General features: G+C 37.1%; 193 protein-coding genes and 32 pseudogenes (1 of these 225 running past the window's edge). 111 read left to right on the top strand and 114 right to left on the bottom strand.

Annotated elements, in window-relative coordinates; translation table 11 throughout:
* The 8 genes and pseudogenes from L3081_RS07990 to ruvX form a co-directional block, all read left to right on the top strand.
* Positions 1-508 carry the end of a hypothetical protein gene (locus L3081_RS07990; RefSeq protein WP_242284746.1) on the top strand. The gene continues 656 nt to the left of window position 1, outside the view, so 508 of the gene's 1,164 nt are visible here — the last part of the coding sequence; the start codon falls outside the window, past its left edge; it ends in the stop codon at positions 506-508.
* A pseudogene (ovoA, locus tag L3081_RS28985) lies at positions 505-2,599 on the top strand (5-histidylcysteine sulfoxide synthase); the annotation flags it as partial. The gene L3081_RS07990 and the pseudogene ovoA, both read left to right, overlap by 4 nt.
* Before the next feature lie 231 nt (positions 2,600-2,830).
* Entirely contained in the window at positions 2,831-3,670 is an 840-nt protein-coding gene (locus L3081_RS26590; RefSeq protein WP_274620369.1) for a PQQ-dependent sugar dehydrogenase, read from the top strand.
* On the top strand, positions 3,651-4,004 hold the full coding sequence (locus L3081_RS26585) for a PQQ-dependent sugar dehydrogenase (protein ID WP_274620368.1): 354 nt from the start codon (positions 3,651-3,653) through the stop codon (positions 4,002-4,004). The genes L3081_RS26590 and L3081_RS26585 overlap by 20 nt, the downstream gene beginning before the upstream one ends.
* Before the next feature lie 228 nt (positions 4,005-4,232).
* Positions 4,233-4,979 carry a 16S rRNA (uracil(1498)-N(3))-methyltransferase gene (gene rsmE / locus L3081_RS07965; protein ID WP_242284742.1) on the top strand — a complete coding sequence of 249 codons (747 nt, stop codon included), beginning with the start codon at positions 4,233-4,235 and terminating at the stop codon, positions 4,977-4,979.
* A gap of 132 nt (positions 4,980-5,111) precedes the next feature.
* The gene (gene gshB, locus L3081_RS07960) at positions 5,112-6,083 is read left to right on the top strand and encodes a glutathione synthase (RefSeq protein ID WP_242284741.1); all 972 of its coding nucleotides are present in this window, start codon (positions 5,112-5,114) and stop codon (positions 6,081-6,083) included.
* Positions 6,084-6,122: 39 nt separating this feature from the next.
* A complete protein-coding gene (locus L3081_RS07955; protein WP_242284739.1) occupies positions 6,123-6,761 on the top strand; it encodes a YqgE/AlgH family protein in 639 nt (212 codons plus the stop codon).
* Positions 6,762-6,834: 73 nt separating this feature from the next.
* Entirely contained in the window at positions 6,835-7,281 is a 447-nt protein-coding gene (gene ruvX, locus L3081_RS07950) for a Holliday junction resolvase RuvX (protein WP_242284737.1), read from the top strand.
* 135 nt (positions 7,282-7,416) lie between these two features.
* On the opposite strand, the gene L3081_RS07945 is transcribed toward ruvX, so the two are convergent.
* The 8 genes from L3081_RS07945 to L3081_RS07910 form a co-directional block, all read right to left on the bottom strand.
* Positions 7,417-8,682, bottom strand: a complete 1,266-nt coding sequence (locus tag L3081_RS07945; RefSeq protein ID WP_242284735.1) for an inorganic phosphate transporter — start codon at positions 8,680-8,682, stop codon at positions 7,417-7,419.
* A gap of 10 nt (positions 8,683-8,692) precedes the next feature.
* Positions 8,693-9,373, bottom strand: coding sequence for a TIGR00153 family protein (locus L3081_RS07940; protein ID WP_242284734.1), 681 nt, complete (start codon positions 9,371-9,373; stop codon positions 8,693-8,695).
* Positions 9,374-10,012: 639 nt separating this feature from the next.
* Positions 10,013-11,125: a glycosyltransferase family 4 protein gene (locus L3081_RS07935; RefSeq protein ID WP_242284732.1), complete on the bottom strand. Its 1,113-nt coding sequence runs from the start codon at positions 11,123-11,125 to the stop codon at positions 10,013-10,015.
* Between the two features lie 148 nt (positions 11,126-11,273).
* Positions 11,274-12,671 carry an oligosaccharide flippase family protein gene (locus tag L3081_RS07930; protein WP_242284730.1) on the bottom strand — a complete coding sequence of 466 codons (1,398 nt, stop codon included), beginning with the start codon at positions 12,669-12,671 and terminating at the stop codon, positions 11,274-11,276.
* A 6-nt stretch (positions 12,672-12,677) separates the two neighbouring features.
* On the bottom strand, positions 12,678-13,991 hold the full coding sequence (locus L3081_RS07925) for an O-antigen ligase family protein (protein ID WP_242284728.1): 1,314 nt from the start codon (positions 13,989-13,991) through the stop codon (positions 12,678-12,680).
* On the bottom strand, positions 13,991-15,034 hold the full coding sequence (locus L3081_RS07920) for a glycosyltransferase (RefSeq protein ID WP_242284726.1): 1,044 nt from the start codon (positions 15,032-15,034) through the stop codon (positions 13,991-13,993). The genes L3081_RS07925 and L3081_RS07920 overlap by 1 nt, the downstream gene beginning before the upstream one ends.
* Positions 15,035-15,097: 63 nt before the next feature.
* On the bottom strand, positions 15,098-15,634 hold the full coding sequence (locus L3081_RS07915) for a glycosyltransferase (protein WP_242284725.1): 537 nt from the start codon (positions 15,632-15,634) through the stop codon (positions 15,098-15,100).
* Positions 15,635-15,731: 97 nt separating this feature from the next.
* Positions 15,732-16,217, bottom strand: a complete 486-nt coding sequence (locus L3081_RS07910) for a glycosyltransferase (RefSeq protein WP_242284723.1) — start codon at positions 16,215-16,217, stop codon at positions 15,732-15,734.
* A 316-nt stretch (positions 16,218-16,533) separates the two neighbouring features.
* Here L3081_RS07910 and L3081_RS07905 point away from each other — a divergent pair.
* From L3081_RS07905 to L3081_RS07860, 10 genes and pseudogenes are all read left to right on the top strand, one after another.
* Positions 16,534-17,122, top strand: a pseudogene (locus L3081_RS07905) (sugar transferase).
* On the top strand, positions 17,122-17,595 hold the full coding sequence (locus L3081_RS07900) for a PglD-related sugar-binding protein (protein WP_242284721.1): 474 nt from the start codon (positions 17,122-17,124) through the stop codon (positions 17,593-17,595). Before L3081_RS07905 ends, L3081_RS07900 begins: the two are co-directional and overlap by 1 nt.
* The gene (locus L3081_RS07895; protein WP_242284719.1) at positions 17,573-17,746 is read left to right on the top strand and encodes an LbetaH domain-containing protein; all 174 of its coding nucleotides are present in this window, start codon (positions 17,573-17,575) and stop codon (positions 17,744-17,746) included. The genes L3081_RS07900 and L3081_RS07895 overlap by 23 nt, the downstream gene beginning before the upstream one ends.
* 22 nt (positions 17,747-17,768) lie before the next feature.
* Positions 17,769-18,956: pseudogene (locus L3081_RS07890) on the top strand (DegT/DnrJ/EryC1/StrS family aminotransferase).
* Between the two features lie 64 nt (positions 18,957-19,020).
* A complete protein-coding gene (locus L3081_RS07885; protein WP_242284717.1) occupies positions 19,021-20,961 on the top strand; it encodes a polysaccharide biosynthesis protein in 1,941 nt (646 codons plus the stop codon).
* A gap of 385 nt (positions 20,962-21,346) precedes the next feature.
* Positions 21,347-22,015 (top strand): hypothetical protein, encoded by a 669-nt coding sequence (locus L3081_RS07880; protein ID WP_242284715.1) that lies wholly within the window; start codon positions 21,347-21,349, stop codon positions 22,013-22,015.
* A gap of 28 nt (positions 22,016-22,043) precedes the next feature.
* Positions 22,044-22,313, top strand: a complete 270-nt coding sequence (locus tag L3081_RS07875; protein WP_242284713.1) for a hypothetical protein — start codon at positions 22,044-22,046, stop codon at positions 22,311-22,313.
* A gap of 584 nt (positions 22,314-22,897) precedes the next feature.
* Positions 22,898-23,464 (top strand): HNH endonuclease, encoded by a 567-nt coding sequence (locus L3081_RS07870; RefSeq protein WP_242284711.1) that lies wholly within the window; start codon positions 22,898-22,900, stop codon positions 23,462-23,464.
* Positions 23,465-23,846: 382 nt separating this feature from the next.
* The gene (locus L3081_RS07865) at positions 23,847-24,488 is read left to right on the top strand and encodes an AAA family ATPase (RefSeq protein WP_242284710.1); all 642 of its coding nucleotides are present in this window, start codon (positions 23,847-23,849) and stop codon (positions 24,486-24,488) included.
* Complete coding sequence (locus L3081_RS07860) at positions 24,454-25,608, top strand: ATP-dependent nuclease (protein WP_242285661.1); 1,155 nt, start codon at positions 24,454-24,456, stop codon at positions 25,606-25,608. Before L3081_RS07865 ends, L3081_RS07860 begins: the two co-directional genes overlap by 35 nt.
* Positions 25,609-25,691: 83 nt before the next feature.
* Here L3081_RS07860 and L3081_RS07855 read toward each other — a convergent pair.
* Positions 25,692-26,567 (bottom strand): annotated as a pseudogene (locus tag L3081_RS07855) (reverse transcriptase domain-containing protein); the annotation flags it as partial.
* Positions 26,568-26,899: 332 nt separating this feature from the next.
* Here L3081_RS07855 and L3081_RS07850 point away from each other — a divergent pair.
* The 4 genes from L3081_RS07850 to L3081_RS07835 all read left to right on the top strand — a co-directional run bounded on the left by L3081_RS07850 (position 26,900) and on the right by L3081_RS07835 (position 28,778).
* Positions 26,900-27,886, top strand: coding sequence for a DUF4238 domain-containing protein (locus L3081_RS07850; RefSeq protein ID WP_338027274.1), 987 nt, complete (start codon positions 26,900-26,902; stop codon positions 27,884-27,886).
* Positions 27,887-28,031: 145 nt separating this feature from the next.
* Positions 28,032-28,328: a BrnT family toxin gene (locus L3081_RS07845; protein WP_242284708.1), complete on the top strand. Its 297-nt coding sequence runs from the start codon at positions 28,032-28,034 to the stop codon at positions 28,326-28,328.
* Positions 28,321-28,530 carry a BrnA antitoxin family protein gene (locus tag L3081_RS07840; RefSeq protein ID WP_111978904.1) on the top strand — a complete coding sequence of 70 codons (210 nt, stop codon included), beginning with the start codon at positions 28,321-28,323 and terminating at the stop codon, positions 28,528-28,530. The genes L3081_RS07845 and L3081_RS07840 overlap by 8 nt, the downstream gene beginning before the upstream one ends.
* Complete coding sequence (locus L3081_RS07835) at positions 28,521-28,778, top strand: hypothetical protein (RefSeq protein WP_242284707.1); 258 nt, start codon at positions 28,521-28,523, stop codon at positions 28,776-28,778. Before L3081_RS07840 ends, L3081_RS07835 begins: the two co-directional genes overlap by 10 nt.
* Here L3081_RS07835 and L3081_RS07830 read toward each other — a convergent pair.
* Positions 28,753-30,198: pseudogene (locus tag L3081_RS07830) on the bottom strand (coniferyl aldehyde dehydrogenase). The gene L3081_RS07835 and the pseudogene L3081_RS07830 overlap by 26 nt on opposite strands.
* 231 nt (positions 30,199-30,429) lie before the next feature.
* Here L3081_RS07830 and L3081_RS07825 point away from each other — a divergent pair.
* A complete protein-coding gene (locus L3081_RS07825; protein ID WP_242284705.1) occupies positions 30,430-30,873 on the top strand; it encodes a CBS domain-containing protein in 444 nt (147 codons plus the stop codon).
* A gap of 162 nt (positions 30,874-31,035) precedes the next feature.
* Here the strand turns inward: L3081_RS07825 and L3081_RS07820 are convergent.
* Both L3081_RS07820 and L3081_RS07815 read right to left on the bottom strand, forming a co-directional pair.
* Positions 31,036-32,162 (bottom strand): annotated as a pseudogene (locus L3081_RS07820) (PilT/PilU family type 4a pilus ATPase).
* A gap of 31 nt (positions 32,163-32,193) precedes the next feature.
* Positions 32,194-33,237: a type IV pilus twitching motility protein PilT gene (locus L3081_RS07815; RefSeq protein ID WP_242284703.1), complete on the bottom strand. Its 1,044-nt coding sequence runs from the start codon at positions 33,235-33,237 to the stop codon at positions 32,194-32,196.
* A 115-nt stretch (positions 33,238-33,352) separates the two neighbouring features.
* Between L3081_RS07815 and L3081_RS07810 the strand changes: the two genes are divergently transcribed.
* The 7 genes and pseudogenes from L3081_RS07810 (at position 33,353) to tadA (ending at position 38,546) form a co-directional block, all read left to right on the top strand.
* Positions 33,353-34,120 (top strand): YggS family pyridoxal phosphate-dependent enzyme, encoded by a 768-nt coding sequence (locus L3081_RS07810; protein ID WP_242285655.1) that lies wholly within the window; start codon positions 33,353-33,355, stop codon positions 34,118-34,120.
* Between the two features lie 78 nt (positions 34,121-34,198).
* On the top strand, positions 34,199-35,011 hold the full coding sequence (gene proC / locus L3081_RS07805) for a pyrroline-5-carboxylate reductase (protein WP_274620366.1): 813 nt from the start codon (positions 34,199-34,201) through the stop codon (positions 35,009-35,011).
* A 66-nt stretch (positions 35,012-35,077) separates the two neighbouring features.
* Positions 35,078-35,626 carry a YggT family protein gene (locus tag L3081_RS28090; RefSeq protein ID WP_338027167.1) on the top strand — a complete coding sequence of 183 codons (549 nt, stop codon included), beginning with the start codon at positions 35,078-35,080 and terminating at the stop codon, positions 35,624-35,626.
* A 100-nt stretch (positions 35,627-35,726) separates the two neighbouring features.
* A pseudogene (locus L3081_RS28980) lies at positions 35,727-36,160 on the top strand (DUF4426 domain-containing protein).
* 37 nt (positions 36,161-36,197) lie between these two features.
* Complete coding sequence (rdgB, locus tag L3081_RS07780) at positions 36,198-36,809, top strand: RdgB/HAM1 family non-canonical purine NTP pyrophosphatase (protein WP_242284698.1); 612 nt, start codon at positions 36,198-36,200, stop codon at positions 36,807-36,809.
* Between the two features lie 40 nt (positions 36,810-36,849).
* Positions 36,850-38,041, top strand: a pseudogene (gene hemW, locus L3081_RS07775) (radical SAM family heme chaperone HemW).
* Positions 38,041-38,546, top strand: a pseudogene (gene tadA / locus L3081_RS07770) (tRNA adenosine(34) deaminase TadA). The pseudogenes hemW and tadA overlap by 1 nt, the downstream one beginning before the upstream one ends.
* An 18-nt stretch (positions 38,547-38,564) precedes the next feature.
* Here tadA and L3081_RS07765 read toward each other — a convergent pair.
* The 3 genes from L3081_RS07765 to mltF are packed head-to-tail and all read right to left on the bottom strand — an operon-like array spanning position 38,565 to position 40,376.
* Entirely contained in the window at positions 38,565-38,729 is a 165-nt protein-coding gene (locus L3081_RS07765; protein ID WP_242284697.1) for a hypothetical protein, read from the bottom strand.
* 47 nt (positions 38,730-38,776) lie between these two features.
* A complete protein-coding gene (locus L3081_RS07760; RefSeq protein ID WP_242284696.1) occupies positions 38,777-38,920 on the bottom strand; it encodes a hypothetical protein in 144 nt (47 codons plus the stop codon).
* The gene (gene mltF, locus L3081_RS07755) at positions 38,907-40,376 is read right to left on the bottom strand and encodes a membrane-bound lytic murein transglycosylase MltF (protein ID WP_242284695.1); all 1,470 of its coding nucleotides are present in this window, start codon (positions 40,374-40,376) and stop codon (positions 38,907-38,909) included. Before mltF ends, L3081_RS07760 begins: the two co-directional genes overlap by 14 nt.
* 321 nt (positions 40,377-40,697) lie before the next feature.
* On the opposite strand from mltF, the pseudogene purL reads away from it, so the two are divergent.
* Positions 40,698-44,638, top strand: a pseudogene (purL, locus tag L3081_RS07750) (phosphoribosylformylglycinamidine synthase).
* A gap of 120 nt (positions 44,639-44,758) precedes the next feature.
* Positions 44,759-45,630: pseudogene (locus L3081_RS07745) on the top strand (TatD family hydrolase).
* Here L3081_RS07745 and L3081_RS07740 read toward each other — a convergent pair.
* Positions 45,616-46,284, bottom strand: a complete 669-nt coding sequence (locus L3081_RS07740; protein ID WP_242284693.1) for an AhpA/YtjB family protein — start codon at positions 46,282-46,284, stop codon at positions 45,616-45,618. The pseudogene L3081_RS07745 and the gene L3081_RS07740 overlap by 15 nt on opposite strands.
* Positions 46,285-46,337: 53 nt before the next feature.
* Between L3081_RS07740 and serB the strand changes: the two genes are divergently transcribed.
* Positions 46,338-47,357: a phosphoserine phosphatase SerB gene (gene serB, locus L3081_RS07735; protein WP_242284691.1), complete on the top strand. Its 1,020-nt coding sequence runs from the start codon at positions 46,338-46,340 to the stop codon at positions 47,355-47,357.
* An 8-nt stretch (positions 47,358-47,365) separates the two neighbouring features.
* Here the strand turns inward: serB and L3081_RS07730 are convergent, their stop codons facing one another.
* Positions 47,366-49,816: a PilZ domain-containing protein gene (locus L3081_RS07730; protein ID WP_242284689.1), complete on the bottom strand. Its 2,451-nt coding sequence runs from the start codon at positions 49,814-49,816 to the stop codon at positions 47,366-47,368.
* A gap of 211 nt (positions 49,817-50,027) precedes the next feature.
* Here L3081_RS07730 and radA point away from each other — a divergent pair.
* Together radA and L3081_RS07720 are read left to right on the top strand one after the other, a co-directional pair.
* Positions 50,028-51,399 (top strand): annotated as a pseudogene (gene radA / locus L3081_RS07725) (DNA repair protein RadA).
* Between the two features lie 176 nt (positions 51,400-51,575).
* The gene (locus tag L3081_RS07720; protein WP_242285645.1) at positions 51,576-53,780 is read left to right on the top strand and encodes a S9 family peptidase; all 2,205 of its coding nucleotides are present in this window, start codon (positions 51,576-51,578) and stop codon (positions 53,778-53,780) included.
* A 115-nt stretch (positions 53,781-53,895) separates the two neighbouring features.
* Here L3081_RS07720 and metH read toward each other — a convergent pair.
* From metH to recA, 3 genes and pseudogenes are all read right to left on the bottom strand, one after another.
* Positions 53,896-57,599 (bottom strand): annotated as a pseudogene (metH, locus tag L3081_RS26570) (methionine synthase).
* A 73-nt stretch (positions 57,600-57,672) separates the two neighbouring features.
* Positions 57,673-58,620: a homoserine O-succinyltransferase gene (locus L3081_RS07695; protein ID WP_242284686.1), complete on the bottom strand. Its 948-nt coding sequence runs from the start codon at positions 58,618-58,620 to the stop codon at positions 57,673-57,675.
* Between the two features lie 251 nt (positions 58,621-58,871).
* Positions 58,872-59,915 carry a recombinase RecA gene (gene recA, locus L3081_RS07690; protein WP_242284683.1) on the bottom strand — a complete coding sequence of 348 codons (1,044 nt, stop codon included), beginning with the start codon at positions 59,913-59,915 and terminating at the stop codon, positions 58,872-58,874.
* Between the two features lie 565 nt (positions 59,916-60,480).
* Here recA and mutS point away from each other — a divergent pair.
* A pseudogene (mutS, locus tag L3081_RS07685) lies at positions 60,481-63,061 on the top strand (DNA mismatch repair protein MutS).
* A gap of 169 nt (positions 63,062-63,230) precedes the next feature.
* Here the strand turns inward: mutS and rpoS are convergent.
* The 12 genes and pseudogenes from rpoS to L3081_RS07625 form a co-directional block, all read right to left on the bottom strand.
* Positions 63,231-64,124, bottom strand: coding sequence for an RNA polymerase sigma factor RpoS (rpoS, locus tag L3081_RS07680; protein ID WP_242284675.1), 894 nt, complete (start codon positions 64,122-64,124; stop codon positions 63,231-63,233).
* Between the two features lie 127 nt (positions 64,125-64,251).
* The gene (locus L3081_RS07675) at positions 64,252-65,142 is read right to left on the bottom strand and encodes a peptidoglycan DD-metalloendopeptidase family protein (RefSeq protein WP_242284673.1); all 891 of its coding nucleotides are present in this window, start codon (positions 65,140-65,142) and stop codon (positions 64,252-64,254) included.
* Between the two features lie 19 nt (positions 65,143-65,161).
* Positions 65,162-65,739, bottom strand: a pseudogene (locus L3081_RS07670) (YqaA family protein).
* Complete coding sequence (locus tag L3081_RS07665; RefSeq protein ID WP_242285640.1) at positions 65,739-66,401, bottom strand: protein-L-isoaspartate(D-aspartate) O-methyltransferase; 663 nt, start codon at positions 66,399-66,401, stop codon at positions 65,739-65,741. Before L3081_RS07665 ends, L3081_RS07670 begins: the two are co-directional and overlap by 1 nt.
* A pseudogene (surE, locus tag L3081_RS07660) lies at positions 66,401-67,154 on the bottom strand (5'/3'-nucleotidase SurE). Before surE ends, L3081_RS07665 begins: the two are co-directional and overlap by 1 nt.
* Complete coding sequence (gene truD / locus L3081_RS07655; RefSeq protein ID WP_242284668.1) at positions 67,154-68,245, bottom strand: tRNA pseudouridine(13) synthase TruD; 1,092 nt, start codon at positions 68,243-68,245, stop codon at positions 67,154-67,156. Before truD ends, surE begins: the two are co-directional and overlap by 1 nt.
* 72 nt (positions 68,246-68,317) lie before the next feature.
* Positions 68,318-68,797: a 2-C-methyl-D-erythritol 2,4-cyclodiphosphate synthase gene (gene ispF, locus L3081_RS07650; protein WP_242284667.1), complete on the bottom strand. Its 480-nt coding sequence runs from the start codon at positions 68,795-68,797 to the stop codon at positions 68,318-68,320.
* A gap of 3 nt (positions 68,798-68,800) precedes the next feature.
* Entirely contained in the window at positions 68,801-69,553 is a 753-nt protein-coding gene (gene ispD, locus L3081_RS07645; protein WP_338027163.1) for a 2-C-methyl-D-erythritol 4-phosphate cytidylyltransferase, read from the bottom strand.
* Positions 69,554-69,555: 2 nt separating this feature from the next.
* Positions 69,556-69,870 carry a cell division protein FtsB gene (ftsB, locus tag L3081_RS07640; RefSeq protein ID WP_242284666.1) on the bottom strand — a complete coding sequence of 105 codons (315 nt, stop codon included), beginning with the start codon at positions 69,868-69,870 and terminating at the stop codon, positions 69,556-69,558.
* Positions 69,871-69,939: 69 nt separating this feature from the next.
* The gene (locus tag L3081_RS07635; RefSeq protein ID WP_242284665.1) at positions 69,940-70,641 is read right to left on the bottom strand and encodes a hypothetical protein; all 702 of its coding nucleotides are present in this window, start codon (positions 70,639-70,641) and stop codon (positions 69,940-69,942) included.
* A gap of 156 nt (positions 70,642-70,797) precedes the next feature.
* A complete protein-coding gene (eno, locus tag L3081_RS07630; RefSeq protein ID WP_242284664.1) occupies positions 70,798-72,096 on the bottom strand; it encodes a phosphopyruvate hydratase in 1,299 nt (432 codons plus the stop codon).
* 68 nt (positions 72,097-72,164) lie between these two features.
* Positions 72,165-73,802: a CTP synthase gene (locus L3081_RS07625; protein ID WP_242284662.1), complete on the bottom strand. Its 1,638-nt coding sequence runs from the start codon at positions 73,800-73,802 to the stop codon at positions 72,165-72,167.
* Between the two features lie 257 nt (positions 73,803-74,059).
* Here L3081_RS07625 and L3081_RS07620 point away from each other — a divergent pair, with 257 nt between their 5' ends.
* Positions 74,060-74,671, top strand: a complete 612-nt coding sequence (locus L3081_RS07620) for a DUF4202 domain-containing protein (protein WP_242284660.1) — start codon at positions 74,060-74,062, stop codon at positions 74,669-74,671.
* A 48-nt stretch (positions 74,672-74,719) separates the two neighbouring features.
* Here L3081_RS07620 and L3081_RS07615 read toward each other — a convergent pair whose 3' ends face one another.
* The 7 genes and pseudogenes from L3081_RS07615 to L3081_RS07580 form a co-directional block, all read right to left on the bottom strand.
* A complete protein-coding gene (locus L3081_RS07615) occupies positions 74,720-75,190 on the bottom strand; it encodes a YbaN family protein (protein WP_242284658.1) in 471 nt (156 codons plus the stop codon).
* Between the two features lie 11 nt (positions 75,191-75,201).
* The gene (locus L3081_RS07610; RefSeq protein WP_242284657.1) at positions 75,202-75,807 is read right to left on the bottom strand and encodes an RNA methyltransferase; all 606 of its coding nucleotides are present in this window, start codon (positions 75,805-75,807) and stop codon (positions 75,202-75,204) included.
* Positions 75,804-76,616, bottom strand: coding sequence for a nucleoside triphosphate pyrophosphohydrolase (gene mazG, locus L3081_RS07605; RefSeq protein WP_242284655.1), 813 nt, complete (start codon positions 76,614-76,616; stop codon positions 75,804-75,806). Before mazG ends, L3081_RS07610 begins: the two co-directional genes overlap by 4 nt.
* Before the next feature lie 44 nt (positions 76,617-76,660).
* Positions 76,661-78,868: pseudogene (gene relA, locus L3081_RS28975) on the bottom strand (GTP diphosphokinase).
* Between the two features lie 72 nt (positions 78,869-78,940).
* Positions 78,941-79,093: a hypothetical protein gene (locus L3081_RS26565; protein ID WP_338027161.1), complete on the bottom strand. Its 153-nt coding sequence runs from the start codon at positions 79,091-79,093 to the stop codon at positions 78,941-78,943.
* The gene (rlmD, locus tag L3081_RS07585) at positions 79,083-80,066 is read right to left on the bottom strand and encodes a 23S rRNA (uracil(1939)-C(5))-methyltransferase RlmD (protein WP_338027160.1); all 984 of its coding nucleotides are present in this window, start codon (positions 80,064-80,066) and stop codon (positions 79,083-79,085) included. Before rlmD ends, L3081_RS26565 begins: the two co-directional genes overlap by 11 nt.
* A gap of 1 nt (position 80,067) precedes the next feature.
* On the bottom strand, positions 80,068-80,334 hold the full coding sequence (locus tag L3081_RS07580; RefSeq protein WP_242284649.1) for a TRAM domain-containing protein: 267 nt from the start codon (positions 80,332-80,334) through the stop codon (positions 80,068-80,070).
* A 197-nt stretch (positions 80,335-80,531) separates the two neighbouring features.
* Here L3081_RS07580 and L3081_RS07575 point away from each other — a divergent pair, with 197 nt between their 5' ends.
* Both L3081_RS07575 and L3081_RS07570 read left to right on the top strand, forming a co-directional pair.
* On the top strand, positions 80,532-81,629 hold the full coding sequence (locus L3081_RS07575) for a histidine kinase dimerization/phospho-acceptor domain-containing protein (RefSeq protein WP_242284647.1): 1,098 nt from the start codon (positions 80,532-80,534) through the stop codon (positions 81,627-81,629).
* Positions 81,586-83,409 (top strand): response regulator, encoded by a 1,824-nt coding sequence (locus tag L3081_RS07570; protein ID WP_242284645.1) that lies wholly within the window; start codon positions 81,586-81,588, stop codon positions 83,407-83,409. The genes L3081_RS07575 and L3081_RS07570 overlap by 44 nt, the downstream gene beginning before the upstream one ends.
* Before the next feature lie 32 nt (positions 83,410-83,441).
* Here L3081_RS07570 and L3081_RS07565 read toward each other — a convergent pair whose 3' ends face one another.
* The 12 genes from L3081_RS07565 to rpoE all read right to left on the bottom strand — a co-directional run bounded on the left by L3081_RS07565 (position 83,442) and on the right by rpoE (position 93,546).
* The gene (locus L3081_RS07565; RefSeq protein ID WP_242284643.1) at positions 83,442-83,690 is read right to left on the bottom strand and encodes a hypothetical protein; all 249 of its coding nucleotides are present in this window, start codon (positions 83,688-83,690) and stop codon (positions 83,442-83,444) included.
* A gap of 203 nt (positions 83,691-83,893) precedes the next feature.
* Positions 83,894-84,298, bottom strand: coding sequence for a holo-ACP synthase (gene acpS, locus L3081_RS07560; RefSeq protein ID WP_242284641.1), 405 nt, complete (start codon positions 84,296-84,298; stop codon positions 83,894-83,896).
* A 149-nt stretch (positions 84,299-84,447) separates the two neighbouring features.
* A complete protein-coding gene (pdxJ, locus tag L3081_RS07555) occupies positions 84,448-85,179 on the bottom strand; it encodes a pyridoxine 5'-phosphate synthase (RefSeq protein WP_242284639.1) in 732 nt (243 codons plus the stop codon).
* A 36-nt stretch (positions 85,180-85,215) separates the two neighbouring features.
* Entirely contained in the window at positions 85,216-85,944 is a 729-nt protein-coding gene (gene recO, locus L3081_RS07550; protein ID WP_242284637.1) for a DNA repair protein RecO, read from the bottom strand.
* A gap of 82 nt (positions 85,945-86,026) precedes the next feature.
* Positions 86,027-86,938, bottom strand: coding sequence for a GTPase Era (gene era / locus L3081_RS07545; protein WP_242284635.1), 912 nt, complete (start codon positions 86,936-86,938; stop codon positions 86,027-86,029).
* Positions 86,939-86,941: 3 nt separating this feature from the next.
* Positions 86,942-87,670, bottom strand: a complete 729-nt coding sequence (gene rnc / locus L3081_RS07540) for a ribonuclease III (RefSeq protein ID WP_242284633.1) — start codon at positions 87,668-87,670, stop codon at positions 86,942-86,944.
* The gene (gene lepB, locus L3081_RS07535; RefSeq protein WP_242284631.1) at positions 87,670-88,602 is read right to left on the bottom strand and encodes a signal peptidase I; all 933 of its coding nucleotides are present in this window, start codon (positions 88,600-88,602) and stop codon (positions 87,670-87,672) included. The genes rnc and lepB overlap by 1 nt, the downstream gene beginning before the upstream one ends.
* 118 nt (positions 88,603-88,720) lie before the next feature.
* Positions 88,721-90,511, bottom strand: a complete 1,791-nt coding sequence (gene lepA, locus L3081_RS07530; protein ID WP_242284630.1) for a translation elongation factor 4 — start codon at positions 90,509-90,511, stop codon at positions 88,721-88,723.
* A 100-nt stretch (positions 90,512-90,611) separates the two neighbouring features.
* On the bottom strand, positions 90,612-91,103 hold the full coding sequence (locus L3081_RS07525; protein WP_242284622.1) for a SoxR reducing system RseC family protein: 492 nt from the start codon (positions 91,101-91,103) through the stop codon (positions 90,612-90,614).
* Complete coding sequence (locus L3081_RS07520) at positions 91,103-92,116, bottom strand: MucB/RseB C-terminal domain-containing protein (RefSeq protein ID WP_242284620.1); 1,014 nt, start codon at positions 92,114-92,116, stop codon at positions 91,103-91,105. The genes L3081_RS07525 and L3081_RS07520 overlap by 1 nt, the downstream gene beginning before the upstream one ends.
* Positions 92,117-92,247: 131 nt before the next feature.
* Positions 92,248-92,880 (bottom strand): sigma-E factor negative regulatory protein, encoded by a 633-nt coding sequence (locus L3081_RS07515; protein WP_242284618.1) that lies wholly within the window; start codon positions 92,878-92,880, stop codon positions 92,248-92,250.
* Positions 92,881-92,967: 87 nt separating this feature from the next.
* Positions 92,968-93,546 carry an RNA polymerase sigma factor RpoE gene (rpoE, locus tag L3081_RS07510; protein WP_242284616.1) on the bottom strand — a complete coding sequence of 193 codons (579 nt, stop codon included), beginning with the start codon at positions 93,544-93,546 and terminating at the stop codon, positions 92,968-92,970.
* A gap of 230 nt (positions 93,547-93,776) precedes the next feature.
* On the opposite strand from rpoE, the pseudogene nadB reads away from it, so the two are divergent.
* Positions 93,777-95,427 (top strand): annotated as a pseudogene (gene nadB / locus L3081_RS07505) (L-aspartate oxidase).
* Here nadB and L3081_RS07500 read toward each other — a convergent pair.
* The gene (locus L3081_RS07500; RefSeq protein ID WP_242284614.1) at positions 95,399-95,875 is read right to left on the bottom strand and encodes a protein YgfX; all 477 of its coding nucleotides are present in this window, start codon (positions 95,873-95,875) and stop codon (positions 95,399-95,401) included. The pseudogene nadB and the gene L3081_RS07500 overlap by 29 nt on opposite strands.
* Positions 95,826-96,110 carry an FAD assembly factor SdhE gene (locus tag L3081_RS07495; RefSeq protein WP_242284613.1) on the bottom strand — a complete coding sequence of 95 codons (285 nt, stop codon included), beginning with the start codon at positions 96,108-96,110 and terminating at the stop codon, positions 95,826-95,828. The genes L3081_RS07500 and L3081_RS07495 overlap by 50 nt, the downstream gene beginning before the upstream one ends.
* A 160-nt stretch (positions 96,111-96,270) precedes the next feature.
* Here L3081_RS07495 and ygfZ point away from each other — a divergent pair, with 160 nt between their 5' ends.
* Positions 96,271-97,248, top strand: coding sequence for a tRNA-modifying protein YgfZ (gene ygfZ / locus L3081_RS07490; RefSeq protein WP_242284611.1), 978 nt, complete (start codon positions 96,271-96,273; stop codon positions 97,246-97,248).
* A gap of 32 nt (positions 97,249-97,280) precedes the next feature.
* Positions 97,281-97,799, top strand: a complete 519-nt coding sequence (locus L3081_RS07485; RefSeq protein ID WP_242284609.1) for an FKBP-type peptidyl-prolyl cis-trans isomerase — start codon at positions 97,281-97,283, stop codon at positions 97,797-97,799.
* Between the two features lie 384 nt (positions 97,800-98,183).
* On the opposite strand, the pseudogene ahpF reads toward L3081_RS07485, so the two are convergent.
* A pseudogene (gene ahpF, locus L3081_RS07480) lies at positions 98,184-99,748 on the bottom strand (alkyl hydroperoxide reductase subunit F).
* A gap of 147 nt (positions 99,749-99,895) precedes the next feature.
* Positions 99,896-100,459, bottom strand: a complete 564-nt coding sequence (gene ahpC / locus L3081_RS07475; RefSeq protein ID WP_242284607.1) for an alkyl hydroperoxide reductase subunit C — start codon at positions 100,457-100,459, stop codon at positions 99,896-99,898.
* 314 nt (positions 100,460-100,773) lie between these two features.
* Between ahpC and L3081_RS07470 the strand changes: the two genes are divergently transcribed.
* Together L3081_RS07470 and L3081_RS07465 are read left to right on the top strand one after the other, a co-directional pair.
* Complete coding sequence (locus L3081_RS07470; RefSeq protein ID WP_242284605.1) at positions 100,774-101,682, top strand: hydrogen peroxide-inducible genes activator; 909 nt, start codon at positions 100,774-100,776, stop codon at positions 101,680-101,682.
* A 103-nt stretch (positions 101,683-101,785) separates the two neighbouring features.
* Positions 101,786-101,932: a hypothetical protein gene (locus tag L3081_RS07465; RefSeq protein WP_242284603.1), complete on the top strand. Its 147-nt coding sequence runs from the start codon at positions 101,786-101,788 to the stop codon at positions 101,930-101,932.
* 46 nt (positions 101,933-101,978) lie between these two features.
* Here the strand turns inward: L3081_RS07465 and tehB are convergent, their stop codons facing one another.
* A complete protein-coding gene (tehB, locus tag L3081_RS07460) occupies positions 101,979-102,545 on the bottom strand; it encodes a tellurite resistance methyltransferase TehB (protein ID WP_242284601.1) in 567 nt (188 codons plus the stop codon).
* A 411-nt stretch (positions 102,546-102,956) separates the two neighbouring features.
* On the bottom strand, positions 102,957-103,439 hold the full coding sequence (locus L3081_RS07455; RefSeq protein WP_242284599.1) for a YajQ family cyclic di-GMP-binding protein: 483 nt from the start codon (positions 103,437-103,439) through the stop codon (positions 102,957-102,959).
* Between the two features lie 250 nt (positions 103,440-103,689).
* Here L3081_RS07455 and L3081_RS28970 point away from each other — a divergent pair, with 250 nt between their 5' ends.
* Positions 103,690-103,998, top strand: coding sequence for a VanZ family protein (locus tag L3081_RS28970; RefSeq protein ID WP_420839706.1), 309 nt, complete (start codon positions 103,690-103,692; stop codon positions 103,996-103,998).
* Positions 103,998-104,951 carry a ketopantoate reductase family protein gene (locus tag L3081_RS07450; protein WP_242284598.1) on the top strand — a complete coding sequence of 318 codons (954 nt, stop codon included), beginning with the start codon at positions 103,998-104,000 and terminating at the stop codon, positions 104,949-104,951. Before L3081_RS28970 ends, L3081_RS07450 begins: the two co-directional genes overlap by 1 nt.
* A 23-nt stretch (positions 104,952-104,974) precedes the next feature.
* Here L3081_RS07450 and thiI read toward each other — a convergent pair whose 3' ends face one another.
* The 3 genes from thiI to pomA all read right to left on the bottom strand — a co-directional run bounded on the left by thiI (position 104,975) and on the right by pomA (position 108,284).
* A complete protein-coding gene (gene thiI / locus L3081_RS07445) occupies positions 104,975-106,429 on the bottom strand; it encodes a tRNA uracil 4-sulfurtransferase ThiI (protein WP_242284596.1) in 1,455 nt (484 codons plus the stop codon).
* Positions 106,430-106,548: 119 nt separating this feature from the next.
* A complete protein-coding gene (locus tag L3081_RS07440) occupies positions 106,549-107,490 on the bottom strand; it encodes a flagellar motor protein MotB (protein ID WP_242284588.1) in 942 nt (313 codons plus the stop codon).
* Positions 107,491-107,516: 26 nt separating this feature from the next.
* Positions 107,517-108,284: a flagellar motor protein PomA gene (gene pomA, locus L3081_RS07435; RefSeq protein WP_242284586.1), complete on the bottom strand. Its 768-nt coding sequence runs from the start codon at positions 108,282-108,284 to the stop codon at positions 107,517-107,519.
* Positions 108,285-108,592: 308 nt separating this feature from the next.
* On the opposite strand from pomA, the gene xseB reads away from it, so the two are divergent.
* The 3 genes and pseudogenes from xseB (at position 108,593) to dxs (ending at position 111,673) form a co-directional block, all read left to right on the top strand.
* A complete protein-coding gene (xseB, locus tag L3081_RS07430; RefSeq protein ID WP_242284584.1) occupies positions 108,593-108,859 on the top strand; it encodes an exodeoxyribonuclease VII small subunit in 267 nt (88 codons plus the stop codon).
* Positions 108,856-109,746 carry a (2E,6E)-farnesyl diphosphate synthase gene (gene ispA, locus L3081_RS07425; protein ID WP_242284582.1) on the top strand — a complete coding sequence of 297 codons (891 nt, stop codon included), beginning with the start codon at positions 108,856-108,858 and terminating at the stop codon, positions 109,744-109,746. Before xseB ends, ispA begins: the two co-directional genes overlap by 4 nt.
* A gap of 55 nt (positions 109,747-109,801) precedes the next feature.
* Positions 109,802-111,673: pseudogene (gene dxs / locus L3081_RS07420) on the top strand (1-deoxy-D-xylulose-5-phosphate synthase).
* Positions 111,674-111,769: 96 nt separating this feature from the next.
* On the opposite strand, the gene nqrM reads toward dxs, so the two are convergent.
* The 10 genes from nqrM to bolA all read right to left on the bottom strand — a co-directional run bounded on the left by nqrM (position 111,770) and on the right by bolA (position 121,432).
* Positions 111,770-112,015, bottom strand: a complete 246-nt coding sequence (gene nqrM, locus L3081_RS07415; RefSeq protein ID WP_242284580.1) for a (Na+)-NQR maturation NqrM — start codon at positions 112,013-112,015, stop codon at positions 111,770-111,772.
* Positions 112,016-112,071: 56 nt separating this feature from the next.
* Positions 112,072-113,103 (bottom strand): FAD:protein FMN transferase, encoded by a 1,032-nt coding sequence (locus tag L3081_RS07410; RefSeq protein ID WP_242284577.1) that lies wholly within the window; start codon positions 113,101-113,103, stop codon positions 112,072-112,074.
* 374 nt (positions 113,104-113,477) lie between these two features.
* Positions 113,478-114,701 carry an NADH:ubiquinone reductase (Na(+)-transporting) subunit F gene (gene nqrF / locus L3081_RS07405; RefSeq protein ID WP_242284570.1) on the bottom strand — a complete coding sequence of 408 codons (1,224 nt, stop codon included), beginning with the start codon at positions 114,699-114,701 and terminating at the stop codon, positions 113,478-113,480.
* A gap of 42 nt (positions 114,702-114,743) precedes the next feature.
* Positions 114,744-115,367 (bottom strand): NADH:ubiquinone reductase (Na(+)-transporting) subunit E, encoded by a 624-nt coding sequence (gene nqrE / locus L3081_RS07400; RefSeq protein WP_242284567.1) that lies wholly within the window; start codon positions 115,365-115,367, stop codon positions 114,744-114,746.
* 2 nt (positions 115,368-115,369) lie between these two features.
* Positions 115,370-115,993 carry an NADH:ubiquinone reductase (Na(+)-transporting) subunit D gene (locus L3081_RS07395; RefSeq protein WP_242284565.1) on the bottom strand — a complete coding sequence of 208 codons (624 nt, stop codon included), beginning with the start codon at positions 115,991-115,993 and terminating at the stop codon, positions 115,370-115,372.
* Positions 115,993-116,778 (bottom strand): Na(+)-translocating NADH-quinone reductase subunit C, encoded by a 786-nt coding sequence (locus L3081_RS07390; protein WP_242284563.1) that lies wholly within the window; start codon positions 116,776-116,778, stop codon positions 115,993-115,995. Before L3081_RS07390 ends, L3081_RS07395 begins: the two co-directional genes overlap by 1 nt.
* Positions 116,771-117,973: an NADH:ubiquinone reductase (Na(+)-transporting) subunit B gene (locus tag L3081_RS07385; protein WP_242284561.1), complete on the bottom strand. Its 1,203-nt coding sequence runs from the start codon at positions 117,971-117,973 to the stop codon at positions 116,771-116,773. The genes L3081_RS07390 and L3081_RS07385 overlap by 8 nt, the downstream gene beginning before the upstream one ends.
* Positions 117,974-117,975: 2 nt before the next feature.
* Positions 117,976-119,319 (bottom strand): Na(+)-translocating NADH-quinone reductase subunit A, encoded by a 1,344-nt coding sequence (locus tag L3081_RS07380; RefSeq protein ID WP_242284559.1) that lies wholly within the window; start codon positions 119,317-119,319, stop codon positions 117,976-117,978.
* A gap of 496 nt (positions 119,320-119,815) precedes the next feature.
* Complete coding sequence (fabV, locus tag L3081_RS07375; RefSeq protein ID WP_242284558.1) at positions 119,816-121,006, bottom strand: enoyl-ACP reductase FabV; 1,191 nt, start codon at positions 121,004-121,006, stop codon at positions 119,816-119,818.
* Between the two features lie 111 nt (positions 121,007-121,117).
* Positions 121,118-121,432 carry a transcriptional regulator BolA gene (gene bolA / locus L3081_RS07370; protein WP_242284549.1) on the bottom strand — a complete coding sequence of 105 codons (315 nt, stop codon included), beginning with the start codon at positions 121,430-121,432 and terminating at the stop codon, positions 121,118-121,120.
* A gap of 127 nt (positions 121,433-121,559) precedes the next feature.
* Between bolA and L3081_RS28965 the strand changes: the two genes are divergently transcribed.
* The 6 genes and pseudogenes from L3081_RS28965 to L3081_RS07345 all read left to right on the top strand — a co-directional run bounded on the left by L3081_RS28965 (position 121,560) and on the right by L3081_RS07345 (position 126,120).
* Positions 121,560-121,817: a hypothetical protein gene (locus L3081_RS28965; RefSeq protein ID WP_420839705.1), complete on the top strand. Its 258-nt coding sequence runs from the start codon at positions 121,560-121,562 to the stop codon at positions 121,815-121,817.
* Positions 121,818-121,825: 8 nt separating this feature from the next.
* A pseudogene (locus L3081_RS28960) lies at positions 121,826-122,754 on the top strand (methyltransferase).
* A 93-nt stretch (positions 122,755-122,847) separates the two neighbouring features.
* Positions 122,848-123,432 (top strand): YajG family lipoprotein, encoded by a 585-nt coding sequence (locus tag L3081_RS07360; protein WP_242284547.1) that lies wholly within the window; start codon positions 122,848-122,850, stop codon positions 123,430-123,432.
* A 24-nt stretch (positions 123,433-123,456) separates the two neighbouring features.
* Complete coding sequence (locus L3081_RS07355; RefSeq protein WP_242284546.1) at positions 123,457-124,065, top strand: peptidylprolyl isomerase; 609 nt, start codon at positions 123,457-123,459, stop codon at positions 124,063-124,065.
* A gap of 299 nt (positions 124,066-124,364) precedes the next feature.
* Positions 124,365-124,694, top strand: a complete 330-nt coding sequence (locus L3081_RS07350) for a hypothetical protein (RefSeq protein WP_242284544.1) — start codon at positions 124,365-124,367, stop codon at positions 124,692-124,694.
* Between the two features lie 145 nt (positions 124,695-124,839).
* Positions 124,840-126,120 carry an AmpG family muropeptide MFS transporter gene (locus L3081_RS07345; protein ID WP_242284542.1) on the top strand — a complete coding sequence of 427 codons (1,281 nt, stop codon included), beginning with the start codon at positions 124,840-124,842 and terminating at the stop codon, positions 126,118-126,120.
* A gap of 232 nt (positions 126,121-126,352) precedes the next feature.
* On the opposite strand, the gene L3081_RS07340 is transcribed toward L3081_RS07345, so the two are convergent.
* From L3081_RS07340 to argR, 6 genes are all read right to left on the bottom strand, one after another.
* Positions 126,353-127,222 (bottom strand): ATP-grasp domain-containing protein, encoded by an 870-nt coding sequence (locus tag L3081_RS07340; RefSeq protein WP_242284540.1) that lies wholly within the window; start codon positions 127,220-127,222, stop codon positions 126,353-126,355.
* A gap of 61 nt (positions 127,223-127,283) precedes the next feature.
* A complete protein-coding gene (locus tag L3081_RS07335) occupies positions 127,284-127,664 on the bottom strand; it encodes a YacL family protein (RefSeq protein WP_242284538.1) in 381 nt (126 codons plus the stop codon).
* Between the two features lie 192 nt (positions 127,665-127,856).
* The gene (locus L3081_RS07330) at positions 127,857-129,062 is read right to left on the bottom strand and encodes a hypothetical protein (RefSeq protein ID WP_242284536.1); all 1,206 of its coding nucleotides are present in this window, start codon (positions 129,060-129,062) and stop codon (positions 127,857-127,859) included.
* Between the two features lie 4 nt (positions 129,063-129,066).
* Positions 129,067-129,339 carry a DUF2249 domain-containing protein gene (locus L3081_RS07325; RefSeq protein ID WP_242284534.1) on the bottom strand — a complete coding sequence of 91 codons (273 nt, stop codon included), beginning with the start codon at positions 129,337-129,339 and terminating at the stop codon, positions 129,067-129,069.
* Positions 129,340-129,365: 26 nt separating this feature from the next.
* Positions 129,366-129,797 carry a hemerythrin domain-containing protein gene (locus L3081_RS07320; RefSeq protein ID WP_242284533.1) on the bottom strand — a complete coding sequence of 144 codons (432 nt, stop codon included), beginning with the start codon at positions 129,795-129,797 and terminating at the stop codon, positions 129,366-129,368.
* Between the two features lie 192 nt (positions 129,798-129,989).
* Positions 129,990-130,472, bottom strand: a complete 483-nt coding sequence (gene argR / locus L3081_RS07315) for a transcriptional regulator ArgR (protein ID WP_242284531.1) — start codon at positions 130,470-130,472, stop codon at positions 129,990-129,992.
* 281 nt (positions 130,473-130,753) lie between these two features.
* On the opposite strand from argR, the gene L3081_RS07310 reads away from it, so the two are divergent.
* Entirely contained in the window at positions 130,754-132,931 is a 2,178-nt protein-coding gene (locus tag L3081_RS07310) for a S46 family peptidase (RefSeq protein ID WP_242284529.1), read from the top strand.
* A gap of 75 nt (positions 132,932-133,006) precedes the next feature.
* Here L3081_RS07310 and L3081_RS07305 read toward each other — a convergent pair whose 3' ends face one another.
* Positions 133,007-134,797: a thiamine pyrophosphate-dependent enzyme gene (locus tag L3081_RS07305; protein ID WP_242284527.1), complete on the bottom strand. Its 1,791-nt coding sequence runs from the start codon at positions 134,795-134,797 to the stop codon at positions 133,007-133,009.
* A 292-nt stretch (positions 134,798-135,089) separates the two neighbouring features.
* On the opposite strand from L3081_RS07305, the gene L3081_RS07300 reads away from it, so the two are divergent.
* From L3081_RS07300 to L3081_RS07230, 15 genes are all read left to right on the top strand, one after another.
* A complete protein-coding gene (locus L3081_RS07300) occupies positions 135,090-135,458 on the top strand; it encodes a hypothetical protein (RefSeq protein ID WP_242284525.1) in 369 nt (122 codons plus the stop codon).
* Positions 135,403-136,773 (top strand): TonB-dependent receptor domain-containing protein, encoded by a 1,371-nt coding sequence (locus L3081_RS07295; protein ID WP_242284524.1) that lies wholly within the window; start codon positions 135,403-135,405, stop codon positions 136,771-136,773. Before L3081_RS07300 ends, L3081_RS07295 begins: the two co-directional genes overlap by 56 nt.
* Positions 136,719-137,231, top strand: coding sequence for a hypothetical protein (locus L3081_RS07290; protein ID WP_242284522.1), 513 nt, complete (start codon positions 136,719-136,721; stop codon positions 137,229-137,231). Before L3081_RS07295 ends, L3081_RS07290 begins: the two co-directional genes overlap by 55 nt.
* 169 nt (positions 137,232-137,400) lie before the next feature.
* A complete protein-coding gene (locus tag L3081_RS07285) occupies positions 137,401-138,093 on the top strand; it encodes a COG3014 family protein (RefSeq protein WP_242284520.1) in 693 nt (230 codons plus the stop codon).
* Positions 138,071-138,433, top strand: coding sequence for a COG3014 family protein (locus L3081_RS07280; RefSeq protein WP_242284517.1), 363 nt, complete (start codon positions 138,071-138,073; stop codon positions 138,431-138,433). Before L3081_RS07285 ends, L3081_RS07280 begins: the two co-directional genes overlap by 23 nt.
* 41 nt (positions 138,434-138,474) lie before the next feature.
* Positions 138,475-138,630 carry a hypothetical protein gene (locus tag L3081_RS07275; protein ID WP_242284516.1) on the top strand — a complete coding sequence of 52 codons (156 nt, stop codon included), beginning with the start codon at positions 138,475-138,477 and terminating at the stop codon, positions 138,628-138,630.
* A 1-nt stretch (position 138,631) separates the two neighbouring features.
* Complete coding sequence (locus L3081_RS07270; protein WP_242284514.1) at positions 138,632-138,847, top strand: hypothetical protein; 216 nt, start codon at positions 138,632-138,634, stop codon at positions 138,845-138,847.
* 40 nt (positions 138,848-138,887) lie between these two features.
* Positions 138,888-139,349 (top strand): YcfL family putative periplasmic lipoprotein, encoded by a 462-nt coding sequence (locus L3081_RS07265; protein WP_242284513.1) that lies wholly within the window; start codon positions 138,888-138,890, stop codon positions 139,347-139,349.
* A 10-nt stretch (positions 139,350-139,359) separates the two neighbouring features.
* Positions 139,360-139,962, top strand: coding sequence for a penicillin-binding protein activator LpoB (gene lpoB / locus L3081_RS07260; protein ID WP_242284511.1), 603 nt, complete (start codon positions 139,360-139,362; stop codon positions 139,960-139,962).
* 23 nt (positions 139,963-139,985) lie between these two features.
* Positions 139,986-140,456 (top strand): outer membrane lipoprotein, encoded by a 471-nt coding sequence (locus L3081_RS07255; protein WP_242285634.1) that lies wholly within the window; start codon positions 139,986-139,988, stop codon positions 140,454-140,456.
* Positions 140,457-140,583: 127 nt separating this feature from the next.
* Positions 140,584-141,480 carry a MipA/OmpV family protein gene (locus L3081_RS07250; protein WP_242284508.1) on the top strand — a complete coding sequence of 299 codons (897 nt, stop codon included), beginning with the start codon at positions 140,584-140,586 and terminating at the stop codon, positions 141,478-141,480.
* Between the two features lie 40 nt (positions 141,481-141,520).
* Positions 141,521-141,901 carry a DUF3019 domain-containing protein gene (locus tag L3081_RS07245; protein WP_242284507.1) on the top strand — a complete coding sequence of 127 codons (381 nt, stop codon included), beginning with the start codon at positions 141,521-141,523 and terminating at the stop codon, positions 141,899-141,901.
* Positions 141,902-141,923: 22 nt separating this feature from the next.
* The gene (locus L3081_RS07240; RefSeq protein ID WP_242284505.1) at positions 141,924-142,661 is read left to right on the top strand and encodes a response regulator; all 738 of its coding nucleotides are present in this window, start codon (positions 141,924-141,926) and stop codon (positions 142,659-142,661) included.
* A gap of 2 nt (positions 142,662-142,663) precedes the next feature.
* Positions 142,664-143,161, top strand: a complete 498-nt coding sequence (locus tag L3081_RS07235) for a hypothetical protein (protein WP_242284503.1) — start codon at positions 142,664-142,666, stop codon at positions 143,159-143,161.
* 114 nt (positions 143,162-143,275) lie between these two features.
* Positions 143,276-143,977 (top strand): sensor histidine kinase, encoded by a 702-nt coding sequence (locus L3081_RS07230; RefSeq protein ID WP_242284501.1) that lies wholly within the window; start codon positions 143,276-143,278, stop codon positions 143,975-143,977.
* A gap of 64 nt (positions 143,978-144,041) precedes the next feature.
* On the opposite strand, the gene L3081_RS07225 is transcribed toward L3081_RS07230, so the two are convergent.
* From L3081_RS07225 to L3081_RS07200, 6 genes and pseudogenes are all read right to left on the bottom strand, one after another.
* A complete protein-coding gene (locus L3081_RS07225) occupies positions 144,042-144,575 on the bottom strand; it encodes a hypothetical protein (protein ID WP_242284499.1) in 534 nt (177 codons plus the stop codon).
* A gap of 253 nt (positions 144,576-144,828) precedes the next feature.
* A pseudogene (locus tag L3081_RS07220) lies at positions 144,829-146,820 on the bottom strand (MacB family efflux pump subunit).
* The gene (locus tag L3081_RS07215; RefSeq protein WP_242284497.1) at positions 146,820-148,058 is read right to left on the bottom strand and encodes an efflux RND transporter periplasmic adaptor subunit; all 1,239 of its coding nucleotides are present in this window, start codon (positions 148,056-148,058) and stop codon (positions 146,820-146,822) included. Before L3081_RS07215 ends, L3081_RS07220 begins: the two are co-directional and overlap by 1 nt.
* Positions 148,059-148,082: 24 nt before the next feature.
* Complete coding sequence (locus L3081_RS07210; protein WP_242284496.1) at positions 148,083-148,307, bottom strand: hypothetical protein; 225 nt, start codon at positions 148,305-148,307, stop codon at positions 148,083-148,085.
* A gap of 85 nt (positions 148,308-148,392) precedes the next feature.
* The gene (locus L3081_RS07205) at positions 148,393-149,835 is read right to left on the bottom strand and encodes an ATP-binding protein (protein WP_242284494.1); all 1,443 of its coding nucleotides are present in this window, start codon (positions 149,833-149,835) and stop codon (positions 148,393-148,395) included.
* Positions 149,836-149,844: 9 nt separating this feature from the next.
* Positions 149,845-150,528, bottom strand: coding sequence for a response regulator transcription factor (locus L3081_RS07200; protein ID WP_242284492.1), 684 nt, complete (start codon positions 150,526-150,528; stop codon positions 149,845-149,847).
* Positions 150,529-150,869: 341 nt separating this feature from the next.
* Between L3081_RS07200 and L3081_RS07195 the strand changes: the two genes are divergently transcribed.
* The 6 genes from L3081_RS07195 (at position 150,870) to L3081_RS07170 (ending at position 156,725) form a co-directional block, all read left to right on the top strand.
* The gene (locus L3081_RS07195) at positions 150,870-151,583 is read left to right on the top strand and encodes a spondin domain-containing protein (RefSeq protein WP_242284490.1); all 714 of its coding nucleotides are present in this window, start codon (positions 150,870-150,872) and stop codon (positions 151,581-151,583) included.
* Between the two features lie 10 nt (positions 151,584-151,593).
* Positions 151,594-152,352, top strand: a complete 759-nt coding sequence (locus L3081_RS07190; protein ID WP_242284489.1) for a spondin domain-containing protein — start codon at positions 151,594-151,596, stop codon at positions 152,350-152,352.
* A 56-nt stretch (positions 152,353-152,408) separates the two neighbouring features.
* Positions 152,409-153,158 (top strand): response regulator transcription factor, encoded by a 750-nt coding sequence (locus tag L3081_RS07185; protein ID WP_242284487.1) that lies wholly within the window; start codon positions 152,409-152,411, stop codon positions 153,156-153,158.
* Positions 153,159-153,225: 67 nt separating this feature from the next.
* The gene (locus L3081_RS07180; RefSeq protein ID WP_242284486.1) at positions 153,226-154,707 is read left to right on the top strand and encodes a sensor histidine kinase; all 1,482 of its coding nucleotides are present in this window, start codon (positions 153,226-153,228) and stop codon (positions 154,705-154,707) included.
* A gap of 187 nt (positions 154,708-154,894) precedes the next feature.
* Positions 154,895-156,370 carry a YfiR family protein gene (locus L3081_RS07175; protein WP_242284484.1) on the top strand — a complete coding sequence of 492 codons (1,476 nt, stop codon included), beginning with the start codon at positions 154,895-154,897 and terminating at the stop codon, positions 156,368-156,370.
* Positions 156,342-156,725 (top strand): sensor histidine kinase, encoded by a 384-nt coding sequence (locus L3081_RS07170; protein ID WP_242284475.1) that lies wholly within the window; start codon positions 156,342-156,344, stop codon positions 156,723-156,725. The genes L3081_RS07175 and L3081_RS07170 overlap by 29 nt, the downstream gene beginning before the upstream one ends.
* A 175-nt stretch (positions 156,726-156,900) precedes the next feature.
* On the opposite strand, the gene L3081_RS07165 is transcribed toward L3081_RS07170, so the two are convergent.
* The 8 genes and pseudogenes from L3081_RS07165 to L3081_RS07115 all read right to left on the bottom strand — a co-directional run bounded on the left by L3081_RS07165 (position 156,901) and on the right by L3081_RS07115 (position 173,635).
* The gene (locus tag L3081_RS07165) at positions 156,901-157,929 is read right to left on the bottom strand and encodes an ATP-dependent 6-phosphofructokinase (protein WP_242284473.1); all 1,029 of its coding nucleotides are present in this window, start codon (positions 157,927-157,929) and stop codon (positions 156,901-156,903) included.
* Between the two features lie 203 nt (positions 157,930-158,132).
* Positions 158,133-161,117 (bottom strand): EAL domain-containing protein, encoded by a 2,985-nt coding sequence (locus tag L3081_RS07160; protein ID WP_242284471.1) that lies wholly within the window; start codon positions 161,115-161,117, stop codon positions 158,133-158,135.
* Positions 161,118-161,693: 576 nt separating this feature from the next.
* A pseudogene (feoB, locus tag L3081_RS28955) lies at positions 161,694-163,847 on the bottom strand (ferrous iron transport protein B).
* 76 nt (positions 163,848-163,923) lie between these two features.
* On the bottom strand, positions 163,924-164,148 hold the full coding sequence (locus L3081_RS07135) for a FeoA family protein (RefSeq protein WP_242284462.1): 225 nt from the start codon (positions 164,146-164,148) through the stop codon (positions 163,924-163,926).
* Positions 164,149-164,501: 353 nt separating this feature from the next.
* Positions 164,502-166,833: pseudogene (gene parC, locus L3081_RS07130) on the bottom strand (DNA topoisomerase IV subunit A).
* Between the two features lie 148 nt (positions 166,834-166,981).
* Positions 166,982-167,493 (bottom strand): annotated as a pseudogene (locus tag L3081_RS07125) (diguanylate cyclase); the annotation flags it as partial.
* Positions 167,494-168,209: 716 nt separating this feature from the next.
* Complete coding sequence (locus L3081_RS07120) at positions 168,210-170,129, bottom strand: tetratricopeptide repeat-containing diguanylate cyclase (RefSeq protein WP_242284460.1); 1,920 nt, start codon at positions 170,127-170,129, stop codon at positions 168,210-168,212.
* Between the two features lie 539 nt (positions 170,130-170,668).
* Positions 170,669-173,635 (bottom strand): TonB-dependent receptor, encoded by a 2,967-nt coding sequence (locus tag L3081_RS07115; RefSeq protein ID WP_242284459.1) that lies wholly within the window; start codon positions 173,633-173,635, stop codon positions 170,669-170,671.
* Positions 173,636-174,064: 429 nt separating this feature from the next.
* On the opposite strand from L3081_RS07115, the gene L3081_RS07110 reads away from it, so the two are divergent.
* Positions 174,065-174,907, top strand: a complete 843-nt coding sequence (locus tag L3081_RS07110; protein WP_242284457.1) for a GntR family transcriptional regulator — start codon at positions 174,065-174,067, stop codon at positions 174,905-174,907.
* A 413-nt stretch (positions 174,908-175,320) separates the two neighbouring features.
* Here the strand turns inward: L3081_RS07110 and parE are convergent.
* The 5 genes and pseudogenes from parE to L3081_RS07085 all read right to left on the bottom strand — a co-directional run bounded on the left by parE (position 175,321) and on the right by L3081_RS07085 (position 179,852).
* A pseudogene (gene parE / locus L3081_RS07105) lies at positions 175,321-177,211 on the bottom strand (DNA topoisomerase IV subunit B).
* A 42-nt stretch (positions 177,212-177,253) separates the two neighbouring features.
* A complete protein-coding gene (locus L3081_RS07100) occupies positions 177,254-177,844 on the bottom strand; it encodes a YqiA/YcfP family alpha/beta fold hydrolase (protein WP_242284455.1) in 591 nt (196 codons plus the stop codon).
* Between the two features lie 68 nt (positions 177,845-177,912).
* Positions 177,913-178,671: a metallophosphoesterase gene (locus L3081_RS07095; protein WP_242284454.1), complete on the bottom strand. Its 759-nt coding sequence runs from the start codon at positions 178,669-178,671 to the stop codon at positions 177,913-177,915.
* 18 nt (positions 178,672-178,689) lie between these two features.
* Positions 178,690-179,118 (bottom strand): DUF1249 domain-containing protein, encoded by a 429-nt coding sequence (locus tag L3081_RS07090; protein WP_242285631.1) that lies wholly within the window; start codon positions 179,116-179,118, stop codon positions 178,690-178,692.
* A 98-nt stretch (positions 179,119-179,216) separates the two neighbouring features.
* Positions 179,217-179,852, bottom strand: a complete 636-nt coding sequence (locus tag L3081_RS07085; protein ID WP_242284453.1) for an NUDIX domain-containing protein — start codon at positions 179,850-179,852, stop codon at positions 179,217-179,219.
* A 165-nt stretch (positions 179,853-180,017) separates the two neighbouring features.
* Here L3081_RS07085 and tolC point away from each other — a divergent pair, with 165 nt between their 5' ends.
* Positions 180,018-181,382: an outer membrane channel protein TolC gene (gene tolC, locus L3081_RS07080; protein WP_242284451.1), complete on the top strand. Its 1,365-nt coding sequence runs from the start codon at positions 180,018-180,020 to the stop codon at positions 181,380-181,382.
* Between the two features lie 87 nt (positions 181,383-181,469).
* On the opposite strand, the gene L3081_RS07075 is transcribed toward tolC, so the two are convergent.
* Positions 181,470-182,561, bottom strand: a complete 1,092-nt coding sequence (locus tag L3081_RS07075; protein WP_242284449.1) for a glycosyltransferase family 4 protein — start codon at positions 182,559-182,561, stop codon at positions 181,470-181,472.
* A gap of 178 nt (positions 182,562-182,739) precedes the next feature.
* Between L3081_RS07075 and lpxL the strand changes: the two genes are divergently transcribed.
* Together lpxL and L3081_RS07065 are read left to right on the top strand one after the other, a co-directional pair.
* Complete coding sequence (gene lpxL / locus L3081_RS07070; protein ID WP_242284447.1) at positions 182,740-183,678, top strand: LpxL/LpxP family Kdo(2)-lipid IV(A) lauroyl/palmitoleoyl acyltransferase; 939 nt, start codon at positions 182,740-182,742, stop codon at positions 183,676-183,678.
* Between the two features lie 82 nt (positions 183,679-183,760).
* A complete protein-coding gene (locus L3081_RS07065; RefSeq protein WP_242284446.1) occupies positions 183,761-184,423 on the top strand; it encodes a TcpQ domain-containing protein in 663 nt (220 codons plus the stop codon).
* Between the two features lie 84 nt (positions 184,424-184,507).
* On the opposite strand, the gene L3081_RS28085 is transcribed toward L3081_RS07065, so the two are convergent.
* From L3081_RS28085 to glnE, 3 genes are all read right to left on the bottom strand, one after another.
* A complete protein-coding gene (locus L3081_RS28085) occupies positions 184,508-185,380 on the bottom strand; it encodes a [protein-PII] uridylyltransferase family protein (RefSeq protein ID WP_338027150.1) in 873 nt (290 codons plus the stop codon).
* Positions 185,381-185,396: 16 nt separating this feature from the next.
* The gene (locus L3081_RS26555; RefSeq protein WP_338027270.1) at positions 185,397-185,645 is read right to left on the bottom strand and encodes a hypothetical protein; all 249 of its coding nucleotides are present in this window, start codon (positions 185,643-185,645) and stop codon (positions 185,397-185,399) included.
* A gap of 152 nt (positions 185,646-185,797) precedes the next feature.
* Positions 185,798-187,441: a bifunctional [glutamate--ammonia ligase]-adenylyl-L-tyrosine phosphorylase/[glutamate--ammonia-ligase] adenylyltransferase gene (glnE, locus tag L3081_RS07050; RefSeq protein ID WP_242284444.1), complete on the bottom strand. Its 1,644-nt coding sequence runs from the start codon at positions 187,439-187,441 to the stop codon at positions 185,798-185,800.
* A 210-nt stretch (positions 187,442-187,651) separates the two neighbouring features.
* Between glnE and L3081_RS07045 the strand changes: the two genes are divergently transcribed.
* From L3081_RS07045 to L3081_RS07015, 8 genes are all read left to right on the top strand, one after another.
* Positions 187,652-188,350 (top strand): hypothetical protein, encoded by a 699-nt coding sequence (locus L3081_RS07045; protein ID WP_338027149.1) that lies wholly within the window; start codon positions 187,652-187,654, stop codon positions 188,348-188,350.
* Complete coding sequence (locus tag L3081_RS28080; protein ID WP_338027148.1) at positions 188,347-188,589, top strand: hypothetical protein; 243 nt, start codon at positions 188,347-188,349, stop codon at positions 188,587-188,589. Before L3081_RS07045 ends, L3081_RS28080 begins: the two co-directional genes overlap by 4 nt.
* A 17-nt stretch (positions 188,590-188,606) precedes the next feature.
* On the top strand, positions 188,607-189,509 hold the full coding sequence (locus L3081_RS07040; RefSeq protein WP_242285625.1) for a DUF350 domain-containing protein: 903 nt from the start codon (positions 188,607-188,609) through the stop codon (positions 189,507-189,509).
* A gap of 93 nt (positions 189,510-189,602) precedes the next feature.
* On the top strand, positions 189,603-191,321 hold the full coding sequence (locus L3081_RS07035; protein WP_242284442.1) for a polyamine aminopropyltransferase: 1,719 nt from the start codon (positions 189,603-189,605) through the stop codon (positions 191,319-191,321).
* A 146-nt stretch (positions 191,322-191,467) separates the two neighbouring features.
* Entirely contained in the window at positions 191,468-191,881 is a 414-nt protein-coding gene (locus L3081_RS07030; protein WP_242284440.1) for a YjfI family protein, read from the top strand.
* 55 nt (positions 191,882-191,936) lie between these two features.
* On the top strand, positions 191,937-192,626 hold the full coding sequence (locus tag L3081_RS07025) for a PspA/IM30 family protein (RefSeq protein ID WP_242284438.1): 690 nt from the start codon (positions 191,937-191,939) through the stop codon (positions 192,624-192,626).
* A 141-nt stretch (positions 192,627-192,767) separates the two neighbouring features.
* Positions 192,768-193,412 (top strand): hypothetical protein, encoded by a 645-nt coding sequence (locus L3081_RS07020; protein WP_242284436.1) that lies wholly within the window; start codon positions 192,768-192,770, stop codon positions 193,410-193,412.
* Positions 193,413-193,444: 32 nt separating this feature from the next.
* Positions 193,445-193,780 carry a hypothetical protein gene (locus tag L3081_RS07015; RefSeq protein WP_242284435.1) on the top strand — a complete coding sequence of 112 codons (336 nt, stop codon included), beginning with the start codon at positions 193,445-193,447 and terminating at the stop codon, positions 193,778-193,780.
* Positions 193,781-193,936: 156 nt separating this feature from the next.
* Here the strand turns inward: L3081_RS07015 and L3081_RS07010 are convergent, their stop codons facing one another.
* Complete coding sequence (locus L3081_RS07010) at positions 193,937-194,512, bottom strand: CYTH domain-containing protein (protein WP_242284433.1); 576 nt, start codon at positions 194,510-194,512, stop codon at positions 193,937-193,939.
* A gap of 152 nt (positions 194,513-194,664) precedes the next feature.
* On the opposite strand from L3081_RS07010, the gene L3081_RS26550 reads away from it, so the two are divergent.
* From L3081_RS26550 to L3081_RS06995, 4 genes are read left to right on the top strand one after another with little or no spacing between them, the layout of a single operon-like run.
* The gene (locus tag L3081_RS26550; protein ID WP_274620360.1) at positions 194,665-195,000 is read left to right on the top strand and encodes a TIGR04211 family SH3 domain-containing protein; all 336 of its coding nucleotides are present in this window, start codon (positions 194,665-194,667) and stop codon (positions 194,998-195,000) included.
* Complete coding sequence (locus tag L3081_RS07005; protein ID WP_338027147.1) at positions 194,973-195,281, top strand: TIGR04211 family SH3 domain-containing protein; 309 nt, start codon at positions 194,973-194,975, stop codon at positions 195,279-195,281. The genes L3081_RS26550 and L3081_RS07005 overlap by 28 nt, the downstream gene beginning before the upstream one ends.
* Before the next feature lie 56 nt (positions 195,282-195,337).
* Positions 195,338-195,532 carry a hypothetical protein gene (locus tag L3081_RS07000; RefSeq protein ID WP_242284431.1) on the top strand — a complete coding sequence of 65 codons (195 nt, stop codon included), beginning with the start codon at positions 195,338-195,340 and terminating at the stop codon, positions 195,530-195,532.
* Positions 195,525-196,409 carry a glycosyltransferase family 4 protein gene (locus L3081_RS06995; RefSeq protein ID WP_242284430.1) on the top strand — a complete coding sequence of 295 codons (885 nt, stop codon included), beginning with the start codon at positions 195,525-195,527 and terminating at the stop codon, positions 196,407-196,409. Before L3081_RS07000 ends, L3081_RS06995 begins: the two co-directional genes overlap by 8 nt.
* A gap of 39 nt (positions 196,410-196,448) precedes the next feature.
* On the opposite strand, the gene L3081_RS06990 is transcribed toward L3081_RS06995, so the two are convergent.
* Positions 196,449-197,489 carry a CDP-glycerol glycerophosphotransferase family protein gene (locus L3081_RS06990; protein WP_242284429.1) on the bottom strand — a complete coding sequence of 347 codons (1,041 nt, stop codon included), beginning with the start codon at positions 197,487-197,489 and terminating at the stop codon, positions 196,449-196,451.
* Positions 197,490-197,647: 158 nt separating this feature from the next.
* Here L3081_RS06990 and L3081_RS06985 point away from each other — a divergent pair, with 158 nt between their 5' ends.
* The 5 genes and pseudogenes from L3081_RS06985 to leuD all read left to right on the top strand — a co-directional run bounded on the left by L3081_RS06985 (position 197,648) and on the right by leuD (position 204,405).
* Positions 197,648-199,159 (top strand): capsule assembly Wzi family protein, encoded by a 1,512-nt coding sequence (locus L3081_RS06985; RefSeq protein ID WP_242284427.1) that lies wholly within the window; start codon positions 197,648-197,650, stop codon positions 199,157-199,159.
* 430 nt (positions 199,160-199,589) lie between these two features.
* A pseudogene (gene leuA, locus L3081_RS06980) lies at positions 199,590-201,180 on the top strand (2-isopropylmalate synthase).
* A gap of 69 nt (positions 201,181-201,249) precedes the next feature.
* Positions 201,250-202,337: pseudogene (gene leuB / locus L3081_RS06975) on the top strand (3-isopropylmalate dehydrogenase).
* Positions 202,338-202,369: 32 nt separating this feature from the next.
* Positions 202,370-203,779: a 3-isopropylmalate dehydratase large subunit gene (gene leuC, locus L3081_RS06970; protein ID WP_242285622.1), complete on the top strand. Its 1,410-nt coding sequence runs from the start codon at positions 202,370-202,372 to the stop codon at positions 203,777-203,779.
* Positions 203,780-203,808: 29 nt separating this feature from the next.
* Positions 203,809-204,405, top strand: coding sequence for a 3-isopropylmalate dehydratase small subunit (leuD, locus tag L3081_RS06965; protein WP_242284426.1), 597 nt, complete (start codon positions 203,809-203,811; stop codon positions 204,403-204,405).
* 77 nt (positions 204,406-204,482) lie between these two features.
* Here the strand turns inward: leuD and L3081_RS06960 are convergent, their stop codons facing one another.
* A complete protein-coding gene (locus L3081_RS06960) occupies positions 204,483-205,400 on the bottom strand; it encodes a sensor domain-containing diguanylate cyclase (RefSeq protein WP_242284425.1) in 918 nt (305 codons plus the stop codon).
* 240 nt (positions 205,401-205,640) lie between these two features.
* Positions 205,641-207,281, bottom strand: a complete 1,641-nt coding sequence (locus L3081_RS06955) for an AAA family ATPase (RefSeq protein ID WP_242284424.1) — start codon at positions 207,279-207,281, stop codon at positions 205,641-205,643.
* 115 nt (positions 207,282-207,396) lie between these two features.
* Between L3081_RS06955 and L3081_RS06950 the strand changes: the two genes are divergently transcribed.
* Positions 207,397-208,680 (top strand): multifunctional CCA addition/repair protein, encoded by a 1,284-nt coding sequence (locus tag L3081_RS06950; RefSeq protein ID WP_242284423.1) that lies wholly within the window; start codon positions 207,397-207,399, stop codon positions 208,678-208,680.
* A 32-nt stretch (positions 208,681-208,712) separates the two neighbouring features.
* On the opposite strand, the gene L3081_RS06945 is transcribed toward L3081_RS06950, so the two are convergent.
* The gene (locus L3081_RS06945) at positions 208,713-208,934 is read right to left on the bottom strand and encodes a DUF3820 family protein (protein WP_242284422.1); all 222 of its coding nucleotides are present in this window, start codon (positions 208,932-208,934) and stop codon (positions 208,713-208,715) included.
* A gap of 502 nt (positions 208,935-209,436) precedes the next feature.
* Between L3081_RS06945 and L3081_RS28950 the strand changes: the two genes are divergently transcribed.
* Positions 209,437-209,862, top strand: a complete 426-nt coding sequence (locus L3081_RS28950; protein ID WP_420839704.1) for a type 2 periplasmic-binding domain-containing protein — start codon at positions 209,437-209,439, stop codon at positions 209,860-209,862.
* Between the two features lie 2 nt (positions 209,863-209,864).
* On the opposite strand, the gene L3081_RS06935 is transcribed toward L3081_RS28950, so the two are convergent.
* The 5 genes from L3081_RS06935 to L3081_RS26545 form a co-directional block, all read right to left on the bottom strand.
* Complete coding sequence (locus L3081_RS06935) at positions 209,865-210,422, bottom strand: response regulator transcription factor (protein ID WP_242284421.1); 558 nt, start codon at positions 210,420-210,422, stop codon at positions 209,865-209,867.
* A gap of 20 nt (positions 210,423-210,442) precedes the next feature.
* Complete coding sequence (locus tag L3081_RS06930; protein WP_242284418.1) at positions 210,443-211,693, bottom strand: sensor histidine kinase; 1,251 nt, start codon at positions 211,691-211,693, stop codon at positions 210,443-210,445.
* 174 nt (positions 211,694-211,867) lie between these two features.
* Complete coding sequence (locus L3081_RS06925) at positions 211,868-213,625, bottom strand: GGDEF domain-containing protein (protein ID WP_242284417.1); 1,758 nt, start codon at positions 213,623-213,625, stop codon at positions 211,868-211,870.
* 27 nt (positions 213,626-213,652) lie between these two features.
* The gene (locus L3081_RS06920; protein WP_338027268.1) at positions 213,653-214,147 is read right to left on the bottom strand and encodes a methyl-accepting chemotaxis protein; all 495 of its coding nucleotides are present in this window, start codon (positions 214,145-214,147) and stop codon (positions 213,653-213,655) included.
* Entirely contained in the window at positions 214,143-215,276 is a 1,134-nt protein-coding gene (locus L3081_RS26545; RefSeq protein ID WP_274620358.1) for a HAMP domain-containing protein, read from the bottom strand. Before L3081_RS26545 ends, L3081_RS06920 begins: the two co-directional genes overlap by 5 nt.
* Before the next feature lie 316 nt (positions 215,277-215,592).
* On the opposite strand from L3081_RS26545, the gene msrA reads away from it, so the two are divergent.
* Positions 215,593-216,081 carry a peptide-methionine (S)-S-oxide reductase MsrA gene (gene msrA / locus L3081_RS06910; protein WP_242285616.1) on the top strand — a complete coding sequence of 163 codons (489 nt, stop codon included), beginning with the start codon at positions 215,593-215,595 and terminating at the stop codon, positions 216,079-216,081.
* A gap of 7 nt (positions 216,082-216,088) precedes the next feature.
* Here msrA and L3081_RS06905 read toward each other — a convergent pair whose 3' ends face one another.
* The 3 genes and pseudogenes from L3081_RS06905 to L3081_RS06895 form a co-directional block, all read right to left on the bottom strand.
* Complete coding sequence (locus L3081_RS06905) at positions 216,089-216,511, bottom strand: GNAT family N-acetyltransferase (protein ID WP_242284415.1); 423 nt, start codon at positions 216,509-216,511, stop codon at positions 216,089-216,091.
* A gap of 14 nt (positions 216,512-216,525) precedes the next feature.
* Positions 216,526-217,441: pseudogene (nadC, locus tag L3081_RS06900) on the bottom strand (carboxylating nicotinate-nucleotide diphosphorylase).
* Positions 217,442-217,453: 12 nt separating this feature from the next.
* Positions 217,454-217,975, bottom strand: coding sequence for a retropepsin-like aspartic protease family protein (locus L3081_RS06895; RefSeq protein WP_242284413.1), 522 nt, complete (start codon positions 217,973-217,975; stop codon positions 217,454-217,456).
* A gap of 52 nt (positions 217,976-218,027) precedes the next feature.
* Between L3081_RS06895 and ampD the strand changes: the two genes are divergently transcribed.
* From ampD to lpdA, 7 genes and pseudogenes are all read left to right on the top strand, one after another.
* A complete protein-coding gene (gene ampD / locus L3081_RS06890; protein WP_242284411.1) occupies positions 218,028-218,660 on the top strand; it encodes a 1,6-anhydro-N-acetylmuramyl-L-alanine amidase AmpD in 633 nt (210 codons plus the stop codon).
* 30 nt (positions 218,661-218,690) lie between these two features.
* Positions 218,691-219,095 (top strand): regulatory signaling modulator protein AmpE, encoded by a 405-nt coding sequence (gene ampE, locus L3081_RS06885; protein ID WP_242284410.1) that lies wholly within the window; start codon positions 218,691-218,693, stop codon positions 219,093-219,095.
* Positions 219,088-219,669, top strand: coding sequence for a regulatory signaling modulator protein AmpE (gene ampE, locus L3081_RS28075; RefSeq protein ID WP_242284408.1), 582 nt, complete (start codon positions 219,088-219,090; stop codon positions 219,667-219,669). The genes ampE (L3081_RS06885) and ampE (L3081_RS28075) overlap by 8 nt, the downstream gene beginning before the upstream one ends.
* A gap of 368 nt (positions 219,670-220,037) precedes the next feature.
* On the top strand, positions 220,038-220,796 hold the full coding sequence (gene pdhR / locus L3081_RS06875; protein WP_242284406.1) for a pyruvate dehydrogenase complex transcriptional repressor PdhR: 759 nt from the start codon (positions 220,038-220,040) through the stop codon (positions 220,794-220,796).
* A 124-nt stretch (positions 220,797-220,920) separates the two neighbouring features.
* Positions 220,921-223,604, top strand: a pseudogene (gene aceE, locus L3081_RS06870) (pyruvate dehydrogenase (acetyl-transferring), homodimeric type).
* A gap of 25 nt (positions 223,605-223,629) precedes the next feature.
* Positions 223,630-225,308 (top strand): annotated as a pseudogene (gene aceF, locus L3081_RS06865) (dihydrolipoyllysine-residue acetyltransferase).
* A 99-nt stretch (positions 225,309-225,407) separates the two neighbouring features.
* Positions 225,408-226,842 (top strand): annotated as a pseudogene (gene lpdA, locus L3081_RS06860) (dihydrolipoyl dehydrogenase).
* Positions 226,843-227,258: 416 nt separating this feature from the next.
* On the opposite strand, the gene L3081_RS06855 reads toward lpdA, so the two are convergent.
* Positions 227,259-227,930, bottom strand: a complete 672-nt coding sequence (locus L3081_RS06855) for an ANTAR domain-containing response regulator (RefSeq protein ID WP_242284405.1) — start codon at positions 227,928-227,930, stop codon at positions 227,259-227,261.
* Between the two features lie 377 nt (positions 227,931-228,307).
* Between L3081_RS06855 and L3081_RS06850 the strand changes: the two genes are divergently transcribed.
* Genes L3081_RS06850 through L3081_RS06845 form a run of 3 tightly spaced genes read left to right on the top strand, consistent with a single transcriptional unit; the run spans position 228,308 to position 230,551 of the window.
* Positions 228,308-229,516: a M1 family metallopeptidase gene (locus L3081_RS06850; RefSeq protein WP_274620356.1), complete on the top strand. Its 1,209-nt coding sequence runs from the start codon at positions 228,308-228,310 to the stop codon at positions 229,514-229,516.
* On the top strand, positions 229,503-229,814 hold the full coding sequence (locus L3081_RS26530; protein ID WP_274620355.1) for a M1 family aminopeptidase: 312 nt from the start codon (positions 229,503-229,505) through the stop codon (positions 229,812-229,814). The genes L3081_RS06850 and L3081_RS26530 overlap by 14 nt, the downstream gene beginning before the upstream one ends.
* Positions 229,778-230,551, top strand: a complete 774-nt coding sequence (locus L3081_RS06845) for an ERAP1-like C-terminal domain-containing protein (RefSeq protein WP_242284403.1) — start codon at positions 229,778-229,780, stop codon at positions 230,549-230,551. Before L3081_RS26530 ends, L3081_RS06845 begins: the two co-directional genes overlap by 37 nt.
* Positions 230,552-230,686: the final 135 nt, after the last annotated feature.

Genomic DNA, 230,686 nt, shown 5'->3' with positions numbered 1-230,686 from the left:
AGGTAGTATTGCCTTGTATCGTCAATACGGTAAACACAACCAAATACTTGGTGAAGATGTACTTATAGTGAACCATTTGAACGAACCACTCGTAAAACAAGTTAACTGGCAAAAAACGGCACGTATAGAACATCGCTTGGGGGCATCAAGTTTACATTATAATGCCTATGTTAATGTGATTTTCGCCTTATTGAATGTGGTTGATGCAATAAAAGTCTTTCGTGACGATAGTGGTAAAAATGTAGCAAATGCCCACTCGTCACCGCCAGTATCAAAACCATTACCGTCATCACTTCTTGATGATGAAAAAGGTTTAGGGGCGTATAGTTTATTTGAACAAGATAACTGGTTTGAACAAGGTTTGAATGAAATTGAACAGCTTATGATAGCACATAACAATGACCAACCTATAAGGATTGGCAGCAAAATAAAGCATGCTATTTTAAATATATATCGTAATAAAAAAATTGTGCTAACAGCAAGCACTAGGAAAGATTTTGACCAATGAATAATTTGACTCAAGCTAAAACACCTTGGCTAACAGGGACTTCTGTTGAAGAAAAAAGAGCAGAAATAAAACACTATTTTCATAATACTTGGCAAACCTACGAAAGTTTATTTGCGCTAATCAATAATGACAATGCATATTATTTACGGCCCGAACCTTTAAGACATCCATTAATTTTTTATTTTGGTCACACTGCTACTTTTTATATTAATAAATTAATCTTGGGTAAATATATTAAACATCGCATTAATCATTCACTTGAAGCAATTTGTGCTGTGGGTGTTGATGAAATGAGTCGATGATTTAGACAGCAAACATTACAGTTGGCCAAGCGTTGCAGAAGTTAAAACCTATCGTTCTCAAGTGTATGACCTAGTGAATCAATTGATTGACTCTATGGATTTTTCACTGCCGATCAGCCAAAACTCACTCGCTTGGGTGATTTTAATGGGTTGTGAACATGAACGCATACACTTAGAAACCTCTTCAGTCATTATGCGCATGCTTGAATTGAAACACTTAACAGCTAATGCACAATGGCAGCCTTGTCCCTATTCAGGTAATGCTCCCACAAATGAATTGATGCCTATTAAAGGTAAGTTGATCACATTAGGTAAAAAAGATGACGATTTAACCTATGGTTGGGATAACGAGTACGGCGAACTAACTCTTGACGTTGATGATTTTCAGGTAACAAAATATTTAGTCTCTAATCAAGAGTATCTAACCTTTGTTGAAGCGGGGGGATATCAAAACCAAGATTATTGGACGAAAGAAGGTCAACAATGGTTAGCCTATACAAAAGCGTTAATGCCGTGCTTTTGGCGCAAACAAAACGATAAATATTTACAGCGGAATTTAACCGAAGAAATTCCGTTACCGCTTAACTGGCCCGTTGAAATTAATTATTTGGAAGCAAAAGCCTTTTGCCAGTGGAAAGCAATAACAACAAAACAGAATGTGCGTTTGCCAACGGAAGCTGAATGGATGACGCTTCGCGATACCATAAAAGAAGACTTGCCTACATGGCAAGAAGCCCCTGGCAATACAAACCTTGAATACTTTGCCTCTTCTTGTCCTATTGATAAATTTGAGCACCAAGGCATTTACGATATTATAGGGAATGTATGGCAATGGACTGAATCAACCATTGATGGCTTTAATCATTTTAATGTGCACCCATTATATGATGATTTTTCAACACCCACGTTTGACGGTAAACATAATCTAATTAAAGGCGGCTCTTGGATCTCAACGGGTAATGAAGCTATAAAATCATCAAGGTACGCATTTAGACGTCATTTCTATCAACATGCGGGTTTTCGTTATGTCATTTCAAAAACCAAAGAAGCCCCTGTAACCGAGATTAACCCTTATGAAACATCCACTGAAATTTGTCAGAAAATAGCGCAAGAATACAACCCTAAAACTCAATATATTGCAGAATTGGTGTCTTTAATTAATACAGCTACTATTAAAAACAATACGTCAAAAAACAAGTTACTAAACTTGGGCTGTGGCGTTGGCCGAGTTGCTTTTGAACTAGCGCCTTACTTTGAATATATTGATGCTATTGATTTTTCTGCGCAAACAATACAGCATGCCGTAAAGTTACAACAACAAGAAACAGTACGTTACACCACCATTAACGAGGGGGATATAGTCGATTTTCATCATCTGTCACTGCACGAACTTAATTTGTCTGGCCGTGGTAATAACATCTTATTCAGCCAAGGCGATGCCAGTAACTTAAAACAAAAGTTTACCGGATATAACATTGTGATAATGGACCAGGTTCTTGAAAAAAGCTATCAGCCTAAACAAGTGTTAACAAATATTATCGAACGCCTACTTCCACAAGGCTTGTTAGTTATTGCTAGCAGCTATTGCTTTGACGAATCAATCACAACAAAAGAAAATTGGCTAGGTGGTATTAAAGTTAATGGCGAAAATGTGACTGGTTTCGATGGTTTACATAATCAATTGACTGAGCATTTTACCTTAATTAACCAACAGCCCTTGACGACGATTAACACGCTCAATTCGCACCAAACTATATCAACATTAATTGACGTAACAGTATGGAAAAAAATTGATGATATTTACTTCAAAGTAAAATTTACACGGCTGAAAAATAAAACCATGGTAGATAATTTTGTTTTTAGTTCCTAATCACAAACTAAAATCATTAGTTAATAAAAATAGCTGCTAGAACAACATTTATTAAGCCGAGGTTAGTTATGCTTAGGTTCCATTTTCATTTTACATTACCTATATATTAGCTATTATTGATAGAGCTTCCCTAATATATGCAGGTTTACAATGTCATTGTTACGTAAAATACTTTTACCAATGCTATTAGGCTCTACCTGTTTTTCATGCTCAGTTAACAGTCAAGTAGCACCTAAAATAAAACAAGCCCAATCAGCCCAGAGCTATACTCCTCAGTTATATATAGCCAATACAGGTATTTCTTGGGGTATGGCTTGGTTGCCGAATGGCGATATGCTGTTTACCGATCGCGATGGTGAATTGCGTCTAGTTAAGCAAGAATTAATTGCTGATAATAAAGGCATAGGTAAAATTTCAGAAAAAATTGTCAAAAAAATAGAGGGGTTACCTAAAATAAAATTGGGGGGCCAAGGTGGTTTGCTCGATATTGCGGTACACCCCGATTATGCAAACAACGGTTGGTTATATTTTTCTTATACCAAAGCTAAGGATAAAGGAAATAAAAGTACCGCGATTATGCGCGCAAAATTGCATAATATGACATTAACTTCTCTAGAAGACATATATATAGCCCAGGCGTATGGCAGCAAAGGGGTTCATTTTGGCAGTAGATTAGCGTTTGATAACCAAGGCTATTTGTATTTTTCAATTGGCGACAGAGGTCAACGTGATATTAACCCGCAAAATATTAACCGCGACGCAGGTAAAATATACCGATTACATGATGATGGACGTATTCCTAAAGACAATCCGTTTTTCTTAAACAAACTAGCTAAAAAAGCCATTTACTCTTATGGTCATCGCAACCCACAAGGTATGGCTAAGCATCCTATCACTAACGATATTTGGACCCATGAACATGGACCTCGCGGTGGCGATGAAGTTAACATCATTGCTAAAGGTAAAAATTATGGTCCGGCCAACAATTAGCTACGGCATTAATTACAATGGTACCTCATTGACTGATTTAACAAAGAAAGAAGGTCTAGAGCAACCCCTTTGGTACTGGGATCCTTCCATTGCGCCTTCAGGCATGACCTTTGTTACCAGTGATAAATATCCTCAATGGCAAGGAAATTTACTTGTTGGTTCATTAAAGTTTGGCTATGTGGTGATGTTAACACTCAACGGTAATAAAGTTGTCAAAGAAGAAATAGTGAAAGATGGACTGACTCGAGTCAGAAACATTAAACAAGGACCCGATGGTTATATATACATTGCTGTTGACGGACAAGGAATTTATCGATTAATGCCTGTTAATTAAATTTAAACTAAAGTAGATAAAAAAAATCGCATATAGCACTAATATGCCACCATCAATTGTTAATGTTAATATTTTTCATATCATATTTCATGTCATATATAAGATGAGTAAAAAGACTAAAATAAGTAAAACAAGAATAACTAAATAGTTTCATGTCGGCATTGTTTTTTACTGCTTGCGCCCTTATCTTTTAACTATCCAAACAAATTGATAGTTAATATTAAGAACATGCCCAAAACCCGTATTTATCAAAATAGTCAGTTTACTTTACATGAAACATTGAAATTATCTGATGATGCCTTTGGTCACATTGTAAGAGTTTTACGGTTAGTAGAAGGCGAAAATATTGCGCTTTTTAATGGCACAGAAGCCGCACAATATACGGCTAAATTGATAGAAGTTAAAAAGAAACATGCTTGTGTCGAAATATTAAGCCAAACGCTTATCGACAATGAATCCCCGGTTAATATTCATTTAGGTCAGGGAATTTCACGTGGTGATCGCATGGATTTCACTTTGCAAAAATCAGTAGAGTTAGGCGTTAATAAAATAACACCTCTATTTACAGAGCGTTGCGGAGTAAAATTATCTGCTGAGCGCTTAGCAAAAAAACATGAACAATGGCAAAAAATTGTTATCAGTGCTTGTGAACAAAGTGGTCGCTGTATTGTGCCAGAGGTTGCTCAACCGATGCAATTACAAGCATGGTTAGCACAAGAAACTAAGGCATTGAAGCTGAATTTACACCCAAAAGCTCAGCATTCTATTATGACCTTGCCACTATTAACCTCTGAAAAAGAAAAACGCGTTAGATTACTCATTGGCTCAGAAGGGGGCTTAAATGATGATGAAATCAATCAAGCAAACCAAGCCAATTTTCAAGATGTGTTACTCGGACCAAGAGTTTTAAGAACAGAAACTGCAGCACTGACCGCAATTACAGCATTACAATGTCGTTTTGGCGACTTAGCATAACTTAATTTTACTGCTTGTCGACTTAACTACATGATTACAATAACCATTGATTAACACCAATGGCTTTGACCTTGTATTTAAAGCAAACCTAGTGCACAGACAAGGCTACACAATTCAACGATAGGATATAAAATGACAATAGCTCAAGCAAAAACCATCAAACTCGGCATCGTAATGGATCCTATAAGTAAGGTTAAAGTTGCTAAAGATTCTTCCATGGCAATGATGTTAGAGGCTCAAAGCCGCAGATATGAAATCTATTACATGGAAATGCAAGATTTATATCTTGACCGTGGTCAAGCACGTGCGAGTACTCAAAAAATAAAAGTATTTGATGATACAAAGCATTGGTATGAATTATCTGATCAACAAGATATAGCGCTCAATGAACTTGATGCTATTCTGATGCGTAAAGATCCACCTTTTGATACCGAATACATATATGCCACTTATATACTTGAACGTGCAGAAGTTGAAGGTACCCTGATTGTTAATAAACCACAAAGCTTGCGTGATTGTAACGAAAAACTATTTACTGCATGGTTTGCTGACTTAACTCCTCGTACGTTAGTAACAAGAAATGATGTGCAAATTCGTGCATTTCATCAAGAATTAAAAGACATTATTATCAAACCACTTGATGGTATGGGTGGCTCTTCTATTTTCCGTATTAAAGAAGATGATGTAAATGTTGGTGTGATTATAGAAACCCTAACGAATCACGGTCAACAGTATGCCATGGTACAAGAGTACATGCCTGAAATTATTGATGGCGACAAACGAATTTTGATTGTCAATGGCGAGCCAATGCCATATTGCTTGGCACGTATCCCAAGACAAGGAGAAACTCGTGGTAATTTGGCCGCAGGTGGTCGAGGTGTAGCTCGCCCGTTAAGCCCAACCGATAAACTAATTGCAGAAACAATCGCGCCTGAACTTAAAAAACGAGGTTTATTCTTTGTCGGTTTAGATATTATTGGTGATAAAGTGACTGAGATTAACGTTACTAGCCCTACTTGTATACGTGAAATTGAAGCTGCCTATCCAATTAATATCAGCGGAAAATTAATGGATGCAATTGAAGAAAATATAAATAACAAGTGAATTATCTGAATGTAAAGTAACCTAGCAGAAGGTAAATAAATGAAAAGTTTAGAGAACCAATTTTTAATTGCTATGCCATCATTAAGCGATGATTATTTCAATAAAACAGTAACTTACATTTGTGAACATAATGATGAAGGCGCTATGGGCTTAATTATCAATATGCCTGTTAATATCACCTTGCATGACTTACTAAAACAAATTGAACATAATGATCAAGAAGAAAAAAACGTAGCCGATGAATCTGAACCTACCGATCAAGCACTTTTAGCAGAAGTTGAAAGTGAAACCAAAGAAAGCTTATTAGATAATAGTTTAGAGCAATTGGTTCTTTCCGGCGGCCCTATTTCTCAAAATCGTGGTTTCGTATTACATCGAACACAACCCGGATGGCAAAGCTCTTTAGCGCTAAGTGATGATATAATGATCACAACATCAAAGGATATTCTTATGGCGTTAGGTACCGAAAAAGCTCCTGAACAATTTATGGTTACACTGGGTTATGTTGGTTGGGGACCGGGGCAGTTAGAGGCAGAATTACATGCAAATTCTTGGTTAACCATTGATGCTGATAGTGATATTTTATTCAACACCCCTATTGAGCAGCGGTGGCAGAAAGCAACAAAAAAACTCGGTATAGATATCGCCCACTTATCCACAGACATTGGGCATGCATAACCGAATTTTCGGTTGTGAAGTACGTTAAATTATCTGACCACAACACTCACAACCGTACTCTTGGGTAATATAAATGACGAATAAAACAGCTAAAAAAGCAGGTCAACGCACTATTCTTGGCTTTGATTTTGGCAAAAAGTATATTGGTGTTGCGGTCGGACAAGAGATCACTGGCAGTGCCTCCCCTTTGGGTTCAATTAAGGCCATTGATGGCATCCCTCATTGGGATACACTCACAAATTTTATAAGTGAATGGCAACCAGACCTTATTGTCGTGGGTCTACCACTCAACATGGATGGAACAGAACAACAACTAACCAAGGATGCAAAAAAATTTGGTAATCGCATTGCCGGACGTTTTGGTTTAAAAGTTGAATTTCAAGATGAAAGATTAACTACCGCTGATGCTAAAGAGCAGTTATTTTCACGTGGTGGTTATAAAAATTTAAAAAAAGACAATATTGATGCAGAATCGGCAAGGCTTATTATTGAAAGTTACTTTGAACAGCAATATCAGTAAAAGCTATCGGTATCATTGATAAAAATTGTATATAACCCTATATCGTATATCGATAAAAACACACAAGGCTCTAAACAAAAAAATCCTCAACTTACTATAAAGTTGAGGATTTTTTATTGGTTGTTTCAGCTATCACTAAACAAATATACTTTTCATCAACCAGAAGAATAGGATAGACAGGCCAGCTCCTACCGGTAAGGTAATTACCCAAGACACAACAATATTTCGTACCACACCTAAGTTAATAGCCGCAATTCCACGAGCCATTCCCACACCTAATACTGCTCCAACCAAAGTTTGAGTAGTTGAAATAGGTAACCCCGCACCAGATGCAATAACCACAGTACATGCCGCTGCTAATTCCGCCGCAAAACCACGACTTGGCGTTAAATGTGTTATACCTTGCCCTATCGTTGCTATAACTTTATGACCGAAGATAGCAAGACCAAGAACAATACCAAACCCACCTAGTGGTAAAATCCACCAAGCTATTGTAGATTTAGCAGCAATTTGACCACCATTATCAACAATACTTACCACGGCAGCTAATGGTCCAATAGCATTGGCTACATCATTTGAACCATGTGCGAATGCCATACAACAAGCGGTAACTATCATTAAAATGGCAAATACTTTTTCAACATTAGCATAATGAGTTTTAAGGGCTGCTGTTTCATCAAAGTTAATACGGCTAATAAAAAACTTACCTATTAGCGCAACAATAATGGCTGTAATTGCGGCATATATAAAGCTATCTGCGTTACCAATATGTAAATCTATATGCTTTAAACCTTTTTTGATTGTCACTAGCGCTAAAACGAAACCCGCCAAAAACATGTACAATGGCACCCGCCGTTTTGCTTGTTGTAACGGTTTTTCCGTATCAAAAATCAGTTTCTGAGCACTGTTAAAAATAAGAAATGCAATAACCCCAGAAATCAATGGCGTTATAATCCAAATACCAACAATCCCACCAACTTTTGACCAAGTAACCGCATCAACACTTACGCCCATTGCAGCAAAACCTACGATAGCACCAACAATAGAATGTGTGGTTGATACAGGCCAACCCAGTGCAGAGGCAATAAGTAACCAGGTGGCCGCCGCAAATAAGGCTGAAATCATACCAAAAACGAGTAATTCTGGTGAATCAACAAAAAAACTGGCATCAATTATTCCTTTACGAATAGTCGAAGTAACTTCACCACCCGCTAAGTAAGCACCCGCAAATTCAAAAACCATGGCGATAATAATAGCTTGCTTGATAGACAAAGCTTTAGAACCAACAGAAGTACCCATAGCATTGGCGACATCGTTAGCCCCAATACCCCACGCCATAAACAAGCCAACAACAGCCGCGATCATAACTAGAGTCGTGCCTGAATTAAGTAAAATATCCATCAGTTAAACCCTATTTTCTAGCTAAAAGAATTTCTAAACGTGCACCAACACGCTCAGCTAGATCAGCTAAATCGCCAACCCAATCAAAAATTTGATATAAGAAGATAACATCAATTGGATTTAAATCTTTTTCGATAGCCAATAAATCTTTACGTAAGGCAACCTGCATAAGATCCGTATCATTCTCTATTTCATCTAGTTGATTGATCATCTTTTCAACCAATTCAACTTCTCGGCCTCGAAAACCAGTCTCTAATAAATCGTCTAACTCATTAATCGCTTCCGCTGCTTTTTCAGTTGCTTCAATGCACCGTGCTAAATAGAGGTTGAATTGTTCCTGTAGAGTTTCGGGAATTTCTAATTTACGCCCTAAAATTCTACCAAGAATGTCTTTAGCTTTGTTGGCAATTTTATCTTGCTTAGATAATAGCTCAAGTAAGTCGGCTCTATCCACTGGCATAAATAGACCGCCTGGTAATTCTAAACGTAGTTGGCGTTTTAAGTTATCGGCATCTTTTTCTACTTTTGATAACCTACGACGAATCTTAGCTGCCTCGCCCCAGTTATTTTCACTGCAAGCACTAAAAAACGGAATAAGTAAATTACTACATTTAACAACCAATTTGATATGTTGCTCTAATGGTTTAATGGGAGATTTCGCAAAAACACCCAAAATTGAATTTCTGGCCATATGTTGGTTTCCAGTTATTATTTTCATCGTAAATCAATTGTCGCTGATCATACCGCATTTATTTAACGAAGGTAATCCTTGCTACAAAACGAAGGTAATCTTTACTATAAAAAGGTTAGAGAACGACCAATGCACCTAGTTTAACCTCAGTTCGAATTAACAAATCTTTCTAGAATAGCTGTTTTACTAACTGCTTCGTTAAATTCACTTGTACTTGTAATAGGCCGCCTATTAACGCGTAAATTTGCCTTGCTGATTTTGCAGACTAAAGTCGCAAAACCATCTCACCATAGTAAACAGAGGAAAATTAAACATTAATTTTCAATCAGTTAAAGACTTCTTAAACCGAGATAAGGTTAGTTTAATGTCACACAATCGCCAAGTATTTTTTAAAGATCAGAAGTATATGTCACTTATGTGACAGTTTTATTACAAAAAAGTTAAGGCTAATGAATTAGTTTTAGTGACAACACTACATTATACCTATTTCACTATCTATGTGATCATTTCTACTTGCTAAAACCACCCTCTACATCGTTATTTATTTAATAATTAGAACAACTCGTTATTGAAATAAATGCCTTATAATTGGCAATTTTTCTGCGTTTAAAATAGATCACTTATTTAAGGATACGGGTATTATTTGATTTTCATTATAGCAAATAGTTCATTATTCACCTGTTCAACATCAAAGAATTGCATTGCATATTTTCTGCCGGCATGAGCCATACTACTCCAGGCCGAACTATTTTCGATAAACCATACCATTTTATTCGCTAATGCTACCTCATCTTTTACCGGCACTAAAAATCCATTTTCATTGTCAATAACGGTATCTCTGCAACCACATGCATTTGTAGTTAAGATAGGCCTACCTACCGCCATAGCCTCCAACACAGTTCTTGGAAGCCCCTCATGATATGAAGGTAACGTATAAATATGACACTTTTGCAAGTAAGGTAATACATTATCAGTTTCACCCAAATATTGAATAATCCCCGCTTGCTCTGCCGCCTTGATTTCTGAAAAGGGTATTCTATCGGGTGAACTATCTTCTGGCCCCAACAGCTGAAAAATTATTTTAGGGTACTGCTCTTTAACCCGTCGCGCAGCAGCAATGTACTCACGTATACCTTTATCACCCAGTAAACGAGCAATTAATAAAAATGTTGTCTCATGCTTAGGTAATGCCACTTGAGCATACTCTGTTAAATTGACACCTGAGCCGTATACTCTATATGTTTTAAATTGCGGTACTATTTTTTTTTCAATAAAAACGCTTCTGTTATCTTCGTTTTGAAAAATAACACCTTTTGCTGATAAAAGCGCAAAACGGTATAAGAATTGAACAGCTGTATTGACGACATTACGCAAAAACGAACCTCGTGTAAAAGCATAACCTAACCCGGTAATTAACGCATAAAAATCAGCTTTACTCACAAGTTTTACCGCCAATCCTCCCCATATAACTGGCTTTATCGTATAAGCTAAAATTTTATCTGGTTTGAATTTACGTATTGCTTTGACTAATTGCCAAAATGTTTTGATATCTGCAAAGGGATTTATGCCGTTACGCTGCACATCATAAGATTTAAATTCAGCGCCTAGGCTCTGAACCTCATCAATAACGCCCTGCTCTGCAGCTGCGGTCATCACTAAAACCTGATGCCCAGAATCAACAAACTTCTTAATTAACTGGCCACGAAATCCAACAATTGAGTTAGGGTATGCCCCGATAATTAAAACACGCATAATGAATTCACTTATAAAATTTAGTTTTTAATGAGTTGAGAAATTACGGTTTGTCGCATGCCCTTTATATAATCTTTTTCAACAGCAGAAAAAGTAAATAAATAAAGAAAGGTGAAATAAATAATGAACAACATTAAACAGCCTAAAATCAAACCAAACCATGTTGCTGAAATATAAGGCGATATGAGCCACCCAAGCAAGAAGTGAAAATGATACCAGGCACAGTTGAACGTATGATAATTCGATAAAAACTCACCATATCGATACCAATACTTCTAACTAAATAAATATTAACTAAAAGAAGCTCCCCTATAACAAGTGAAAAGCACGTGCCGATTGAGGCACCAAGTAAACCAATATTTTTTACTAATAATACAGAGATAACAATGTTTATCACTGCTGTTGCAAGTAACAATAAGCTTCTTGTTTTATGTTTATTCATCGCCTGTAAAATGGATGTGGCCGATGTTTGAGCGAGGACAAAAGTAAAAGGTAACATCGGCAATAATGCCACCCAGTACGCCAAAGCAAACTCATCACCAACAAATAACTGAATAAACAATGCCCCAAACACAATAAAAGCTGATAATACAAAACCTAACACCATCATTTGCAATCGGCCTATGTTAATTAGCTCTTGTGTTAATTCAGTTAAATTGGCTTTTAAAGTCACCATTTTAAAAAGCTTTGGCGTAAAAACATTTGAAATAGCACTAGCAAATGCAATATAGCTTAAAATTAATTGCAAGCCGATATTAAAAACCCCGAGGGTCTGACTATTAGTTAACACACCTAAAATAAAATTATCTAAACGCCAGTTTATTTGATTTATTATGACCCCTATGGCAATAAATCCAGTGTAAATAAAGACTTCTTTTAATAACTCAATATTAGGCCATATAAAGTGTATTCTTACTTTTAAACGGAAAAACACATAAAACAACTTTAATAATGTATGCAACGCATTAATCACTGTATCTATAGCAACAATGACTAATACACCATAACCTAGCACTAAAGCAAAAAATACGGCGCTACAACGAATTAAAAATAAAACAATTTGACTACTCATTTGAAAAGTGAATTTTTCATACGCGGTAATGACACCAGTAAAACTATTTGCCATTAAAGTAATGATAATATTTACCAATAAAATGAGAAATGATTGTTGTAACAACGTTATTTCTAAAGGCGTTAAACCTTCTGAAAATAGAGCCGGCATAAAATACCAAAGAGTTAAACCTGCCGAGATAACGAGACAGCAAATAACAACATATATACTGAGCATCATTCCTAAAAACTGACTCTCAGCGGCTTTATTATTTTCTGCATTATATTTTGATAAATAACGAACAACGGTATTCGAAAGGCCAAATTCTAACACCACTAGATACAAGGCAAGTGAAGAGACTAGACTATAAACACCATAATTATTAACACCGACGTGATGAATAATAAAAGGGATTAACAATAACCCAAGCGCATTTCGCAATGCGATGGATATTTGTCCTAAAACGATCCCGGTTTTGCGTTCTGAGTTAAACATTATTCACTATTCTTCCTCATAAACACGATAAACCACCATTAATAAAAGTAAATAACTACTATATTTCCCTAAATTTTGTAAGCTCAAACTGTATAGGAAAAAAATGATAAGGGGGATATAAGCTATCCAATCTATTTTTTTGACTCTTTGTCTTATTTTTTCAGCAGAAAACGCTAAATAAATATAAAGAAAAATTAACCAAGCTCCCAAGATACCAAAGCTAACAAACATTTCAACAAATGTGTTATGAGGGCCCACACGATCAGGAAAAAGACTATTTGCCATAAAAATATCATTATAATAGGTAAAATAGCCATTGATGCCCGCACCAAAGAACAACCAATATGCCGGCTGCATAAAATAGGTATCAAAATAAATGGCTAATATATCACTACGTGCGCCCGTCATTTCTGATAAATTATCACCACTAAACCGTTTTAATATACCCAAGTCTAAATTATCCAACATCCCTATATAAAAAAGAACGCATAACACGAATAAACTCAAAGTAAAAAAGATTAAAAAACGATAAAAAAGTTCACCTAACGATGCACGAAAATAAAAAACCATATACAAACCGATGCTGCCAAAGGCAACTAAAAAATAGGTTCGTGATACGGTAAGCGAACCAATAAATAAAAGCGCAATCACTATTATAAGTGTCTGAATAGAGATTTTTTTTCTTGGTACATTAGGTAAATAGAAGAAAACTAACAGTAAACACATTAAGCCAAAATTATTAGGATCTCCTGCGCCCCCTGAAAACCTTGCTATAGCATGTCTCGCAACAGAACCGTCTCCGGCAAACATCAATGCTAAACCGCCATAAACAGTCGACACCAATAAGCCAATGAAAAAAGCCAAACGCAATTGGGAAAAGGTAATATATTTTTTTTTGTCAAAAAGCAAAAAAGAAATAAATAAAAACATTAACATCCAACGAAAAGACTGAGTAGATATTAAAGTTGGTAGCATCAAGGCATGATGAAACTCATACACAATAAAGACAATGGTTACTATCACACCGGGTACATAATAGGTTGTGTGTAATAACTGCAGGGTTAAATATCGGCCGAAAATCACGAGGTAAATAACCGTAGCTAACGATATTGGTAATAAAGTAGTGCCCGCAAACACAGCTAAACATGGCACTAAAAAAACAGCTAATTGTAACGACCGACCAAAGGGTAATAAGCAAGCTACCATAACACTAATGACAACAGCAAAAAGTAACAAGGCCTGTAATTGCATAGCACCATATAAGGCAAGTAATAGTCCTATAATGACTAATTCGACACCAACATTAAGTCGACCAATCATCATGTTTCGTGAGACGGCTTAGACAAATATATACTAGTGATTTGCTTAATCACTGCCGCAGTTGAATAGCCAAGACGATCAAATGCATTAAGGCAACGTTCAGGTGATAAAGCGACTTTAATTGTCTCATTCAATTTATCCACCCATAGAGTAGGCTCATCAAGGGGTAAAAATGAAACAAGGTTAAGCTGCATATCAGCTTCAGTAGCGATGGTATTCGAAACTATGCAGGGCAAAGAAGCCGCTTGCGCTTCTAACATGGCAACGGATACACCTTCAAACAAGGAAGGCATAACAAAAATATCAGCACACGCCAATAGGGCAGGAATATCATTATTGGCCGGTAATAGTGAAAATCGAGACTCAAGATCATGTTTGCGTATGTCTCCCTGAAAAGCACTTTTTAAAGGCCCATCACCAATACAAACAAAATGACATTGTTCATTTAACTTATCTGACATCGCTAAAGCTAATAAAAAGTGATGATTTTTTACCTGTGAAAAACGCCCAACATGCACAATTATTTTTTTATTTTTGGGAAGATGATATTTTTCACTCGCTTGTTTAGCTTGCGCTAATTTTTCGCAATCAAATAGAAAACGTTCAACGGTAATTGCATTATTAATTACGTAATAATGTCTATGTTGATATAAAAAATCGCCTGCATTTTTTCCGCATGCTAACCAAACACTACTTGCTGAAAGTACTAATTTTCGAAGAAGATAAAAAATAGGAAGTAGCCATTTATTTTCAACGCCACTTGTATGAGAGTGACAAACCCTAACGTTTATCTTAGCTTTTTTGGCTAACCACAACATAACCCCATTTTTAAAACTATTATGCACATGAATGCCATTATATATTCGTCTTCCCTTGAATATTTTTTGCAGCCCAAGGTAATAATTAATAGGCGATTGTCGCAATGTTGGCAGCACATAAATGTTTCCACCTAAACATTCTATTTCTTCACGCAAAGGGCCATCATTAAATACGATAAAATCAAATTGAAATTTAGTACGATCGATATTTCTATACCAATTCATCACCACAGATGAAATGCCGCCTGCCGTTAATCTTTGGAATGACTTGGAGAATATAGATTTTATTCATTCGAATTTATATGCCTCAAAATATGCTTTTCTGGTGGCATCTAAGGAATAGCCTTTTTCGAGAAACAAAGACAATAACATTTGCTTGTTCAACTCAGGTATATTTTTCACATTATTCAACGCCTTTAACCAAGGTGTTACCCCATCAGTTAATGAACAAAACTGGCAAAGCCCCGCGCCTATATCAACTTCTTCAGGAATATTCTCAGACAAAACACAAGGTAGCCCTGCCGCTTGCGCTTCTAGAGCAGCAACTCCTAGACCTTCACTAACTGATGGCATCACCATCACATCGAATAAACTTAATAGCTCATACACATCGCTGCGTTTCCCCCAAAAACGAACTTTTTTTGTAAGCCCTAATCGCTCAACTTTCTTTTTAATTGCCGTTTTTAATTCACCATCACCGATAAGGTGTAATGTACTATTTGGTACTTCTCTTTGAAACGCATCAAATATATCGAGAAAAAACAAATGATTCTTAATAGGATAAAAGCGAGCAACCATGACAATATTGTAGCTATTTTGAATCAACAACTCGCCTTTAGATTGTTCTACGTGTGGATCCGTTTTATGTTTTATTTTTTCAATACCAAAGGCATTAGGAATAACCTTAAAACTGTCACCATTTTTACCGCCATATAAAAACTCTCCAAAGAGCAGAGGATATGGCTAATTTCGAGGTGGCAAAATGATTAGCTAACCATTTTCCCGTTTTGAATAGTAATTTTGTTTTAAAAGTTTCATTCCCTGTTTGCTGATTTCGGGCATGGGTTACACGTGCTTTAATACCGGCCAACCAAGCAATAAAAACAGCTATACCGGAGTAATATGACGTGTGTGCATGAATAGCATCATACTTTTCGCCATTTTTAAGCAGTTGATATAGTTGCCAAAGGTTTCTTAAGAGTTGCCCTCGAGGGTTCACTATCGTATGAATTGTGCCGCCACTTGCTAAAACTTCATCGGTAAAATGACAATGTTCATTTGTCATTATGACAAAATTATTGATTAACTCTTTTTCGTTTTGACTACGGTACAAATCCATAATACGACTTTCTGCTCCTCCTAAATTAAGATTGGCAAAAAGATGTATCACTCTAAGCGGTGTAGACATAGTAATTAGTGACTAACAATAACATGAAAATTTAAAGCCATTGGCCTTACTTCAAGCTCATACAGTAGAGTCATTTAAGCGTTTTTCCAAAGTAATATTGAGCAACAAATAAAGCACGGTAAAGGTGACTTAAAGAAGAATTGAAAGCGTCGGACAACTAAATTCATATAACGTGTTTAGGTCGCAATAACGAGTAATATTTTTCAATTTACCTTACCGACTTAATAAAATAAAGTAAAATAGCTTGCTATATCAAACAAAAAGTAAACAATAGTAATAAAATAATAATAATATATCGCCAATAACTATGATCACAATTAAACGCGCTTTTGATATTTTTGTAGCCGCAATCGGTTTAATTATTCTGAGCCCTATCCTAATATTTATTCAATATAAAATTACTAAAAATCTTGGTACGCCGGTCATTTATAAACAGCAGCGGCCAGGGTTATTTGGCAAAACGTTTAACATGATCAAATTTCGCTCAATGATAGACGCTGTTGATGAACGGGGTAATATATTGTCCGATCATGACCGCCTAACCCCTTTGGTAAAAAATTACGCAATAGTAGTTTAGATGAACTTCCTGAATTATGGTGTGTACTCAAGGGCGACATGAGCTTAGTTGGCCCCCGGCCTTTACTAATAGAATATTTACCACTTTACTCTGCTGAACAAGCTCGACGTCACTTAGTTAAACCTGGCATTACTGGTTGGGCGCAAGTTAATGGTAGAAATGCCATTAGTGGCAACAAAAATTTGAGCTCGATACCTGGTATGTTGATAATCAATCCTTTTGGCTCGATATAAAAATTCTGCTATTAACAGTAAAAAAAGTATTTTCGCAAAGCGATATTAATGCACAAGGTGAAGCTACCATGACCAAATTTACAGGAAATAACTAATGACTACGCTTGTTATCATTGGTGCAGGAGGACACGGTAGGGTTGTCGCTGATTGTGCTCAACAACTTGGCACTTATCAAAACGTTGTTTTTTTAGATGATTGTTTTAACAAATCGACCACAAGTGGCCACTGGGAAATTGTTGGAAAAGTGAACGACTTCCAAAAATACCTCAGTCATTCTGACTTTATTATTGCTTTTGGAAATAACCAATTAAGAGCAAAAACTTATAAAATTTTGCACAAGGCTAATGCAAATATTATTACATTAATTCATCCTTCTGCTACGGTTAGTCCACGGTCTTTAATTGGCAAAGGTGTTATGATTTGTGCAAATTCAGTCATTAATATTGGGGCCAAAATTGCTGATGGATGTATTATCAATACCAGTGCAACCGTAGATCATGATTGCATACTTGGACCTTATATTCATGTTTCTCCTGGAGTAAATATTGCTTGGTGGTGTAAATATTGAACAATATTCTTGGTTAGGTATTGGCAGCACAGTGATTGAATCGCTAAACCTTGCAGAGAACACTCAAATAGCAGCCGGTGCGGTTGTAACTCAATCAACCCAAGCCAACTCCCTTTATTTAGGCATACCAACAAACGTATACGCGCCTTAACAACCATCACACAGGAATAACAATGCTCAATACTCCTTTTTCACCTTGGCCCAGTTTCTCTGAACAAGAAATTACTGCCGTTAGCAATGTTCTGCGATCGAACAAAGTAAATTATTGGACAGGTCAAGAAGGCAAATTGTTCGAAAAAGAGTTTGCCCATTTTTGTGAAGCCGAATACGCCATCGCCGTAGCGAATGGTACCTTAGCACTCGACCTAGCGCTGCAAGTATTAAACATTAAAAAGGGAGATGAAGTTATTGTCACGTCTCGTACTTTTATTGCCTCAGTTAGCAGTATTATCAATGCTGGGCAACCCCTATTTTTGCTGATGTTGAACTTGATAGCCAAAATATCAGCGCAAAAACCATCCGCACGGTGTTAAGTGCCAAAACCAAAGCAATAGTATGTGTTCATTTGGTCAAGTTGGCCTTGTGAAATGGATGACATTATGACTTTAGCTGAGCAACATGATTTATTTGTGATAGAAGATTGCGCGCAAGCGCATGGCACCAAATATAAAGGACGCCCTGTTGGATCTATAGGTCATGTTGGTGCTTGGTCATTTTGCCAAGACAAGATAATGACCACAGGTGGTGAAGGTGGCATGTTAACAACCAACGATGAAAAGCTATGGCGCAAAGGTCAGGCATATAAAGACCATGGAAAATCATATGCTGCAGTCTTTGAGCAACAACATCCGCCTGGTTTTCGTTGGTTACATGAATCCTTTGGTACCAATTGGCGCCTAACAGAAATGCAATCAACCATCGGACGTATTCAATTAACACGTATGTCTCTTTGGCAAAAAACACGCCAAGAAAATGCCGACAAAATTCGCCACGTGTGCAAGCAATATGCTTGGTTAATAGTCCCTGATATCCCTGAGTATATCGAACACGCCTTTTATAAATGTTATGTACATATTAATTTAAAAAAACTACCTAAAAATAATACTAGAGATAGTATTATTGAAGAAATTGTGCAATTAGGCATTCCTTGTTTTTCAGGCAGTTGTTCTGAAGTATACAAAGAGAAGGCATTTGAAAAAGAAAACCTAGCACCCAAAAATGAATTAAAAAATGCTAAACTATTAGGCGAAAATAGTGTAATGTTTTTGGTTCATCCAACACTGACTTCTAGTGAACTGGATAAAACCTGTCAAATACTTAATCAAGTATTTGACCGTATTGAACAACGTATACAGAAATAAACAAATAATAATAATAATAAAAGTGAAAAACAATATTTTCACAATAAGTTAAGTGTGTACCGTTATGATCAGACGAATAGATTTAATCCCAAGCAGTATTAAATTATTAGTACTATTAACCTATGATTTACTAGCAATATTTTCCGCATTTTTTCTTGCTTACTTTATCCGAGTAGGAGTTCAGGGCATTGATATTTCTTTACAAGAAATATCAGTATTCTTAGTTGTCACTGTGTTCACCCTAACCTTGTTTTATTACTTTGATATTTATAGCTCTGTTGTGCGGTATTTCAATGCGAAATCATTTTTACGTATCCAAAGCTTATTAATCATAAGTACCATTATGTTTTATATGGCAGGTGTTGCGTTTAATGCCTTTGTTCCGTTATCTGTCCCTCTGATATTTTTAGTGATGACGAGTATCATGATTGCAGGAGCGAGAGCATTGATTGGCTTTATCGTAGATCAACATTGGTTTGCTCAACGAGAAGGAGTAGTGATCTATGGCGCTAGTAATACTGGTCGCCAACTCGTTCATGCCCTTTCATTAGGCAACAAATATCAACCTCTGGCGTTTATAGACGAGAAAAAACGCTACCAAGACCGCAACGTACTAGGCTTAAAAGTTTTTGACCACACTAAAATCAATCAATTAGTTAATAAATACGGACAATTTAAAGTACTCATTGCCGTGCCAGAAGTAGATCCCATACGCTTAAAGCAAATTTTAGCCTCCCTTGAACCTTTTGCACTTGAACTTTTAATCATTCCTAACATGTCAGATATTGTTTCTGGCAAACGGACCATAGATGAATTACGAGAAGTATCTGTAGATCAATTACTTGGTCGCCAAGCTGTGAAACCAATACCCGAGCTACTTTCAGCTAATATAACCAATAAAGTGGTTATGGTATCAGGTGCAGGCGGGTCTATAGGAAAAGAGCTCTGCCGCCAAATAGTACAACATAATCCCGGCAAATTAGTATTGCTTGATGTATCTGAAGCTTTTCTCTATGAAATCCATCAAGAACTCCTTGAATTATTATCGGACAATCAAAACCATCTAGTAGTAGAGCCATTAATTGGTAACGTACAAAATGGCATGTTAATGAGCCATATCTTTAATAAATATAAAGTACAAACCATATACCATGCTGCCGCCTATAAGCATGTACCTATGGTTGAACACAATGTAATTGCCGGCATTACAAACAATGTACTGGGTACCTATGAAATTGCGCAAGCAGCAATTTATTGTGAAGTAGAAACCTTTGTGCTTATTTCAACGGATAAAGCGGTACGTCCCACCAATGTTATGGGAGCAACTAAGCGCTTAGCTGAATTAGTACTACAAGCACTTGCTAAAAAAGATCACAGTACGCGCTTTGTTATGGTGCGGTTTGGTAATGTTTTAGGCTCTTCTGGCTCTGTTGTACCATTATTTAAAAAACAAATTAAAAATGGTGGTCCCATCACCATTACCCACCCAGAAATCATACGTTATTTTATGACCATTCCAGAAGCAGCTCAACTCGTGTTACAAGCAGGAGCGATGGGGACTGGGGGCGATGTATTTGTATTAGATATGGGTAAGCCCGTCAAAATAGTCGATTTAGCCTATAAAATGACACACTTGATGGGATTAACAATAAGGGATGAGAAAAACCTTGAGGGTGATATTGCCATCAAATATACAGGGTTAAGACCTGGTGAAAAACTATATGAAGAGTTATTAATTGGTAATCAGCCTAAAAAAACGTTTCATAAACGTATTCTAAAGGCTAATGAATTTTCATTGTTTTGGCCTGATGTAGCCAAAATGATAACTCAATTAACCGATGCTATGCGTGATGAAGATGTATCTAAAATAAAAGCACTACTTAAAGATTTTCCTTTAGAATATCAACCTAACCTTATTAATGAAAAAACTGAAACAGTAAGAGCGGCTGATAGTAAAGGAGACGTTAAAGAAGAAGTTAAAAAAGAAGTATTAATGGTAACTTAACCACACTAACCTCCAATTTCATCTTGCGATAACTAACAATTACTTTAAAAACTAAAACTTATCAGGCAAAAACTAATCAGGCAAACTAATCAGGCCACCCATGATAAATCTTCTTTTTAGTTGAGATGTTTTGTGATTGTTTAATTTATTGTTGACTGTGCATAAACAAACTAAAGTCGAAGATTATGTAATTTGCATGAAAAAAGGTTTTTACTAACCTTTCACTCGTCAACCAGTTAACGGAATTATGATTAACTAATTGATGAGTAGAGGTAATTGGAGTATTGTAGATTTTTAAATTTACATGATAGAAGGATCAATGTCATGTTTAAACATGATATTCATCCTTCTAATATAGCTGTTAGGCTTTCAAGGAGAACGTAGATTGGATGCAGTAATAGGAAAAAACGCTATTGTTTTATTGGGGGCAATGTTTGCTGCTTTAATTGCGGGATATTTTGCTTTCACAAACCTTGTGGCATCGAAAGAAAATAAAATATCTGAATTCAGGCAGGAGTGGATTAATTCGCTCAGAAATTCGATTGCGCGATACATTTCATCACTGACATATCTGTCTACGCTGTATATTCATTATTCGGCGCGCTCTGAAGACAAGCGTGATAAATTTGAGATGGCCCGAGATGTGGAAGAAATATATGCAAGGGTCAACGAATCATACAATGACATAATTTTTCGAATTAATGATAGTGAGAAAAATACTAAAGGTAAACTATTAAATGACGCCTTTTTAGCGGCGCTTTATAAAACCCGAGAGCACTACCATAAGAACGAATTGGCAGAAGCGAGAAAGGCTTGTGAACCTTTGAGGGAAGTAAGTAAACCTCTCCTAAAGCATGAGTGGAAGCGAGTAAAATCTGGCGAGCTTAATTACAGGATGGCCAAGTATCTTGCTATCTTTGTCTTGGTAGTCGGGCTATTAGCTGCGTCTTCAAATGCCTATTTTATATGGGGTGAGGACAACAACCACCCTGCCAGTATCGAAGAAAAGCCTAACAAATCAATGCATCCGACCGCTAACGCGTCGGCTGATTGAAGCGTTATATGCCAAGGAGGCTCCAATAGTGAATTATCATAAAACTACTGTTTATGGGTATTTGGCCTTTGCTATTTTAAGCTTTTCTTTTGCTATTATTTTCTTTGTTGCAGATCCCACACTATTAAAGCCATCAGGTGGAGGCTTTGGTTTAATATTATTCTTTGCTGTTTTTATTGTTCTAGTTTTTTCCCCTGTTTTTGGTAGCTATGCTAGTTTAATAGTGTATGGAATAATAGGTGCTGTATTTCTAAGAATATTTATTAAAAAATATAATCATCTTAAAAATGGCATATAAATCGGGTAGCCGGAGGTTTCTACCCTCCGGCCCCCACACCACCCTGCATGCGGCTCCGCACAGGGCGGTTCATTAACCATGATGGATTTTGATCCAGATATCCCTAAGTGATACTAAACCTGCATTAGCTAAATCCTCGTTGCTTAATGCCTGATTTATCCCTTTGGTTTTCGCACTTCGCCATACCCCTTTCCTTGTCGAACCACAGCTCAGCGCTAGAAACTAATCAGGCCACCCATGATAAATCTTCTTTTAGTTGAGATGTTTTGTGATTGTTTAATTTATTGTTGACTGTGCATAAACAAACTAAAGTCGAAGATTATGTAATTTGCATGAAAAAAGATTATTACTAATCTTTCACTCGTCAACCAGTTAACGGAATTATGATTAACTCATTGATGAGTAGAGGTAATTGGAGTATTGTAGATTTTTAAATTTACATGATAGAAGGATCAATGTCGTGTTTAAACATGATATTCATCCTTCTAATATAGCTGTTATGTTATTGAGAGAGAAACATGATTCCGTCAGGGCTTACAAAAGATCACTTTCTTCAAGCTGCATCGAAAATTGACCGTGATGGTGTGCCTACTGAACGGAACTCAGTTCATTATGATCTTGTTCTCAATGGAAAGCGTTACCCACCAAAATACGTTGTTTCATTGGCGACATTATTCGCAACTGGAGATGAGTATCCGGCTGCAGATTTCAATGCTGTAGAAGCTAAGAACTTCTTCCAAGCACGGGACTATGAGGTAATTGACCGTCGAGGAGAGGCAGAGCATGAAATTGTTAGCGAAGATGATGAATCAGATTTCCCAGAGGGCTCAGCGAAATTCAAACAACATCGTTATCTTGAGCGGGACAGTAAAATCACAAAGAAAGCAAAGGCAAAAAGGCTTGCCGATACCGGAAAGCTTGAATGTGATGTCTGCACTTTAGATTTCGAGCAACAATATGGTGAGCGAGGTCATGGGTTTATAGAGGGGCACCATACTAAGCCTGTTTCAATGCTAGATGGTAAAGAGAAAACAAAGGTCTCTGACATTGCGCTAGTTTGTTCAAATTGCCACCGTATGCTTCATAGGGGCACAAAACTTCTTTCAGTGGCACAACTTAAGAAAATATTCTATGAATGCACAATCACATAACACATATGAGCCCATCTCGCGTCAATAGACAGTAGTGTTCTTTTAGCTACCGTTAGGTAGCTAAAACTTATCAGGCCACCCATGATAAACCTTCTTTTTAGTTGAGATGTTTTGTGATTGTTTAATTTATTGTTGACTGTGCATAAATACACTAAAGTCGAAGATTATGTAATTTGCATGAAAAAAGATTATTACTAATCTTTCACTCGTCAACCAGTTAACGGAATTATGATTAACTCATTGATGAGTAGAGGTAATTGGAGTATTGTAGATTTTTAAATTTACATGATAGAAGGATCAATGTCGTGTTTAAACATGATATTCATCCTTCTAATATAGCTGTTACATGGCTCCATGAGCTTGGCATTCAAGGATAGATTAAATGCATAAAATTGATTGGATAAGAATTAGAAACTTTCGCTCATGTGAAGATGTATTCTTAAATTTTGAATCATACGCACCGCTTGTAGGCTATAACAATGCAGGTAAATCAAATATATTAAAAGCTGTAAAATGGTTTCTTAGACCTACAGGTTTACAAGATAAAGACTTTACTAATATCGAAGAAAAAATATTAGTTACAGCAAAAATATCAGGAATAAGCCAAGCACTTCTCGATTCAATAGATGATAATCATAGTGAAAGCATTAGCCCATTCATCAATGAGGAGTCTCTTTACATACGGATGGAGCAAAGATCTCCCGGCGGAGCCAAAGGGCTAAGAAAACTCTATGTTTCTGTCGGTGGTGAAAATGATGAAGATGAATGGGAATGGAGTGTTAACCCTAATGGTCTTCAGGAAGCAATGCATGACATATTTCCTGAACCGATTTTTGTCCAATCTATGGATAATGCTACTGACGATGTTTCAAAATTTAAAACCACTTCAACCATAGGCAAGCTTTTACAGCAATTAAGTTCCCAAATAGAAAACGAACAGCACGAACTTGTTGATGCGCTTGATACTATAAGTAGAAGGCTTAATTTTGATGGCACTGAAAGGCGAATCGTTAAATCAATTTGATCAAATAGCTAGCGAAAAAGTTCAGGATTTTTTCCCGGGAATCTCACTTAAGGTTCATGTCCCAACCCCCTCATTAGCTAAATTGTTTACAGATGGAACTGTTAAAGTTCAAGAGCAAGGCCGAGATATTGCTGACGTAGACTCTCTTGGTCATGGTGCTCAGCGTTCAATACAAATGGCATTAATTAGATTGTTAGCTGAAGTACAAACACAAACTGCTTCTGGTCAAACGACTCTTTTATTAATTGATGAGCCTGAATTGTATCTTCATCCACAAGCAATAGAGCTTGTAAGAGATGCCCTAAAAACACTTTCAACAATCAATTACCAAGTCATTTTTTCAACTCACTCATCACTAATGGTTGAGCAAGAAGATGTTCCATACACGAATATTGTGAGAAAAAATGTTGGTGGAAATACTTTAGTAACAGAACGTATAGCTGAAGCAATACAAGAAGAAATAGAGGGGAATTTGAACCAAGCTCGTATTCTCTTTGAAATATACAATATGAATCAAATTCTATTTGCTGACAGAGTCTTAATTGCTGAGGGTGCTACAGAACAATCCGTTTTACCTGAACTTTTTAAAGCATGTGAAAGAAGTTTCAGTGCCCATAAAACAGCATTAGTTATTGCGGATGGTTGCCGAGGCATTCATAAAATGGGAAAGATTTTACAAAGAATTGGAATCCCATTTAAAGCTCTAGTCGATATTGATTACGCATTTACAACGGCAGTTAATGCTGACTTAATTGCAGAGGATGACGTTGATATTGTTAATGTTAAACAAGCATTGGCAGAATCTGCACTTAGAAACAACTTTGAATTAGACGGAAGTAATTTGCCTCAAAGAACAGGAGCTAGGAAGGCGTATATCGCTTATGAACTATTTGCCAGTGAAGTTGCTTCACAGGAGCTGATTTCAAGAGTACATGAAAAGTTAAAGCAAAATGGTTATTGGTTGTGGGAAAAAGGAGCAATAGAGCAGCATCTTTCGCTTGAGGCTAAGGCAACTAATGATTGGATAACGTTCAAGGTAAATATTAAAGAACAAGGTTTTGATGAAACAGTAGAAGATTATCAAAGAGTTAGAGATATGGCTGTTTGGGCTACGTCATAAAAGCCATGTAAATCGGGTAGCCGGAGGTTTCTACCCTCCGGCCCCCACACCACCCTGCATGCGGCTCCGCACAGGGCGGTTCATTAACCATGATGGATTTTAATCCAGATATCCCTAAGTGATACTAAACCTGCATTGGCTAAATACTCGTTGCTCAATGCTTGATTTATCCCTTTGGTTTTCGCACTTCGCCATACCCCTTTTCTTGTCGCTCCACAGCTAATTGCTAGCGCTAGTGGAACACCCCGTTTTAATAGATTTTTCACTTTGGATCTTGGCTTGCGCCATTGTCGCCAAAAACACATCCGTATTCTTCGGCGGATCCATTGATCTAAATCGACACATAACTGATAACCGTTGGCGATGAGGAAGTAGTTTCCCCATCCTCGCAGATATCGGTTAAGGCTCGCAATTTGCTTGCTCATGGCAATTCCCCAATTTCTGTTAGTTAACTCTCGCACACGGTATTTAAAACGCTGCAATGAATTATCATGTATTTTGATGCGTCCGTATTTGAAACCAAAACCTAAAAACTTGGTCTCTTTTACCGCGCCTACACGACTTTTCTTCTCGTTAACGACGAGTTTAAGGATTTGCTTTATAAACAAGCTAATACTCGTTAAAACGCGTTCGCCTTCTCGCTTACTTTTCACCAAAATGGTGAAGTCGTCCGCATAACGGGCGAAGTGATGTCCTCGCTTTTCTAACGTTTTATCAAGCTCGTCAAGCATGATATTAGAGAGTAACGGTGACAATGGCCCTCCTTGTGGTACGCCTTGGGTTGGTTTTACTCGCTTACCGTGTTCAACAATTCTTGCGCGTAAGTAGCGCCCAATCAGTTTCATCAATACTTTATCTTTTATTTTCAAACCGAGTTTATGCATGAGTAAATCATGATTAACTCGGTCAAAGAATTTAGATAAGTCAATATCAATGGCTATTTTACGACCCGATTTAATACCTGTTTGGAAACTAATCAGGCCACCCATGATAAATCTTCTTTTAGTTGAGATGTTTTGTGATTTTTTTTTATTGTTGACTGTGCATAAACAAACTAAAGTCGAAGATTATGTAATTTGCATGAAAAAAGGTTTTTACTAACCTTTCACTCATCAACCAGTTAACGGAATTATGATTAACTAATTGATGAGTAGAGATAGTTGGAGTATCGTAGATTTTTAAATTTACATGATAGAAGGATCAATGTCGTCTTTAAACATGATATTCATCCTTCTAATATAGCTGTTAGTTTACCAATCACCTATGGAGTCTAAATGAGTCAATCGTCTAAATTGAGCACGGATGTAAAAAAGCAGCATACTGTACCTCGGTTTTTATTAGATCATTTTGGCTTTGGGAAAAAAATAAGAAACGTCGTTTATTTACTTTTGATAAACAAAATGAAAGAGAGTTTCAACAATCCGTATTTGATGCTACGACAAGAAATAGTTTCTACAATATTAGTGACCACCCTGAAAAAGCGAGTTTAGAGCCTATATTAGGTATTTATGAAACTAAAGCTGCTCCAATTATTAAAAAAATAATTACCGCTAATAATATCTCATGCCTTACCGAAGATGAGAAAATTATCATTGCAACATTTACAGCAGTTCAAAGGGGTAGGTCATTTGGGGAGCTTCAACGCATTAATCATCTGATGAGTGCTGTATCAGATAAATTTGAGGCTATTGGGGCGTCACCTGAACAAATAGAGAAAGAACTAGGTAGCGAGGAATCTTCGGAGCGAAAAACATTATTTTTGAAAATGATATTAGATCAAAATGATGTAATAACTCACATAATGAATAAATCATGGATTTTATACGAAACATGTAATAACAATCCATTTTATATATCAGACAACCCAATAACATTGTACAACGATATCGATATGGGGTTTTATGGCAACTTAGGTGTAGGTTTAAAAGGTATTCAAATTCATTTACCACTTTCAACTACGTTAACTTTAGCATTTACTTGTCCTTCAATCGCAGAGCGAGCAATTAAATCTAAAAGGCAAGTAGAGAAAATGTCTGTAATGAATCCTCAGATGCTTCATATGCTTAAAAGCCCTTCAGAACTTGTAAAATATGGTGAAGCATATGAAACAGGTGTACCTATGAAGCAAACAGCTGAAAATGTTAGATTTTTGAATAGTTTGCAAGTAACATTCTCCGAGCAGTATGTATTTTCGGAAAAAAGTGATTTTTCTCTAGTTAAAGAAATGATTGCTAATAATGAGTCTTATAAAACAGGACCGAGAATGCAGGTAAACTAACAAGAAAATCAACAAGGACACGTAACAGTTGGCTACGTTTCGCTTCGCTACACAATTATAGCCAACCATTACTTAGCCTGTTATTTGGGCGTTAGTTTTACCTCATATCTTGCATTCTAATTACAATATAACTACACTGTAATTTATGAATGATATTAAATTTGAATGGGATCTAAATAAAGCGGCTTCCAATATCAAAAAACACGGTGTAAGTTTCGATGAAGCTCAGTCTGTTTTCTTTGATGGTTATGCTCGCTTAATTCCTGATCCTGATAGCTCTTTTGGTGAAGAGCGCTTTATAATTCTTGGGCAAAGTGACAACTTCAAAACACTTGTTGTATGTCACTGTTATCGAGATTACGAAGATAATATTCGTATTATTTCTGCTAGGAAAGCAGATAAATATGAACGTAAACAATATGAGGAGTACAGATATGCGTGATCAATATGATTTTTCCAATTCCGTACCTAACCCGTACGTGAAAAAACTAAAGAAACAAATAACTATCCGTTTAGATCAAGATGTTATTGAGTATTTTAAACAGCTTTCAGATCAAAATGGTGTGCCTTATCAAAACTTGATTAACCTTTATCTTAAAGACTGCGCTCAAAGCCATAAAGAATTAAAGCTTAATTGGCAGTAAGTAAAACTAAATCGGGTAGCCGGAGGTTTCTACCCTCCGGCCCCCCACACCACCCTGCATGCGGCTCCGCACAGGGCGGTTCATTAACCATGATGGATTTTGATCCAGATATCCCTAAACCTGCATTAGCTAAATACTCGTTGCTTAATGCCCATGTCAAGCGTACCAAGGCATTGCTGAAGGTAATGCTATTAGAGATTATAACAAATAAACGGCTAACAATTACTTTAAAAAAAACTTATATATAAGCTTATGTATAAATTTTCCATAGGGAGGAAAAGCATTAGTTGAGGTATTAATTTTACCCTTTTTAAAGACAGATTTGGCTTTAGATAAGGTTAAGAAACCTTCATGTCCATGATACTGTCCCATCCCTGATGGCCCAATACCGCCGAAAGGCATATCATCTTGAGCCACATGCATTGCCGCATCATTTAAACACACACCGCCGGCGTGCGTTTGCTCTAATACTATTTGTTGAACTTTGGCATTATGGCTACATAAATACAGCGCCAACGGACGCGGTCTATTATTAATATAAACAATAGCTTGAGCTAGATTTTTATAACTAACAATAGGCAAAACAGGACCAAAAATCTCTTCCTGCATTAACAACATATCATCATTAACATTATTAACTAATGTTAAGGGTATTTTGCCTTGCAACCTACACTCTTCCAGACTATCAGAACCTAACGTAGTTAAAATAGCGCCTTTATTCTTGGCATCCTCTAACCACTGACTCAATCGCGAAAGTTGTGCATCGTTTATCATCGCACCGTAATCACTATTGTTAGCAACACTCGGATACATTTTAGTAAATTGCTTACTTATTGCGTGCTTCAACTCATCAACACGGCCTGAAGGACAGAGTATATAATCAGGTGCAACACAGGTTTGTCCTGCATTGAGTGTTTTCCCAAGAATAAAACGAGATACGGCATCATTAATATCAATATCATCGTCAATTATGGTTGGCGATTTACCACCAAGTTCAAGCGTTACTGGCGTTAAATTCTTAGCCGCTGCCGCCATTACAATTTTTCCAATGCGTGTTGACCCGGTAAAAATTAAATGGTCGAAAGGTTTAGCCGAAAAATGAGCAGCAACATCGGGGCCTCCACAAATCACAGCAACCTTTTCATTGGAAAAAACATCTCCCAACATAGTTTTTAAAACAAGGTTCGTTCTTCGGAGTAAATTCAGACATTTTAATCATCGCTCTATTACCCGCAGCAAAGGCTGTAGTTAATGGACCAAGGGATAAAAATAGTGGGTAATTCCAGGAGTAATTATACCGACAACGCCTAAGGGCCGGTACATAACATACGCTTTAGCAGGTTGAAATAATATGCCTACATGGCGTTTAGATGGTTTCATCCATTTTTTGATATGTTTAATGGCGTAGTTAATCCCTAAAATGGTCGGCATTAAATCCCCCATTTTACTATCATCAACACTTCTACAACCAAAATCTTTTGACATAGCTGAAATTAACGCCTCCTGATGCGTTAAAATAGCAGTTTTTAATTTAACTAAATCATCAATACGAGTTTGTGCCGTTAAATAAGGATCATTAACAAAGGCTTCTTTTTGCATAAGTAAAGCATCATCAACTAACGTAATTTCTTGCTGATCATCTGCTGTACTGTATAAATTATTTGCCATGGTTAATTACCTCAGTGATTGATTTTTATATGTTGAAATAGTTGCAACAATTATTGTTATACTGATATTGTTAATTCAATCGAATTGACTATTTTATTCGCAAATATACGTAGCGACACAACACCTCATCCGATGAGTTATCTAAACATATAAATTGATGTAAGGCGATAGTTTTTCACCGAATTAATTTAAAGGACAATGTGAGCATTGGAATTAAAAAAAGAATAGCCTATGAAAATTGAAGATTTAATGAGCAAAAATTTACTCATGCTTTCGATGGACTCTCCCTTAAGCAAAGTTAAAACGCTATTTGAAAACAATAAAATACATCATGTAATTATCACAGATGATGATGGATTAGTTGCAGGGGTTATGACAGATAGAGACTTATATAAACACTTGAGTCCAACGGTAGGTACAAGTCATGAAACCTATAGAGACACCGCTTTAATGCACAAAAAAGCACACCAAGTAATGACTAGGAACATTGTAACAATTAAGTCATATCAAACCTTAAATGAAGCGGTGTTACTCCTATATGATAACCACATATCTTGTTTGCCAGTCGTAAATAAAGAAGACATGCCCGTAGGTATCATTACTTGGCGTGATCTTTTAAAGGTACTTGCTTTGAAATACCGAAAAACTTTAGAAACTAATTTTAGAATTAAATAAGTTTTAGAATCAAATAAGACCCAATTAAAATCCTTTTATTGGGCCTTCTTAATAACCTTAAATAATAACCTTAAATAATAACCTTAAATAATAACCTCAAATAATAACCTCAAATTTTTATTCTTTGTTCTTTGATAAAAAGAATAATTTCCCTTTATCAATCTATTCATCCTCGGTGTCAAATCCATCAAGGGTCACACCCGCTAAACCACCTGTTCCTCCTTGTTCATTACTGCGTAGTTTAATCATCAAGCGTAAGTCATTCGGTGAATCAGCATGATGCAACGCATCCGCGTAAGTAATTTGACCGCGCTCATACAAAGTAAATAAGGCTTGATCAAAGGTTTGCATGCCTTGTTCGTTAGATTTTTCCATCACCTCTTTAATACTACCAACTTCACCTTTTTTAATGAGCTCTGCAATGTAAGGAGAATTTAATAATATTTCAATAGCCGCCACTCGACTATTTCCATCCTTGGTTGGTACTAACTGTTGCGCAATTATTCCTCTAAGGTTTAATGCTAAATCAAATAATAATTTACCATGCTGATCAGCGGTACTAAATGCATAATACGGTCAATTGCTTGGTTAGCATTGTTCGCATGCAAGGTTGCAATACATAAATGCCCTGTTTCTGCAAAACTTAGCGCATGCTCCATAATTTCTTGGCTACGAATTTCACCAATCAAAATAACGTCGGGCGCTTGTCGTAATGAACTTTTTAATGCGGCATCAAATGATTCGGTATCCAAGCCAACTTCTCGCTGAGTTATCATACTCTTAGCATGCTCATGTACAAATTCAACGGGGTCTTCAATCGTTAAAATATGCCCACGAGAATTTCGATTTCGATAACCAATCAAAGAGGCCATTGACGTAGACTTACCCGTACCCGTTCCACCAACGAAAAGCACTAAACCACGTTTTGACATGACCACATCTTTTAAGATAGAGGGCAAGCCCAAATCATCAGTGTCAGGAATCTCAGTTACAATACGACGAATGACCATGCCTGCCATATCACGTTGCCAAAAAGCGGAAACACGAAAACGACCAATGCCCTCAATTGAAATCGCAAAGTTACATTCTTTTTCTTCATCAAACTGGCGAATTTGTTTTTCATTCATCGCGTTATGAACTAAACCTAACGCTTCTTCAGGCGTCAATGCATGGTCAGCAATAGGTTGTAACTCACCATTAATTTTTGCACTTACCGGTAATTTAGCGGTAACGAACATATCGGATGCATCTGCAGCAACCATTTTTTCTAATAACTGATGAAAACTCATTGGTTATTCCTGCCTAATATTTTACAAAAAATTAAAAGCTTCTGAATTGATTTTTGTCGACAGCTTTTTCCATAGCAGCACCTTTAGTAATCATGCCTCTACTCACTAAATTCTGTAAGCACTGATCCATTGTTTGCATACCATTAGACATACCTGTTTGAATAGCTGAATACATTTGTGCAATTTTATCTTCACGTATTAAGTTACGAATAGCAGGCGTTCCTATCATAATTTCATGGGCAGCAACTCGGCCACCCCCTACTTTCTTGATTAACGTTTGAGAGATAACGGCCCGAAGTGATTCTGACAACATAGAACGTACCATCGATTTTTCTTCACCTGGGAATACATCAATAATACGGTCAATGGTTTTGGGAGCCGAAGTAGTATGCAAAGTACCAAAAACCAAATGCCCGGTTTCTGCTGCGGTCATTGCAAGACGAATGGTTTCTAAATCACGCATCTCCCCCACAAGGATAACATCGGGATCTTCACGTAATGCCGAGCGAAGCGCGGCTTCGAAACTAAGGGTATCGCGATGTACTTCACGTTGGTTAATCAAACACAATTTATTTTCGTGCACAAATTCTATCGGATCTTCAATCGTTAAAATATGATCATGTTTCGAATCATTAATATAATCAACCATTGCCGCTAATGTAGTAGACTTACCTGAACCGGTTGGTCCTGTAACCAAAACTAACCCTCGAGGCGTATCAGATATCTCTCTAAAAATATCAGGGCAACCTAAATCATCAAGTGACAATATCTTGCTTGGAATCGTACGAAATACTGCAGCAGGACCTCGGTTTTGGTTAAACGCGTTAACCCTAAAACGAGCTAAGTTAGGCACTTCAAAGGAAAAATCCACTTCGAGTTTTTCTTCATACTCTTTACGTTGACGATCATTCATAATGTCATAAACCAACGCATTAACATCTTTTGCATCAAATGCAGGAATGTTGAGTTTACGAACATCACCATCAACACGGATTGACGGCGGTGTGCCAGTTGATAAATGTAAATCTGACGCCTCATGTTGCACACTAAAGGCAAGTAGTTCGGTAATATCCATAAAAAACCTCGGTGGTGTTATCTGTTAAAATATCAATTGTTAACGTATTATACCTATCTTAAAAACAGCGGTTGTTCGTTAATAATAAATCGGTCTAAACATTAGTCACAAAATGATGAATAAAATTAAAGAAAATATACAAAAAATACAATCACAAATTAATAGAGCTTGCCATAATACTTCTCATGTTAGTTCTCATGTTAGTTCTCATGTTAGCTCTCAGATACCTGCGCAAGAAAATAAAGTATCGTCAAATACTAACCAAAATCGTGTTACTTTGCTCGCTGTTAGTAAAACAAAACCAGTATCAGCAATAGAGCAAGCATACCTTGTTGGACAACGTGACTTTGGTGAAAACTATTTACAAGAAGCAATAGAAAAAATCACCGCATTGTCACATCTTCCCGATATTTGTTGGCATTTTATTGGCCCTATTCAATCGAATAAAACAAAACAAATTGCACAACATTTTCACTGGGTTCACAGCGTTGACCGAGCAAAAATAGCTCACCGTTTAAATGAGCACTTAAACGATTCAACTCAGCAACATAATTGTCAAGATACCCCGCTAAACATTTGTTTACAAGTCAATATTAGTGAAGAACCGTCAAAATCTGGCATTATGGTGGATGAGGTATTTTCTTTAGCTGAAGTTGTTGATAATTGTGATAAACTTATGTTGCGTGGCTTAATGGCAATTCCAGAAAAAAATGCCGGTGTCGCTAGTTATGAAAAAATGCAGCACTTGTTTAAAAAATTACAAGCCCAATATCCAACGGTAGATACGCTTTCAATGGGCATGTCTAATGATTTAGAAATAGCGATTGCTTATGGTTCTACCATGGTGAGAATCGGTACCGCTATCTTTGGTGAAAGAAGCTAAAATAGAGCCCTTTACTGAGATAAAACGCTGACACAAATTCAAGAAAACCGTAATTCGACAAAAAGGTAAATAATCTTCATGAAAAAAATAGCATTTATTGGCGCAGGTAATATGGCACGCGCAATTATTATAGGCTTAGTTAATTCAGGCGTTGCGGCAAAAAATATTATTGTAGCTAACCCATCACCAGAAAAAAGAATACAGCTAGCCAATGAATTTGGTGTGCAGCAAACAAGTGATAATATTGAAGCAGCAAATTTTGCCGACATTATTGTATTATGCGTAAAACCACATTTTATCTGTGATGTATGCCGGCAATTATCAAAGTCGCTTGATATTTCCGCTAAGCTATTCATTTCAGTCGCTGCCGGAACAACAGTTAATCAAATTCAAGAAGCGCTTGATTGTAATGCCGCTCTTGTTCGCGTGATGCCAAATACCCCTTCACAATTAGGTTTAGGCATGAGCGGAATGTTTGCTTCAAAAGAAGTAACCGGCGAACAAAAAGCGGCAAGTGATAAGTTAATGTCTGCGGTGGGCAAAGTTATTTGGTTAGCGACCGAAGATAAAATTAACGATGTCATTGCTGTTGCCGGTTCAGCCCCTGCTTACTTTTTCTTATTTATGGAAGCGATGGAAAAACATGCGCAATCATTAGGCTTTAGTGCAGAAGAAAGTAGAATGTTAGTACAACAAACTGCGCTAGGTGCGGCACAAATGGTTGAACATAACACCGCAGCAATAAGTACTCTGCGAGAAAACGTTACTTCAAAAGGCGGTACCACTTTTGCGGCTCTTGAGCAATTTAGACATGACGGTATCGATCAAATGGTCAGTAATGCGATGAATGCTGCTATCGCCCGTGCCGAAGCAATGGCGCAAGGTAAGTAGCGTTTCGAGTTTCGAGTTTCGAGTTTCGAGTTTCGAGTTTCGAACATAGTTTAAGTTTTTGGAGGAATGATGGAAGCAATATTATATTTGGTAAGATTCGCATTCGATGCCCTGTTAATGATTCTCATCGTGAGGTTTTGGTTACAATGGGTTAAAGCTGATTTTTATAACCCCTTAAGTCAATTCATTGTAAAAGTGAGTAACCCGTCAAGTTGTTCCTTTACGCCGTGTTATTCCCGGTTTGGGTGGCTTAGATTTAGCCACAATGTTAGCGGCCTATCTTATAGCCACGTTAAAATTTTTTACTTTGGCCGCTTTAGCGGGCGAAAATTTAGGGGCATTAGCCTTTTACATTGGATTGTTAGTATTAATAAAACAAGCGGATTTTTATTGTTTATGATCATGATTATCATGGCCGTTATGAGTCGGGTTGTGCAAGGTTACAATCCAACATTAGCGATATTCTACCAATTAACAGAACCATTTTTGAATCCTATTAGGCGTATAATTCCTAATCTAGGGGGACTAGATTTATCAATGATCGTTGCTTTTTTAATAATGAATGTAATTAATATTCTACTCTCTAGCTCATTACCATACTGGTCTGCGCTATAAAGATTAGTCATGCTAAAATATAGACTCGGCCTAAGATAGTTAATTGAAGATCATTAACTGAAGATAATTCACCTAAAAAACACAGTAATCCGGAGAGACTATGACTAATTTAATCGTAAAACTCTTACTAGCCATCAGCATATTTACTATGACGTATGCTAGCGCAGAAAACATGAAAAAATTGGGTTCAATGAATGTACATTACATGGCAATTGGCTCAACTTTTTTCACACCAGAAATAGCTAAAGCGTATGGAATTACCCGTAGCCGTTATAATGGACTCGTTAATATTTCAGTGCTTGATAATACCAAGCCAGGTAACCCACCAAAACAATCAGCATTAACGGCCAAGCAAAAAATAACTTAGGTCAATTTAAAAATCTAGAATTCACTGAAGTCAAAGAAGGTGATGCTATCTATTATTTGGCACAGGTAAGTTACACCGATGAAGAAACACTGCACTTTACCCTAGAAATAACCGACGGCAAAGAACAGCAAACGTTAAAATTTTCACAAAAATTTTATGTCGATTAAAACAATTTAATGCCACCTAAGGTGCAGGATTTATGTCATGTCTAAAATAGTATTAGCCACAGGCAATCAAGGTAAAGTAAAAGAATTGGCTAGTTTGTTAGCCGAACATCAAATAGAAATTGTTCCGCAAAGTAATTTTAATGTGCCTGATGTGGCTGAAACAGGCACAACCTTTGTAGAAAATGCCATAATTAAAGCACGCCATGCCGCTAAATTGACAGGGCTGCCTGCCATTGCGGATGACTCGGGTTTAGAAGTTGATGCTCTACAGGGGGCACCCGGCGTATATTCTGCTCGTTATGCCTTTGATATTGTGGGCGAACAAGTCACTGATGAGGACAACACAAATAAGCTACTTAAAGCATTAGAGAATACACCTGATGATCAACGCAAAGCTCGTTTTCATTGTGTTTTGGTTTACATGAAACATGAAAATGATCCGACTCCAATAATTTGTCATGGTGTTTGGGAAGGCAGTATTAGCCGAGAAAAACGTGGAGAACAAGGTTTTGGATATGATCCTGTTTTTTGGCAAAAAGATTTACAATTATCTTCAGCACAATTACCACGTAATATAAAAAATAGGTTAAGCCATCGCGGCCAGGCTTTAGCACAACTGGTGAAACAGTTAGCAAAAGAACCTATTTAAAATTCAATACTTATCAATTTATAGTGAGTACTAACTTGTTATCCACCCCCCACTTTCTTTATATATTCACATACCTTGGTGTGTAGAAAAGTGTCCATATTGCGATTTTAATTCTCATGCACTAAAAGCAAAAGTTCCTGAACAAGATTATGTACAAGCATTAATAGCAGATTTAGATGCGGATATTGCTCGCTTTAATTTACAAGACAGATCACTGTATTCCATTTTTATTGGTGGTGGTACACCGAGCTTATTTTCACCTGAAGCAATTGAAAAATTACTTGATCAAGTTTTATCACGGTTTTCAAATAACGCCTCACCAAACAATTCTATTGAAATAACCCTTGAAGCCAATCCTGGTACGGTAGAGGCAGACAAATTTATAGGTTTTGCTAAAGCGGGCGTTACTCGTTTATCTATTGGTGTACAAAGTTTTGAATCAGAAAAGCTGATAAAACTTGGTCGAATTCACAATGTTAACCAAGCAAAACAAGCGGCACAATTAGCCAAAAATTCAGGGGTAAAAAGCTTTAATATTGATTTAATGCATGGCTTACCAAATCAAAGTATTGAAAATGCGTTAGATGATTTAAGAACTGCTATTAGTCTTAAACCCGATCACCTCTCTTGGTATCAGCTTACTATCGAACCCAATACCGCATTTCATTCGAAACCACCGAAACTTCCACGAGACGAAATTTTATGGAATATTCAAGACCAAGGCTTTGAATTGCTCGCAAAGGTCAAGTTATCAGCAGTATGAAATATCTGCGTTTAGTTTAACCAATACCGAGCAACCACAGCAAAATAACACCCAATGTCAACATAATCTAAACTACTGGCGTTTTGGTGATTACCTTGGCATAGGCTGTGGTGCGCATGGTAAAATTTCCAATAATTCAACAGGCATAATTCAACGAACAGTTAAAGTTAAACACCCAAAAGGATACTTAGATCAAAGTCGAGATCCCTTAGATCACTTAACTACTGTAACAAGTGATGAATTACCATTTGAATTTATGATGAATCAATTAAGACTCTTTTCAAGTTTCACTTTAAGCGATTATCAACAACGTACAGGTTTAGCATCGAACACTATTTTACCAATACTGCAACAAGCAAAAAATAAAGCATTAATGGAGCACCTTGATAATTCCGAGATTCCTGAAACTTGGCAAGTAACCCCCTTAGGTCATCGTTACCTAAATGATTTATTGGCACTTTTTTTATAATGATAACCCTTGATGAAAAAAACGATCACTATTTTATGCAACGGGCCTATGAATTAGCCCAGAAGGCCGAGAATATTGATGAAATACCTGTTGGGGCTGTCGTTGTTTACCAAGGAAAAATTATCGGGGAAGGATATAATCAATCAATTCTGAACAATGATCCTTCAGCCCATGCAGAGATGCTTGCAATTCGACAAGTCAAGGGCAACAGCTTAACAATTATAGATTAATAGACTGTACCTTATACGTCACGCTTGAACCCTGCCCTATGTGTGCAGGCCTTTTGGTACATAGTAGAATAAAACGGCTTGTTTACGCGAGTGCTGACTTAAAAACGGGTGCTGCAGGAAGCGCTTTTAATTTGGTGAGTTCTACTCAGCTTAATCATCAAATAATAGTCGACAGTGGGATTATGGGCGATCAATGTAGTAAATTGCTATCGGGGTTTTTTAAACGTAGACGAAATGAAAAAAAAATGGCTAAGAAATCTCAGCTTAACACGTGAGGAAATAAACCCGAATCATCAATTCGTCTTTATTTGAGCTAACAATTCTTGACTATCTTTTTGACTAGTCTCTTCATTAATTTCTTGGTTAAAGAAAAACTGACGACGTGAGTTAACTTTATGATGTTGAACTTTTAAATGTTTCTTTCTTGCTGTTCCTGATACTTGTCTTCTTATCTTCATAGTATTCTCTCTTTTATTACTTGGTTAACGTTAATTTCATTTTATTATTAAGGATGAATATGACGTTCATATGACAAAAGATAAATAATACCAATTTCATTAATTAAGTGATCTAGTTTGTACGTAGAAACAATTGCCAAATACAAGGCATTTATTTCAATAACGAGTTGATCAAATTTATTCTGTGACATCTAAAACAGCTAGCTCTGTTTCTTCCTCGGTATCTTGGAGCGGCTCTTTTGACTTAGCATCAAGCCAAGTTAGTGTATCGTAATACCTACGAATATTTTCAACATAGTCAACGGGTTCAGATCCACGCGCATAACCATATTTTGTCTTTTTATAATATTTCTTTTGTTGTAATAATGGTAGGCGTGTTTTAACGTCAACCCAACGATCAGGGTCACCACCTTGCTGTTGTGTGATAATGCGTGCATCATTTAAATGACCAAACCCGACATTATAAGAAGCTAAGGCAAACCAAACACGATCTGGATTTGGGATCCTATCCGGCATTTTATCTATCATGCGTCTAAAGTATTTACTACCCCCTCTAATACTTTGCTCCGCATCTAAACGACTCTGAATACCCATCTGCTTGGCTGTTGCTAACGTCAGCATCATCATACCTCTAACGCCAGTATGAGAACGGGCATGAGGCTTCCAATGAGACTCTTGATAGCTTATAGCCGCTAATAATCGCCAATCAATTTCTTGACTGTATTTTTCAAACATAGCCCGATATTGAGGTAACTTAGTTTCAACAGCTCTAATAAAAGTACGTGTTTCCACATAATTAAATTCTTCTATATGACCATAATACTTATCATCGAGAGCTAACAATGTTCCATCGTGATGCACTTGACCAAAAAATTCCACTAAACTACCCAATATTGCGTCATCGCTGTCTTTACTCACCATCCATGCTAAAGGTTCTGCATTGTTAATTGTAAAACCAACACTAATCTCAGGGTAATAGCGACGATTTATGGCCAAGGTATTACTATCAACTATGGTATAATCTATTTCATCGTTAAGTAACTTAGCTAACAGTTCTTCACGATCAAATTCAGCGGTTTCAATCCAGTTAAGCGTCGGATTAACTTGCTTAAGTACCGTTAGCATTTCTGCATGACTTGAACTAGCTGTCACCATTAAATTACCAGACAAATCGCTAATTTCTCTCGGTCTTATATTACCCTGCTTGAACACAAGCTTTTGGCTGACTTCTGCATAGCTTGGAGCAAAATCGAACCGTGACAAACGTTTATCCGTTACTGACAAGCCTGCTGCGAGTACGTCGACTTCTCCGGTATTGAGTTTGATAAAAAGTTCATCAAGGGAATAACTCGGTATTATTTTTAATTCAACATTAAGATAATCAGCATATTTCTTTGCCAATTCATATTCAAAGCCTGCATAAGCATTTGAGTGCATATCATTATTTGCAAGATCATTGCCTTGAGCATAGAAGCTGTTCGCCGCATACAATGTACCAACACTAACATACCCACGCTCAATTATGCGAGTAAAGCTAGCCTGCTGACTTTTTTCATCACAGGAAAAAAGCGCAGAAAGAAACAGGATCGTTATAAGATACTTCTTAATAACAAACCTCTTTTGTTGATAAATACATATAAATTTCATGGCTCAATTGTGTCGTGTATTCGCTTGTTAGCCAAGCTCTTTTTTTAAAGTTTATTTTTATTCAATCACGTTGCTTTAATTTGAATTTATAACGCACTATTCTCCGCACTTAAAAACCCTTCAAAACCCTTTTATTATTCAAACTCAAAACTATATTTCGAAATCACTTAAGTATATAATACGCGCGAAATTTTAGTGTTACACTTGATGGCGATATATTGTAACAATATTGAGAAAAACTGAAAAAAGCACTAAAACAACTTAACCAAACCCCTAAACAAACCTGGTGATTACTCTATGACGATGCCTAAGACAACGTTAATTAAAAACCTTCGCGGCGCTCCAAAGACTTTCTGAATTTAGAATACAAAAGCTAATAACTCAATGCGCATCTTTAGCATTGCCTGTAATTGATATTTATGCTGAATTTGCTCATTTTTCTCAACTCAATGAAGCGTTAACTGCTGATGAAGAAAATGTTTTACAACAATTATTAACGTATGGACCAACAATTGAAGAGCATTCACCTGAAGGCATATTCATACTAGTAACACCTCGACCAGGTACAATTTCGCCTTGGTCATCTAAATCAACGGATATTGCCCATAACTGTGGTTTAAGTAAAGTTGAACGCTTAGAGCGCGGAATGGCTTATTATATTACCCTTGAAAATGATGTTACGTTAACAAACGAACAATTGACTCAAGTAACTGGTTTATTACATGACCGCATGATGGAAAGCGTTTTTACCAAACTTTGATGATGCCGCGAAATTATTTGTTAGTGCAGAGCCGGGCAAATTAACATCTATCGATATTGAAAACGGTGGAAAAAATGCCCTAGTACAGGCAAATATTGAATTAGGTTTGGCCTTAGCGGAAGATGAAGTTAATTACTTATTTGAAAACTTCAGTAAATTAGGTCGTAATCCACACGATATTGAACTTTACATGTTTGCACAGGCAAACTCTGAACATTGTCGTCATAAAATATTCAATGCAGATTGGACTATCGACGGTGTGAAGCAACCTAAATCATTATTTAAAATGATCCGTAATACGCATGAAACTAATCCTGATTATGTTTTGAGTGCTTATAAAGATAATGCGGCGGTGATGGTTGGTAATAAAGGGGGTCGCTTCTTCCCTAATCCAGAAACGAATGTGTATGGTTATAACCATGAAGACATTCAAATATTAATGAAAGTAGAAACGCATAATCACCCTACCGCTATTTCACCATACCCAGGAGCAGCTACAGGTAGTGGTGGTGAGATACGTGACGAAGGGGCAACAGGTGTTGGCTCTAAACCTAAAGTCGGCTTAGTTGGTTTTTCAGTGTCAAATTTACGTATTCCACAGTTCGAACAGCCATGGGAAACAGACTTTGGTAAGCCAAGTCGCATAGTGTCAGCCTTAGACATTATGATGGAAGGTCCTTTAGGTGGTGCTGCATTTAACAATGAATTTGGTCGCCCTGCTATTTTAGGTTATTTCCGTACTTATGAAGAAGAAGTTAATTCTTTTAATGGTACTGAAGTTCGAGGTTACCACAAACCTATTATGCTTGCGGGTGGCTTAGGTAATATTCGTGATGAACACGTACAAAAAGGCGACATTGTTGTAGGCGCAAATCTTATTGCCTTAGGTGGTCCAGCCATGAACATTGGTTTAGGCGGCGGTGCTGCTTCATCCATGGCTTCTGGTCAATCAGCTGAAAATTTAGACTTTGCATCAGTACAACGTGAAAACCCTGAAATGGAGCGTCGTTGTCAGGAAGTTATCGATAAATGTTGGCAGTTAGGCGACGCAAATCCCATTTTATTTATTCATGATGTAGGCGGCGGCGGCTTATCTAATGCTTTCCCTGAGCCGGTTTCTGATGGTGGCCGTGGGGGTGTATTTGAACTTCGCAATGTGCCTAATGACGAACGTAGCATGGCACCCCATGAAATATGGTGTAACGAATCTCAAGAGCGTTATGTACTCGCGGTATCAGATGAACAGCTAGCCCAATTCACGCAAATTTGTGAACGCGAGCGAGCGCCATTTGCTGTGGTTGGGCGTGCAACAGAAGAAGAGCACTTAACCGTTACCGACAAACATTTTGCTGATGATGAAGCTTTGAATACCCCTATAGATTTACCACTAAATGTTTTATTAGGTAAAACGCCAAAAATATTTAAAAATGTTGAATCAAAAAAAGCAACGGGGGATGAGTTGCCTCTAGCTAATATTACATTAACAGAAGCAGCACAGCGTATTTTATCTTTACCTACTGTTGCTGAAAAAACCTTTTTAATTACTATTGGTGACCGTTCAGTAACGGGTATGGTTAATCGCGATCAAATGGTTGGCCCATGGCAAGTACCTGTAGCCGACTGTGGTGTAACTGCTTCAGCCCTTGATTCTTACCATGGTGAAGCGATGTCACTTGGTGAACGTACACCTGTTGCTTTGTTAAACTTTGGTGCTTCTGCTCGTTTAGCCGTGGCAGAGTCATTAATGAATATTCTTGGTACTGATATTCTTGTACTGATGGTGATAGGTTAAACCGTATTAAACTTTCTGCCAACTGGATGTCACCACAGGGCATCCTGGTGAAGACGCCGGTCTTTATGAAGCTGTAAAAGCGATTGGCGAAGAACTTTGTCCTGCGTTAGGATTAACCATTCCCGTAGGTAAAGACTCAATGTCTATGCGTACTCAATGGGATGAAAACGGCGAGCAGAAATCAGTCACTTCGCCCATGTCTTTAATCATAACCGCTTTTGGTGTTGTGGAAGATATTCGTAAAACAGTGACACCTGAATTACGTACTGATTTAGGTGATACACGCCTAATTGCTATTGATCTATCACGAGGTAAAAACCGCCTAGGTGGCTCATGTTTAGCGCAAGTTTACAAAAAACTGGGTAATGAAACACCTGATGTTGATTGTCCTGAAACATTAAAAGGCTTTTTCAATGCTATGCAAGTACTGGTACGTGATGAAAAACTTATCGCTTATCACGATATTTCAGACGGTGGTTTATTTACCACAACATGTGAAATGGCCTTTGCAGGTCATACCGGTGTTGATATTGATCTATCTAAATTAACGGGTGATGACGTACCTGTACTGTTTAATGAAGAACTTGGTGCAGTTATTCAAATTCGTGAAAGTGATGTTGATGCAATCAATGTAATACTGGCACAACATAACATTTTAGATTGTTGTACTGATATTGGCTGTCTAAATAACGAAGACACGATTCGTTTTAGCAGAGATGGTAATGTAGTGCTTGAAAACTCTCGTACCTATTACCGCACAACATGGGCACAAACTACATACAAGATGCAGTCCCTACGTGATAATCCTGCATGTGCACAAGAAGAGCATGATGTTAAATTTGACACCGAAGATCCAGGTTTACAAGCAAATCTAACCTTTGATATCAATGAAGATATTGTTGCAGATCTCATTGTAAACGATGCAGAAAACAACACGAATCCACGTGTTGCTATTTTACGTGAGCAAGGTGTTAACTCTCATGTTGAAATGGCGGCAGCTTTTGATAGAGCAGGATTTGTAGCTATTGACGTGCATATGTCTGATATTTTAGCGGGTCGCACCGACTTGGCAAACTTTAACGGTTTAGTCGCTTGTGGTGGTTTCTCTTATGGTGATGTATTAGGCGCAGGTGAAGGTTGGGCAAAATCAATCTTATTCAATAAAAATGCTAAAGCCATGTTTAAGGCCTTCTTTGAACGTGAAGACACGTTCTCCTTAGGTGTTTGTAATGGCTGCCAAATGATGTCTAATTTAAAAGAAATTATTCCAGGTAGTGAAGCTTGGCCACGTTTTGTACAAAATAAGTCAGAGCGTTTTGAAGCAAGATTTTCTTTAGTGGAAATTCAAGAAAGCCCTTCTGTATTATTTAACGGTATGGGCGGTTCGATTATGCCTATCGCAGTGTCGCATGGTGAGGGTCGTACTGAATTTAGCTCAGATGAAGCGATAGATGCAGCAAATAATTCAGGAACCGTATCAATGCGCTATATTAATAACTATGGCGATGTTACTGAAACTTATCCGCTAACCCTAATGGCTCTGTCGATGGTATCACCTCACTAACGACAACTGATGGTCGTGTAACAATAATGATGCCTCATCCTGAACGCGTATTTAGAACGGTTGCCAACTCGTGGCACCCAGATAATTGGGGTGAAGATTCACCTTGGGTTCGCATGTTCCGTAACGCGAGAAAATTTATAGGTTAATGGATAGACAAGAAAGATAAATTTGAGTGGCGAGATAAAAACGTAGACACTTCACATGTGTCTACGTTTTTGTTATAAGTAACTCAATACGCTTCATAACCTATTTACTAGGAGACAGTGATGCAATTTACCGACAGCCATTGTCACCTTGATTTCCCTGAATTCAGCAAAAATATTGCCGAGTTACTAATACAATGCCAAACGCAAAAAATTCACCGAATTATTGTACCTAGTGTTAACCCTGAACACTGGCAAAGAGTGTTAACTTTAGCAAAACAAAATCACCCTATTGATATTGCCTACGGCTTAGGTATCCATCCTTGGTTTGTTATCCTACAAGAACACCAAACTCAGTGTTCAGAGAAAATTTATGACGTAACCTTTCAAGAACAGCAACTAAAACAAGCTGTAAAAGTAAACAAACAAACCAACGACAATAACAACCTAAAAAGCAAAAAAAATATCGCTATAGGTGAATGTGGTATTGATGTATTAAAAGCGAAGAAACACGCGCCAAATGAACAAACACTCAAAGCAAATATCACATTACAACAAGATTTTTTTTCAATGCAGTTAGCTATTGCTCAAGAAAACGATTTGCCGGTTATTGTGCACCATAGCCAATCTCATGCATTAATATTACCCTTATTAAAACACTATAAGTTGAATAAATCTGGTGTTATTCACGCATTTTCTGGCAGTTATCAACAAGCTAAAGCCTATGTTGATTTAGGGTTTAAATTAGGTGTTGGCGGCACCATCACATACCCTAGAGCAAATAAAACGATAACTGCGATCAAACAGCTACCATTATCCACTTGTTATTAGAAACTGACGCCCCGGCCATGCCACTCATGGGTATGCAAGGCACGCACAATTCACCACTAAACTTAATCTCGGTATTTAAGACATTAGTTGCTCTAAGAAGTGAATCTGACGAGATCATTGCCAAACAAATAGAACAAAATGTAGAGCAGTTATTTTTTAGCTAATGGCAATATTGCGGGTGCTCTATAACCTTGTCGACTGAAGCGGTTAAAACCTCGGGTCAATAAAAAACCAATTAAACCCGCAACAATAAATAATAAACGATAAGACGTCTGACTATCACGATTATTCTTAGCCAATTCTGATGTTAGATAAGATTTTTCGATAGTTATTCGAACATACCCTAATAATTTTTCATGACGGATTTCTTTAATAAACGGCACATATTGATTACTTTTATTCAAAGTTTTTAAACTTTCATCAATACCATAAAGCATTTTAATTGTGGAGCTTGCTTCACCACCATAGGCAGACTTGAGCATGAGCAAGCCTGTTTCATCATATAAATGAACTTGTTTAATAAAATCAGCCTCGGCAATTCTATTTAAATAAGACTGCAACTGAGCCTCTCGCTCTTTGTCACTGATTGAGGATTGATGTGCAGTTAACAATATCGAAATACCGGAAATTGTTTGCTGTAAGAATTTATCCGCAATATGCTCAAAATGTTCTTCTAACACTTGAGTGTTTTTTTCTGTATTAACCACTAAAAAGACCAATAACATGACTATAAGCAAAATTGCACTAACTAATTGCAGAATTTTATTATAAATTGACGATATTTTAGGGTATAAAGGCTGTTCTAATTTATTCATCATATTCATTCATCATAAACGTGCAGGTATATATGCACTTATAATAGAGAGTTAACGTGTCTTTTTCTACTAATGTATTATTTTCTGCTAACATATTATCCTTATCACTTAAAAATCACTTTGAACAACACCCTATTCCAAGTAATTTTCCTGCTAGTTTTACGATAAATAAAGAACACCTAACAATCGATGAAAATATCTCTGTTCACATGACACAACAAACGTTAGTGGTTTTTGATGATTTATCATTAGAAAATTTACTTACCTTACAAGAAAAATGCCACTTAACTATTGATGCTTTGCTCGCAATCAACACCCGAAACAATCAAACAAGTTACCGTTTCTGTATAAGCTGCGAAGACTTCATCAAAGCTCGCAAAGCACTTGCTGACTTTACCCTAGCCAAGAAAATAGAAGCAGCATTAATTCAAGATGCCCCAAAACTTAATGAACCCGGCTTACTTGTAATGGATATGGATTCAACCACCATTGAAATTGAATGTATTGATGAAATTGCTAAATTAGCCGGTGTAGGTGAGCAAGTATCAGCTGTAACAGAGTTAGCTATGCAAGGTAAGTTAGATTTTGCACAGAGCTTACATCAACGTGTTGCTACGCTAGAGAATGCACCTGAACAAATTCTTATTGATGTAGCGAAAAACATTCCGTTAATGACAGGTTTAAAAACGCTAATAAGTGAGCTGAAACGACACAACTGGCGAATCGCTATCGCATCAGGCGGTTTTACATATTTTGCCGACCACCTTAAAGACATGTTAACGCTAGATGCAGCTTTTGCGAACGTTTTGGAAATCAAAAATGGCAAATTAACTGGAAAAGTCATAGGCAATGTTGTCGACGCACAAGTAAAAGCTGACTCATTAGCCTTATTAGCATCAAAATATAATATCCCCGCTTCACAAACTGTCGCTATGGGTGATGGTGCTAATGATCTAGTCATGATGGCAGCGGCCGGCTTTGGTGTTGCATTTCATGCCAAACCCATCGTATTAGCCCAGGCCGACAGTAGCATTAATTATCAAGGGTTAGACTGTTTACTGCATTGGTTAGCTTAGCAAAGACTTTATAACCCGTGACTAAATAAAACTTCATCAGTGATATCTACATATTGAACTGACGCAACAACGCTCCAAATATCCTGTTCTATCTGCTTACTGCGATGAATAGCGTACGCACTAATATAGCTTAGCTCAGTATTTAAGTATTCTATATCAGGCTTATTAGTGCGCGATATTTTTAACTGAAAACTAAAAAAACTGCCATTAGTTATTGCTTTTCTTATAAAAAATCGTCTTAACTCTGGTGTATTTAATTCATTATCAGATTTAACATTAACACTTGTTTTTATGTTTTTTAAATCCTTACCCATTGATATATATAATATTTCAGTTATAGGTTCTTTATGGGTGAGCAAACGTTTTAAACACGATTCAAGAAAGTTATCCTTATAAAGTTTAGTCAGCAACGGATAAAAGTTATAGAAATTTTTTCTATCGCTTAAGCTATGCAGTTTTTGTAAAAAGTCATTGCCCTTATCATTACTAACCAATGCTTCAATTTTATATCGACTACCACTAGTTTGAACAATTAGCGTTGGCACTTGTAAGTTTTGAGCATAATTGGTTCTCAATGCCTCGGCTAAACCAGGCACTAAAAATGTATATTCATCAGTAGTTAATTTATTTTTATTTTTATCAATCAGTAACTTAAAGAATGAACGCCCCACATGTTGATGCGCTTTAACATAGACCCGAAGGTTAATGGTCGTTTTTTTATCATCAATTTTCACCACTTCATAAGGTAACTTTTTCAATTCATAAGATGAGGTGATTTTTTGCAAGTTAGGAAAGGTTATATAAACAACATCACCAACAAACAATGTAACTGATTTCTCTGTTTCGGCCTTTAATCCTAATGTAGAAAAATCAATCGAATTACCTTGCCATTGTAGACCATTAGATTCCATCAAAACGGGGGTGCTATAAATGAATCTCGGCTCTTGCCGTTGATTTTTATAAGTGACACCTAACCTATCAACCACAACTTTATCAGTTAAACGTTTATGACCAAATTTCTTAAATTTAGTTACGTCTATTTGAATATCTGAAAATTCTTGGTATAGCTCGACAGAGGTTTTATGGGTTATATCAGTTGCCACAACAGCGAAAGGCAACGAATTAATACAGTCAATTACGTCGTCTGACGGTGGTAAATTTATAAACTGCTTTTTCGCTTCTAAGGTGCCAGACAACGCAAAAGGAGAGTGTATATTTAACGTATTAACATCATAATAAGTTAACTTTGTAACTTTAAATGAGCTCTTCTTCGCCGCAAAAGTTAGAAATGAAGGAGAAAAATCACTTGTCTTAAGCAACTGTTCTTCATCAATACTATAGAAGAAAAATTTACCTTGATTCTGATGTACAAAACTATAAACCCGCAACGACTTACCTTGCTTGTACTTTTTTATTAATCGGGCAATGCGTGCTTCATTGACTAAAAAATGAAGATTCGATTCATTATTTTCATCTTGCCAATATTGAAAAACTGAATGATTGTTATTGGTTGTTAACACGTAACGAGGGAGAATACGCTCCCCAACACGCTCAAAATATATAGGTAATTCATTGATGGTCGGTAAAACATATTGTTCAAAGCTTCTAGATTGCACTGCTGAGATAGTGTTTTCTAAGTTAATTTTATAGCGGCGTTTATTCCCTTGAATATAGCCCGATAAAAATCGCTGAAATGGGTCATTATCACCAACCACTATGCGTTGACAGCCAACTAACTGTGTATTGTCATCACGATAAATGTTTTTTACCTGATATGTAAACATTTCGCCTTTGGAAAACTGAAACTCACTCTCAAGTCCTTTGAAGTGTATTGTTATATTTTGATCTATATACAAGGGATCTTTACTGCTAATGCGAAATTTTATACCTTGTACGCTGATATCAATACTACTAATGGATTTTTTTTGGTTATTTTCTAATGTTGCCTCTAAAGAAGAAACAAAGTTCATCCGTTCTTCTATTCGATCTTGATACTGATTGAGCGGAAATATAGCAACAGGGTACTGAATTTTATCTTGTGTTTTATCAACAGACTCAATAATTTTTTTCGGTGATTTAGCCTGCTCTATATGATTTTTTTCATTTTCGAAAATCAACCGAAAATTGTTTTTAGTATTTTTTAATTCTTCATAAACACCAAAAGTATATCCATTATGAATTTCAACTTGCTCTTCAAATACACTAATGGCAATGTCATCCATAAAATGACTTTGCCCATTGTGTTCATATATTTTACATTCGCCGTCGACCAAGCCTCGTAAATCAATACACCGGTAACAAACACTCGCCAACCGCTTCAATTCCATTTTTAATAAGAATCGTTCTGTTTTAGGTATATGCTTAGTGCTTTGCGTAAACTTAATATCAAAACTTGGCTTATTTACTTCGCCACGAAAGCTATCAATTATTTTTTGATGTTTTGAGAAATCTGTGGTCATGGAATATAATTTTTGTCTTTATTTTTTGAATAAAGTATTAATGCGCTATCATATAGCATTTATAGCATGATAATTTACACAATTTAAACACTTTAAATATAGTTATTGTATTTAATCGCTAATCAAACAAGTAAATGGTGCCGTTTATTCAACTATTATAAATAACAATGCAATTTTTGCACCTAAAATAAAAAGATAATAAAGGAAACCTATGGCAAAAGCTAAAGCCTCTTATGTCTGTACTGACTGTGGCTCAGAGTATTCACGTTGGCTAGGACAATGTACTGACTGTAAAGCATGGAATACTATTTCCGAATTCAGGCAAGCAAAGCTACCCGCTCGTGGTGGTAACTTTGCAGGGTTTGCTTGGTGCAGCGCATCAAAATGAGTCAACAGTACAAACACTTGACACTATCGACTTAGCTGACTTACCGCGCTTTTCTTCTGGCTTTGCCGAATTTGACCGAGTTCTTGGTGGCGGTATTGTGCCAGGCAGTGCTATTTTAATTGGCGGAGAACCTGGCGCAGGTAAAAGCACCTTACTTTTACAAACCATGTGTACCTTGGCAACTAACATGCCTGCTCTATATATCACAGGTGAAGAGTCACTTCAGCAAGTTGCCATGCGAGCTAAACGCTTAGCTCTACCTACTGATAAATTAAAAATGCTTTCAGAAACCAGTGTGGAAAACATTTGCCATATTGCATTGAAAGAACAACCCAAAATTATCGTTATCGACTCTATTCAAGTCATGCACATGAGCGATATACAATCTGCCCCTGGTAGTGTGTCACAAGTCAGGGAAAGTGCCGCTTATTTGACGCGGTTTGCCAAACAATATCATGTTGCTATATTATTGGTTGGGCACGTAACAAAAGATGGTTCACTTGCAGGACCTAAAGTATTAGAACATTGTATTGATTGCTCTATCATGCTTGAAGGGAGTACAGATTCCCGCTATAGAACGCTACGAGGCAATAAAAACCGCTTTGGCGCAGTAAATGAGTTAGGTGTGTTTGCTATGACGGGCTCTGGCTTAAAAGAAGTGAAAAACCCGTCGGCTATTTTCTTAAGCAGAACAGAAGAGCAAACCGGCGGCAGTGTTGTCATGGTGTTATGGGAAGGTACGCGGCCTTTATTAGTTGAAATTCAAGCTTTAGTCGACCATTCAGCATTGGGGAATCCACGCCGCGTTGCCGTGGGTGCAGACCAAAACAGATTATCAATGCTGCTTGCCATATTACACCGACATGGCGGGTTACAGCTCAATGACCAAGATGTTTTTGTTAATGTGGTAGGGGGTATTAAAGTCACTGAAACGAGTATTGATTTAGCCTTGATCCTTGCATTAGTTTCAAGCTTTAAAGATAATGCGTTACCACAAGACTTGGTAATTTTTGGCGAAGTAGGCCTTTCTGGCGAAATTCGACCGGTACCAAGTGGCCAAGAGCGTATCAATGAAGCAGCGAAACATGGCTTTAAGCGCGCAATCGTTCCCTTTAATAACATGCCCAAAGAACCAATAAAAGGGATGGAAGTAATTGGCATAAAAAAATTAAGCGAAGCATTAGAGGTGATATAAGCATTTAGCAATACACCGTTTTTTTTACATGTTTCAAATTTACTTTGATAACAATTTAATATGGTTTACAGATGAAAAATAACTTCAAACGAACTGGCATTATTGCCACTTCTGTGATTTGCTCAGTGCTATTTTTTAGCACAGCATCCCAGGCAATAGAGCAACTAGCATCTAAAATGAAAACAATCAAAAACAGCCCATTAACGATAGACCGGATATACAGTTCCCCCTCATTGAATGGACAAACACCTAAATCTTTAAAATTTTCACCTGACGGCTCACGAGTAACCTATTTACAAGGCAAAAGCGAAGACTTAAACCGTTACGATTTATGGGAGTACAACCTATCAAGCAAAGAAAACAAGCTATTAGTAGATTCTCAAGATTTATTTAGTGGTACAGAAATTCTTTCTGATGAAGAAAAAGCAAGACGTGAACGACAACGTGTTTATGGTTTTGGTATCATGGAATACAAGTTTTCAAACGATGGTTCTGCCCTGCTATTTCCTTTAAATGGCGACATTTATTATTATAATCTAGCCAATAAAAACGCTAAGCGTTTGACCGAGACCGACGAATTTGAAACGGATATAAAATTTTCGCCCAAGGGTAATTATGTATCATTTATTCGCAACCAAAATATTTTTGTGCTCAATATTAAAAATGGTAACGAAACACAATTGACCAAAGATGGTGCAGGAACCATCAAAAATGGCATGAGTGAGTTTGTTGCCCAAGAAGAAATGGACAGAATGACTGGCTATTGGTGGTCGCCTGATGAGAAGCACATTGCTTTTCTACGTGTAGATGAAACACCTGTAAAAACAGTTATTCGCAATGAAATATACGCTGAAAAAATAGAACTAATTGAACAACGCTACCCTGCCACAGGCACTAACAACGTTACAATACAATTAGCAGTAACGGATATAAAAGGCAAAAAGGTACGTTTTGTTGAGCTTGATGATGCCAGAGGCGGCACATCAAACGGTAATAAAAATGACTTTTATTTACCTCGCGTAAAATGGTTGCCTGACAGTAAAAACCTCTCATATCAATGGCAAAGCCGCGATCAAAAAACGTTAAAATTAAAAACCTATAACCTTAAAAAACGCAAACAAAAAACGCTACTCACTGAACATTCAACACATTGGCTAAATTTACACCACGATCTTTATTTTTTAAAGAATAGCCAATCATTTATTTGGGCTTCAGAACGTGATGGCTTCAAACATTTGTATCACTTCAACAATGATGGTGAATTAATCAATCAACTAACTAAAGGTAAATGGGTTGTTGATTCAATAGAACATGTAGATGAAAAAAATGGCTTAATTTATTTTACTGGTCGTGCCGACACACCATTAGAGCGCCATTTATATCGTGTTCCATTAAACACTAAATCACCTGAGCACGTTGCTAGAATAAGTAAGCGTAATGGCTTTCATAGCATCAACTTTAGTAAAAATAGTAAAACCTATATAGATAGTTTCTCGAATATTTCTACGCCAAAACAAGTCAGTTTACACAAAATCGATGGCGAGCATATAACATGGTTAGCAGAAAATAAGATCAATGAGGAACACCCCATTTTTCCCTATTACGCTGATTTAATCCAACCCCGATTTGGTACATTAACGTCTGACGATGGCAAAGCAACGCTTTATTATAAACTTTATAAACCTAATAATATGGTACCCGGTAAAAAATACCCTGTCGTTGTTAACGTATACGGTGGTCCACATGCTCAGTTAGTAAAAAATACTTGGCAAGGTGCCGACATGACTCAATATATGCTCCAACAGGGCTATATCGTTTTTCAATTAGACAATAGAGGTTCTAACTATCGGGGTACCGAGTTTGAATTTTCAATTTATGAAAAACTAGGGCAAGTTGAAGTAGACGACCAAATCACAGGTGTTAAATATCTTCACACTTTACCTTATGTAGATAAAGATAAAATTGGCATTTTTGGTCACTCGTACGGCGGCTATATGGCATTAATGACGCTATTTAAAGCAGGTGATTATTTCAAAGCAGCAGTTAGTGGTGCGCCAGTGACCGACTGGTTACTCTATGACACGCATTACACTGAGCGTTACCTAAACCACCCTAAAGCTAATACTGATGGCTATGAACAATCCAGTGTATTTCCTTATATTACAAACTTAAAAAATCCACTGTTGGTTTATCATGGTATGGCTGATGATAATGTGCTGTTCACTAACACCACAAAGTTAATTAAAGCACTACAAGATGAAAATAAACTATTTGAATTAATGACTTACCCTGGTAGTAAGCATAGTATGCGAGGTAAAGCGGTTAAAGTTCACTTAAATAATACTATCATGAGTTTTTTTGATAGGCATTTTAAGTATTAAGTAAGAATAATACGTTGCGAAAACACGTTTTCAATCGATTTTCGCAACGCTATTTGTACAGAGATAAAATAGGCAGTTTAACTAATATGAGCTCTGGTTAAGTTAATGGTTAGTGCTATTCCGGTTCATAATCTAAATTAGCGGATAACCAACGTTCTGCTTGCTCTATAGTCATCCCCTTACGCGCTGCGTAATCTAATACTTGATCCTTCGCTAATTTAGCTACAGCAAAATACTTTGATTCAGGATGAGAAAAATACCAACCGCTAACTGCTGCTCCAGGCCACATGGCATAACTTGATGTCAACTTCATACCAATATTTTCTTCGACGTTAAGCAACTCCCACAATAAACCTTTTTCAGTATGTTCAGGACAAGCAGGGTAACCTGGTCTTCCGACGTATACCTTGATAGCGCTCTCGAATCAGCGCATCATTATCTAAAGCCTCATCAGGAGCATAACCCCAGTATTCTTTACGTACTTTTTCATGAAGATACTCTGCACTGGCTTCCGCTAACCTATCGGCAACGGCTTTAATAAGAATCAAATTATAAGTGTCATGCTTGGCGTCATATGCCTTAACTAATTCGTCCACACCAAAACCTGATGAAACAGCAAAGGCACCAATGTAATCATTTACGCCAGATCCTTTAGGTGCAACATAATCGGATAAACAACGATTAAATTGTTTTGAGGGTTTCTTACTTTGTTGACGAAGCTGCTGTAATCTCATTAAGGTCTGAGTACGATCTTCATTCCCATCATTAGTGCTATAAACTTCAATGTCGTCAATATCGCTATTCGGCCGGAAATAAGCCAAATACAGCTTTCGCTGTAATTTTGTTGTTATTAATAACATCATCTATCATATTATTAGCATCTTCAAACAACTTTCTCGCTTCTTCACCAATCACTTCATGCTTTAAGATAAGCGGGTATTTACCTGATAATTGCCATGTAGTAAAAAAAGGTGTCCAATCGATATATTTTCTCACCTCATTGAGGTCAAGGTTTTCCAGTACAGTAACACCAAGTTTATTCGGTTTTTTCGGCGTATAATCATCAAAATCAACTTTTGTAGCATTAGCACGAGCATCTTCTATACTAATTAAACTTGAGCGAGGACCTTTTTTATAATGACGAGCACGAACACGTTCATATTCTTCTTTAGTGCTAGCAAAAAATTTGGCTTTATGCTCATCAGACAACAATTTGCTTACAACAGAAACAGCACGCGATGCATTGGAAACATACACAACAGGTTGGTCATATTGAGGTTCAATTTTAACTGCAGTATGTGCTTTTGAAGTAGTTGCACCACCAATTAACAAAGGTAATTCAAAGCCTTGTCGTTTCATTTCTTTCGCTACATGAACCATTTCATCCAGAGAGGGGTTATCAGGCCCGATAAACCTATAATATCTACATTCTCTTCTTTAGCTACCCTTAATATATCTTCACAGGAAACCATCACGCCAAGGTCGATTATTTCATAGTTATTACATTGTAAGACCACACCAACAATGTTCTTTCCTATATCATGAACATCACCTTTAACGGTTGCTAATAAGACTTTTCCGTTCGAGCTAGCTTCTGTTTTTTCTGCTTCAATAAAGGGGTTTAAGTGTGCTACTGCTTGTTTCATTACACGTGCAGATTTCACTACCTGCGGTAAAAACATTTCTCCGACCGAACAAATCACCCACGACATTCATGCCATCCATGAGTGGTCCTTCAATCACATCAAGTGGGCGATCTGCAAATAGGCGCGCTTCTTCTGTATCTTCAATGATAAATTCATTAATACCTTTAACTAACGCATGTGCTAAACGTTCGTTGATAGGTAGTTCTCGCCAAGTTAAATCAGTTTTTGATGCCTGCCCTCCGGCTTGCCCTTGATATTCTTGTGCAATATCCAACAAGCGCTCAGTTGCTCCATCATCATTATTTTGAATAACATCTTCAACAGCAAGACGCAATTTATCGGGTATATCTGAATAGATGGCTAATTGCCCGGCGTTAACTATTCCCATATCCATACCATTTTTTATGGCGTGATATAAAAACACAGCGTGAATAGCTTCTCGAACGGGGTTATTACCACGAAACGAAAATGACACATTTGAAACTCCACCAGAAATCATCGCATAAGGTAAATTCTGCTTGATGTCAGCTACGGCTTCAATAAAATCAACCGCATAATTGTTATGTTCGTCAATGCCTGTAGCAACAGCAAAAATATTAGGATCAAAAATGATGTCCTCTGCCGGGTAACCTATTTCATCAACCAATATATGATAGGCACGATGACATATTTCATACTTTCTTTTTCGTGTATCGGCTTGGCCATCTTCATCAAATGCCATCACGATAACCGCAGCACCATAACGACGTAATAATTCTGCTTGATGACGGAAGTTATCTTCCCCCTCTTTTAAGCTAATAGAATTAACGATACCTTTACCTTGAATGCATTGTAATCCTGCTTCAATAATCTCCCATTTAGAGGAGTCAATCATAATTGGCACTTTAGCAATATCAGGCTCACCTGCAATAAGATTTAAAAAGCGCACCATGGCACTTTTCGAATCCGGCATGCCTTCATCCATATTGATATCAATAATCTGTGCACCGTTTTCCACTTGCTGCAAGGCAACCGCAATAGCTTGATCGTAGTTTTCTTCTTTGATCAAACGTTTAAACATAGCAGAGCCTGTAACATTAGTACGCTCACCAACGTTTACAAATAAAGAATCTTCATCAATAGTTAACGCTTCGAGTCCTGATAAACGACAAGCAACTTTTCTAGGTGCAATTTCACGCGGCTTAAGTTTAGCTACCGAATCGGCCATCCCTTTAATATGAGCCGGCGTGGTACCACAACAGCCACCAATAATATTTAAAAAGCCTGAGCTTGCCCATTCACTCACATGAGTATTCATGTCTGCAACGGTAAAATCATATTCACCAAAAGCATTAGGTAGACCGGCATTGGGGTGAGCAGAAACAGCAACATCACAAATTCGACTCAACTCTTCTACATATTGGCGTAATTCAACCGGGCCTAGTGCACAGTTTAAACCGAAAGAAACTGGTTTTGCATGACGTAAAGAATTATAAAATGCTTCTGTAGTTTGACCTGACAACGTTCGACCAGACGCATCAGTAATAGTACCTGATATCATTACTGGTAATCTAATTCCAAGATTATCAAATACAGTTTCTACCGCAAAAATCGCCGCTTTTGCATTTAATGTGTCGAAAATCGTTTCAATCAAAATAAGATCTGAACCACCTTTAATTAAGGCAGTTGTTGATTCAACATAAGCTTCTTTTAATTCATCAAAGGTGACATTACGAAAAGTTTGGATCGTTAACATCTGGTGATATAGAACAAGTACGATTCGTTGGCCCTAATACACCGGCTACAAATCGTGGTTTTTCGGGTGTTTTTTTATTATATTCATCTGCCGCTGCACGCGCAATTTGCGCTGCAACTAAATTGATTTCAGCGCTATAAGCTTGCATGTCATAATCAGCCATGGCAATCGTTGTAGCATTGAATGTGTTGGTTTCAAGTATATCCGCACCTGCTTCAAGGTACTCTAAATGAATTGCTTTAATGATGTCTGGTGGGTAAGCACGAGTAAATCATTATTGCCCTTTACATCACTATGCCAGTCAGCAAAACGTTCACCACGAAAATCTTGCTCTTCAAACTTATATGCTTGAATCATAGTGCCCATAGCACCATCAAGAATTAGTATATTTTTAGCCAATTGTTGTTCAAATAAAGCAAATGATGTATGTTTTTTCATGATGTATTCGGTTTCCTAAGGGTAAATCTTTAAATTAAAATAGGGACTAACTTAATATAAACAGCTGATTTTTCTAAATAACAGTATCGGGATGTATTGCTTTAATATTAGAAGCATCCAATTTATAGGGCGTTATTTGATAAACATAATAGTTGAGCCAATTAGTAAATAACAAACTACCGTGACTACGCCATGTGGCTTCGGGGGAATTATTTATGTTATCGTCTTTGTAATAATGCTCAGGCATAGCCGCTGTTTTATCGACTGCTATATCTCTTAAAAATTCTTCATGTAGCGTGGTAGTATCATATTCAGGGTGACCCGTAAGATACACCTGCTGCTTATTTTTACTGGCGGCTAGATAAACCCCCGCTTCCTTTGATTCCGCTAAAACCTTTATCTGAGGAACGCTTTCATAATCAGATTTATCAATGTAGCCATATCGCGAATGAGGTACATTAAAATTTTCATCAAAACCTCGTGTTAGCGGCTCTTTTTCATCTAGGGCTTTATGGTTAAATACACCGGATAACTTTTGCTTGCGTAAATGACGATTTAATCCATAGTGATGGTACAATGCCGCATGCGCAGCCCAACAAGAAAACATGGTTGAGGTAACATTTTCTTCAGCCCAGTCAAATACTTCACAAATTTTATCCCAAAAGGTTACTTGCGAGTAATCAAGTAAGGCCAGTGGTGCACCTGTAATAATTAAACCATCATATTGTTTGTGTTTAATATCATCAAACAAATGATAAAAAGTATCTAAATGCTCCGTGGGAGTGTTTTTAGATTCATTAGCATGTATACGAACAAATTCAATATTTATTTGTAGCGGTGTGTTTGACAGCATGCGTAATATTTGTACTTCTGTTTCAATTTTATTCGGCATCAAATTTAAAATAGCCACTTGCATTGGGCGAATTTCCTGAGACATCGCTCGATGTTCAGACATGACGAAAATATTTTCATTATCTAATATAGATAATGCAGGTAATTGATCAGGAATTTTAATTGGCATAACGCACCTAGTAGCAAAAAACAAATAAATAGCATTTAAAAATACACTATTACAATACTACTTAGATCATTAGATATGTCAACATCTAAACGTATAGATGGCTAAACGTTTTTTAATTAAAAAATACAAACTAGCTATATACAAAATGATTTATGCTATTTAAAAACAAAAAAACCTCTGGTAAAACAGAGGTTTTTTTGTTGGAATTGAATCAACGTAGACGATATAAGCAATCGATCAAATATTTCTTATTACTCAGCTGCTTCTACCGCTTTTGATTTCGTTTCTTTATCTTCTGTTTTAACAGGCTTGCTTAAAAACAACTCTCTTAGTTTAGTATCAACATCTTTAGCCATTTCAGGGTGTTCTTCTAAATATTTAGTGGCATTCGCTTTACCCTGGCCAATACGTTCACCATTACAGCTATACCATGCACCTGCTTTTTCCACAAAGCCGTTTTGAACACCTAGGTCAATTAATTCACCTAAGTTGTTAATACCTTGCCCATAAAGAATTTGAAACTCTGCTTGTTTAAATGGTGGTGCAATTTTGTTTTTAACCACTTTAACGCGGGTTTCGTTTCCAACAATTTCATCACCATTTTTTACTGCGCCAATACGGCGAATATCTAAACGAACTGAAGCATAAAACTTCAGAGCATTACCACCCGTTGTGGTTTCAGGCGAACCAAACATAACACCAATTTTCATACGAATTTGGTTGATGAAGATTAACATGGTGTTTGATTTTTTTAAGTTCCCTGTAAGCTTACGCATTGCTTGTGACAACATACGTGCTTGAAGCCCCATATGAGAGTCACCCATATCGCCTTCAATTTCAGCTTTTGGTGTTAATGCAGCAACTGAATCGACAACAATGATGTCAATGGCACCAGAGCGCGTTAACATGTCACAAATCTCAAGGGCTTGTTCACCTGTATCAGGCTGAGATACGAGTAACTCATCAATGTTTACACCCAATTTTCCGGCGTACACTGGATCTAGTGCATGTTCCGCATCAACAAAGGCACAGACTTTACCTTCTTTTTGGGCGTGAGCAATAACTTCTAGGGTTAATGTCGTTTTACCACTTGATTCTGGGCCGTATATTTCTACAACACGACCAAAAGGTAATCCACCTGCGCCAAGCGCAATATCTAACCCTAAAGAACCCGTGGAAATAGTTTCAACGTCCATCGTAGTGTTATCGCCAAGCTTCATTATTGAACCTTTACCAAACTGTCTTTCAATTTGGCTTAAAGCTGCTGCTAATGCTTTTTCTTTATCTTCTTTCATGTTTTACTCCGCTGATAACGTCAGGAATGTCGTTTTGATAAAGCAAGTATACTGTATGGTCGTACAGTATCAAGTTTTTTTACAATATATTTTATTTTAATTGAAAAACCAAATCACTGATACTTTTAATTTATTGATATAAAAGAATTTAAACAACCTCGATAACTTTTAAAGTTTTTAATAAAAAAAGTTATTACGCTACTTTTTTATCTTTAAGTTCACTTTTTCACACTTTTTATTTTTTTAACCAACATGTGATTACCTCGAAATATACTTTATGTTGAATATGATGCAATATCCGACCAAACATTTCACTTGTGACAAACTTAATATTTTTGCTTTTTTGATTCATCGCTAGCTCTATGTTTCTATCCAAAGTATTATTAGTAATAATTAAGTATCACTTAACGGAATAAGTGTAGGTTTTTGGTCTGCATAAAACTACACTTGCTTAATCGCGCAATTTCATGAGCATTCAGTAACATTTATGACCTTTCATTAAGTAGTAAAATTTAGACAGAAGTTAATAAAATCAACTTACAAACAATATAAGCACATTTAAAACATGACAGATTTATCACAACACACCCCTATGATGCGTCAGTACCTTACCATTAAGGCCGAATTTCCTAATATTTTAATTTTTTATCGTATGGGCGATTTTTATGAGCTATTTTTTGATGATGCGAAAAAAGCATCTGATTTGTTGGATATTTCGTTAACAGCTCGAGGAAAAACAGGGGGCAACGCTATTCCTATGGGCGGTGTTCCCTATCATGCGGTTGAGAATTATTTGGCTAAACTAGTACAGTTAGGTGAGTCTGTCGCTATTTGCGAACAAATTGGCGATCCGAAGAACAAGTAAAGGCCCTGTTGAACGGAAAGTGGTTAGAATTATTACTCCTGGTACGGTAAGTGATGAAGCATTATTATCTGATAGGCAAGACAATTTAATTGTTGCTATTGCTGAAAATAATTCTCGAACTAAAAAAGCTTCAGATCCCTGTTTTGGTCTAGCTTATCTTGATATGACTAGTGGTCGTTTTGTGATAACAGAGCCACAAACAAATGAGCAGTTACAAGCCGAATTACAACGCCTTTCTCCTGCCGAGTTACTGTACCCAGAAACGCTTTCTAATACGCTTGATATTAAGCAATATAAAGGACTACGTCGACGCCCTGAATGGGAGTTTGATATTGAAACATCTCTTTCTTTATTAAATAAACAATTTGGTACAAAAGAGCTAACCGGCTTTGGCGTTTCAGATAAATTGATAGGCTTATCAGCTGCGGGCTGTTTATTTCAGTATGTTAAAGACACTCAGCGTACAGCACTGCCCCACATACGTGCAATAGTTTGTGAGTCAGCAAGTTCAGGTGTTGTACTAGATGCCGCCACTAGACGAAATTTAGAATTGACACAAAACCTTCAAGGTGGCTTTGATAATACATTAGCCGCGATATTGGATAAATCTTCAACGCCGATGGGATCACGTTTATTAAAACGTTGGCTGCACTTTCCGCTACGAGATTTAACAACATTAAATAATAGACAAGATGCTATAGAACAAATTATTACAACAGATTTGCATCTCGACGTTCAACCTGTGCTGAAAAGTTTAGGAGATATTGAACGAATTGTTTCACGTATTGCTTTAGGCTCAGCTAGGCCACGTGATTTCGCTCGTTTGCGAAATGCGCTACAAGTTTTACCTGAATTACAACAAACGCTAGCGTCATGCAACACTGGCTACGTTCATGCGATCTCACAATTGTTGTTACCCATCCCAGAAATACAAAATTTACTCGAACAAGCTATTGTTGAAAATCCCCCTGTGCTTATTCGCGACGGTGGTGTTATCGCGCCAGGGTATAACAATGAACTCGACATCCTTCGCGATTTAAGTGATGGTGCTACAGATTTTTTAGCGCAATTAGAGCAAAAAGAAAAAGAGCGTACGGGTATTCATTCATTAAAAGTAGGTTATAACAAAGTCCATGGTTTTTTCATTGAAATGAGTAGAACCGCAGCAAACGATGTTCCTGACAATTATATTCGCCGTCAAACTTTAAAAAACAATGAGCGCTTTATTACCGAAGAATTAAAAGAGCACGAGCATAAAGTACTCAGTGCCCAAAGCCAATTTTTAGCCCTTGAAAAACGTTTATACCAAGAGTTATTTAACAAAATATTGCCAGAAATAGCACAACTACAAACCCTGAGCCAAGCTATTGCTGAGCCGGATGTGTTGGCTAATTTTGCCGAAAGAGCAATAACCTTAAACTATATAAAGCCAGTACTAACGGAACAATCAGGCATTAACATTGATGCGGGTAGACACCCCGTTGTAGAGCAAATGACCCATGAAGCTTTTATTGCAAATCCTGTGGTTTTAACGCAACAACGTAAAATGTTAATTATTACCGGCCCGAATATGGGCGGTAAATCAACCTATATGCGTCAAACCGCCTTAATTGTATTACTTGCACATATTGGTTGTTATGTGCCTGCAGATAGTGCCAAAATAGGTTTAGTCGATAGAATATTTACCCGCATAGGCGCCTCTGACGATCTCGCTAGTGGCCGTTCAACCTTTATGGTAGAAATGACCGAAACAGCTAATATTCTACATAATGCAACAGATAAAAGTTTAGTATTACTTGATGAAATAGGACGTGGCACAAGTACTTACGATGGTCTTTCCTTAGCATGGGCTTGTGCTGAAATGCTAGCACTTAAAACAAAAGCCTTTACCTTATTTGCTACCCATTATTTTGAATTAACCCTACTTGCACAAGAAATTGATACATTAGCTAACGTGCATTTAGATGCCATGGAACATGACGATAACATTGTATTTATGCACGCAGTACAAGAAGGTGCCGCGAGTAAAAGTTTTGGTTTACAAGTAGCTCAACTCGCAGGCGTACCTAAAGCAGTAATTAACCGCGCTAAACAACGATTAACCGAATTAGAAAATAAACAAGCGCCTTCTATTTTACCTGCTCAGTCTGAAAATTTTCAGCAGTTGTCATTAGTACCTGAAGACCATCGAGCAATGACTACCTTACGTGACATTGATGTTAATAATTTATCACCTAAACAAGCGTTAGATTTATTGTTTGAATTAAAGGAGTTGCTGTAGATCGCCGACTTAAAATACAAATGATATCACCCTAATTGTATATGCTGTTACGGTATTTAAACCGAACCTAATACCATTATTTGCCAATATTTCCAACGTATAAAGGCTGCAAAGTGTTACTTTACAGCCTTTAAAATAGTTATCTCTCAAAAATATTATTGTGAATATACTACTGAACTTCAAACAAAGCTTCGATAGACAGGTTTTGTTGGCTTAATATATCACGAAGTCGCTTAAGTCCTTCCACTTGGATCTGACGAACACGTTCACGGGTTAGTCCAATTTCACGGCCAACATTTTCCAATGTTTCAGCTTCATAGCCCAATAAGCCAAAGCGCCTAGCTAATACTTCTCTTTGTTTAGAATTTAACTCGTTAAGCCAGTGAATAATATTGTTACTCATATCTTGTGATTGCAAGTCTGCTTCTGGTCCTCCGCAGTCTTCATCTGCAATTACATCAAGTAAAGCCTTATCTGTATCTCCTGAGAAGGGGGTATCTACTGATGCCATACGTTCATTCAAACGTAGCATTTTTGTCACATCTTCAACAGGTTTTCCTAATGAGTTTGCTATATCTTCTGCCGTGGGTTCATGATCTAACTTTTGAACAAGCTCACGAGATGCACGTAAATAAATATTTAATTCTTTGACAACATGAATGGGTAAACGAATGGTACGCGTTTGGTTCATAATAGCGCGTTCAATAGTTTGGCGTATCCACCAAGTAGCGTAGGTTGAGAAGCGGAAGCCTCGTTCTGGATCGAATTTTTCAACGGCTCGGATCAAGCCTAAATTACCTTCCTCAATTAAATCCAGTAATGGTAATCCGCGATTATTGTATCGTCTGGAAATTTTAACCACTAAACGTAAATTACTTTCGATCATACGTTGTCGAGATGCTTTATCACCTTTAAGGGAAAGACGTGAGAAATATATCTCTTCTTCTGCACTTAGTAATGGTGAAAATCCTATTTCACTTAAATAAAGTTGCGTCGCATCAATATTTGATGCTTTGTCTTCTTTACTTTTTAGTACTGTGGTTTGATTTGTTACTTTTTCCATGTTGCACTCCAAATATATCAAACTTGCATTTAGTATTATTTATTCACACTAACTCCAATTATTTTTATTGGTTGGTATTTTCTATGCGTTAGATTTCACAGAAATACACAATTATTATTATATGTACTTATTTTTTGGGTAAATACTTCAAAGGATCAACTGATTTTCCGCGAAAGCGAACTTCAAAATGAAGCATAACTCTTTGCGCGTCGGTGTCACCCATTTTTGCAACGATATCTCCGGCTTTAACAAGCTGCTGTTCTTTTACTAAAATTTTATCATTATGGGCATAGGCGCTTAGATAATCATCATTATGTTTTACAATAACTAACTTGCCATAACCCCTTAATGCGCTACCTGCGTAAACTACTTTACCACCTGCCGTTGCTCTAATATTAGTGCCACGGCGCCCGCCGATATCTATTCCTTTATTACCTTGTGCTTTGGAAGAAAATCGGTCGATAATTTTTCCCTTAACGGGCCATTTCCATCGACTAATTTTTTGAGAAAAATTTGTTTTTTCAAACTGTTCTTCCTCGGTTTTCTTCTTACTTACATTTTTACCATACGCTTGCTTATTTGAAGATGCAATAGGCTTTTTAACCACTTGAATACTGGTCGGATTAGAGTTTTTAGTCTGCTTTTTACTGGAGCCTACATTCTTACTCGCTTGCGGACTTTTTCCTTGATTATTAGCAACTAAAATTAATTTTTGATTTGGAAAAATATTATAAGGAGGTGAAATATTATTCAATTTAGCTATTTGCCGCACATCTGAATTCGCCCGCCATGCAATTGAATACAAGGTTTCACCGGCTTGTACCGTGTATTCTCTTGCATTAATGGTATTTTGGGTTTGTTGATTTAACGGAGTACTTCCATAAACAGTCACAACAGGGGCCGGCGATTGCCGAGAAGAACATGCAAAAAGGTTGATAACGAGAAAGATGCTACAAAATAATTTAAATAATGTATAAACATTAAACGCTGTATTATTTATGCCTTGTTTATCTCTCATGATGCAACCAGTAAGCTATTTACTTTACAATGAAATAGATAATGATGATCAAGGCTACAAAACCCCACCCCAACACATCAATCCATTTACGTAAATTTTTTTCCATAGCGCTACCACCCCATTGTATAAGACCGGCAACTAAAAAGAACCGCATACCCCGTCCAATAGCTGAAGCCATTAAAAAAGGCAAAAAAGCCATGTGTAAAAAACCTGCACTCACGGTGAATAATTTATAAGGTATGGGTGAAAAACCGATATAAATACGACCCAAACACCCCATTCACTAAACCATCCCATCGCCGTATCAAAACGAGCTTGATAGCCAAAATCTGTTATTAATGGCTGTATCCATGGTTCAAACATCCAATAACCAAGCAAATAACCTACCGAGCCGCCAACAATTGATGCGATTGTTGTTAGGCTTGCTAAACGCCATGCTTTTTCAGGCTTGGCTAGCACCATAGGCGCTAGTAGAACATCAGGCGGAATAGGGAAAAAAACCGATTCAGCAAAAGTTAATAAGGCGAGTATACTTGGTGCAAATTTATGTTCAGCCCATTTTAATGTCCAGTCATAAATAGCGGAAAAAAACTTCATTACATCAACGCTCCGGCTACTAAGGGAACAAAGCGTACGGCTTCTACTTGCTCTTCGTTATAATTATCACCTTGACGGGTAAAAATCTTCAATATTTGTGTTTTATCGCCAACAGGGATAACTAAGCGGCCACCATCAACAAGTTGTTCTAGTAACGCTTGTGGCACGGTAACAGCCCCTGCCGTAACAATAATGGCATCAAAAGGAGCTTTACTCGCCCATCCTTGCCAACCATCGCCATGTTTTAATGATATATTATGCAAATCTATTGCGCGTAAACAACGTTTAGCTTGAAATTGCAGTGATTTAATACGCTCAACAGAAAACACCTTATCGGTCAGTTGCGCCAGAATTGAAGTTTGATAACCAGAGCCAGTGCCAATTTCTAAAATACTTTTTGGTTGATAGTTTTTCAATAACAACTCTGACATCTTTGCCACGATATAGGGCTGAGAAATCGTTTGTCCTTGCCCAATAGGTAGTGCGGTGTTGTCATAAGCTTTATGGGCTAATATTTCTGGAATAAAAATGTGACGAGGTGAATTAGCAATTGCCTGTAATACCTGTACATTAGAGATACCTTGAGCTTGTAATTTTTGTGCCAGTAGTTCACCACTACGTTTCGACTTACCGACTGTTCGAGTATTTTTAGTTCGACTCATCATATCGTCACTTCATCCATCCATTCTCGCATAGTATCTATGCTGTTATGTGCCGTCATATCAACTGTTAACGGGGTTACTGAAACATAATGGTTAGCCACAGCATGAAAATCTGTACCCTCTCCACCATCTAGCTCTTTTCCTAAGGTACCATACCAATAAATATCTCGTTTCCATGGGTCTTGCATTTTTTTCATCATTTCTGCTTTATGCCTATGCCCAAGCCGAGTCACTTTAATACCCTTTATTTGATCAATGGGTACATCAGGTACGTTGATGTTTAATATTTGATCTGGAGCCAACGGGTGATGCTTAATTCGTTTGATTATTTTTGCGGTAATTATTGCTGCCGTTTGGTAGTGATTTTCATGTTTACCCAAAGAGTGATACCGCAATAGCAGGTATTCCCATGTGTCTACCTTCCGTTGCGGCAGCAACCGTACCCGAATACAAGGTATCATCACCTAAGTTAGGACCTTTATTAATGCCGGCTACCACTAAATTTGGGGATGATGAAAGTAGTTGGCTGACACCTAAATGCACTGAATCGGTCGGTGTGCCATTAACTGAAATAAAACCATTTTCCAATGTTTCTGCTCTTAACGGATTGAGTAAGGTTAACGAATTACTTGCACCGCTACAATTTCTATCGGGCGCAACTACCGTTACGTCAAAATACTTTATTAATTCTTGTTGCAGTACTTTAATGCCTAAAGCATGAACACCATCATCATTACTTAATAATATTTTCATTACTTAATTGACTCTGTCGTGACATTCTCGATTACGTTAACGCGTTGAGTGCAATCTCGATAATCAATTAATTCTCGCAATACCGTTGTTGCATATGAACCTGCAGCAAGTGAAAAACTTATTTTCACGCCGGATAAGTCTTTACTTTCATTTGAGGTATCACTCAACACCTCGAGTGTGCCATTTTCAATAACCAATCGAATACGACGACGTTCTTGCTTTAAACCAAAACGGGGCAAACCTTGAGCAAACTCAGGATGTTTTTCAGCAATACCTTGCTCAAATATTTGTGGCTGTGCTTCTGTCATTAAATCACCCGCTCCCCACATTGCAGCGGTTATATCTATATCTTTATCACTTAAACGTTGTTTAATAACATCATCAATATCTTCCAAACGAAACACCGACTGAGTACCTGCTAACATCACTACGTCACCCACAGCTAATTTATCAAAAGTGTTTTGTTTGATACGCTCATTAATAATATCATTAAAAATAGTCGACCGTGCTGCTGATAAATACATGCCTCGCTTTTTCTTATCTTTGACCTTCGTGCCAGAAAATAAAGCTAACGCACTTCCAATATTACCACCGTCGATACCAAAACGCTGTTCTCCAAAATAATTCGGTACACCTTGTGTCACTATTTTGTCCCAACGATCAGATAATGCTTTAATATTAGTAACTTCTCGAAGGATTATTTCAAACCGATTACCCGTTAAGGCGCCTGTACGGAGTTTTTTGTTATGTCTTTTAAAGCTGAGTACTTCAACACCTTCAATCGCTAAACCGGACAAATCGTAAACCTGTTTACCAGGAACATGAACCCCAAACCATTGTTCTGTTACCGCGAAACGATCTTTTAAACCGGCATAAGAGACAAGTTGTTCTTTCACCTTAAAATATTTAGCTAATTCACGGGCGACAAACACAGTATTAGCACCTGTTTTTCTAATGTGAATAAATAAATGTTCCCCTTCCCCGCAAGGTAAAAAAGGTAATTGCTCAAATACGCAAAAATCTTGTTGATGTGCTTTTAATAAACCTGTGGATGTAGGTTTACCGTGAAAATAGGCAAGTTCTGGTAACATTTCGATTCTCTAAATTATAGTTTTATATGCGTATTAGATACATGTGAAGTCAAACATCTATTTTGATTGCGATCAATTAGCATAGGATTTAAGTAATACAACGCAGTGAACTGCTATGCCCTCTTTTCGCCCGGTATATCCTAATGTTTCTGTCGTAGTCGCTTTCACATTTATTTGTTCTACACTGCAGTTTAAATCTTCGCTTAAGCACTCACGCATTGCTAATAAATAAGGTGCCATTTTAGGTGCTTGTGCAACGATTGTGATGTCACCATTGCCAATTTGATAGCCTTTATCTGTCATTAAGCCAACAACATGGCGTAATAACAATCGGCTAGAAATATTTTCATACTGCTCATCAGTATCAGGAAAGTGATTACCAATATCGGCTAAACTCAGTGCGCCAAGAATAGCATCGCAGAGTGCATGAATAGCAACATCACCATCTGAGTGAGCAATAAAACCTTGATCAAAGGGAATGGTTACGCCTCCCAGTATTAAAGGCCCTTCACCGCCAAATTTATGTACATCAAAACCATGACCTATGCGCATGTATTACCCTTTACTTTTAGTATTTATTGTTGATTTACTTTGTTGATCTAAATAGAAACTCGCTAACACTAAATCTTCTGGGCGTGTTATTTTTATATTGTCTCGTCTTCCTGTTACCAATAAACAAGGTAACCCCAATGATTCTATTGCTGAAGCTTCATCCGTTATTGTAAGACCTTTTGACTGTGCGTGTTTTATGGCTTTGGTCAGCACATCCACTTTAAACATTTGAGGTGTAAAAGCATGCCATAATAGGCTTCGATCACTTGTTTGGTCTACACGTATTGTTTGCCCCCGATTATTTTTACAAGCAAGTTTCATCGTATCAACCGTCGGTGCAGCTAAAATACCACCGCTATTATTTGTAATACACTGCTCGATAAGTTTATCTATATCTTTATGAGTAACGCACGGACGGGCTGCATCATGCACAAGTACCCACTCTTGCCCACTAACTTGCTGTAATCCATTTAAAACAGAGTCAACACGTTCTTTACCACCTGATACACGTATAATATTAGGATTCTTCGCCAAAGGTGTTTCTGCAAAGTAATCATCATCATCACTTAATGCTAAAATAATTTTGTCTATTTTTGTATGAGAGAGTAAACGCTTGAGCGTGTGACCCAAGACTGTTTCATTATTAATTGTTAAATATTGTTTAGGACATAACGCTAACATCCGTTTTCCTACTCCGGCAGCAGGTACAATAACAGTAAATTTTTGGTTTTTATTTGGTAATTCAAAATTACTCACAACTAATATAGCCCCTGGCTTGTATCATTTTGACCTGAAGGCTCTTTATTTGGAATCACGCGAAAGAAGGTTTCATTTTCTTTTATCATACCTAGCTCATTTCTTGCCCGTTCTTCAATAGCTTCGGTACCAAGTTTGAGGTCATCCGTATCCGCGTATAATAATTTATTACGCTGTTGCAGCTTTAAATTAACTAATTTTTGCTGAGCGACATCTTCTTGCAAAGAAAAATAATCAGGCACACTGTTTTTACCGAACCAGAGTCGGTATTGCAATAAACTGAAAACAATGATCAACAGTGCTGTAAAAGTCCGCATGGTTACCTAATGAAACGCCTAAAAACACATAATAATAAAACAATTTTTACTATTATATGAACTTATTATTTATATGGCTAATGGTTGTTTAAAGTCTTTCCAATTTATAGCACAAGAAAGTAACAATTCTCGTAAACTCGGTATGATAGGTCGTAATTTTACCGTGCTGCCAGTAAAGTTATTAAGATTAGCTGTGTCACTCGCGTTCTCACTTATACTCTTTTGCCAACAATGCCCTGCACATGCTGCTAGCATGAGTTTTTTGTTTGGCTTGAGCAATTTAAGACTGTGGGTTTGGTGAGACTTTTCATCGCAGTTGTGTTCACCTTCAATTAATGAGAACCATCCTGCAATATTCGTGCGCAAGCGCTTATTAATAACATCCACTCTATCTATGCAATCTAGAATAATATGATTGTCATTAAGTATAGGAACAACTAAACCAACCGGGATTTTTTTCGTTAAGTACCATGACAACACCGCTTGTTTTGTTTGTCCTGACAGTGATAGTTTGTTTGCTTGTTTCGCTGACCAACTTGCATTTTGAATGTCTAATTCTAAGGGGGTAATACCTTGTGTCTTTACTTGAACCATTAAAATAGCCGTACGATTTATATAATACGGTAAGCTCTTTAAGCGCCCTTGTATACTTTTGATACTAGCTGATTCAGTATTAGCAAGCATACGTAATTCCCGCTCGTAGAGCGCATTACATAATTCAGAAAAATCGATATTTTGCTGATTGGTTTGCCATAGCGAAGTTTGAGACATCAATTAATAAATCAAGTAGTTATACCATTTCGATTGTTAAGCATACTTGATTGTAGATAAAAAATACAACACCGAATAAAGAAAAACCGAGTCACGTCGACTCGGTTTCATTTTTTAACTTGTAACAAGTAACACACTACTTATCACTACAAGGCTTTATTGACCTTTAATTTCAGACAAACCATTGTATACAGCTTTGTCACCTAAGAACTCTTCAATACGTAATAATTGATTGTACTTAGAAACACGATCTGAACGACATAAAGAACCTGTTTTAATTTGACCTGCCGCTGTACCTACCGCTAAATCAGCAATGGTTGCATCTTCAGTTTCACCTGAGCGATGAGAAATAACCGCTGTATAACCTGCATCTTTCGCCATTTTAATAGCGGCTAATGTTTCTGTTAGTGAACCGATTTGGTTAAATTTAATTAAAATTGAGTTAGCGATATTTTTATCGATACCCTCTTTTAATATTTTAGTATTGGTTACAAATAAATCATCACCAACAATTTGTATTTTATCGCCTAATAATTCAGTTTGGTATTTAAAACCATCCCAGTCTGACTCATCTAAACCATCTTCAATCGATACGATTGGGTATTGATTACAAAGTTCAGCTAAAAAGTCAGAGAATTCATTTGACGTAAATTGCTTACCTTCACCTTTAAGATCATAGATACCTTTGTCAGCATCATAAAATTCAGAGGCTGCGCAATCCATTGCTAGTGTTACATCTGAGCCAAGGGTATAACCTGCTGCTGCAACCGCTTCTTTAATTACGGCTAAAGCATCAGCATTAGAGGCTAAATCTGGCGCAAAACCACCTTCATCACCTACGGCAGTATTCAAGCCTTTAGCTGAGAGTACTTTTTTCAAGGCATGAAAGATTTCAGCGCCCATACGTAATGCTTCTGAAAAGCTTTTAGCACCGACAGGCTGAATCATAAACTCTTGAATATCAACGTTATTATCGGCATGTTCACCACCATTGATAATATTCATCATGGGTACAGGTAGGCTATAAACCCCTGGCGTGCCGTTTAAATCAGCAATATGTTCAAATAATTGCACGCCTTTATCTGCAGCAGCAGCTTTAGCTACAGCAAGCGAAACGGCTAAAATAGCGTTAGCACCAAATTTCTCTTTATTTTCAGTACCATCTAAATCGATCATTATTTTATCGATAGCCGCTTGTTCGAGCGCGTTTTTGCCAATTAATGCAGGGGTTATATCATTTCTGATTGCAGCAACGGCCTTAAGAACACCTTTACCTAAATAACGTGCTTTATCACCGTCACGTAATTCTAACGCTTCACGAGAACCGGTAGAGGCACCTGATGGTGCTGCAGCACGACCCCAAGCACCTGATTCTAAATAAACATCGGCTTCAACGGTTGGATTTCCTCGTGAGTCCATAATTTCACGTGCTAAAATTTTACTGATATTTGACATTATATTTCCTTCAAAAACTTAAAAAACAAAAACCGTAGCACAGGGCTACGGTTTAAAATGACTCTGAACTAACTTAATTGCAACTTTTGATGCTCAAAAGAGGCGGCAATAAAGCTTTCAAATAATGGGTGTCCATCCCGCGGAGTTGAATTAAACTCTGGATGGAACTGCCCGGCAACAAACCATGGATGATCGGCTATTTCAATCACCTCAACTAAACTTTTATCAGTTGATAATCCTGAGAAAATCAAACCTGCTTTGCTTAATTGTTCTCGGTAGTTATTATTTACCTCATAACGGTGGCGGTGTCTTTCATAAATTGTTTCACTACCATATACGTCACAAACCTTGGTACCTTTCACTAAATGGCACAATTGTGAACCTAAACGCATGGTTCCACCTAAGTCTGAGTTTTCATTTCGGTATTCTACTTGACCTTCATCATCAAGCCACTCACTGATCAAACCGACCACTGGGTATGGAGTTTCTGCGTTAAACTCAGTACTATGAGCACCATCTAAGCCTGCAACATTTCGGGCAAATTCAATTAAAGCAACTTGCATTCCTAAGCAAATACCTAAATAAGGAATTTTATTTACTCGGGCATATTGCGCCGTTAAAATTTTACCTTCAACGCCACGCTCACCAAATCCACCGGGCACTAAAATAGCGTCTAAGTCCTTCAATAATTCAGTACCTTTAACCTCAACATCTTGTGAGTCAATATACTTAATATTAACGGTCACTTGGTTTTTTAAGCCCGCATGTTTTAATGCTTCATTTACTGATTTATAAGCGTCTGGTAATTCAATATATTTTCCAACCATACCGACAGTGATTTCACCTTTAGGATTTGCTTCATGATACAGCACAGTTTCCCATTCTGTTAAATCTGCTTCAGGTAAATCAAGACCAAAGCGTTTTGTCACTAACTCGTCTGTTCCTTGAGCTTTTAATAGCGCCGGAATTTTATAAATACTGTCAACATCGCGCATTGAAATAACGGCTTTTTCTTCTACATTACAAAATAAGGCAATTTTTGCGCGATCTGAGTTAGGTAAAGGTCTGTCTGAACGACAAACTAAAATATCGGGGAAAATACCGATAGAACGTAAGTCTTTCACTGAATGCTGTGTTGGCTTCGTTTTTATTTCACCTGCAGCTGCAATATAAGGTACTAATGTTAAATGCATAAACATGGCACGTTCACGACCGACTTCTGTGGCCAACTGACGAATAGCTTCTAAGAAGGGTTGTGATTCAATATCACCTACCGTGCCCCCCACTTCAACCATAGCAATATCGTACCCTTCTGCACCTTCAATCACACGACGCTTAATGTCATTAGTAATATGCGGAATAACTTGAATTGTAGCGCCTAAAAACTCACCTTTACGTTCACGGGCTAAAATATCTTGATAAATACGGCCTGTAGTGAAGTTATTAAGCTTGGTCATTTTGGTACGAATAAATCGCTCATAGTGACCTAAGTCTAAATCAGTTTCTGCGCCATCTTCGGTAACAAATACTTCACCATGTTGAATTGGACTCATAGTGCCGGGATCAACATTAATATAAGGATCAAGTTTCAACATGGTTACTTTTAAACCACGCGCTTCAAGTATTGCTGCTAATGAAGCGGCGGCAATGCCTTTACCAAGAGACGAAACTACGCCGCCAGTAACAAAAATATATCTAGTTGTCATGTCTACACCGATGTAAGGGAAATTCAGAAATTTTTTGCTTCATTTTTTTAGCGATATTGTTACTGTTTTTAAGAGGAGTGATCATCAAAAACTCACTTAAAAACGGGCTAAAAATAAATAAAACAGGACGGGAAAATATTATACTAAAAATCATACGCTACGACAATAACAACTGTGAAGTCTGCTGTGAAAATAAGTATTTTTTTGTTACGTGTAAGCCGTTATGATAGCGTTCTAATTTTTGAGGTAAATAATCCATGAAAAATAAGTTAACAAACGTACTAACAGCAATTGATGATATTAACCGTCAAGATCTAAATATGACCATAATAAATAACACAGAGTATCCAAAAGAATTACTTTATGGGCAACGTATGACCGCTTGTTTAGCACAATACTGGCCACAGGCAAATGAACTTTTACAAATAGCTGTTCGTGCTCAGCATATTAAACGTTGGCATTTAAAACGTGATGAATTTGCACAAGGTAAAGCAGGTTATTACCAATGGCGTATAGCTTTAGGAAAGTTTCATGCTGAGTTAACCGCTAAAATAATGCTTGAACATGGATATAGCCAAGTACAAGCAAGCCAAACAGCCTCTATTATTTGCAAAGAAAATTTAAAAGATAAATCTTCAAGCCAACTCAACGCGGATAGCCAAACATTAGAGGATGTAGCTTGTTTAGTTTTTCTTGAACACTATTTTGAAGCATTTGCTGACAATTATTTGAAACAAGATAATGAAGCTAAAATTATCCGGATTGTACAATTAACTTGGAAAAAAATGTCTGATTCTGCCCATGATATCGCCTTGCAATTGACTTTGCCTGACCAACTCACTGACATAGTAAAAAAAGCATTAGCTTAATATTTATTGTTATTCACAGCTGTATTAACTAAAGCATTTGTTCAATATTTACTTACTAACTGGTAAGCGCCATAAAAAGATGAAGGGGCCAATCACAAGCGCTATAACCAGTAAGGTTAACAAGGCATTTTGCAATAAATAGGACGACCAAACTACCGAAAATACAATCATTAACAGCGCGACTCTTTTCGCTTTTCTGGGAATACTTCGGTTCTGCTGCCATTCATGAATTAATGGTCCGAAGGTTTTATTATTAAGTAGTTTTTGTTGCAATTTTGGAGATGATTTAGCGAAACATGCTGTTGCCATAAGAAGAAACACTGTGGTAGGTAAAACAGGTAACATCGCGCCTAATATCGCTAACCCAACACAAAAAATACCGGTAATCTTCCATAAAAAAACTTTAATTTTTCCTCTAGTGGAAACTGGCACTGGACATTCATCTATAGATATATTGAGAGAATTGACAACTTCTTTAGATTGTCTTTCTTGAATTTGTGATTCTTGATTATGATTCACCACTGACTCCATTATCCACGCTTTACTTTTACTTTATTATTTGTGTCCCTGCTCTTTCTAATTAATGTATTATCACTTTGTATTTGCTTATTGTTAACCAAGGCTTTAGCTAGCCTATCATATAACAACACATTCACTGAGGCCGCTAAATTCATACACCCTACAGTCGGCACATAAACCACATCATCAGCCGTATTTATCATACTTTGACTAATAGTGCCGTCTTCAGGCCCAAAGATATAAACCGCTTTTTCTGGGTGATTAAAGTGTGGTAAGGGTATAGCACCCTCTACCAAGTCTACACAGATAATTTTAGTGTTGTCCGGTAAAAAAGTACGTAATGATTCAATGTTTTCAAATTCTTCCGTTGGTTTTAATGGGATTTTATCCCGCGCATTTTTAGTATCTGTACTATGTTTAGCGCCATTAAATTTTGCAGCATTGGCGTAACGTTGTCCAGTATAAAGCACTTGTTCAACACAGTAGCAACCTGCAGCTCGCATTACCGCACCTACATTGCTAGGGCTTTTAGGATTAGTTAACCCGATGGTTACATGGCTATTTTCACCCTGTAATTTTTTTCCTATCGCCATCGTTGATAATAACAACTTACTCATGAAAGTTTCTCTTGCGCTTTAACTTTTTGCCAGTATTGCTCTAACTCTTCAAGACTGTGTTGAGAAAAGTCACGCTCAGACTGCTGAACTTGTGCTTCAACGCCATGAAACCGTTTGGTAAACTTTTGATTAGCTTGGCGCAATAGTGTTTCAGGATCTTGCTTGGCATGGCGGCACAAATTCACAACGGCAAACATTAAGTCGCCCAACTCCTCACCTAAGGCATCAGGATTAATGTGTTCAGCCTCTAACTCGTCTTTTACCTCAAGTACTTCTTCTTCTATTTTAGCAAAAACATCCGCCTTATTATCCCAATCAAAACCAACATGAGAGCAGCGTTTCTGTATCTTAGCGGCTTGCGATAACGCCGGCATATTCTTGGGAATATCCGCCAAAACACTTAAGTTTTCCTGCTTGTTTTTGTGTTGACGTTCTTTGGCTTTTTCATTTTCCCAATTTGCTTTAATTTGACTATCATTTTTTAAATCAGCATCACCAAACACATGAGGATGACGACGAATAAGTTTTTCACAAATTGATGCCACTACAGAGTCAAAATCAAACAATTGTTGTTCTTGACCAAGTTGACTATAAAAAATCACTTGAAACAATAAATCCCCTAATTCTTTATTGAGTTCAACAAAGTCATTCTGCTCAATTGCATCAACAACTTCATACGCTTCTTCAAGGGTGTGAGCCGTAATTGAAGAAAAACTTTGTTTTAAATCCCACGGGCAACCCGTACTAGGATCACGCAGCTGTGTCATAATCCAACGCAATTTATCTATTGAGGGTTTAGCATTTAACATTTTCTTTTCTCTTTTGTCTTTTGTTGAGAACGCTAACAAGGCTGCTATAGTCTTTTTACTTCGATCACATCATCAAGTTGACGAATTTTCTCTAATACACGCGATAAAAGTTCACTGCCGGTTACTTCCATCGATATTTTCATGCTCATTGTATTTTTTGTTGTATCTGAATGACTTTCAATACCAATAATACTCACCTTTTCATTGGCAATAATGGTGGATATATCCCGAAAGAGCCCTTGACGATCACTGGCGATAATAAGTGTGCTCGCTTGATAACTCTGTTTATCGTCTCCCCCCCATTGAACTTCAACAAAACGTTCAGGCTGCTGATACAAAGAGTTAGCGAGTTGTTCACAGTCTTGACGATGTACTGAAATACCTCGTCCTTGTGTGATAAATCCCGAAATATCATCACCGGGTACCGGCGAGCAACACTTTGCCATATGCGTTAATAAATTTCCGACACCTGATACAGTGATGCCGTTATCATCACCTGAGGTGTTTTTTCCAAGTTGAGGCTCTCTCACCAAACTTTGAGGGTCTAACTCGGGGGTTGGGGTAAATTTATCGTCAAGTTGTTTAAAATAATTAACAACTTGTTGTAAACGCGCATTTCCAGAGCCTATTGCCGCATATAAATCTTCAATAGTTTTAACATTAAAATGCACTGCAGCTGTTTTAAATTGGTTTTGAGTAATGGTTAAATCACTTAATTTTGCTAATTCTGTGTCCAAGCAGATCCTTACCTTGAGCAAGGTGCTTATCTCTATCTTCTAGTTTAAAAAAATGTTGTACTTTTGCTCTAGCCCTAGAGGAATAAATATAATGCAAATTTGGATTTAACCAATCACGACTCGGATTCGGCTGTTTACTGGTTAATATTTCAACTTGGTCACCCGTTTTCAACTGATGCGTAAAAGGCACTATTTTGCCGAATACTTTAGCGCCAATACAGCAATGACCTACATTAGAATGAATATAATAAGCAAAATCTAATGGGGTTGAGCCCATAGGTAAATCAATAACATCACCCGATGGCGTAAATACATAAATGCGATCTTCAAAAACTTGGCTACGTAGCTCATCTAACAATTCGCCACTTTCTGCCACATCATCTTGCCATTGCAGTATTTTGCGTAACCAACCAATTTTATCATCAAAACTATTAGCTTTTCCGCCTTGACCTTCTTAGAGTTAGCATTTTCTTTATAACGCCAATGTGCTGCGACACCTAACTCGGCATCATCATCCATTTGCTGCGTTCTTATTTGTACTTCCACGGATTTCCCTTGTGGCCCAAGCACAACGGTATGAATTGATTGATAGCCATTGGGTTTAGGTGTGGCAACATAGTCTGAAAACTCTTTAGCTAAATGTTTCCATTGTGTGTGCACCACTCCTAACGCAGAATAACAGTCTTGAACCTTTTCAACGACAACACGCACAGCCCTAACATCAAATAGTTGTTCGAAATCTAGCGACTTTTGCTGCATTTTTTTCCAAATGCTGTAAATGTGTTTTGGGCGACCATAAACAGTGCCGTTTAGATTAAGCTCCTGTAGGCGGTTATTTAGGTTATCAACGAAATCACTCATGTATTGTTCGCGTTCAAGGCGAGTTTCATCTAATAACTTAGCAATTTTTTTATAAACGTTTGGGTGAAGATAACGAAAAGAAATATCTTCTAATTCCCATTTTAATTGTCCAATACCTAAACGGTTTGCCAATGGTGCATAGATATTCGCACTTTCTTTCGCCGCTAATACTCGGCTTTCTTCGTCATTATTTTTTTGTTCTCGTAGATCACATAAACGTTCAGCTAACTTTATAACAACGGCACGAACATCATCTACCATAGCCAATAGCATGCGGCGAATGTTGTCGACATTACCTGCACTATTTTCTTGGCGTAGTCCTTTAATAGCCGCCATTTTTTCTACGCCTTGACAGAGCATGGCAATATTTTTACTAAAATGTTCTTCAACAAAGTCTTGTGTCGTTAAATTAGCTTCAAGTATTGGGGTTAAAAAAGCAGCAGACAATGAATCAGCATCTAAATTTAAACCTGACAGTATTTCAACCATTTCCATTGCTTTAAGCAAATAACGCTCATGCTTTTGGAAAAATGGGGCTACGTTTTCCCATAAATGTTCAAGTGCTTGCTTTTTATCTAATGACAAAGGCTGTTCTACCAACCAATGTTTAAAATCGACACTAACAACTTGATGAGACTTCCGCACCGAAACCATGTTATTTCCTTTCTTTTAGCAATGGGCTAATTTATTAATTCATTTACCAGTATAGCAAGCAGCTTAGCGTACTTATTCAACAGTAAGCTCTTTGGTAAACAATACCATAGTCTCAACGTGCTTTGTTTGAGAAAACATATCAATTAGTCCAATTTTTTCAATTTTATAGTCATGAGAAAGCAATAATTGAGTATCTGTTGCTAGGGTAGTAGGATCACAACTCACATATAACACGGTTGTAATTCCAAGTTTTATCACTTGTGTTACAGCGAATTCTGCGCCGACTCACGGGCGGATCTAACAACACTTTTGTAAATTTATTATTTGCCCAAGCAGGCGACAGCCATTCGTTGTTTAAATCAGCTTGAAAAAATTGGCAGTTATCAATATGGTTAAAGCTTGCATTGCTAGCTGCTTTGTCCACCATACTTTGTATGCCTTCTACACCCACAACACAACTAACTTTTTTTGCTAATGGCAAACTAAAATTTCCTAACCCACAAAATAAATCTAATACTAGGTCATTTTTTTCGGGTGCTAACCACGCGATTGCTTGCTCCACCATAGCTTGGTTTACTTGCTGATTTATTTGAATAAAATCAGTATTGGAAAAATTAATTTGAATTTCATTACCCAAGTGATAATTTAATTCATCCCCTGAAGTTAATAAACCATCATCCTGACTGTCATCTTGACTGTGTTGAAAATAAACACGCAACTGATTATTATTAGCAAATGCTTGCCATAGTTCGCGATCATGGTCGTTTATTGTGCGTATTTGGCGCACTATCAATGTTATGTTTTTCGAAGACTCATGAGATTCTATATTATCAGTACAAATCACTTCAATATGACCAATAGCTTTTTTAACACTGAGCTGATTGATAAGTGCTTTTAATAAAGGAAAAATATCGTCTGCCGGCTTTACAAGTACGGGACATGATTTTACAGCAACAAGTTGATTGGTTGATCTTTGTCTAAAGCCAATCGTTGCATATGCATTTTTATCAAATTGAACGCCTATTCTTGCTTTACGACGATAATGCCATTGAGAGCTCGATATAGGTGATTGCCAAGGTAATGCATCGAGTACATTAACGGCAAGCCCTGCTCTAGAAAACAACTCGATAATTTTTGATTGTTTAAAACTAAGCTGAGCAGAATAATCAAGGTGTTGTAAGTCACAACCACCACACACCTTAAAATGCTTGGCACTTGGGCACAACTCTATTCGAGCCGGTTTTATTGATAGTTAATAATTTGGCAAGGCTGTACTTATTTTTTTGCTCTATAATCTTAACATCAACATTTTCACGCGGCAGAGAACCATTAATGAACACGGGTTTTTTCTTGTAATAAGCTACCCCGCAGCCATTTAAATCTAACTTTTCAATGGTTAATGTGAGCCGCTTTGTTTCTTGAATTTTATCTAACTTTTTAGTATTAACTTTAAAAAAGTTTGCCATGTTTGCATACCTAGAGATTTTGATTTATTTTTGACTGATATCAAGCGTTAACGTTGAATTTAACTAAAAAGTGTAATTTAACTAAGCATATGACATTATAGGTTTATCAGGATGATCATTTTACACTAGTTTGATACTCGTTCCACCTTAAGAAACGAGTTTAGCGTAAAACGAGTAAATATTAAGTACCACTGAAAATGCATAAAATAAGCCTCAAAGACTGGGTTATACTACTCACAATTTTACCTACTGCTCTTATCAGCTTTGTTCTCGCAGGCTATTTTTCTTATAGCCGAAGTGTTGAATTAGATGAATTTCTAAACCTAAGAGCTCAAAGTATTATTGAACCTTTAGCTATTACTAGCAAAGATGCACTTATCAATAACAGCCGAGAAAAATTGCGCACAATTATTAGTGCTGCACATAGAAGCCAATCAAATATCATTAAAACCATTGCAGTATTCACCTTAGACAACCAGGTTTTTGCCACAAGTGCATACAATGGCAATATTAACCTAATGCGAATTAACCCGGGCATGAATATCCCTTTGTATACCCAAACGGAAAAATCAGACGATTATATTATCTTTCGTACGCCTATCATGGATGAAAACTCAGACAAAACCAACGATGCAAGTATTTTGGGTTATGTTTCTGTGTACATTGATCAAAGCAGAATAAAATTCAAACAACAAAATCAATATATATTTGCATTTAGTATCGCCTTCTTTTGTGTGTTATTAAGTAGTCTTTTAGCACTTAAACTGATTCAAAATGTAAGTAAACCAATTAACTCAATGGTACAGGCTATTGATCGACTTCGTGAAGGTAAACTCGAAAGCCGTGTAAGTGGTCGGTTGGTTATTGGAGAATTGAATTTTTTGAAGAAAGGTATCAATGCAATAGCCCAATCATTGGCTAATTATCAAAATGAAATGCAAGGCAGCATTGATCAAGCAACAATCGATTTGCGTGAAAGTCTCGAACAATATGAAATTCAAAACGTTGAATTAAGCATCGCCAAGAAAAAGTCGCAAGATGCAAATAAAATAAAGTCTGAGTTTTTAGCGAATATGAGTCACGAACTGCGCACGCCATTAAACGGCGTTATCGGATTCACTCGTCAGGTACTTAAAACCCCTTTAAGTAATTCACAACGTGACTATTTACAAACTATTGATAGATCAGCTAATAACTTATTAACCATTATCAATGACATTCTTGATTTCTCTAAGCTTGATCTTTGGAAAAATGGTAATAGAAAACATTCCTTTTTCATTGCGAGAGTCAATTGAAGAAAGTCTTATTTTACTTGCACCTAGTGCACATAAAAAAGAGTTAGAACTCTCAGTAAAAATTGATCACGACATTCCAGAGACCTTATTAGGCGATGCGATGCGTATCAAACAAATTATGAGTAACTTAGTTAGTAATGCCATTAAATTCACACAACATGGCTCCGTCAATATTGATGTGACATTTAAAATAATTAATGCTAAACGAGCCGCAGTAAAAATAACCATTGTTGATACGGGTATTGGCATGAATAACACTCAACAGCAGGCTATATTCAAGGCATTTTCTCAGGCAGACCAAACCATTACACGTTTACATGGCGGCACAGGTCTAGGTCTAATTATCTGCCAACGACTTGCTTATGAAATGAAAGGTGATATTGGCTTTAGTTCAAATGAAAATGTTGGCTCGAAGTTTTGGTTTGACTTTGAGTGTGGCATGAACTCGTTACCGCGTGTTGGTGAACTAGAGCATATACGCTTAGCAAATAAATCCATTTTATATTATGAGCCTCACCCTCATAGCAGAGCCGCAACCTATGATATGCTAATTAACTGGCAAATGTTGGTAACTCAGGTTGATAGTAGTAAACAGTTGGACCAAATACTTGAACAAGAAAAAAATAATGAAGCGCTTCATTTTGATTTTGCATTAATTGGTCATGACCGAACAACAACTGCGCTAAGTGATTTGAAAAAAATAGTCGATAAAGTCAAACCTCAAATTTCTAATATTCACTTAGCGGTTAATAGTAATTCGCCTAGTTTGCAAGAAGCCCTAATTGCAAGTGGTGCCATAAGTTGTTTAAGTAAGCCTATTACTGCAAACAAACTTTATAGTGCTTTATTAGCTGAGCCTGAGTATTTAACAGCACCAAGCAGAAAAATTATCCCTATAAAAGTATTAGCTGTTGACGATAATGAAGCAAACCTAAAATTAATAAATGCCTTATTGCAAGAGCAAGTGAGTGAGGTGGTACTAGCACAAGATGGTGCTAATGCTTTAGCGTTATGCCAAAGTGAGACCTTTGCATTGATTTTCATGGATATACAGATGCCAGTAATGGACGGCGTTAGTACGCTTAAAGCCATTAGAAAAAATTCAAGTAATGAAAATACGCCGATTATAGCGGTTACCGCACATGCGTTAAGTGGTGAAAAGGAGAAAATGCGTAAACAAGGATTTAATGCATACATGACAAAACCTATTGATGAAACGATGCTTAATCATATAATTTATGAATATTGTGATGTAAATTACTTTATCAATAACGCAAATCAAAGCTTACCTGTGCTTGTAGAGCCAATCCCTACCTTTGCTGATGAGACAATAACTGAGATAGAGTCAGAGAAAGATCATGAAATAGTACATGACATGCTGCATGAGAAACTTGAAAATGGCAATATCATTAACGTTATTGATTGGAAACTTGCATTAAAAAGAACCGGTGGCAAAGAAGACCTTGCAATAGAGATGTTGCTTGGCTTAATTGAAAATTTATCGGACAGTAAAGATAAAATTAGTGATGCATTAACAAAACAAGACAGCAACAAATTAAAACATCTAATACATAAATTAAATGGGGCTTGTTGTTATACTGGTGTACCAAGCTTAGCGAGTGTTTGCCAAGAAATAGAAACACAATTAAAAAAAGAAATTTCTGTAGATAATTTAGAGCCAGAATTTTTAGAGTTTTTTGAACAAGTTGCGCTAGTACTAGCACAAGCACCTAGTATACTTGAAAAATTCGATGACGAAGCCTGTATAAAAAGGCTTTAATCAAATTGTTGAACTTTAGATTTCGGTAGGATTTAATCTCTAATTTTAATATTGGGAGACGTGTTAATATCACCATCTTCGGTTATCACTGCAACACCAGAGCTACAGGTTAGTACCGCTAAGCTATGACCTTCCTCATTCCTGACAAACGCTAAATCATAGCCGAATTTTCCTAAGCTACTCGCTGAAAATTTTTGCGCTAATGAAAGTTTATTCCACCAAACTGACTGTTCAGGTGAGCTTTGGCGCCTTTCAAGCATAGACTTTTCTTCTGCTTGCATGACAATTCCTTATTAAACGTCTTTAATACAACAAATAGCCAAATTAAAAAACTTAAATTAAATATAACGTAAATGTAACTTAACTCACTATCACTTAATTGACTACAACTAAAGAGTAGAATACTGCTAATACTATTACACAATTATTCGTACACAACAAGTATAGTACAAAAAACAAACAAACAAGAAAATAAAAATGGGCTTTAATTGATTTTTTGTGAAAATGTAACAAAAGCCGTGGCATAACGTTTTTCATCGGCTAAAGAAATGTGCCACTGATTGGCGTTTTTAGCGAGAGCTAGCTCTAAAGCTTTACCTGAAAGTATGAGTGTTGGTTGCCCTGACGCTAGAGTTTTTATCTCTATATGTTGAAACGACACTCCTTCAGCAATACCTGTGCCTAATGCTTTAGATGCAGCCTCTTTACCTGCCCAACGCTTAGCAAGATAGCGCACTGCATTGAGTTCCATTTTTGCTTTAAGTACAACATAATGTTGATATTCATTTGGTGTGAGTATTCTTTTTGCTAATCGTTCACGTGTCACGTCAGACATAGTAACAATTCGCTCTATTTCAATAATATCAGTACCGATACCAACAATAGACATACAAAATCCTTTAAGGTTAGATAACCATTATTTATCGCATGGTTAAACTGAATTTCAAAAACGAATATTCCATTTGAAATATGACAATTTTAAAGGGGGTTAGTCAAAGAAAAGGGCAATAAATCACCCTTTACAGTGGAAGTAACACTTTACTGTCTTGCTTCACGCATCAGTGCTTTCATATCTCTAACGGCTTTATCAAGTCCATCAATAGCTGCTCGGGCAATAATGGCGTGTCCAATATTTAATTCAATAATCTCTTTAATTGCCGCAATGGGTTTAACATTAAAATAATTCAAACCGTGACCTGCATTTACTTTTAATCCCAGGCTATGTGCATATTGAATACCTTCAATTAAACGGACTAATTCAGCCTGCTGAGTAAGCTCATTTGGTGCGTCAGCATATTGACCAGTATGTATTTCAATATAAGGTGCGCCACTTGCCAATGCAGCATCAATTTGATTCTTATCTGCATCAATAAACAAACTCACTTGTGTGCCTACGGCTGCAATTTTTTGCACCGCGGCAGAGACTTTAGCTAACTGGCCGACAACATCTAAGCCGCCTTCAGTAGTTAATTCCTCTCTTTTTTCCGGCACTAAACAACAGAAAGTCGGCTTAACATCGCAAGCAATTGCAACCATTTCATCAGTGACAGCCATTTCAAAATTCATACGAGTATGCAGGGTTTGTTTTAACACGTGAATGTCACGATCTTGTATATGTCGACGGTCTTCACGTAAATGCACCGTAATACCATCAGCACCGGCATGTTCTGCTACGCCGGCAGCGTATACTGGATCAGGAAAATTAGTGCCTCTCGCTTGGCGTAATGTAGCGATATGATCAACATTTACACCTAATAGTAATTCAGTCATCTTCTGCTCTCTCATTGTATTGACTTTATTAAGTCATTATCTTTTTTCAAATAATTTACGGCTATTCAAAGGTTTTCCATCAAGCAAGTGATTAATGACATTACGCATTAACAACTTAAACGTTTGTTCAGCCTCATGTTGCTCTAGTGCTGCACCATGGATAATATGATGCGCAATCGCTCGCAAATGCGCTATTTTGAACCAAGGCGTACTAATATTTGCTATCGAATAATTATAGGCCGGTACAAAGCCTTCATCAGCGATATAATAAAATCCAACAATATTATCACTGGTATTACTCAGAACAGGACTAAAATCGAATGATAGTCCCAATTCTGCTAATAAGGATAATTCAAACTGTCTTAATTGTGGTGCTATCGGTAAATTATTAGCTAATGAACCAAGCGTTAACTGATATTGTTGGAACAATCCGTCACAAACAATATCATTAGTTAACAAACGTACCAAAAGTTCATTTATATAAAAACCACAATAAAGTCTATTTTTACTTAAAGCATAGGAGTTGCCCGTTGACTCAATTACCGAGATCCTTTTTAAACCAGAATCATTGCCTTTATAAATTAATTTTAAAGGTAAAAAGGATTGAATCATCCCTTTTTTAATTGAACGTTTAGATTGACCTACATAAACAAGCGCTGAAACTTTACCTTCATTTTCAGTTAACAGTTCAACAAGTTGTTGATTTTCTTTAAATGGACGAGAGTGAAGGACAAAAGCATGCTGTTCTATCTGAATATTTGACATAATTAGATTGCTACTTTTATGCGCAATTCGTCACCCTGCACTGACAAATAATAAAAATTAATCGACTTAAATACCCATTTGATTAACCAGAGTAATCGTCACCGTAACCCAGACTGCGTAATGCACGTTCATCATCAGCCCAACCAGATTTAACTTTCACCCAGGTTTCTAAAAACACTTTACTTTCAAACAAGTTTTCCATATCACGTCTTGCTTCTTGTCCAATAGTTTTTAAACGCTCACCTTTATTGCCAATAACCATACGTTTTTGACTATCACGTTCAACGAGTATCAAGGCGTTGATATGGATAATACCTTTGTCGTCCATTTTAAATTGTTCAATCTCAACCGTAGTCGAATAAGGTAATTCGTCTCCGGTAAAGCGAATCAGTTTTTCTCTTATAATTTCAGAAGCCATAAAGCGACTTGATCTATCGGTAATATGATCTTCTGGAAACCAAAAATCACTTATAGGTAGACTTTCTAAACAAAGTTTTCTGATAGTATCAACGCCCTGACCTTTACTGGCAGAAATAGGAACAATATCAGTAAAATCGTGCATTGCACCAAGCTTTTGTAATTGCGGTAACAGGGCGTCTTTGTCAGTAATATTATCAATTTTATTAACCACTAAAATACAAGGTGCGCCACTTTTTTTGATCTTACTAAGCACCAACTCATCGTCGGGTGTCCAATGTGTTCCTTCAACCAAAAATACAATTAACTCAACTTCTGCGATAGAGCTTGTAGCAGCCCGATTCATTAAACGATTGATTGCTCTTTTTTCTTCTGAGTGCAAACCTGGGGTATCAACTAAAATAGCTTGCCTATTTTCTTGGGTAAGAATACCTAGAATACGATGACGAGTTGTTTGTGGTTTACGTGAAGTAATACTAATTTTTTGACCAAGCAAAGCATTCAGTAATGTTGACTTACCCACATTAGGGCGGCCAACAATGGCTATTAACCCTGCATGGGTAGATGTATGATTCATTGACTATTGTACCTTAGTTTTTTTTTGCTTAGACTGTGCTTGCTCTAATTCTAATAACACCTGATGGGCGGCGGCCTGCTCTGCTTTTCGTCTACTGGTGCCTTTAGCAATAATCTCAGTATTAACAACATCAGTTACACAACTTACCGTAAACTGTTGATTATGTGACTGACCACTGGTATCAATAACATCATAAACGGGTAACGGAATTTTTCGACCTTGCAAATATTCTTGCAAACGTGTTTTGGGATCTTTTTGCTCATGTCCAGGCTTAATTGCACTCAACCTTTTAGCAAACCATTTTAAAATCAATCCTTTACATTGAGTTATATTAGAATCTAGGTAGACTGCACCAATAATGGCTTCTATGGCATCTTCTAAAATTGATTCTCGTCTATGTCCGCCGCTTTTAAGCTCGCCAGGCCCTAAAATGAGGTATTCACCCAACTTAAAGTCTCGACCTATTTCTGCTAACGTTACCCCTTTCACTAAACTAGAGCGCATCCTGGTTAAATCGCCTTCATCATGCTTAGGAAATTTTTCAAATAACGCTTCAGCAATAACAAAACCTAAAATAGAATCGCCTAAAAACTCTAGTCGTTCATTATGTTGTCCTTTGGCACTTCGGTGCGTTAATGCTTGAATCAGTAGCTCTGGCTGCTCGAAACTATACCCTATTCTTTTTGATAAACGGTTAATAGAAATAGGGTTAACTTGACTTTTATTAGACATTAGTTAATTGCGCCAATACGTCCAAAACGAACGTTTGTTGGGATCCAATGGGGTAAAATGCTGTCTTGTGTTCGGCCAAAATCAAAACTCATCCATATAGCAACGGCTTGCCCTACTAAATTTTCTTCAGGAACGAATCCCCAAAAACGTCCATCTAACGAATTATCTCGGTTATCACCCATAACAAAATAATGCCCGGCCGGCACTAAAAATTCATCTTGAGCAGTACCTGCTTGCTGAAAATAATGACGTGTTCTTGGTAACGTATTTTGATTATTTAAAATGTTATGGGTTTTATTAAACATAGCCGCTTCAAATTGATTCATACCTTCTTGAGCATCAGGACCGTCATATTTATTCGTAAAGGTATTTACAATTTGCACAAAATCAGGACATTTCGCATCAGACTCTTGGCATGCTTCTTTAATATACAAAGATTTATTACGGTAGATAATACGATCACCTGGTTTACCAATAACACGTTTAATATAATCAATGCGTGGATCTTGAGGGTATTTAAAGACAACCACATCACCACGTTCAGGAGAATCAACTTCGAAAAACTTTTTGCGAGCAACGGGATCTCGTAAACCATAATTATATTTATTTACTAAAATAAAGTCACCGTCAAGCAACGTAGGCATCATAGAACCCGAAGGAATTTGGAAAGGTTCATAGAGAAAAGATCGTAAAATCAAAACAAAAGCGATTACGGGAAAAACCTGTATTGAGGTATCAACCAAAGGGGACGGTTCCATTAAGGTCGTAATTGTTTCAGCCGGTAATTCAACTCCACTTTTTTCTTTCGCGTTGTTTTGTGCTTCAACCACTTTTAATCTACGTTGTGGCGCTAAATAAAGTTTATCTGCAAACCATACAATGCCGGTAATGACAGTAATAGCAACTAAGATAATTGAAAAATAAACAGCCATAGGATTCCTATTCTTAATGAGTATTGTACATACACTAAATCAAATTATTGAACGCTTAATCTAACGTGTACTGTGATGATTTAGTATGTACTTATATATTTTAAATTATTTATCTAATTTATTTATCTAATTTAAGCACAGCTAAAAACGCTTCTTGTGGTACTTCTACATTACCTACTTGTTTCATACGTTTTTTACCTTCTTTTTGCTTTTGTAGTAATTTTTTCTTCCGACTAACATCGCCACCATAACATTTAGCGGTTACATTTTTACGTAATTGCTTTACGGTGGTTCTAGCAATAACGTTATTACCTATCGCTGCCTGAATGGCAATATCAAACATTTGGCGATGGATCAGCTCTTTTAGTTTATCTACCAATAATCGACCTCGAGCAACTGAGTTTGCTCTATGGGTGATCATGGCTAAAGCATCCACTCTATCACCATTAATCATAACATCAACCCGTACCATGTCTGCCGCTTCAAAACGAACAAAATGGTAATCAAGCGAAGCATAACCGCGACTAGTTGATTTTAATTTATCAAAAAAGTCCATCACTACTTCCGCCATAGGTAATTCATAGGTTACGGCAACTTGATTTCCATGATAAATAATATCTTTTTGCACACCACGTTTTTCAATACATAAGGTAATAACACTACCTAAATATTCTTGAGGTACTAAAATATTCGCTTGTACAATGGGTTCACGAATCTCATCAATATTATTAATTGCAGGCAAGTCTGCAGGATTATCAATAGATAAAATATCACCATTAGTACACGCAATTTCATAATTTACCGTAGGTGCCGTTGTAATTAAATCAAGGTCATATTCACGCGCTAAACGCTCTTGAATAATTTCCATGTGCAGCATACCAAGGAAACCTATACGAAAACCAAAGCCTAACGCTGAAGAGTTTTCAGGTTCAAAAAATAATGAGGCATCGTTAAGACTTAATTTATTAAGCGCATCACGGAAATTTTCATACTCATCTGAACTAATAGGAAAAATACCCGCATACACTTGTGGCTGAGCTTTTTTAAACCCAGGTAAAGGAGTCGGTGTTTCACGTTTACTTATGGTAATTGTATCACCAACAGGAGCACCATGAATTTCTTTAATGCCCGCAATAACAAAGCCAACCTCACCTGCACGTAATACTTTTGTTTCAATTTGCTTAGGTGTAAAAATGCCGACTTTATCAACTTGATGAACCTGTCCTGTAGACATCACCAACATTTTATCGCCTTTTTTAATTTCCCCATTGATTAGCCTAACTAAAGAAACAACGCCTTGATAGTTATCAAACCATGAATCAACAATTAAGGCTTGCAGCGGGGCATCATAATCCCCTTTGGGTGCCGGAATATTTTTAACAATGGTTTCTAATACATCTTCAATACCTACACCTGTTTTTGCTGAACAGGTAACGGCATCAGTCGCATCAATACCAATGATATTTTCAATTTCTTCACTAACACGTATAGGATCAGCTTGCGGTAAATCTATTTTATTCAAAATAGGTAGAACTTCTAAATCCATCTCTATGGCGGTATAACAATTAGCAACGGTTTGTGCTTCAACGCCTTGTCCTGCATCAACAACCAGTAAAGCACCTTCGCACGAAGCCAAAGAACGAGACACTTCATAGGAAAAATCTACATGGCCCGGTGTGTCGATAAAATTCAACTGATATGTTTCACCATCTTTAGCAATGTAGTCTAGTGTCACACTTTGTGCTTTTATGGTAATGCCACGCTCGCGCTCAATATCCATTGAATCAAGCACTTGTGCTTCCATTTCACGTTCTTGTAAACCTCCACAATGTTGAATTAGACGATCTGAAAGCGTAGATTTACCGTGATCGATGTGAGCAATAATAGAGAAGTTACGTATGTTTTTCATAAAGGGTGATTCAGATAAAAGTGATTAATTCAAAAGTGGCGTGATTTTAACGAATTTAGCGCGTTGGGGCTATCTTTTGTTGAACTTTTCAACATAGCATCTAGTCTGTGCTTAGGGTATTCACATCAAAAAGCTTTGGCAAAACTTTTAAAATCTCAGGTTGTAGGCTTTTTTGTTTACTTGGATTGCTTTGCAATTGCTTGGCTACACGATAGCCTAAGTAGCCACCGACAAGCCCCAAAGCAACTCCGGCTAGTTCATGGGATAATATATTTTCTTGTAACAACCATTGACCCAATGCTGAAAAAGAAAAAAGCCCAAACACGGGTAATAAGTAAACTTGCCAAGCGCTATGTAACACATCGCCTTCTGGTACGGTCAAAACAACACAATCACCTATATTGATGGTCATATTGTCCATCGATTTAGGTTTAATAAGCGTGAAAGATAACGTTTTTTTAGGAATCGCTTTTGCTACTTGCCCACTTGCACAAGTATCTAGCTGTGAGCAACTATTACAGGTTGACTTTATTCGACTCACCATTGTAATTTTTTCGTTATCAATAGCTGTGACTGTCGCTAACTCTTCCATTAGTGCAAAGGCAGCTTACGATTAAAAGTAACCGAGTTGACAATTTTTTCAGCGGTTTCTAATGGTATTTTACCAACCACACTGACTTCAATATTATTCATAACCTGACTCAACACTAAGGTTGCTCCATCACTAGCAAATTCTATTGCTCGTTGCTTTTCTTTACTCGGGTTTACGTAAACAGAGATATCAACTAAGCCATCATTAAACAACATAAATTCTACCGGCTGTTTACTGTTATTAATTCGGTGTCTATCTGATTTTATGGGTTCAAAACCATCGGGTAACCAGTTAACCTGCCAAGTTAAGTCTGTGCTTTCTTGCAGTGAAGTAAAGTCAATTACTTTTGGTAATTCAGCTGCTTGCAATTGTTTTAAATTTTCTGATATTGTGTCTGTAATATCTAAATGAGTAAACTGAATTTGCTCAAGTAATTTACCCTGACGTGTAATTACGGCTAACTTTAGCAGCAAACTACTTTCTTGATCTAACCAAAGCCAATAACCAAAACGATGCGTGTCTTTAGGGACAATACGAATTAACTGAGCAGCTCGACCTAATATTCGATTTTTCCCAACAGAAACAAAATGATAGTTTTTTTCTAAAACACTAATATCTTCCCCAAACACTGACGGAATGGGACCACTGAGTTGTTCTGATCTTATTGAGTAAGGTGCAAATTCTGGCTCTATATAACTGACTGTATTGTTAATACGTAAAATATCGCGACGAGGTCCATTCAGTATCGCCAAAATCTCAAGCTCTATCTTTTTAACTTCACCTTCTAGAGTTTGCTCTTCAACAATGCCATGAAGCCAATGGTAAGGTTCTGCCTGATTATTTTTCACCACGACGAATGATGTATTAAAGTTTATTTGACGCAAGGATTTGGAAAGTCGTTCTAATAAGTGCTTTGCCTCGTCTACATCAGCCGATAGTACTGAAAAGCTAATTAAAAAACTTGTGATGCAAATAAAGATACTAGCAAAGCTGAATGATGCAATTGATTTCATGTTGTCTCGAAATTATAAGCATTAAAAAGTAAATAACTTATTATACTTAAGTTATTTACTTTTTATATAGTGGGAAAGCATAGATAGCGGAAATAAAGTCATTCGTCGTTAGTTGAATTGATCTAGTTTAATTATTCTACTCTAGTTTCTGCTCCGACTTCTGTTTTTATCACTGAGTTGTTATCGTCAGTGGCTTTTGCTGCACTAAGTTTAATTTGTTGTTGATGATCTGAAAGTAAGGCTTGAAAACGTCTTTGTTGCTCTATTCTTTGTTCTAGTGCGGCTTCTTGTTGTGACTGGGTGTTTTGTTGATAATTAAAGCTTACCGGATTGGCAAAACCACCTAAAGGCGTCGTTTGTACTATTTGGCTAGGCGTAATAATTTCATCTGTTTCAGCAGTATTCTGCTGCACACCGACAATCATTAAACCGGCAGCCGATGCAGCAATCGCTAATTGTCCAACGGGCTTCATCAGTTGAATAATTTTAGCTTTAAAGCCACCTGACGCTTTACTGCTAGAGGTACTTGGTGCAAGTATCGTAGGCTCTTCAGCAATAGCCGCTGAAATTTCCGCCGATAAATCTAATTGTAAAGTATCTGGTATTTCATTACGCATAACATCACCAATTAAGTGGTAGTTATGCCATGTATTTGCTAAGTCTTCATCCTTGAGCATATCATCAATAGTTTGTTCTGACGCTTGATCAGAATTACGATAATTATCAACCATCGAAGATATTGTCTCAAACTTACTTTCACTCATACTTTAACCTTTTAATTTGTACTTTAATTAGTACTTAAAATGGAAAAACTTTCGTTTAACGCTTACTTACCACCAACACAGTTTTAGCTATTGCATTAGTAATGGTGTAATTTTTTTATCTATAGCATCACGTGCTCTAAATATTCGTGAACGTACTGTACCGACAGGACATTCCATAATAACGGCTATTTCTTCGTAACTTAACCCTTCAATTTCTCGAAAGTTTATGGCAATTCTCAAATCATCTGGTAATTGCGCAATTGTATCAAAAACAACTTTTTTAATCTCTTGAGTAAGCAGTACCTTTTCTGGGGAGGCATTTTCTCTTAATGCACCACCACCATCATAAAACTCTGCATCTTCAATTTCAACATCATTACTTGGTGGTTTACGTCCCAAAGCCACACTGTGATTTTTTGCACAATTAACTGCAATACGGTATAGCCAAGTATAGAATGCGCTTTCCCCTCTAAAATTAGGTAAAGCTCGATACGCTTTAATAAATGCCTCTTGCACTATATCAGGCACATCGCTGTGGTTACTGACATAACGCGACACTAAATTAGCCACTTTATGTTGATATTTCGTTACTAACAGGTTGAAGGCGTTTTTATCACCCTTCTGGACCCGCTCAACCAAATCTTGGTCGACGTTCTGTTCGCTCATTTGAGCCATTTCTCCTAAGTATACCCATAAAAATTATAGGTAAAAAAACACTTTACACATTTGGCTCATAACAAACGCATTAATTAAGACTACACATTTTCACAAAAGTTCTTTTTAATTTTACTTTTTTTTATATTTTAAACTGATTAACGCTTACTTGCCCTATTAACAAACATTAATAAGCGTTAATATCACAGTATAATAACTGATTTTACTTAACATTCGTATATATGAATCAACAAAACAATTGTGATGTATTAATTATTGGCAGTGGCGCCGCCGGTTTAACGCTTGCTTTACATTTAGCAAAAAATGCTGATGTAGTCATTTTAAGCAAGGGACAGCTAAATGAAGGTTCTACTTTTTATGCTCAAGGTGGGATAGCAGCTGTTTTTGATGAAAACGACAGTGTGCAATCGCATGTATCTGATACCTTGATTGCCGGTGCGGGGTTATGCGATGAAAGCGCGGTTCAATATACCGCTGAAAATGCAAAAGCCTGTCTTGATTGGCTGATTGAACAAGGAGTCGATTTTGACAAAGAACAAAATCAACAAGGTGAACAACAGTACCATTTAACACGCGAGGGTGGACATAGTCATCGTCGAATCCTGCATGCGGCTGATGCTACAGGCAAAGTAATTCAAACAACCTTATCAGAGCGGGTTAAGCAGCATTCACGCATTCGTGTATTTGAACGGTATAATGCCATTGACCTTATCTGTGAAGAAATTACTGACCATGATAAAGAAAAACAATGTATTGGTGCATATATTTGGAACAGAAATACAGAAAAAGTTGAAAGTATTTACGCACAAAAAACCATTTTAGCGACGGGTGGCGCTAGCAAGGTTTACCAATATACCTCTAACCCTGACGTTGCCAGTGGCGATGGTATTGCCATGGCATGGCGAGCCGGGTTGTCGTGTAGCCAATATGGAATTTAATCAATTTCACCCTACGTGTTTATTCCATCCTGATGCGGGTACCTTTTTATTGACCGAAGCGCTACGGGGTGAAGGCGCTAAATTAAGACGACCCGATGGAAGTCGCTTTATGCCGACCTTTGATAAACGTGCCGAATTAGCGCCGCGCGATATAGTAGCACGTGCAATAGATTTCGAAATGAAGCGTTTAGGCGTAGACTGCATGTATTTGGATATCAGCCATAAATCAAGTGACTTTATCCAACAACATTTTCCTACAATATACCAACGCACTAAAGCATTGGGTATTGATATTACTAAACAACCTATGCCCATAGTACCGGCTGCACATTATACTTGTGGTGGCGTAATGATTGATCAACATGGCAGAACAGATGTTCATCAACTTTATACCATTGGAGAAATGTCTTATACAGGCTTGCATGGCGCTAACCGTTTAGCCAGTAATTCATTACTGGAATGCCTAGTTTATGCACGTGCCGCAGCATTGGAGATTAGTGATTCTTTAGAGCACAACAATGACTTTAGAACATTGCCTCTATGGGATGAAAGCCGCGTAACTGATTCTGACGAAGAAGTGGTTATTCAACATAATTGGCACGAATTACGTTTATTTATGTGGGATTTTGTTGGTATTGTTAGAACAACTAAAAGGCTTGAACGTGCTTTGCACCGTGTTGAATTATTACAACAAGAGATTGAAGATTATTATCGAAATTTCAAAGTAAGTAATAATTTACTTGAGTTAAGAAATTTAGTACAAGTGGCCGAATTAATCATTCATTGTGCTCTTGAGAGAAAAGAAAGCAGAGGCTTACATTACACCCTAGACTACCCTGATATGCTACAGGAAGCTAAACCAACCATACTGTATCCATCCAAAAACTCAAGAAACAATTTAGTACCTAATCGTGATAATTCAATTGAGAAATAACATTTGATAATCGAGAGAAGTCGTCTTCATAAAGGCTGTCACGGAAAATAAATACGCGTTTTATTGCATCATTATTGTTCGCATTATAACGCGTATTATCATTACAATACTGCAAATACAACCAACACCCCAAAAAACTGAATCGGCTACGGGTAAGTAGTTGATAGTAATGTACTCCATCAAAAGAGCAGCGCCCTTGATTATCAAGCTCAAAGCTTGCTACAACAACTGGTTTCCCTTTTTTTGCGAGCAAGATTCCCAATAATAAAACACTTAATACTGTACCCGCTAAAATAAGATGATAGGCATAAGTAAAATAAACAAGCAATAACGCAATAATAATAACGGTAACACTAGCGCAGAATAAAGGCTTATAACGAGATTTTTTAACCTCTATATTATACTTTGACGCGGTTGAGAATAAATTGCACCATGGTGTTAAGTTCACTGTCTTCACAAATTTTATGTCCCATAAACCAAGCAAATAAATCAGGATCTTGCTCGGTAAGTAAACGCTCGAAAATGCGCTGATCTTTTGCTGCTAAATCATCATATGCTTCATCAACAAAAGGAATGAAAAGTATATCTAATTCTAACATACCGCGACGACAGGCCCATTTCAATCTCGCTTTATTAACGACAACGTGGGTATCGACTTCTTGAGAGTTTACTGTTGCTGACATAGTAATATACCTAAAAATGTAATAGTTTTTTAACTAAGCTATATTGTAACAATAACCCTTGTTTTTTTCGCCAATTAATTGTGCCTTTTTTTACAGTTAAACTTGATTTTTATGACTTTGCCCCTATTTATCTTTTATTACTCACGTTGTGACTCTTCTTATGCCAATAAATCTTGAAGCAAACTTACCAGACTTAAACCAATTACCTGCTACTTACTTAGTGTCATTATCCCATTACAGCGCTATTGCCTTATGTGGAGAAGAACAAAGTAAATATCTTCAGGGACAGGTTACCTGTGACGTAACCACAAGTTCAGAACATAACTTACTTGTAGGTGCTCATTGCAACGCCAAAGGTAAAGTCTTTAGTGTATTTCGTTTACTAAACCGAAACTCAGCACACCTTTTAGTGCAACCTAAAGCAAGTATAGAGTCTTCAATTACCGAGCTGAAAAAATATGGTGTTTTTGCTAAGGTTGAAATTTCACAAACGGATGAATTGCAATTTATTGCCTTTGTTGGCGAAAATGCTGTCAGTGTTTTAAATAGTCAATTTTCGCGTACGCCTGATAGCCTAAACCCTGTTGTGCAATCAGACACGACGACATTAGTTTACATTGCCGGCAAACAAGCACGTTATTTAATTATTGATACTGCTGAAATGATTGAACGTATTGTGCTTAATATTAATTTACCTATATACAATAACGCTATATGGAATTTATTAGAAATCAAAGAAGGTTTTGTACAACTGTCTGATAAAAGTAGTGGTGAATATGTTCCACAAATGCTTAATTTGCAGGCAATTAACGGTATTAGCTTTACTAAAGGTTGCTACTTAGGGCAAGAAACTGTCGCCCGTATGCAATATTTAGGTAAAAATAAAAAAGCCTTATTCTCATTAACAACAACACTGCAACAACCTCTACAAAGTGATGACATTATCGAAAAACAATTAGGTGAAAACTGGCGTAAAGGCGGCGACATTTTAAGTGTTTATCAAGCGGATAACGGTACTTGCTATATTCAAGCAATATTAGCCAATGATTTAGATAGTTCAAGCCAATTACGAATAAAATCACACCCAGAATCTACCGTGTTAATTAAAGACTTACCTTACGCTTTAATAGCCGAATAACTTAAATTATAATTTTGAATAGGGATAACCAGATGAAAATTACCAATAACTCAGTCGTAGTAATGCACTACGCGGTATCAGATAGCGAAGGTACATTAATTGATAGCTCTTATGATCATAAACCTATGACGATTATTCAAGGATCAGGCTATTTAATTCAAGGACTTGAAGACGCTTTAGTCGACCATAAAACGGGCGATAAATTTGAAGTAGCAGTAACCGCAGCAGACGCTTACGGTGATCGTCATGACGATTATGTTCAAACTGTACCGAAAGAAGTATTACAAGGTGTTGAAGACCTAACGGTTGGTACACAACTTCGTGCAACTACCGATGATGGTGAACAAACCGTCATTGTGATTGATGTCACTGATGATGAAGTAACCGTTGATGGTAATCACCCGTTAGCAGGTATTGATTTAAGTTTTGACGTAGAAATTTTAGAAGTACGTAAAGCAACTGAAGAAGAGCTAGCCCATGGTCATATTCATGATGAAGGCGAATCATGCGGTGGAGATCACGATGAGCATGACCACGAGCAAAGTAAATAAAAAATCAAGTTACACTGTGGTAGTTACAATTCAAGCTATTCAAATGTTTTAGCTCGAGCTTAAGCATTAAAACACAAGAATTTTATTAAAGGCAGCCAGTGATAAACACATGGCAGCCTTTAATCTTTAAATTACATTATAACTATTATTTAACCTCAGCTCGGCTTAATAAATCTTTCTATAATGGCTATTTTACTAACTTCTTCGTTAAATTCACTTGCAATAGACCGACTATTGACGCGTAAATTTGCCTTGAATTAAGCAAAACTATCTCATTATAGTGATAAGAGGAAAATTAAATACTAATTTTCAATGAGTTAAAAACCTCTTAACCCGAGTTGAGGTTATTTAATATATGTATCTGCGAGTTTCCCTTGGTTACTATTAACTTTCTCTAATAATATAATCAAAGGCTGACAAGGAGGCTTTTGCGCCCTCGCCCATAGCAATTACTATTTGCTTATAAGGCACAGTTGATACATCACCGGCGGCAAAGATACCAGGTTCACTTGTGTTACATCGCTCATCAATAACGACTTCGCCATGTTTGGTTCTGTCCACAACACCTTCCAAGAAAGCACTGTTAGGAACTAACCCTATTTGCACAAAAACCCCCGCTAACGATTGTTGTTTTACTTCGCCAGTAACTCTGTCTTCATACGCTAAAGCAACGACTTTTCCTCCTTCAGCGACAACTTCTTTCGTTGCTACATTTTTAATGATAGTAATTTTGTCATTCGCTTCAGCTTTGTCTACTAACACTTTATCTGCTTTTAATTCAGGTAAAAATTCAAATACCGTTACATGATTAACCATACCGGCTAAATCCAATGCAGCCTCAATACCTGAGTTACCACCACCAACAACGGCTACATCTTTACCTTTAAAGAAAGGACCATCACAATGCGGACAATAGGCGACGCCTGAACCAATGTTTTCTTTTTCACCTGGTACGCCTAACTCACGCCATTTTGCACCTGTGGCTACAATAACAGTTTTAGACTCAATCACTTCACCACTAGATAAGTACAATGTTTTCCATGGGGAATCGGTGGCGTTGCTTTCAATCTTTTCAACCCGTAAAAATTCCTTAATGTTAATATCATAGTCACTTAAATGTGCTTGCATATTCCCTGTTAATTCTGTGCCTGTAGTTTTTGGCACTGAGATTAAATTTTCAATACCTACGGTATCTTTTACTTGCCCACCAATACGGTCTGCTATCAGAGTAACATTCAAGCCTTTTCGGGCCGCATAAATAGCTGAAGCTACACCTGCCGGACCAAGCCCCCAATGACGGTAACGTCTTGCAAAGGCAATTGCGTGTCATTGTCAACGCCAACAATAGACGGAAAGCGTTCGATTAATTTATCGACTAATTGCGCCGTATCAATTTTACCATTGGCAAACAGCTCACCATTTAAGTAAACGCTAGGAACACCTTGAATATTACGATCTTCAATTAATGATGGATATAAGCCACCATCAATCATTTCGGTGTTAATGTTGTTATTAATTAACGCAAATTGGTTAAGCGACTGCACTACATCAGGACAATTGTGACAACTTAAAGAAATAAACACTTCAAAGTGTAATGGTTCGTTAATTTTCTTAACCATTGCCGTTAAGGTTTTATCAAGTTTATGCTCAGTGCCCGAGGAATGTAATACAGCTAAAATAAGTGAATTAAACTCGTGACCACTGGGTATACCTGAGAAATGGATGCCGTTATTTTTTCCTTCAACCTCTAAATAAAATGTGATTGGACTTCTCAAATTTTCATCGCGCTCAACTAACGTTAAATTTTCAGACACGGATGACAATTGGCTCAAAAACTCTTTTAATTCTGAGCGTTTTTCGTGTTCCCCTGTTTGTAAAACAAATGACACACTGTTTTTCATATTTGCAGTATACGTTTTTACTGCGTTTAAAATATCTTTACTTAACATGATACTACCTTAAATATTACGAATTAATAATGAGTTAATGAGCTAAATAACGGCTCACTTGGTATAAAAATGGCGGAACGTTTTAAAACGGAGTCCGCCAGTAGATTGTACTTTTTAATAACGATTAAAAATTTACTTCAGAGAACGTTATATTTTGCCAACTAAATCTAAGCTAGGTGTCAGTGTTGCTTGACCTTGTTCCCATGCTGCAGGACATACTTCACCATCATTTTCACGAACATACTGTGCCGCTTTTACGTTACGAACCATGTCTTTTGCACTTCGGCCAATACCACCGGCATGAATATGAGCAACTTGAATGATACCGTCTGGGTCTACTAAGAAGGTGCCACGGTGTGCCATGTGGTCTTCTTCAATCATTACGTCAAATCCTCGGGTAATGTTGCCCGTTTGGTCACCAATCATTGGGAAGTTAATCTTACCAATGGCATCTGAAGAGTCATGCCACGCTTTATGTGAGAAGTGTGTGTCAGTTGATACCGCATAAACTTCAACGCCTAACTTTTGTAACTCTTCGTATTGGTTTGCCATATCTTCAAGTTCTGTAGGGCAAACAAAAGTAAAATCTCTTGGGTAGAATAAAAAGATTGCCCACTTACCTTTTACGCTTTCGGTTGATACTTCTACAAACTCGCCATTGTGGAATGCTTGTGCGTTAAATTCTGGAATTGATTTGCCTATTTGAGCCATGAGTATTTCCTCGCTTGTGTTATAAAATAGTAAATTAAAATCTGTTTTTGTTTAGTTCAGAAAGCGTGTTTGCTTTCGATGGAGTAATAATAAATTAGGTAAATAATTTAATATAATTAAAAGATTTGATTTTTATATTCTATTTTTTAGAACATAAAGTTTTGATAACGTCTACTCAAAAATTTAAATACACTTTATTTAGATGAGCTTTTATCCATAGTTTCTGATGGTTATGACTGTGCAATAAGTTATAGATAATTTTATCTAATCAATTAGAATAGAGATAACGTTCAATATAATTAATAACCAAAAATATGATTTCATTAAAGCAACTTCACTATGCATTAGCGGTTGAAAAAACACTGCATTTTAAAAAAGCTGCCGAGCTTTGCAATGTATCTCAATCAGCATTGAGTACCGCAATTAACGAACTAGAAAAGCACATAGGAACAGTTATTTTTGAACGCAATAATAAACAAGTATTAGTCACAAATAATGGTAAGAAAATACTCGACAAAGCAAAAAGGATTAAGCTTGAAGTAGACGAACTGATGCAAATATCACAAGCAAATCAAGAGCCTTTTTCATCCCCTATGACTATTGGTGTTATTCCTACCATTGGCCCTTACCTTTTACCAAAAGTGTTGCCCGAAGTAAGAAAACAATTCCCTGCGCTTAAATTGAAAATTATTGAAGAACAATCCCATGTATTAGTTGATAAAGTTAGAACTGGCGATATCGATGCCGCGATTCTCGCCTTACCATTTCCTATAGACGGTTTAATGAGCTTTGACTTTTGGCAAGAAGATTTTTATTGGGTTTGCCATAAAGATGAATCGCCTAGTAGAGTAAAAGAAATAACCAGTGCCGAATTAGAAATTGAAAAGTTGATGCTGTTAAAAGATGGCCATTGCTTAAAAGAGCACGCCTTAGCGGCTTGTAAATTTCAGAAGCAAAAAGAAGATTCAGATTTTGACTCAGCTAGCTTACATACGTTAGTTCAAATGGTTGCAGGCAAGCTAGGTACAACTTTAGTGCCACAGATGGCGCTAGATCAATTAATACATAATGCATCAGAGCTTCGCGCTATTCATTTAAATGAGCCAGGCCCACATAGAACTATCGCATTAGTGATCAGACCAAACTATGTGAGAACCAATGAATTAACACTGTTAAAACAAATTTTTACTGAACAACTCACCTTAAATGTAAGTAATGCATAATCTTTGATTTGTTTTATCGCACATTGTTATCAATTATATGATATTTACCCTGTTGCATTTTTAGATAACAATGATTTCATCTTCAACGAACAAGGTGAATACCATGAAAAAGCTTATAGAAACTATAAAATCAATTTTACACATTGAAACACGAAGCACTGCGCAATTAAACTGCAACTACTCAGATAACTATTATGGTGATCAATATTGCCAACCACAGCATTGTTTAAACGACAAAAGCATTAATTGAGTATTGCCATGGTGCACAGGCTATTTTTACATTTGAAATTATTGTTTTAGTTCGATTTCTGCGCCAATAGCGTTGCAAACTGCAATTTTGCGCCATTGTGCATAGTACCGACATCTTCATTGTATTTAATCAGATCCCACGATTTATAAGCATCACGCAACTGCCCTGCTTTCAAGGTAAAAGGAAATGGAACTGGGCAAGGATTTTGGTCTGTGTTCATGGCACATACAATCAGGTTATAACCGCCTGCAAGTGTATGATTCTGCATATCAGCAATAATAGCATCAACGCGATCAGGGTTGATAAACATTAAGGTTACAGTGCACGAAATAAAACCATACACCTCACTTAGGTTGGCATTGTTAATGTCGTAAATCTGAGCCTTAATTCTATCCATGTCCTCTTCTGTACTAATACTTTGCAACATATCAATAGCACTGGGATTAATATCTACAGCAGTCACGTTAAATCCTTGTTGAGCGAGGTAAACCGCATTACGGCCATTAGAACACCCCATGTCTAACGTATCGCAAGGTTCAATAATTTTACACGCTTCTACTACTTCACTGTGTGCAGGATTTAGGCCGTAACGGCTATTTAAATCAACGATCATGGTAATAACTTAGTTTTGAAATGAGGACTATTATCTTACTACTGATTTTGCCTAATAGAATATTAATAGCCCAATTTTATGGATTTTAGTTGACCTTAATCAACAATACTATTGTTTGAAATAATTATAGTATTTGGGTATTAAAAACAAACATCAACGTCTTATAAGTAAGGCATGTTATACCAAGCTCACTAACGATGTCATCATTTCTACTTGCTAGAATCACCGGCTACATCGTTATTTATTTAATAATTAGAACAACTCATTATTGAAATAAATACCTTGTATTCGGCAATTTTTCTACCGATAAAATAGATCATTTAATTAATGAAACGGCTATTAGTGGTCGTTGCGAAGTACAGGTCAATTGGAGTCATCTTCGCAATAGTAGGTTTACTGCTTTTCAGTGTATTAATCTTTAAAATTAGTAAATTGAAAAGATTGTTCTAGATCTGACTCACGTACTAAACGCATTACGGCTTGTAAATCATCACGTTTTTTTCCTGTTACTCGCACTTGTTCGCCTTGAATAGCCGCTTGTACCTTAAGTTTTTCATTTTTAATTAACTTAACAACCTGTTTGGCTACGTCCTGTTCAATACCTTCTTTAAAGGTAACTTGTTGACTCCAGTTTTTGCCTGTAGCGGAAGCATTGCCAATCGACATTGCTTTCGCATCAACATTACGTTTAGTTAATTGGCTACGTAACATGTCACAAAGCTGTTTTAACTGAAAATCGCCTTCGGCTTTTACTGTAACGACTGGCTTTTTCCATTCAAAGCTTGCCTGTACACCACGAAAATCAAAACGCGTAGTAATTTCACGATTCGCATTATCTACAGCATTACGTACTTCTTCTAAGTTAGTTTCAGAAACAATATCCATTGATGGCATAGTTATTCTCTTTTATAAAATAGGTTAATGCGGCTATTATACCTAGCAAAAAGTACCAAACAAGCTAGCGTTAACAGAATTTTCATTCACATTCTCCCTTGGCATGATAATATCTACCTATGATCTTTTAACATGTAAGCACTTGTGAAAGCACAACACCACCTAATCTTTTTTCTACTCGTCCTTTGCGCGGCGAGTTTATTGTTTTTCTCCGGCCGAATTGTTACTTCCTGAATCAATTAAAAAAATAGTGTTTCGATCACCACAGATAGATACCATTGGACACTTTATTGGTTTTTTTATACTCACGTGGTTTGTTTCATCAATACTGAAACTTTCCATATTCAATACGTTTTTTTCTCTAAGTTTTTATTCCGCATTGAGTGAATTAGGGCAATATTACTTAGGTTTTCGTAATGGCGAGTTTAGTGATTTTTTTGCGGATATTGCCGGAATTAGTCTTTACCTTTTCCTTAAATATGTTTATTTATTATATAAATTCTACACATTAAAAAGAATAATACATACCAGAGAATCAGCAAAAGTACGGACCCATTAATGAACATTATTATTATTGGTCCAGGTGCAATGGGTTTACTTTGGTATCATCATATTGGGCAGTTGTTTAACAAAAACCCTGAGTACCATAAATCACAACTTCATTTGTTGTCATCAAAGAGTTTCCCATTGACGCATGAAGATTTATCAAATAGAGAACAAGACTATTGTTTTACTGATCAACATAACCAAACCCATCACAATAGTATTCACTATGCTCAAATAAAAAACATTGAGCAAGCTGACATTATTTTACTTTGTGTAAAATCGTTTCAAATATCTTCAGCGTTAAAAAACATAGTCAATCATTTGAACAAAAACAGCGTTATTATTCTTTCTCATAATGGCATGGGTACAGTAGCAGAATTACCAACAGAAATTGAAAAAGATCATGCCGTATATACTTTACTGACCACCCATGGATGCTTACGTTCTGCCCCCTTTTGTATTACGCATACGGGGGTTGGGTCTTCAGATTTAGGCTTACTGTTAGGAGCGAGTAATGCAACACAACAACAATCACTTACGCAATTATTAAATACAGCATTACCCGACGTAAATTTCCAGACGAACATAAAACAAAAACAATGGTTAAAGTTGGCGATTAACTGTGTTATTAATCCTTTGACTGCAATAAACAATTTAGAGAATGGCCAGATAAACAATGCAAAATATCAAACCAGTATTACTCTTTTACTAAACGAAATCATTGCGGTCGCCAGTGCTGAAGGGGTGCAATTTGATCTACATGAACTTAAACAAAGAATAAAAGAAGTGGCGCAAGCAACAGCAAAAAACTGCTCATCCATGCGCTGTGATATTCTAGCAAAACGTAGAAGTGAAATAGATTATATTAATGGTTATATCCATCATTTAGGAATAACGCATGGTATTGCCACACCAGAAAATACGATGTTGTGGCAAACCGTGAAAAACCTAGAATCGGAATACTAGGCTTTAGCACTATCTGGCTTATGTTACGGACGGTAAACCTTCACATTTTTAAAGCCATTGTCAATTAAATATAGCGCTTGTAGCTTACTCATCACACCATGGTCACAATACAGTAAATAATCTTTACTCATATCTAAATCACCAAATTGGGTCGACAATTTATAAAATGGAATACGCTTCACTTCAACGTTTCCAAGGGCTAATGGTTTATCTTCTTCCTCTTCTGGGCTACGTATATCAACGACTACCGCATTAGCAGGAATGTTTTCAACAAGATCTACCGCATGAATTTCTTCTTCAGTTTCTTTGCCTATATCTCGAATATCAAAAACGCGGGTTTCGCTAATAACTTTATCTAAAATATCAAAATTAAAGTTACCTTCTTCTTCTTCTACTTTGGATAACACGGCTTTAACCGTAGGCTTTTTAGAAATAACACCACAATATTCAGGGATCGTTTTTGCAAAATCTTCTGTGCCAATTTTACGAGCAATATCAATGATATCTTGTTTATCATAAGCGGCTAACGGACGTAAAATTAATGTCTCTGTAACTCGGTTAATCACATTTAAGTTAGTCAACGTTTGGCTTGATACTTGCCCTAAACTTTCACCTGTTACTAGTGCCTGAATTTTACCTCTTTCAGCAATTTTAGTAGCAGCACGCATCATCATACGTTTTAGCACTACACCCATTTGACTATTTTCAACGTGTTCTAAAATTTCAGCAACTACTGGCTCAAAATCAACAGCAAAGAATTTTACTTTATGAGACGCTCCAAACTTATTCCATAAATAATAGCTGACTTGCTTAACGCCAACTTCATGTGCCGAACCACCCAAATTAAAGAAACAATAATGCGTACGAGCACCTTTTTTGATCATTTGATAGCTAGCAACACCTGAATCAAAACCGCCAGACATAAGAGATAACACATCTTCTTGTGTAGCTATTGGGAAACCGCCTAAGCCTATATGACGCTCTGTCACAATAAAGAGATCTTTATTTTTTATTTCTAAACGAATAGTAACATCTGGCTTACTTAGCTTAACTTTGGCACTTTCTACCGCTTGATTTAAGCCACCGCCAACATACTGCTCTACTTTTAGCGAGTTAAAGTCGTGTGTGCCAGTGCGTTTTGCACGAACACAAAAAGTTTTATTTTCAATCGTTTTTGCGTGAACCGCTAACGTTTTTTCATAAATGTCATGAACATCAACAAACTCACTTTGCTGAACTTCTAAAAACATTGGCACACCAGGAATGCATTTAAGTGCTTCAACTAAACGTTCACGATTTTCGGGGCTATTATCTTTGGTATTAACTTCAACATTATCCCAATTCATACGTGTGGTAATTTGTTCATCAACACGGCGTAATACGTTTTTAATGTTCGACTCTAAAATTTTCGTAAAACGTTTACGAACAGGGCGAGATTTAATGGTGATTTCAGCTTGCAGCTTTACGATAAATTTCATCGATAGTGGCCTAATATAATAACAATAAGAATAATGGCGCACATTATACACAAAAAAAGCTGTCAGTATTATGCTGACAGCTTTTTAACGCATAGTTTTTAATGCTTAGTGAACAATTTTTACTGAGTTATTTGAATCGGTTCACTCTCTTTTGCTTTACCTTGGTTAATTGAAATCTCAACACGTCGATTTCGGCGGCGATTTAAGGCATTCGTGTTAGGTACTAAAGGTCGAGTATCTGCATGACCTGCAACCACTAAACGAGTTTGGTCAAAGCCAGGCACCTTAATCATTTCATGAGCGATGGCTACCGCGCGTTTACTCGATAAATCCCAGTTTGAAGTAAACAATTCAGAATCAACACCACGATTATCTGTATTACCTGAAATCATAATTTCACCTGGCATTGTATTTAATAGTTCGCCAATTTGTCTAATAATAGGTTTGAATTGAGGCTGTAAAAAAGCAGAGCCTGATGGAAATGAGCCATTCTCTCGAATTCTAATAATAATTTGTTGACCTAAAGATTCTAATTCAATAGCGCCATCTAAAATCTGTTGCTCAAGTTGCTCAGCGACTTTTTTAACAAGATCATTTACCTGTTCTTGCGCTGCTCGTTCCATTTCATCTTGCGCTTTTTTCATCGCTTCTGCCGACAAAGCATCTTCAGTATTTTGCGCTTGTCCGCCCCGTTCTTCACCGCGTTGTTCTTGACGTCCTCCGGCAGACGTTTCACTACCCGCTTGAAACTCCAACATTTGTTGAGTCATTTCCATGGTTTGCTGCTGTATTAACTCAATAGGCGTTGGGTCAGGTTTGCCCGGTCTAAACTCTTGCGCAATGATACTTGTCCCTTTAGGAATATCTTTTACCTCAATTTTATTTTGAACACCGAAAGCAAACTTCATCGACCCTGCAATTTGCTTAAACTTCATTACGTCCATTTCAGAAAAAGAGAGCAACAATACAAAAAAGCACATCAATAATGACATAAGATCAGCGAAGGTACCCATCCATGCAGGTAATCCTGGTGGTGGACATTTGCATTCTTGTTCAGCCATACACCCTCCGTTGAATGAAGTTAATACTATTCATCTTCCGCTGTACCTATTTTACGTTTACCTTCAGCTAAATAATTTTTAAGTAATCCTTCAATAACACGTGGGTTTTGACCATCCTGAATACCTAATACCGCATCAAGTACCAATTCTTGATTCATTTTTTCTTCCGCCATACGTAATTTCAATTTTGAGGCAAGCGGAATAGCAATAACATTAGCTAAAAAAGCCCCATAAAGCGTTGTTAACAAGGCAACAGCCATTGCAGGCCCGATAGATTTTGGATCATCCATATTTGACAACATAGCAACGAGACCAATCAAAGTACCTATCATACCCATCGCAGGGGCAACATCGGCCAATGCCATCAACATATTAGAGCCTGTTTCATGACGTTCTGTCGTGAGGTTTATATCTTTTTGCAACGTTGCTCGTACTACATCGGCATCATGACCATCCACTAACATATCAACTCCCTTTTGCATAAACGCGTTTGTTATTTCAGCTTCTTCAAGTGCTAAAAATCCCCCTTTACGCGCTGCATCTGCCATATCAACGGCTTTTTCAATTAACTCTTCAGGTTTTTCTAATTTAAACATGAAAGCTTTTACAATAATTTTACCAATACCTAAAAATTGTCCCAAGTTGTAGTTAGATAAAACAACAAAGATTGAACCACAAAACACAATTAAAACTGATTGCGTATCGGCGAACATCATGATATCACCAGACAACACCATCGCCATCACGAGTAAACCAATGGCACCAACGATACCTATTAAGGTTGCTAAATCCACAAAATTCTCCTAAAACTGCAAAACTCATAATGTACTAATAAAATAATAGTACATTATGAGAAAACTATTCGCTATTACTTATCACTTTATATATTTATTATCGCCCGTATAGTCAATAACTTAATAGTTGATATAGAATAAAATTAACTGAAATAACGTCAAGCTACATTGACCAGTGTGCTTAGCTAGTGGTAAGTTTGCGCCTAACATTAAAAGAGTCTAGTAATACTAAATTGATTAAGTTCTTTTCCGCTCTACGAGTATTTAAAGACTTACAATCAGGGTATTGATTAAAGAGAAGGTCAAAAATGGCAAAGAAAAAATTAGAAAACTTAAGTTTTGAAGAGTCTCTTAATGAGTTAGACACAATCGTACAAAATTTAGAGCAAGGTGACATAGATCTTGAAGAATCTATGGCATTATTTGAGCGAGGGTTAACCTTAAGTAAATTAAGCCAAAACAAACTACAAGCTGCAGAACAAAAAGTAAAAATACTCCTTGAAAAAGAAGGTCAGCAACAGCTACAAGATTTTGATTTATCTGCAAACATTCCCTCTTCAGGTGATCTATCGTGAGTACTTTAGTTAACCACGATATTTTACAAGATCGCATTGATCAGTTTTTGACGCTAAAGCTTCAACAACTGCCCATCAATGATAACAAACTTCATCAAGCAATGAGTTATGGGCTATTAATAGGCGGTAAACGTATACGTCCTTATTTGGTTTACATCACAGGAGAAGCACTTGCCGTTAGTTTGGATGATCTTGATGGTATAGCCGGCGCCATAGAATGTATTCATGCATATTCTTTATTACATGATGATTTACCTGCCATGGACGATGATGACTTAAGGCGTGGTAAGCCGACATGTCATAAAGCATTTGATGAAGCCACTGCAATTCTTGCAGGTGATAGTTTACAAACTCTCGCCTTTGATATTCTAGCCAACCATAACTTTTCTGAGACAACAAAACCTAAACAGCTAAAATTAATTCAACAATTAGTTTCTGCCGGCGGTTACCAAGGAATGTGTGGTGGACAAGCGTTAGATTTAGCCGCAACAGATAAACTAATTAGTTTAGAACAACTGGAAACCTTGCATTCATTAAAAACAGGCGCACTACTTGAAGCTTCAGTATTAATGGCGGCTGAATGTGCACAACACCTTTCAATACAAGACCAACAAGCCCTGCAAAAATTTGCCAAGCTTGTTGGTTTAGCTTATCAAGTTCAAGATGACATTATTGATATTACGTCAACTCAAGAAGAGCTTGGAAAGCCTAGTGGCTCTGACTTGGCGTCTAACAAAAGTACCTACCCTGCATTACTTGGATTGCAGGGTGCAAAAGAAAAAGCTGAAAACTTATTTCAACAAGCACTTCAAGCTTTAGCGAGTTTGCCTTACAATACACAATCCTTAGCTGATTTTGCTACTTTTATTATTAAACGTAGCCATTAAATAAAAGAATATAATAATTAAATCAGTTAACAAATAATTTAACTATAGAATAAATATGACAAATCTTGCTGACTACCCATTGCTTGCCCAAATAAACTCGCCTAAAGACTTGCGTAACATCCCACAAGATCAATTACCGCGAGTAAGTAATGAATTACGCAGATTCCTATTAAATTCTGTAAGTAAAAGTAGTGGTCACTTTGCTTCGGGACTAGGTACAATAGAGCTAACCGTTGCGTTACATTATGTCTATAACACACCATTTGATCACCTTATTTGGGATGTTGGTCATCAAGCTTATCCGCATAAAATATTGACCGGTCGCCGAGATCAACTTCACACGATAAGACAAAAAGATGGTTTGCATCCATTTCCGTGGCGAGAAGAAAGTGAATACGATACGTTAAGTGTCGGACATTCGAGTACCTCCATATCAGCTGCATTGGGTTTATCTGTTGCGGCAGAAAAAGAAGGATTAAACCGAAGAACAGTTGCCGTTATTGGCGACGGTGCAATGACAGCAGGCATGGCATTTGAAGCACTAAATCATGCCGGTGACATAAAAAAAGACATGCTGATTATTCTAAATGATAATGAAATGTCTATATCAGAGAATGTTGGGGCATTAAATAATCACTTTGCGAGAATGCTTTCTGGCAGTCTTTATACAGGTATTAGAGAAAGCGGTAAACGATTACTCAACAACTTACCTCCGATTAAAGAATTAGCAAGTCGCGCTGAAGAGCATCTAAAAGGTATGGTTGTTCCGAGTACTTTTTTTGAAGAACTTGGCTTTAACTATATTGGTCCTATCGATGGCCATGACGTGAATGGCCTCGTTGATACGATAAAGAACATGCGTAGTCTGAAGGGACCACAATTACTGCATATTGCGACTAAAAAAGGTAAAGGTTACCAAGCAGCTGAACAAGATCCTATTAAGTATCATGCGGTCCCCAAATTCAATCCGAGTGAGGACAGCTTACCAAAATCTAAACCCTCTTTACCTACTTACTCACAAATTTTTGGAGATTGGCTATGTAAAACAGCTGAGATTGACAAAAAACTCGTGGCTATTACACCCGCCATGCGTGAAGGATCTGGCATGGTTGAGTTTAGCCAACGTTTTCCTGACCAATATTATGATGTCGCTATCGCTGAACAGCACGCTGTAACTTATGCTGCAGGCTTAGCAATTGGTGGGCAACACCCAGTTGTCGCTATTTATTCAAGCTTTTTACAACGTGGCTATGATCAGCTGATTCATGACGTAGCCATCCAAAATTTACCTGTATTATTTGCGGTAGATAGAGCAGGTATAGTTGGTGCTGACGGCGCGACTCATCAAGGCTCCTTTGACTTAAGTTTTCTACGCTGCATTCCTAACCTTGTCATTATGGCTCCTGCCGACGAACGAGAATGTCAGCTTATGCTCAACACTGGACATAAATCTCTTTCACCTTCTGTGGTACGCTATCCTCGTGGTAATGGCACAGGTGAAACCTTACCTAGTGTTAATGAAGTAATAGAGGTTGGAAAAGGTAGAATAATTATCGAAGGTCAAGAAAATACGACCAAACTAGCCATTTTAAGTTTTGGTACCATGTTAGCAGAAGCACAAAAAGCAGCTCTAGCACTTGGCGCAACACTGGTTGATATGCGTTTTATCAAACCACTTGATGTGCAGTTAATTGATAAAATTCAATCAAGTCATGACGTTATCGTGACGATTGAAGATAATGCCATAGCAGGTGGTCTTTGGCTCAGCAGTAAATGAATATATACTATCGAAAGGGTGGCAATGAAAATCTTGAATATAGGAATTCCTGATCACTTTGTTAAACATGGTACGCAAGAAGAAGTTCATCACGAATTAGGACTAGATAGCGTAGGGATAATGATTAAAATAAATAATTTTATGACGTAGTATTTTCTCAATAGCGCTTTTATAAATAGCATTTTATTTATACTGCTATCCATCATAAAAAAGGTCGCAATTTTGCGATCCTTTTTATTATTTTGTTTAAATATTTTCGACTTCTATTCTATTTTGAACAGTTTGTTCATTTTTATCCGCGCTTAAGGCTGCTATACGTTCGCGCTCTTGCCGTTTTTCACAGGGGTTATCGCAGTTACATTCTTTTTCAATACCAACACTAGCTAACCCGCCACAACTCCCGCCTAAGGTTTTCTGTTGAAAAATATAACCTACAGCCATCGCTGTACCAACGACAAGGAAAAAACCAAAAGTGATAAAAAAAATCATCATAATATATACGCCTATAAATAATTAGCGAAATTGTTAGTCTGAAATCTAACTGACAACTATTTCAAATATTGTTTAAATTTTACCGTAAATTGTTCGATAAAGCCATTTTCAGATTTAGAAACAAATAATGCCGCGAGATCATTTTTAATCGCAAATGCTAGCCCTTCCTCTGCTCCCATCACCATTAAAGTGGTCGATAAACCATCAGCTGTCATTGACGATGGTGCTATCACAGTAACTGATACTAAGTTATGGTTTATCGGTTTACCTGTGGCGGGATCAATAATATGTGAAAAACGCTGCCCATTGCTCTCGAAATAATTTCGGTAATCACCTGAAGTAGCAACAGCATTATCTTTTGGAATAATAACCTGTTGCACTGCCCTATGATCACCTGAAGGATCAAAAATGGGTTTTTCAATAGCTATAGCCCAAAGTTCACCTGTATGCTTAAAACCTCTTAAGCGCATCTCACCGCCGATTTCCACTAAGTAGTTAGTTATGCCATTGTCTTCTATTAATTCAGCAATTACATCAACTCCATAGCCTTTAGCGGTAGTAGATAAATCAACATACAGGTTAGGAATATCCTTGGACAATTGAGTACCGTTTAGATGAAGGTTCTTTAATCCAACTCGGGAACGTGTGCTAGTAATCAATTCATCACTTGGCGCAGTTTCAGGACGTAAATCGGGACCAAAGCCCCAAAGATTAACTAATGGTCCAACGGTAATATCTAATTTACCGCCACTTAGTTCACCTAATCGAATAGACTCAGCCAACACGCGTGCAAAACCGGCAGACACTTCAACAGGCTCAGTAGACATAGATGTATTAAAACGAGAAATTTCTGAATCTGGTATATAAGTCGACATTGCTTGATTGACTTGTTTTAGCCGCGCATCAATTTTTTGTTGCAATTGTAACGTTTCTACCTGTTCAATTGTTGCAACCACCTTAATATTATAGGTAGTGCCCATTGTACGGCCCTGAAGAAGTACTTCAGTTTTCCCTGAATCATTACTAGGAAAACAAGCTGATATACTGACAGCTAACAGCACAAGCAATAGTAGTTTGAATTTATTCATTTTAGATATCCAAATATATTATTTAGGTAACAACTCTCGGTTTCGACTTACGCAATAAGTGGAATGACCTATACGGCAAAAAATTGTTATATAAATAATCTTTTGTTTCAATAATCTATTATTAAAAGAATAAAGACGACCTAGGTCGTCTTTATTTAATTGTGTATTTTCCGGCTTAAGTAGCTTTTCAGCTCAAAGCTAGTTCGTTTAGAGCAAAGAGAAGGCGCGGAGTTGACGATAGTCATTACTCCGGACATCCTGTCCTTCGCCCTACGGGCCAACTTTCAGTTGTTCAAATTTGTTCCAGACAAATTTGTGAGCACCTTCGATGCAGCTATTAAGCGAAATAGCAAAGAGATAAAAGTTACAATATATTAGCCGCCAAAATCATCTAGAAGAATATTTTCATCTTCTACGCCAAGATCTTTCAACATATGAATAACAGCAGCATTCATCATTGGTGGCCCACACATGTAATATTCACAATCTTCTGGTGCTTCATGATCTTTTAAATAATTTTCATAAAGAACGTTGTGAATAAAACCAGTCATACCATCCCAATTATCTTCCGGTTGAGGGTCACTCAATGCAACATGCCATACAAAGTTGTCGTTATCAGCCGCAAGGCCATTGTAATCATCTTCATAGAACATTTCGCGTTTAGAGCGTGCACCATACCAGAAGCTCATTTTACGTTTAGATTTTAAACGTTTAAGCTGATCGAATATATGAGAACGCATTGGTGCCATACCTGCACCACCACCGATAAATACCATTTCGTTATCAGTTTCTTTGGCAAAGAACTCACCAAATGGACCAGAAATAGTGACTTTATCACCAGGCTTAAGACTGAAAATATAAGATGACATTTTACCTGCAGGTAAATGCAACTTGCCAGGAGGTGGCGTAGCAATACGCACATTCAGCATGATGATGCCTTCTTCTTCTGGGTAGTTCGCCATTGAGTAAGCACGTAAAGTTGGCTCATCTACTTTTGACTCTACATCGAAGAAACCAAAATGATTCCAGTCGCCTTTGTACTGCTCATCAATATCAAAATCAGAGTATTTAACATGATAGGCTGGTGCTTCAATTTGAATATAACCGCCCGCTTTAAACGGCACTGACTCACCATTAGGTATTTGAAGTTTTAATTCTTTAATGAACGTTGCTTTGTTATCGTTTGAGATAACTTCACATTCCCATTGTTGAACACCGAAGATTTCATCTTCTACTTCAATTTCCATGTCTTGTTTAACAGCAACTTGACATGCTAAACGACAACCGGCTTTTGCTTCACGTTTGTTTATATGACCTTCTTCCGTTGGAAGAATATCACCACCACCTGAATGCACTTCAACACGACACTGACCACATGTGCCACCGCCACCACAAGCTGAAGGAATAAAAATACCTTTATCAGCTAATGCGCCTAATAATTTGCCACCCGCAGCAGTTACTACTGCTTTTTCTGGATCGCCATTTATACTTATCGTTACGTCACCTGTTGATACTAACTTAGATTTAGCAAATAAAATTACTAATACTAAGGCAAGTACTATCGCGGTAAACATCGATACGCCGAGAATAATTTCCATCGACTTTTCCTTAATTATTTATCAAAATTAAAATCTAAATCGTTACAACGAAATTCCGCCGAAAGATAAAAACCCAAAAGCCATCAAACCTGCAGTTATAAATGTGATGCCTAAACCTTTTAAGCCATCAGGTACGTCAGAATATTTCATTTTCTCACGAATACCTGCCATTAATACAATGGCTAACATCCAACCTACACCTGAACCAATCCCGTAAACAACACTTTCACCAAGATTAAGGTTTTTAGCAACCATAAAAGAAACTGCACCAAAAATTGCACAGTTAACGGTAATTAAAGGTAAAAAGATACCAAGTGCTTGATACAAAGCAGGAAAATATTTATCTAGAATCATTTCCAGAATTTGTACTAAGGCCGCAATTACACCAATAAAAGTAATAAAGGATAAAAAGCTAAGGTCAATAGAATCTTTAGGATCAGTAACCCCCATAATTGAATCTAACGCGCCTGGCGCCAAAATTGCTTGGTATATAATTTGGTTAGCAGGAACAGCTAAACCTAATACCACAACAACCGCAACACCTAAGCCCATGGCCGTACTGACTTTCTTAGACACCGCTAAGAAAGTACACATTCCTAGGAAAAAGCTTAACGCCATATTCTCAATGAAAATAGTTTTAACAAAAATACTTAAATAATGTTCCATGATTAATCCTTCTCAACTTGTTCTGGTTTCCATTGGCGAATAGCCCAGATGGTTAAACCAATAATGAAGAATGAACTAAAAGGTAGTACTAATAAGCCATTGCCTTGATACCAACCACCATTTTGTGTTAATTGTAAAATTTCAATACCAAAAAGCGTACCAAAACCCAATAATTCACGGAAGAAAGCAACAATCATCAAAACAGCACCATAGCCTAAACCATTACCAATACCGTCTAAAAAGCTCACACCTGGCTTTTCTTTCATAGCAAAAGCTTCAGCTCGCCCCATTACAATACAGTTAGTAATGATTAAACCAATATAAACCGATAATTCTTTCGATAGTTGATACGAAAAAGCTTTCAGAACTTGGTCAACAACGATTACAAGCGAGGCTATAATCGCCATTTGCACGATAATACGTACGCTTGATGGAATTTGATTACGAATAGCAGAGATAAATAAATTAGAAAATGCTGTTACTAACATCACCGCAACAGTCATAACTAAAGCATTTGCCATAGAGCTAGTTACTGCTAATGCAGAACATACACCTAATACTTGTAGTGCAATTGGATTGTTATCAACAACAGGTCCAAATAGAACTTTTTTATTATCTGAAGACATTAGTTAAGCCCTCCCTCTTTAAATCGAGTAACGAATGGGCCATAGCCTTCATCACCTAACCAAAATTGTAAGGTTCGAGTAACACCATTACTGGTTAATGTTGCACCTGACAACGCATCTACACCGTTAACATCACCGGGTTTAGCGCCGCCTTTAACTAAGTGAATAGCAGCCTCGCCTTGTTCGTTATACATTTTTTTACCTGGCCATAGGGCTTTCCATTTAGGATTCAGTACTTCTGCTCCCAATCCTGGAGTTTCCTTCAGTTCCGAGTAAACAACACTACGAACGGTATTTAAATCCGGTGCCAAACCAATAAAACCATACATTAAATCCCACAAACCTGAACCAACAATCGGTAATACAATAGTATCTAATTGTTGTTCCTCGTTTTTAACTAGGTAAATCACAGCACGATCGGCACGACGACTAAGACCCGCGATATCATTTTCAGGTTTCGTACTTTTGCTAGCATCACGAGCATCAGCACGTTCTTCAAAAATATCTGTATCACCTTCAATGATTTTACCCGTTTTTAGGTCAATCATTTTCGCTTCAACAAATTTAGCATAAGTGCCAACAATATCTGAACCTGCTTTTTCAAGAAGGCCTGAAGCTTCAAGAATTTTAGTTTGCTTATCAAGTAATTTATTAGCTTGTTGTAATGGTTTTAAACCAACTGCAGAGATAGATACTAATGCAGCACACACTAAACAAATAATAAATACAAATACCAATGTTCTACCAAAGGTTTCTTTACTTTTTACATTAGAGTCACTAGACATTACGAGCAAGCCTCCGTTTGATGTTGCCTTGCACTACAAAGTAGTCAAACAATGGTGCGAACAAGTTAGCGAATAAAATTGCTAACATCATGCCTTCTGGGAATGCAGGATTTACGACACGAACCAATACAACCATCACGCCAACTAAGGCACCAAACCAGTATTTACCGGTGTTAGTGAAAGAAGCTGAAACTGGGTCGGTTGCCATAAACATCATACCAAAGGCAAAACCACCTACCACTAGGTGCCAATACCATGGCATTGCAAACATGGCATTAGTATCGCTACCAATCGCATTAAAGATAAATGCTGTTACAACCATACCACCAAATACACCTAAAACGATCCGCCATGAAGCGATGCCTTTATAAAGGATGTAAGCACCACCTAGCAAGATTGCGAAAGTAGACACTTCCCCAACAGAACCAGGAATGAAGCCCCAAAAAGCATTCCACCAATCAGCATTCATAGTATAATCATTCAAGCCTTGGCTAGCAGTACTTAGTGCAGTAGCACCAGAGAAACCATCAGCAGCAACCCAAACCGCGTCACCCGAAATTTGAGCAGGATAAGCGAAGAATAAAAACGCACGACCCGCTAACGCAGGGTTTAAGAAGTTTTTACCTGTACCACCGAATACTTCTTTGGCAATAACAATACCAAAGGTTATACCGATAGCAACTTGCCATAAAGGAATCGTTGCCGGTACGATAAGTGCGAATAATATAGAAGAAACGAAGAAACCTTCATTCACTTCATGTCCGCGTACCGCTGCAAATAAAACTTCCCAAAAACCACCTACGATAAACGTAACCGCGTAAATAGGTAAGAAGAACATGGCACCGTAAAACATCATGCTAAACCAACCAGAGTCAGCATTAAGCGTTCCACCTAGCGCAGCAAATAAAGCAGTTTGCCAAGTATCAGGTAATGCATAACCGGCAACTAAAGCGTCAACCGCTTGAAAACCAATGTTATACATACCAAAGAACATGGCAGGGAAAACCGCTAGCCATACAGTGATCATAATACGTTTCAAATCGATGCTATCACGAACGTGAGTTTTACCTTTGTTTACTTGCCCAGGAGTAAATAAACCGGTAGCAACAGCTTCGTATAACGCAAACCACTTTTCATGTTTGCCGCCTTTTTCAAATTGCGGCTCAATATCTTCAATAAACTTTTTCAAGCCCATGACTAACCTTCCTTCTCTATTATGGTTAGGCAATCACGAAGATATACGCCGTAATCTGTTTTGCCAGGGCAAACAAATGTACAAAGCGCTAAATCTTCTTCGTCCGGCTCCAAAACACCAAGTTTCTGCGCTGTATCGGTATCACCTGCAACTAAATCACGCAATAACATGGTAGGTAAAATATCTAATGGCATAACACGTTCAAAGTTACCAATTGGTACCATAGAACGTTCACTACCATTGGTAGTGGTTGTCATATTGAATAATTTCTTAGGGAAGAAATGAGACATATAAGCACGTGTTACTGAAAATTTATTAGGACCCGGATACATGTACCCCATAAATTCTTTTTCACGACCTTCTAGAATCAAACTTACTTGTACATGGTAACGGCCTAAATAACCGTGAACTGCCGTTGCAGTTGACCCCATTAACAATGAGCCAGAAACCACACGTAATTCACCATCAATGGCTTCACCTGCCGTTAATTCAGATGTACTTGCACCTAAAACAGTGCGTACTAAGCGAGGATTTTTGGCTGCGGGACCCGCAAGGGAAATAACGCGCGTATTATCTAGTTCACCTGATGTAAAAAAATGACCATAGGCAATAACATCTTGATAACCAATGTGCCAAACAAATTTTTCAGCGCTAACCGGCTTTAAGAAGTGAATATGCGTACCAACTAAACCGGCAGGATGTTTACCCGCAAATTCATTTACTTGTACAGCACTTGCAACAGGAATGTTCGCACCTGGCGCTTTGCTCACGAATATTTCACCGTCAGTTAAACGCGATAAAACAGTCAAACCGTTTTTAAACGCTTCTGCTTGCTCACCAATAATAACTTCTGGATCAGCTGCTAACGGATTAGTATCCATTGCGCTTACAAAAATTGCCATTGGGGTTGAGTTTATTGCAGGAATTTTACTAAATGGACGAGTTCTTAATGCAGTCCACAAACCTGAATCAACAAGATTGTTTACTACAACTTCACGCGATATAGTTGCTAATTGGTCGGCAGGAAAACTGGTAAAAGTGATTTGTTCGTCACTATTATTATCAATATCAATAACAACTGATTGCAAAACACGTTTTTCACCACGGTTAATCTCTTTAACAACACCGGCAGCTTGAGCTGTGAATTTAACGCCAGGATTTTTTTTATCTTCAAAAATCACCTGACCTTTTTTAACGCTATCACCCACTTTAACAAACATGGTTGGACGCATACCCACAAACTCTTCACCTAATGTTGCAACGGTCTTGATGGATGGACCATCATGGATTACCTGCTGTGGTATTCCTTTAACAGGAACATCTAAGCCTTCTTTTATTGTAATCATAAACACTTGCACTACTTTTGATGGGAGTAAAAAACCAATGACTTATAATCTTTATTAATTGGCATAACCCAAATAGCAAATCATTTAAGCAATTGATTTCAGTGTATTTCAGTTAAGAACTTATTTTTTCAATTGAAAAAAAAAGACCCACTGACTCTAAGTTAAATTTTCTGGCGCGAATATTACCACAAACAGCCATAATTATTCTACGTTGATTAACAACTTTTCATGACAAATTATACTATAGTTGTAGTTCATGCATTAAAATGAGGCGAATGTATTTTTTTGTTGATTTTTTACACACAAAGGAGCACGTTCATGTGACAAATATCACAAAAGATACTTGCAAGTTCATGTTTGCTTTAACTTTTAGATTTGCATGGCAGCTTGTTACACAAAAGAATTCAGGCTACTAAGACCCAAGGTGAATTTTCAAAAAATATATAAAAAAACCGATGCAAGCATCGGTTTTAGTAAACTTCTTAATTATAACATTTTAACTTAAGTTATTAATCTCAACTTCGGGGCTAATGTCAGCATCATAATCAACACTTTCAATGCCAAAACCAAACAGTTTTAAAAATTCATTATGGTAACCAACATAGTCTGTTAACTCATCAATGGTGTCAGTATCAACAGTGTTCCATATATCTGTTACTCGTTGTTGTACACTGTCTTCGAGTTCTTTATAGTTTTGACGGAAACGCCCTTGTTCATCAAGACGTGGACTGTCACTATAAATATTTTCTTTGAATAAGTTTGAAATCTGTTCAATACAGCCTTCATAAGTACCATCAGCTTTCATTACTTTAAACATAGCTGAAATATATAAAGGCATAATTGGAATGGCTGAACTTGCTTGAGTTACTACCGCATTTAACGACGTAACACGTGCCTGGCCATTAAGACTCTCAGTGGCTGCGTTGATCGCAGTGGCTGCACGATCAAGATCCTCTTTTGCTTTACCAATAGTGGCATGTCCATAAATAGGCCATGTTAATTCTTTGCCGATATAGGTGTAGGCCACAGTTTTAACGTCTTGGGCTAAAACATCAGCTTCTTTTAGCGCATTCAACCATAATTCCCAATCAGCACCACCCATTACATCAATAGTACCTTGAATTTCGTCATCATTCGCAGCTTCAACTGATACAGAGTCAATGATGCGTTTTGAAGTATTTAAATTTTTTGTGGTAACACTCTTGCCAATAGGTTTTAACGTTGAAGAGTATACTTCACCCGTATCAGGATCTGTTCTACGAGGTGATGCTAGTGAATAAATGACTAAATCAATTTTCCCCATATCCGCTTTAATGGTGTCAATTGCTTGTGCTTTAATCCCGTGAGAAAAGGCATCGCCATTAATATTTTTGGAGTATATCCCGGCGGCGTCGGCGGCTTTTTGAAATGCCGCAGTATTATACCAACCGGCTGAAGCTGTTTTCTTTTCTGTTGGTGGTTTTTCGAAGAAAATACCTAATGTGCTAGCATTATGTCCAAAAGCTGCCGTGATACGTGAAGCTAAACCATAGCCTGTGGAAGCTCCTATAACTAACACATTTTTAGGTCCTTTTTCAGTAGACCCTACGCCTTTCACATAAGAAATTTGTTCATTAACATGGGCTTCACAACCTACAGGGTGAGCATTAGTACAAATAAAACCACGAATTTTTGGTTTGATTACCATAAGAAAACCTTTTGAATATCTTTATAAAGAATATAAATTTGCGCTATTGTACCTTGCTAATTAATTAAAGAGGTACGAGCAGTTAGGAAATTAAAAAGTGTTGCCAAGTGATTATTTACCACCACCTAAACAATTTGGTGACTCGGGTGTGTTGTCAGCATAAAAATCACGCCACTCTTTCTCGGTGTATGTATGCATAGCTAATGCATGAATTTGTCCTGCTAACTCTTGAGAGAGCACAGAGTTAACCGCACGATGGCGTTTAATCAAGCGTTCCCCTTCAAATTTATCGGAAACAATCGTTACTTTAAAATGTGACTCACTCCCTGGCGGAACATTATGATTGTTGCTTTCATTAATCACATCTAAATGGAATGGGGAAAAGGCGGAGTTTAATTTTTCTTCAATGACAGCAGCTATAGACATGAGTGATCTCGGTAAAGTGTTATTAACATTTTATTTTAATAATTTTTATAGGGGTGAATCAACATTTAAATAAGTAAATATGTCACAATAGTCTATATTAACTCATTCCACATATTATATCTCAGCTATGCTCAGTCCCTTTTTTATTGACCATCAACAATTAACCTTGACTCGTTTCCCTTTAGCTCAAGTTAACCGTAGCTTACAAGCTTGGGACGCCGCCGATGAGTACATACTCAACTATATTTCGAATGATAACAGTAAAACAGCACAGTTAATTGCAGAAAATACCCGTGTTGCTATTTTTAATGACGCTTTTGGGGCACTAACAACGCATTTTTGTCAGGTTAATTCAGTAGAAAAACCAGAAGAAAAAAAACCTTAGTCTTTTGTATTAACGATTCATACATTAGCTGCCAAGGCATTGCTTATAATATTGAGCATAACCAACTTGCACATGACAATATTACCCAACTAAATTGTTTAGATGATTTTCCAAAAAACATTGATGTTATTCTTTATAAAATTCCTAAGAGTAAATCATTACTGATAGAGCAATTAATTCAGATACAAAAGAATGTAGATAAAAATACTGTATTTATTGCGGCCGATCGTGCCAAAGACATTCATAATTCAACCCTAAAACTATTTGAAAAATATTTAGGTACGACAACAACCTCGCTTGCAGTAAAAAAAGCGCGTTTAGTGTTTTGCCAACTTAACCAACAACAGTCACATCAATCTCCTTTTCCAACGGTATGGTCATTAACTAATAAATCCCTAAACCGGGATTTTGCTATAAGTAATCATGCCAACGTTTATTCTCGAGAGAAGCTAGATATTGGCGCGAGATACTTTATTGAGAACTTACCTGAGGTTCAAAACAATTGCCAAGTCATTGATCTAGGTTGTGGTAATGGTGTTATCGGCTTAAGTATATTAGCTAAACAACCGACAGCTCAGATACAATTTTTCGATGAATCACATATGGCAATTACCTCTGCAGAACTAAATATAAACACTAACTTTCCTGAGTTGGCAGCACAATGTCAGTTTCACTTAAACGACTGTTTAACGAATGTAGAAAGTAATAGTGTTGATTTAATTTTGTGTAACCCCCTTTTCATCAACAAACAGCCACAACAGATCATATTGCTTGGCAAATGTTTAAAGACAGTCACAGAGTATTGAAAAAAGGCGGAGAATTACGCATTATTGGCAATCGACAATTGGCTTATCACATCAAATTAAAACGGATATTTGGAAATGAAAGACTAATAGCCAGTAATGACAAATTTGTTACGCAATCAGCCATTAAATAAATGAACATTATACAACTGATTCTATTGACTTAATGATGAATAACAACGAACAGAAGTATTAACTATCTAAAACACAATAAAGCGACCTGGTTAATGAAATTTAATTCTTTTTACTCAAAAATTACCGCATTCATTTCATTATTAATATTAATGATGCTAAACGGATGTGCAAATATACCCAAACATGTCATTATTGCCCCTGATATTGACTCCACACCCGCGTTTTATCATCACAATAAGCAGGCACAGCTTAATGTGCTAGATATGCGTACAGCTAGACATATTGTGCAGATAATGCGAAATGACAAGCCTGCCACACTCATTTCAGCGCAAGAAAAACTAGAAAACACAATAAAAAATAATTTGAAAAAACACTGGCATGCACAAGGGTTAGCAATAAACACTACTGCTGTTAACAGTATAGATATATCAATCGAAAAAGCCATAATCAGTGTGGAGCAAGAGTTTATGGCATACAAGGTTCAAACCGAAATAGTATTAAAAGTTAGTATAAATAACGGTACACAAACGTTAACAAATACGTTTACCAACCGCGGTAATAGTGACGGACCTTTACAAGCAGATATAGCCGTATTAGAGCGTCATTTTAATCAGCGTTTAGCAAACTTATTACGACAGATTTTAGCCAATAAAAAAATTAACAACTTTTTAAAATAACAGCCCTTTAGCGAGAACAGTTCAATGAAAAACATTTATAGCATCATAATAACTAGCCTGATTTTGCTAAATGTCGCGCTATTTAGCTTAACAACATCAGCGAACAATATAGCAATAGATCCAACGAACATTTATCCAAAAGTAAAATTAGAGACCTCTCTCGGCGTTATTATTGTCGAATTAGATCGTGTCAGAGCTCCAATCACCGTTGATAACTTTCTCACTTATGTGGTTACAGGTGAATATAACAACACCATTTTTCATCGTGTTGTTGAAGACTTTATTGTACAAGGTGGTGGGTATGACGCCGATTTTGTTCCTAAAAAAACCAACAAAAACATTATCAATGAATCAGGTAATGGCTTAAAAAATGAAATCGGTACTATTGCAATGGCTAAAGAAAACAGACCTCATACCGCTAATAGACAATTTTTTTTCAATATCAATGATAACACTAACTTGGATCCTGGAAGACGTTGGGGTTATGCCGTTTTTGGTGTGATTGTTGAAGGAGAAACTGTGCTTGAAGCCATCGCAAAGGTTAAAACAGATTATAACGAAGCCTTAGGGTGGGAAAATGTGCCTTTAGAACCAGTGATGCTGATTAAGGCCACGCTATTACCTGCACAATAACCTAAATGTTTTATATTTTTAGCTTTAACACTATCTGAAGCATTTCAGCTTATATACAAATAATTGAAAAATTAAACAATCAAGTGTTACAATTTTATTACAAAAAAACGTCGCTATTATTTTGACAAAAAGCTGTTTATCAACGATACCTATATAGAAGATGTTAATCGTTGTAGTTTGTTATTTTGTCCATATAAAAACAACTTTGACTAAACACACAATCATAAAAAATCAATCTTTCATATCGGTTTATTTTTATTTTATATTTTTAAAGCACGGAGGCTTACAGGGGAGCCTGCATGATAATCGAGCAGTTTATCAATGATAAAGTTGTACAAATGGCAGCCTATGTTAACGCGGTTATTGAGGAAACCCTTCATTACACCGAATTAGATAGTTTTGTTTTGGACACACTCAGCGAGTGGACGTTACTTAAAGTCACTGATGAAACACCGAGCAGTGCCCAAGAACGTGTATTTTGGCATTTAATCCATGAAGTAAGCTTGCACGGTGCTCAAGCATTAAATAATGATTTATTCTTTAAAAGTGAAATAAATACTTGCCTTGATTTTTTCAAAGGTGTCGGAAGCTACCCTATTGATTGTGTTGGTTGGCGCCCTATTCCTTAAATCGCCTTAGCAACAAGTATCATTATTTTCCTAAATAATAAACATTACAATACGATTCATTCAGCTAATACACTTCTGCTTGGCTCAACTCTCTGATAGGCTTACTAAATCATAATATCAATTACTATAAGTACCCCAATAATTAATGTCGACTACCTCATTTAAGCAAGCCCTTTTAAACAAACGCATGCTAATTTGTATTTTTACAGGTTTTAGCTCTGGCCTTCCTTTGTTTGTTCTTTATCAATTAGTCCCTGGTTGGCTTCGTGACCAAGGTGTTAGCCTAGCAGAAATTGGCTTATTTTCATTAATAGGTATTCCTTACGTGTGGAAATTTATTTGGTCCCCCTTGATGGATCGCTATTCATTAGGTGGATTGGGCCGAAGACGAAGTTGGATGTTGGCAACACAATTACTATTGCTTGTTTCTATCGCCGCATTTGGGTGGGTCAATCCAGTTGCTAATATTTGGTCTGTTGCCTATTTAGCGGCTGCAGTCGCCTTTTTTAGTGCCGCCCAAGATATTGTATTAGACGCATATCGTCGCGAACTACTGCCTGATAATGAACTAGGTCTTGGTAACTCTATTCACGTGCAAGCTTATCGTTTATCAGGTTTAGTACCAGGTTCATTAGCTTTTATTCTTGCTGATCATATTAGCCGGCAATCGGTATTTATGGTTGTCGCCGCTTTTATGGTGTTAGGCGTATTATTAACGTTATTTATTAAAGAACTCAATACTGAAAAAAATGCGCCAAAGTCATTAAAAGAGGCTGTTATACTCCCATTTAAAGACTTTATTCAAAGTAATGGTTTAAAATCAGCCTGTTATACACTCGCCTTTTTAGTGCTATATAAACTCGGTGATAACATGGCAACAGCGTTGCAAACCCCTTTCTTTATTGATATGGGATTTACTAAAACAGAAATTGGCGTAATCGCAAAAACAGCGTCTTTGATTGCCATGACAATAGGAATAATTGTTGGCGGCCTTGTGATGATAAAACTCAGCATTAATCGTGCTTTATGGTTATTTGGTTTTGTACAAATCGCCAGTATTCTTGGCTTTGCAGCCCTCGCTGAAATTGGTCATAATAACATTGCATTAGCTATCGCAATGGGCTTTGAATATTTAGGTGTAGGATTAGGTACTGCGGCTTTTACTGCCTTTATAGCGAGAACGACAAACCCTGCTTTTGCAGCAACTCAAATAGCACTATTTACGGCACTTGCCGTGCTACCTAGAACCTTTGCGAATGCGACTACCGGGTTTATTGTTGAGCAAATTGGTTGGACACAGTTTTACTTTTTATGTACAGGGTTAGCCATACCAGGCATGCTAATGCTATTTAAAGTAGCACCTTGGCATGAACCAGAAACACAAACAAGTGCAGAGAAAATTTCGCTTGAAAATGAGCGTGAATAGACTTTCATCTAGACAGGACATTACTATGATCAAACTTTTCTTTTTACTCCCCATTATTATGTGTGCTATTTGGTGGTGGTATCTTAATAATCATGGTTATAGCGTAAAAGAAGGCATAAAAGGGTTTACTTATATTTTAATACTTAATACCGCAATTATACTTTTTTTTACAACAATGATTTATATCACCCGATAAACTTAAACTTACTTGCCCATACGTTTAACAAAAGCCTTAGCAAAGCGCTTCGGCTGCCTTGTCATCCATATTAAAATACAGCGATGGTTCAATCAATTCAGCTTCCATCAACGCAAACCCTTTATTGTTATTATCATCATTTTTCAAACGGACAAAATCAAGACGAGCATATAAAGGCATGTCTCCCGTTAAGCGAGTAATCACCGCTAAAGTATCATCAGCTTGAGTTAATAATGCTTTTTCTGGCGTGACCGTTTGTAAGTACCCTCCATGCTCTTCTTGTACTCTAAAATCATCCTGTTTAGGCGTTTTTAAAATAGCATGACTATACACACCATCGAAGTAAAACAAAGAAAATTCACCTTCATCAATAACACTATTGATAAATGGCTGAACCATAAATTCACTTTGCGAAAATACAGACTCTAATTGGTGAGCAAACTGCATTGCAGTTTCTTTTTTTAACCAAAAGGTATTATCTGCATTGGCACTAATTCTTGGTTTTATTACAAGTTGTTGGCAAGAAAAATAGTCAAAAAATTCAGGAATGTCATGCTTAGAAAAATTTTCATGCCATAACGTTGGTACAATCCTACCCCCTTGCTCAGCAACTGACTTTAAGTATATTTTATCAATATTCCAACATACTGTTGATAAGGAATTTTGTAATCGAGCACTGGAGTTATCGATTTGTTCCAATGACAAAATAAAAGCACTCGCATCGTCTTGGTAATCCCACGGGCTGCGAATAATTACTGCATCATATGCATCCCAATTTACCTTTTCAGCACGCCATGATATTAGTTCCGTGGCCCAACCTAATTCAGCAAGTGGTTCATCAAGTAGGTAATCATAACATTCAAAATCAGACAGGTTATCCATAGTTAAAATAGCGCAATGTTTCATTAAAAACCTTTAGCGTATACAATATAATAAGTAACACTTTAACAAATAAAGTAATCTATTGTTAAGAGATATTAGTAAATCTTGACCAAGAGATTAGTAACTCTCTAAAGTCATCAATACCACATGAAGCATATTCACTTTCGTCGTAATGAATATGGTCTACCGTTAACATTTCCGACAAGGGACCTGTGCCATTAAAACTCGCATTGGTTTGTATTTCTACATCGTCTCGGCTTATAGTGACCGTATATTCATGTCCCGTAATAATAACTTCACTTTCATGTCTCTTTTCAACGCTATCTATTGCAGTCAATAATGCCGTTAATTTAGCACTTTCGTGGCCTAACTCTACTTCAATCCATGGACCTACCACTTCATGCTCAAGCGAAAAGCGCGCTTTCGCCTCACCTGTTGTTGCATCATGTATAAATTCATATTCCATAAGAATACCACTTCGTTTAGCCTATCAATCTCAATACTTAGTGTAGCAAAAATATAGCCCTTTACCCCGCAAATACGCGAATAACTTGCAAACTATTCATTAGTCGATGAATTAATTTTAGCTAGGGTTGAAAAATACAAACGGTGGTTTTAATTATGAGCAATAACAACCAAGAAAATTCGCTCAAAATTACTATTGAAAGCAACCAAAACATAGTAGGAAACAAAATGGTAGCGAGTAAAATCCCCCCGTTATAGTATGTAAGTAAAAAAGCCATTCGCCGTGCTTTTTATTTAAAAACTCATGCATATGGGGAATATACTGCATCGCAGAAAAGTTTGTTAAGCACAGCTGCTGTAAGTGGGTATAGCTTAAAAAAGGTAATATTTTTAGTAACATGCCTTGAATCACAGCAACAAGATAAAAATAAATATAAAAAGCAGCTAATAAAATAACCTTCTTTTGAACAAGGATGTCAGCTAAATATGCTTCAGGAAAAAAATAGAACACATTCATTAATATTAGCGAGACAGCCGCGAACTGCCAATAACGAATAGTATTATCTGGTATTTTACGTTTTCGCTTTGACACAATAAATAATAAGCTTAATGCGAACACACCGTGAATTAGCATTATTAACGAGATAATTATTGTTGGTTTAAAGATCAGTAGAATTAGTAAAACAAATATCACTGTCGGTAAATAACTACTAATAACTTTGGGAAAACTTGGGGCAACATGAAACATGGGTATTACTTGAAAACTAACTGAGATAATCATCAAACTAGCCCAACCCACCAAACCTATTAAACCATGAGTATTTGTTAGCGATTTTCGGCCGACACTTGTACTCAATGAGGATATATTTATCGCGGTTGGCAATGATAAGTTAAGCATTAAAACACCTAACAACATGACAAAAAATAAAGATATGATAGCAAAACGAAAACCAACAATTGATTCGCCTTGACTCAGTTTTTTTAATAGCACAAAAGCAACGGCGGCAATATAGAGACCTAACCCGATCACCAATAGTAGGATAGAAATTACCGTTAACGTTGAACTTGACCAAATAAAATTTGCCATTAAACACAAGGTACCTAGAACGAAAGCACTATGACAAACAAAAACAATTTTCCGAGGCCTAGCAATACCCACACCACCAATAACGGGTAAGAGTTGCAATAACGCCCCCATCATCACCATCGTGACAATACCTAAAGTAAAGCCGTGAGTAAGTGCCAACATACTAGGATGCCATCGACTTGCCCACATAGTTTCGCCCGAAAACAGTATTAATAACGCACAAACAATAGCAAAAATCGGCGCGCTAATGAAAAATCGAAAAGGTAATTCAATGGGGGGTAAACCATTAAAAGAAAGACCATTCATATTCATAAATTTATGTCTTTTTTAACGCATTATTTTTTAGCAATTCATTAAATACATGCTGAGAACTCAGATGAAAAATATACAAATCTATAGCATCTTGTGCATGTACCACTGTGTGGTATGAAAATCCCGCTGCCTGAAGTTTTTCATACAGAGGGAAAGGTTGTCGCCGATGCTTTACCAATAAACACTCATGAACTGTTAATTTGGCTAATTGCTCTATTATTACCTTCATTGGCTCTGGTGGTGCTAAATCACTCACATCTACTGAGACAAATTGCAAACTTGATTCACTCACTTACAACAAAATCAATTGTTTTGAAATGATTTAATAATTTGTTCACCCTCGGCAATATTTTGTGCCATCATAGGATAAAGCATCATTTCTTCTTTCATATTATGCTGTTGCATCATAACCATTAGCGTTTCACCAAAACCTAGGAAGTCGTTTTTTTCTTTTGCAGCTAAAGCATTGTCTAAATCTTGCACTAGTGCCCGCATTTGTTGATGTTCCATGCGCATCACTTGTGTAGGTCCTGATGTCATACCCGTTGCTTGCTCAAATTTAGGAAATAATACCTCTTCTTCTTGATCAAAATGTTTAGACAACTCTGAGGCAAATTGCTGCCAATGGCCAAGCGCTAATGACCAATCATCTTTTGCAACAGCCGCTTCGGCTTTAGTAAAAAAATCATCGCATTCACGATGTTTATTGGTCATAAATTCAGGGATAGAAGTCATTGAAAAGTTCCTGTTAAAATAGCTATCAATCGACTCATTGAGTTGATTGCTTGAATCACAGCATTCTAACAAACGTGATAATTAATACTTTGACCTATGTTAATAAAATTCAAACATTATGTGGGTAAAAAACGCTTTACTGTCACATTCAATAATCACATTCAATAATCACAGGTAATAATCACAAGGCAGTTATTGGCTGACTTTTACACCCAATAATTCTCGAATTGATTGTGCTATTTCTTCAATACGATCAGCCGATACGGGGGCAATAAAAATAGTATCATCACCCGCTAACGTACCTAAAATTCCGGCTGAATCGCCCATACTATCAAGCATTCGTGAAATTAATGGTGCACCACCAATTCCCGTTTTTAATATAATTTGCATGCCGTTATGTTTAACACTTAATACTACTGATTCTATTGAATGTTTTGATTTGGGTACTGCCGGCTCGTCTGGCAATATATAAATCATCTCATTATTTGCATTACGCGTTTTAACCGCGCCTAGCTTAGATAACAAACGTGATATCTTGGCTTGTGACATATTTTCAAAGCCTTGAGCTGATAATGCTTGCGCTAACTGTCCCTGCGAGCCATAACATTGCCCCTTTAGTAGCTGCTTAAAAGCATGCACTAAGTTTGATTCATTTTGTTTTCTAAGTGTGGTCATTTCAGTGTTGTCTCACAATACAAGTAAAATGTATAAGTAATCTCAGCTCGACTTAATAAATGTTCTTCTAGCGCCTAGAAGTGAACTAAAATTTTAATGTTTATTTTCAACAGGTTAATCAGATCTTAAACCGAGTTCAGGTTAAGTACAATAATATTGACACTATTCTACACTAAAAAAATGTAATTGGCATAGTCTGCTTGACTGTACATATATACTCAAGCAAACTGGTTTAATTAACAACAAAGTAACAACACGGTAACAATTGAGATGACTCTATTATGAAAAAACTCGCTTTATCATTTATGCTTACAACCCTAGCAGCTAATACAGCATTAGCCGATGAAGGTATGTGGCAACCCAATCAATTACCCACAATAGCCACCCAATTAACAAAAGCAGGACTCGCCTTAAATCCGAAAAATTTAACTGATTTAACGGGCTTTCCTATGGGAGCAATTGTTAGCCTTGGCGGCTGTACTGCCTCATTTGTTTCAGACCAAGGTTTGGTAGCGACTAACCACCATTGTGTTTATGGCTCAGTACAATATAACTCTACCGAAGAGAATAACTTACTTGAAAATGGTTTTCTCGCGAAATCATTTAAGGAAGAATTACCAAGAACACCTGGCAGCCGTATTTATGTGACAGAAGAAATTAACGAAGTCACTGCCCTAGTTAACGCAGGGTTAACAAAAACAATGTCTGGAACAGATCGTTATAAGGCTATTGATAAAAATTCAAAAACCTTAGTCGCCGAATGCGAAAATGATGATAGATATCGGTGTAGTGTGGTTAATTTTCATGGTGGTCTTGAGTATTATTTATTTAAACAACTAACTATTCGTGATGTACGTTTAGTACATGCGCCTGCAAGCAGTATAGGTAAGTATGGTGGCGACATTGATAACTGGATGTGGCCCCGCCATACGGGCGATTACGGTTTTTACCGTGCTTACGTAGGTAAAGATGGTCAACCTGCCGATTATAGTGAAAACAACGTTCCTTACCATCCTAAGCATCATTTAAAAGTAAACAAAAGCAGTGTGGATGAAGGTGACTACATCATGGTGCTAGGCTACCCAGGAAGAACAAATCGCTATAGAACAGCCTATGAAGTAGAGAATCAATTTACTTGGACTTATCCACAAGCAAAGGCTTACCGTGAAGAAATCATTGATCTTATTCATCAACATTCCGAAGAAGGCAGTGAAGCACGCATTAAGTATGAAAGTACGCTTGCCGGTTTAGCAAATTATGCTAAAAACTATGGTTCAATGATCCACAGCTATAAAAAAGGTAGTTTTCAAACTCGTAAACAAACACTAGAAGTAAATTTAACAAATTGGTTGAACAGCGATGCACAACGTAAAGCCAAATACGGTAAAGCATTAAATGGTTTAAACGAATTACTTAAAATGGATAATAGTCACCAAGCACGTGATTTAATTTTAGGCTATTTACGCTACAATAAAATGTTAACCACTGCGTACAAATTACATAGATTAGCCGTAGAAAAACAAAAACCAAACCTTGAACGTGAAAGTGGTTATCAAGCACGTGACATCACACGTTTTGAACAAAACATGAAAGCCCTTGATCGCCGCTATGATGCGGATATAGATCAAGAGATCATAGTAGCTATGTTGACCCACTACGTAGCTCTACCAAAAAATGACCGTGTAAAATCAATTGATGAGTTTTTTGGTTTAAGCAAAAGCACAGTCGACAACTTTAATGAGAAAAAGTTGCGTAAACAATTAGCGAAAATGTACAAAAAAACGCAATTAAACTCTCAAAAACAACGCTTAGCTTGGATGGATAAAGACGTTAACGACTTTGAAAAAAGTAACGACCCATTTATTCAGTTAGCAGTAGCAAGTTTTGAAGAGCGTAAGGCAATTGAAGACAAATCGAATGAATTGGCAGGCAACATCCAAACTTATCGCCCTAAATATATGCAAGCATTAATTGCTTATTTTAACGATAATAACTTACCCGTTTACGCGGATGCTAATAGCACACTACGTATAACTTACGGTAATGTTAAAGGTTACTCACCACAAGATGGCTTAACAGCGACACCTTATACTACACTAGAAGGTATTGTTGCTAAAAACACTGGTATTGCACCGTTTAATGCTCCGAAGAAGCAACTTGATTTAATAAAGAATAAACAATATGGTGAGTATGCTAAAAAATCAATTGGCTCAGTTCCTGTTAATTACCTAGGCACCTTAGATATTACTGGCGGTAATTCAGGTTCACCAACACTGAACGACAAAGCAGAATTTGTTGGATTAGTATTTGATGGTGTTTATGAAAGTATTATAGGTGATTGGGATTACGACACTAAGCTAAATCGCTCAATTCACGTTGATATTCGTTACATGCTATGGGTAATGGAACATGTTGACGGTGCAACTAACTTAATTAACGAAATGGATATTGTTGAATAATTGATTATTTTCAATTAATTTTTAAAATAAAAAAATCCGGCTGTTGCCGGATTTTTTTATTAATAATAATTTACGTTATTCTGTTAACGCTGACCACTGTGCAATAGCCTCAGGCTGACCATTTTTAGCTTTAATATATAAATTAAGTAGCCTCATTTCATTACTTTGTTTTGACTCAACAGGATCCGCTAACACTTCAATCAAAGAGACACCAGTACATTGCTGAAACTCGACAAAACACGCTGTAAAGTCGGCAACTGTAGTACAGGTTTTAGAATGCCCTTGATAAGCCGCAACGAGAGAATGTACATCGAATTTCTCATCATTACAGTGATAAATTTTACCGTCGCCATTTTTACCTAAGTGAAAAATATTATTACGCATATAAATAATGGTGACATCTGATTTATCTTTTAAAAAATGTATTAACTCATTTAGCTGAAAATGAAAGCCACCATCGCCAACAATGACCACAGCGCGTTCTTGCCTGTTTGCATCAATAGCCTGTTGTTCTTTTAACCGCTGAGCAACTACTCGTGCATAGGGTAGCGCAGTGCCCATTGCACCATACCAAGGATTGGTTAACCATGAGCGTCCTAAGATCGAGCCTCTCACTTTTAAGCTATAACTGGCAAAATATGAGTTACCCACTTCAGGTAAATATACCAAGGGCATGCTCTGTTGTGCTTGAATTTCGTTTAAGGTATCAGCAAGGTTGTTAAAATCAATAAGATCATCGAACGGAATTGGCAGCTTATCTTGTTGATTAATTGTAAAATCAAAAACACTAATATCGCGCGTTAATAACTGCTCAAACACCTCAATTAAATCTTTTTCAAATCTATCCCCACCTTTAAGTATCGTTTTATTCTCAAAAGTTTCTACTTTATGCGTGCCTGTAGCAAAAGCAACATTACTATCTTGAGCAATAATGCTAGTAGCCACATCAATAATATAATCTACTTCATTGTCAATATAAGCCCTACCACATGTTTGCGTGAACACACCATTGTATGAGCCCAAACTCAAGGGGGCATATTCATCAAACAGCCCTTTGGCAAACCATGATGTTGCATAAGGAATATTAAATTTATTCGCAAACTGCATAATAAGTTGTTTAAGTTGATCGTTATGTTTAAGACCATCACCAATATATATCAATGGTTTTTTCGCTTGTTCAAGCCTACTCACAATAGCATCTACAATCAGCGAACTACCGGTAAGTATATTACCACCACAACAAACATCCATTTTATTGGCAGGCAACTGAATTGGCTGAGTTTTAGCAAACACTTGATCACGAGGTACTTCAATAAATACAGGTTGTTTGTTTTTATAGGCTTGTGCTACTAATTGATAAAAACGTTGACCGGCAAGATTTGGATGGCCGGCAAGCCGCTGCCCTTGTAGCCTTTCCACACGTACACCCAAGGCAGAAAAAGCTTTTAAAGCATTGTCATACTCGGCTTTCCATGATGCGTTAGGATGAATAGTATGGTGAAGCGCTAACTGATTCACTTCGCTTTCTCTTTGTGCACCTGAAATAAAGACAACAGGCAAGCTTTCTGTTACGGCTAAAGCCGCCGCACTTGTACAAGGTAGGCTACCGACCATATAAGTGGTCAAACAAAAACCCATACCATCAATTTCTGCTTGAGCACAAGCTGAGAAACCCGCATGCATTTCATTACTTGATGGACAAATATCAATGGTTTCATCCAATGCTGCTATAATGTTCGCGGCAAAATCACCACCGACCCCATAAATATGTTTACCACCAAAAAAACGGATTACCTTGGTCATAGTGTCACCCAATGTAGGTAATTGATCATTGTAGGCTTTACCAAAATTCATTTCATAAGACATTGTTTTTCTCATCACTTATATAAAGTTATATAGCGGTTACTCTAATATGAGAAACAAATTATTTTGTGATCAAGATCAAGTTTTTGTTCTGCGCCACCAAGACAGATTTTTTCAATGTGTTATCAATTATTTACAGTGTTTGTAAACAAGCAGCTAGTAAATCAAACTCTGGTTATATTACAAATTCTCACAAATCCCGACAGTTTTTGCACATTTAGGTCACTGATTTAAACACTCATAATTCCCATAATTAACGTCATAAAACTAAAAAGTCAACACGACAGGAATCATCATGACATTAACAGGAATAAACAAAGTATCTTTAAGCATGTTAGCTAGCGCCATTCTATATAGTTTGTATGCTACTCCTGCTTTATCGGCCACTCAACTTCAAAAAAACACTGCTACTACCAATCTTAATGTGTTACCTAAAAGTGGTAACACATTAGATAACAATATCAACGACAATCATCGCCAAGAAATAATTCAGGTTATAGGCAGACGCAACCAAGCAAATAGTGAAATGAGTACAGAAACAGAGCAGCTAATGAGCGTTGCCGGAATTGGTAATGATCCACTCAGCGCTATTTATAGCTTACCTGGTATTGTCTATCTTTGGAGGCGATACTGGCTCACCCGCAGTACGCGGTTCATCTCCTGATGACAACGCTTTTTATATTGATGATATGCCCGCCGGTTACATTTTTCATCTATTTGGTGACAGTATTTTCAATGAAAATTTGGTTAGAGACTTTAACTTAAACCCCGCTGCATTTGGCAGTTCATACGGCAATGCAACAGGCGGGGTATTTGACGTAAAACTTAGAGATCCTCGCCATCAAGACATTGAAACCACCCTAGATTTAAGCATGTTAAAAAGCAGTGTTATGGCCGAGGGTTCAGTTACCGAAAACTCAGCATTTTATCTATCTTATCGTCGCAGCCAAATTCATTTATTTTTACCGGAAGGCGAAGAAGATGAAGGTTACACTATTTTTAAAGCACCGATCAGTGATGACTACCAAGCAAAGTATCAATGGCTTATTGGCGATGCCCACAAGCTTACTTTTAGTGCTTCAGGGGCAAGTGATACAGGTGGTATTAATATTTCTGAAAACTCAGAAACTGGCCGTATTGATCCAGATTCGGTTGGTGATTTAAAAATCACCAACCGCTTTGATGCCCAAAATATTTCATGGCAATATTACGGTAATGATCACAAAATGATGCATCTAATCTTTGGCCATAATGCTGACAAAACAAAAGAGCAATTTGGCCAGGGACAATTTGCAGATGTTAAAAAAGAAAGCTACGATCTTAGATTTTTTTATCAACTAGCTTGGCTTAGTGATCATAAGCTAGGTTTTGGTATTGATTACAGCAAAACAGACGTAGATTACAGCTTCGATCTTATTCCGTACTACTGTACTGAGTTTGATAGCGACTGTAATCTACATAAAAGCGAACGTATTCAAGATACTTCCTCGCTCACAGATCAAAACATCGCCGTTTATCTAGACGAAACCTGGGATATAAATAGTAACTGGAAACTGATTTTAGGGGTACGAGGGGAACGTAATGACTATACCGAACAAAGCTTTATCCACCCACGTTTTTCGCTGAACTGGTTAGCCAGTGATAACTTAACCATTAAAGCAAAAGCCGGCACCTACAGTCGCTTTCCTGATGTTGATACCGCGATTAAAAAGCTTGGTAATCCCAAAATCAAATCACCTAAAGCAACACATTATTCGCTTGCTTTTGAATATGATGTGAATGATTTGTGGTTTACTTCCATCGATATTTATCATAAATCTCTAAGCGCTTTACCTCGTTCTACAGACGAGCTGACTATTAATTCAACTACTGGCGAAGATTTACATTACACCGCAGACACTTCTGGCTCTGCCCACGGAATAGAATGGCTAGTAAGACGAGAACGTCAAAATGGTCAGGTTTGGTCAAGGCATCTTTAAGTTGGTCTGAAAGTGACCGCACTGATGATATAACCAAGGTAACCAGTGACTATTATCTTGATACGCCTCTGGTTGCCAATGTGGTAGGCAATTATGAATTAAACGAACGTTGGGATTTTGGTTTACGTTTTACCCTACGAAGCGGTGCTAAATATACTCCAATCACCGGACTGCGAGAAAATCCTGATTATGATGACCATTTCTTAGCAAACTATGGTGAAGTTAATTCAAAAAATTTGCCTGTGTATCATCGCTTAGATTTAGAGGCTAATTATAAAACACAATACTGGGGATACGACGCACAATGGACTTTTGCCGTCATTAACGCGCTCGCACAAAAAAACATTTCAGGTTATTACTATGAGCCTGAAGATGACGACAGCCCAACTAAGTATACAGTCAGCGGCGAAGAGGATATTGGTATTTTTCCTTATGTTGGCTTAAAAATGACTTTTTAACTATTAAGCAGTTAAACATCGATAGGTTAATAGTAACTTTAACCTATCGATAAGTAATACATAACAACAAGTAACGGCGCACCTTTTTGTTAAATAACTTAGGCAATTGATTTACATTTCTATACACAAACCAACTTGCTAAATAGCATAAAAAAGATAAGCTATACTTATGTATAAAAACTTTGTTAAAAACTGTCTAGTTATTCTTATTACGACCTTGCTTAGTGCTTGTAGTACAACTTCATTCAGTGATTTATTTAACAATTATAATCAGCAGATGCAGGGCGTAAAAGAAGCACTAAAACAAGGGGATTTTCAAGCAGCCATAAAATTAATTCCTCCGCGTAGTAATTCGAGTGCAAGTTATGGATTAAGCCTGCTTGAAAAAGCTCGTTTAGAATATTTATCGAATAACCATGCACAAAGCCAAAAAGACTTTGCACAGGTTTATTCGCTTATTCAGCAAACTCAACAGGCAGCCAAAATAGAGCTGAGTAGAGGCGTTGAAAATGTTACTGCCGTATTGAGTAACGACAATGCCACCCGTTATGATATTCCGCTATACGAGCAGAGCATGCTAAATAGCTACCAAGCTTTGAATTATTTAGCGCAACAAGACTTGTCTGCCGCCTTAGTTGAAATAAGACGCGCCAATTTAGTTCAGCAGCAAGCCTTAAAAGAGCACGCTAAAGCTATTTACCGCAGTGAAAAGGAAATGACAGAACAAGGGGTTAGTATGAATGGTTTAGCAAACCAATACCCTGCTATGAATGAGGCAATAGGCCAGGTTAAAAATGGTTTTCAAAATGCTTATACCTTCTATTTATCTGCTCTGCTTTATGAAGCAGTCAAGGCAACCTAATGATGCCTATATAGACTATAAAAAAGCGTTAGAAATTTATCCTAACAACCATTACTTGCAACACGATGTGTGGCGTTTAGCGAATGCTTTGCAAATGACGGACGACGTAAACCAGTTTAAAAATAGCTTAGCGCGAGATGTCACCCAAGTTAACTCAGACAGTATTCAGACGAAGACAAAAAATCAAGGGCAAGTGGTTATTCTCGTTGAAAATGGCATAGTGGCACCGAAACAAGAGCTTTCATTAAACTTACCTATTTACACTAGCCGTAATGACATGCGCTTTTACAGTATTGCAGTACCTATCTATCAAAATTATTTACCTGAATACCCCCTTTAGTCATTAACTATCAGGGAAAAAACTATCAATCGGAAGAGGTAGTGCGATTACAGTCATTAGCAGCAAAACAATTAAAAGATCAACTCGCGAGTATAGTAACCAAGCAAGTAGTCCGTTTAGTTGCGAAAGAGCAAATAAGACAACAAATAGCACGTAAAGGTGGCGATATCGGCAATATTTTTGCCAAAGATCTATAATATGGCTACAGAAAAGGCCGACACTCGCAGCCGGAGCACGTTACCCGACAGTATTCATATTTTAAAAGTCAGTCTAGACGCGGGTAAACACCAACTAGCGCTCAATATTAATGGCATAAATCAACCATTGAACGTTACAATTAATGCCAATAAAACCACCTTAGTTAGGCTAACAGCCATAGGTAATTATGTTGAACATCAATCACTTAATTTATAGCTTATGTATAAATTAATTATATAAAAACAGGAGCGTCATCATGAACAAACATCACAGCATTATGGTCATTATACTCTGCTTAACATTCGTTATTATTGGTTGTAAAAACGTGCCACCAGTGACCTCTGGCATTGGTAGTGGTCAAAGGGCACCAGGGCAAGAATATGCTAAGTATCTGCAAGTAGACAATCAGAAACTTGGCGAAAAACTACATATTAGTGATATTAAATCTCGGACTAATAATGAGTTATTAGCCATCAACTTAAGCCTTACCAGTCGTTATAATAAATCACAGCAATTGCAATATCAATTTCAATGGTTTGATCAAGACGGATTTATTATTGAAGCAGGCAAAAGTCCTTGGCACCCCCTTGAATTACACGGCATGCAAACCATCACAGTGGCAGGCTTAGCACCTTCAACACAAGTAACAACATTTAGCCTTTATGTACGTGAAGTACCTGAAAAGTTTTTAAATTTTAATTTCTATTGCATAGAATAAGGACAAACTTATGAATAAATTAGTTTTAGCAACCAGTATCAGTTTAGTAATTATCGCGCTAGGCGGATGTACCAATAAATCGGTTGTACGTTACGGTGATGCAACGGCAGTAGAGACCAACGATATTAATTTTGGTTCAACCGATTTACAAACTGTCGCAGGGCAAATGACTGACTCTTTATTACAATCGCCTGTTGTTGGCACTTTAACAGCCAACACCCGTCCCATCATGTTTGTTGAAAGTATTAAAAATAAAACCAGTGAACATATTGATACTGAATCAATCACTGACTCTATTTCAACTAAACTATTACGCTCAGGAAAATTTCGTTTTGTCGATATGGGCCGCGTTGCCGCAGCACGAGAACAAATGGATTTTCAACAAAACAGTGGCATGGTTGATGCGAGTAAAGCAGTAGCCTTTGGTAAGCAAGTGGGCGCGCAATATATGTTGTATGGCAACCTCGCTAGCATTGTAAAATCAAATAAAGATAAATCTGATGTATATTATAAATTTACTCTTCGCTTAATGGATTTACAAAGTGGCTTAGTAGAATGGGCGGATGAAACTGAAATCCGCAAAACCAAAGGTAAAGAATATATTAGTTGGTAGGAATTATTATGAAAAAATTCTCTATGAAAGTGTTGATGATTTTGACCGTATTTTTGGTGTTTGGTAACACGAAAAATGCCTACGCCGATTATGATAGAAATAAAGCCGTACCAGTTGAAAAGGTATTGTTCGGTAGTGTCGTTTCTGTACGTAACATTAACCATGAAGAGCTAATAAAAGATAGTAATAATGGTCGGCATACATTTGGCGGCGCACTGATTGGTGGTGTAATCGGCAATCAATTTGGCGGCGGTAGTGGCAAAGATATTACCACTATTTTAGGCGCTATTATTGGCAGTTCAATGGCTAATGACCGTCATCAACAACCTAAAAAAATTATGCTTCGCTTAGTTGAGTTGATGATTAAAATCGATACTGGCGAGCAGTTTATGGTAATTCAAGATTTTGATAAAAGTATGGTTTTTCATGCTGAAGACAAAGTCAGAATGATCTATCTCGCCAATGATACCGTGAGGATTGACAAACAACGTTAGCCTTATTTTACATTTTTTAAACAATTTCAACGCTATGAAATGAAAAGAATATCATGACAGTGTGATAACATATCAACCTCTTTGTTACTCACTCTCATGCTATCTTATGTTTATCAAGACTACCAACATGCTCAGTATAAAGCCTTTTTACACCTTTCTTTTCGGGCTTTTTTACTTAACGCTAGCAAGTACAAGTGATGCTAGCCAAGAGAATAGCATTAATACATCTGGTACTAATGCGCCCATTGTCAAAGATGATTTTCAATGGCAGTTTATGGCAGACCTTTCTCTTGTAGACACCCAAGTAATTTTAGCTGATGTAAAACAGACACAACCTTGGGATTATTTACAATTAGGTTTACTGCTAGATATTTCCTATAATGGGTTTTTCTTACAAACTAACTCAAGGCGCTCTTCTACCATAATAGGTGGTGGCGAATTTGGCTATCAAATTACGGTTCAAAAAGACTGGCAGCTTGATGTTATTCTTAAGGCTTATATTCAAGGATACAATCCTGCAGGCATTATCAAAAATCAAGAACAAGATATTCCCCAATTATCAGGGCTAGCTGATCGTGAACCTACCGGTGGTATTGCCTTACGTTATTCTCATTTTTTTGAAAACTCTGTATTTTATGTCGATCTTGCCACCGCGCGGGCTGCAGGAAATAATGAAAGGGAGGCTGCAAAAGGGATAATTATCGATAGTTTTTATAGCTATTTATTACCGTATCGTAACTGGGACATATATCTTGGCGCAGGGCTGACCTATTATGAGCAAGACATTGTTGATTATTATATTGGTGTAAATGAGGCTGAAGTGACTAATAACCGTCCCTTATATGAAGCTGATGGGGGTTTTAGAGGGCAACTAGAAGTTTACGCACAATATCCATTATCTCAAAGCCGGTTTTTAAACACGAGCATCACGCAGAGCTTTTACAATAACAAAATAAAGAAAAGCCCTTTAGTGGATAAGAGTCAGTTAACCCAATTAATGGTTGGGGTACTGTATGTATTCTAATGTCAGCAAAAGGATTGTGCTGCTTTTTAATATAACCTTAATGTCTTATATTCCTCTATCAACTGCAACAAAAAACCCGGTGGTTAACGACAATATTGAATTAAGGCTTCAACCGCAACAATGCGTTACTTTACGTCAAGGACGAGATTGCTTTGCCACGATTAAAGTACAATGGCAAAAAACAATGCCGCAGTCGTTGTGTCTTTATCAAGTCAATAAAAAGCTAAACGACCAAAGAAGACAATTAAAATGTTGGGAAAACAACCACCAAGGTCAAATAAATATTGAGTTTGAATCGAGTGAAACCATTATTTACCAACTACGTACTCAGCAAGGTGATCGCTTAGTTGCACAAACCAAAGTGGTGGTTAGTTGGTTACATAAAAACACCACACGAAGACGTCATTGGCGCTTATTTTAATGATGATTGCAAAGGTAATACGATGAGTACTATTTTATTAGTTGAAGACGATATCAGTTTAGCCAATTGGGTTAGTGAATTTCTAACCGAGCAAAACTTTACGGTTATTCATCTCGCTCGGGGTGATCTTGTACTCAATAAAATTAAAGCACAGACAATCGATTTAGTACTGCTTGATGTCATGTTACCAGGCTTAAATGGAATTGAGGTATGCCGTCTTATTCGCCAACACTGCCAAGTCCCTATTATGATGTTAACCGCCAGAGCGGACGAGTATGATGAAGTAATAGGGCTTGAAGGCGGTGCTGACGATTATGTTATTAAACCCGTTAGACCGAGAGCTTTACTGGCTAGGATCACTCGGCAGTTATCAAACCAACAGCAGGAAACCTCATCAAGCAATATCATTACTTTTGGCGAACTAACGATTAACCAAGAAGCTAAACGTGTCACGTATTTTGATCAAGAAATTGAACTCTCTTCGAGTTTATTTGCTTTTTTAACCTTTTTAGCAGAGCGAGCCGGTAGTGTTGTTGATAGGGATTCAGTATTCAAAGTACTCAAAAAACGCGAGTATGACGGTCAAGACAGGCGTTTTGACGTTATGTTATCGAGTTTACGAAAATTGTTTAACGATGATCCTCAAAAACCTAAGAAATTTAAAACCGTATGGGGAAAAGGTTATTTATTTGTGAGCGACGCTTGGGGCAAAGATAGTCAAGTAACAAAAATTAAATCTATTAATAAGCAAGAAGACTAACCATGCGCGGTCTTTACCTAAGTATTACTTTTACGGTGCTAGGTTCACTTTTTTTTGTTGGTTGGGGATTAGATAAACTCGCTGAACATGCTGACTCAGGTCCAGAAAACAATCAAGAGAATCCATTAACCCTACTCTATCACCAGTTATCACAAGGTTTAGCACAACAACTGAATGTTCTCCCAGAAAAAGTACTGACTACAACCGTAAACCAATTTCAGCAGCAATACCAAATCACTAGTCATTTAGTGTTAACGGCTGATATTGCCTTGCCGAGCACTTTGTTAGCTCAACTTGAAAATGATGGTACCCTACTCCTTGCCTCACAAAATGATCAATACCTGTTACGCAAACTTACACAGCATCCGACCTATATCCTGCAACTGAATTTCCCTTTAGAACAAGAAGAGAACCAAATTTCCCTTTCACTACGTACTAACCATAGCCTTATACATTGGCATTTGTGCCATCGTACTTTTATGGGTTTTTCCGTTAACTAGAAGATTATTTTTATTGAACAATGCCGCGGCAAAAATTGGCGAGGGCCAGTTAAATATTCGCATTGCACCCGCCGTTTTTCCTACATAAAAATGTTAGAAAAAAGTTTTAACAATATGGCCAGTCAAATTGAAAAATTAGTGGCCGACAATAAAATACTAGCCCGTAGTTTATCCCATGATATTCGCACCCCTATTGCTTGCTTACGTTTTGGTTTAGAAGCTGCTTTAGAGAGTAAAACCTTAGAGAAGAAAGATAGTTACCTCACGCGTATGGATAGCGAGTTAACCAATATGGAAGAAATGACCAGTGCTTTTCTTGAATACGCTTCAATGGAACGCCAAGCCTTTCAACTGAACAAACAAACCACTGACATCAATGCGCTGATAAATTCAGCCATTACCGACTGTGAAATGTTAGCACGTCAAAAACACGTTTCAGTAAAGTTAGTATCAACAACTTCAACCATTCACTATTCCCTTGATTATCACTGGTGCTCCCGCGCGTTAGTTAATTTAATTAGTAATGCTATTGGTTTTGCCAACAAACAAGTTTTATTAAGCTTGAGTTGTCACGACAAAGCACTCATCTTAACAATAGAAGATGACGGTAAAGGGATTGCAAACGACAAGCTTGATGTTATTTTCACGCCCTTTGTTAAGCTTGAAGCAGAGCGCTCACGTGAGCAAGGCCATTTTGGCCTAGGGTTAGCTATTTGTGTTAAAGTAACCGACTGGCATCATGGCACCATCACAGCAAGCAATAGTAATAAGTTGTCGGGTGCATGCTTTACGTTGAAACTCCCTATCAATTCCTAGCACCAGTGTTCGATTTATAAATAAAGGGAATTTTTAGGGAGTATGTTTGAGTTAAGGAAGGGCGTTAAGTAGCTGTGTTTTCAGTATTGGTTTGTATCGAAAGTTCAAACGTTTTTACATCACAATTATTAAGGGCATCACAACCTCTTATGATAAATTTTAGGCTTGATAGATCATTATTCTGAAATGATTCACTGCCTAAAAAATCACTTTTAATAGCGCAAGATAAACTATTATCATCAATTCCACATTGAACTTCACCCGTTGCATTGGGGCAAAGAGAAAAAGAAGCGTTACCACATTTAAGCTCTACTATTTTATTATTGTCAGAATATACTTCACCGTTAGTCGATAAATATAATTCTATTCTATAAGGGGCTGCAGTGGGGGAAACCCATTGAACTTCAAAACTAGTACCTTCGGTAACCGTAACCTGCTCCCCCTCATAATAATCTTTTGCATCAAACCTAATGTTTTGTAAGGTATATATCCCCGTATCGACGACTAAGTCATCAGTTTCTGAAGATTTTTCGTCATTACCCCCACCTCCACAAGCGGTTAGCACTAATATACTCAGGGTTAATAAAATATGTTTCATCAATGTCCTTATTACTAAATTAAAAGTATTCCATGAATACTCTTGATTGTTACTAACGCTCACATAAGCGTAAAATTATAGTTGGCAACCATGTGTGAGAAACGAGAAAATACCAACTGCTCATTGTCCTTTAAAGGACTTAATTAGTATTAAGTCCTCTCCCTAAAGTCTAACTCTAGTATACTTCAATACGAAAAGAATCATTCCAAAATTTAAAAAATGTTACATTATAAATCACCACTCATCAAATTCTCTAATCCCTTGACAGCGCATCAATAGGATTCAATTTCGCTGCATTACGAGCAGGAAGATAGCCAAATAAAATACCAATTAGAGTTGAGCAAGCAAAAGCGGCAATGATCGACGTACTTGAATATATCATTTGAAAGTTGCTGCCGGTGTAGATAAAAACGACACCAACAAAATAGGCTAATCCGATGCCGAGTGCGCCACCACAGAAGCAAACTAACACAGCTTCAATCAAAAACTGGCGCATAATATCCATTTGCCTAGCTCCAACAGCTATACGTATACCTATCTCCTTTGTTCGCTCAGTAACTGAAACCAACATGATATTCATCACACCTATCCCTCCAACAAGTAAAGAAATAAAAGCAATGGCAGAAATTAGCAGTGTCATAGTTTCAGATGTTTTTTCTATACTTTTTCGTATGGTATCTGTGTTGATAGTAAAAAAGTCAACAATGCCATGACGCATAGTCAGTAAACTAATAATCCCTTGTTCTGCTACCTCACTCGATACATTTTCATCGATTCTGACCGTGATATCACTCACATAATTTTGTCTAAATATTCGCCCAGATACTGTGGTATAAGGTAACCAAACATTTAAATCATCATTATTATCAGACACACTTTCAATTGGCTTTGTCACGCCAATTACACGTACCGGAAGTCGACCTAGAAAGATAACATTACCCGCGCATCACCCTCGGGGAAAAGCTCTTCTTCAGTATTAGCGTCGATTACCGCAACTTGTTCCAATGCATCTACGCTGTCTTCACCAAAGTATTGTCCTTGTGCCAAGCTGTAACCCCGTACACGAAAATACTCAGTACCAACACCTTGAACAGAACCAGTAACTGTTTCGCTAGAATAGCGAATAGCAACATTCGCCCTAACTGTTGGAGTAACACTATCCACAAAAGGTAATGTTTTAAGTGAGTTAGCATCATCCGCGGTAAGTGAGCGAACTCGCCCAGAACGGCGATCTCCTCTACCGGTTCCCGGTTTTATTTCTATGGTATTGGTCCCCATTGACGCAATATTATCCATAATGGATTGTTGTGAACCGGCACCTAGTGCTACCACTGACACCACAGAGGCAATACCTATTATGATACCAAGCATGGTAAGAAAAGTACGTAAGCGGTTATTCGACATGCCAATAAGCGCCATTTTTAATGCTTCAAAATAACGTGACCAATTAATACTTAGTTTTACTTTTTGTTTTTTACTCACGGAAGCTTTACGTTCAATTGCAAAGGGGGAATCATCTTGCTCAACGTTACTCGTTTTCTTGTTTTTTGTTGCTTGGCAACTAGCTTTATCACTAATTATTTCACCGTCTTTTATTTCAATAACACGATCAGCAAAGGCGGCAATATTAGGATCGTGGGTAACCAAAATAATGGTGTGACCATCGTTGTGTAGTTCTTGGAGCAATTTCATCATCTCTTCACTACTGCTGCTATCTAATGCCCCGGTAGGTTCATCTGCCAGAATAACATCGCCACCATTTACTAAAGCTCTAGCGACACTTACTCGTTGCTGTTGACCGCCGCTAAGTTTGGTTTGGTTTATGATCTAAACGATCTCCCAAGCCTAGGCGGGTAAGTAAATTTTTCGCTTTTATTTCTCGAACGTGCTTACTCTCATTAGCATATAATGCCGGAACTTCTACATTTTCAAGTGCATTTAAATCACTCAGTAAATGATAGCGCTGAAAAATAAAGCCAAAGTATTCGCGTCGTAATGCGGCTAATTCATCCTCATCCATAGTCGAGGTGTCTTGACCATTAATAAAATAACTACCTTTACTTGGTTTATCGAGGCAGCCAAGAATGTTCATGAGAGTCGATTTTCCTGAGCCAGATGCGCCGATAATTGCGATCATTTCACCACGTTGAATTTGAAGGTTAACCTTATTAAGCACGGTGAGATCCTCATCACCGGCTGCAAAACTACGACTTACCCCAATAATATTGATAAGTGCTTCAGTCATTAGTTAAACCCCCTACCAGGGCCACCTTGCCTAGGTATATTATTTCCGGTGAGCCCTCCCATAGAAGTACTTATAGCACTAGCGGAAGCTTTTTCATTATTACTTGAAGATTGACTTAAAACAATCTCATCACCCTCATTAAGCCCTGATAGTATTTGCGCATTTATTTTATTATTAATGCCAACGTCTACTTCTCTATATTCAGCATGTTCGCCATTTTTTACTAACACCTGATAGGTGGCTTTTGTACCTGACTTTTTCAGTAAAACTTGTGATGGTACAAGCAAAACATCTTCTGCATTTTCCAGAATAATAGATACTTGTGTTGTCATGCCAAAACGCAATAACCTATCAGGGTTTTCAACATCAAATAGCGCATTGTAGTAAATAGCTTCATCGTCACCTATTTTCAACGTACTATCATCGCCGCTTAATAAGGTTGGTCCTGGCTCTATTGCACGTATTACCCCTCGATATTTTTTACCTTTTGCCCCCAAAATAGTGAAATAAGCTTTCTGCCCGGCACTCACGTTAATAATATCTGCTTCAGAAACCTGTGCCTTAATGGTCATAACATCCAGTTGTGCTAGCTCAATAATACTTGGCGTACCTTGATTGTTATTTACCGTTTGTCCCTTTTCAACAGATACGTAAATGACGGTACCGTCGATAGGCGACTCAATCAGGGTATAACCCAGATTAACTTTCGCGTTATCGACACTGATAATCAATTTTTCCTTTTCGGCATTTAATTGTTCTAATTCTGCTAGCGCAATTGCCAGTACAGATTCAGCTGTGTCATAGTTTGATTGCGAGCTAGCATTTTGCAACAACATTTCTTTAATACGTGCAAATTCAGACTTTGCGGCTTTAATTTGAGCTTGTTTAGCTTTAATTTGAGCATTAACACTTTTAAGTAATGCTTCAGCTTCTTTTAAAGCATTTTGTTGGGTCAAATTATCAATTTGAGCAATTAAATCACCTTGCGTTATTTCGTCCCCTAATTGAACATTAATTTTTTCTATTAAACCTGACACTTGAGCCCCGACACTGACTAACTTTGAGGGATATAGCACACCATTAGTGAGTACGACACTTTCGATATTGCCTCGTTTTACTACATCGGTGATGAAAACATTCTGACTCTGAGCTGCCCTACTATATTTGTAGACAACACCGGCTGTGATCACGAGGGCAACCAGTAATAATAGCCATATTTTTTTCAAATTTTTCATCATATTAATCTCTCAATCTTTTGTAGTTTACTCACACAATGGCAATATTGAAGGGGAAAGTCTTTCTTCTCTTTGGCGATCTTTCTGCTTAAAATCAGATTTTGGAGGCGACTGACAACTGCGTTCAAAACTAACGATTAACGAGTCTGAATCTAATACCAAACCACGCATATATTTTCGTAGGATCTCAGCTGAAACACGTTCTGATTCAGGAATATTCGAAATAGGGGAAACAATATTTTTGATATTCATGACTAATCTCTTTAGCAATTAAGGTAAGCTATTTATAAGTTACCCTAGTCTAACGATTAGTGTTTAGCAATGGATGACAATCTTGTCATTTAACGGTTGGTAATAATAACCTGATAGCAAATACATTTTTATCACTGGGTTCAATCGTGAGATCGCCACCATGAGCCCTAGCAATTTCTCGCGCTAAACTTAATCCAAGACCACTACCTGATATACCTTGCATATGTACTGGATCTCCCCGATAAAAACGTTCGAATAGTTGCCCTCTCACGTCATCAGACATAGGCAGACAAAAGTTACTAATTAACACATCTATTTGGAATTCATTTTGCTTCGCTTGGATAGTCACACTTTTATCATGAAGGCTATAACGCACCACATTGACGAGCAAATTATTTAACAACTGCCTTAGTAGTACATTATCTGCTTTGGTTATTAATGCCTGTTCAATAGAGCAATGTAGCACTAGCTCATCCGACAATAACTCCATATCTGCGGTTAATTGCTCTAATAAATTAGTTATATTTATTGTTTCAAGATGTAGTGCCAACGAACCCGCATCAGCCTGTGACAGCAATAGTAATTTTCGAGTAATAGCGGATAGATGTCCTACTTCATCCAGAATAGCATTGAGATCTAATTGTGCGGTATCTTCATTCATAACGGCTTGCTCAAGTTTGCCTCTTAACACTGTCAGTGGTGTTTTCAGTTCATGAGCTGCATCAGCAGTAAAGCGAGAAATTTGCTGAAAACTATCCTCAAGTCGATCCAACATTGTATTGTACGCATCAATTAACATTTTAAATTCTTTGTCAGCTTTATGTTCAGGCAAACGATGGCTAAGATCTTTTTGGGTCACCATATTCATCGCCTTTTGTAAGCGATTTATCGGCCGTATGGTATTAGTTGCAATAAACCATGCACCAAGAATACAAAGTAATAAAGAAAAAGGGATAACAACGATAAGCGCCTCTCGCAAGGTACTTTTTAGTTGGTAAGTGGTTGCAGAAACGTCAACAGCAATAAAGCTTTGTGCTTGGGCTGTATGATAAAAACTTGCTCGCCATTGGCTTTTATTATGCTCAAAGAAAACAAGATGACATAACACCGTCGCCCCATTTCTATCCGCTGAGGCTAATTGCTCTTCACTCTCACTGTTTAACGTACTTACGACTGCTTGAACGTCTACACCTTCAGATTGCGTCAATACACCAGACTTATTCGATTCAACGAATATCATCAGTTGACTAGCGGAATTAATGCGTAATTTCTGCATTAAATCATTAATAAGCCAATCATCAGAATTAACTGCGTTACTTGACATGGGAAAGTCACTCAATGGATTATTTCCACGACGTTCTTTACGTAAATGAAAGTCCATTATACGTTTTTCTTCCATACAAAGACGGACATCAATGCGTTCAAGTTCCACTTTCATAATTCGTGACCAACTCAAGCTGATCACAAGCGCGAGTACAGCACTTACCGTTAAGATAGAGATAGAAAAAATACGAGTACGAAAATTCATTTAATCGCCTTAGCGTGGACTTAAACGGTAACCTGTACCACGAACTGACTCTATAGCTCCTACCATTTTACCTGCACTTTCTAATGAGGTAAGTTTACGGCGAATACGCTTAATACAGACATCTACCACATTGGTACAGGGATCAAAATCGTAGCCCCAAACATGCTCCAACAACTGCCCGCGTGTTAAGACTTTATTTGGAGAACGCATCAGATATTCCGGCAAACTAAATTCACGACTGGTGAGTTCAATAGATTGACCCTGACAATTGATACTGCGATTAATACAGTCGAGTTGCAACGAACCGACTTCAACCATATGCTGCTGTGTTCCGGCATGTCGTCTTAGTAGTGCCTGCATACGCGCATTTAATTCTTCTACATAAAAAGGTTTTGCTAAGTAATCGTCAGCCCCCATTTCTAATCCTTGAATGCGATCACCAAGTTCATTACGGGCAGTAAGAAGAATGATGGGTGTATCGTTTCCCATTTGACGAAGAGAACGGAGAATATCTAATCCTTCACGACCCGGAAGCATAATATCAAGAATGATAATATCAAAAGTGTTTTTACTCGCTACCTCGTAACCTTGATTACCATCAGCACAATGGGTAACTATAAAATTTTTTGTCCGCAGACCTTCACAGATAAAGTCAGCAATTTTTTGTTCATCTTCAACAAGCAATATCTTCATTGAGTTTGGTCCTTAGGTAGCCCAGAAGAGTATCTCACCTGATTCATAGGAATCGCAACAAGTATGACAAAATTGTCATTTTAAAGTTAGCAATTGCCTTTGCAACTAACCCCCCATGATTCATTTTTGCGCTAAGTCATTCGGTTCATTATTCCGTGATTAATTCTTTCGCTATTTTTCGCTGCTCTTTTTAGGCATAAATCCGCTGTGATAGTTTCGTGATAGTTAAGTAATCAAACTGTGATAAGTCCGTGATCTTGTCGCAACAACTTCCCCGCATACTTGCTCTTGAATTCTAAAACAAATCGAAATTTACAATTTAAAAGAAGGTATACACTGTCATGAAAACAACAACTAAAAACATCACTACTTTACTAAGTGCTAGCGCAATAGTTTTTGCTAGCTCAAGTGCTATGGCTCAAGACTTAGCGATTACGGTGACTAACTTAACACAAGGTTTACATTTTACTCCTGTGATTACAGCAGCACATGCAAGTGATAACCATATTTTTATGGTTGGTACTGCTGCAACACCCGAGTTACAAGCGATGGCTGAAGGCGGCGATATTTCAGGGTTATCTAGTATGTTATCTAATGCCGATGCCAATGTTAACGAAAACCCGACAAGTGGTTTATTAGCACCAGGTATGTCAACGAGTTACACTTTAACCAATGATGCGACCAACACTCATTTATCTATGACCACCATGGTGCTTCCTTCAAACGATGGTTTCGTTGGTTTAGATAGTTGGAAAATTCCAACAGAGGCAGGCACATACACTATTATGCTAAATGCTTATGATGCAGGAACTGAAGCCAATAATGAAGTTGTCAATGGTGGTGGTGCTCCCGGTGTATTAGGTATTCCGGCAGCGCCTGGTGGCGATGCGGGCAGCAATGGTACAGGCGTTACCGACACAGAAAGTAATACCATGATTCATATACACCGTGGCAACTTAGGTGATGATATGTCAGATGGCGGGCAAAGTGATTTAAACAACAGTATTCACCGTTGGTTAAACCCTGTTGCTAAATTAACCGTGACTATTCAATAAGGAGCAAATCATGTTGAGCCTTTCTTTAAAAAATATAAAAACTTTGCGTGTTGCTAACAGTAAGTTAGCGACTAAGCGTAAAACACTGTTAGCAACCGCATTGTTACTAACGTTATCTGCTTGTGGCAGTGATAATGACACATCAGTTGTAACGCCTACACCTGAGCCTCCGGCAGAATATAGCTATACAGTTACACTCACTAATTTAACTTACGCACAACCACTGTCTCCACTTGCCGTTACTCTACATGCTGACAGTAAAATGTGGATGGTAGGTGAAACATCTTCAGTTGCCTTAGAAAAATTAGCTGAAGGTGGTGATAACGCAGATTTTATTGCAGACAGCGCTGCACTTGCCGCAAAATCTGGTGATGGCGTGGTTTTACCGGGCACAGAAAGCACCGTTGAAATAACAACATCAGACCGTAATGCAACTTATTTTACTGCCGCGACCATGTTAGTGAATACAAATGACGCTTTCTCGGGTCTAACTGGTATAGATATTTCAACAATGGCAATTGATGACTCCACATCGTGGAACTTAGCCGTTTACGATGCGGGTACAGAAGCTAATACTGAAATGATGGGAAGTATTCCAGGACCTGCTGATGGCGGCGTTGGTTTTGACGAAGCTCGTGACGATGTTGACTTTGTTGCTTACCACTCGGGTGTTGTCAGTCAAGATGACGGATTATCTAGCTCGGTTTTAACACAGGCACATCGTTTTGATAACCCTGCGATAAAATTAACAATAACACGAACAAAGTAAGCTGAATTTGGCCAGTGGGTTAGTTCAGCTTTGTTGTTCAACTAACTGGCCAAACTATGAAAGACAAAGTTTTAATTGTTGAAGATGAATTCGATATTGCCAATCTAATTCAGGTGCATTTATCTGAGTTAGATATTGATAGCGATATCTGTTGTCATGGACAACAAGGACTTGAACAAGCGCTGAAGCAAAATTATCAGTTGGTGATGCTAGATGTCATGTTACCGGGTATTAATGGCTTAGATATTTGTCGTCAAATTCGTCAAGAAAAACCGTTACAAGCCATCTTAATGCTGACGTCAAAAACATCTGAAACAGACCGGATACTCGGTCTTGAACTTGGGGCTGACGATTATATGACCAAGCCCTTTAGTATCAGAGAAATGCAAGCCAGGGTCCGCACACAATTACGTCGAGTTCATGCGTTTACACAAAGAAATAGTGCAGAAGAAACGAAGCAAAACAGCAATAATAACCGGCAAGAAAAAAGCAGTACGTGTATAGGTAAATTATTAGTTGATGCCCGTTATCACCAAGTGACGTACAAAGACACGGCCATTAATTTAACCTCTACCGAATTCGAGTTACTTGATTATTTATGTAAAAACCCTGATCAAGTTTTTTCTCGTTCTCAGTTGCTTGATGGTGTTTGGGGATACAACCACAGTGGTTATGAACACACGGTAAATTCACACATAAACCGCTTGCGAAATAAATTAGAAGAAAACTGTGCAGATCCTCAGATAATTCAAACTGTTTGGGGCGTTGGCTACAAGCTGAACTCTTTGGTGTTTACTAATAAATAATATAATTAAATTTACCTTAACTAAGCAATGAGCATCAACCATTAGTCATATTTAGAAAGAGTTTTTCATGAAATTATCACTTTACCGGCGACTCGCTTTGTCCGTATGTTTTGCTTTTATTATCATTGCTTCAATGCTTTTTTATTGGAGTAATTCCTTAGCCGAACATTCAAAATTACAAGCAGAACAAAAATTACACAGCCAACTTGCTGAACATTTAGCGCATGATAATCCTCTTTTACAAGATGGCGTATATGACAAAAGTGCATTGAAAAATTTATTCCATACTTTGATGTTATTAGGCCCTTCATTTGAGTTTTATTTTCTTGATCCCGCGGGAAACATTATTACTTACTCTGCAGATGCTAGTAAAATAAAGCGTAAAAAAGTGGAATTAAGTCCCCTAGTCAACTTAATATCAAATCCCGATATCGTGCCCATTTTTGGTGATGATCCTCGTAGTGTAGATAAACAGAAAATATTTTCTGCTGCACCTATCTATCGCGGAGATAATTTACAAGGGTATTTGTATGTCATTATTGGCGGAGAAATTTATGACTCTATTTTTAACCAAGTCAAAAATGATAAACATTTACAACAATATAGTACTTTATTCATTGGTTCTTTATTACTTCTGTTACTCGTTTTACTAGCCGTTTTTCGTTATTTCACTGCGCCAATAAAAAAACTAGCCAATGAAATGACCGCAATTAATGCCGTAAAGTTTGATCAATCTAAAATAGTATTAACCCAATGGACAAATCCCGAAAACAATGAAGTACATAAGCTTGGTAATACCTTTAATGTTATGGTCAAACAAATCAATCAACAGTTTTCTCAACTGACTGAAAATGATCGTATCAGAAGAGAGTTATTAGCGCATTTATCTCATGATTTACGTACTCCTTTAGCCACCATGCAAGGCTATATTGAAACCATGGTAATTAAAGGTGATAAGTTAACAACACTTGAACGAGCAGATTATCTTGCAACAGCTCAACGAAATGGCCAACAGTTGAAACGGCTAATTGATCAAATCTTTGAGTTAGCGCATTTAGAAGATGGCCAAGTAACCGTTAGTTTAGAAACTTTTGCCATTGGCGAATTACTACATGACATCATTGCTAAGTTCGCACTCAAAGCAAAAGATAAAAATATCAGCCTGAGCTTACAGCCTCAACAATGTCGCTTTGTTGTTTACTCTGACATTGCCAAACTTGAACGTATCATCACCAATTTATTAGAAAATGCCATAAGACATACGAGTCAGAATGGAGAGGTCGCCATTATTGTTAGTCAACTAACGAATAAAATAAAAATAGCAGTAACCGATAATGGCTCTGGCATTAGCAAAGAGGATATTGCTTATATTTTTGATGCTAGATATCGTGCTAGTAATGCCATTGAAGATAAAACACCTCATGCCGGCTTAGGTTTAGCCATTAGTCAAAAATTGAGCAAAATTTTAAACTCTGAAATTTTTGTTGATAGTAAACTAGGTCAAGGTAGTAGCTTTTCATTATCGTTACAAGTAGTGAATACGCCATAAAAATAGATTTCATTAAGATGACAACGCGACAATGACGAGGAAAACGGGTTAATAAGAGACCTTGTTTATACTCCCTTCCCTGTCAAAAAAATGCGAACTCTTCTTGATTGTGAGTAAAGTATTGATTTAAGATTAATTATACGTAAAATAATAAAAACATAATAATAAATTTTTTGTAAGGTAAGTCATGGAAGCAACATTTACACGATTAATATCACGTTGTTTATTAGTCACTCTTAGTCTCGGTCTTCTGCTTGGAGGCCAATCTTGGGCTAGAACCACCACACTTGAGAACGAACAAGCCAAATTAGTAAGTAAATTTGCTAAATATGTCACTTGGCCTGCTGAGGCCAGACAACGTGAGTTCGTTATTGGTATTTACGATGACATTGAAAAATACACCTATTTTAAAAACTTTTTTGCTAACAAAGGTGTTCGAGGTAAAGACATTTTAGTGCAATTAATCTCCGACAGAAAAAAAGCTCAAACCGTTAACATTTTGTTTGTTCCCTCATTAAACCAAAACAAATTTACAAAATTGATTGATAAAATCAGCGGCTCTCATGTTTTAGTTATTTCTGAAGACAGTAAAAATAATCAAGATACCATGGTTGATATTTCATTCAACAAATCAGATGCTAAAATTGTGCTTAAAGTGAATGATGATGCCATTACAAACGAACAATTAATAATGCCTGAACTTTCATACTTTACCGATGAACAACCTCAGGAAGAGATATTAACAATAGGTCCTACCGCATTACAGAAACAACGCACAGATGACCTATTAGCACTTAAAAATGACTTAGAAAAACAAAAAAAGGCGCTTGAAAATCAAGCCTTGCAGCAAAAATCTTTATTAGATGAGTTGAACCAAAAACTCAATGAAAGCAAAGAAAACTCAGAGAAAAACAACTTAATTTTGCAAAAAAATGCAGTTCGTTTAAAACTTGCCGAACAAGAGAATGATAAAAAAAATAAAAAAATAAAATCTCAAGACAAAAAACTACAACAATTGGAAAAACAGTTAGAAACTCAGCAAGCACAATTGAGAGTAAACAATCTAGATGAGCAAGCTCCTATTGAAGAAAACACAGAAGAACAAGATAATGAAATTGTTGAATTAACCGCAAAGCTTAAAAAACAAGAAAGTATCACAAATAATACCTTGGCTAAATTATCAACTATAACAAAAGAAAATAAGAGCCTATCTACTTTCCAAACCTTATTTTATATTTTTGTTCTTATTGCCGTTATTGCTTTATTTGCTGCATACTTCATGTGGAATAAAGCTAAAAACGCTGCCTCGCAACCTATATCACCAGTAAAAAATGAAAATGACAAGTTGTTACCAATTAGAGAAAATCAATTAATAAAATCAGAAAACCTTGCTGCATTTGGCTACATTGCAACGGATATTACCTTTGCCGTGGGTGTATCGTTAGATGATTATCTAATCGAGCTTGAGACTAACGGTGATAAGAAGAATGTAGCTAAAGTTAAACCTGTTGCAAATTTATTAGAAACCTTTAATCACATTGCGGCAGATCAAGATGATACTAAAATGCAAAATTTTGATCTGGTCGCTTACATGCAAAAAATGATGATGTTATACGATTTTGAATTTACACAAAGTGAAATTGCCTATCTTTATCTTTGGTGAACAAAAATTATCAATTAGATCTGTTCCAAGCTTTATTGCATTAGCATTGTTAAATCTCATTAATAATTCGTTAAAGCATGGTTTTGATAATACTGGTAATGGCAAAATAACATTAACAGTAGAAAAAGGTGCCAAAAATGGCGCTAAAATCACCTATAAAGATGACGGTAAAGGAATGGATAAAACTGTATTAAAACAAGTATTCACTCCATTCTTTACTACGCGTAAAGATCGCGGCTATGTTGGTGTAGGCATGAGCACTACTCATGATTTAATCAAGAATAAATTAGGCGGTGATATCAAAATAGAGAGTCAAGTAGGTAAAGGTACAACAGTTATTATTACTTTACCGTAAAGACCACCTGGTACTGAAATGAGGGGATGTAATTCTACTTCCCCTCCTTAGCAAAACTTCCCGTGATTAAATGATAAATTAGTAGTTAAGTGTTTAAGTGTTTAAGTGTTTAAAATACGTTTATCACCAAGTTCTTGTATTCACAAGTAAGCTCAAAAAACACAATACTTTTCATTTAATATTGGTTTTGTGCGGTCAAGGCTAAAATATTTTCTTGTGCTTCCACTAGTTGTTGATTAACAACTTTATGGTGTTTAACAGCCTCTGCTAAATTGATGTGGCACATCGTATTATTTTGCTCGGCAATCATAATACAATGCTCTCCTTCAATAATAGCTTGTACAGCAGCAACCCCCATCTTTGTTGCCAATAACCTATCTTTAGGTACCGGAGAACCACCTCGTTGTATATGCCCTAGTACGCAGGCAGTGCAATCAACATTTGCTTTTTGTCTTAACTCTTTAGCCAGTTCCATCGCACCGCCTGGCCATAAATTTTCAGCAATAACGATAATATAACTACTATGGCGATTTTCTTGCGCCGTGTTTATTTCATCTGCCAATTGTTGTAATTTTGCTTCTTTATCATCTATTGAAAAGTTTTCAAATGACAGAACTTGTTCTGCACCACAGGCAATACCAACATTAAAGGTTATATGACCACTATGACGCCCCATAAGCTCAACAATGAAAATACGTTCAAACGCATCTGCTGTATCACGAATTTTATCAATGGCTTCTATCGCTGTATTAACAGCGGTAGCAAAACCAATAGTAAAATCTGTGCCATCAAGGTCATTATCTATTGTTCCTGGAATACCAATAAGTTGTCCATGCCAATAATTTTTCAACTCAATCAGCCCATTAAAAGAACCATCACCACCAATTACAATTAATGCTTCAATTTCGTTATTATTTAATGTTTTTGCTGCTTGTTTTAATCCCTGCTCAGTTTGCATTTCAGGGCAACGTGCACTTTTTAAAATGGTGCCACCACGTTGAATTATATTACTGGTATCGACCAAGCTTAAACACTTTGTTTGATTAATATTTTCTTTACATATAAGACCATTAAAACCATGATAAAAACCAATGACGTCAATATGATAATGATGCGCAGCAAGTATTACCGAGCGAATGGCTGCATTCATTCCTGGCGCATCACCGCCACTGGTTAATATTGCAATACGGTTAATCTTTTTCATCTGCGTTTTCCATTTATTAAAGCTCAAATCATTAAAAAACTATCTCATCACAAACAACAAGCGCTTTCTAGAGGGGTTAGACAAAAACAATTGAAATAATAGGACCTTGTAGTAAATCAATTGAGATCAAACTGATTTAGTTAACGATAACTGACAAATAATTGATAGGCCTTACCGTTAGTAGCACAATAGCTTAAGCTAGATTAAACATTCCGGCTTACATCAGGCTTCCAGTCTTTTATCCACGCAGGAATATCGGCGGCAGGCATGGGTTTGGCAATACCATACCCTTGCGCTAATTCACACCCTAATGCTAATAATGCAGTGCCGTGTGCGGTAGTTTCAACACCCTCTGCAATTACCTCTCGTTTAAATGATTTAGCTAGCCCAATAACTCCTTCTACAATAGCGAGATCATCATTATCAATGAGCATATCTCGGACAAAACTTTGGTCTATTTTTATCAAATTTGCAGGTAATCTTCTTAGATAAGTTAAAGATGAATAGCCAGTACCAAAATCGTCCAACGCAAACTTAACACCGAGTGCGACACATGCATTCATGATTGTTGACACATGGTTCACATCATGTAGTGCGGTTGTTTCAAGTACTTCTAATTCTAAATAACATGGTTCAACATCAGGATGTGCAGCGAGTAACGATGCCAGTCGTTGAGAAAAGTCAGGCTGTTCAATTTGTACAGCAGCTACATTCACACTAGTGCTTAATGGGTACTCAAGCCCCATATTTTGCCATTGTAGAATTTGCGACAACACGGTATCAATAACCCATTCACCCAATTCTATCATCATTAAGTTATTTTCAATGACAGGCAAAAACTCAGCAGGACTTAATAGCCCTAATTCAGGATGTTGCCAACGAACCAATGCCTCTACCCCTGTAACTACACCAGTTTTCATATTCACTTTAGGCTGATAGTAAAGTACAAACTGTTGTTTATCTAATGCATTACGTATAGCCTCAAGACTTTCATGTTGAACTTTTATCGCATCATCTTGAACGATATCGAATAAGTGATAGCGATTTTTACCTGACTCTTTTGCAACATACATAGCTTGATCTGCATGACGCATAAGTTGATCAGCATCGACATTGTCTTGTGGGTAAATGGTAACGCCAATACTTGCTGAAATGTTGATCACTATATTACCCGGCGTAACAGGATCAGATGCAGCGAGTAATAAACGTGATAACACGGGTTCGAAGTCTTCAATATTATCTAAATCTGTTAATACAGCAACAAGTTCATCCCCACCAAAACGCGCCAAGGTATCTCCTTCGCGTAATGCTTTTTTCATACGCACGGAAAGTGCTATTAACAGTTCATCACCAACATCGTGTCCGTAGGTATCATTAACAAACTTAAAGCCATCTAAGTCCAAAAACACAACAGCAAGCGATTGTTTGTGACGACTACACTGAACCATAGCTTGATTTAACCGGTCAGCCAGTAATGTGCGATTAGGCAAGTTAGTCAAGGTATCAAAATGGGCTATGCTTTCTAGTTGAGCTTGGTGTTCCTTTATGAGCGTAATATCATTACCTAGAGCGACATAATGCGTAGTAATACCATTTTCATCTAAAACGGCGCTAATCGCTTTCATCTCAGCAAACAATTCACCATTTTTTCGGCGGTTCCAAATTTCACCATACCAGTGTCCTTCTCCTAATAGGGCCTGCCACATATCGGCATAAAATTCAGGCGATTGTTTACCTGATTTTAGAATACTAGGCGTTTTTCCTACAACATCTTTACGGCTATAACCGGTTACTGAGGTAAAAGTATCATTCACATCAATAATGACACCACTAGTATCCGTAATCGTAATACTTTCACGTGCATGAGTAAAAACACTGGCAGCAAGTTTCAGCTTTTCTTCTGCTATTTTTCGGTTAGTAATATCATTATGCGTTCCACTCATGCGAAGTGGTTTGCCATTATTATCCCGTTTCATTACATTAGCTTGATCAAGAATCCATCGATATCCACCATCTTTTGTAAGCATTCGGTATTCTAAACTATGACCTTTTGAACGACCTTCTAGTACATCATTGATTGATTCCCATGCCCTTTCTCTATCATCGGGATGGACAAAATCTGACCATTGATTCGTGGTATATTGTATTTCTTGGTAGGTATATCCAAGCATGGTTGCCCATCGCTCATTTCTTTCTACCTTACCGGTTGTCATATCCCAATCCCAAAAACCAAGCTCTGCACCTGCTAATACAAGTTGCATCTGCTCTCGGCCAGATTTTAGGGCTAAAATATCATGATTTTTTTCAATAGCGATACTTGCTAGACTGGCCGTTTGTTCGATTAACAGCAAATCGGTTTCTGTTGGGCGATTAACTTCATGGTGATAGATCGCAAAAGTACCTAACACTTTACCTTGAGTAGAGCGAATAGGCTCCGACCAACAAGCTCCCAAACAGGCATCTTTTGCTAGCTTTGCATAAGAAGCCCAGTATGGATGATTTTGTATGTCTTCAACAATAACACGCTCATTTTTAAATGCAGCAGTACCACAAGATCCAACCCCGATTCCAATTTCTATCCCATTAACCGCTTGAGTATAAAAACTTGGAAGACTTGGTGCCGCACCACTTAATAAATGCTTGCCCAACTCATCTATGACTAAAATACTGCATAGCATGTTAGGATTTTCGTCTTCAACGCCTTTTACAATCGCACCTAGAATGACAGATAACAATTCATCGCTAGCAATAAGCTCTAAAATATGTGAGCGATTTTTTTCACGTAATTCAACTTGTTTATGCTCCGCAATATTTTGAATAAAAGACCAAGTATAAACCTCATTGTCTGAGCCTATCACCTGCACCCCATTTAATAAAACAGGAACAAGATGACCATCTTTATGAATATATTCTTTTTCATAAGGCCCATAGCGGCCTTTTTCGGTTAACGATTTAAGTTGAAAGTCTTCTTGTTCTTCATAAGACTTAGGGGTGAGATCCCAATAAGTTAAGTTATAGGCTTCTTCATAAGTGTAACCAATAATATCAAGATAAGCTTGATTAACCTCTACTAACTTACCTTCTTTATCATTAAGTGCCATACCAACAAGGGCAGTTTCAAACATAGCGCGATACTTATCCTTACTTTCGCGCAATAATTCTTTTACGGTATGTTTTCTACCATTCACTTTTCTTAGACTATATATCCAACAAAAAAGTAGTATTGATATAACAGATAAAACAATGATGTAATTGATCAAGTGTTAACTCTCCTTTTTGCAAGAGAAATAGAGAAATAGTCTGAAACTGATATGATTAATCGAATTTTGCTCGTTGCGACATTAGCGATATATATTACTAATCTCGCTAACTATGTGATCCTTTCTACTTGCAAAAACCTCCAACTACATCGTTATTTATTTAATAATTAGAACAACTCGTTATTAAATAAATGCCTTGTATTTGGCAATTTTTTCTACCTATAAAATAGATCACCTAATTAATGAAACTGTTACAAGAGTAAGTTTAGCAGATTTTTCTACAGAGATTTTGACATAAATCACAAAATTATTGGTATCTAAATTGATGCGAGTAACCTTTTCTTTCCTAATAATAGAAAAAGGTGCATCGATTTAAAATAACAGATTAGCCCGCAAACGAGAAAAATACCAGTGTCACGCTAGTCAAATAGTGAATTTTATGACTAGCGTTAAGTCCACACAATACATTATAATTGAGATATTAGTTAACAAATCGCCTATCTGTTATGAATACCTTACAGAGATAGGGATAGTGAGCACCTTCCGGCCTTGATGTTTTAACCAAAAATATATACCCGCAAAACACGCAAAAACAACTGCGATTGAGATACTTGCCATTAACGGAGCAACGAAAAAATTACCTATTTGAAAACACAATGTCGCCATTAAATAAGCCAGTGAGAAACTCCAAATGGCTGCAAATCCGGCCCAACGACCACCTACTTCATTTTTTATTGCCCCCATAGCTGCAACACAAGGGGTATATAAAAGAATAAAAAGTAAATAACTAAAGGCACCCAACTGCCCAAAGAACGCGGCTTGCATTACTTGATAAGTACTTAATTCAACATGTTGTTCTTTAGCAACAGTAGCTAAGTCACTTAAATCACCCACATCAATACCATGGGATCATCTGGAGCAATACCGAGTAAGTTCTCTTTTATGCTCGCGGTTGCCTCATGCCAACTATCAATAAGTGAAGGTTCAGCTTGGTCATCTACATTTTGAGGAGAGTACAAACTATTAAAAGTAGCAACGAGTACTTCCTTAGCAAAAATACCTGTAATAATGCCTACACCGGCTTGCCAGTTTTCTTCTTTAATACCCATAGGCGTTAGTATTGGCATAACAACTTGTGCACTTCGACTCAAAATTGATTTTTCGCTGTCTTGATGACCAAAGCTACCATCGGTACCAATTGAATTTAAAAAGTTAAGTAAACACACCACGATAACAATTGTTTTACCACTCCTGTTACAAAGCCATAAGTACGGTGCCATACACGTTTACTAATAGCCTTAATCTGAGGTACTTCATAAGGCGGCAACTCCATAATATTAAGAGAGCTAGTGCCAGATAAGACTGTTTTTTTGAGTAAAAATCCAGTAAAAATAGCGGCGGCAATACCAATTAAATATAAAAGAAAAACTAGATTTTGCCCACTATCAGGAAAAAAGCAGCAGCAAATAATGCATATACAGGTAGCCGTGCACCACAAGACATAAAAGGTGACATCATAATAGTGGTTATGCGTTCTCTTTCACTATCAAGTACTCTAGCTGACATAACCGCAGGTACCGTACAGCCAAAACCGACAATTAACGGCACAAATGCTTTACCTGGTAATCCTATTTTTTGCATGACATTATCAACAACAAAGGCAGCACGTGCTAAATACCCTGAGTTTTCAAGTAAAGATAAACCAATAAATAAACAAGCGATAACAGGTATAAATGTCGCAACGGTTTGTATACCGCTTCCAACCCCTTCAATAATGGTTAGAATCCACTGAGGCAAACCGAGAGGCTCAAGATAATGCAACGGATATGAGACAAATATTGCCTCACTTAATATATCAAAAAAGTCAATAAAGGCACTACCCACATTAATCGCAAACATGAAAAGTAGATACATCATGCCTAAAAACACGGGAACACCAATAATAGGGTGTAATACAATATTATCTAATGTGTCTGAAAGACGTGCCCCCCCACCAGAAGTACTTACACGACCAATAATATCCGCCACATAATTTTGTCTTGCTTGAATAGCTGACAGGCTTTCAACTTTCTGCTCATTAACCGTCTTGGTCTTATTATTCAAATCACACGTTAACAGTGTTTTGTCTATTAAACTTAAGGATTTTTTGTCTTGCGCACTAATAGCAACAACAGGGCAACCTAGTTCTTCGCTGAGTTTATTTGTATCAACCCATTGATGTGTTTTTCTATCCACTTTATTCAGCACGATAATCATCGGCACACCCAATTCTAGTAATTGCGTGGTAAGATAAAGCTGACGACTTATTTGATTAATATCTATTACATTGATTAAACAATCGATATTGTTTTTTTGTATAAATTGCTGAGAAATAGTGAGATCTTGCCCTTGCTCACCTCGCTGAGTAAGTGAACTTAAACCAGGTAAGTCAGAAAGAAATGCATCGACTTGCCCCACTTGAAATGGCGATTTTTTAGCTGCTACTGTCACACCTGAGAAATTACCAACATTTTGTTTACGCCCATTTTTTTGACGTGATGTTAATAAATTAAATAGCGTGCTTTTACCTGAATTAGCAAAACCCACTAACGCATAGTGTGAGCCATTAGGTGGTAATGGTGCTCCTGAACACGATGAAGAATTAGAACAACAACTCATGAAAAAAACTCATATAAAATGTACTAAATGTGGCTTTAGGTAACATTGATTGGGATTTGAAGCCCTGATAAAATAATTAACTGACTGAAACTTTAATTTGCTCAGCTACAGAACGTTGTAGACTTATTTTTGTATTATGCAATCGATAAGCCAAAGGCCCATTGAAAGGTGCTTTATGCGCTAAAGCCACTTCAGTACGCAAACAAAAGCCTTGCTCTAATAAAAGTGCCGACAATGTTTCATCAAGTGGTAAGGCACTAATTTTTACAACTTGATTTTTTGCTACATCAACTAAGGTCATTTTTTTACCTTTACACTTCAGTTTTCACGGCTACTTTCTTAAAAGAATATAACCTGTAAACGCCTATCTAATGGAACATTCTCATCATCTTCAGTAAAGAGTATCTTGGTGCCCTATGTGCTATGAAAAGCACCTAGGATAACAAATCATTAATACCTATAAAGAAACACCTACAAAGATTAATGAGAATTACTATTGTTCTCATTCTACGCTCAAAACATACAATGTACAATCAAAACAAAACATGTTTGCTTTTTAATTGATATCGATCAAAAAATGTTTCAGGAGAGTGTCTCCTGAAACAAGTTGCAATCAATTTAGGGTTCAGTAACGGGTATATATCAGCCTATTGGCTATAGCGAATCGTCCTTAGATTCTATATTTTCATTTACTGTTGAATCATCAAGGGATGCATCGTCTGATACCAGTTTAGGTGCTTCAATTTCTATTTGATCTACACGTTGTAGCCCTCGAGGTAACTTATTCCCACGACGACCTCGTTCGCCACGATAATGCTCAATATCCGTTGGTTTTAAGGTAAGTTTCCGACGCCCTGCATGCAAAGTTATGGAAGCCCCTTCAGGTACAATGGTTAGCAAGCTAACATACTCTTCTCTAGACTTTGCTCGAGCGGAAGGGATATTAATAATTTTATTACCTTTTCCTTTACTCAATACAGGTAAGTTTTTCACAGGAAAAACTAACATTCGTCCTTCTGTTGTAATAGCTAAACATGAATCTGTATTAATATGTTCAATCAACTGTGGCGCTAATACCTTGGCAGCCTGAGGAAGGGAAATCAGTGCTTTACCATTTTTATTTCGACTGATCATATCGCTAAATGAACTCACGAAGCCATAACCGGCATCGCTCACAAGTAAGTACTTAGACTCGTCTTGCGCCATCACGCAATGTACAAAATTTTCCCCTGCGGATAAACTAAAGCGTCCCGTTAACGGCTCCCCTTGGCTTCTTGCTGTCGGTAATGTGTGGGCATCTGTAGTAAATGCTCTTCCTGAAGAATCAATAAAAGCGACAGGATTATTGCTGCGACCTTTTGCAGAACAGAGATAAGTATCACCTGATTTATAACTTAGTGCTGTAGCATCAATATCATGCCCTTTAGCACAGCGTGCCCGACCTTTATCTGAAACAACTACCGTTACAGGTTCGCTTGGCACTAGATCCTTTTCAGTTAGGGCTTTTGATTCGCTACGCTCAACTAATTTAGAACGGCGATCATCACCATACTCTTTAGCTGCCGATAGAATTTCTTTTTTCATCAGCGTATTCATACGAGCTTTTGAATTAAGAATTTTTTCTAAATAATCTTGTTCTTCACGTAATTCATCTTGCTCTGCGCGGATCTTAATTTCTTCAAGCTTGGCAAGTTGTCTTAATTTAATCTCTAAAATAGCGTGTGCTTGTATTTCAGATAACCCAAAACGCGTCATCAATTCAGCTTTAGGATCATCAAAAGTTCTAATGATCTCAATAACTTCATCAATATTTAAATAAGCAACCAATAAACCATCTAAAATATGTAAGCGAGCAAGTACTTTATCTAAGCGGTATTGCAAACGTCGACGCACAGTTTCTCTGCGGTATTCAAGCCATTCAGACAGTATTTCTCGAAGGTTTTTCACCGCGGGTCGATTGTCTAAACCAATCATATTTATGTTAACACGATAACTTTTTTCTAAATCAGTGCCGGCAAACAGATGCTGCATCAACTGCTCAATATCAACTCGGTTTGAGCGAGGAACCACAACTAAGCGTACCGGATTTTCATGATCAGACTCATCACGAAGATCGATTACCATTGGTAGTTTTTTCGCGGTCATTTGTCCCGCAATTTGTTCTAATATCTTACCGCCTGATGCTTGATGAGGTAAGGCAGTTATCACCACTTCGCCATGTTCTAGTTCATAAACAGCACGCATTTTTATGCTGCCACGCCCTGTTTGATATATTTTTTCAATATCACTTTTGGGTGTAATAATTTCGGCATCAGTAGGGTAATCAGGCCCTTTAACATACGTTAATAAGTCGGCAACCTCTGCTTTAGGTTCTTCAATTAGATGTACACAAGCATCCGCAATTTCACGCACATTATGGGGAGGAATATCCGTTGCCATTCCGACAGCGATACCCGTAATACCATTAAGCATAATATGAGGCAAACGCCTTCGGTAGTGTTTTTGGTTCGTTCATAGTGCCATCAAAGTTTGGCACCCAATCCACTGTGCCTTGTCCAAGTTCAGCAAGTAATATTTCACTGAATTTTGACAAACGTGATTCTGTATAACGCATTGCAGCGAACGATTTTGGATCGTCTGGCGCTCCCCAGTTACCTTGGCCATCAACCAAAGGGTAGCGATAAGAAAATGGCTGTGCCATTAGCACCATAGCTTCATAACACGCACTATCACCATGAGGATGAAACTTACCTAATACATCACCAACAGTACGCGCAGATTTTTTATATTTAGCGGTCGCTGATAACCCAAGCTCTGACATTGCATAAACAATACGCCGCTGCACAGGTTTTAAGCCATCGCCTATATGAGGCAAGGCTCTGTCCATAATTACGTACATTGAGTAGTTTAAATAAGCTTCTTCGGTAAAACGTCTTAGGGGAACCTGCTCTACCCCGTCTGGACTATATTCGAGCACATCAGACATGCAATGGTTTTCCTATTATCATAAACATTAATATCGCATCTATGGACGCGAACTATTTCTCGTAGTTGAACGTGATAAATATGACTAAAAATAGCTATATAAAACACAGCTTATCTGATTTTTATAGCCAAGTGAATTCAAAAAGTTAGTGGTGACGCCTTTCTTGATCTTCAACAATAGTTTCGTAACTCACTATTTGATTTCGGCCCCGCGCTTTTGCTTGATGCATTGCTAAATCGGCCGCATGTAGAATATCATCAAATTCTCTTTCCGTATCTTTTATATTAGCAACACCTAAGCTTACCGTAACATTTTGCTTAACGCCCAGTTCGCTATAATTATAGCGGGCTATTTTTTCTAATACTCGTACGGCAATAGCTTTTGCATGACTAAGATCTGAACTAGGCAAAATGGCAGCAAATTGTCCTCCCCCTAAGCGAGCAAAAACATCGCGAGAACGCATTGTTTCACTCACCAACTGTGCTATTTTCTTTAAAACCGCATCACCGCTGAATGCCCAAACTCATCATTAAGCAATTTGAAAAAATCGATATCAAATAATAAAACACTTAATTCAAGATTTTCTTCCTTCGCTTTTTTAACTAATACATGACCCGCTTTAAATAATGCCGCTCTATTTAACAAAGTAGTTAAGCTGTCAGTTTTTGCTAGGAGTATTAATTTTTTTCTTACTTTAAACTGACGCAAAAATAATAAGACAAAGAGTAAAATAGTCGAAAAAATTAACATGATTTTTTTCTGCAAATCTTGCTGTTGCTGTTTTACTGCATTAAGATGTAATGCCTTTAATTTATTTTGGTTTTCAAGCAATTCATTTTCTTGATTCTTATTGGCTACTTCATATTTTTTAGTTAATTTTTCAATCGTGTTCTCACGTTTTGTATCACTATAATCATTGTAATCATCAACAAAAGTTTTCTTATTTTCGTAAGCATTCTTATAGTCTTTTAGCGCGGCATAACTTGTGGCCTGCACTAAATAAGCATCAGAGAACAGGGGTAAGTCTAATTGCTTTTTCACGATATATTTGGTTAATAGTTTTGCCTTTTCAATAAGCGATATCACTGCATTATGTTGTTGTTCGTACTGTTTTATTTTTGCTTGCGCTAATAATAATAAATACTGTTCGGCATAATTAAACATGGTTCTATCTGTGGGTAAATTATTGATCAAGTATCGGGCTTGATTAGGATTTTGTGTTGCTAGTTCTGTCAAAGTGACGATATCTGGACGCACCGAGAGCTCGCTAACCTGAGTTAACGTTTGCCTTTCTTCTTTATCATTCGTTTCGGCAAATAAGCTATCACTAGACATACTCATACATAAACAAAGTAATATAATAAATAACTTTACCATTAGGTGCATACCTGATTCCGACCTTGAGCTTTAGCTAAGAACAGCAATTGATCAGCTTTATTAATTAGCATAGCTAAATCGAATCCTTCTTCATTGAGAAAATCAACACTGTTAGCGACACCAATACTAATACTAATATTAAAGGGTGCTTGTGACGCTTTAATATTGCCCCAATCATTTGTCTCAACTGAGCGTCTAAATCGTTCCGCAATCATTTTCGCTTGTTCAGAAGATGTATGGGGTAAAAAGGCAATAAATTCCTCTCCGCCAAAGCGACCAAAAACATCTGTTTTTCGCATAAACTCTTTACCCAATTCCACCACTTTTTTCAGTACAATATCCCCCTCACTGTGGCCAAATTGTTCATTTATTTTTTTAAAATAATCTATATCAATCATCAGAACACTAAAATTATTCTTTTTCATTTTAGCTTGATAGAATAATTTTTTTCCTTTTCTCATTACCTCATTACGATTAGCGATACCGGTTAACGCATCTAAACTAGAAGCTTTATATAATTTATGCTGCCCTTGCACTAACTTAACCAATAACCAGGCAAAAACTAAGGCTACAACAGCAATATAAAGTAAATATAATTTTTGCTGTTCTTGTTTTTCCTCTGCTTCTAATAATGTTATTTCTTGTAATGTTTGTTTGTTTTTTAAAACCTTCTTCTGTAAATCTGCCTCTTTTGCTTCTAGCGCCAAGCGTACTTCAGCAATAGATTGCGTATGCCTTTCATCCCGTAATGCTCGCGTTAATGACAACCGGTGATTTTGTAATTCATAGGCCTTCTGATAATGCCCTTGCTGAAAATATATTTTTGATTTTAGGTCTATAACGTTAATGTGACCCTGTTTTCTTAAGTGCCCTAAAGGTGCATGCAATGCGAATATATTTTCTACTTTGGCAATGCTGTTGAGCGCTTCATCAAACCGTTCAAGCTCAAATAACACAAACGCTTCGTCAATATAATATCGTCGTTCTGTATCGTATTGTTCAATATTCTCTAAATACTGCTTAGATAATAGTAAATATTGATAACTAGCCTCAGGGTTAGCTTCTTTTTTCTTAAGATTACCCCTCGATAAACCAGAATAAGTACTATACATAATTTGATTTATAGCAAACTCATCTATATTTCGTGCTTCATTAATGACGGTTTCAAACGCTTGAATGGCATCGTCGTATTGTTTTTCAGATAAATAATTAAGTCCCATATTAACCAATGAATTCAAGGACAAAACTGTTTTATTGGCATTTTTATAGTGTTGATAAGACTGCTGATAATAAACCATTGCTTGTTTATTTCTGTCCAGATGCGCATACAAAATACCTAACTCTGAGTTTACTGAACCTTTGAGTTTTTCATCAGTAGTTTGTTTGGCAATATTGTAAGCATCATTTAGAACAATTAACGAATTCTCATACCGACCAGTTAAATAGTAAATTGCGCCTAAATTGACTAACCCCCGAGCAGTTAACACATTATCATGTAGTGATTTAGCCAACTCTAAGCCGCTTTCATAATCTTTAGTCGCAAGTTCAATTTCACCAATACTTTCATTAGCAAACCCGCGATTATAAAGTAATTCAGAAATGAGTAAACTGGGGCTAGAAAGGTTTAAAGTTAGTGACAATCCCTCTGTGGTCAATTGTTTTGCTAAATGAAATTGACCTTGAGTAATATAGATATCAGTTAATAAGTCTAGGTAGGTTATTTTTTGTTTTAATGCTAGATCGTTAAAGTGGTCGCCATATTTTTTTAATTGAAGTTGCGCCGCCGGTGTATTGCTATCCACTAGCTTTTCAATATTTATAACCGCTTCGTCAAAGCCTTCAATCCCCTCCTCTACATTTTGAACCGCAGCCATCACACTCGCTTGGGCTGCTATCAAAGCATAAAAGAATGTGACCAAAATTCTTGTAAATAATTTAACCAAGAATACTAATTACCTAGAAATATGAGTATGAAACTAGTATAAAGCGATTATTAAAGAAAGCCAGTAAGAACAATCAATTGACTTTATGTTCTGTTTATTTAACCTGAGCTCGGTTTAAGACATGGTTAACTTTTTGAAAATAAAACATTAAAATTTCGGTTCACTTCTAGCTTGATAGTTTTACTACTTTAGCCCGCAAAATAAGCAAGGCTTATTTACGTGTTAATCGGACGCTATTGCAAGTGAATTTAACGCCGAAGTTAGTAAAAATAGCTACTAGAAGAACATTTATTTATGCCGAGCTGAGGTTATCTAGTAGCAAGAATTAAAAAGTGTGAGGCGTATTGAGGGCATAAACTTATATTTTCCCTCAAATACCACATCCATGTATTATTATTGTCAGAAAAGTAATAAGGGTACAAATTTTATTTGCTCTTACTTTTCTGACAAAACTCTAGGGTAGGATCAAGTGCCTATAGAGTACATAAAAATACTCAAGACACTTATTAATATCATTAGAACTTAGCACGAATACCAACGGTGAAACGACGGTCAGATTCACTAAATTTCCATTTAGATCCTAGCTCAGTTGAGAAGCTAATTGGCTCTGCGGTCAAGTTAGTTACATTACCCACTAAGGTAAAGTTTTCATTAATGTTCCAACTTGCAGAGAAATCTAATTGGCTTGCGTCATCACGATAATTATTCCCCGTTGTTGCATCATATTCTGGATCGGATGAGTCACTAGTAGAATTATCCAACACTTTTGAACCAATAGTCACAACGCGTTTTTCATTTTCACTATATAAGTATTTATCGCGGAAGGTGTAAGCTAAACGTAATGCAACATCTTCATATTCCCAGTAAATTTGTGCATTAAGCGTATTTTTAGAAATATCTAAAAGCGGATTACCATTGGGTTGTTCACTATCAGCATAGGTATAGTTTGCCAAGAAACCTAAACCAGACAATGCACCGGGTAAAAAGTCAAAGTTTTGTTGATATCCAAGCTCAAGGCCTTGAACCGTTCCGTTTTCACCATTAGTTTCTAGGCTTACATTGATACCCGTTCTACCCGCAGCATTTAAGGCATTAAATTCATCCAAATCATTTGTAGTAACAATTGACGAGGTTTCACTAGTTGCATCAGGACGAATACAAATATTATCAAATTCCGCTGTATTTTGTTCAGCTAAAGCCGCTGCATCATAACCACAGTAGGTTTCATTGGTTAAAAAGGATGCTACATCTTTGTAAAATAATGCTGCGGAAACCATATTACCCGCACCAAAATAATGCTCTACTGAAATATCATATTGAGTAGCTCGATAGGGTTCTAGTGCAATATTCCCACGACTAGCGTTAACAAATGAATTATCATAATCAAATGTTGGGCTAAGTTGACCAAAGTCGGCTCTACGCATTACTTTAGCTGCGGCAAAACGAACAAGGGTTTCGTCATTAAAATCCCACGTTACATTTAGGCTTGGTAAGAAATCATTATAATCAATAGTATCACTAACAATCACGCCATCTTGGTATGCTGCCGACGTAATCTCAGTGTTTAAATAACGACCACCGACAATGGCACGAACCTCATCAAAATCTAAATTAAATTGTAAATAAACCGCTGTGGTATCTTCAGAAATATCACGATATGCTGATTCTTCATAAGTTAAATTTGACGCTAAACTTCCCGTTGTTGCATAGTTAGTACCTGAAAGCATACTTTGTACTTTAGCAAAAGTACCTTCCGCATCTGACATTTGATTCGCATCAAAAACTCGATAAGTAAGAATGTCGTTTGGACCGGTAAAACCAGTTTGATCAAATGTATTACCATTGTTCACAACTTTAGTACTACCTGGATGCATAGCTTCTACTTCATCAAGCCAAATAGCGTAAGGTATGCCATCCTTAGTCATCTTATTGTAAAGATCTTTAGCATTATAGGCACTTTCGTTATATTCATAATCACGTGTGGTGGTACGTACACCTGCTTTTACTGCTGAAACCCACTCTAAACCTGCAGGCTCAGAATACACAACATCTAAACGTATCGCTTTTTCTTCATTGTCAGTTTTAGTGTGTTTATATTTGTATTCACGAAATGATAAATTATCAGGATCCGAGAAAATATCTGGATCTGCATAGGTTATACCCCACACATTATCACCATTACCAACAATTGTAGCAAGACTTGTATGAGTTGCTGAACCTGGCAAACTTGACGAACCATCCCAATTATCTGCCCATTCATCAAAAGCATCGTGATTAATGGCACGACCATTGAATTCTGTTTTCGGCTTAGTACTTTCTGATTTTGCTATAGAATATTCACCAGAGATAAGTAGTTTATCTGTAAAATACCACTCACCTCCAATAGCATTAGATATCGATTTAGTTTCCCGAAACTCATTCCATGCTTTCGGACTGGCAGAAACATTATCTATTTGAAAATTACGTAACTGACCATTTGAATCTTCATAAGTATCCGCTGTAGCAATGAAAGTACTACCGCCATCAAGTACTGAATAGGCGTCTTGAGAACCCGACCGGTCTGTTGAACTTAAATCCAAATAGAAATTACCTTGAGCAGATGCAGGTGCCCATTGTAAGCTTACATTTAATGCAGTACGTTCGCGGGTTTCAGTTTTTTCTTCAATTGTATTTTGATCGCCAATAATATACTTACCGCTTGGCGTATTAGCAGAGGCAGTATCAATCCCTTCTATCGACGTATGGTCGTATGCTTTTATACGGTTAAAGGCTTCGTCGCGACGTAACTCTCTGTCTTGATAAGCAACCATACCCATAATACCGAAAGTACCATTATCACCAAGATCCCAATTAGTACCAACAGAAGCACTAAATACTGGCGCTACATTTTCAACTTTATCCGCATATTCAGCATCAAGTGAAATAGCAGCAATTGTTTTTTCAAGCTCCAACGGACGGATAGTTTTCATGCTAATAGTTCCGCCTAATGCACCTTCTATCATTTCAGGGGTAGGAGATTTTACTACTTCAACAGCTTTTAAAAAACTTGCCGGAAAATCATCAAAACTTACACCGTTTCTATCGTCACCAACAGTAGAGCGACCATTGAGTTCAACACGGTTTTGAGGTAATCCACGAATAGAAACCGCATTGCCTACACCAAAATCACGACTGATTGAAACACCCGTGATACGTTGCAATGCTTCAGCAATGTTATTGTCTGGCAGCTTACCTATATCTTCAGCAACGATAGCATCTACGATACGATCATCAGTTCGCTTTAAAAGCGCTGCAGCTTTTAAACTTGAGAGCATACCGGTAACTTGTATCACTTCAATTTCAGCTTCAGCCTTGGAAATAGCTTCATCGGCAGCAAATGTAGGCATAGTTAACATTGATAATAATGCTGCCCCAAATAGGATCTCATTACGTTTTTTATTATTTGACTTACGATAGATCGAACTAATTTTATTCAGTTTCATTGTCATCCCCTAGTTTTTTATGTTTTAAGTACTTCTTTTTAATTTAATTGGCAATACCAATTGATGTACCACATAAATAATACCATCGTGGTTTTATGATGCTAATACAAAAAAATTGATATATCAATATTTTTGTATTAGACCAATAAATAAAATTGATATACCAAGAAGCTTACAATTCATCCAAAAACACAGTGGAAATATCAAAATTTTGGTAAAAAGCCCTTGTACCATCAAAATATTAGTATTAAACGTAATTTTCATGGATTCAGTAACCTACACCTACCTTACCAATTCACATACTTTACCAATTACCAAATATAAGAATATTTGTGAAAAATCCTTTCACTTGCAAAAATAATCATAAATAGATATAAAGTCAGCGATTACTTATCATCAATCTTTGCTTATAAAAGGGTTTTCTACTGAATGAACACACTCAATTTTGAAATTAAAAGTATCGATAACATAATAAATGCTTCTGACTTAACAAAAGAAGGGAGCTTAGTGGAGCAAATATATTCAATTTTACGCAAAAAAATTATTAACCTGTCTCTACTTTCTGAAACACCTTTAGTTGAAAAAGAAATCGCTGCTATTTTTGAAATAAGTAAAACTCCTGTAAGAGAAGCATTGATACGTTTAGCAAACGATGAACTAGTAAAAATAATGCCCCAAAGTGGTAGTTTTGTTGCTCCTATTAGTTTGGAACGATATTTTGAAGCATGCTTTATTCGAGGGAAATTAGAAGGGGGTTGTGTTGCACGTCTTGCTGAAAAAGGCATCACGTTATCTGAACAAGTGCAGTTGCAATCAATTATTACAAAACAAGAACAACTACTTAAAGAAATTTCAATTGCTGAAAGTGAACACGATAATGCACGTTTAATTGAAATTAATGAAACATTTCATCGCTCATTATTTGAATATCTTGGGTTATTAGGTGCATGGCGTTTGCTTGATAACTCAAAAGCTGCAATGAGTAGAGTTAAACATTTAAAAAGATTACTGGGCATAAAGCATAAAGAGACGGTAATTGAGGAACACACGAGAATAGTAGAAGCGATCATTAAGCGAGATCCAAAAGCCGCTGAAGCAGCAATGATCAAACATATTGGTGATGTAGATACTGAAATGGCTATAATTTCTCAAAATCCACAGTTCATTCAATCCATGAACGAATTCAATATGTTAGTTAACGAACAACGTAATCGTCAAAATGCTAGTAAATATAATGCTAAACGTTTTGTCAGTAAGCGTATGGTTTTTTAGTTTTACATAGATCTACCCGTAATTGTTAGCGCTTTTAATTACAAAATTTAACAGTGAATACGGAAAAAACCAAGCCCAATTGGTATAACAACAAAACTAATAACTGCTATACCATTTAGAACATCACACCTTTATATTGAATATCAATTATTGATAATTTGATAATTTGATAATCAATATCACTAACCTATCTATTGGTCATATCAACCAAGCTTCATTGGTTATTTCGAAACATTGTTTCGGTCAATATATTGAGCATTTATTTGAACATCGAAGTTATTATAATTAACTTGATAATTTTTTGCATTGACAGCAGTTGTACGGTATTTCCGGACAACTGCCTCTTCGACTAACTCACTGTCTTTAAGTAAACTACGGTTATGCTCTGATATCGTTTGTTTTAATCAAACATATTAAACAACAGCCAAATCACCCTTAGCTTGTAACCATTCTTTACGATCACCTGAGCGTTTTTTTGAAAGTAACATGTCCATCATTTCTATGGTTTCGCTGTGTTCTTCATCAAGTGCGGTAAGTTGTACCAAACGGCGAGTGTTAGCGTCCATGGTGGTTTCTCGTAGCTGAAGTGGGTTCATTTCACCCAAGCCTTTAAAACGTTGTACGTTGACTTTACCGCGTTTTTTCTCGGCTTCTATTCGGTCAAGAATGCCGTCTTTTTCAGATTCATCTAGGGCATAAAATACTTCTTTACCCACGTCAATTCTATACAGTGGTGGCATTGCCACATACACGTGCCCACTTGTACTAAGGGTAAAAAGTCTTGGGTGAACAAAGCGCACAATAAGGTGGCAATATGCAGTCCATCCGAGTCAGCATCGGCTAGAATACACACTTTACCGTAACGCAGTTCGGATAAATCGTCACTGTCTGGGTCAATACCTAGTGCAACTGAAATATCATGTACTTCTTGCGAGGCAAGTATTTGTCCTGACTCTACTTCCCACGTATTAAGAATTTTACCGCGTAATGGCATGATGGCTTGAGTTTCACGGTCCCGTGCTTGTTTTGCACTACCGCCCGCCGAGTCACCTTCGACTAAAAATAGTTCCGTACGTGATAAATCTTGACTACCACAATCTGTTAGTTTACCGGGTAAAGCAGGACCTTGGGTTATTTTTTTACGGACTACTTTTTTGCTAGCACGCAAACGTTTTTGTGCGTTGCTGATACAGAATTCAGCTAATTGTTCTGCTATATCTGTATGTTCATTAAGCCATAAACTAAAGGCGTCTTTTACTACGCCTGTAACAAACGCTGCACATTGACGTGAAGATAAGCGCTCTTTGGTTTGCCCCGCAAATTGTGGATCTTGCATTTTAATGGATAAAATATAGCTACATTTATCCCAAATATCATCGGGGGTTAACTTTAAACCTCGGGGTATTAAATGCCTAAATTCACAAAATTCACGCATAGATTCTAATAAACCTTGCCGTAATCCATTCACATGAGTACCACCGGCAACGGTTGGGATTAAGTTTACATAGCTTTCGCCGACACTTTCACCACCTTCAGGTAACCAAGTAACCGCCCAGTTTGCAGCTTCACTTTGTGCAGTAAATTCGCCAACAAAAGGTTGTTCTGGCAAACTTACATAACCTTGAACCGACTCTTTTAAGTAATCAGTTAGTCCATCTTCGTAACACCACTCGTACTTTTTATTGTCTATTTTGTCATGAAACTTAATGGTTAAGCCTGGGCACAATACCGCTTTTGCTTTTAATAAGTGAGTGAGCTTTAATACTGAAAATTTTGCAGAATCAAAATACTTAGGATCAGGCCAAAATTTCACCCTTGAGCCAGTATTGCGTTTACCTACCGTGCCAGTTTCCCTTAACTCTTCTACTTTATAACCATTTTCAAACGCCATTTCGTAGACTTTGCTGTCACGCCTAACCGAAACATCTACACGAGTAGACAACGCATTAACCACTGAAATACCTACACCGTGCAAACCACCCGAAAATTGATAGTTTTTATTAGAGAACTTGCCCCCGCGTGTAATTTACAAAAGATAAGTTCAACCCCTGAAACACCTTCTTCGGGGTGAATATCAATAGGCATTCCTCGACCATCATCAATTATTTCTAATGACTGATCGCTGTCTAAAATCACGCTAATATTTTGAGCATGTCCCGCAAGCGCTTCATCAACCGAGTTATCAATAACCTCCTGACCTAAATGGTTTGGTCGAGTTGTGTCAGTGTACATACCGGGACGGTGGCGAACGGGATCTAAGCCGCTAAGTACTTCAATGGAGTCTGAATTATATTGGTCTGTCATGATTTTATCTTTATCAACATTTTTGTTATTTATGTTTGAAACTTAGCTTAATTGAAAAAATTCAGCCATTATCGGCAGTTTTTGATCAAAACCAATGAAACTATGATCGCCACCCTGCTCAACGATTAAACGACAGTGCTGAAATTTGTCTACAGCTTCTTGATAATCTAACACTTCGTCACCTGTTTGTACCATAATTAGATAATTATTTTTTTGTTCGTCGTCAAAGGTGGGAGCAGTTTGCTCTATCATTTTAAGTTCAATCATATGCTGCGCGGTCACTTGATAAGTCGTATTGGTGTAAGTGTTTTTCTGTTCTCCAATATAAGTTTCAAGCAATGTGTAAGGTTTAATCGTCAAGTTAATAAGCACTGCACGCAATAGATATTTATTGGCTAAGTAGTGTGCAAAATAGCCCCCCAACGATGAGCCAATTAAGTACCAATCTTCATTACTCGCTGCGTCAATAATTTGCGTTAATTGGGCGATGGCCTCATTAGGTGAATTCGCTAATTGCGGACAAACAAAATTAATTTCAGGATAATGTTCCTCAAAATATTGGCGCGATAACATTGCCTTAAGCGATTGAGGTGATGAATTAAAACCATGAATATGAAGAATATTTTTTTGCATATTTATCTATTTACTTTTCCTATTATCAATAATCTATCGTGATATGCATGCCTGGTTAATAGGGTTACTTAAAGCGAAATAATATCACTACTGATTGCACCGTTATTCGCTAAATAAAACAATCGATAACTAGGTAGTATTGAGCCTAAATTTTCTTTAGTATCACCAAATTGTACTGAAGTTGCCGGGCAAGTGTACACCTCAACATTAAATTGAGTTAAATGCGTTGCTCTGTGCACATGCCCACAAGCAATCGCTTTAATGTTTATCTTGGCTTTATTTAATCGAACAATATTTTTCCAAAAGATATCTTGCTCTAATAATCCATGTTTATCAATGTAATACCCTACATTAACAGGGTGATGGTGCATCATTAACAATTGGTATTTATGCTCATCCATTTGGGCGGGCAATGCTTGTAAACATTGCTGATTGACTAAACCCGATGGTGTATCACTTTTACTGTCTAATAGCTGTATTTGCCAAAAATCATGATTAATAGTGTTGTTTGTATCAAAGTCAGGCCCTTTTAGGTACTTAGTCAGTAGCTCTCTATCGTCATGATTACCGGCTAAAAAATGCACAGGCACAGAAAGTTTTGCCTGTTTAATAGCTTGCACAAAATGTTGATAAGAAACTTCAGTGTGATCTTGCGTAAGATCACCAGTAAACACAACACAATCTATACTGTCACGTTGAGCAATATCAGCTAATACACGAGTTAAATTTTGCCAAACATCGGCACCAAAATGCTTGGCTTGTTTGTCAGCAAACAAGTGACAGTCGCTAAATTGGGCGATTACAAACGTTTTTTTTAGGTTTGACATTGTTTCATCATCTTAGGTTCAAAGCGCAACGTTAACTTGGCCATGCGCTAAACATAGGTGCAACCACTCATTTAGAAATTGGTTGATTTGTTGTTTTTCATCTTGTTGATGCATTTTTTTATTCGGGTAGTCGTAGCGCGGTTGTACTTGCGTAATATCTTGGCTGCTAATAACTTCAGCCATACGGGCATCATGATACAACCTGATAGTCATACGTGGTTGAAATGCTTTTGCAAAATTGGTCTCTGTATCACGTGTATGATTAAACGCTTTTGGTGTGAAAATCTTTTGTTTAAAAGTAATAAGCGATGTATAACGAGTTATCTCTTTTATAGTGATGCTGTAAGTTAAATAATCATTAATAAAAAAATGTCGTTGTTGATCAAGTTCAGTTTCATCCGCTTGTAGTTTTAATAATAATAAATAATTATTAGCACACAGGTTCATCAAACTAACGAGGTTAGGTTGATATTTTTTTTCGATTTACAGTACTGTTTGGAAAAAAACTCACTACGTTCCTTTGTTAGACCATTGTCCAACTTATTTTATAAAGTTTGGTAATTCATTGCTAACCATTGTAACCCAATTACCGTCGCGGCATTTGTGATTTTACCTTCGGCTAATAAAGCTAACGCCTCTACACGTGAAGCAATATGTAACAAGATATCTTCATTTTCATCGTCTAAACCAAAAATACTACCTGGAGAGACTAAAGTACTATCAAAAGGCGCCCAATATAAATAAATACACTCACTTGTACCTCCAGGGCTAGAAAGGTATTGCATTATAGGCTTAATATCCGAGGGATCTAATACTATATTTGCCTCTTCTTTCGTTTCTCTCACGGCAACATCAATGGGGCTTTCATCCTCATCAAACATGCCGGCAACAAATTCAAGCATCCAAGGGGTGTCACCCATGCGTAGGGCGCCAGTTCTGAACTGTTCCAATAACAATACATTGTCTTTAATTGGATCATAAAGCATAACAACTACCGCATCGCCCCGCTCAAAAACTTCTCTAGTAAATTCACCACTTACCTTACTTGAAAACAATTTATGCTGAAGGTGATATTCATTTAATTTAAAAAAACCATCATACTTTGTTTTAACCGCTGAAATAGTCACATCCTTTTGATCAAATTGCAGCATAGGTATAGGATTGGGTTTATCATCTTGCATAAATACTCTCTTTTTAATAATAATTTGTTACACTACCAAATACTTATTTTATTTAGTTAATTTTGAAATTTCTGTAACATAAGCTGATATAAAAAATGAAACGGTATTGATATATTATATCGCTATATAATACGGGAATAAATCTCCCCAAGGAAAGATCGACTCATGAAAAAAACATTAAGTACATTGATTATAGCTATTGCTAGTGCAATGGCAGCCACAAATGCCCAAGCTGATGATTTGTTGTCAGTCTATCAGCAAGCTTTATTAAACGATACTGTCGTTTTAAAAGCACAAGCACAATTTAACATTGTAAAAGAAGATATTGTTCAAGCGCGTTCAGCATTGCTACCACAGCTAAGTGGCTATGCTAGTTATACTGACGGCAGCTCAGAATCATACAACCCGCCTATTGAAACATTACCCAATGGCGTTATCAGCGAAACAGAGTATGACTCATTAAGTTATGGTGCAAATTTAAATATGCAACTTTACCATCATGACACTTGGTTGCGCTTAGGTATTGCAGAAAAATCAGCTCATCAAAGTGATTTGTCTTACCAAGTGGCAAAACAAGATTTAATTGTTCGTGTTACTCAAGCCTATTTCGCTTTATTAAGCACCAAAGATGATTTAGCTTTTGCTAAAGCAGAAAAAGCAGCCATTGCACGTCAATTAGAACAAACTAAACAGCGTTTTTCTGTGGGTTTAACCGCAATCACTGATGTACATGAAGCACAAGCCCAATATGATAATGCGGTAACTGAAGAAATCCGTGCTGAAAATGCTATTCTTAGTGCTGAAGAAGAATTACGTGTTATTACTAATACTTATCCTAGAGATATTAATGTATTGAATACTGCTCGTTTTAGTACGTCAACACCTACACCAAATAGTGCTGATGAATGGCAAAAAGCAGCAGAAGCCAAAAACTTAGATCTAATTGCTTCAAAAGTGGGTATTGAAATAGCGAAACAAACCATTAATTCGGCCCGCGCAGGCCATTACCCAACACTCGACTTAAGTGCCAGTTACAATAGAACTGATGGAGAATCAGAGACTAATTCCATCAACCTAAACACACCTATTTTAGATGATTATTCCGTTGGCGTAACCTTGAATGTGCCAATTTACTCAGGTGGCGCAATCGAAAGTAGCGTTCGTCAAGCGCAGAGTAATTTTGTGTTAGCCAGTCAAAATTTAATGCAAACACATCGCGCCGTTGTGCGTACTACCCGCAATGCCTATAACACGGTAATGACGACTATTTCAGGTATTAAAGCATTAGAACAATCAGTATTGAGTGCAACTAAAGCGCTAGAAGCAACCGAAGGCGGCTTTGAAGTAGGTACACGTACCATTGTTGATGTATTAGACAGTACACGTAATTTATACAATGCAAAACGTAATTTATCATCAACACGTTATGCTTATATTCAAAACGTTTTATTATTAAAACGTCTTTACGGTGGTACGATTACCGATGAAGATATTACAGCGATCAACTCAGGCTTAATTGCTGAACAGTAAAAACAATTCATTTCTTTGAAGCTAAACCGCATACTCATATTTAACGTAGGCGGTTTAGTTTTATAAAGATAAGTGTGTTATGTTGGTTTACATCAAGCCTCTAAAAAAATCGACCAATTGTTTCGCTTCACGTTGTACTGAATAATGCTTTAGCACTCGCGAACGACCATTTTTTCCCATTTGAATTAACTTTTCTTGATCATTCAACAATAAGTCCATTTTCTCAACTACCGCAGGTAAATCATTAACGGGTACCACGTAACCATCAACCCCTTCACGTACAACTTCTGGCCAAGCCCCTGCTTCACTTGCCAATACGGCGGCTTCACTACTCATGGCTTCAAGAATCGTTAAGCCAAATCCCTCGTTTTCACTTAAAGCAACCACTAAAGATAACGCGCTGAATATTTTTGGTATGTCGGCAAAGTTTTGCTCACCAAAGATAATACGCTCTGTTAAGCCGGCTTTGTCTATTTCTGCCTGTAAACCTTTGACAAAATTTTCATTACTTGCACTAATAGAGCCAACCACTACTGCCGTATAATCTGGATATTTATCAAGTAACTCAATACAACTTCGAACAAATAAATGTACGCCTTTTTGTTCGCGCACTCGCCCTAAAATAGCAATACCTTGCTTATTCTTATTTATTGATTCAGGCAAAATATTAAGCGCTTGCCAGGCTGTAGCTTTATCTTCCGGAGGCGTATAAACATCCGTTTTAACTCCGTGATAAATAATCGCATCAGGTTTACGGTGTAGATAACTTGCTGAGGCATTACACATAGCTAACAAGGCATCCATTCTATCGGTTAACCACAAGGTAAAACCGCTACGATGACGTTGTGCGGCACTACTAAAGACGATTTTAATTTTTGCTCTAAAAATGTGCTTTAACAAAAGAGCTTGGATCATTTCATCTACTCGGCGCGCATGAAAAATTCGATAGCGACCACTAGCCAAAGGTGTTTTACATAATTTAGCCACTTGCCAAAAAGTAATATTGAGGGATTCATCGGGTAAATGATGCTTACCCATCACCCTTAGGTTTATCAATTTCTGTTGTGTAGATAACAGTTGTAACATGGTTGACGTTACACCAGAAAAATTTGAGTTAGAATTACCAATAATTAACTCAATTTCTTTATCTGGTCCATTTTGTTGTGCTTGACTATTCATTTACTATCTTCACTTGGTGGTAGCGATGGTTATAACCACGATAGAGATATTCTACTTGAAAATACGGCAAGCTTCACGACTCTTTAAATAAAACGACAGGTTCTTCTTTCATAAAACTAGCCTAAGCCTATATAATCATCACTATAAAATTCCCCGTGTTTAACCAAGAGAATGTACAGTGAGTAGAAATAAAGTATTACAGCCTGATTTTAAACTAGCTTTTTTGTTACCTAAATACTGGTTAACTTGGTTAGGTGTGTTTATTCTTTATAGCATTTCATGGCTGCCTTACAAATGGCAACTTGGCTTAGGGCGTCTACTGGGGCGTTTATTATTAAAAATCGGCTCAAAAAGAAAACACGTTGCTGATGTTAATTTAAAGCTATGTTTTCCTAATATGAGCGAACAAGAACGAAATCGTATTTTAAAGAAAAATTTTGAAAACACAGGCATTGCGCTATTTGAAACGGGTATGGGTCGGTGGTGGCCTGATTGGCGAGTAAAGCGAAAATTTACCGTAACGGGATTAGAGCATTTAGAAAACGCAAAACAAGCAGGTGAAAATATCTATATTTTAGCTATGCATTATTTATCTGCTGAAATTATAGGAAGGGGCTTTGGACTTCAACATCCCTTAGTTATTTTTTATCGCCCGCACAATAACCGGCTTATGGAATTTTTCCAGTTCAGGGGGCGAGGACGTTCTAATAAGTATATGTTAGGTAAGCGTGACGTTAAAGGCTTGATAAAAGCGATCAGAGCAGGTGACTCTTGCTTATATTTACCTGATCAAGACTACGGAAGAAACCGCAGCGTTTTTGTTCCTTTTTTTGATGTAAAAGAAACGGCCACCACCACAGGTACTCTTATTTTTGCTCGACAACCAAAAACCAAAACCTTTATGTTAATACCAAAACGACATGACGATGGCAGCGGTTATAGTGTTGAAATTACGCCTGCGTTGGAAAACTTTCCAAGCAAAGACGATATTGTTGATGCAACCCGAGTGAATCAGGAAGTTGAAAAAGCGATTCTACGTAAGCCAGAACAATACATGTGGTTACATAGACGCTTCAAAACTCGCCCGGATCCCGATGCCCCTTCGGTATATAAATAGCATTTAAATTTAATGCTTTATAAAATAACGACTATTTTGTATGGTATAGACACAATAGTTGGACATTGGATATTTAATTATCATGGGATTTTGGATTCGAAACGTTGTTATAGCCATTATTTTAATTGGACTCGGCGTCGCTTTTTTCCTTAATAAGGATGTTCTGCTTTCGCTATCTGCAGAGAACACTCAATTGTTACCCGTTGAAGCCTCCGCTGAGAAAAAGTCTGCCATTGACACGGAGAAAGCTAAGTCTAAATATCAGCAGGTACAACAATCAAGCAATGCTGCTGCAGAAGGACTTTCCAACTTTTATGCCAAAATTTACGGCGATGACAGTAAACGTAAAGTAAGAAATAACATTATATTTTTACCTGATCCCGAAGGTGACTTAGTTGAAATACTACGAGCTAGAGAAATAATTGTTCGTCCTTTTCGTAAAACCTGGAGTGGAACTAAGGAGTCCAGAGCTTTCAGAAAAGGAGAAACCCTTTATCAAAAAATTTCAGAGTATGCGACTAATGACGGGCTAGAAGTTATTTGGTGGATCAATAAAGATTTTATTGTTAAAGACCCTTTCCGCATTAATAAAGATATATTAAAAACAGCTAGTCAAATAGGCAGAGCTGTCGCGGGGCACTTCCAAGAAGGTCTCAACACCTATTTTTGTTACCGTCAACGTACTCTGGTTTTTGTTAATGAACCACCAAAATACCTTGACGATGAGTGCCTATTGTTAAAATAAACCTATATTTAAAAAGCATGAACTCAACCCAAGTATTGAGTGTATTTAACGCTTTGATTCATTAACGATTGAAGCAAAAAAACATTAAAGGAATTTACTCCATAATAAAGTGATTTTGTGTTGTTCTGTCAGTAAACGTTTATCTATGAGTAACGCTTCGTTTTGCAACGTCGCCTTATGACCGTAATCTCTAAGTTGTTGATAGGTACTTATCAACAACGCTTTCTCTTCTTCACTGACTATTTCAAGCGTAGCTAACGCTTTAAAAATACTGACATTATTGCAATATTCCATTAAATTGGGATATTCACAACTGTTGGCTAGTACTAAATATTGCGCTAAAAATTCAATATCGACCAATCCGCCAAGACCTTGCTTAATATCAATAAGATCACCCTCAGACTTATCCAAATGGTTACGCATTTTTTCGCGCATTTCACGTACCTCACCTTTCAATTTAGCAAGATCTCTTTTTTTACTTAATACCTGTTCTCGAATAGCTTTGAATTCTTTAGCAATGACTTCATTACCATACACTAAACGCGCTCGAACAAGTGCTTGATGTTCCCACGTCCATGCATCTTGCATTTGGTATTGCCCAAACGTGTTAATGTGAATTACTAACACACCAGAATTACCTGAAGGACGCAAACGCATGTCTAATTCATATAAAATACCACTGTTCATGCGCGTGTTAAAAATATGCATTATACGTTGTGCTAATTTCATGTAAAACTGGCTAGCAGCAACTTGCTTATCGCCATTAGCTAACCCTGTGGTTTCATCATTTTCAGGGCTGTGGTGCACAAAAACAAGATCTAGATCAGAACCGTAACTCAGCTCGTTCCCCCCTGTTTTTCCATAAGCAATAACAGCAAAACCTTTACTGTTACTTTCAAGCGTTGATTTAGGAACACCAAAACGATTAGCAACTTGTTGCCAAGCAATATTAATCACTTCGTTAATAATGGCTTCAGCTAAAGCGGTTAAGTGCTTGGCTTACTTTTTTCACATCTAACACTTCGGCAATATCGGCGGCGGCTATACGTAATTGTTGTGATTGTTTGAACAAACGTAAACCATCCATTTGTGCTTCAAGATCTTCTTCTGGAATACGTAGCATGCTTTCACGCAATTCCAGTCCATATGCCGACAGTTTTGGTGGATTGTGTAATAAGGTTGGGTCAATTAACTCATCTAATAAAATCGGATATTTAGCAATATAGTCAGCTACCCAACTGCCGGCTTGGCATAATTGTATTAGTTGCTTAAGCGCCCCTTCATTTTCAAAGAGAAGCTCTAAATAGGCGGTTCGGGTAACTATTTTTTTGAATACATGTAAAACACGCTCTAATACAAACTCGGCTTGTTTGGCTAGTTGAATATGGCAAATAAGTCTTGAATCAATTTGTCTAATACTTGCCTACCTCTGCTGCCAATACTACGTTTACCGACATCATCTCTAAAGTCGGCAAGTAAATGCCAAACAGTATCACTTTTCCATTCACTCGAATTTTGTTTTACGAGTTCTTGTTCAATCCATGCAATTGATTCTTCATTATTCCAACGGCTATTCCACAACACACTCCAATGCTGATCTTCTGCTTGATTATTTGGCCCCTCAATACCAATTAACTCTTCAAACTTCTCATGTACACCATCCATATGGCCCTGCAGAATCTGCATAAAACTATCCCAACAGTCAATATTAAGTACATACAGCAGCCGTTGTTTGTCCAAGGCATTATCAGGCAATGTTTGGGTTTGTTTGTCTGCTAAGGCTTGTAAAATATTTTCTACTCGCCGTAAAAAACAATACGCATTCTCTAAAACAATTTTACTTTCTTCTTCTATCTCACCTGATGTCACTAATTCAGGTAACACTGTTAGCAAGTTACGTTGTTGAAGTTCTTTTACCCTTCCGCCGCGAATTAACTGAAAAACTTGTACGATGAATTCAATTTCTCGAATACCACCGGCCCCTAATTTTATGTTGTTAACTAATTGCTTACGGCGTACTTCTTGCGAAATCATGCTTTTCATTTTACGTAAGCTGTCAATCACACTAAAATCGATATACCGTCGATAAACAAAGGGCTTTAATAAGGTTGAGAGTTGTTGATGATAGCTCTGCTCTTCATTTATCGAAGGCTCATTTGTTGACAGTTTTAATATTGGCGGAATAACACGCGCTTTAAGCATGGCATATCGTTCCCAATCTCGGCCTTGTTCTTGGTAGTAATCTTCCATAGCACTAAACGTTAAAACCAAAGGACCACTATCACCAAAAGGCCTTAAGCGCATATCAACACGGTAAACAAAACCATCCGCTGTTTGCTGATGCAATGAAGCTATTAATTTTTGCGCTAAGCGAGTGAAAAATTGTTGATTATCTAAATTACGCCGACACCCTTGAGTTTCACCGCTATGTGGGTAAACAAAAATAAGGTCAATATCAGAAGAGAAATTCAGCTCTTTACCGCCAAGCTTCCCCATGCCATAAACCAACAAAGACTGAGGTTCACCTGATTTGCTCATTGGCGTCCCCCATTTATCCTGACAAAACTCAGTTAACCAATGCAAACTACCTTGAATCAAAGCATCGGCTAATAATGATAGCCTTTCTAATGAGTATTCTAATGGAATATTCAGCACCAAATCAGCAATCGCAATATTTACCATTTGTTGCAAACGAAAACGTCTCAATAAACGGTGTAACTGCTCTTCACTTTGACAATTTTCTAATAACGCTTGAATCAAACAAGCATATTCAGGTGTTTGTTCCTGGTACACACTTTTACTTACAAATAATTCAATCACTAATTCAGGCGCTTGTAACGCACTTGTTAAGATAAAATCACTCAAAGTAATCGCTAATTTAAAGTGTTTAAGTTGTTGAGATGTTAACGCTTGATAGCTTTTAGGATGTTGTCTTTGGCTAAATTGCTGCCAACTTTTTTGTTGCTGCTGCTCAAGTAAGTTATTATCATGATGCGGTAATAAAGTAAGAATAGACAAAAGCGTTCCTTTAATATGTAGTATTTATATTTAGACTTTTATTGAATATGACAGTCAGGATAATAGACATAATATGTCATTAATGCTATTACTATGACACTAACTTGAAAATAACATAGCATTTTTATGGAGATGATGGCAGTAATGCAAAGGCTAACAAACCCTTTTCCTCAACAGTATTTAAAGAGTATATGCACTAGATCAATGTTAGTGGTAGTTATTTTTTTATTGTCTGCTTGTGGGGACCCAATTAAAGAACAAGCGTTACAACAACTGCCAATTACTGAAAAAAGAGTTGAACAGTTAGGTGATGCTTTAAACAATGACCAAGTACGCAATGCAACACTAATTAAGCAATATGCACAAAAAGTGGCAGCCATAAAGCCTAAGTTAGTGCCTTTAATTAATGAGTTTAAAAAAGATGCCACAACGAAAGGCCCCATGTATTTGGCCCTTCTCGATCGCATTAATACCGCTAAAACTCAGCCACAAATGTTTGCATCAAGCCAAGCCCTTTATGATGAATTACTTAACATTTATCAAGCGGCTGACCCTACACTATACTCAGATGCCTTAAGTGATCCTCTTAATGTATTAGCGGATATGTCTGATGGCCAACTACCACGAATAAATGCCTTATCAAAAACACAAAGTCAAAGTGCTAACAAGGCACAAGATTTTGGTACGGGTGAGCAACTTATCGGTAACCCTAGTTATGGGCATTGGCAAACAGGTAGTAATGGCATGTCATTTTGGGCATGGTACGGTATGTACTCTATGATGGGCGACTTATTTGGCCGTCGTACCTATTATAATGATTGGGGCAGAAGTCGTAATTATAGTTATTACAATGATTATGGCCGAACACGTTATAGCTCCCCTAGCCAATTAAATAACCAAACAAAGTGATGAACGTACAAAAAAATCTTTTGCTAACCAAGGTAAAAAATACGCAAGTCCTTACAGCAAAAACCGAACGGGATCTTCTAGTCTATCAGGTAAGAGCAAAACCGCTCAAACGAGTGCAAATCGCTTTAGCAGCAACACAGTTAAGAAAAGTAGTTATGCAAGTAAAAGCAAAACATCAAGCTTTAGAAATTCAAACACCAACACATCACGTGGCTTTCGACGTGGTAAGTAACAAGTAATAGGAACAGAAAACATGATAAATTCATTAAATGAACTCGTTGGTGTCAATCAACAACTATTTGTGTATTTAGCCATAGATATCTCTATTGCTATTATACTGTTAGGTGCTATGAGATTTTTATTAGGGTTAACAAGTCAAGTTAACAGCACTGAAGAATTAGCCCAAAAAGATAACTTTGCATTTGGTGTAAGTGTTGCCGGCAGCATTTTAGCATTAGGCATTGTATTAACGGGCGCAATTACTGGTGAAAATGCACCAAGTTACCTGATAGAAGCCATTGGTATGCTAGCATACGGCACGTACGGTTTAATTTTAATTAAAGTAGGTCGTTTTATTCAAGACAAGGTAGCACTGCAACATTTAAATAAAACAGAACTCATAAAAGAAAAAAATCTTAGTATAGGCATTATAGATGCCGCAGGTGCTATTGCCACAGCCATTATTATTCGCGCTGTTTTACTTTGGGTTGATGGCCTAGACATCTCAACCTTTATTGCCATAACCAGTGGTTTTATTGTAGCTCAAGCCGTATTGGTTTTAGTGACAAGAATTCGTGAAAGTCGTTATGCAAAAAACAACCAAGAAGACTGTTTACAAGAAGCACTAAGCGAAGGTCAACTAGCCCTTGCTATTAGATATAGTGGTCAGGTTATTAGTACCGCCTTAGCCGTTACCGCCGCCAGTCACTTTATTATCTATAGCCCTGCAACTTTAGTAGACAACCTGCTTGGTTGGTTAATATTTGGCATCATAATGACCTTACTGGTTTCAATATTAACTGCAGTTGCAAAACGCATTGTATTGTGGGGAATTAATTTAGTTGAAGAAGTTGATCAACAACATAATATTGGTGTTGCTAGTATTGAGATGGCAACAAGTATTTCAATTGCGCTTATTTTAACTGCACTAATGGCTTAACAGCACACTCTTCCAGTTACGAGTAGCCAATTGAATAGCACTCGTAACTGAAATTCACTACTTTGGTAGCCCCTCACTTACTCACTTTTTAATATGACTTCAAAAAACTCACGCTTGCTTGACGATACCTTGCTAATTTTAACAATGGCGGTGTTAGCCGGTTGTGGTTTGATTTATGAATACCTATTGTCACACTACGCCGGTAGGGTACTTGGTGTAATGGAAAGCACTATTTATACCATGATCGGCTTAATGATAGTCTCTATGGGATTAGGCGCTTTTGCAGCACGTAAAGTACGCTGCGCCTTTAACGGTTTTGTATATTTAGAGTTAATCATTGCTTTACTGGGCTCAAGCGCTATTTTATTTATTGGCGCGCTTATCGCATTTACCCAAACCTTACCTCACCTTATAGCTGATATGTTATCACTACCACCAGACATGTTACCCCAAGGCGGTATTTTTGATACGTTAAGTTTTTTAGCATTTAAAAGCCCTTATTTTTTTGGTGTTATTTTAGGGTTTTTTATTGGTATGGAAATCCCCTTAATAGCCCGAATTCGTGAACAAATTCATGGCCAACATCTAGCTAACAATCTTGGCACTATCTATGGTGCAGACTATATAGGTGCAGGTGTAGGTGCCGCTGTTTGGGTAGTGTTTTTATTAAGCATTGATATAAGTAAAGCCGCAGCATTAACCGCAAGTCTTAATCTGATAGCAGGTGCTTTTTTTATTATGCGCTATTGGCAAAAATTGCACTGGCGTAAAACTTTTGTTGGTGCGCATTTACTATTAGCTGCCGTCATTTTATTAATGTTTAATTATGGTAATCAATGGCTTAATCAAATGAATAGCGTGCTTTACTTAGATAAAGTGGTTCATACTCAAAAAACACGCTACCAACAACTTACCTTTACTGAACGAAACATGGGAGTTAATTCTACTAATACACAGTTTGGTAAAACACAACAAAGCATAATTAATTTTTATATTAATGGTCGTTTACAATTTTCGTCTATCGATGAGCATATTTATCATGATTACTTAGTGGCGCCTGTTCTCGCCGGTTCAGCACGTCATGACAACATTTTAATTGTTGGTGGCGGAGATGGTTTAGCACTTCGAGGCGTATTGAAATATTCACCAAACAGCGTCACATTAATAGATTTAGATAGTGAATTGATTGATATTTTTAAAGACCCAAGCACACATGTAAACTCTAGCTTAGCGAGAAAAATCAGTTATATGAATAAGGGTAGTTTACAAGATAGTCGTGTTACTATTTTACGTAGCGATGCTTTTATAACCATTAATGAATTACTAAAATCTGGACAAGTTTTCGACGCAATTATTGTGGATTTACCTGATCCAAGCCATCCCGATTTGAACAAACTATACACAGTTAACTTTTATGCAAGATTAAAGCAATTACTCGGCGGCGATGGTTTAATTGCCATTCAATCAACCAAACCCTATCATGCAAAAGGTTCTTTTATCTCAATTGGCAAAACATTAAAAGCAGCAGAATTTACTCATGTTCAGCAATACCATGACAATGTACCTAGCTTTGGTGAATGGGGTTGGACTATTGGGGCTAAAATGGGGGCAAGTCCATTAGCAAGGTTGAATAAATTAGATAAACTCCCCATACAACCTAGATGGCTCAATTTAGATTTATTAAAATCTGCTTTTATTTTCCCTAATGATTTCTATAATAATACTGAGAATATTGGCGTAAATACGCCGGGAAGCCACACCCTTTACCAATTACATCAACAAGCTTGGCAGAACCAACAAGGGATTCAATAAATAAAAGCTAGGGAAGATAAAAATTACACATTTAAAAAAGAAGTAAAAGAAAACAAAAAACACTTGACATAATATGTCAAAGTGATAAATTTAACCTCGTTGACATATTATGTCATCATCAGTAGATAATTAAGGATAGGAAATACATGAATATTCATACTATAGCCGATCATTTAAATAGTTTGGCCGACAATTCAGAAACAGGGATGAATTTTGACTGCCAACCTATTTCAGGTGAAGTTGATGTACTACAAGTTACTATTTTGGGAAGAGAAGAATTACCCATTTTTGTTTCTGTTACAGATGATCAAATTCTATGCATCAGCTACCTTTGGGGAGTTGAAGAAGTTAAGCCTAATAGCATTGCTGCAATGCACGAGAGCATGTTAGAAATGAACATACCTATGCCATTGTCATCATTCTCAAAGATTGGTGATAAATATGTGATTTTTGGTGCTCTGTCTATTAACTCAAACTTTGATGATATAGAACACGAATTGGCCGTATTAAATAATAATGCATTAGAAGTTATTGATGATATGGGCGACTACCTACTTTAACCAAGTGACAAATGTTATGCGGTTAATGTAAAGGTTACCTTATTAGGAGAAAAAAATGAGTATATTTAAAAAAATTATGACAGCTATTCGTGGTGGCGCTTCAGAAGTCGGCGAAGCCATTATTGATGCCAATGCAACCCGTATTTTTGAACAAGAAATTCGTGATGCCGAACATCACTTAACTAAAGCAAAACGTGACTTAACGGGCGTTATGGCCGAACAAATGGCAGCACAACGCGAAGTAGCTCGCTTACAAAAAGAAATAAGCGAACATGAAGGTTATCTTGGACAGGCGCTAGAAAAAGGCGACGAAACATTAGCACTTGCAGTGGCCGAAAAAATTGCAAACTTAGAGAGCAGTTTAACAGCGCAGCAACAAGCTCATGACAGTTTTGCCGGTAGTGCTGAGAGATTAAAAGACTTAGTTAAGAAAAGTGAGCGTCAGGTAAATGAACATAAGCGTCAATTGTCTATGGTAAAAACAACTGAAAGCGTACAAAAAGCAACCTCGGCAATTACTGATAACTTTTCATCAAGTAACTCTAAACTGTTAAGTGCTAAAGATTCATTAGAGCGAATTAAAGCCAAGCAGCAAAAATTTGATGATAAAATGAAAGCCGCTGAGGTACTTGAGTCTGAAGATTCAGACACGTCATTGGCCGCACAATTGAAAGCCGCGGGCATTGGTTCACAAGATAGCAGCGCAAACTCAGTACTTGATCGCATTAAAGCTAAACAAAAATAAGTTTGTCAATATAAGTTCAAGTTTATAAGATATCAAGTTTACAAGTAGCGAGTTAGTGTAACTCGCTACTTGTGTTATTGTTATTCTCTATTTTTTATCACGCTTGTGATGCGTATTTCTGTTTTCAATTAAAGGTATTTTATGAGTTTTATAAAAAATATTTTCACTAAAAATAAAAAGGAAGATCAACGAAAGTTAACCCATGTAAATCAACTTTTAGTCGGGGATATTATCGTATTAACTGACAGTTTTGCATTACCTGAAATATTGCGAAACCAAGAATTTCAAGTTACAGCAGTAAACAGTTATGAATATGAAGAAAATACCCAAACAGAGTGGACACTACAAGGCAGTAATGATCTTTTATTATTTTTAACATTAGAAGTAGACGATACAACCGAGCTTAAGTTTGCCTTAAAAATTGAACATGAAGACGTTGAAACATTATTTGATTTAGATGCTTTTTCTCAAATTTTTGACGAACCGGGCGAAGCCTTTCTTGAGCGACAAGCTGACACCAACATAACAACTAGGCGGAGTAGTGAACAATACCGGCAAAGCATATTTGCAAAAGTCGGTTATTTTCATCGTAAAGATCATCGTAGCGAAAACCTAAGTGCCTACGAAGGTAAAGACAGCGGTGAACAATTCGAGCTGTATACGTTATATAATGAAGATCAAAGCAAAGGCATTGATATTGAAGTTTGGCAGGACGGTGATACCGATGTTTTCTTAACTATTTTCAGACCGTTGACTGATATAATTGATATGTATTCTGCAAGTTGATGTAACAATAAACGACGTAATTAGAGACTCTCATGACTAAAAAAATGCCTGAAAAATGGCAATCTTCCCTAAAAGCGATTAAAGCAGTTCAAGTTGCTTTTGATATGGATGAAAAAATACAATTATCAATTAGAAAGCAAGCCCTTGAAGCCGGTTTAAGCCCTTCAGATCAAATTCGCGATATCTTAGGTCTTACTATCAACAAACGTCCTAAACGTCCTCGCCTTACCGTTAGTTTAGCCCCTGATGATTACCAAGTGCTCGCTGAAAAATACAATTTAAAAGCAGAACAACAACTTGAAATTAAAAGAAAACTAATGGATGAACTAATTGAGCACGTTAATACAAGCGAAAATAAATTACCTTAGCAACGAGAACAAATTTTAACGAACCTGAATAAACTTGAATAATACAAACAAATCCAAATTTGGCCATTTATTATTGCGATACAGCTTTATCATAATAAAGACGATAGCCGCGTGCCGCTTTACTCACGTTTGAAGGCTCCATTAAAACAATCTCTTTTAATTGCTTTGCCGAAAAAATAGCGCTTGTTCATCACCACTGACTAATTCAATTTCTATTTCATTAATAGGCAGCGTTGATTTTCCCTGTGCGGTATAAATTTCACCTAGATCTAACGCAAGTTCAAGGATATTTCCCCCTTGATGAATAAGCCAAGTTTGTCGTAAAAAATCAGTTGAAAAAATCACGTGTAAACTTTGCTGTAATTGCTCAACATTTGTATTTTCAGGCCAAATATTTTCGGGGAACAAAGCCAAGCTTAAAGTGTTACTTTGTATATCTACATTATATTCTGGACGTTTATGCAAACCATCAATAACCTTACCCGCTGTTTTGATAGTTTGCTCAAAATGCTGTTCTTGAGTTTTTAGCGCGTTAGTCCGTATTCGCAGACCAAAATCCATTTTTCTTAAATCCAAGTTATCATTATCATAATAATCATTAATTAATTTATATTGATGCATGTCAAAAACGCAATTCTGAGTCGTTAACATGTTGGTAATTGCCTCGACAACTGAACTATTCTCATCATTACTCTCTGATAATTGGTATTTGAGCTCTATCTCTGTATTCATGTAATTCAAACGATCACTATTAGGAAATTGGCTTCATAGAATACACTTTGTTTCTCTTGAGACCAACGGATTCCGAATCTTAACTTGATATAAAGTCGCCAAACACATAATATCTTCTTTTCAATGATTTACTTTTACCTATTGGTTGCTCCATGAATACTTTTTGCCTATGTTTCAAAAAAACGATTAAGCACACATTCATCAGTTTATTCGTTCTTATTTTTACTGCTGCTTCTGCTTATGCACAAGAAAATCAGCAAGCCTTTATCTCAGATGAACTTTCGATCTTCATGCATTCAGGACCTGGCACAAATTATCGTATTCTAGGTACAATCAATGCCGGTACACAAATTAAAACTACTGGTAAAGCCGCCAATGATTACAGTGAAATTATTGATGATAAAGATAGAACCACATGGGTAGAAACAAAATATGTTACTCGCCACCAGGATTACGTTTTGTGGTTGCGGATCTCAATGGTAAGTTAGCTAGCCGTAGTGATTATAGTGCAAAACTTGATGGCGAGCTTAATGAAGCCAAAAATACAGTCAACGTACTGAATAAAGAAAAAGAAAAGCTAGAAATTGAATTTAAAAAAGTTCAGCAACAACTTGAACTTGCTGAAAGTAAAATTAAAGACCAAGACACGAACATAAAAAAACAATGGTTTTTTAATGGTGCAATAGTCTTAGGCATAGGTCTTATTTTAGGATTAATTTTACCTAGATTTTTTGCGCGTCGTCGTAGCTCTATGGATAGTCAGGGATAATAGTTTGTTATAACTTTTTCTTTCCATAATTTAAAATAAAATGCATGAAAATATTAGTGATTCCAAATCGTGGACGTTCCTTCCATGCTGTTCGACCTGAAGCTCAATGCTATATAGATTTAGTTAACAAAGGTCATGATGTTACCATTATGACCTGTGCTACTAATGCTTATCTGGAAGAGTATCAAAAAGCCGGCTTAAAAATCATTATGTTAGCTTCGCTAAAAAAACACAGTCCGGGCAGTGATTAAGCAAATTCATCAGTACATCAAACAACACAGTATTGATATTGTTTATGCCACTGAGTCAAATGGTATTCCTAATGCTGCATTTGGCTGCATAGGTACTAAGGCGAAAATGATTGCCTATCGAGGTACAACTGGTGGATTATATAAAACCGATTTGTCTAATTATTTATGTATGCTTCATCCTAGAATAAACGGAGTGATTTGCGTATCTGAAGCAGTGACTAAACACGTTACACCTAAAATGCGTCATAGCATACAGCCTAAGGTAGTAACTATTTATAAAGGACATGATTTAGCTTGGTATCAAGAGCAAGCTATAGAATTAAATACCTTACACACTCACAGTGATAATTTTAATATTGTTTGTATCGGCAGCCCAAGACCTCAAAAAGGCATGCAATTTATGCTTGATGCGATGAAAGAGCTTTCTGATATTGAAAATGTCAGACTAATTCTTATTGGTGATAATTTTGATGGTGAACCCTACAGCACCAATATTAAAGCCACGGGCATGGCAGATAAAATAATACAGACAGGTTTCCGCTCTGATGTACCACAAATAGCTAAGGCTTGTGATGCTTTAGTGTTGCCGTCTGAGCGAGAAGGCTTGCCTAGGGTGGTACTTGAGTCATTAGCCGTAGGAACGCCTGTTATCACCTCAGCGAATGAAGGCGCTATGGAAATTATTGAAGATAAAATAAATGGCTATGTTGTTCCTATTGGTGATGGTAAAGCCATTGCTGAACGTATCCGGTTATTGATTCAAGATAGCGCGTTACTGAAACAATTAAGTGACAACGCGCAAAAAACCATTACAACCACAATGTCTCATGAAAAAACAGTTAAAGATATGGAACGTTTTTTTCAATCAATGTTGTAATCATTGCTTTAACGCTCGCATTAGCAGTAAAGTTACATATTATAATGCCCAATAGTTTAATTTTTTACGCATTTTAAATTGTCTAAAAAAATCACTCGGTTTTTTGTCTAAATCAAATTTACCAGACAACACCTCATCCACAGCATTTAAAACCCTAACAGAAGATTGACCATCCCTATAAGGATGAGTTTCACGAATAAAATCTTCTATTTCACTTATTAATTCTGTAGGTTTACTTAATGCTTTTTCAATTGTTTGTTCCAGTAATTCCGCTTCACTTATGTTTAACAGGTGCTTTTGAGGATCAATATTATTAAATGTCACTACTGGTTTAGCGAGTAGCAAAAACATAATGAGTACAGACGAGGTATCACATACCATCACGTCCGCTTGTTGCAACAAAGGAATAACGTCATCAGTTTCCACAAACGATAAGTTATCATTTTGAATAGATTTATACTGATTAACTATCTCGCTAGGCATTTTAGGGTGAAATTGCACTAACCAACGCCAACGGTTTGATTGACTCAATTTTTTTACTGTATCAAATAAATGAGGAGCACAAGATAACTTTTTTGAAAAGGTAGAGCACAGTAATATTGTTGGTCTTCCCTCAGAGCGGGTCACTTGAGTTCGGTAAAGATTATCTAAAGCACACCACCCCGTTTCAATTACCTTAAAATGGCTATATTGTTTAGCTAAATTAGTAAAAGGCTTTGTAGTACTGGGCCCTTGAGTACAATAAAGATCAAAACAATTTCTAATTTTGAAGTGGTCATTATTCCCTCGTTTATCCAGTTTACCTGCATCAAAACCATGAAAAACAGCAACATTTATACCAGGTAGAAACGTTGGGGCTATGTTTGAAGGGTAAAATACAGCGGCGGGATTGTAATTTTTCACTTCTCTCACCGTCATTAACTGACATTCATCAGGATGTAAAAAGTTAGCATCAACTTCATTTCCCTCTAAAAACCAGGCAACCTTATCACCTCTAGCCAATATAGCCGCTTGTAATGGCCGTAAAATAGCATAAGAATAATTTTGAGAAATGTAAAAAAGGTAGCGTTTATCAGCCATAAAACTGTCAACTTAAAAAATAACATCATAATAATATTGACTATTTTAAACCTATATAATCATGATGAAAACACGTATACTCCTTTTTCTTCACATGATTATTTTACATGACTGAAACATTACCGAACACCACCCTTTAGAAAACGGATCTTTTTCGCATGCGCCATTCACTTTTATCAATAAAAACGCTGTTAATAAGCACTACTTTACTCATTAGTACCTACAGTAAAACTGAACCTTGGATAGATACCTCCGATCTGTATTTAAAGGCAAACATTCAGTTACTAGCCGATACGGGGTATATTCTCACACCTGTAACAACTTACCCTTTAATGTGGCACGATATTGCACGAGATTTAAAAAAAATTGATCGAAGCAAGTTAACCCCTAATCAAAAAAACGCATATCAACACATCAAGTACCAACTAAGGCTAGCCCAAAAAAATCAAACCAGAATAAAAGCAAATTTGGCTTTAAAAGACCAAAGATTCACCAGTTTTGGTAGTACTGCTCATAGCAAAAACAGTATGGCGATCCATTCTAGTATTATGTACGAGCACTTTGCAGCAAAAATAGCATCAAGCTATATCAATCAGCCAGAAAGCGGTAATAAAATACGCTTGGATGAAAGTTATATTGCAGGTTTTATTGGTAATTGGGTGCTATCTTATGGTCGTCAAAATCGTTGGTATGGTCCTACTTGGGATACTAGTTTAAGCTTAACAAATAATGCTAGGCCAATTAGTGCGTTCAGTATTTCTCGAAAATCAGCAACCCCATTTATGATCCCCTTTACGGACTTTGGTATTCCTTGGACCGTCAGTAGCTTTATGGGGAAAATGGACGACGACCGTACGATAAAAAACCCCTTATTATGGGGATTTAGACTGAATTTTAAACCATTTAAAAACTTAGAGATAGGCTTGACTCGTTTAGCGCAATGGGGCGGTGAAGGACACTCACAAAGCTTTAGTACTTTTGGGGATATTATTCTAGGAAAAACGAATTGTGGTATTGACGATCTAGTGTGTAATGAAAACACTCCCAACCCTGCAAATCAGCAAGCAGGCTATGATATACGCTATAGTTTTAACTTATTTGAAATACCCATGAGCATTTATGGTCAAAAGTTTGCTGAAGACGGTAAAGAAGGAAAATTAAACTATTTAACCAAAGCCCAACCTCAATTTGGCTTTGACGCACACTTAACTGTTTTAGGTAAACCCAGTACGGTTTTCATTGAATTCGCTGACAGTTTAGCTGATTGTGGTGTAAGAGATAACATTGGCGATTGTTACTATGAGCATTCAACTTATGTAACAGGTATGCGCTACGAAGGACATACCCTAGGTAGCACATATGATAACGATGCAAAAACTTATATCTTGGGTACTATTTCGCAAATCAATTCTAACACTAGACACACCACTAAATTTCGTTACTTAGACCTTAATTATGATAATAGTGATAAAGTGCCTCTCAATCCTAGTATAGGGAACTCTGTCACCTCTATTGCCGAACGAGTATGGATGCTTTCAACCAGTATTCAACATGACTATAAAAATTGGCGTTTTACCTTTTCTAGCGAGATAAGTAAGTCAACCTTTGAAAATAAGCTTGACGATGAAAAAGAATTTAATGCCTCGCTTCAAGTAGAATATAACCTGTAAATATCTATTTTTACTCTTTTTAACTCACCTATATAACTAAACCATCTAGCGTTTAAAAAACTTTCATTTGACAAAAAATGAGTAAATGCGCTATTAATAGAGCCTTATATAGTTTTGTTGTTTTTAATATTGCTAAATTTTAACTGAATTAGTTTTAAAAATAACACCAAAGAGTCAAAAGTCAGCGAATGAAATTAGTAATGAAGCAAGTTCTCCTCAACCTCCTCCTCGTGCTCACAGTGCGCGGCTAGGTTTTATTGCTTATTCATTACCATTTTCAGAGACGACTCAATAAGAGATAACTCTAAAAATACAAACAAATAAGAATTCATAAAAACCCGCGCTAATTAACGCGGGTTTTTTTACGTCTATGCGTTAGTTAGCTTAAACAAAATTAATAAACTAAATTAGACACACAAAGGATAAAAATATGAGTAATATTGCAACAACCTCACAAAACTCATCAAAAGATTCATTTTCAAACGATAATGTCATTATTTTCGACACTACCTTACGAGATGGTGAACAAGCATTGAATGCGAGTTTGTCGGTACATGAAAAACTGCAGATTGCTTTATCACTAGAACGTTTGGGTGTAGACATTATGGAAGTAGGTTTTCCTGTTTCTTCTCCGGGTGACTTTGAATCGGTTCAACAAATTGCTCGTACTATTAAAAATGCCCGAGTGTGTGGTTTAGCCCGTGCAGTTGAAGCTGATATTGATGCCTGTGCCCAATCATTAAAAGTTGCCGACCAATTCCGTATACATACTTTTATTTCAACATCTGATGTACATGTTCAGCAAAAATTAAAAAAAGAATTTTCCGATGTCCAAGCCATGGCTGTACATGCCGTTAAATACGCGCGTAAATTTACTGACGATGTAGAGTTTTCTTGTGAAGATCTTTGGTAGAACGCCCATTGATAATTTATGTCGCATGGTCGAAGCCGCGATTACCGCCGGCGCTACCACAGTAAACATTCCTGATACTGTGGGCTATACCCTACCTTTTGAGTTTCAAGGTATTATCACTGATTTATTTAACCGTGTACCTAATATTGATAAAGCTATCATTTCAGTACATTGTCATAACGATCTAGGGTTAGCCGTAGCAAACTCAATGGCAGCAGTTCAAGCCGGCGCACGTCAAATTGAATGTACTATTAATGGTATAGGCGAACGTGCAGGTAATTGCTCTTTAGAAGAAGTTGCCATGATAATGAAAACACGCGAAGCATTATTAGGTGTGCATACCAATATCAAGCATCAAGAAATTGCTCGTACATCTAAATTGGTTAGTACTTTATGTAATATGCCAGTACAACTAAATAAAGCAATTGTGGGAGGAAATGCTTTTAGTCATTCTTCAGGTATTCATCAAGATGGTATGCTAAAAGCCAGTAATACATACGAAATTATGACACCTGAAAGTGTTGGTATTGCTAAAACAAAATTAAACTTAACTTCTCGCAGTGGTCGCCATGTAATTAAGCATCGCATGGAAAGTTTAGGGTACAAAGAAAGCGATTATGAACTTGAACAGCTTTACACTAACTTTTTGGCACTAGCAGATAAAAAAGGCCAAGTGTTTGATGATGATTTAGAAGCCATGTTGTTTAATATTCAACAACAAGATACACATGATTACTATCGCTTAGACACGATTAATGTTCAATGTGGTGATGGTGAATTTGCAACCGCTAGCATAAAACTTTTAGCAGGTGATGAAATTAGCAAGATACATGCGGCCACGGGTAATGGTCCTGTAGATGCGCTTTATCAAGCCATAAAACAAGCGGTTGATGTAGAATTTGAAGTCAGTGATTATAAAATATCAAACAAAGGCTCTGGTGAAGATGGTTTAGGTCAAGCCGATTTAGTAATCACTTGGCAAGGAAGAAATTTTCATGGCTACGGTTTAGCTACCGATGTAATTGAAGCTTCTGGCCAAGCATTAATTCATGCATTAAATAGTATTAACAGAGCAAAAACTATCGCAGAGCTAAAAGCAGCAAAATAAGTAGAGAGCCTAGCTTGATTTTGTTTAACAAAGCACGCTAGAACACAGAAAATATAAGGTATAGAACACATGTCCAACATAGCAGTATTAGCCGGTGACGGTATCGGCCCCGAAGTTATGGTTGAAGCCAAAAAGGTATTAACCGCCATAGCCAAAAAATTTAACATAATCCTTAATACAAAAGATTATGATATTGGCGGCGCAGCCATTGATAACCACGGTAATGCCCTGCCCGATTCAACCATGAAAGGTTGTGAAGAAAGCGATGCCATTTTATTTGGTAGTGTCGGTGGCCCTAAATGGGCAAATTTACCACCAACAGAGCAGCCAGAGCGTTGCGCATTATTAGGTTTACGTGGTCGTTTTGATTTATTTTGTAACATGCGTCCCGCAACGTTACAACCACTTTATCAAGCCTATCAACATTACGCAGCGATATCTCAGCGCAAGGTTTTGATGTATTAGTGATTCGTGAATTAACCGGCGATATATACTTTGGTGAGCCCAAAGGCCGTAAAGGTGAAGGGGAAGAAGAAACAGGGTTCGATTCTATGTTTTATTCACGTCGTGAAATAAAACGTATTGCTCACCTTGCCTTTCAAGCCGCACAAAAGCGCAATAATAAAGTTACCTCTGTTGATAAAGCCAATGTATTAGCCACTAGCCAATTATGGCGTCAAGTGGTTGAAGAGGTTGCTGTAGAATACCCAGAAGTAAAACTTGAACATTTATATGTTGATAATGCAGCCATGCAATTAGTGCGTGACCCAAATCAGTTTGATGTAATGCTATGCCCTAACCTGTTTGGTGACATTTTATCTGACATTTGTGCCATGATTACTGGCTCTATGGGCCTATTACCTTCTGCCAGTTTAAACGAACAAGGTTTTGGCATGTACGAACCTGCCGGCGGTAGCGCACCAGATATTGCAGGAAAAGGCATTGCCAATCCTATTGCTCAAATTTTATCAGCAGCACTCATGCTCCGTTATAGTCTAAATGAAGATGCGGCAGCAAAAGCTGTTGAAGATGCGGTGGCAAGTGCGCTAGATAACGGCATATTAACGGCAGATTTATTACCAAGTAATAATCGAGAAAACGCAAAAACCACCAGTGAAGTGGGTGATTATATTTGTAGAAAAATTGAGGAAGCATAAGAATGAGCACTACAAAAACTATGGCGAATGACATGCCAAAAACAATGTACGAAAAATTATGGCAAACACATTTAGTTGAAGAAAAAGCCGGCGAGACCCCTTTACTTTATGTTGACAGACATTTAATTCATGAAGTGACATCGCCACAAGCTTTTGCCAATTTACGCTTTTATAACCGCCCAGTTCGTCATCCTGAACGCACTATTGCTACCATGGATCATAATATTTCTACTCGCTCAATTGAAATTGATGCCGGCGGCGAAGGCGCAGCAAACCAATTACGCGCTTTAGAAAAAAATTGTAAAGAATTTGGTATTGAATTATTTGGCATGGGCCATAAAAATCAAGGTATCGCCCATGTTATGGGACCAGAACTTGGTTTGACTTTACCAGGCACAATTATTGTTTGTGGTGATTCTCATACGGCAACTCATGGTGCATTTGGTGCTTTAGCTTTTGGTATTGGTACTTCTGAAGTTGAACATGTTTTCGCAACTCAAACATTGCGTCAAACAAAAGCAAAAACCATGAAAATTGAAGTAAAAGGACATGTAGGTAAAGGTATCAGCGCTAAAGATATTATTCTTGCGATTATTGGTAAAACTGGCAGCGCCGGCGCTACCGGTTATGTTGTTGAATATTGTGGAGAAGCCATAGAAGCATTGAGCATGGAAGAACGCATGACAGTGTGTAATATGAGTATTGAGTTTGGTGCAAAAGTCGGGTTAATAGCGCCAGACCAAACAACCTTTGATTATGTTGAAGGTAAAGAATATGCACCTAAAGGTGAAGTGTTTCAACAAGCCGTTGCCGACTGGAAAAAATTACGCACAGATGAGGGCGCTATTTTTGACTCAGTAGTAACCCTTGAAGCGAAAGATATTAAAGCCCAAGTGACTTGGGGAACAAATCCCGGTCAAGTCATTAGTGTAGACGGTACCGTGCCATCACCTGATGATATTGATGATGCTGTTGAAAAAGAATCATGTGCTAATGCCCTAAAATATATGGATTTAACGGTCGGAACAAAAATAACTGACATTCATGTTAACAAAGTCTTTATCGGCTCTTGTACTAACTCACGCATTGAAGATTTACGTGCAGCAGCTAACGTTGTTAAAGATTACACAGCCAAAGGACAACGCGTACAAAGCTCAGTGGATGCTATTATTGTTCCTGGCTCTTACCGTGTTAAAACACAAGCAGAAAGCGAAGGCTTAGATAAAATATTTAGCGATGCAGGTTTTGAGTGGCGTTTACCAGGTTGTTCTATGTGTTTAGGCATGAATGATGATGTGCTTGAAGAAGGCGATCGTTGTGCCTCCACCAGTAACCGTAACTTTGAAGGTCGCCAAGGTAGAGGAAGCCGTACACACTTAGTAAGCCCTGAAATGGCTGCAGCAGCAGCAATTGCGGGCCACTTTGTCGACTTAAACGCATAACTGCCAACAACCTTATAGAGGAATTAAACATGGAAAAATTTACCACACATACAGGCTTAGTTGTGCCATTAGATATCGCCAACATCGATACCGATCAAATCATCCCAAAACAATTTTTACAAAAAACTGAACGTGTTGGTTTTGGTGTTCATTTATTTCACGACAGCCGTTATTTAGATCATAATGGTAAAGAGCCAAACCCAGAGTTTATTTTAAATAAACCTGAATACAAAGACGCTAGCATTTTATTGACAAGAGAAAACTTCGGTTGTGGTTCAAGTCGAGAACACGCACCTTGGGCTTTAGAAGAATACGGTTTTAAAGTCATTATTGCGCCAAGCTTTGCTGACATTTTTTACGGTAACTGTATCAATATTGGTTTATTACCCATTAAATTATCTGAAGAACAAATTGACCAATTATTTAAGCAAGCAGATAATGCTAAACTAAATCTTACCGTTGATTTAGCTAACAACACGGTAAGTAATGGTGATATTAGTTTTACCTTTGAACTTGGTCAGTTTCACAAATACTGCTTAGAAGAAGGTGTTGACAGCGTAGGTCGGACATTAAACAAGCTTGATAAAATTAAAGCTTTTGAAGCCAAAATGCCCGCTTGGCAATAATATTTTACTAATGGGTTAATTACTAATGAGTTAATGCTACTAGCATTAACTCATTTTGTTGATTTCCTTCAACCTTATCATCCATTCGCAAACATTATTTGGTTTCTTCCCTTTTCTTTTGCAGTATAAAGCAGATCATCTGCATGTTTGATAAGTTCACTTTCTTTATTATCTTTGTTGGGATACATTGTGCTTAAACCAATGCTTGCGGTTAAGATAGGTAATATCTTAGATTTTTTGTTGGGGATATTTAATAAACGAACCTCTTCAAGCAATGGGGCAATCAACGTCTTAGCTTGAGTTAAACTAACCCCTCCATATATTAACGCAAATTCTTCACCGCCATAGCGAGCAACAAGATCGTTTGGCCGTTTGCCAAATTTTTTCAGTACTGTTCCTAAAGCCCTTAAACAATCATCTCCAGTTTGATGTCCATAGGTATCATTCAATAATTTAAAATAGTCAAGATCAACCATAGCAAGTGAGATCGGTATATTAAGGCGACGACAACGATTCCATTCGTTTTGTAAAAATTCATTAAAATAGCGACGATTGGGTATGTCAGTTAAGCCGTCAATACGGGACAGGTTCAAAACTTCTTCTTCCGCTAATTTCCTTTCTGTAATATTTTGGTGAGAAATTACAAAACAGTTCACGCCTTTTTCAGTGAATGGGGTAACGCGCATCATAAACCAACGTTTATCATCTTGACTATGACACGGATATTCAAAATAAAACTGTTCTTCTTCACCACTAATAACGGATCTAATACCAATTGCAGCTTGAGTTCCGTAGTCATCCCCCATATTACTCGCACTATCACATTGCTTTAAATAATTAATACCAATCCATTTTTCATTAATTACACACGAATTTTTTTCTCCAAACACACACCGCCTATTATTCACAAATAATATATCGCCTCGGCTATCTATAACGACGATGTGTTCAGTAATTGTATCTAAAACAGATTTCAGAAAATCATATGACTGCATTACTTAATATGCCTCATTTAGTTTAACGCTGTAATTATCCAGAACTCGGCTTAATAATAAAATCATTGATATTGATTGATGTATATACGTGATTAATTAAAGCTGTTTATATCAATTTAAGCAAACCGGATATTTCTCTATTTTTTAAAGAAAAACGAACCACATAAAATATGCAAGAAAATAGCGCTCACCAATGGGCGAAATTTAATGTGCTCAGTAATAGCATACTACAAGATAATATTACCAATTAGTTAGCGGCAGGCTAAACTTTTCGCCTCGATAAGTTAATATCACTTGTTGTGGCAATATTTTTTCGATATAAACCCCATTGGCAATACTATCACCTTCATAACGATCTCGGCCATTCACATTCACCCGACCTTCACCATCAGAGGCATAAATGTGCTGTTCAAAACGTAAACTAGGAATACCTTCTTGTACCCAAGCAGGCATCTGCGTTAATGATTTTACACCGCTATCCGCCGTTGGAATAGGTTCAGGTTTCCGTGCCTTTGGTGACGTTTTTTTAGTGTCGTCAATAGCCGCTTGGAAACGTGCGAGTAGATCTTCAGAAACCCCCTCAACCGCTTCAACTTGGTAATTTTTTTGAGCTATTTCTTGTTCAGGTTCAGGTTTAGGTTTAGGTTTAGGTTTAGGTGCGATATTTTCTACAACCTTTGGTTCAGCTGAAGTATTTTTTTCGGGTAATAAGTCAACGGATTCAGTGCTTGCAACTTCCACGGTTGCTTTAACCGGCGTTAGTATTGTGTCTTCAGGTCGTTTTTGCTTCTCGCTACTTACGACTAACTGTTCTATTGGTCTTGGTTGAGGTAGCTGATCATTTAATATTTTTTCATTAGTTTTCTCTAACGGTTCTTTTGCTTGAACAGTCGGTTGTTCTTTAACTAACTCATTGCTGACTGCAGAAGCGGTATCTTCTGGTACTTGTTGTGGCGACTCATGCTGACCTAACCAAAATCCTGTCAATAATACGGCAAATAAAACGCAAGCAGCTAAACCAATTTGAAGACCTTTATTCTGCCACCAAGGTAACAAGTCGAAATCATCACCTAAAGCATGACTAGCCGCTTTTAAAACTATTTTTCTATCCACAACCGCGTTATTAGAATTATATGCTTCCATTAACGCGCTATGACACAGTAAATTAATCAACCTTGGTATGCCTTGGGATAGTTGATGAATAGCAGTTAAAGCACCTTTATTAAACAGTGCTCGATGACAACCGGCAACCGACAATCTATGCTTGATATAAGCAGCCAATTCAACTTTATTTAATGGAAGTAAGTGATACCGTGCAGTTATGCGTTGTGCTAATTGTCGTAAATCACGACGTTTCAGTAATTGCTGTAATTCAGGTTGTCCAATTAAAATAACTTGTAGTAATTTTTTAGTATCTGTTTCTAAATTAGTTAACAACCGAAGTTGTTCTAATACTTCCGCTTCTAAATGTTGTGCCTCATCAATAATCAATAAAGTATTAAGATTACAAGCATGATTTTTTAATAACTTTTCAGCAATTTTATCCGTTAATGTTTTTAACGTTGCGCCGGTTTTTCGGTAACGAATTTTTAATTCATCACAAATCGTTGCAAGTAATTCTTGGCTAGACAAGGTTGGGTTTAAAATAAAGGCTAATTGCGTATTCTTAGGTATCTCCGTCATCAAACAGCGACTTACCGTTGTTTTACCTGTACCAACTTCACCTGTTAATAGTACAAAACCGCCGTTGTCGCCTGCGCCGCCCAAACCATGACTTAAATGGCTGAGAGCTTCACGATGCCGATCACTCATAAATAAGTACTTAGGGTTTGGTGCGATAGAAAAGGGTAATTCATTTAAGGAGAAAAAATTTCTGTACATAAAACGTTGCTGCAATTTAAAGACGAAAATACACTGATAAAATTAACCTGTTGACAAGGTTATGTCTACGAATATTATGGTAAACTTTGTAAATGATCTTAATGAGGCGACATTTTTGACTACTAATACCCCCCACATTGCAAACATATCTGAACTTGATGTTTATCTTGTTGGGGGTGCTGTGCGCGATGAATTGTTAAACAGGCCTTATAAAGACCAAGACTTTTTAGTAGTTGGTGCCTCAGTTCAACAAATGTTATCGCTAGGATTTAACCAGGTAGGTAAAGATTTCCCGGTTTTTTTGCACCCCGAAACTAAGCAAGAATATGCCTTAGCGCGCACTGAACGTAAACAAGGTCAGGGGTATACGGGATTTGCTTGTTATGCAGAACCTGACGTGACTATAGAGCAAGATTTATTGCGTCGTGATCTTACTATCAACGCAATGGCCAAAAACCGAGAAGGTAAAATTGTCGACCCTTACAATGGTCAGCAAGATCTTGAAAATAGAGTGTTGCGCCATGTCAGTTCTGCCTTTATTGAAGATCCCTTAAGAGTATTACGCGTGGCACGTTTCGCGGCTCGTTATCACGAATATGGTTTTGTTATTGCTGATGAAACACTCGAATTAATGACCACGATAAGTGCCAGTGGTGAATTATTATCCTTAAGTGCAGAGCGTATATGGCAAGAAATGCAACGCAGTTTGTCTGAAGATCATCCTGAGGTTTTTTTTGACGTTCTACGTCAATGCCAAGCCCTTAAGGTAATTTGGCCCGATTTAGATAGATTATGGGGTGTGCCAAACCCTGCCAAATGGCACCCTGAAATTTGTAGTGGTATTCACACTATGATGGTATTACATCAGGCTGTTTTATTAACAAAAGATCTTAAGCGCAAAACAGCAATTCGTTTTGCAGCATTATGTCACGATCTAGGTAAAGGGCTAACCAATAGTGAGTATTTACCAAGTCACCCTGGACACGAAAAAGCAGGCCTACCTTTAGTAGAGAAAATATCAAAACAGCTTAAGGTACCAGTGTATTACCAACAATTAGCCTTAAAAGTGTGCGAACATCATTTGCATTGCCATAAAGCGTTTCAATTAAAACCAAGTACATTATTAAGAATATTTGATCAACTTGACGTGTGGCGAAAGCCGCAAGAGTTTGATGACTTTATTATGGCGTGTAAAAGTGATTTTCTTGGGCGTTTAGGCTTTGAAAATCGACCTTACCCACAAGAGGAGTATCTAAAAAAAGCTATGTTAGCCGCCAGTAATGTCAATGCTAAAGCCTTTGTTGAACAAGGCTTAAAAGGTCTGGCTATAAAAGAGGCAATGGTAAAAGCACGTTTAACTGCCATTAAAAAAGTGAAAGAACAGTATCAAGTAGGTTAAGTGATCAGCTCACTTTTTTTATTTAACGGTAACTACTCTTTCAATAATGGTTTTAACATGCCTTCTAGGCCATTCAATTTAACTTCATACATTAGCGCGAGTTGCTCTCCTAACTTTCCTTCTGGAAAACCCTTTGCATGAAACCATACTAAATAAGGTTCTGGGAGCTGTAATAATTTTCTACCCGCATATTTACCAAAAGGCATTGTCATATTAATAGCAGCGACAAGCTGTTCGTGATTTTTATTAAGCATTAATTATCTCATCTCTATTTATACATTCATTTTATTAATTGAATTTCACAACATTGTAAAACACAACGAGTAAGGTTAAAAGCAACCATCGACTAAGCAAGTCTAACAATAATTGTATAAATGACGAGTGTGCATTAAACTTAATTTACCTATGATAAATTATTCAAAATATGAAAAAGTGTAATCCGTTATATCAAAGCATAATCGTATTCATTGTCTTGTTCAGTGGGTATATCTATGCAAAAAAATAACAATCGTTACAGAGCACCTAGCCCCTTTTCAAATAGTTAATGAAAAATCCATCAGTGGTATTTCAACCGAAATAATTGAAGCGACTTTAAAAGCGACAAATTATGATTACGATATAACAGCTTACCCTTGGTCAATATCCTTTAGTAGAGCTAAACGCGAGCAAAATACTTGCATCTATTCACTCGGTCGTATTCCAGATCGTGAATCATTATTTGAATGGGTAGGTCATATTATAAGTAGTACTATTTCTTTGTATTCATTAGCGTCCAAACAAATACTAATTACCAACCTAAATGATGCAAAAAAATACAAAACAGCCGTTATAAGGGATGATGTTACCCACCACTTTTTGTTATCAAAAGGCTTTATCGAAAATGAAAACCTTTATGTTATGGATAACTATGACTCTCTTTTAAAGTTATTGGAAACGCCTAACCGCAATATTGATTTAGTGGTTCTTAACGATGATCTTATTTACAACCGCGTGAAGAGTACTGAAGCCGCATCCAAGTACAAAAATGTCTATAACATGCAAGAACTCACGTTAAATTTTCATTTTGCTTGTAGCCTTAACACAGAAAAAAACATTGTTAAGGACCTAAAAGAAACAATGAAAGAATTAGAGAAAAAGGCACCTTTACCGCCATTAGAAAAAAATGGCGTCCTACCATGGTAAATCTACTTTAAATCACTTTTTACAGAATCACTCTGCGGTTTTTTTTGTAGCTTGCGTTGTAAAGTACGTCTATGCATTGATAATTGTCTAGCGGTTGCTGAGATGTTTCCATCGTTTGCTTTTAATACTTGTTGAATATGCTGCCACTGTGCTTGTTCTGCTGACAACGTTTCACCATCAATTTCAGCATTCGTTGCTATGCTTGATGCTTTGCTTTCATTAAGTGCCGATAACAATGTTTGTGTATCTAACGGTTTAGATAAATAGTCGTCCGCCCCTAGTTTTATGGCATCAACGGCTGTTGCAATACTTGCAAAACCAGTGAGCAAAATAATTCGGCTTTCAGGCCTTAGCTTTCTTAACGGCTTAATGATACTCAAGGTGGTTTCTTGTGCTAGCTTCATATCAAGCAACACATAATCGGGTTTTTGCCTGTGGCAAGCTAATAAGGCTTCAGAATTGCTGTCTACATGTACGCAATGAAAACCATGCTTTGTTAATCGTCGGGTTAAGGTATTAGCAAAAGTAGCATCGTCTTCTACGAGTAATAATTCTTTCATGGTGAAATTTCATCTGTAAATTAACGTGGTATAGGTAAACTTAAGGTAACTAATGCCCCACCTTGATAATGATTTGTTAGGGCTAACTTACCTCCAAGACGTTCTAAACTCGCGTGACTTAAAAACACTGCCATACCTAAACCTTGCTTACTGTTAACAGGGTTCACGCCAAGTTTTTTTAGCTTTTCTAAGGTAAAGCCAATTCCATAATCACGAATAATAAATTGCCAGTTGCCTTCAGCCACCTGGCTCGTTAATGTAATTTTCGTGGAGTTATTAATTTTTGTTGCTCTAATCGCGTTGTTAATTAAATTAAGAATGGCAGGTAACAATGAAGCATCAGCCATCACGGTAACATTATCGGGATGTTTTTTTATTAGCTCAATATCAACTTCTGGATAATTCACCCGTAAATTTTCTAAAATATCATCAATTAAATTATTCACTGTTATCACGATACTAACTTGTTCTTTTATAGAAAAAACCATTTCGCGAAAAGCATCTAAACTATCGGTACAACACTTTAACTGATTTTGCATATCAATCACAATGCTATTGTTGGGAAAGTCTTCACGTAATTCATCAGCCAATAATTGTATTGTCGTAATCGGGGTGGCTAATTGATGGGTGACTTGCGCTGATGCAACGCCAAGAGACATGACTTGGTCTTGTTTCAATAAATTTTCTCTATACGCTGCAATAGCAAGTTCTCGTTGGTTAATGCTACGTGCCATTTTACCTACAACTAAAGCAACGACTAATGCAGAAAATAAGAAGTTTATGCCCATACCAATAAAATGCCCCTCCATATTGCCATGCATAACACTCATCGGTAAAAACCAGAGCAAAATGCTATATGATCCAATAGCCATAAAAGCAACCAACGCAAGTAATGTAGGAGATAATGTTACAGCAGCAATAGCAATAGGGATCAGTAATAAGGAAACAAAGGCATTAGTAGCGCCACCACTAAAAAATAGCAGTAATGACATAAAGAGTATATCGGAACAAATTTGTATCAACAAAGCAGACTGACTGACTTGTTGTTGTTTTCGATAAAGTAAAAAACTACCAAAAGTGTAAACGACCTCCAAAGCAATTACACCAAATAATGGAGCCCAAGGAAGTTGATAATTAAGTACTAGATTAACAAAAAAAATCAGCAATAATTGAATAACTATCGCAACACTACGTAATGCAAGTACTATTTTAACTTGGTTACTTGATTTAAAGTTGACCGAAAAATTATTAATTTTAAAAAATGACGACATAAATAGCTAAGTTTTTGAATCAATGTTAAAAGCATAATTCATGATTTTAACTTTATTTTGACTTGCTGTAATGAAAAATGTACCAAAAGGCAATTTTATTTCATTATTGTGATAATCACTAATATTTTTTATTAATGCAATGCTTTGCTATTTTTTCATCGCCCGCTAGCTTACTTACACGGAAGTAATGTCAAAAGAATGTTGTTTTTGTCTCCGGCAAATAAATAAACTACTACCCGTATTTTTTTTCGCTTCTGATTTCGCTTTAGAGGCTAAATCAGCTATTTGGTGATATGAATTATAACAGGTTGTATCAGGTTGAATGACACCAATAGCTAAGCTAACAAGTGGATGAAATATATTTTTTCCACTGCGATCTAATGCATAGTATCCTTGCTGTTTTTGATGCTCTGGCGTAATGAAAGACAAACTTTGTTGAGAAAAATCAGTTAATATATTTTGGCATACCTTTTCAACATCATTATTTTTAAACATAATAATGAAATCATCTCCGCCAATATGTCCGACAAAGCAACACTTATTGCTTGTATTGATCATAATAGAATTAGCGAGCGTTTTAAGTAATAAATCACCTTTAGCGTATCCATAAATATCATTAAATGGCTTAAAGTGATTCAAATCTAAGTAAGCTAAATTAAACGGCCTTTTATGCTTTAACATGTAATCTATTTCTTTTTCTATAGCAACATTGCCAGGCAATCCTGTTAATGGGTTCGCGTATCTTGCCTGTTCTAACTTAGATTCAGTGATACTTTTAAGTAAATCTCTAGGCGACACCACACCAAGATAATATCCATTTTTTGTGATAATTGAAGGCTGAGTAAATTCAGCATTGGCCCTTGCGGTTAATAACGTACTCACCTGCTCTAATGGCATAGAATGATCAAGTATCATATGGTTATTTGATTTAATATCTACTGCCATTTTTTTAGAAAATAGTGCTCTGCCATAAATATCTGAATAAGATTCCATCAACTGATTTCTAAAAATCATCCCTAAAGGCTTGTTTTCACGTAATACGGGAATAGCATAAATATTAATGTTTTGCGTGAAAATATCATAAACATGATTAACACTTTGATTATATTCAACCGTTTTTGTAGTCGTGACCAACATTTCAATAGTTTCAATCGTTGAGACTTGTTTGGGAGACACGCAAACATCCAGTGTCGGAAATTTTTGAATAGGGTACTCATTAGGCTTAGCTAAGAAAAAACCTTGACTGTATACCATTCCTAGCTCACGGAGCAATTCAAACTCTTCTTTGGTTTCAATGCCTTCTGCAATTATAAGTGCGTTAGATATACGACCTAGCTCAAAAAGAATTTTTAAAAATTCTCGTTTCATTACATCTTGATCACATTGGTCAATAAAATACCGATCTATTTTGACAATATCCGGACGTAAATAACTCCATTGTTTGAGTCCTGAGTAACCTACGCCAACATCATCAATAGCAATATCAAAACCAAATTTTCTATATTTATTTAATGCTTTCAGTAAAATGTCACTATTAGGAAAAGGTGACTTCTCACTAATCTCAATCACCACTTGATTAGGAGATAACCCAGATTGCTCCACTAATTTGATTGTTTCGCCATAAGGGTGGTCTTTATTGAGCATGACATTCAAGCAAATATTAATGAATAACTTTCCCTCTAACTTCAGCTCGACAAAACGAGAAATAGCCCTTGCCCGGCAGAGCAATTCAAGCTCAGACAATAGATTGTGCTGCTGTGCAGCCTCAAATAATGCTTCTGGAGAAAAAAGAGGTGTATTTTGAGGACCTCGCGTTAGTGCTTCGTATCCGACAATAGTTTCATTTTCTATATCAAAAATAGGTTGAAAAACAGTGTTAATGAGCTTTTCAGCGATAATTGTTTGAACTGTTATTTGATGGCTTGACTGCATAACGCATCTCTTATTCTTCATCATGGACTAATAACGAAACTGAGTTAATGCCGCCTTTAACTCGACACTTAAGTTTTCTACCGATTTTGCATTTGTTAGAACGTCATTAGTATTTTCTTTATTTTTATGTGACAAAGAAAATACACGATCCATCATATTTTTCACTTCTTTCACGGCTTGTAGCTGTTCACATTGGTTATGATTGATTCGCTCATTTTTACTAATGATTTCACTAAAAGACTGTGTAATAACCTGTAAATTAACTTCCGTATCTTTAATTGTTTGTGCACCCTTGTTTGCGAATTCTTCATTTTGCCTCATTTGTTCAGCCGCTTCATCTGTGGCTTTTCTTATATTAGCAATCACGGTTTCAATTTCTCCCGTTGATTCTTGCGTTCGTTGTGCGAGTGAACGTACCTCATCCGCAACTACAGCAAACCCACGCCCTTGTTCACCTGCACGTGCAGCTTCTATCGCCGCATTTAACGCTAATAAATTAGTTTGTTCAGCAACCGCTTTAATGACAGTTAATACTGAGTCTATTTGCTTGGCCGTGTTCTCGCAACAAATTCATTTGCGTTGTTGAAAGTCCTATCGCTTCCGCTAACTGTTTTATTTGTTCTGAAGATTGTTCTACAACAATAAAATTATCCGTAGCGCATAGCTCTGCTTCTTTACTAACGAGTATGGTATTTTCTGTATAAACTTGCGTTTCTTCCACCGCTTTACTCATTTGTTCAATGGAAACATTCGCATTAGAGAGCTCATTTTGAGTACTGCTCACTTGAGTTTTAGCTTCTTGACACGCGATGATTGTACTTTCTGTTGCGGTATCCGGCGATGTGCCAATTTCAGATAATGTTTCAACAAAATCGACTATTCTATCCATCATTACATTAAAGCTTTGCCCTATTTCTCCAAATTCATCTTGAGTCGTTAACGCTACTCGTAAAGATAAATTAGATTCCTGCTCAACATTAATCATAGTGCGTTGAAGGTGTTTCAATGGCTTTCTTATGGACTTGAATATTGACCATCCCAACAATAAAATTAATACAGCAATAACACTCACGGTAATAGATATGATTCTATTCGTTTCGGCTGTTAGTGCACTGTTTAATAACCTATCGTCATGAGCTAATTGTTTTTGTAGAAGGACCAATTGATCTAACTTTAATAAAAAAGGTTCTAAAGCAGCGTACATCTTTAAATCAACGTAATTACCCATATTGTATGAGGAGGCTTGTGTTATAAAATCAGCAATAATTTTTATCGATTCAAGACTTTTTTGATATAGTGGCTGCATACTAAGCAATAATTTATTTTCTTGTTCTGACAAATTACCCTTTTTATAGTCTTGCCATTGTTGGGTAATAATGATTTCCCCACGCTCTACTTTTTCTTGGGCATCTTGCCATAACTCCATACCACTACGTGCCTTATGCGCTGTATCGATAATATTTGAAGTAAATGTTCTGATAATAAGGTTAAGTCGTTGAGTTTGGCTTAACCTTGCTTCAAGGTGTTGTTGATTATTTATGTGACGATCTGTCGATATTTTTATACTGACATAAAGAATAAGACTAAAGAGAAGTAAAGGGACTAAAGATAAAATAACAAGCTTACTACTAACACGGTTTAATTGTTTCATTTGAAATCTTCACATCTAAAGAAGAAGCTAAAAACTGGTCGCAGAATAGCAAGCATTTGTGACACTATTGTTACCAATAAATGACACAAAGATGACGATAACATTGCAAAAATATTACAACTAGATTAAGAAAAATATTATTCTTAATCTTAATGGTATACTCTTACTTACAACAGTTTTACCGCACAATTAATTGCGGTAATATATTCATAGCGTTACTTTTTTAACAATAAGCACAAGACAAAATTATGAGTACTAATGACAAACTTGCCCCCCTCCAAGCACTTGCTACTTTAGTGGGGGCTGCTTTTGGTGTATAGAGGGTGCTTTTAGCCAAGTTAAAGGCATACACAGTGCAACATCAGGCTACATGGGAGGAACAACAACTGAACCAACCTACGAAGAGATTTGTAATGGGGATACAGGTCATGCTGAAGTAGTACAACTATGCTTTGATCCAAATATTATCAGTTACCAAGAGATACTCGAAATATTCTTTACTTTACACGATCCAACACAATTAAATCGACAAGGTAATGATATTGGCACGCAATACCGCTCAGCTGTTTTTTATCATGATGAAAGCCAAAAAAATGTGGTAGAACAAATAGTATCTGAAATGCGTGCAGCGCACATGTTTGAGCAAGCAATTGTTACACAAACATGTCCAGTTGACACTTTTTACTCTGGTGAAGATTACCATCAAGATTATGTAAAAAATAACCCTGAAAATTCATATTGTCAGGCAGTGGTTTCACCAAAGTTGGCAAAGTTTAGAAAAACTTTTGTTAGTAAATTAAAGTAAGGTTAAATTAGATGAACTTACACATTCCATGACCTAAAGAAGCATTTGGCCGTTCTATATAATTATAACGAGCATAAAATGCTTCTTTGCCTTTAACCGCTAACAACCCGATAGTTGAACCCTTTATTGCTGTGCTTGATAAATAATTCTCTATGTTTTGCATAATCAACGCACCGATCCCTAATCCTTGGTAGTCTGGTAAAACCACGATATCTTGAACATAAAAATACATGACGCCATCACCAACCACACGCCCCATACCAACAAGCTGTTCTTCAAAATATACAGCAACATGGAATAGCGAGTTGTCCAAACTGGCTTTAGCATCTTTGGCTGATACATTCTGCCGGCCGCTCTTTTCTCGTAAAGATAAAAAATCTTCAACCCTGGGTGCTGTAAAGTCGACTATAAGGCTATCAATGTTAACCATACTAATTTGTTTAATTATTTGAAGCGCATTGATAAATCAATCGCTTGTACATGTTTTGTTAATGCGCCGCACAAATAAAATCAACGCCCGCTTTAGTGTATTCTTGCAATATTTCTATGGTCATATTACCCGACACTTCTAATTTAGCCTTACCACGGGTTGCAGTTACTGCGGCTTCAATCATTGTTGGCGTAAAATTATCAAGCATTATAATATCTGCGCCGGATCCAATGCTTGCTGTAATTCATCCATTGACTCTACCTCAACTTCAACGGTTTTATCACTGTGATTTTTCTTTGCAGTTGCTACCGCCTGCGCAATACCACCACAAGCAGCAATGTGATTTTCTTTAATTAAAAACGCATCAAACAACCCAATTCGGTGATTAACACCACCACCACACAGTACGGCATATTTTTGCGCACTTCTCAGTCCTGGTAAGGTTTTTCTAGTATCTAATAATTTGGTATTTGAACCGGATAACTCTTGCACGTATTGACTTGTTAATGTAGCGGTGCCTGATAACGTTTGTAAAAAATTTAACGCAGTACGTTCACCCGTTAGCAAAGTGCGCGCATTGCCCTGTAATTCAAACAGGGGTGTATTCGCTTTAACCTGTTCCCCATCAGCTACTAACCAAGTGATTTTTGTATCAGGAACTTGCGGTTGAGAATCATCTAATTGAGCAAACACTGCATTTACCCAAGCAATACCTGATACAACACAATCTTCACGGGTAATAACACAAGCAGTCGCTTGCTCATTTTCAGGAATTAACATCGCCGTAATATCTTGACTTACTCCTGGAACGTTGCCATCAATAACCCCCAAATCTTCTTTAAGTGCCCAAGTCACTGTTGTTTTAATATCGTGCTGTAATTTTATTATCTCATCAGAAAGTACTGCGGTAAGCTGTGTAGAGGTATGCATCTGTCATTCCTATTAAGGGTGTTCACGTAGGGTAAGTTGTTTGCCTGTTTGGCTAAATTCTACTTTTTTTAATGCACTCATACCCAACAAAATTTCATCACTTTTCATTGCGGGGTTAATATGTGCGGCAACATTATATAGGAAAATATTACCAATGCTAAGCTGATCTAATTCGGTTCTATATACTGTTACCGTGCCATTAGCTGTTTGCACAGGATAACTACCGAAACTTTGTAGTTGTAATTCATCAGCAATATGTGCAGGAATAGATACTTGTGTCGCCCCGGTATCTAATAGAAAAGTGACCGGTAACTCATTAATGGTACCTAAAGTGACATAATGCCCTTGTTTATTTTGCTTCAAAACGACTTCGGCTTGACCTGACCTGTTTATACCCAGTTGTGGCTGATTATTTGGGTTATACTGTTTATCAAGCACATCTTGAAAAAAATACATTAATAAAGCCAATGCTACAATCCATGCAAGCCAAACAAAGATTTTACCAATTTTGTTTGTCGAGTCATTTTCATTCATAATATAATTATTCTTACGTGTGTAGTAATTAACTAAAGGGAACCGCTATTGTATGTTGTTAAGCAAACAGAAAAAAGCGATAAAAGGTAATAATTTGCAACCAAGTTTTACTATAACGCATGGCTACCTTGATGGTATTGAACAGAAAAAATCGAATTTTTTCACACCTCGTTGCCAAAGCGACCCAATCAGCTTGTTAGTTGTTCATAACATCTCATTACCTGCAGGGGAATTTGGCGGTGATCATATTACCGATTTATTTTTAGGTAAAATTAACGCCAATGCACATCCCAGTTTTACTGACATTGCACAATTACAAGTTTCTGCTCATTGCTTAATTAGGCGTGATGGCAGTATCATTCAATATGTCTCTTTTAATGATAAAGCATGGCATGCGGGAATATCATGTTTTGATGGTAGAGATAAATGTAATGACTTCTCTATCGGCATTGAGCTTGAAGGTACTGATGATATAGCGTATGAAGATATCCAATATCATCAGTTAGCAAAATTGGTGAGTAGTATTCAAAAACAATATCCGTTAATTAGTAATGAAAATATCGTTGGTCATTGTGATATTGCTCAAGGAAGAAAAACAGATCCGGGCAAAGCATTTAACTGGAAATATTTTCACCAATGTTTAAACGATTTAAATGAAAGTACATGTTTGTTTCACATAACATAAATTAAAAATAACAATTAAATAAGGTTACCAATGAGTCTATTAAGTTTATTAATTGCTTTAGCAGCAGAAAAATCATTTTCGTCTGCAATCTGGCGTTTCGATTACTATTATCAAAAGTATCTTAGCTTTTTTAAAAATAATGCAATACTAGCAAAACTAAAACGTAATAATCTTAGTTACACTATTTTTATATTATTGCCTGTTGCTGTTGTTTATGGCGTTCTATATTTGGTAGAAGACGGACTCTTACACCTTATTATTTCGACACTTATCCTTATTGTTGCCTTTGGTTGTGTCAAAACACGTGGTGTTTATAAGCAATATTTACATGCTTCTTTTCAGGAGAGAAAACCACCGCAGCGCTTCATCATAAACAACTTCTGCAAGACAAAAACTTGCCCGACATGGGATTTGGTCAAGCGCTTATTTGGCTAAATTACCGTTACTATATTGCAATTATGCTATTTTTCGTCGTCTTTGGCGCTGCTTTGGTGTAGTTTTTTATCGCCTATTAACAACGGTAATAGAACAACAAAATGGTTGTTCAATAGAAACCGAAACCAACCACATCGATGAAGAAGTACTCGACAGTTCGGAGACTCCGCTAACAGAAACAACACTAAAAAGTGACGATGAGCAATCGACTACCGTTAGTGATGAACTAAACAACAACGATGATGAACATAATGTTGATCAACCTTTTCATTGTAAGAGTTATCAACAACTCCTCTTTTTCATTGATTGGCTACCGGTACGCATAACCTCTTTTGGTTATATGTTTGTTGGCCATTTTTCAAAAGCTTTACCTATCTGGTTAGAAAGCTTATTTGATCTGAACAAACCTACTTACAAAATCTTAATTGATGTTGCTCAAAAATCTGAAGACTTTATGATAGATAAAGACGATTGCAGTGCAGAGCCTTGCTTACTTGTTCGTTTAGCTAAGCGTAATGTTTTGTTATTATTGTCAGTCATCTCAATACTCACTCTACTTGGACTAGTTAACTAACTCATTAACTATTACTATTAATTATAGCGCAGTAACTAATAATGGCTGTCCCTGTAAAAAGCAGCCATTTGTAAAAAGCAGCCATTATTAACACCCAAAAACTACGTTAACAATTGGTAAGACCATTAATTTCAAACACCCAAATCAAACAATTGTTTTAAGCTTTAACTCTAATTTTATTTCTATTTTCATTGAAAAACTTCCTTGCTTTACTGGGCCACTTCAACTAAATTACATTGCAAATCTAGTGTTTCTTTGCTATTTTATTATCTAAAATGCAAATGGTAATACCAATTTACCATGGATTTTTTAATGTTATTTAATGAAATATAAAAATAAATAAACACTAATTGGTGGATTAATTATTAATGTCGCAACTATTACAAAAACAGATCAAACCTCAAAAACTTTCTGACATTATCTTAGTGCAGTTAGAGAATATGATTATTGGGGGCAGTTTACAGCCTGGCGAAAAATTATTGCCTGAACGTGAGTTAGCTAAACAGTTTGAAGTATCGAGACCTTCACTTCGAGAAGCAGTGCAAAAACTAGAAGCTAAGGGGTTGGTTACTCGTAAGCAAGGCGGTGGGACTTTTGTTACGAAAACCATAATGAAGTCATTTTCAGATCCTTTATTTGACTTGATGGCGGCCAGTAACGAATCACAATTTGATTTATTAGAATTCCGTCATGGCATTGAAGGCATGGCCTCGTATTATGCAGCTATGCGCGGAACTAGCGCAGATTTTGAGCAAATACAAGCCAAGCATGAACACATAGGTAACTGCCGACTTGAAGATGATTTTCGTTCAGAAGCAAGCGCCGTTTATGAGTTTTATGTCGCTATTTGTGCAGCGTCACATAATGCCTTGATATTACATACAGCACGCAGTATGGCGGCATTATTGACAGACAATATAGAACAAAACTTAACAATATTAGCAAAACGCCCAGATATCTTTAGCAAGATTACAGATTATAGAAAAAATTTGCTCGACGCTATTCTTAGCGGACAGCCGAAAAAAGCTTGGGGAGCAAGTCATCGCCACTTAGCTTTTATTGAGGAAGTGTTATTAAAACTAACTCAAGAAAACAGCCGTATGGAACGCTCTATGCGAAGAATGTAAAGATTGTAGGTTAAAAAAGCGATTAAATTACCAACAACCTGTTGTAAGAATATTATTTAAAAACTATTTAGCACATACTTACAACTAAAAAATATAAACAAAATACTATTGGAGACAACACAATATGTCAGATCTACCAAACATTGATATTGATTCATTAGAAACCCAAGAATGGTTAGAATCAATGGAATCAGTACTAGAAAATGAAGGGCCAGAACGTGCTCATTTTCTACTTGAGGCATTAATTGAGCGTGCTCGTCGCGGTGGCACACATTTACCTTTTGAAGCGACAACTTCATACATTAACACAATTCCACCAGGTCAAGAGCCACATATGCCTGCTGACCAAACTATTGAATCACGTATTCGTGCTGCAATTCGTTGGAATGCTTTAGCCTTAGTATTACGCGCCTCTAAAAAAGATCTAGAACTTGGTGGACATATTGGTAGTTTTGCCTCTTCATCAACACTTTATGATGTTGGTTTTAATCACTTCTTTAAAGCGGCAACAGACAAAGATGGCGGCGACTTTATTTTCGCCCAAGGTCATATTTCACCAGGTATTTATGCTCGCTCTTTCCTTGAAGGTAGATTAACTGAAGAGCAAATGGCGAATTTCCGTCAAGAATGTGAAGGTAAAGGTTTATCTTCATACCCACACCCTCATTTAATGAAAGATTATTGGCAGTTCCCAACAGTTTCTATGGGCTTAGGTCCACTTCAAGCTATTTATACCGCTCGTTTCTTAAAATACTTAACGAATCGAGGCATCAAAGACTGTTCAGGCCAACGCGTCTATTGTTTCCTAGGTGATGGTGAAACGGATGAACCTGAATCATTAGGTGCTATTGGTTTAGCTTCGCGTGAAGGCTTAGATAACTTAACTTTTGTTATTAACTGTAATTTACAGCGTTTAGATGGTCCTGTACGCGGTAATGGCAAAATCATTCAAGAACTTGAAGGTACATTCCGCGGCGCAGGCGGGAAGTTGTGAAGGTTATTTGGGGCAGCTATTGGGATCAATTACTTGCCCGTGATACTTCAGGAAAACTGTTACAGTTAATGAATGAAACTGTTGATGGTGAATATCAAAACTGTAAAGCTAAAGGCGGTAAATACACCCGCGAAAAATTCTTCAATAAATACCCTGAAACAGAAGCCATGGTTGCCAATATGTCAGACAAAGATATATGGCGTTTAAACCGTGGTGGTCATGATCCAGTAAAAGTTTATGCTGCTTATCAAAAAGCCATGGATACTAAAGGTCGTCCTACAGTTATTCTAGCTAAAACCGTTAAGGGTTTTGGCTTAGGTGCTTCAGGTGAAGCCTTAAACATCGCCCATAATGTTAAAAAAATGGACATTGAATCAATCAAACATTACCGCGATCGTTTTAATATTCCTATTAGTGATGACGATATTGGTGATTTGCCGTTCTTCCAATTTCCAAAAGACAGTGAAGAATATAAATACATGATGGCCCGTCGTGAAGCATTAGGCGGATCGTTACCTGCACGTCGTAAACAGCCAGAAGAGTCTCTTGAGATACCGCCATTAAAATCTTTTGAAGCAATCACTAAAGGTTCAGGCGATCGAGAAGTATCATCTACAATGACTTTTGTGCGTGTATTAAACGCACTAATTAAGGACAAAAAAATTGGCAAACGCATTGTGCCAATCATTCCTGATGAAGCACGTACTTTTGGTATGGAAGGCTTATTCCGCCAAGTGGGTATTTATGCCAACGAAGGGCAAAAATATATCCCTCAAGATGCTGACCAAGTTGCTTATTACCGCGAAGATAAGAAAGGACAAGTACTACAAGAAGGCATTAATGAATTAGGCGCTATGGCTTCATGGGTTGCTGCCGGTACCTCTTATTCTACATGTAATGCAACCACTATTCCGTTTTATGTCTATTACTCAATGTTTGGTTTCCAACGTGTGGGTGATTTAGCATGGGCGGCCGGTGATAGCCAAGCACGTGGGTTCTTCTTTGGGTGCAACGGTCGGGTAGAACGACCCTTAATGGTGAAGGACTACAACATCAGGATGGTCATTCTCATGTACAAGCCGGATTGATTCCAAACTGTGTTACTTACGATCCAACCTATGGTTATGAAATTGCCGTTATTGTTCGTGATGGTCTACGTCGTATGTACGAAGAAAATGAAAATGTTTTCTATTATCTAACCTTGATGAATGAAAATTATCAACACCCTGCTATGCCTGACACTAAAGATATTAGTGATCAGATCATTAAAGGTATTTATCAATTAGAGCAAGTACCTGCTAAAGCTAAAAAAGCGGTAGCAAACGTACAACTAATGGGCTCAGGCACCATTTTGCAAAAAGTACGTCAAGCAGCACAAATTCTCGGAAATGACTTCAATATTTCAAGTGATGTGTATTCAGTTACTTCATTTAACGAACTAGCGCGTGAAGGGCAAGATGTTACTCGTTGGAACATGCTTCACCCTGAAAGCAAACAAAAGACACCATATATCGGTAGTGTAATAACGAAAGAAGGCGGCCCAGCCTATTGCCGCAACGGATTACATTAAAAATTATTCAGATCAAGTTCGCGCGTACATAAACACAGAATACCGTGTATTAGGTACAGACGGTTTTGGCCGCAGCGATAGTCGAGATAATTTACGTCAGCATTTTGAAGTTGACCAATACTATATTGTGGTTGCTGCCTTATTTGAATTAGCTAATCGTGGTGATATTAAACACAGTGTTGTTAGTGAAGCCATTAAACGCTTTAACATTAACAGCGAAAAACTTAACCCACTTTACGCTTAATTTGTGACTAGAGAAGGAAAATAAAATGTCTAATGAAAAAATTCTAGTTCCCGATGTTGGTGGCGAAGAAGTTGAAATCATAGAAATTTGTGTCGCTGTTGGTGACACGCTTGAAGCTGATGAAGGTATTGTTACGGTTGAAACAGATAAAGCATCGATGGATATCCCTGCACCTTTTGCCGGCACTTTACTTAGTTTATCTGTTGCCGTTGGCGATAAAATCAAAGAAGGTGATGTCATTGGTGAAATCAGTGCGGTGAGTCTGCGAGCGCAGATGAAACGCCGACCGTTGAAGAAGCAGCTCCCGTAGAAGCACCTGTTGCCGAGCCGGCACCTGTTGCTGAAGTGGCTGCGCCTACACCAACACCGACAACAGCACCAACAACGTCTGCAATAATTGAAATTGCCGTACCGGATATTGGTGAAGACGGTGAAGTTGACGTAATTGAAGTACTCGTTAGTGTGGGTGATACCATTGAAGAAGAAGATGGTTTAATCACGCTCGAAACAGATAAAGCCACCATGGATGTACCATCAACGCATGCGGGTACCGTTAAAGAAGTCTTTATTAATGTGGGTGACAAGGTTAAACAAGGCAGCGTTGTTATTAAACTTGAAACAACTGGTGGCGCGGTTACTGATGCTGCACCGGCAGTGGCTCCTGTAGCTCAACCCCCTGCAGCACCAGTTGAAGCACCTGCTAAAGTTGCTCCTACAACGGCTCCCGCTAGTTCGCCAGTACCGCACCATCCACAAGCAGGCACAAGTAAAAAAGGAACTATTTATAGCTCACCTTCTATTCGTCGTATTGCTCGTGAATTTGGCGTGGATCTATCGCAAGTAAAAGGTTCAGGCAATAAAGGTCGTATTTTAAAAGAAGACGTACAGTCTTATGTTAAATATGAACTCTCTCGTCCTAAAGCCAACGCGGGTAGCTCTGTTGCATCAGGTGAAGGCGGTTTACAAGTTGTGAGCGCCAAAGCGATTGATTTTGCTAAATTTGGTGAAATTGAAACCAAACCTTTATCTCGTATTCAAAAAATATCAGGACCATTCTTACACCGTAACTGGGTTACTATTCCTCATGTTACTCAGTTTGATGAAGCAGATATTACGAATGTTGAAGCGTTTAGAAAAGAGCAAAATGTGGTTTGTGAAAAACAAAAACTTGGCTTTAAAATCACGCCATTAGTCTTTATTTTAAAAGCGGTAGCTGATGCTTTACGTGCTTACCCAACGTTTAACTCTAGCTTGAGTGAAGATGGCGAAAGTTTAATATTGAAAAAATATATTCACATAGGCGTTGCTGTTGATACCCCAAATGGTTTAGTTGTACCGGTTGTGCGTGATGTGGATAAAAAAGGTATTTATGAGCTATCTCGCGAATTACTCGACATAAGCATTAAAGCCCGCGAAGGTAAGTTAAAAGCCGCAGATATGCAAGGTGGTTGTTTTACTATCTCAAGTCTTGGTGGCATTGGTGGAACAGCATTTACCCCAATTGTGAACGCCCCAGAAGTTGCTATTTTAGGTGTATCTAAATCTGAAATAAAACCGAAATGGAATGGTAAAGATTTTGAACCTAAGTTAATGTTACCATTGTCAATGTCTTACGACCATCGCGTTATTGACGGTGCGCTAGCTGCACGCTTTACCGTGCATTTAGCCAGTGTAATGTCCGATATTCGGAAATTAATACTTTAGTCAGAATTTAACAATTATTATTGGCGAAATTCACTGGATCAGCGTAGAATTTCGCCATCAATATTTTCAACCAAATAAATAAGGTTAATAAGGGAAATTATGAGTGATATTCAAACTCAAGTTGTGGTTTTAGGTGCTTGGCCCTGGTGGTTATTCAGCAGCATTTCGTGCAGCAGATTTAGGCTTAGATGTCGTATTAGTAGAGAAATATGATTCTTTAGGTGGTGTTTGTTTAAATGTTGGATGTATTCCATCAAAAGCATTACTTCACGTTGCTAAAGTCATTGATGATGCTAAAGATATGGCAGCCCACGGTGTTACTTTTGGTAAGCCTGAAATTGATTTAGAAAAAATTCGTCAATGGAAAGACAAAGATGTTGTTGGCAAACTAACGCAAGGTATTGGCGGTATGGCCAAAATGCGTAAAGTTAAAACTGTCACAGGGTTCGGTAAATTTACATCAGACAAAACTATTGAAATTGAAGGCAGTGATGGCAAAACAACTATCACTTTTGACAATGCAATTATTGCTTGTGGTTCTTCTGTTGTTGACCTGCCTTTCATTCCTACTGAAGATCCTCGTGTTATCGATTCTACAGGTGCTCTTGAACTGAAAGACGTTCCTGCGGAAATGTTAGTATTAGGTGGTGGTATTATTGGTTTAGAAATGGGCACAGTATATAGTTCATTAGGCTCTAATGTTTCAGTGGTAGAATTTGCTGACCAACTAGTACCGGCCGCTGATACTGATATTGTAAAAATATACACTAAGTATAATAAACCACGTTTCAAATCAGTTATGCTATCAACTAAAGTGGTTGCAGTTGATGCTAAAGATGACGGTTTGTATGTAACGTTTGAAGGTAAAAACGCACCGACTGAGCAAGTACGCTATGACAAAATTTTAGTGGCTGTTGGTCGTAAGCCAAACGGTCATCTCGTTGCTGCAGATAAAGCAGGCGTAAATGTTGATGAGCGTGGTTTCATCAATGTTTCTAAAGAAATGCGTACTAATGTTCCTCATATTTTCGCCATTGGTGATGTTGTAGGACAACCTATGCTTGCACATAAAGCCGTTCATGAAGCACATTGTGCTGCTGAAGTAATTGCAGGTAAAAAGCATGAGTTTGATCCTCGTTGTATCCCCTCTATCGCTTATACTGATCCAGAAATGGCTTGGGTTGGTGTTACTGAACGTGAAGCAAAAGAACAAGGCTTGAACATTGAAGCAGTTAACTTCCCTTGGGCAGCATCAGGTAGAGCAATCGCTTCTGCTCGTACTGAAGGTAAAACAAAACTGATTTTTGAAAAAGACAGTGGACGCATCCTTGGTGGTGCAATTGTTGGTATCAATGCAGGTGAATTACTAGGTGAAATCTGTTTAGCTGTAGAAATGGGTGCTGATGCTGAAGATATCGGTTTAACTATTCATGCACATCCAACATTACATGAATCAGTTGGTTTAGCCGCAGAAATTTTTGAAGGCTCAATTACTGATTTACCTAACGCTAAAGCCGTTAAGAAAAAGAAATAATATTTATTTAATACCGTAAATATTATTCATTGAAAAAGCCAATATCCTTTATTGGCTTTTTCTGTTTTAATCACACTAAAAAATAACTTATTAATACCAGTTTCATTAATTAAGTGGTCTATTTTATACGTAGAAAAAATTGCCAAATACAAGGCATTTATTTAAATAACGATGTAGTTGGTGATTTTAGAATGAGCCGTTTATTTTCTGTCAACACTGATGGTTCAAACTTACGTGAAACTAAACTAAAAATAAGACTAGGACTAAAAGAGTAAAATGCTCCTGTAACATATTTTGTGTAACTGTTAAGTTTAAATAACCTTTTTCAAACGGCCTTCGAATTAAATATTAAAACGATTTCAGGCCGTTTTCCAATTAAGCTGCCATTAAGTAAAGCGATAAATGCCCATCTAAGCTCAGAATGTTTTAGTTATATTAGGGGCAGATAACAGCGAGCAAACATCAATAATATTTTTAGCCACCATCGCTATGGGACTTCCTTGCTTTAAAGCCATTTTTCGTAAAGCGTCATAAGATTCTTGTTCATTTAAGTGCTTTTGTTCCATCAGTAAACCTGTTGCTCGTTCAATTAATTTTTTACTTTCTAATTGTGTTTTTGTTTGTTTAAGTTCATTCGTTAATGACTGCAGGGCTTTAAAGCGCTCATTTGCGACTGAAATAATACTCTTAATCCTTTGAGGATGTATTTCACTTACAACATAAGCACTTACCCCCGCCTTGATAGCTTTTTTTATCACTGTTGGAGAATCATTTTCTGCAAAAATAATAATCGGTAATGGCCGTAATTGATTTACCTCAGACAACTCTTTCAACATTGAATTACTGGGTAAATCGGTTGTCAAAATTAAAATGTTTGGATTATATAACTCGATTTGTTCGATAATATTCTCATTCTTATAACTGTGTTTGATGACTTGATAACCGAAGTCAACTAATGCTTTTGTTAACAGTGATTTATGATTAACGTCTTTCTCAACGAGCAGCACATTTATCCGAACATCTATTTCACGGTTTGTGGAGTGTTTTTTCACATTGCTCTTTCTAATATGGGTTGTAATTATGCTCATAATTTGTCAACTTAAATGATACTTATTTTCCAAAATGGTTCTTCAATATATAACTAGAATACAAAATTCAAGCCAAACAGTTAAAAGCATAATTATCAATAAGTTAACATGGAAGATACGAGTTATTTAATTGTGTTGCACCAATAACAGTGCCTATAAAGGGTATTCCTCTCCAAACTAGAGCAGTGTTGTTATAGTCATAGGACGAGAAAACAGCCACAATTATTGCGAGTGATCGCTAATTCAATCACCCAAATGTGCTCACTTCTTTACAGTAGCAACATTTAGATTTTATCCTAACAATGAGTTTTCTTTTTCCTAAACACTTTCTACTTTATAATTAAGCAAAATTTACAAAATTCATATTGAGACTAATCTTGAAAATTCTACTAAAAAACACACTATTACAAATAGTTGCAATAGTAGTAGCAACATCATGGCTTACCGCATGTCAGTTGACTACAAACGAGTCAAATAACAGTAAAACATCATCCTCAACACAAGTGTTATCGCATTTTTCTCCTCGCGCTGAAAATCAATATTTAACCCAAGAGCAAGCCTTTCAACGCTCTAAACGCGTATCAAAAATAAACTATCAGTTAAATTTTAAATTAACAGGTGAAGAAAGTTTTTCTGCTAACTCGACCATTAACTTTGATCTCTCTGATAATAAATATCCACTGACTTTGGACTTAAACCAAGCACAAATAATTAGCCTAGTTATCAATGGAGAACAGATAACCAAAGAAAAGTTAAAAAACAGTTATAATGGTTGGTTTATTACGCTGCCCGCACAGCAGTTAAAAAAGGGTGAGAACACTATTACGGTTGATTTTACGCGTAAACACAGCACTAATGGCGAAGGTTTACATCGTTTTAAAGATCCTGTTGATGGCAAAGTGTATCTTTATTCTCATTTTGAGCCGGCTGCTGCACAACAGATGTTTGCACTGTTTGATCAACCTGATCTTAAGGCCACATATGAACTGACTGTTTCTGCGCCAAAAAATTGGACAGTATTTTCGGCAACTAGAGAAACGAAAACAATACCACAAGGTGATTTTACCCTTTGGCATTTCCCTAAAAGTTTAACCTTAAGTCCTTATAATTTTTCAATGCATGCAGGGCCATACACCATGTGGCAAGACAACAGTGGCAAATATCCGCTGCGTTTGTTTGCACGTCAATCTGTTGCTGATCAAATAACCCCCAAGCATTGGTTCACCTATACTAAACAAGGTTTTGAGTTTTTTGATGAATATTTTGGGATAAACTATCCCTTTATAAAATATGACCAAGTATTAGTGCCTGACTTTTTATATGGCGCAATGGAAAATTCTGCTGCAGTGACTTTCGCTGAAAAAAGTTTTTTAACCAACGGTGAAATGAGCCAAAGCCGTCGTCAAAGACTTGCCAGTGTTATAATGCATGAGATGGCACATCAATGGTTTGGTAATTTAGCCACCATGAAGTGGTGGAATGGTTTATGGTTAAATGAAAGTTTTGCTGCTTTTATGGCAACACTTGCAACAAATGAAGCAACCGAATTTAATAACGCTTGGCGCAGCTTTTATGCTTTGTGGTAAGCAAGCTGCCTATAATGCTGACCGAGTAACTACTCACCCAATAGAAGTTCCGGTTTTCTCAACAGCTAATGCTTTTGATAATATTGATGCAATAACTTACTCCAAAGGCGCTTCGGTACTAAATCAATTGCGTCATTTATTAGGTGAAAAAACCTTTCAACAAGGTATTCATAACTACTTAAAAAACAATGCCTATAAAAATGCCATACTCGACGATTTTATTAACAGTTTAGCTAAAGCGAGTGGTAAAGATTTGAGTGAATGGCAACAAGACTGGCTGTATCAAGCTTTGGTGTAAATACTATCGAAGCTAATTATCAATGTGAACAAGGTAAAATTACATCTTTTGAACTATTACAATCAGCCGATGAAAGCCAACCAACATTACGTGAACAAAAAATACAATTAGCGCTTTTTAATGCCACCCACCCTGGTTTTAAATTAACGAACAAAATGGCAGTCATTTATAAAGGCTCAAACACCTCCGTTGATGAATTAATTGGGGTTGCTTGTCCCGATTTAGTTTACCCTAACTACCAAGATTGGGCGTTTGTTAAAGTTAATTTAGATAAACGATCTTTTGCCACTACTCAAAAAGCATTAGCACAAATTCAAGACCCTTTACTTCGCTCTATGCTATGGCAAAGTTTATGGGATAGTGTTCGCGATGGAAAACTGCCTTTAAATGAATATTTAACCGTAGCGTTAGCCAATGCACCTCTCGAACAAGATTACACAACCTTAGGGCAAGTGCTCGATCAACTAGCAGCTGCTAACGTTTATTTGAATAAGGGGTTAGGTAGCCAAAATGATTATGTAAAAGATATTGCCTTGCAGCTAGAAGATATTACGTGGCAAAGTACGCTAGCTAATAGTGATAATAAAAATATGCAGCGTCGTTGGTTTAACAGTTATGTATCCCTTGCTCACTCACCAGAGGCGTTAGATAACTTGTATAAATTATTAACCGCACAACATTCTTTAGAAAACCTATCGATTAGTCAAGATATTCGGCGGATATTATTGCGCAGCTAAGTCGTTTTCAACACGAAAAGTCGATTGAATTAATCAACCATGAATTAACACTAGATCGTTCTGATACTGGTGAAAAATCAGCTATTTATGCACGTGTTATCGCGCCAAAAATACAAATAAAATCTGACTGGCTAG

Source organism: Colwellia maritima, from assembly GCF_022669015.1.
Taxonomy (GTDB): domain Bacteria; phylum Pseudomonadota; class Gammaproteobacteria; order Enterobacterales; family Alteromonadaceae; genus Colwellia; species Colwellia maritima.
Note: the sequence above shows the minus strand (reverse complement) of the source record. Positions and strands in the feature narration are given on the sequence as shown.

Coding starts and splice junctions, on each gene's coding strand:
- L3081_RS26590 (WP_274620369.1), top strand. CDS start 2,831: ATGTCATTGTTACGTAAAATACTTTTACCAATGCTATTAGGCTCTACC.
- L3081_RS26585 (WP_274620368.1), top strand. CDS start 3,651: ATGGTCCGGCCAACAATTAGCTACGGCATTAATTACAATGGTACCTCA.
- rsmE (WP_242284742.1), top strand. CDS start 4,233: ATGCCCAAAACCCGTATTTATCAAAATAGTCAGTTTACTTTACATGAA.
- gshB (WP_242284741.1), top strand. CDS start 5,112: ATGACAATAGCTCAAGCAAAAACCATCAAACTCGGCATCGTAATGGAT.
- L3081_RS07955 (WP_242284739.1), top strand. CDS start 6,123: ATGAAAAGTTTAGAGAACCAATTTTTAATTGCTATGCCATCATTAAGC.
- ruvX (WP_242284737.1), top strand. CDS start 6,835: ATGACGAATAAAACAGCTAAAAAAGCAGGTCAACGCACTATTCTTGGC.
- L3081_RS07945 (WP_242284735.1), bottom strand. CDS start 8,682: ATGGATATTTTACTTAATTCAGGCACGACTCTAGTTATGATCGCGGCT.
- L3081_RS07940 (WP_242284734.1), bottom strand. CDS start 9,373: ATGGCCAGAAATTCAATTTTGGGTGTTTTTGCGAAATCTCCCATTAAA.
- L3081_RS07935 (WP_242284732.1), bottom strand. CDS start 11,125: ATGCGTGTTTTAATTATCGGGGCATACCCTAACTCAATTGTTGGATTT.
- L3081_RS07930 (WP_242284730.1), bottom strand. CDS start 12,671: ATGTTTAACTCAGAACGCAAAACCGGGATCGTTTTAGGACAAATATCC.
- L3081_RS07925 (WP_242284728.1), bottom strand. CDS start 13,991: ATGATTGGTCGACTTAATGTTGGTGTCGAATTAGTCATTATAGGACTA.
- L3081_RS07920 (WP_242284726.1), bottom strand. CDS start 15,034: ATGAATTGGTATAGAAATATCGATCGTACTAAATTTCAATTTGATTTT.
- L3081_RS07910 (WP_242284723.1), bottom strand. CDS start 16,217: ATGTCTACACCGCTTAGAGTGATACATCTTTTTGCCAATCTTAATTTA.
- L3081_RS07900 (WP_242284721.1), top strand. CDS start 17,122: ATGACTACGCTTGTTATCATTGGTGCAGGAGGACACGGTAGGGTTGTC.
- L3081_RS07885 (WP_242284717.1), top strand. CDS start 19,021: ATGATCAGACGAATAGATTTAATCCCAAGCAGTATTAAATTATTAGTA.
- L3081_RS07865 (WP_242284710.1), top strand. CDS start 23,847: ATGCATAAAATTGATTGGATAAGAATTAGAAACTTTCGCTCATGTGAA.
- L3081_RS07860 (WP_242285661.1), top strand. CDS start 24,454: ATGGCACTGAAAGGCGAATCGTTAAATCAATTTGATCAAATAGCTAGC.
- L3081_RS07845 (WP_242284708.1), top strand. CDS start 28,032: ATGAATGATATTAAATTTGAATGGGATCTAAATAAAGCGGCTTCCAAT.
- L3081_RS07840 (WP_111978904.1), top strand. CDS start 28,321: ATGCGTGATCAATATGATTTTTCCAATTCCGTACCTAACCCGTACGTG.
- L3081_RS07825 (WP_242284705.1), top strand. CDS start 30,430: ATGAAAATTGAAGATTTAATGAGCAAAAATTTACTCATGCTTTCGATG.
- L3081_RS07815 (WP_242284703.1), bottom strand. CDS start 33,237: ATGGATATTACCGAACTACTTGCCTTTAGTGTGCAACATGAGGCGTCA.
- L3081_RS07810 (WP_242285655.1), top strand. CDS start 33,353: ATGAATAAAATTAAAGAAAATATACAAAAAATACAATCACAAATTAAT.
- proC (WP_274620366.1), top strand. CDS start 34,199: ATGAAAAAAATAGCATTTATTGGCGCAGGTAATATGGCACGCGCAATT.
- L3081_RS28090 (WP_338027167.1), top strand. CDS start 35,078: ATGATGGAAGCAATATTATATTTGGTAAGATTCGCATTCGATGCCCTG.
- rdgB (WP_242284698.1), top strand. CDS start 36,198: ATGTCTAAAATAGTATTAGCCACAGGCAATCAAGGTAAAGTAAAAGAA.
- L3081_RS07765 (WP_242284697.1), bottom strand. CDS start 38,729: ATGAAGATAAGAAGACAAGTATCAGGAACAGCAAGAAAGAAACATTTA.
- L3081_RS07760 (WP_242284696.1), bottom strand. CDS start 38,920: ATGTCACAGAATAAATTTGATCAACTCGTTATTGAAATAAATGCCTTG.
- mltF (WP_242284695.1), bottom strand. CDS start 40,376: ATGAAATTTATATGTATTTATCAACAAAAGAGGTTTGTTATTAAGAAG.
- L3081_RS07740 (WP_242284693.1), bottom strand. CDS start 46,284: ATGATGAATAAATTAGAACAGCCTTTATACCCTAAAATATCGTCAATT.
- L3081_RS07730 (WP_242284689.1), bottom strand. CDS start 49,816: ATGACCACAGATTTCTCAAAACATCAAAAAATAATTGATAGCTTTCGT.
- L3081_RS07720 (WP_242285645.1), top strand. CDS start 51,576: ATGAAAACAATCAAAAACAGCCCATTAACGATAGACCGGATATACAGT.
- L3081_RS07695 (WP_242284686.1), bottom strand. CDS start 58,620: ATGCCAATTAAAATTCCTGATCAATTACCTGCATTATCTATATTAGAT.
- recA (WP_242284683.1), bottom strand. CDS start 59,915: ATGAAAGAAGATAAAGAAAAAGCATTAGCAGCAGCTTTAAGCCAAATT.
- rpoS (WP_242284675.1), bottom strand. CDS start 64,124: ATGGAAAAAGTAACAAATCAAACCACAGTACTAAAAAGTAAAGAAGAC.
- L3081_RS07675 (WP_242284673.1), bottom strand. CDS start 65,142: ATGAGAGATAAACAAGGCATAAATAATACAGCGTTTAATGTTTATACA.
- L3081_RS07665 (WP_242285640.1), bottom strand. CDS start 66,401: ATGAGTCGAACTAAAAATACTCGAACAGTCGGTAAGTCGAAACGTAGT.
- truD (WP_242284668.1), bottom strand. CDS start 68,245: ATGTTACCAGAACTTGCCTATTTTCACGGTAAACCTACATCCACAGGT.
- ispF (WP_242284667.1), bottom strand. CDS start 68,797: ATGCGCATAGGTCATGGTTTTGATGTACATAAATTTGGCGGTGAAGGG.
- ftsB (WP_242284666.1), bottom strand. CDS start 69,870: ATGCGGACTTTTACAGCACTGTTGATCATTGTTTTCAGTTTATTGCAA.
- L3081_RS07635 (WP_242284665.1), bottom strand. CDS start 70,641: ATGTCTCAAACTTCGCTATGGCAAACCAATCAGCAAAATATCGATTTT.
- eno (WP_242284664.1), bottom strand. CDS start 72,096: ATGTCAAATATCAGTAAAATTTTAGCACGTGAAATTATGGACTCACGA.
- L3081_RS07625 (WP_242284662.1), bottom strand. CDS start 73,802: ATGACAACTAGATATATTTTTGTTACTGGCGGCGTAGTTTCGTCTCTT.
- L3081_RS07620 (WP_242284660.1), top strand. CDS start 74,060: ATGAAAAATAAGTTAACAAACGTACTAACAGCAATTGATGATATTAAC.
- L3081_RS07610 (WP_242284657.1), bottom strand. CDS start 75,807: ATGAGTAAGTTGTTATTATCAACGATGGCGATAGGAAAAAAATTACAG.
- mazG (WP_242284655.1), bottom strand. CDS start 76,616: ATGTTAAATGCTAAACCCTCAATAGATAAATTGCGTTGGATTATGACA.
- L3081_RS07580 (WP_242284649.1), bottom strand. CDS start 80,334: ATGGCAAACTTTTTTAAAGTTAATACTAAAAAGTTAGATAAAATTCAA.
- L3081_RS07575 (WP_242284647.1), top strand. CDS start 80,532: ATGCATAAAATAAGCCTCAAAGACTGGGTTATACTACTCACAATTTTA.
- L3081_RS07570 (WP_242284645.1), top strand. CDS start 81,586: ATGGTAATAGAAAACATTCCTTTTTCATTGCGAGAGTCAATTGAAGAA.
- L3081_RS07565 (WP_242284643.1), bottom strand. CDS start 83,690: ATGCAAGCAGAAGAAAAGTCTATGCTTGAAAGGCGCCAAAGCTCACCT.
- acpS (WP_242284641.1), bottom strand. CDS start 84,298: ATGTCTATTGTTGGTATCGGTACTGATATTATTGAAATAGAGCGAATT.
- pdxJ (WP_242284639.1), bottom strand. CDS start 85,179: ATGACTGAATTACTATTAGGTGTAAATGTTGATCATATCGCTACATTA.
- recO (WP_242284637.1), bottom strand. CDS start 85,944: ATGTCAAATATTCAGATAGAACAGCATGCTTTTGTCCTTCACTCTCGT.
- era (WP_242284635.1), bottom strand. CDS start 86,938: ATGAATCATACATCTACCCATGCAGGGTTAATAGCCATTGTTGGCCGC.
- rnc (WP_242284633.1), bottom strand. CDS start 87,670: ATGTCTAATAAAAGTCAAGTTAACCCTATTTCTATTAACCGTTTATCA.
- lepB (WP_242284631.1), bottom strand. CDS start 88,602: ATGGCTGTTTATTTTTCAATTATCTTAGTTGCTATTACTGTCATTACC.
- lepA (WP_242284630.1), bottom strand. CDS start 90,511: ATGAAAAACATACGTAACTTCTCTATTATTGCTCACATCGATCACGGT.
- L3081_RS07525 (WP_242284622.1), bottom strand. CDS start 91,103: ATGGAAGAGTTAGCGACAGTCACAGCTATTGATAACGAAAAAATTACA.
- L3081_RS07520 (WP_242284620.1), bottom strand. CDS start 92,116: ATGAAATCAATTGCATCATTCAGCTTTGCTAGTATCTTTATTTGCATC.
- L3081_RS07515 (WP_242284618.1), bottom strand. CDS start 92,880: ATGAGTGAAAGTAAGTTTGAGACAATATCTTCGATGGTTGATAATTAT.
- rpoE (WP_242284616.1), bottom strand. CDS start 93,546: ATGAGCGAACAGAACGTCGACCAAGATTTGGTTGAGCGGGTCCAGAAG.
- L3081_RS07495 (WP_242284613.1), bottom strand. CDS start 96,110: ATGTCAGCAACAGTAAACTCTCAAGAAGTCGATACCCACGTTGTCGTT.
- ygfZ (WP_242284611.1), top strand. CDS start 96,271: ATGCCAATAAATCTTGAAGCAAACTTACCAGACTTAAACCAATTACCT.
- L3081_RS07485 (WP_242284609.1), top strand. CDS start 97,281: ATGAAAATTACCAATAACTCAGTCGTAGTAATGCACTACGCGGTATCA.
- ahpC (WP_242284607.1), bottom strand. CDS start 100,459: ATGGCTCAAATAGGCAAATCAATTCCAGAATTTAACGCACAAGCATTC.
- L3081_RS07470 (WP_242284605.1), top strand. CDS start 100,774: ATGATTTCATTAAAGCAACTTCACTATGCATTAGCGGTTGAAAAAACA.
- L3081_RS07465 (WP_242284603.1), top strand. CDS start 101,786: ATGAAAAAGCTTATAGAAACTATAAAATCAATTTTACACATTGAAACA.
- tehB (WP_242284601.1), bottom strand. CDS start 102,545: ATGATCGTTGATTTAAATAGCCGTTACGGCCTAAATCCTGCACACAGT.
- L3081_RS07455 (WP_242284599.1), bottom strand. CDS start 103,439: ATGCCATCAATGGATATTGTTTCTGAAACTAACTTAGAAGAAGTACGT.
- L3081_RS07450 (WP_242284598.1), top strand. CDS start 103,998: ATGAACATTATTATTATTGGTCCAGGTGCAATGGGTTTACTTTGGTAT.
- thiI (WP_242284596.1), bottom strand. CDS start 106,429: ATGAAATTTATCGTAAAGCTGCAAGCTGAAATCACCATTAAATCTCGC.
- L3081_RS07440 (WP_242284588.1), bottom strand. CDS start 107,490: ATGGCTGAACAAGAATGCAAATGTCCACCACCAGGATTACCTGCATGG.
- xseB (WP_242284584.1), top strand. CDS start 108,593: ATGGCAAAGAAAAAATTAGAAAACTTAAGTTTTGAAGAGTCTCTTAAT.
- nqrM (WP_242284580.1), bottom strand. CDS start 112,015: ATGATGATTTTTTTTATCACTTTTGGTTTTTTCCTTGTCGTTGGTACA.
- L3081_RS07410 (WP_242284577.1), bottom strand. CDS start 113,103: ATGAATAAATTCAAACTACTATTGCTTGTGCTGTTAGCTGTCAGTATA.
- nqrF (WP_242284570.1), bottom strand. CDS start 114,701: ATGGAAATTATTCTCGGCGTATCGATGTTTACCGCGATAGTACTTGCC.
- nqrE (WP_242284567.1), bottom strand. CDS start 115,367: ATGGAACATTATTTAAGTATTTTTGTTAAAACTATTTTCATTGAGAAT.
- L3081_RS07395 (WP_242284565.1), bottom strand. CDS start 115,993: ATGTCTTCAGATAATAAAAAAGTTCTATTTGGACCTGTTGTTGATAAC.
- L3081_RS07390 (WP_242284563.1), bottom strand. CDS start 116,778: ATGTCTAGTGACTCTAATGTAAAAAGTAAAGAAACCTTTGGTAGAACA.
- L3081_RS07385 (WP_242284561.1), bottom strand. CDS start 117,973: ATGGGCTTGAAAAAGTTTATTGAAGATATTGAGCCGCAATTTGAAAAA.
- L3081_RS07380 (WP_242284559.1), bottom strand. CDS start 119,319: ATGATTACAATAAAAGAAGGCTTAGATGTTCCTGTTAAAGGAATACCA.
- fabV (WP_242284558.1), bottom strand. CDS start 121,006: ATGGTAATCAAACCAAAAATTCGTGGTTTTATTTGTACTAATGCTCAC.
- bolA (WP_242284549.1), bottom strand. CDS start 121,432: ATGTCTATAGCTGCTGTCATTGAAGAAAAATTAAACTCCGCCTTTTCC.
- L3081_RS28965 (WP_420839705.1), top strand. CDS start 121,560: ATGCTCAGTCCCTTTTTTATTGACCATCAACAATTAACCTTGACTCGT.
- L3081_RS07360 (WP_242284547.1), top strand. CDS start 122,848: ATGAAATTTAATTCTTTTTACTCAAAAATTACCGCATTCATTTCATTA.
- L3081_RS07355 (WP_242284546.1), top strand. CDS start 123,457: ATGAAAAACATTTATAGCATCATAATAACTAGCCTGATTTTGCTAAAT.
- L3081_RS07350 (WP_242284544.1), top strand. CDS start 124,365: ATGATAATCGAGCAGTTTATCAATGATAAAGTTGTACAAATGGCAGCC.
- L3081_RS07345 (WP_242284542.1), top strand. CDS start 124,840: ATGTCGACTACCTCATTTAAGCAAGCCCTTTTAAACAAACGCATGCTA.
- L3081_RS07340 (WP_242284540.1), bottom strand. CDS start 127,222: ATGAAACATTGCGCTATTTTAACTATGGATAACCTGTCTGATTTTGAA.
- L3081_RS07335 (WP_242284538.1), bottom strand. CDS start 127,664: ATGGAATATGAATTTATACATGATGCAACAACAGGTGAGGCGAAAGCG.
- L3081_RS07330 (WP_242284536.1), bottom strand. CDS start 129,062: ATGAATATGAATGGTCTTTCTTTTAATGGTTTACCCCCCATTGAATTA.
- L3081_RS07320 (WP_242284533.1), bottom strand. CDS start 129,797: ATGACTTCTATCCCTGAATTTATGACCAATAAACATCGTGAATGCGAT.
- argR (WP_242284531.1), bottom strand. CDS start 130,472: ATGACCACACTTAGAAAACAAAATGAATCAAACTTAGTGCATGCTTTT.
- L3081_RS07310 (WP_242284529.1), top strand. CDS start 130,754: ATGAAAAAACTCGCTTTATCATTTATGCTTACAACCCTAGCAGCTAAT.
- L3081_RS07305 (WP_242284527.1), bottom strand. CDS start 134,797: ATGTCTTATGAAATGAATTTTGGTAAAGCCTACAATGATCAATTACCT.
- L3081_RS07300 (WP_242284525.1), top strand. CDS start 135,090: ATGACATTAACAGGAATAAACAAAGTATCTTTAAGCATGTTAGCTAGC.
- L3081_RS07290 (WP_242284522.1), top strand. CDS start 136,719: ATGGCTAGTAAGACGAGAACGTCAAAATGGTCAGGTTTGGTCAAGGCA.
- L3081_RS07285 (WP_242284520.1), top strand. CDS start 137,401: ATGTATAAAAACTTTGTTAAAAACTGTCTAGTTATTCTTATTACGACC.
- L3081_RS07280 (WP_242284517.1), top strand. CDS start 138,071: ATGAAGCAGTCAAGGCAACCTAATGATGCCTATATAGACTATAAAAAA.
- L3081_RS07270 (WP_242284514.1), top strand. CDS start 138,632: ATGGCTACAGAAAAGGCCGACACTCGCAGCCGGAGCACGTTACCCGAC.
- L3081_RS07265 (WP_242284513.1), top strand. CDS start 138,888: ATGAACAAACATCACAGCATTATGGTCATTATACTCTGCTTAACATTC.
- lpoB (WP_242284511.1), top strand. CDS start 139,360: ATGAATAAATTAGTTTTAGCAACCAGTATCAGTTTAGTAATTATCGCG.
- L3081_RS07255 (WP_242285634.1), top strand. CDS start 139,986: ATGAAAGTGTTGATGATTTTGACCGTATTTTTGGTGTTTGGTAACACG.
- L3081_RS07250 (WP_242284508.1), top strand. CDS start 140,584: ATGCTCAGTATAAAGCCTTTTTACACCTTTCTTTTCGGGCTTTTTTAC.
- L3081_RS07245 (WP_242284507.1), top strand. CDS start 141,521: ATGTCTTATATTCCTCTATCAACTGCAACAAAAAACCCGGTGGTTAAC.
- L3081_RS07240 (WP_242284505.1), top strand. CDS start 141,924: ATGAGTACTATTTTATTAGTTGAAGACGATATCAGTTTAGCCAATTGG.
- L3081_RS07235 (WP_242284503.1), top strand. CDS start 142,664: ATGCGCGGTCTTTACCTAAGTATTACTTTTACGGTGCTAGGTTCACTT.
- L3081_RS07230 (WP_242284501.1), top strand. CDS start 143,276: ATGGCCAGTCAAATTGAAAAATTAGTGGCCGACAATAAAATACTAGCC.
- L3081_RS07225 (WP_242284499.1), bottom strand. CDS start 144,575: ATGAAACATATTTTATTAACCCTGAGTATATTAGTGCTAACCGCTTGT.
- L3081_RS07215 (WP_242284497.1), bottom strand. CDS start 148,058: ATGATGAAAAATTTGAAAAAAATATGGCTATTATTACTGGTTGCCCTC.
- L3081_RS07210 (WP_242284496.1), bottom strand. CDS start 148,307: ATGAATATCAAAAATATTGTTTCCCCTATTTCGAATATTCCTGAATCA.
- L3081_RS07205 (WP_242284494.1), bottom strand. CDS start 149,835: ATGAATTTTCGTACTCGTATTTTTTCTATCTCTATCTTAACGGTAAGT.
- L3081_RS07200 (WP_242284492.1), bottom strand. CDS start 150,528: ATGAAGATATTGCTTGTTGAAGATGAACAAAAAATTGCTGACTTTATC.
- L3081_RS07195 (WP_242284490.1), top strand. CDS start 150,870: ATGAAAACAACAACTAAAAACATCACTACTTTACTAAGTGCTAGCGCA.
- L3081_RS07190 (WP_242284489.1), top strand. CDS start 151,594: ATGTTGAGCCTTTCTTTAAAAAATATAAAAACTTTGCGTGTTGCTAAC.
- L3081_RS07185 (WP_242284487.1), top strand. CDS start 152,409: ATGAAAGACAAAGTTTTAATTGTTGAAGATGAATTCGATATTGCCAAT.
- L3081_RS07180 (WP_242284486.1), top strand. CDS start 153,226: ATGAAATTATCACTTTACCGGCGACTCGCTTTGTCCGTATGTTTTGCT.
- L3081_RS07175 (WP_242284484.1), top strand. CDS start 154,895: ATGGAAGCAACATTTACACGATTAATATCACGTTGTTTATTAGTCACT.
- L3081_RS07165 (WP_242284473.1), bottom strand. CDS start 157,929: ATGAAAAAGATTAACCGTATTGCAATATTAACCAGTGGCGGTGATGCG.
- L3081_RS07135 (WP_242284462.1), bottom strand. CDS start 164,148: ATGACCTTAGTTGATGTAGCAAAAAATCAAGTTGTAAAAATTAGTGCC.
- L3081_RS07115 (WP_242284459.1), bottom strand. CDS start 173,635: ATGAAACTGAATAAAATTAGTTCGATCTATCGTAAGTCAAATAATAAA.
- L3081_RS07110 (WP_242284457.1), top strand. CDS start 174,065: ATGAACACACTCAATTTTGAAATTAAAAGTATCGATAACATAATAAAT.
- L3081_RS07100 (WP_242284455.1), bottom strand. CDS start 177,844: ATGCAAAAAAATATTCTTCATATTCATGGTTTTAATTCATCACCTCAA.
- L3081_RS07095 (WP_242284454.1), bottom strand. CDS start 178,671: ATGTCAAACCTAAAAAAAACGTTTGTAATCGCCCAATTTAGCGACTGT.
- L3081_RS07090 (WP_242285631.1), bottom strand. CDS start 179,118: ATGAACCTGTGTGCTAATAATTATTTATTATTATTAAAACTACAAGCG.
- L3081_RS07085 (WP_242284453.1), bottom strand. CDS start 179,852: ATGCAAGATGATAAACCCAATCCTATACCTATGCTGCAATTTGATCAA.
- tolC (WP_242284451.1), top strand. CDS start 180,018: ATGAAAAAAACATTAAGTACATTGATTATAGCTATTGCTAGTGCAATG.
- L3081_RS07075 (WP_242284449.1), bottom strand. CDS start 182,561: ATGAATAGTCAAGCACAACAAAATGGACCAGATAAAGAAATTGAGTTA.
- L3081_RS07065 (WP_242284446.1), top strand. CDS start 183,761: ATGGGATTTTGGATTCGAAACGTTGTTATAGCCATTATTTTAATTGGA.
- L3081_RS07035 (WP_242284442.1), top strand. CDS start 189,603: ATGACTTCAAAAAACTCACGCTTGCTTGACGATACCTTGCTAATTTTA.
- L3081_RS07030 (WP_242284440.1), top strand. CDS start 191,468: ATGAATATTCATACTATAGCCGATCATTTAAATAGTTTGGCCGACAAT.
- L3081_RS07025 (WP_242284438.1), top strand. CDS start 191,937: ATGAGTATATTTAAAAAAATTATGACAGCTATTCGTGGTGGCGCTTCA.
- L3081_RS07020 (WP_242284436.1), top strand. CDS start 192,768: ATGAGTTTTATAAAAAATATTTTCACTAAAAATAAAAAGGAAGATCAA.
- L3081_RS07015 (WP_242284435.1), top strand. CDS start 193,445: ATGACTAAAAAAATGCCTGAAAAATGGCAATCTTCCCTAAAAGCGATT.
- L3081_RS07010 (WP_242284433.1), bottom strand. CDS start 194,512: ATGAATACAGAGATAGAGCTCAAATACCAATTATCAGAGAGTAATGAT.
- L3081_RS26550 (WP_274620360.1), top strand. CDS start 194,665: ATGAATACTTTTTGCCTATGTTTCAAAAAAACGATTAAGCACACATTC.
- L3081_RS06990 (WP_242284429.1), bottom strand. CDS start 197,489: ATGGCTGATAAACGCTACCTTTTTTACATTTCTCAAAATTATTCTTAT.
- L3081_RS06985 (WP_242284427.1), top strand. CDS start 197,648: ATGCGCCATTCACTTTTATCAATAAAAACGCTGTTAATAAGCACTACT.
- leuC (WP_242285622.1), top strand. CDS start 202,370: ATGCCAAAAACAATGTACGAAAAATTATGGCAAACACATTTAGTTGAA.
- leuD (WP_242284426.1), top strand. CDS start 203,809: ATGGAAAAATTTACCACACATACAGGCTTAGTTGTGCCATTAGATATC.
- L3081_RS06960 (WP_242284425.1), bottom strand. CDS start 205,400: ATGCAGTCATATGATTTTCTGAAATCTGTTTTAGATACAATTACTGAA.
- L3081_RS06955 (WP_242284424.1), bottom strand. CDS start 207,281: ATGTACAGAAATTTTTTCTCCTTAAATGAATTACCCTTTTCTATCGCA.
- L3081_RS06945 (WP_242284422.1), bottom strand. CDS start 208,934: ATGCTTAATAAAAATCACGAACAGCTTGTCGCTGCTATTAATATGACA.
- L3081_RS06935 (WP_242284421.1), bottom strand. CDS start 210,422: ATGAAAGAATTATTACTCGTAGAAGACGATGCTACTTTTGCTAATACC.
- L3081_RS06930 (WP_242284418.1), bottom strand. CDS start 211,693: ATGTCGTCATTTTTTAAAATTAATAATTTTTCGGTCAACTTTAAATCA.
- L3081_RS06925 (WP_242284417.1), bottom strand. CDS start 213,625: ATGCAGTCAAGCCATCAAATAACAGTTCAAACAATTATCGCTGAAAAG.
- L3081_RS26545 (WP_274620358.1), bottom strand. CDS start 215,276: ATGAAACAATTAAACCGTGTTAGTAGTAAGCTTGTTATTTTATCTTTA.
- L3081_RS06905 (WP_242284415.1), bottom strand. CDS start 216,511: ATGGTTAACATTGATAGCCTTATAGTCGACTTTACAGCACCCAGGGTT.
- L3081_RS06895 (WP_242284413.1), bottom strand. CDS start 217,975: ATGAATGAAAATGACTCGACAAACAAAATTGGTAAAATCTTTGTTTGG.
- ampD (WP_242284411.1), top strand. CDS start 218,028: ATGTTGTTAAGCAAACAGAAAAAAGCGATAAAAGGTAATAATTTGCAA.
- ampE (WP_242284410.1), top strand. CDS start 218,691: ATGAGTCTATTAAGTTTATTAATTGCTTTAGCAGCAGAAAAATCATTT.
- pdhR (WP_242284406.1), top strand. CDS start 220,038: ATGTCGCAACTATTACAAAAACAGATCAAACCTCAAAAACTTTCTGAC.
- L3081_RS06855 (WP_242284405.1), bottom strand. CDS start 227,930: ATGAGCATAATTACAACCCATATTAGAAAGAGCAATGTGAAAAAACAC.
- L3081_RS26530 (WP_274620355.1), top strand. CDS start 229,503: ATGCTTTGTGGTAAGCAAGCTGCCTATAATGCTGACCGAGTAACTACT.
- L3081_RS06845 (WP_242284403.1), top strand. CDS start 229,778: ATGGCAACAAGACTGGCTGTATCAAGCTTTGGTGTAAATACTATCGAA.